General features: G+C 37.0%; 297 protein-coding genes, 1 tRNA gene and 5 pseudogenes (2 of these 303 running past the window's edge). 230 read left to right on the forward strand and 73 right to left on the reverse strand.

Annotation, left to right across the window (positions count from 1 at the left end; genetic code table 11):
• The 11 genes from PP175_RS27580 to PP175_RS27630 all read left to right on the forward strand — a co-directional run.
• On the forward strand, positions 1-1,203 hold the 3' portion of the coding sequence (locus PP175_RS27580; protein WP_272443413.1) for a DNA gyrase/topoisomerase IV subunit A. It extends 987 nt beyond the left edge of the window; 1,203 of the gene's 2,190 nt are visible here — the last part of the coding sequence; its start codon lies off the left edge, out of view; its stop codon occupies positions 1,201-1,203.
• 161 nt (positions 1,204-1,364) lie between these two features.
• A complete protein-coding gene (locus PP175_RS27585) occupies positions 1,365-2,231 on the forward strand; it encodes a hypothetical protein (RefSeq protein ID WP_272443414.1) in 867 nt (288 codons plus the stop codon).
• On the forward strand, positions 2,215-2,826 hold the full coding sequence (locus PP175_RS27590) for a crossover junction endodeoxyribonuclease RuvC (RefSeq protein ID WP_272443415.1): 612 nt from the start codon (positions 2,215-2,217) through the stop codon (positions 2,824-2,826). The genes PP175_RS27585 and PP175_RS27590 overlap by 17 nt, the downstream gene beginning before the upstream one ends.
• A complete protein-coding gene (locus PP175_RS27595; protein ID WP_272443416.1) occupies positions 2,823-4,220 on the forward strand; it encodes a hypothetical protein in 1,398 nt (465 codons plus the stop codon). The genes PP175_RS27590 and PP175_RS27595 overlap by 4 nt, the downstream gene beginning before the upstream one ends.
• Positions 4,221-4,270: 50 nt before the next feature.
• On the forward strand, positions 4,271-5,083 hold the full coding sequence (locus tag PP175_RS27600) for a hypothetical protein (RefSeq protein WP_272443417.1): 813 nt from the start codon (positions 4,271-4,273) through the stop codon (positions 5,081-5,083).
• A gap of 179 nt (positions 5,084-5,262) precedes the next feature.
• Complete coding sequence (locus PP175_RS27605; RefSeq protein WP_272443418.1) at positions 5,263-5,799, forward strand: hypothetical protein; 537 nt, start codon at positions 5,263-5,265, stop codon at positions 5,797-5,799.
• Between the two features lie 58 nt (positions 5,800-5,857).
• On the forward strand, positions 5,858-6,463 hold the full coding sequence (locus PP175_RS27610; RefSeq protein WP_272443419.1) for a thymidine kinase: 606 nt from the start codon (positions 5,858-5,860) through the stop codon (positions 6,461-6,463).
• Positions 6,464-6,715: 252 nt separating this feature from the next.
• Positions 6,716-7,162, forward strand: a complete 447-nt coding sequence (locus tag PP175_RS27615; protein ID WP_272443420.1) for a single-stranded DNA-binding protein — start codon at positions 6,716-6,718, stop codon at positions 7,160-7,162.
• Positions 7,163-7,303: 141 nt separating this feature from the next.
• Positions 7,304-8,746, forward strand: a complete 1,443-nt coding sequence (locus tag PP175_RS27620) for a CHC2 zinc finger domain-containing protein (protein ID WP_272443421.1) — start codon at positions 7,304-7,306, stop codon at positions 8,744-8,746.
• A gap of 126 nt (positions 8,747-8,872) precedes the next feature.
• Positions 8,873-10,522 carry an AAA family ATPase gene (locus PP175_RS27625; RefSeq protein WP_272443422.1) on the forward strand — a complete coding sequence of 550 codons (1,650 nt, stop codon included), beginning with the start codon at positions 8,873-8,875 and terminating at the stop codon, positions 10,520-10,522.
• Between the two features lie 105 nt (positions 10,523-10,627).
• Positions 10,628-13,042: a vWA domain-containing protein gene (locus tag PP175_RS27630; RefSeq protein ID WP_272443423.1), complete on the forward strand. Its 2,415-nt coding sequence runs from the start codon at positions 10,628-10,630 to the stop codon at positions 13,040-13,042.
• Between the two features lie 60 nt (positions 13,043-13,102).
• Here PP175_RS27630 and PP175_RS27635 read toward each other — a convergent pair whose 3' ends face one another.
• Positions 13,103-13,696: a hypothetical protein gene (locus tag PP175_RS27635; RefSeq protein WP_272443424.1), complete on the reverse strand. Its 594-nt coding sequence runs from the start codon at positions 13,694-13,696 to the stop codon at positions 13,103-13,105.
• Positions 13,697-14,421: 725 nt separating this feature from the next.
• Here PP175_RS27635 and dnaE point away from each other — a divergent pair.
• From dnaE to PP175_RS27655, 4 genes are all read left to right on the forward strand, one after another.
• Positions 14,422-17,616 (forward strand): DNA polymerase III subunit alpha, encoded by a 3,195-nt coding sequence (gene dnaE, locus PP175_RS27640; RefSeq protein ID WP_272443426.1) that lies wholly within the window; start codon positions 14,422-14,424, stop codon positions 17,614-17,616.
• Positions 17,573-18,172, forward strand: coding sequence for an OB-fold nucleic acid binding domain-containing protein (locus tag PP175_RS27645; protein WP_272443427.1), 600 nt, complete (start codon positions 17,573-17,575; stop codon positions 18,170-18,172). The genes dnaE and PP175_RS27645 overlap by 44 nt, the downstream gene beginning before the upstream one ends.
• 63 nt (positions 18,173-18,235) lie before the next feature.
• Positions 18,236-18,532, forward strand: a complete 297-nt coding sequence (locus PP175_RS27650) for a hypothetical protein (RefSeq protein ID WP_272443428.1) — start codon at positions 18,236-18,238, stop codon at positions 18,530-18,532.
• A gap of 117 nt (positions 18,533-18,649) precedes the next feature.
• On the forward strand, positions 18,650-18,934 hold the full coding sequence (locus tag PP175_RS27655; RefSeq protein ID WP_272443429.1) for a hypothetical protein: 285 nt from the start codon (positions 18,650-18,652) through the stop codon (positions 18,932-18,934).
• Positions 18,935-19,031: 97 nt separating this feature from the next.
• On the opposite strand, the gene PP175_RS27660 is transcribed toward PP175_RS27655, so the two are convergent.
• The 3 genes from PP175_RS27660 to PP175_RS27670 all read right to left on the reverse strand — a co-directional run bounded on the left by PP175_RS27660 (position 19,032) and on the right by PP175_RS27670 (position 22,208).
• Positions 19,032-21,041, reverse strand: a complete 2,010-nt coding sequence (locus PP175_RS27660) for an autotransporter outer membrane beta-barrel domain-containing protein (RefSeq protein WP_272443430.1) — start codon at positions 21,039-21,041, stop codon at positions 19,032-19,034.
• A 162-nt stretch (positions 21,042-21,203) separates the two neighbouring features.
• Positions 21,204-21,464, reverse strand: coding sequence for a hypothetical protein (locus PP175_RS27665; RefSeq protein ID WP_272443431.1), 261 nt, complete (start codon positions 21,462-21,464; stop codon positions 21,204-21,206).
• 150 nt (positions 21,465-21,614) lie between these two features.
• The gene (locus PP175_RS27670; protein ID WP_272443432.1) at positions 21,615-22,208 is read right to left on the reverse strand and encodes an SLOG family protein; all 594 of its coding nucleotides are present in this window, start codon (positions 22,206-22,208) and stop codon (positions 21,615-21,617) included.
• 172 nt (positions 22,209-22,380) lie between these two features.
• Here PP175_RS27670 and PP175_RS27675 point away from each other — a divergent pair, with 172 nt between their 5' ends.
• The 17 genes from PP175_RS27675 (at position 22,381) to PP175_RS27755 (ending at position 34,156) form a co-directional block, all read left to right on the forward strand.
• The gene (locus tag PP175_RS27675) at positions 22,381-22,593 is read left to right on the forward strand and encodes a hypothetical protein (protein ID WP_272443433.1); all 213 of its coding nucleotides are present in this window, start codon (positions 22,381-22,383) and stop codon (positions 22,591-22,593) included.
• Between the two features lie 49 nt (positions 22,594-22,642).
• Positions 22,643-23,770, forward strand: coding sequence for a hypothetical protein (locus PP175_RS27680; RefSeq protein WP_272443434.1), 1,128 nt, complete (start codon positions 22,643-22,645; stop codon positions 23,768-23,770).
• 55 nt (positions 23,771-23,825) lie between these two features.
• Positions 23,826-24,485 carry a helicase HerA domain-containing protein gene (locus tag PP175_RS27685; RefSeq protein ID WP_272443436.1) on the forward strand — a complete coding sequence of 220 codons (660 nt, stop codon included), beginning with the start codon at positions 23,826-23,828 and terminating at the stop codon, positions 24,483-24,485.
• A gap of 107 nt (positions 24,486-24,592) precedes the next feature.
• Positions 24,593-24,751, forward strand: a complete 159-nt coding sequence (locus PP175_RS27690) for a hypothetical protein (protein WP_272443437.1) — start codon at positions 24,593-24,595, stop codon at positions 24,749-24,751.
• A gap of 304 nt (positions 24,752-25,055) precedes the next feature.
• Positions 25,056-25,892, forward strand: a complete 837-nt coding sequence (locus PP175_RS27695) for a sugar phosphate isomerase/epimerase family protein (protein WP_272444252.1) — start codon at positions 25,056-25,058, stop codon at positions 25,890-25,892.
• A gap of 218 nt (positions 25,893-26,110) precedes the next feature.
• Complete coding sequence (locus PP175_RS27700; RefSeq protein WP_272443438.1) at positions 26,111-26,299, forward strand: hypothetical protein; 189 nt, start codon at positions 26,111-26,113, stop codon at positions 26,297-26,299.
• Positions 26,296-26,541 (forward strand): hypothetical protein, encoded by a 246-nt coding sequence (locus PP175_RS27705; RefSeq protein ID WP_272443439.1) that lies wholly within the window; start codon positions 26,296-26,298, stop codon positions 26,539-26,541. The genes PP175_RS27700 and PP175_RS27705 overlap by 4 nt, the downstream gene beginning before the upstream one ends.
• A gap of 231 nt (positions 26,542-26,772) precedes the next feature.
• On the forward strand, positions 26,773-27,363 hold the full coding sequence (locus tag PP175_RS27710) for an HD-GYP domain-containing protein (protein ID WP_272443440.1): 591 nt from the start codon (positions 26,773-26,775) through the stop codon (positions 27,361-27,363).
• 70 nt (positions 27,364-27,433) lie between these two features.
• Positions 27,434-28,018 carry a 5' nucleotidase, NT5C type gene (locus tag PP175_RS27715; protein WP_272443441.1) on the forward strand — a complete coding sequence of 195 codons (585 nt, stop codon included), beginning with the start codon at positions 27,434-27,436 and terminating at the stop codon, positions 28,016-28,018.
• A 96-nt stretch (positions 28,019-28,114) separates the two neighbouring features.
• Positions 28,115-28,690, forward strand: a complete 576-nt coding sequence (locus tag PP175_RS27720) for a hypothetical protein (RefSeq protein WP_272443442.1) — start codon at positions 28,115-28,117, stop codon at positions 28,688-28,690.
• A gap of 145 nt (positions 28,691-28,835) precedes the next feature.
• Positions 28,836-29,411 carry a hypothetical protein gene (locus tag PP175_RS27725; protein WP_272443443.1) on the forward strand — a complete coding sequence of 192 codons (576 nt, stop codon included), beginning with the start codon at positions 28,836-28,838 and terminating at the stop codon, positions 29,409-29,411.
• 145 nt (positions 29,412-29,556) lie between these two features.
• Positions 29,557-29,751: a hypothetical protein gene (locus PP175_RS27730; protein WP_272443444.1), complete on the forward strand. Its 195-nt coding sequence runs from the start codon at positions 29,557-29,559 to the stop codon at positions 29,749-29,751.
• Between the two features lie 270 nt (positions 29,752-30,021).
• On the forward strand, positions 30,022-30,888 hold the full coding sequence (locus PP175_RS27735; RefSeq protein ID WP_272443445.1) for a transglycosylase SLT domain-containing protein: 867 nt from the start codon (positions 30,022-30,024) through the stop codon (positions 30,886-30,888).
• A gap of 93 nt (positions 30,889-30,981) precedes the next feature.
• Positions 30,982-31,377, forward strand: a complete 396-nt coding sequence (locus tag PP175_RS27740; RefSeq protein WP_272443446.1) for a hypothetical protein — start codon at positions 30,982-30,984, stop codon at positions 31,375-31,377.
• A gap of 21 nt (positions 31,378-31,398) precedes the next feature.
• Positions 31,399-31,815: a hypothetical protein gene (locus PP175_RS27745; RefSeq protein ID WP_272443447.1), complete on the forward strand. Its 417-nt coding sequence runs from the start codon at positions 31,399-31,401 to the stop codon at positions 31,813-31,815.
• Between the two features lie 140 nt (positions 31,816-31,955).
• Positions 31,956-32,411 carry a hypothetical protein gene (locus PP175_RS27750; protein ID WP_272443448.1) on the forward strand — a complete coding sequence of 152 codons (456 nt, stop codon included), beginning with the start codon at positions 31,956-31,958 and terminating at the stop codon, positions 32,409-32,411.
• A gap of 167 nt (positions 32,412-32,578) precedes the next feature.
• Positions 32,579-34,156 carry an ATP-binding protein gene (locus PP175_RS27755; RefSeq protein ID WP_272443449.1) on the forward strand — a complete coding sequence of 526 codons (1,578 nt, stop codon included), beginning with the start codon at positions 32,579-32,581 and terminating at the stop codon, positions 34,154-34,156.
• Between the two features lie 36 nt (positions 34,157-34,192).
• Here the strand turns inward: PP175_RS27755 and PP175_RS27760 are convergent, their stop codons facing one another.
• The 4 genes from PP175_RS27760 to PP175_RS27775 all read right to left on the reverse strand — a co-directional run bounded on the left by PP175_RS27760 (position 34,193) and on the right by PP175_RS27775 (position 35,299).
• Positions 34,193-34,363, reverse strand: coding sequence for a hypothetical protein (locus tag PP175_RS27760; RefSeq protein WP_272443450.1), 171 nt, complete (start codon positions 34,361-34,363; stop codon positions 34,193-34,195).
• A 2-nt stretch (positions 34,364-34,365) separates the two neighbouring features.
• Complete coding sequence (locus PP175_RS27765) at positions 34,366-34,575, reverse strand: hypothetical protein (protein WP_272443451.1); 210 nt, start codon at positions 34,573-34,575, stop codon at positions 34,366-34,368.
• A gap of 91 nt (positions 34,576-34,666) precedes the next feature.
• The gene (locus PP175_RS27770) at positions 34,667-35,017 is read right to left on the reverse strand and encodes a hypothetical protein (RefSeq protein ID WP_272443452.1); all 351 of its coding nucleotides are present in this window, start codon (positions 35,015-35,017) and stop codon (positions 34,667-34,669) included.
• Positions 35,018-35,113: 96 nt separating this feature from the next.
• The gene (locus tag PP175_RS27775) at positions 35,114-35,299 is read right to left on the reverse strand and encodes a hypothetical protein (protein WP_272443453.1); all 186 of its coding nucleotides are present in this window, start codon (positions 35,297-35,299) and stop codon (positions 35,114-35,116) included.
• Positions 35,300-35,388: 89 nt separating this feature from the next.
• Between PP175_RS27775 and PP175_RS27780 the strand changes: the two genes are divergently transcribed.
• From PP175_RS27780 to PP175_RS27805, 6 genes and pseudogenes are all read left to right on the forward strand, one after another.
• Entirely contained in the window at positions 35,389-35,895 is a 507-nt protein-coding gene (locus tag PP175_RS27780; RefSeq protein WP_272443454.1) for a hypothetical protein, read from the forward strand.
• Positions 35,896-36,039: 144 nt separating this feature from the next.
• Positions 36,040-36,249 carry a hypothetical protein gene (locus PP175_RS27785; protein ID WP_272443455.1) on the forward strand — a complete coding sequence of 70 codons (210 nt, stop codon included), beginning with the start codon at positions 36,040-36,042 and terminating at the stop codon, positions 36,247-36,249.
• Positions 36,250-36,548: 299 nt separating this feature from the next.
• Complete coding sequence (locus tag PP175_RS27790; protein WP_272443456.1) at positions 36,549-37,127, forward strand: antirestriction protein ArdA; 579 nt, start codon at positions 36,549-36,551, stop codon at positions 37,125-37,127.
• A gap of 512 nt (positions 37,128-37,639) precedes the next feature.
• A complete protein-coding gene (locus tag PP175_RS27795) occupies positions 37,640-38,857 on the forward strand; it encodes an NERD domain-containing protein (protein ID WP_272443457.1) in 1,218 nt (405 codons plus the stop codon).
• 122 nt (positions 38,858-38,979) lie between these two features.
• Positions 38,980-39,252, forward strand: a pseudogene (locus tag PP175_RS27800) (SPFH domain-containing protein); the annotation flags it as partial.
• A 102-nt stretch (positions 39,253-39,354) separates the two neighbouring features.
• A complete protein-coding gene (locus PP175_RS27805; protein WP_272443458.1) occupies positions 39,355-39,774 on the forward strand; it encodes a hypothetical protein in 420 nt (139 codons plus the stop codon).
• 181 nt (positions 39,775-39,955) lie between these two features.
• Here the strand turns inward: PP175_RS27805 and PP175_RS27810 are convergent, their stop codons facing one another.
• Positions 39,956-41,128 carry an RNA-guided endonuclease InsQ/TnpB family protein gene (locus PP175_RS27810; protein WP_272443459.1) on the reverse strand — a complete coding sequence of 391 codons (1,173 nt, stop codon included), beginning with the start codon at positions 41,126-41,128 and terminating at the stop codon, positions 39,956-39,958.
• 826 nt (positions 41,129-41,954) lie between these two features.
• Here PP175_RS27810 and PP175_RS27815 point away from each other — a divergent pair.
• From PP175_RS27815 to PP175_RS27845, 7 genes are all read left to right on the forward strand, one after another.
• On the forward strand, positions 41,955-42,977 hold the full coding sequence (locus PP175_RS27815; protein WP_272443460.1) for a hypothetical protein: 1,023 nt from the start codon (positions 41,955-41,957) through the stop codon (positions 42,975-42,977).
• Positions 42,978-43,021: 44 nt separating this feature from the next.
• Positions 43,022-43,201 (forward strand): hypothetical protein, encoded by a 180-nt coding sequence (locus tag PP175_RS27820; protein WP_272443461.1) that lies wholly within the window; start codon positions 43,022-43,024, stop codon positions 43,199-43,201.
• A gap of 228 nt (positions 43,202-43,429) precedes the next feature.
• On the forward strand, positions 43,430-43,696 hold the full coding sequence (locus PP175_RS27825) for a hypothetical protein (protein ID WP_272443462.1): 267 nt from the start codon (positions 43,430-43,432) through the stop codon (positions 43,694-43,696).
• A 150-nt stretch (positions 43,697-43,846) separates the two neighbouring features.
• Entirely contained in the window at positions 43,847-44,056 is a 210-nt protein-coding gene (locus PP175_RS27830) for a hypothetical protein (protein WP_272443463.1), read from the forward strand.
• A gap of 41 nt (positions 44,057-44,097) precedes the next feature.
• Complete coding sequence (locus tag PP175_RS27835) at positions 44,098-44,637, forward strand: 3'-5' exonuclease (RefSeq protein WP_272443464.1); 540 nt, start codon at positions 44,098-44,100, stop codon at positions 44,635-44,637.
• A gap of 27 nt (positions 44,638-44,664) precedes the next feature.
• Positions 44,665-45,045: a hypothetical protein gene (locus PP175_RS27840; RefSeq protein ID WP_272443465.1), complete on the forward strand. Its 381-nt coding sequence runs from the start codon at positions 44,665-44,667 to the stop codon at positions 45,043-45,045.
• Positions 45,046-45,166: 121 nt separating this feature from the next.
• On the forward strand, positions 45,167-45,505 hold the full coding sequence (locus PP175_RS27845) for a hypothetical protein (protein WP_272443466.1): 339 nt from the start codon (positions 45,167-45,169) through the stop codon (positions 45,503-45,505).
• Between the two features lie 118 nt (positions 45,506-45,623).
• Here PP175_RS27845 and PP175_RS27850 read toward each other — a convergent pair whose 3' ends face one another.
• Positions 45,624-46,169, reverse strand: coding sequence for a hypothetical protein (locus PP175_RS27850; RefSeq protein WP_272443467.1), 546 nt, complete (start codon positions 46,167-46,169; stop codon positions 45,624-45,626).
• Positions 46,170-46,414: 245 nt separating this feature from the next.
• On the opposite strand from PP175_RS27850, the gene PP175_RS27855 reads away from it, so the two are divergent.
• Positions 46,415-47,659, forward strand: a complete 1,245-nt coding sequence (locus tag PP175_RS27855; protein ID WP_272443468.1) for a site-specific DNA-methyltransferase — start codon at positions 46,415-46,417, stop codon at positions 47,657-47,659.
• 136 nt (positions 47,660-47,795) lie between these two features.
• Here PP175_RS27855 and PP175_RS27860 read toward each other — a convergent pair whose 3' ends face one another.
• Entirely contained in the window at positions 47,796-48,335 is a 540-nt protein-coding gene (locus PP175_RS27860; protein ID WP_272443469.1) for a hypothetical protein, read from the reverse strand.
• 198 nt (positions 48,336-48,533) lie between these two features.
• Between PP175_RS27860 and PP175_RS27865 the strand changes: the two genes are divergently transcribed.
• From PP175_RS27865 to PP175_RS27925, 14 genes and pseudogenes are all read left to right on the forward strand, one after another.
• The gene (locus tag PP175_RS27865; RefSeq protein WP_272443470.1) at positions 48,534-48,929 is read left to right on the forward strand and encodes a hypothetical protein; all 396 of its coding nucleotides are present in this window, start codon (positions 48,534-48,536) and stop codon (positions 48,927-48,929) included.
• Positions 48,930-49,092: 163 nt separating this feature from the next.
• Positions 49,093-50,589 carry a flagellar filament capping protein FliD gene (fliD, locus tag PP175_RS27870; RefSeq protein ID WP_272443471.1) on the forward strand — a complete coding sequence of 499 codons (1,497 nt, stop codon included), beginning with the start codon at positions 49,093-49,095 and terminating at the stop codon, positions 50,587-50,589.
• A 171-nt stretch (positions 50,590-50,760) separates the two neighbouring features.
• Complete coding sequence (locus PP175_RS27875; RefSeq protein ID WP_272443472.1) at positions 50,761-51,039, forward strand: hypothetical protein; 279 nt, start codon at positions 50,761-50,763, stop codon at positions 51,037-51,039.
• Positions 51,026-51,241, forward strand: a complete 216-nt coding sequence (locus PP175_RS27880; protein ID WP_272443473.1) for an NADAR family protein — start codon at positions 51,026-51,028, stop codon at positions 51,239-51,241. Before PP175_RS27875 ends, PP175_RS27880 begins: the two co-directional genes overlap by 14 nt.
• Complete coding sequence (locus PP175_RS27885) at positions 51,223-51,510, forward strand: NADAR family protein (protein WP_272443474.1); 288 nt, start codon at positions 51,223-51,225, stop codon at positions 51,508-51,510. The genes PP175_RS27880 and PP175_RS27885 overlap by 19 nt, the downstream gene beginning before the upstream one ends.
• Positions 51,511-51,538: 28 nt before the next feature.
• On the forward strand, positions 51,539-51,877 hold the full coding sequence (locus PP175_RS27890; protein ID WP_272443475.1) for a hypothetical protein: 339 nt from the start codon (positions 51,539-51,541) through the stop codon (positions 51,875-51,877).
• A gap of 65 nt (positions 51,878-51,942) precedes the next feature.
• Positions 51,943-52,227 (forward strand): tyrosine-type recombinase/integrase, encoded by a 285-nt coding sequence (locus PP175_RS30180; RefSeq protein ID WP_442870504.1) that lies wholly within the window; start codon positions 51,943-51,945, stop codon positions 52,225-52,227.
• A 328-nt stretch (positions 52,228-52,555) separates the two neighbouring features.
• A pseudogene (locus tag PP175_RS27895) lies at positions 52,556-52,978 on the forward strand (AAA family ATPase); the annotation flags it as partial.
• 19 nt (positions 52,979-52,997) lie between these two features.
• Complete coding sequence (locus PP175_RS27900; protein WP_272443476.1) at positions 52,998-53,219, forward strand: hypothetical protein; 222 nt, start codon at positions 52,998-53,000, stop codon at positions 53,217-53,219.
• A 134-nt stretch (positions 53,220-53,353) separates the two neighbouring features.
• Positions 53,354-53,818, forward strand: coding sequence for a hypothetical protein (locus tag PP175_RS27905; protein WP_272443477.1), 465 nt, complete (start codon positions 53,354-53,356; stop codon positions 53,816-53,818).
• A gap of 43 nt (positions 53,819-53,861) precedes the next feature.
• Positions 53,862-54,218 carry a hypothetical protein gene (locus PP175_RS27910; RefSeq protein WP_272443478.1) on the forward strand — a complete coding sequence of 119 codons (357 nt, stop codon included), beginning with the start codon at positions 53,862-53,864 and terminating at the stop codon, positions 54,216-54,218.
• Between the two features lie 65 nt (positions 54,219-54,283).
• Positions 54,284-54,649, forward strand: a complete 366-nt coding sequence (locus PP175_RS27915; protein ID WP_272443479.1) for a hypothetical protein — start codon at positions 54,284-54,286, stop codon at positions 54,647-54,649.
• Positions 54,650-54,700: 51 nt separating this feature from the next.
• Positions 54,701-54,958, forward strand: coding sequence for a hypothetical protein (locus tag PP175_RS27920; protein WP_272443480.1), 258 nt, complete (start codon positions 54,701-54,703; stop codon positions 54,956-54,958).
• Positions 54,959-54,995: 37 nt separating this feature from the next.
• Positions 54,996-55,241 carry a hypothetical protein gene (locus PP175_RS27925; RefSeq protein ID WP_272443481.1) on the forward strand — a complete coding sequence of 82 codons (246 nt, stop codon included), beginning with the start codon at positions 54,996-54,998 and terminating at the stop codon, positions 55,239-55,241.
• 383 nt (positions 55,242-55,624) lie between these two features.
• On the opposite strand, the gene PP175_RS27930 is transcribed toward PP175_RS27925, so the two are convergent.
• The 6 genes from PP175_RS27930 to PP175_RS27955 form a co-directional block, all read right to left on the reverse strand.
• Positions 55,625-55,774: a hypothetical protein gene (locus tag PP175_RS27930; RefSeq protein ID WP_272443482.1), complete on the reverse strand. Its 150-nt coding sequence runs from the start codon at positions 55,772-55,774 to the stop codon at positions 55,625-55,627.
• Positions 55,775-55,790: 16 nt separating this feature from the next.
• On the reverse strand, positions 55,791-55,976 hold the full coding sequence (locus PP175_RS27935; protein WP_272443483.1) for a hypothetical protein: 186 nt from the start codon (positions 55,974-55,976) through the stop codon (positions 55,791-55,793).
• 26 nt (positions 55,977-56,002) lie between these two features.
• Positions 56,003-56,392 (reverse strand): hypothetical protein, encoded by a 390-nt coding sequence (locus tag PP175_RS27940; protein ID WP_272443484.1) that lies wholly within the window; start codon positions 56,390-56,392, stop codon positions 56,003-56,005.
• A gap of 1,191 nt (positions 56,393-57,583) precedes the next feature.
• Positions 57,584-58,042 (reverse strand): type II toxin-antitoxin system PemK/MazF family toxin, encoded by a 459-nt coding sequence (locus tag PP175_RS27945; protein WP_272443486.1) that lies wholly within the window; start codon positions 58,040-58,042, stop codon positions 57,584-57,586.
• Between the two features lie 133 nt (positions 58,043-58,175).
• Positions 58,176-58,877, reverse strand: coding sequence for a hypothetical protein (locus tag PP175_RS27950; RefSeq protein ID WP_272443487.1), 702 nt, complete (start codon positions 58,875-58,877; stop codon positions 58,176-58,178).
• Positions 58,878-58,904: 27 nt separating this feature from the next.
• Complete coding sequence (locus PP175_RS27955) at positions 58,905-59,855, reverse strand: ParM/StbA family protein (protein ID WP_272443488.1); 951 nt, start codon at positions 59,853-59,855, stop codon at positions 58,905-58,907.
• Positions 59,856-60,197: 342 nt separating this feature from the next.
• Between PP175_RS27955 and PP175_RS27960 the strand changes: the two genes are divergently transcribed.
• The 6 genes from PP175_RS27960 (at position 60,198) to PP175_RS27985 (ending at position 62,893) form a co-directional block, all read left to right on the forward strand.
• Positions 60,198-60,497, forward strand: coding sequence for a hypothetical protein (locus PP175_RS27960; protein ID WP_272443489.1), 300 nt, complete (start codon positions 60,198-60,200; stop codon positions 60,495-60,497).
• 25 nt (positions 60,498-60,522) lie between these two features.
• Positions 60,523-60,651: a hypothetical protein gene (locus tag PP175_RS27965; protein WP_272443490.1), complete on the forward strand. Its 129-nt coding sequence runs from the start codon at positions 60,523-60,525 to the stop codon at positions 60,649-60,651.
• 15 nt (positions 60,652-60,666) lie between these two features.
• Positions 60,667-61,539 carry an ABC transporter ATP-binding protein gene (locus tag PP175_RS27970; protein WP_272443491.1) on the forward strand — a complete coding sequence of 291 codons (873 nt, stop codon included), beginning with the start codon at positions 60,667-60,669 and terminating at the stop codon, positions 61,537-61,539.
• The gene (locus PP175_RS27975; RefSeq protein ID WP_272443492.1) at positions 61,514-62,191 is read left to right on the forward strand and encodes an ABC-2 transporter permease; all 678 of its coding nucleotides are present in this window, start codon (positions 61,514-61,516) and stop codon (positions 62,189-62,191) included. The genes PP175_RS27970 and PP175_RS27975 overlap by 26 nt, the downstream gene beginning before the upstream one ends.
• A gap of 134 nt (positions 62,192-62,325) precedes the next feature.
• Complete coding sequence (locus tag PP175_RS27980) at positions 62,326-62,670, forward strand: response regulator (RefSeq protein WP_272444253.1); 345 nt, start codon at positions 62,326-62,328, stop codon at positions 62,668-62,670.
• A gap of 13 nt (positions 62,671-62,683) precedes the next feature.
• On the forward strand, positions 62,684-62,893 hold the full coding sequence (locus tag PP175_RS27985; RefSeq protein ID WP_272443493.1) for a hypothetical protein: 210 nt from the start codon (positions 62,684-62,686) through the stop codon (positions 62,891-62,893).
• Positions 62,894-62,935: 42 nt separating this feature from the next.
• Here the strand turns inward: PP175_RS27985 and PP175_RS27990 are convergent, their stop codons facing one another.
• Entirely contained in the window at positions 62,936-63,826 is an 891-nt protein-coding gene (locus PP175_RS27990; protein WP_272443494.1) for a hypothetical protein, read from the reverse strand.
• A gap of 117 nt (positions 63,827-63,943) precedes the next feature.
• Positions 63,944-65,194, reverse strand: a complete 1,251-nt coding sequence (clpX, locus tag PP175_RS27995) for an ATP-dependent Clp protease ATP-binding subunit ClpX (protein WP_272443495.1) — start codon at positions 65,192-65,194, stop codon at positions 63,944-63,946.
• 239 nt (positions 65,195-65,433) lie between these two features.
• On the opposite strand from clpX, the gene PP175_RS28000 reads away from it, so the two are divergent.
• From PP175_RS28000 to PP175_RS28010, 3 genes are all read left to right on the forward strand, one after another.
• Positions 65,434-65,721: a hypothetical protein gene (locus tag PP175_RS28000; RefSeq protein WP_272443496.1), complete on the forward strand. Its 288-nt coding sequence runs from the start codon at positions 65,434-65,436 to the stop codon at positions 65,719-65,721.
• A 20-nt stretch (positions 65,722-65,741) separates the two neighbouring features.
• Positions 65,742-66,215, forward strand: coding sequence for a hypothetical protein (locus PP175_RS28005; protein WP_272443497.1), 474 nt, complete (start codon positions 65,742-65,744; stop codon positions 66,213-66,215).
• 821 nt (positions 66,216-67,036) lie between these two features.
• Positions 67,037-67,336 (forward strand): hypothetical protein, encoded by a 300-nt coding sequence (locus tag PP175_RS28010; protein ID WP_272443498.1) that lies wholly within the window; start codon positions 67,037-67,039, stop codon positions 67,334-67,336.
• Positions 67,337-67,444: 108 nt separating this feature from the next.
• On the opposite strand, the gene PP175_RS28015 is transcribed toward PP175_RS28010, so the two are convergent.
• Both PP175_RS28015 and PP175_RS28020 read right to left on the reverse strand, forming a co-directional pair.
• On the reverse strand, positions 67,445-67,843 hold the full coding sequence (locus PP175_RS28015; RefSeq protein ID WP_272443499.1) for a hypothetical protein: 399 nt from the start codon (positions 67,841-67,843) through the stop codon (positions 67,445-67,447).
• Positions 67,844-67,923: 80 nt separating this feature from the next.
• Positions 67,924-68,655, reverse strand: coding sequence for a hypothetical protein (locus tag PP175_RS28020; RefSeq protein WP_272443500.1), 732 nt, complete (start codon positions 68,653-68,655; stop codon positions 67,924-67,926).
• A gap of 211 nt (positions 68,656-68,866) precedes the next feature.
• Here PP175_RS28020 and PP175_RS28025 point away from each other — a divergent pair, with 211 nt between their 5' ends.
• Both PP175_RS28025 and PP175_RS28030 read left to right on the forward strand, forming a co-directional pair.
• Positions 68,867-70,855: an ATP-dependent DNA helicase RecG gene (locus PP175_RS28025; protein ID WP_272443501.1), complete on the forward strand. Its 1,989-nt coding sequence runs from the start codon at positions 68,867-68,869 to the stop codon at positions 70,853-70,855.
• Between the two features lie 127 nt (positions 70,856-70,982).
• On the forward strand, positions 70,983-71,189 hold the full coding sequence (locus PP175_RS28030; RefSeq protein ID WP_272443502.1) for a hypothetical protein: 207 nt from the start codon (positions 70,983-70,985) through the stop codon (positions 71,187-71,189).
• A gap of 40 nt (positions 71,190-71,229) precedes the next feature.
• Here the strand turns inward: PP175_RS28030 and PP175_RS28035 are convergent, their stop codons facing one another.
• The gene (locus PP175_RS28035; RefSeq protein WP_272443503.1) at positions 71,230-71,718 is read right to left on the reverse strand and encodes a hypothetical protein; all 489 of its coding nucleotides are present in this window, start codon (positions 71,716-71,718) and stop codon (positions 71,230-71,232) included.
• A 157-nt stretch (positions 71,719-71,875) separates the two neighbouring features.
• On the opposite strand from PP175_RS28035, the gene rnr reads away from it, so the two are divergent.
• The 5 genes from rnr to PP175_RS28060 all read left to right on the forward strand — a co-directional run bounded on the left by rnr (position 71,876) and on the right by PP175_RS28060 (position 76,262).
• A complete protein-coding gene (rnr, locus tag PP175_RS28040; RefSeq protein WP_272443504.1) occupies positions 71,876-73,987 on the forward strand; it encodes a ribonuclease R in 2,112 nt (703 codons plus the stop codon).
• A 129-nt stretch (positions 73,988-74,116) separates the two neighbouring features.
• Positions 74,117-74,488 carry a hypothetical protein gene (locus PP175_RS28045; RefSeq protein WP_272443505.1) on the forward strand — a complete coding sequence of 124 codons (372 nt, stop codon included), beginning with the start codon at positions 74,117-74,119 and terminating at the stop codon, positions 74,486-74,488.
• A gap of 43 nt (positions 74,489-74,531) precedes the next feature.
• Positions 74,532-74,930, forward strand: coding sequence for a hypothetical protein (locus PP175_RS28050; RefSeq protein ID WP_272443506.1), 399 nt, complete (start codon positions 74,532-74,534; stop codon positions 74,928-74,930).
• A 44-nt stretch (positions 74,931-74,974) separates the two neighbouring features.
• Positions 74,975-75,898: a cation diffusion facilitator family transporter gene (locus tag PP175_RS28055; protein ID WP_272443507.1), complete on the forward strand. Its 924-nt coding sequence runs from the start codon at positions 74,975-74,977 to the stop codon at positions 75,896-75,898.
• Between the two features lie 73 nt (positions 75,899-75,971).
• Positions 75,972-76,262 carry a hypothetical protein gene (locus tag PP175_RS28060; protein WP_272443508.1) on the forward strand — a complete coding sequence of 97 codons (291 nt, stop codon included), beginning with the start codon at positions 75,972-75,974 and terminating at the stop codon, positions 76,260-76,262.
• A 213-nt stretch (positions 76,263-76,475) separates the two neighbouring features.
• On the opposite strand, the gene PP175_RS28065 is transcribed toward PP175_RS28060, so the two are convergent.
• On the reverse strand, positions 76,476-76,703 hold the full coding sequence (locus PP175_RS28065) for a helix-turn-helix domain-containing protein (protein ID WP_272443509.1): 228 nt from the start codon (positions 76,701-76,703) through the stop codon (positions 76,476-76,478).
• Between the two features lie 2,625 nt (positions 76,704-79,328).
• Between PP175_RS28065 and PP175_RS28070 the strand changes: the two genes are divergently transcribed.
• The 3 genes from PP175_RS28070 (at position 79,329) to PP175_RS28080 (ending at position 81,392) form a co-directional block, all read left to right on the forward strand.
• Positions 79,329-79,396 (forward strand) — tRNA-OTHER (locus PP175_RS28070).
• Between the two features lie 61 nt (positions 79,397-79,457).
• Positions 79,458-81,050, forward strand: coding sequence for an RNA-binding protein (locus PP175_RS28075; protein ID WP_272443510.1), 1,593 nt, complete (start codon positions 79,458-79,460; stop codon positions 81,048-81,050).
• A 153-nt stretch (positions 81,051-81,203) separates the two neighbouring features.
• Positions 81,204-81,392, forward strand: coding sequence for a hypothetical protein (locus PP175_RS28080; protein ID WP_272443511.1), 189 nt, complete (start codon positions 81,204-81,206; stop codon positions 81,390-81,392).
• Between the two features lie 111 nt (positions 81,393-81,503).
• Here PP175_RS28080 and PP175_RS28085 read toward each other — a convergent pair whose 3' ends face one another.
• On the reverse strand, positions 81,504-82,649 hold the full coding sequence (locus PP175_RS28085; RefSeq protein WP_272443512.1) for a hypothetical protein: 1,146 nt from the start codon (positions 82,647-82,649) through the stop codon (positions 81,504-81,506).
• 98 nt (positions 82,650-82,747) lie between these two features.
• Entirely contained in the window at positions 82,748-83,149 is a 402-nt protein-coding gene (locus PP175_RS28090) for an adenine nucleotide alpha hydrolase family protein (protein ID WP_272443513.1), read from the reverse strand.
• A gap of 175 nt (positions 83,150-83,324) precedes the next feature.
• Between PP175_RS28090 and PP175_RS28095 the strand changes: the two genes are divergently transcribed.
• Entirely contained in the window at positions 83,325-83,657 is a 333-nt protein-coding gene (locus tag PP175_RS28095; RefSeq protein ID WP_272443514.1) for a hypothetical protein, read from the forward strand.
• 164 nt (positions 83,658-83,821) lie between these two features.
• On the opposite strand, the gene PP175_RS28100 is transcribed toward PP175_RS28095, so the two are convergent.
• Together PP175_RS28100 and PP175_RS28105 are read right to left on the reverse strand one after the other, a co-directional pair.
• Positions 83,822-84,388, reverse strand: coding sequence for a zinc dependent phospholipase C family protein (locus tag PP175_RS28100; protein WP_334314231.1), 567 nt, complete (start codon positions 84,386-84,388; stop codon positions 83,822-83,824).
• 626 nt (positions 84,389-85,014) lie between these two features.
• The gene (locus tag PP175_RS28105) at positions 85,015-85,290 is read right to left on the reverse strand and encodes a hypothetical protein (RefSeq protein ID WP_272443515.1); all 276 of its coding nucleotides are present in this window, start codon (positions 85,288-85,290) and stop codon (positions 85,015-85,017) included.
• A 163-nt stretch (positions 85,291-85,453) separates the two neighbouring features.
• On the opposite strand from PP175_RS28105, the gene PP175_RS28110 reads away from it, so the two are divergent.
• From PP175_RS28110 to PP175_RS28140, 7 genes are all read left to right on the forward strand, one after another.
• Positions 85,454-85,837, forward strand: coding sequence for a hypothetical protein (locus tag PP175_RS28110; RefSeq protein ID WP_272443516.1), 384 nt, complete (start codon positions 85,454-85,456; stop codon positions 85,835-85,837).
• Between the two features lie 21 nt (positions 85,838-85,858).
• Positions 85,859-86,023, forward strand: coding sequence for a hypothetical protein (locus PP175_RS28115; protein ID WP_272443517.1), 165 nt, complete (start codon positions 85,859-85,861; stop codon positions 86,021-86,023).
• Between the two features lie 32 nt (positions 86,024-86,055).
• On the forward strand, positions 86,056-86,313 hold the full coding sequence (locus tag PP175_RS28120; protein WP_272443518.1) for a hypothetical protein: 258 nt from the start codon (positions 86,056-86,058) through the stop codon (positions 86,311-86,313).
• 19 nt (positions 86,314-86,332) lie between these two features.
• Positions 86,333-86,563 carry a hypothetical protein gene (locus PP175_RS28125; RefSeq protein ID WP_272443519.1) on the forward strand — a complete coding sequence of 77 codons (231 nt, stop codon included), beginning with the start codon at positions 86,333-86,335 and terminating at the stop codon, positions 86,561-86,563.
• Positions 86,564-86,698: 135 nt separating this feature from the next.
• A complete protein-coding gene (locus PP175_RS28130) occupies positions 86,699-87,322 on the forward strand; it encodes a RecX family transcriptional regulator (protein WP_272443520.1) in 624 nt (207 codons plus the stop codon).
• 112 nt (positions 87,323-87,434) lie between these two features.
• Complete coding sequence (locus tag PP175_RS28135; protein ID WP_272443521.1) at positions 87,435-87,797, forward strand: hypothetical protein; 363 nt, start codon at positions 87,435-87,437, stop codon at positions 87,795-87,797.
• Positions 87,798-87,830: 33 nt separating this feature from the next.
• A complete protein-coding gene (locus PP175_RS28140; protein WP_272443522.1) occupies positions 87,831-88,046 on the forward strand; it encodes a hypothetical protein in 216 nt (71 codons plus the stop codon).
• A 76-nt stretch (positions 88,047-88,122) separates the two neighbouring features.
• On the opposite strand, the gene PP175_RS28145 is transcribed toward PP175_RS28140, so the two are convergent.
• Positions 88,123-88,392 (reverse strand): hypothetical protein, encoded by a 270-nt coding sequence (locus tag PP175_RS28145; protein ID WP_272443523.1) that lies wholly within the window; start codon positions 88,390-88,392, stop codon positions 88,123-88,125.
• Between the two features lie 406 nt (positions 88,393-88,798).
• Between PP175_RS28145 and PP175_RS28150 the strand changes: the two genes are divergently transcribed.
• From PP175_RS28150 to dcd, 11 genes are all read left to right on the forward strand, one after another.
• Entirely contained in the window at positions 88,799-89,545 is a 747-nt protein-coding gene (locus tag PP175_RS28150) for a vWA domain-containing protein (RefSeq protein WP_272443524.1), read from the forward strand.
• 174 nt (positions 89,546-89,719) lie between these two features.
• A complete protein-coding gene (locus PP175_RS28155) occupies positions 89,720-90,535 on the forward strand; it encodes a vWA domain-containing protein (RefSeq protein WP_272443525.1) in 816 nt (271 codons plus the stop codon).
• A gap of 640 nt (positions 90,536-91,175) precedes the next feature.
• Positions 91,176-92,510, forward strand: coding sequence for a hypothetical protein (locus tag PP175_RS28160; protein ID WP_272443526.1), 1,335 nt, complete (start codon positions 91,176-91,178; stop codon positions 92,508-92,510).
• Positions 92,511-92,800: 290 nt separating this feature from the next.
• Complete coding sequence (locus PP175_RS28165; RefSeq protein ID WP_272443527.1) at positions 92,801-93,034, forward strand: hypothetical protein; 234 nt, start codon at positions 92,801-92,803, stop codon at positions 93,032-93,034.
• A 34-nt stretch (positions 93,035-93,068) separates the two neighbouring features.
• Positions 93,069-93,536, forward strand: a complete 468-nt coding sequence (locus PP175_RS28170) for an HAD domain-containing protein (RefSeq protein ID WP_272443528.1) — start codon at positions 93,069-93,071, stop codon at positions 93,534-93,536.
• A gap of 302 nt (positions 93,537-93,838) precedes the next feature.
• Positions 93,839-94,339 carry a protease complex subunit PrcB family protein gene (locus PP175_RS28175; protein WP_272443529.1) on the forward strand — a complete coding sequence of 167 codons (501 nt, stop codon included), beginning with the start codon at positions 93,839-93,841 and terminating at the stop codon, positions 94,337-94,339.
• 39 nt (positions 94,340-94,378) lie between these two features.
• Positions 94,379-94,969: a class I SAM-dependent methyltransferase gene (locus PP175_RS28180; RefSeq protein WP_272443530.1), complete on the forward strand. Its 591-nt coding sequence runs from the start codon at positions 94,379-94,381 to the stop codon at positions 94,967-94,969.
• A 26-nt stretch (positions 94,970-94,995) separates the two neighbouring features.
• Complete coding sequence (locus tag PP175_RS28185; protein WP_272443531.1) at positions 94,996-95,160, forward strand: hypothetical protein; 165 nt, start codon at positions 94,996-94,998, stop codon at positions 95,158-95,160.
• 20 nt (positions 95,161-95,180) lie between these two features.
• Complete coding sequence (locus PP175_RS28190; protein ID WP_272443533.1) at positions 95,181-95,462, forward strand: hypothetical protein; 282 nt, start codon at positions 95,181-95,183, stop codon at positions 95,460-95,462.
• Positions 95,463-95,470: 8 nt separating this feature from the next.
• The gene (locus tag PP175_RS28195; protein ID WP_272443534.1) at positions 95,471-95,890 is read left to right on the forward strand and encodes a hypothetical protein; all 420 of its coding nucleotides are present in this window, start codon (positions 95,471-95,473) and stop codon (positions 95,888-95,890) included.
• Between the two features lie 38 nt (positions 95,891-95,928).
• Positions 95,929-96,447: a dCTP deaminase gene (gene dcd, locus PP175_RS28200; protein WP_272443535.1), complete on the forward strand. Its 519-nt coding sequence runs from the start codon at positions 95,929-95,931 to the stop codon at positions 96,445-96,447.
• 75 nt (positions 96,448-96,522) lie between these two features.
• On the opposite strand, the gene PP175_RS28205 is transcribed toward dcd, so the two are convergent.
• Positions 96,523-97,221 carry a hypothetical protein gene (locus tag PP175_RS28205; protein WP_272443536.1) on the reverse strand — a complete coding sequence of 233 codons (699 nt, stop codon included), beginning with the start codon at positions 97,219-97,221 and terminating at the stop codon, positions 96,523-96,525.
• A 177-nt stretch (positions 97,222-97,398) separates the two neighbouring features.
• Between PP175_RS28205 and PP175_RS28210 the strand changes: the two genes are divergently transcribed.
• The 20 genes from PP175_RS28210 (at position 97,399) to PP175_RS28305 (ending at position 112,225) form a co-directional block, all read left to right on the forward strand.
• A complete protein-coding gene (locus PP175_RS28210) occupies positions 97,399-97,674 on the forward strand; it encodes a hypothetical protein (RefSeq protein ID WP_272443537.1) in 276 nt (91 codons plus the stop codon).
• A 2-nt stretch (positions 97,675-97,676) separates the two neighbouring features.
• Positions 97,677-97,889, forward strand: a complete 213-nt coding sequence (locus PP175_RS28215) for a hypothetical protein (protein ID WP_272443538.1) — start codon at positions 97,677-97,679, stop codon at positions 97,887-97,889.
• On the forward strand, positions 97,882-98,043 hold the full coding sequence (locus PP175_RS28220; protein ID WP_272443539.1) for a hypothetical protein: 162 nt from the start codon (positions 97,882-97,884) through the stop codon (positions 98,041-98,043). The genes PP175_RS28215 and PP175_RS28220 overlap by 8 nt, the downstream gene beginning before the upstream one ends.
• 36 nt (positions 98,044-98,079) lie before the next feature.
• The gene (locus tag PP175_RS28225) at positions 98,080-98,241 is read left to right on the forward strand and encodes a hypothetical protein (protein WP_272443540.1); all 162 of its coding nucleotides are present in this window, start codon (positions 98,080-98,082) and stop codon (positions 98,239-98,241) included.
• A 22-nt stretch (positions 98,242-98,263) separates the two neighbouring features.
• On the forward strand, positions 98,264-98,560 hold the full coding sequence (locus tag PP175_RS28230) for a hypothetical protein (protein WP_272443541.1): 297 nt from the start codon (positions 98,264-98,266) through the stop codon (positions 98,558-98,560).
• Between the two features lie 87 nt (positions 98,561-98,647).
• Positions 98,648-98,782, forward strand: a complete 135-nt coding sequence (locus PP175_RS28235) for a hypothetical protein (RefSeq protein WP_272443542.1) — start codon at positions 98,648-98,650, stop codon at positions 98,780-98,782.
• A 126-nt stretch (positions 98,783-98,908) separates the two neighbouring features.
• Positions 98,909-99,133, forward strand: coding sequence for a hypothetical protein (locus PP175_RS28240; RefSeq protein WP_272443543.1), 225 nt, complete (start codon positions 98,909-98,911; stop codon positions 99,131-99,133).
• Between the two features lie 155 nt (positions 99,134-99,288).
• Positions 99,289-99,501 carry a hypothetical protein gene (locus tag PP175_RS28245; RefSeq protein ID WP_272443545.1) on the forward strand — a complete coding sequence of 71 codons (213 nt, stop codon included), beginning with the start codon at positions 99,289-99,291 and terminating at the stop codon, positions 99,499-99,501.
• Between the two features lie 664 nt (positions 99,502-100,165).
• A complete protein-coding gene (locus tag PP175_RS28250; RefSeq protein WP_272443546.1) occupies positions 100,166-100,594 on the forward strand; it encodes a hypothetical protein in 429 nt (142 codons plus the stop codon).
• 701 nt (positions 100,595-101,295) lie between these two features.
• On the forward strand, positions 101,296-103,179 hold the full coding sequence (gene ltrA / locus PP175_RS28255) for a group II intron reverse transcriptase/maturase (protein ID WP_272443547.1): 1,884 nt from the start codon (positions 101,296-101,298) through the stop codon (positions 103,177-103,179).
• A 261-nt stretch (positions 103,180-103,440) separates the two neighbouring features.
• Positions 103,441-106,317 (forward strand): ATP-binding protein, encoded by a 2,877-nt coding sequence (locus tag PP175_RS28260; RefSeq protein ID WP_272443548.1) that lies wholly within the window; start codon positions 103,441-103,443, stop codon positions 106,315-106,317.
• Positions 106,318-106,484: 167 nt separating this feature from the next.
• Positions 106,485-107,483: a hypothetical protein gene (locus PP175_RS28265; RefSeq protein WP_272443549.1), complete on the forward strand. Its 999-nt coding sequence runs from the start codon at positions 106,485-106,487 to the stop codon at positions 107,481-107,483.
• 140 nt (positions 107,484-107,623) lie between these two features.
• Positions 107,624-107,860 (forward strand): hypothetical protein, encoded by a 237-nt coding sequence (locus PP175_RS28270; protein WP_272443550.1) that lies wholly within the window; start codon positions 107,624-107,626, stop codon positions 107,858-107,860.
• A 74-nt stretch (positions 107,861-107,934) separates the two neighbouring features.
• Complete coding sequence (locus PP175_RS28275) at positions 107,935-108,468, forward strand: hypothetical protein (RefSeq protein WP_272443551.1); 534 nt, start codon at positions 107,935-107,937, stop codon at positions 108,466-108,468.
• A gap of 255 nt (positions 108,469-108,723) precedes the next feature.
• Complete coding sequence (iscB, locus tag PP175_RS28280) at positions 108,724-110,010, forward strand: RNA-guided endonuclease IscB (RefSeq protein ID WP_272443552.1); 1,287 nt, start codon at positions 108,724-108,726, stop codon at positions 110,008-110,010.
• Positions 110,011-110,646: 636 nt separating this feature from the next.
• The gene (locus PP175_RS28285; protein WP_272443553.1) at positions 110,647-110,805 is read left to right on the forward strand and encodes a hypothetical protein; all 159 of its coding nucleotides are present in this window, start codon (positions 110,647-110,649) and stop codon (positions 110,803-110,805) included.
• A 205-nt stretch (positions 110,806-111,010) separates the two neighbouring features.
• Positions 111,011-111,187: a hypothetical protein gene (locus tag PP175_RS28290; RefSeq protein WP_272443554.1), complete on the forward strand. Its 177-nt coding sequence runs from the start codon at positions 111,011-111,013 to the stop codon at positions 111,185-111,187.
• 19 nt (positions 111,188-111,206) lie between these two features.
• Positions 111,207-111,446: a hypothetical protein gene (locus PP175_RS28295; RefSeq protein ID WP_272443555.1), complete on the forward strand. Its 240-nt coding sequence runs from the start codon at positions 111,207-111,209 to the stop codon at positions 111,444-111,446.
• A 158-nt stretch (positions 111,447-111,604) separates the two neighbouring features.
• Entirely contained in the window at positions 111,605-112,030 is a 426-nt protein-coding gene (locus tag PP175_RS28300) for a hypothetical protein (protein ID WP_272443556.1), read from the forward strand.
• Positions 112,031-112,051: 21 nt separating this feature from the next.
• The gene (locus PP175_RS28305; protein ID WP_272443557.1) at positions 112,052-112,225 is read left to right on the forward strand and encodes a hypothetical protein; all 174 of its coding nucleotides are present in this window, start codon (positions 112,052-112,054) and stop codon (positions 112,223-112,225) included.
• Between the two features lie 115 nt (positions 112,226-112,340).
• On the opposite strand, the gene PP175_RS28310 is transcribed toward PP175_RS28305, so the two are convergent.
• The 5 genes from PP175_RS28310 to PP175_RS28330 form a co-directional block, all read right to left on the reverse strand.
• The gene (locus tag PP175_RS28310; protein ID WP_272443558.1) at positions 112,341-113,165 is read right to left on the reverse strand and encodes a transglycosylase SLT domain-containing protein; all 825 of its coding nucleotides are present in this window, start codon (positions 113,163-113,165) and stop codon (positions 112,341-112,343) included.
• A 191-nt stretch (positions 113,166-113,356) separates the two neighbouring features.
• Positions 113,357-114,001, reverse strand: coding sequence for a transglycosylase SLT domain-containing protein (locus PP175_RS28315; RefSeq protein ID WP_272443559.1), 645 nt, complete (start codon positions 113,999-114,001; stop codon positions 113,357-113,359).
• A gap of 100 nt (positions 114,002-114,101) precedes the next feature.
• Positions 114,102-114,797 (reverse strand): hypothetical protein, encoded by a 696-nt coding sequence (locus tag PP175_RS28320; protein ID WP_272443560.1) that lies wholly within the window; start codon positions 114,795-114,797, stop codon positions 114,102-114,104.
• A 243-nt stretch (positions 114,798-115,040) separates the two neighbouring features.
• Positions 115,041-115,907 (reverse strand): hypothetical protein, encoded by an 867-nt coding sequence (locus PP175_RS28325; RefSeq protein ID WP_272443561.1) that lies wholly within the window; start codon positions 115,905-115,907, stop codon positions 115,041-115,043.
• Positions 115,908-116,052: 145 nt separating this feature from the next.
• Positions 116,053-116,850, reverse strand: a complete 798-nt coding sequence (locus tag PP175_RS28330; RefSeq protein ID WP_272443562.1) for a hypothetical protein — start codon at positions 116,848-116,850, stop codon at positions 116,053-116,055.
• 323 nt (positions 116,851-117,173) lie between these two features.
• Here PP175_RS28330 and PP175_RS28335 point away from each other — a divergent pair, with 323 nt between their 5' ends.
• From PP175_RS28335 to PP175_RS28350, 4 genes are all read left to right on the forward strand, one after another.
• Positions 117,174-117,365, forward strand: a complete 192-nt coding sequence (locus PP175_RS28335) for a hypothetical protein (RefSeq protein ID WP_272443563.1) — start codon at positions 117,174-117,176, stop codon at positions 117,363-117,365.
• 274 nt (positions 117,366-117,639) lie between these two features.
• A complete protein-coding gene (locus PP175_RS28340) occupies positions 117,640-118,044 on the forward strand; it encodes a hypothetical protein (protein WP_272443564.1) in 405 nt (134 codons plus the stop codon).
• A gap of 3 nt (positions 118,045-118,047) precedes the next feature.
• On the forward strand, positions 118,048-118,260 hold the full coding sequence (locus PP175_RS28345; RefSeq protein WP_272443565.1) for a hypothetical protein: 213 nt from the start codon (positions 118,048-118,050) through the stop codon (positions 118,258-118,260).
• A gap of 51 nt (positions 118,261-118,311) precedes the next feature.
• Positions 118,312-118,617: a hypothetical protein gene (locus PP175_RS28350; protein WP_272443566.1), complete on the forward strand. Its 306-nt coding sequence runs from the start codon at positions 118,312-118,314 to the stop codon at positions 118,615-118,617.
• 476 nt (positions 118,618-119,093) lie between these two features.
• On the opposite strand, the gene PP175_RS28355 is transcribed toward PP175_RS28350, so the two are convergent.
• The 4 genes from PP175_RS28355 to PP175_RS28370 all read right to left on the reverse strand — a co-directional run bounded on the left by PP175_RS28355 (position 119,094) and on the right by PP175_RS28370 (position 122,806).
• Positions 119,094-119,411 (reverse strand): hypothetical protein, encoded by a 318-nt coding sequence (locus PP175_RS28355; RefSeq protein WP_272443567.1) that lies wholly within the window; start codon positions 119,409-119,411, stop codon positions 119,094-119,096.
• Complete coding sequence (locus PP175_RS28360; RefSeq protein WP_272443568.1) at positions 119,377-120,309, reverse strand: hypothetical protein; 933 nt, start codon at positions 120,307-120,309, stop codon at positions 119,377-119,379. Before PP175_RS28360 ends, PP175_RS28355 begins: the two co-directional genes overlap by 35 nt.
• A gap of 104 nt (positions 120,310-120,413) precedes the next feature.
• On the reverse strand, positions 120,414-121,355 hold the full coding sequence (locus PP175_RS28365) for a PDDEXK family nuclease (protein WP_272443569.1): 942 nt from the start codon (positions 121,353-121,355) through the stop codon (positions 120,414-120,416).
• Positions 121,356-121,648: 293 nt separating this feature from the next.
• Positions 121,649-122,806: a glycyl radical enzyme family protein gene (locus PP175_RS28370; RefSeq protein WP_272443571.1), complete on the reverse strand. Its 1,158-nt coding sequence runs from the start codon at positions 122,804-122,806 to the stop codon at positions 121,649-121,651.
• 280 nt (positions 122,807-123,086) lie between these two features.
• Here PP175_RS28370 and PP175_RS28375 point away from each other — a divergent pair, with 280 nt between their 5' ends.
• The 9 genes from PP175_RS28375 to PP175_RS28415 all read left to right on the forward strand — a co-directional run bounded on the left by PP175_RS28375 (position 123,087) and on the right by PP175_RS28415 (position 130,013).
• Complete coding sequence (locus PP175_RS28375) at positions 123,087-123,392, forward strand: hypothetical protein (RefSeq protein ID WP_272443572.1); 306 nt, start codon at positions 123,087-123,089, stop codon at positions 123,390-123,392.
• Between the two features lie 584 nt (positions 123,393-123,976).
• Entirely contained in the window at positions 123,977-126,154 is a 2,178-nt protein-coding gene (locus tag PP175_RS28380) for an ATP-dependent helicase (protein ID WP_272443573.1), read from the forward strand.
• A gap of 113 nt (positions 126,155-126,267) precedes the next feature.
• A complete protein-coding gene (locus PP175_RS28385; RefSeq protein ID WP_272443574.1) occupies positions 126,268-126,684 on the forward strand; it encodes a hypothetical protein in 417 nt (138 codons plus the stop codon).
• Between the two features lie 177 nt (positions 126,685-126,861).
• Positions 126,862-127,104: a hypothetical protein gene (locus tag PP175_RS28390; RefSeq protein ID WP_272443575.1), complete on the forward strand. Its 243-nt coding sequence runs from the start codon at positions 126,862-126,864 to the stop codon at positions 127,102-127,104.
• A 35-nt stretch (positions 127,105-127,139) separates the two neighbouring features.
• A complete protein-coding gene (locus PP175_RS28395; RefSeq protein ID WP_272443576.1) occupies positions 127,140-127,871 on the forward strand; it encodes a hypothetical protein in 732 nt (243 codons plus the stop codon).
• Positions 127,872-128,012: 141 nt separating this feature from the next.
• Positions 128,013-128,252 (forward strand): hypothetical protein, encoded by a 240-nt coding sequence (locus tag PP175_RS28400; protein WP_272443577.1) that lies wholly within the window; start codon positions 128,013-128,015, stop codon positions 128,250-128,252.
• A 112-nt stretch (positions 128,253-128,364) separates the two neighbouring features.
• A complete protein-coding gene (locus PP175_RS28405) occupies positions 128,365-128,772 on the forward strand; it encodes a hypothetical protein (protein WP_272443578.1) in 408 nt (135 codons plus the stop codon).
• 317 nt (positions 128,773-129,089) lie between these two features.
• Positions 129,090-129,272: a hypothetical protein gene (locus tag PP175_RS28410; RefSeq protein WP_272443579.1), complete on the forward strand. Its 183-nt coding sequence runs from the start codon at positions 129,090-129,092 to the stop codon at positions 129,270-129,272.
• Positions 129,273-129,449: 177 nt separating this feature from the next.
• Positions 129,450-130,013 carry an RNA polymerase sigma factor sigma-70 region 4 domain-containing protein gene (locus PP175_RS28415; protein WP_272443580.1) on the forward strand — a complete coding sequence of 188 codons (564 nt, stop codon included), beginning with the start codon at positions 129,450-129,452 and terminating at the stop codon, positions 130,011-130,013.
• A gap of 342 nt (positions 130,014-130,355) precedes the next feature.
• Here PP175_RS28415 and PP175_RS28420 read toward each other — a convergent pair whose 3' ends face one another.
• The gene (locus PP175_RS28420; protein WP_272443581.1) at positions 130,356-130,847 is read right to left on the reverse strand and encodes a dihydrofolate reductase; all 492 of its coding nucleotides are present in this window, start codon (positions 130,845-130,847) and stop codon (positions 130,356-130,358) included.
• Entirely contained in the window at positions 130,847-131,638 is a 792-nt protein-coding gene (locus PP175_RS28425; protein WP_272443582.1) for a thymidylate synthase, read from the reverse strand. Before PP175_RS28425 ends, PP175_RS28420 begins: the two co-directional genes overlap by 1 nt.
• Positions 131,639-131,846: 208 nt before the next feature.
• Here PP175_RS28425 and PP175_RS28430 point away from each other — a divergent pair, with 208 nt between their 5' ends.
• From PP175_RS28430 to PP175_RS28495, 14 genes and pseudogenes are all read left to right on the forward strand, one after another.
• On the forward strand, positions 131,847-132,107 hold the full coding sequence (locus tag PP175_RS28430) for a hypothetical protein (RefSeq protein WP_272443583.1): 261 nt from the start codon (positions 131,847-131,849) through the stop codon (positions 132,105-132,107).
• A 2-nt stretch (positions 132,108-132,109) separates the two neighbouring features.
• Positions 132,110-132,877, forward strand: coding sequence for a hypothetical protein (locus tag PP175_RS28435; RefSeq protein WP_272443584.1), 768 nt, complete (start codon positions 132,110-132,112; stop codon positions 132,875-132,877).
• On the forward strand, positions 132,877-133,287 hold the full coding sequence (locus PP175_RS28440) for a hypothetical protein (RefSeq protein ID WP_272443585.1): 411 nt from the start codon (positions 132,877-132,879) through the stop codon (positions 133,285-133,287). Before PP175_RS28435 ends, PP175_RS28440 begins: the two co-directional genes overlap by 1 nt.
• 2 nt (positions 133,288-133,289) lie before the next feature.
• Positions 133,290-134,051 (forward strand): NAD-dependent protein deacylase, encoded by a 762-nt coding sequence (locus tag PP175_RS28445; protein WP_272443587.1) that lies wholly within the window; start codon positions 133,290-133,292, stop codon positions 134,049-134,051.
• A gap of 327 nt (positions 134,052-134,378) precedes the next feature.
• Positions 134,379-135,005 carry a DUF5406 family protein gene (locus PP175_RS28450; RefSeq protein WP_272443589.1) on the forward strand — a complete coding sequence of 209 codons (627 nt, stop codon included), beginning with the start codon at positions 134,379-134,381 and terminating at the stop codon, positions 135,003-135,005.
• Positions 135,006-135,057: 52 nt separating this feature from the next.
• The gene (locus PP175_RS28455; protein ID WP_272443590.1) at positions 135,058-135,321 is read left to right on the forward strand and encodes a DUF4176 domain-containing protein; all 264 of its coding nucleotides are present in this window, start codon (positions 135,058-135,060) and stop codon (positions 135,319-135,321) included.
• A gap of 19 nt (positions 135,322-135,340) precedes the next feature.
• A complete protein-coding gene (locus PP175_RS28460; protein ID WP_272443591.1) occupies positions 135,341-135,496 on the forward strand; it encodes a hypothetical protein in 156 nt (51 codons plus the stop codon).
• 255 nt (positions 135,497-135,751) lie between these two features.
• Positions 135,752-136,360 (forward strand): 2-hydroxyacyl-CoA dehydratase family protein, encoded by a 609-nt coding sequence (locus PP175_RS28465; protein ID WP_272443592.1) that lies wholly within the window; start codon positions 135,752-135,754, stop codon positions 136,358-136,360.
• 193 nt (positions 136,361-136,553) lie between these two features.
• On the forward strand, positions 136,554-136,811 hold the full coding sequence (locus PP175_RS28470) for a hypothetical protein (RefSeq protein WP_272443593.1): 258 nt from the start codon (positions 136,554-136,556) through the stop codon (positions 136,809-136,811).
• Positions 136,812-136,866: 55 nt separating this feature from the next.
• Positions 136,867-137,367 (forward strand): annotated as a pseudogene (locus PP175_RS28475) (ISL3 family transposase).
• A 38-nt stretch (positions 137,368-137,405) separates the two neighbouring features.
• Positions 137,406-137,663, forward strand: a complete 258-nt coding sequence (locus tag PP175_RS28480; RefSeq protein ID WP_272443594.1) for a hypothetical protein — start codon at positions 137,406-137,408, stop codon at positions 137,661-137,663.
• A gap of 26 nt (positions 137,664-137,689) precedes the next feature.
• The gene (locus PP175_RS28485; protein ID WP_272443595.1) at positions 137,690-138,283 is read left to right on the forward strand and encodes a hypothetical protein; all 594 of its coding nucleotides are present in this window, start codon (positions 137,690-137,692) and stop codon (positions 138,281-138,283) included.
• A 45-nt stretch (positions 138,284-138,328) separates the two neighbouring features.
• A complete protein-coding gene (locus PP175_RS28490) occupies positions 138,329-138,457 on the forward strand; it encodes a hypothetical protein (protein ID WP_272443597.1) in 129 nt (42 codons plus the stop codon).
• Between the two features lie 98 nt (positions 138,458-138,555).
• Positions 138,556-138,759, forward strand: a complete 204-nt coding sequence (locus PP175_RS28495; RefSeq protein WP_272443598.1) for a hypothetical protein — start codon at positions 138,556-138,558, stop codon at positions 138,757-138,759.
• A 309-nt stretch (positions 138,760-139,068) separates the two neighbouring features.
• On the opposite strand, the gene PP175_RS28500 is transcribed toward PP175_RS28495, so the two are convergent.
• A complete protein-coding gene (locus tag PP175_RS28500; protein ID WP_272443599.1) occupies positions 139,069-139,269 on the reverse strand; it encodes a hypothetical protein in 201 nt (66 codons plus the stop codon).
• A gap of 14 nt (positions 139,270-139,283) precedes the next feature.
• Positions 139,284-139,637 (reverse strand): hypothetical protein, encoded by a 354-nt coding sequence (locus tag PP175_RS28505; protein ID WP_272443600.1) that lies wholly within the window; start codon positions 139,635-139,637, stop codon positions 139,284-139,286.
• 347 nt (positions 139,638-139,984) lie between these two features.
• Between PP175_RS28505 and PP175_RS28510 the strand changes: the two genes are divergently transcribed.
• Positions 139,985-140,617 carry a hypothetical protein gene (locus PP175_RS28510; RefSeq protein WP_272443602.1) on the forward strand — a complete coding sequence of 211 codons (633 nt, stop codon included), beginning with the start codon at positions 139,985-139,987 and terminating at the stop codon, positions 140,615-140,617.
• A 52-nt stretch (positions 140,618-140,669) separates the two neighbouring features.
• Here the strand turns inward: PP175_RS28510 and PP175_RS28515 are convergent, their stop codons facing one another.
• On the reverse strand, positions 140,670-140,867 hold the full coding sequence (locus tag PP175_RS28515) for a hypothetical protein (RefSeq protein WP_272443604.1): 198 nt from the start codon (positions 140,865-140,867) through the stop codon (positions 140,670-140,672).
• Between the two features lie 390 nt (positions 140,868-141,257).
• On the opposite strand from PP175_RS28515, the gene PP175_RS28520 reads away from it, so the two are divergent.
• The 9 genes from PP175_RS28520 to PP175_RS28560 all read left to right on the forward strand — a co-directional run bounded on the left by PP175_RS28520 (position 141,258) and on the right by PP175_RS28560 (position 147,992).
• Positions 141,258-141,467: a hypothetical protein gene (locus PP175_RS28520; protein ID WP_272443605.1), complete on the forward strand. Its 210-nt coding sequence runs from the start codon at positions 141,258-141,260 to the stop codon at positions 141,465-141,467.
• Between the two features lie 292 nt (positions 141,468-141,759).
• Positions 141,760-142,020, forward strand: a complete 261-nt coding sequence (locus tag PP175_RS28525; RefSeq protein WP_272443606.1) for a hypothetical protein — start codon at positions 141,760-141,762, stop codon at positions 142,018-142,020.
• Between the two features lie 297 nt (positions 142,021-142,317).
• Positions 142,318-143,406: an SAVED domain-containing protein gene (locus PP175_RS28530; protein ID WP_272443607.1), complete on the forward strand. Its 1,089-nt coding sequence runs from the start codon at positions 142,318-142,320 to the stop codon at positions 143,404-143,406.
• A 17-nt stretch (positions 143,407-143,423) separates the two neighbouring features.
• Positions 143,424-144,818, forward strand: coding sequence for a nucleotidyltransferase (locus tag PP175_RS28535; RefSeq protein ID WP_272443609.1), 1,395 nt, complete (start codon positions 143,424-143,426; stop codon positions 144,816-144,818).
• A 150-nt stretch (positions 144,819-144,968) separates the two neighbouring features.
• A complete protein-coding gene (locus PP175_RS28540) occupies positions 144,969-145,319 on the forward strand; it encodes a hypothetical protein (RefSeq protein WP_272443610.1) in 351 nt (116 codons plus the stop codon).
• A gap of 44 nt (positions 145,320-145,363) precedes the next feature.
• Entirely contained in the window at positions 145,364-145,561 is a 198-nt protein-coding gene (locus tag PP175_RS28545) for a hypothetical protein (protein WP_272443611.1), read from the forward strand.
• A gap of 21 nt (positions 145,562-145,582) precedes the next feature.
• The gene (locus PP175_RS28550) at positions 145,583-146,431 is read left to right on the forward strand and encodes a TIGR02452 family protein (RefSeq protein ID WP_272443612.1); all 849 of its coding nucleotides are present in this window, start codon (positions 145,583-145,585) and stop codon (positions 146,429-146,431) included.
• Between the two features lie 57 nt (positions 146,432-146,488).
• Positions 146,489-146,740: a hypothetical protein gene (locus tag PP175_RS28555; protein ID WP_272443613.1), complete on the forward strand. Its 252-nt coding sequence runs from the start codon at positions 146,489-146,491 to the stop codon at positions 146,738-146,740.
• Between the two features lie 745 nt (positions 146,741-147,485).
• Positions 147,486-147,992, forward strand: coding sequence for a GNAT family N-acetyltransferase (locus tag PP175_RS28560; RefSeq protein ID WP_272443614.1), 507 nt, complete (start codon positions 147,486-147,488; stop codon positions 147,990-147,992).
• Here PP175_RS28560 and PP175_RS28565 read toward each other — a convergent pair.
• Complete coding sequence (locus tag PP175_RS28565; RefSeq protein WP_272443615.1) at positions 147,989-148,252, reverse strand: SunI/YnzG family protein; 264 nt, start codon at positions 148,250-148,252, stop codon at positions 147,989-147,991. The two genes, PP175_RS28560 and PP175_RS28565, sit on opposite strands and share 4 nt — an antisense overlap.
• 190 nt (positions 148,253-148,442) lie before the next feature.
• On the opposite strand from PP175_RS28565, the gene PP175_RS28570 reads away from it, so the two are divergent.
• The 3 genes from PP175_RS28570 to PP175_RS28580 all read left to right on the forward strand — a co-directional run bounded on the left by PP175_RS28570 (position 148,443) and on the right by PP175_RS28580 (position 149,579).
• Positions 148,443-148,673, forward strand: coding sequence for a YwbE family protein (locus PP175_RS28570; protein WP_272443616.1), 231 nt, complete (start codon positions 148,443-148,445; stop codon positions 148,671-148,673).
• A gap of 144 nt (positions 148,674-148,817) precedes the next feature.
• Complete coding sequence (locus PP175_RS28575; protein ID WP_272443617.1) at positions 148,818-148,982, forward strand: hypothetical protein; 165 nt, start codon at positions 148,818-148,820, stop codon at positions 148,980-148,982.
• 141 nt (positions 148,983-149,123) lie between these two features.
• Positions 149,124-149,579: an MgtC/SapB family protein gene (locus PP175_RS28580; RefSeq protein ID WP_272443618.1), complete on the forward strand. Its 456-nt coding sequence runs from the start codon at positions 149,124-149,126 to the stop codon at positions 149,577-149,579.
• A 72-nt stretch (positions 149,580-149,651) separates the two neighbouring features.
• Here PP175_RS28580 and PP175_RS28585 read toward each other — a convergent pair whose 3' ends face one another.
• Entirely contained in the window at positions 149,652-152,312 is a 2,661-nt protein-coding gene (locus tag PP175_RS28585) for an ATP-dependent helicase (protein ID WP_272443619.1), read from the reverse strand.
• A 575-nt stretch (positions 152,313-152,887) separates the two neighbouring features.
• Here PP175_RS28585 and PP175_RS28590 point away from each other — a divergent pair.
• From PP175_RS28590 to PP175_RS28615, 5 genes and pseudogenes are all read left to right on the forward strand, one after another.
• Positions 152,888-155,503 carry an EAL domain-containing protein gene (locus tag PP175_RS28590; protein ID WP_272443621.1) on the forward strand — a complete coding sequence of 872 codons (2,616 nt, stop codon included), beginning with the start codon at positions 152,888-152,890 and terminating at the stop codon, positions 155,501-155,503.
• A 270-nt stretch (positions 155,504-155,773) separates the two neighbouring features.
• Complete coding sequence (locus PP175_RS28595) at positions 155,774-156,670, forward strand: PAS domain-containing protein (RefSeq protein WP_272443622.1); 897 nt, start codon at positions 155,774-155,776, stop codon at positions 156,668-156,670.
• A gap of 10 nt (positions 156,671-156,680) precedes the next feature.
• Positions 156,681-157,265: pseudogene (locus PP175_RS30185) on the forward strand (diguanylate cyclase domain-containing protein); the annotation flags it as partial.
• An 87-nt stretch (positions 157,266-157,352) separates the two neighbouring features.
• Positions 157,353-157,853 (forward strand): DUF488 family protein, N3 subclade, encoded by a 501-nt coding sequence (locus tag PP175_RS28610; protein WP_272443623.1) that lies wholly within the window; start codon positions 157,353-157,355, stop codon positions 157,851-157,853.
• Between the two features lie 16 nt (positions 157,854-157,869).
• Positions 157,870-158,328 (forward strand): hypothetical protein, encoded by a 459-nt coding sequence (locus PP175_RS28615; protein WP_272443624.1) that lies wholly within the window; start codon positions 157,870-157,872, stop codon positions 158,326-158,328.
• Between the two features lie 117 nt (positions 158,329-158,445).
• Here the strand turns inward: PP175_RS28615 and PP175_RS28620 are convergent, their stop codons facing one another.
• Entirely contained in the window at positions 158,446-159,342 is an 897-nt protein-coding gene (locus PP175_RS28620) for a stalk domain-containing protein (protein WP_272443625.1), read from the reverse strand.
• 336 nt (positions 159,343-159,678) lie between these two features.
• Between PP175_RS28620 and PP175_RS28625 the strand changes: the two genes are divergently transcribed.
• The 7 genes and pseudogenes from PP175_RS28625 to PP175_RS30190 form a co-directional block, all read left to right on the forward strand.
• Positions 159,679-160,323 carry a ribonuclease H family protein gene (locus tag PP175_RS28625; protein WP_272443626.1) on the forward strand — a complete coding sequence of 215 codons (645 nt, stop codon included), beginning with the start codon at positions 159,679-159,681 and terminating at the stop codon, positions 160,321-160,323.
• 1,062 nt (positions 160,324-161,385) lie between these two features.
• Positions 161,386-162,105 (forward strand): CRISPR-associated endoribonuclease Cas6, encoded by a 720-nt coding sequence (locus tag PP175_RS28630; RefSeq protein ID WP_272443627.1) that lies wholly within the window; start codon positions 161,386-161,388, stop codon positions 162,103-162,105.
• Between the two features lie 3 nt (positions 162,106-162,108).
• Positions 162,109-163,836, forward strand: coding sequence for a hypothetical protein (locus PP175_RS28635; RefSeq protein ID WP_272443628.1), 1,728 nt, complete (start codon positions 162,109-162,111; stop codon positions 163,834-163,836).
• A gap of 2 nt (positions 163,837-163,838) precedes the next feature.
• Complete coding sequence (locus PP175_RS28640; RefSeq protein ID WP_272443629.1) at positions 163,839-164,774, forward strand: type I CRISPR-associated protein Cas7; 936 nt, start codon at positions 163,839-163,841, stop codon at positions 164,772-164,774.
• Positions 164,775-164,792: 18 nt separating this feature from the next.
• Positions 164,793-165,515, forward strand: coding sequence for a type I-B CRISPR-associated protein Cas5b (cas5b, locus tag PP175_RS28645; protein WP_272443630.1), 723 nt, complete (start codon positions 164,793-164,795; stop codon positions 165,513-165,515).
• A gap of 149 nt (positions 165,516-165,664) precedes the next feature.
• Positions 165,665-168,223, forward strand: coding sequence for a CRISPR-associated helicase Cas3' (gene cas3, locus PP175_RS28650; protein WP_272443631.1), 2,559 nt, complete (start codon positions 165,665-165,667; stop codon positions 168,221-168,223).
• 1,144 nt (positions 168,224-169,367) lie between these two features.
• A pseudogene (locus tag PP175_RS30190) lies at positions 169,368-169,670 on the forward strand (CFI-box-CTERM domain-containing protein); the annotation flags it as partial.
• Between the two features lie 48 nt (positions 169,671-169,718).
• Here PP175_RS30190 and PP175_RS28655 read toward each other — a convergent pair.
• Together PP175_RS28655 and PP175_RS28660 are read right to left on the reverse strand one after the other, a co-directional pair.
• Complete coding sequence (locus PP175_RS28655; protein WP_272443632.1) at positions 169,719-170,186, reverse strand: CBS domain-containing protein; 468 nt, start codon at positions 170,184-170,186, stop codon at positions 169,719-169,721.
• Positions 170,161-170,514, reverse strand: coding sequence for a hypothetical protein (locus PP175_RS28660; protein ID WP_272443633.1), 354 nt, complete (start codon positions 170,512-170,514; stop codon positions 170,161-170,163). The genes PP175_RS28655 and PP175_RS28660 overlap by 26 nt, the downstream gene beginning before the upstream one ends.
• Positions 170,515-170,841: 327 nt before the next feature.
• Here PP175_RS28660 and PP175_RS28665 point away from each other — a divergent pair, with 327 nt between their 5' ends.
• From PP175_RS28665 to PP175_RS28690, 6 genes are all read left to right on the forward strand, one after another.
• Entirely contained in the window at positions 170,842-171,024 is a 183-nt protein-coding gene (locus PP175_RS28665; RefSeq protein ID WP_272443635.1) for a hypothetical protein, read from the forward strand.
• 78 nt (positions 171,025-171,102) lie between these two features.
• Positions 171,103-171,384: a hypothetical protein gene (locus tag PP175_RS28670; RefSeq protein ID WP_272443637.1), complete on the forward strand. Its 282-nt coding sequence runs from the start codon at positions 171,103-171,105 to the stop codon at positions 171,382-171,384.
• A 192-nt stretch (positions 171,385-171,576) separates the two neighbouring features.
• Positions 171,577-173,715 (forward strand): hypothetical protein, encoded by a 2,139-nt coding sequence (locus tag PP175_RS28675; protein WP_272443639.1) that lies wholly within the window; start codon positions 171,577-171,579, stop codon positions 173,713-173,715.
• 214 nt (positions 173,716-173,929) lie between these two features.
• Positions 173,930-175,387, forward strand: a complete 1,458-nt coding sequence (locus PP175_RS28680) for a hypothetical protein (RefSeq protein WP_272443640.1) — start codon at positions 173,930-173,932, stop codon at positions 175,385-175,387.
• Positions 175,384-176,319 (forward strand): Ig-like domain-containing protein, encoded by a 936-nt coding sequence (locus tag PP175_RS28685; protein ID WP_272443641.1) that lies wholly within the window; start codon positions 175,384-175,386, stop codon positions 176,317-176,319. Before PP175_RS28680 ends, PP175_RS28685 begins: the two co-directional genes overlap by 4 nt.
• A gap of 171 nt (positions 176,320-176,490) precedes the next feature.
• On the forward strand, positions 176,491-176,748 hold the full coding sequence (locus PP175_RS28690) for a hypothetical protein (protein ID WP_272443642.1): 258 nt from the start codon (positions 176,491-176,493) through the stop codon (positions 176,746-176,748).
• A 69-nt stretch (positions 176,749-176,817) separates the two neighbouring features.
• On the opposite strand, the gene PP175_RS28695 is transcribed toward PP175_RS28690, so the two are convergent.
• Entirely contained in the window at positions 176,818-177,207 is a 390-nt protein-coding gene (locus PP175_RS28695; protein WP_272443643.1) for a hypothetical protein, read from the reverse strand.
• 247 nt (positions 177,208-177,454) lie between these two features.
• On the opposite strand from PP175_RS28695, the gene PP175_RS28700 reads away from it, so the two are divergent.
• The 3 genes from PP175_RS28700 (at position 177,455) to PP175_RS28710 (ending at position 178,247) form a co-directional block, all read left to right on the forward strand.
• Positions 177,455-177,724 carry a hypothetical protein gene (locus PP175_RS28700; RefSeq protein WP_272443644.1) on the forward strand — a complete coding sequence of 90 codons (270 nt, stop codon included), beginning with the start codon at positions 177,455-177,457 and terminating at the stop codon, positions 177,722-177,724.
• A gap of 52 nt (positions 177,725-177,776) precedes the next feature.
• Positions 177,777-177,989, forward strand: coding sequence for a hypothetical protein (locus tag PP175_RS28705; RefSeq protein ID WP_272443645.1), 213 nt, complete (start codon positions 177,777-177,779; stop codon positions 177,987-177,989).
• A gap of 75 nt (positions 177,990-178,064) precedes the next feature.
• Positions 178,065-178,247, forward strand: coding sequence for a hypothetical protein (locus PP175_RS28710; protein ID WP_272443646.1), 183 nt, complete (start codon positions 178,065-178,067; stop codon positions 178,245-178,247).
• 81 nt (positions 178,248-178,328) lie between these two features.
• Here the strand turns inward: PP175_RS28710 and PP175_RS28715 are convergent, their stop codons facing one another.
• The 4 genes from PP175_RS28715 to PP175_RS28730 form a co-directional block, all read right to left on the reverse strand.
• Complete coding sequence (locus tag PP175_RS28715) at positions 178,329-178,490, reverse strand: hypothetical protein (protein WP_272443647.1); 162 nt, start codon at positions 178,488-178,490, stop codon at positions 178,329-178,331.
• A 119-nt stretch (positions 178,491-178,609) separates the two neighbouring features.
• Positions 178,610-178,873, reverse strand: coding sequence for a hypothetical protein (locus PP175_RS28720; protein WP_272443648.1), 264 nt, complete (start codon positions 178,871-178,873; stop codon positions 178,610-178,612).
• A gap of 24 nt (positions 178,874-178,897) precedes the next feature.
• Positions 178,898-179,695, reverse strand: coding sequence for a hypothetical protein (locus PP175_RS28725; protein ID WP_272443649.1), 798 nt, complete (start codon positions 179,693-179,695; stop codon positions 178,898-178,900).
• Positions 179,696-179,721: 26 nt separating this feature from the next.
• On the reverse strand, positions 179,722-180,156 hold the full coding sequence (locus tag PP175_RS28730; RefSeq protein WP_272443650.1) for a hypothetical protein: 435 nt from the start codon (positions 180,154-180,156) through the stop codon (positions 179,722-179,724).
• Positions 180,157-180,319: 163 nt separating this feature from the next.
• Between PP175_RS28730 and PP175_RS28735 the strand changes: the two genes are divergently transcribed.
• The 3 genes from PP175_RS28735 to PP175_RS28745 all read left to right on the forward strand — a co-directional run bounded on the left by PP175_RS28735 (position 180,320) and on the right by PP175_RS28745 (position 181,922).
• The gene (locus tag PP175_RS28735; RefSeq protein ID WP_272443651.1) at positions 180,320-181,066 is read left to right on the forward strand and encodes a metallophosphoesterase family protein; all 747 of its coding nucleotides are present in this window, start codon (positions 180,320-180,322) and stop codon (positions 181,064-181,066) included.
• A gap of 216 nt (positions 181,067-181,282) precedes the next feature.
• Positions 181,283-181,528, forward strand: coding sequence for a hypothetical protein (locus PP175_RS28740; RefSeq protein WP_272443653.1), 246 nt, complete (start codon positions 181,283-181,285; stop codon positions 181,526-181,528).
• 34 nt (positions 181,529-181,562) lie between these two features.
• Positions 181,563-181,922: a hypothetical protein gene (locus PP175_RS28745; RefSeq protein ID WP_272443654.1), complete on the forward strand. Its 360-nt coding sequence runs from the start codon at positions 181,563-181,565 to the stop codon at positions 181,920-181,922.
• A gap of 866 nt (positions 181,923-182,788) precedes the next feature.
• Here the strand turns inward: PP175_RS28745 and PP175_RS28750 are convergent.
• Positions 182,789-183,067, reverse strand: a complete 279-nt coding sequence (locus PP175_RS28750) for a hypothetical protein (protein WP_272443655.1) — start codon at positions 183,065-183,067, stop codon at positions 182,789-182,791.
• 92 nt (positions 183,068-183,159) lie between these two features.
• Entirely contained in the window at positions 183,160-183,564 is a 405-nt protein-coding gene (locus PP175_RS28755; RefSeq protein ID WP_272443656.1) for a disulfide bond formation protein B, read from the reverse strand.
• A gap of 264 nt (positions 183,565-183,828) precedes the next feature.
• Here PP175_RS28755 and PP175_RS28760 point away from each other — a divergent pair, with 264 nt between their 5' ends.
• From PP175_RS28760 to PP175_RS28810, 11 genes are all read left to right on the forward strand, one after another.
• Positions 183,829-184,080: a hypothetical protein gene (locus PP175_RS28760; RefSeq protein WP_272443657.1), complete on the forward strand. Its 252-nt coding sequence runs from the start codon at positions 183,829-183,831 to the stop codon at positions 184,078-184,080.
• A 58-nt stretch (positions 184,081-184,138) separates the two neighbouring features.
• Positions 184,139-184,369 (forward strand): hypothetical protein, encoded by a 231-nt coding sequence (locus tag PP175_RS28765; protein ID WP_272443658.1) that lies wholly within the window; start codon positions 184,139-184,141, stop codon positions 184,367-184,369.
• 104 nt (positions 184,370-184,473) lie between these two features.
• Positions 184,474-184,797: a hypothetical protein gene (locus tag PP175_RS28770; protein ID WP_272443659.1), complete on the forward strand. Its 324-nt coding sequence runs from the start codon at positions 184,474-184,476 to the stop codon at positions 184,795-184,797.
• 30 nt (positions 184,798-184,827) lie between these two features.
• On the forward strand, positions 184,828-185,085 hold the full coding sequence (locus PP175_RS28775; RefSeq protein ID WP_272443660.1) for a hypothetical protein: 258 nt from the start codon (positions 184,828-184,830) through the stop codon (positions 185,083-185,085).
• Positions 185,086-185,116: 31 nt separating this feature from the next.
• On the forward strand, positions 185,117-185,365 hold the full coding sequence (locus PP175_RS28780) for a hypothetical protein (protein ID WP_272443662.1): 249 nt from the start codon (positions 185,117-185,119) through the stop codon (positions 185,363-185,365).
• Between the two features lie 143 nt (positions 185,366-185,508).
• The gene (locus PP175_RS28785) at positions 185,509-185,934 is read left to right on the forward strand and encodes a hypothetical protein (RefSeq protein ID WP_272443663.1); all 426 of its coding nucleotides are present in this window, start codon (positions 185,509-185,511) and stop codon (positions 185,932-185,934) included.
• Positions 185,935-186,140: 206 nt separating this feature from the next.
• The gene (locus PP175_RS28790) at positions 186,141-186,734 is read left to right on the forward strand and encodes a hypothetical protein (protein ID WP_272443664.1); all 594 of its coding nucleotides are present in this window, start codon (positions 186,141-186,143) and stop codon (positions 186,732-186,734) included.
• Positions 186,735-186,866: 132 nt separating this feature from the next.
• Entirely contained in the window at positions 186,867-187,127 is a 261-nt protein-coding gene (locus PP175_RS28795) for a hypothetical protein (protein ID WP_272443666.1), read from the forward strand.
• Positions 187,128-187,182: 55 nt separating this feature from the next.
• A complete protein-coding gene (locus PP175_RS28800) occupies positions 187,183-187,374 on the forward strand; it encodes a hypothetical protein (RefSeq protein ID WP_272443668.1) in 192 nt (63 codons plus the stop codon).
• Positions 187,371-188,420, forward strand: a complete 1,050-nt coding sequence (locus tag PP175_RS28805; protein WP_272443670.1) for a 5'-3' exonuclease — start codon at positions 187,371-187,373, stop codon at positions 188,418-188,420. Before PP175_RS28800 ends, PP175_RS28805 begins: the two co-directional genes overlap by 4 nt.
• A 100-nt stretch (positions 188,421-188,520) precedes the next feature.
• Complete coding sequence (locus PP175_RS28810) at positions 188,521-188,913, forward strand: thiol-disulfide oxidoreductase DCC family protein (RefSeq protein WP_272443671.1); 393 nt, start codon at positions 188,521-188,523, stop codon at positions 188,911-188,913.
• A gap of 58 nt (positions 188,914-188,971) precedes the next feature.
• On the opposite strand, the gene PP175_RS28815 is transcribed toward PP175_RS28810, so the two are convergent.
• Complete coding sequence (locus PP175_RS28815) at positions 188,972-189,871, reverse strand: hypothetical protein (protein WP_272443672.1); 900 nt, start codon at positions 189,869-189,871, stop codon at positions 188,972-188,974.
• 139 nt (positions 189,872-190,010) lie between these two features.
• Between PP175_RS28815 and PP175_RS28820 the strand changes: the two genes are divergently transcribed.
• Positions 190,011-191,075, forward strand: a complete 1,065-nt coding sequence (locus tag PP175_RS28820) for an AI-2E family transporter (protein WP_272443673.1) — start codon at positions 190,011-190,013, stop codon at positions 191,073-191,075.
• Positions 191,076-191,213: 138 nt separating this feature from the next.
• On the opposite strand, the gene PP175_RS28825 is transcribed toward PP175_RS28820, so the two are convergent.
• Complete coding sequence (locus tag PP175_RS28825) at positions 191,214-191,417, reverse strand: hypothetical protein (RefSeq protein WP_272443674.1); 204 nt, start codon at positions 191,415-191,417, stop codon at positions 191,214-191,216.
• A gap of 242 nt (positions 191,418-191,659) precedes the next feature.
• On the reverse strand, positions 191,660-192,274 hold the full coding sequence (locus tag PP175_RS28830) for a DUF4652 domain-containing protein (protein ID WP_272443675.1): 615 nt from the start codon (positions 192,272-192,274) through the stop codon (positions 191,660-191,662).
• A 175-nt stretch (positions 192,275-192,449) separates the two neighbouring features.
• Between PP175_RS28830 and PP175_RS28835 the strand changes: the two genes are divergently transcribed.
• Complete coding sequence (locus PP175_RS28835; protein ID WP_272443676.1) at positions 192,450-192,761, forward strand: single-stranded DNA-binding protein; 312 nt, start codon at positions 192,450-192,452, stop codon at positions 192,759-192,761.
• A 114-nt stretch (positions 192,762-192,875) separates the two neighbouring features.
• On the opposite strand, the gene PP175_RS28840 is transcribed toward PP175_RS28835, so the two are convergent.
• The gene (locus PP175_RS28840) at positions 192,876-193,121 is read right to left on the reverse strand and encodes a SpoVG family protein (RefSeq protein WP_272443678.1); all 246 of its coding nucleotides are present in this window, start codon (positions 193,119-193,121) and stop codon (positions 192,876-192,878) included.
• Positions 193,122-193,411: 290 nt separating this feature from the next.
• Between PP175_RS28840 and PP175_RS28845 the strand changes: the two genes are divergently transcribed.
• The 4 genes from PP175_RS28845 (at position 193,412) to PP175_RS28860 (ending at position 196,318) form a co-directional block, all read left to right on the forward strand.
• Entirely contained in the window at positions 193,412-193,915 is a 504-nt protein-coding gene (locus PP175_RS28845) for a hypothetical protein (RefSeq protein WP_272443679.1), read from the forward strand.
• A gap of 423 nt (positions 193,916-194,338) precedes the next feature.
• A complete protein-coding gene (locus PP175_RS28850; RefSeq protein ID WP_272443681.1) occupies positions 194,339-194,629 on the forward strand; it encodes a hypothetical protein in 291 nt (96 codons plus the stop codon).
• A 22-nt stretch (positions 194,630-194,651) separates the two neighbouring features.
• Positions 194,652-195,248, forward strand: a complete 597-nt coding sequence (locus PP175_RS28855) for a hypothetical protein (RefSeq protein WP_272443682.1) — start codon at positions 194,652-194,654, stop codon at positions 195,246-195,248.
• 50 nt (positions 195,249-195,298) lie between these two features.
• A complete protein-coding gene (locus PP175_RS28860; protein WP_272443683.1) occupies positions 195,299-196,318 on the forward strand; it encodes a class I SAM-dependent methyltransferase in 1,020 nt (339 codons plus the stop codon).
• 44 nt (positions 196,319-196,362) lie between these two features.
• On the opposite strand, the gene PP175_RS28865 is transcribed toward PP175_RS28860, so the two are convergent.
• Together PP175_RS28865 and PP175_RS28870 are read right to left on the reverse strand one after the other, a co-directional pair.
• A complete protein-coding gene (locus PP175_RS28865; RefSeq protein ID WP_272443685.1) occupies positions 196,363-196,545 on the reverse strand; it encodes a hypothetical protein in 183 nt (60 codons plus the stop codon).
• A 14-nt stretch (positions 196,546-196,559) separates the two neighbouring features.
• The gene (locus PP175_RS28870; protein ID WP_272443687.1) at positions 196,560-196,793 is read right to left on the reverse strand and encodes a hypothetical protein; all 234 of its coding nucleotides are present in this window, start codon (positions 196,791-196,793) and stop codon (positions 196,560-196,562) included.
• A gap of 122 nt (positions 196,794-196,915) precedes the next feature.
• Here PP175_RS28870 and PP175_RS28875 point away from each other — a divergent pair, with 122 nt between their 5' ends.
• The 22 genes from PP175_RS28875 to PP175_RS28980 all read left to right on the forward strand — a co-directional run bounded on the left by PP175_RS28875 (position 196,916) and on the right by PP175_RS28980 (position 210,798).
• Positions 196,916-197,950 carry an acyltransferase family protein gene (locus PP175_RS28875; RefSeq protein WP_272443689.1) on the forward strand — a complete coding sequence of 345 codons (1,035 nt, stop codon included), beginning with the start codon at positions 196,916-196,918 and terminating at the stop codon, positions 197,948-197,950.
• A gap of 295 nt (positions 197,951-198,245) precedes the next feature.
• Positions 198,246-198,659 (forward strand): hypothetical protein, encoded by a 414-nt coding sequence (locus tag PP175_RS28880; RefSeq protein ID WP_272443690.1) that lies wholly within the window; start codon positions 198,246-198,248, stop codon positions 198,657-198,659.
• Positions 198,660-198,687: 28 nt separating this feature from the next.
• Positions 198,688-198,852 (forward strand): hypothetical protein, encoded by a 165-nt coding sequence (locus PP175_RS28885; RefSeq protein ID WP_272443691.1) that lies wholly within the window; start codon positions 198,688-198,690, stop codon positions 198,850-198,852.
• Between the two features lie 47 nt (positions 198,853-198,899).
• Positions 198,900-200,273: a ComEC/Rec2 family competence protein gene (locus PP175_RS28890; RefSeq protein ID WP_272443693.1), complete on the forward strand. Its 1,374-nt coding sequence runs from the start codon at positions 198,900-198,902 to the stop codon at positions 200,271-200,273.
• 10 nt (positions 200,274-200,283) lie between these two features.
• Positions 200,284-200,496, forward strand: coding sequence for a DUF3006 domain-containing protein (locus PP175_RS28895; protein ID WP_272443694.1), 213 nt, complete (start codon positions 200,284-200,286; stop codon positions 200,494-200,496).
• Positions 200,497-200,751: 255 nt separating this feature from the next.
• Positions 200,752-201,057, forward strand: a complete 306-nt coding sequence (locus PP175_RS28900) for a hypothetical protein (RefSeq protein ID WP_272443696.1) — start codon at positions 200,752-200,754, stop codon at positions 201,055-201,057.
• Between the two features lie 183 nt (positions 201,058-201,240).
• Positions 201,241-201,567: a hypothetical protein gene (locus PP175_RS28905; RefSeq protein WP_272443698.1), complete on the forward strand. Its 327-nt coding sequence runs from the start codon at positions 201,241-201,243 to the stop codon at positions 201,565-201,567.
• Between the two features lie 247 nt (positions 201,568-201,814).
• Positions 201,815-204,271, forward strand: coding sequence for a collagen binding domain-containing protein (locus PP175_RS28910; RefSeq protein WP_272443700.1), 2,457 nt, complete (start codon positions 201,815-201,817; stop codon positions 204,269-204,271).
• 119 nt (positions 204,272-204,390) lie between these two features.
• On the forward strand, positions 204,391-204,534 hold the full coding sequence (locus PP175_RS28915; RefSeq protein ID WP_272443702.1) for a hypothetical protein: 144 nt from the start codon (positions 204,391-204,393) through the stop codon (positions 204,532-204,534).
• Between the two features lie 184 nt (positions 204,535-204,718).
• Positions 204,719-205,030: a hypothetical protein gene (locus PP175_RS28920; RefSeq protein ID WP_272443704.1), complete on the forward strand. Its 312-nt coding sequence runs from the start codon at positions 204,719-204,721 to the stop codon at positions 205,028-205,030.
• 540 nt (positions 205,031-205,570) lie between these two features.
• Positions 205,571-205,786 (forward strand): hypothetical protein, encoded by a 216-nt coding sequence (locus tag PP175_RS28925; protein ID WP_272443705.1) that lies wholly within the window; start codon positions 205,571-205,573, stop codon positions 205,784-205,786.
• A gap of 534 nt (positions 205,787-206,320) precedes the next feature.
• Positions 206,321-207,478, forward strand: coding sequence for a DUF4317 family protein (locus PP175_RS28930; protein WP_272443707.1), 1,158 nt, complete (start codon positions 206,321-206,323; stop codon positions 207,476-207,478).
• 16 nt (positions 207,479-207,494) lie between these two features.
• Positions 207,495-207,677 (forward strand): hypothetical protein, encoded by a 183-nt coding sequence (locus tag PP175_RS28935; RefSeq protein ID WP_272443710.1) that lies wholly within the window; start codon positions 207,495-207,497, stop codon positions 207,675-207,677.
• Positions 207,678-207,743: 66 nt separating this feature from the next.
• Entirely contained in the window at positions 207,744-208,286 is a 543-nt protein-coding gene (locus tag PP175_RS28940) for a DUF3267 domain-containing protein (protein WP_272443711.1), read from the forward strand.
• 52 nt (positions 208,287-208,338) lie between these two features.
• A complete protein-coding gene (locus tag PP175_RS28945; protein ID WP_272443712.1) occupies positions 208,339-208,512 on the forward strand; it encodes a hypothetical protein in 174 nt (57 codons plus the stop codon).
• A gap of 83 nt (positions 208,513-208,595) precedes the next feature.
• Positions 208,596-208,940: a hypothetical protein gene (locus tag PP175_RS28950; protein WP_272443713.1), complete on the forward strand. Its 345-nt coding sequence runs from the start codon at positions 208,596-208,598 to the stop codon at positions 208,938-208,940.
• Positions 208,941-209,095: 155 nt separating this feature from the next.
• Entirely contained in the window at positions 209,096-209,287 is a 192-nt protein-coding gene (locus tag PP175_RS28955) for a hypothetical protein (protein WP_272443714.1), read from the forward strand.
• A 12-nt stretch (positions 209,288-209,299) separates the two neighbouring features.
• Complete coding sequence (locus PP175_RS28960) at positions 209,300-209,461, forward strand: hypothetical protein (RefSeq protein ID WP_272443715.1); 162 nt, start codon at positions 209,300-209,302, stop codon at positions 209,459-209,461.
• Between the two features lie 13 nt (positions 209,462-209,474).
• Positions 209,475-209,609, forward strand: coding sequence for a hypothetical protein (locus PP175_RS28965; RefSeq protein WP_272443716.1), 135 nt, complete (start codon positions 209,475-209,477; stop codon positions 209,607-209,609).
• Between the two features lie 289 nt (positions 209,610-209,898).
• Complete coding sequence (locus tag PP175_RS28970; RefSeq protein ID WP_272443717.1) at positions 209,899-210,054, forward strand: hypothetical protein; 156 nt, start codon at positions 209,899-209,901, stop codon at positions 210,052-210,054.
• A 32-nt stretch (positions 210,055-210,086) separates the two neighbouring features.
• Positions 210,087-210,284, forward strand: coding sequence for a hypothetical protein (locus tag PP175_RS28975; RefSeq protein ID WP_272443718.1), 198 nt, complete (start codon positions 210,087-210,089; stop codon positions 210,282-210,284).
• Positions 210,285-210,354: 70 nt separating this feature from the next.
• Positions 210,355-210,798: a hypothetical protein gene (locus PP175_RS28980; RefSeq protein WP_272443719.1), complete on the forward strand. Its 444-nt coding sequence runs from the start codon at positions 210,355-210,357 to the stop codon at positions 210,796-210,798.
• 64 nt (positions 210,799-210,862) lie between these two features.
• Here the strand turns inward: PP175_RS28980 and PP175_RS28985 are convergent, their stop codons facing one another.
• On the reverse strand, positions 210,863-211,186 hold the full coding sequence (locus PP175_RS28985) for a helix-turn-helix domain-containing protein (protein ID WP_272443720.1): 324 nt from the start codon (positions 211,184-211,186) through the stop codon (positions 210,863-210,865).
• A gap of 27 nt (positions 211,187-211,213) precedes the next feature.
• Positions 211,214-211,489 carry a hypothetical protein gene (locus tag PP175_RS28990; RefSeq protein WP_272443721.1) on the reverse strand — a complete coding sequence of 92 codons (276 nt, stop codon included), beginning with the start codon at positions 211,487-211,489 and terminating at the stop codon, positions 211,214-211,216.
• Positions 211,490-211,678: 189 nt separating this feature from the next.
• On the opposite strand from PP175_RS28990, the gene PP175_RS28995 reads away from it, so the two are divergent.
• The 3 genes from PP175_RS28995 to PP175_RS29005 all read left to right on the forward strand — a co-directional run bounded on the left by PP175_RS28995 (position 211,679) and on the right by PP175_RS29005 (position 214,564).
• Entirely contained in the window at positions 211,679-212,080 is a 402-nt protein-coding gene (locus tag PP175_RS28995) for a hypothetical protein (protein WP_272443722.1), read from the forward strand.
• Positions 212,081-212,235: 155 nt separating this feature from the next.
• Entirely contained in the window at positions 212,236-212,520 is a 285-nt protein-coding gene (locus PP175_RS29000) for a hypothetical protein (protein WP_272443723.1), read from the forward strand.
• 118 nt (positions 212,521-212,638) lie between these two features.
• Entirely contained in the window at positions 212,639-214,564 is a 1,926-nt protein-coding gene (locus PP175_RS29005; protein ID WP_272443724.1) for an ATP-dependent helicase, read from the forward strand.
• Between the two features lie 56 nt (positions 214,565-214,620).
• Here PP175_RS29005 and PP175_RS29010 read toward each other — a convergent pair whose 3' ends face one another.
• Together PP175_RS29010 and PP175_RS29015 are read right to left on the reverse strand one after the other, a co-directional pair.
• Entirely contained in the window at positions 214,621-215,301 is a 681-nt protein-coding gene (locus PP175_RS29010; protein ID WP_272443725.1) for a Crp/Fnr family transcriptional regulator, read from the reverse strand.
• Between the two features lie 143 nt (positions 215,302-215,444).
• The gene (locus PP175_RS29015; RefSeq protein WP_272443726.1) at positions 215,445-215,831 is read right to left on the reverse strand and encodes a DUF5362 family protein; all 387 of its coding nucleotides are present in this window, start codon (positions 215,829-215,831) and stop codon (positions 215,445-215,447) included.
• 195 nt (positions 215,832-216,026) lie between these two features.
• Here PP175_RS29015 and PP175_RS29020 point away from each other — a divergent pair, with 195 nt between their 5' ends.
• From PP175_RS29020 to PP175_RS29035, 4 genes are all read left to right on the forward strand, one after another.
• Complete coding sequence (locus PP175_RS29020) at positions 216,027-217,388, forward strand: WGR domain-containing protein (protein WP_272443727.1); 1,362 nt, start codon at positions 216,027-216,029, stop codon at positions 217,386-217,388.
• A gap of 172 nt (positions 217,389-217,560) precedes the next feature.
• Positions 217,561-218,832, forward strand: coding sequence for an RNA-guided endonuclease InsQ/TnpB family protein (locus tag PP175_RS29025; RefSeq protein ID WP_272443728.1), 1,272 nt, complete (start codon positions 217,561-217,563; stop codon positions 218,830-218,832).
• A gap of 122 nt (positions 218,833-218,954) precedes the next feature.
• Positions 218,955-219,107 (forward strand): hypothetical protein, encoded by a 153-nt coding sequence (locus PP175_RS29030; protein ID WP_272443729.1) that lies wholly within the window; start codon positions 218,955-218,957, stop codon positions 219,105-219,107.
• Positions 219,108-219,225: 118 nt separating this feature from the next.
• Positions 219,226-220,086, forward strand: coding sequence for a DUF3846 domain-containing protein (locus PP175_RS29035; protein WP_272443730.1), 861 nt, complete (start codon positions 219,226-219,228; stop codon positions 220,084-220,086).
• A 261-nt stretch (positions 220,087-220,347) separates the two neighbouring features.
• Here the strand turns inward: PP175_RS29035 and PP175_RS29040 are convergent, their stop codons facing one another.
• From PP175_RS29040 to PP175_RS29050, 3 genes are all read right to left on the reverse strand, one after another.
• The gene (locus PP175_RS29040) at positions 220,348-220,623 is read right to left on the reverse strand and encodes a hypothetical protein (protein WP_272443731.1); all 276 of its coding nucleotides are present in this window, start codon (positions 220,621-220,623) and stop codon (positions 220,348-220,350) included.
• Between the two features lie 183 nt (positions 220,624-220,806).
• Positions 220,807-221,031: a hypothetical protein gene (locus tag PP175_RS29045; RefSeq protein WP_272443732.1), complete on the reverse strand. Its 225-nt coding sequence runs from the start codon at positions 221,029-221,031 to the stop codon at positions 220,807-220,809.
• 15 nt (positions 221,032-221,046) lie between these two features.
• Positions 221,047-221,436 (reverse strand): hypothetical protein, encoded by a 390-nt coding sequence (locus PP175_RS29050; protein ID WP_272443733.1) that lies wholly within the window; start codon positions 221,434-221,436, stop codon positions 221,047-221,049.
• Positions 221,437-221,801: 365 nt separating this feature from the next.
• Between PP175_RS29050 and PP175_RS29055 the strand changes: the two genes are divergently transcribed.
• Complete coding sequence (locus tag PP175_RS29055; RefSeq protein ID WP_272443734.1) at positions 221,802-222,200, forward strand: chemotaxis protein CheX; 399 nt, start codon at positions 221,802-221,804, stop codon at positions 222,198-222,200.
• A gap of 569 nt (positions 222,201-222,769) precedes the next feature.
• A complete protein-coding gene (locus tag PP175_RS29060; RefSeq protein WP_272443735.1) occupies positions 222,770-222,970 on the forward strand; it encodes a hypothetical protein in 201 nt (66 codons plus the stop codon).
• Between the two features lie 353 nt (positions 222,971-223,323).
• Here PP175_RS29060 and PP175_RS29065 read toward each other — a convergent pair whose 3' ends face one another.
• The 5 genes from PP175_RS29065 to PP175_RS29085 all read right to left on the reverse strand — a co-directional run.
• Positions 223,324-223,653 (reverse strand): hypothetical protein, encoded by a 330-nt coding sequence (locus tag PP175_RS29065; RefSeq protein WP_272443736.1) that lies wholly within the window; start codon positions 223,651-223,653, stop codon positions 223,324-223,326.
• Positions 223,654-223,748: 95 nt separating this feature from the next.
• On the reverse strand, positions 223,749-224,060 hold the full coding sequence (locus PP175_RS29070; protein ID WP_272443737.1) for a hypothetical protein: 312 nt from the start codon (positions 224,058-224,060) through the stop codon (positions 223,749-223,751).
• A gap of 24 nt (positions 224,061-224,084) precedes the next feature.
• Positions 224,085-224,336, reverse strand: a complete 252-nt coding sequence (locus tag PP175_RS29075) for a hypothetical protein (protein ID WP_272443738.1) — start codon at positions 224,334-224,336, stop codon at positions 224,085-224,087.
• Between the two features lie 57 nt (positions 224,337-224,393).
• Positions 224,394-224,588 (reverse strand): hypothetical protein, encoded by a 195-nt coding sequence (locus PP175_RS29080; RefSeq protein WP_272443739.1) that lies wholly within the window; start codon positions 224,586-224,588, stop codon positions 224,394-224,396.
• Positions 224,589-224,663: 75 nt separating this feature from the next.
• Positions 224,664-224,855, reverse strand: the end of a protein-coding gene (locus tag PP175_RS29085; RefSeq protein WP_272443740.1) for a hypothetical protein. The gene runs 333 nt beyond the window's last position; the window shows 192 of its 525 coding nt (coding positions 334-525); its start codon lies off the right edge, out of view — the gene reads right to left on this strand; the stop codon is at positions 224,664-224,666.

Genomic DNA, 224,855 nt, shown 5'->3' on the forward strand with positions numbered 1-224,855 from the left:
TTAAATTTAAAACAAGTGATTCACCATTTTGTTGAATTCCAAAAAGAAATCACCAGAAAAAAACATGAATATCTTTTAGCAAAAGCGAATAACGAACAAGAAGTTTTGGAAGGTTTAATTAAAGCGCATGATATCATCGATTTAATTATTGAGATTTTACGTGGAAGTAAAGATGTGAAAATGGCGAAAGCTTGTATGATGCAGGGTGTGACAGATGGTATCGCCTTTCGAACAAAGAAATCAGAAAAAGAAGCATCCAAACTTAACTTTACGGAAAGACAAGCTGATGCCATTTTGGATATGCGCTTACAGAAGTTGATTAGTTTGGAATTGGACAAACTCAATGCGGATTACCAAGAAATTCGTGGAAACATAAAAGAATACGAAGATATTTTGGGAAATGAGAGTACGCTACTTAACGTCATCAAAGATTATCTACAAGAAATTGCGAAGAAATTTGGACAGAAAAGAAAAACGCAGATTGATGAAATAGAAGTTGTGCAATATGTTGAGAAATTCAAAGAAGAAGAGTTATATGTACTCATGGATAGATTCGGCTACATTAAAACAACGGATGTTACCAATTACAATCGGTCTAGTGATGATACGGTGAAAGAGTTTAAGCATACATTCCTTACGATGAATACAGACAAACTGTATCTCTTTACCAAAGAAGGAAATCTTCACACCGTGAAATTAGCAGATGTTCCAAAAGGAAAAGTTAAGGATAAAGGGGTTCCGATTCAAACGATAACAAAGTTAGGGAAAGAAGAAGAGGTGTTGGTTGAATCATTCCAAAGCATTGCAGATAAAAAGCTCATGTTTATTACCAAACAAGGGATGGTCAAATGGCTAAATGGAAGTGAGTTTGATACCAATCGAAGTATGAGTAGTGCTACGAAGTTAGAAGAAGGAGATGAATTGCTATCGGTTCAGGTGATAGGAGATGTTAAAGATTACTCTCATATTGTTTTGGTATCCAATAAACGTTTTGCCTTAAAGATAGCCATAGAAGAAATTCCTGAGCTTAAAAAGACCAGCAAAGGCGTCAAAACCATTAGCTTAACTGATGATGATACGTTAAATCAAGTGTATCTTTTACGCTCAGATGATAAAGAATCAGTCGTTGAAATAGATGGGAAAGCTGTTGATTTAGTCTCCATGAAAACGAAGAAACGCAACCAAGTTGGCGTAAAAATTTAAAAAGCGCAAAATCCAACCTATACCCATATGGTATAGGTTTTTTTGTTGTGCTTACATGCGAATCGTTTAAATTGACTATAATCAATAATAAATGTATCATATACTATAAGTTATATTAAGATTTGATTGAGCATTTTCGTGAGAAGGAGGGAGAGAAAAGATTGATTTACGAGATAAAATCCCAAAAATCGTTGGAAGAAATCAGAGAGATGTTGGAATCCCAAACCTTTACGCTGACATATAAAAACGACAATGAAATCGAAGTACATGTTGAAAGTGATTCGGATTTTGATGAATTTACCAACACAGTAGCCTTTTATCTTTCCCATGCGTATTTTCGAGATTATTTACATGAATCACTTGTGAATAGTGGGTTGTCTAAAAAAGAAGCTGAACGAATTGTTAAACAAGCTATGTTAGAGGCATCCCGTTCAACTTATTATTATACATTCACAAGAATATTGGTAAAAGAATACTTCAAGACAATGACATGCTTAAAAATCGAGAGCTTTTACCTGTTCAATATGAAAGGGTACAAAGAGGAAATCAAACGCTATGCCCAAAGATTGGTCAATTTTCACAGTAAGAATGGCTCGTATTTTTCCAACGAAGAAAATGCTAAAGAAGGATATCGGGTAGACACCTATTTTGAAATAATGCGAGAAGAAGGCAAAAAGAATGGTCTTAAAATAGCTGATTTCAAGGAGATACATGTTCATCAGTTAGATAATCGCTTATATATTGAAAACAAAAACGGGGAAACGCTAGACAAAGATTTTTTGTTTCAAAAGTTAGGAATTCGATTGGACTTTAAAGCGAATGAAGTACCTTTAAATCCTGAATTGTTCGAGGGAATGGTTCTCTGTTGTTGCTTGATTGATATTTTCGATGTGTCTAAAGTGGTTTTGCATCGAACACTTACCAAAGAAGCAAAAGATTTGCTGGTTTTTAATATCAATAGTATAAAGAAGCAACGAAACAAACGAATCAAAATCATTATGTGTAATGGCTGTGAGCAATGTGTGTAAGTCCATTCGAGGGATAGGCGTAGACCAAGGAATTGCAAATTGTGGATTTGCTGTCGTCGAGTTAACACCAGAGGATGAACTTAAGATATTGATTTCAGGAACCATTAAAACCTATCCAAAATATGAACTTTCCTCACGAATACAAAAAATCTATGAAACGATTAACCAGTTATCAAAAGACTACAATGTAAGTATATTAGGCTGTGAACGATTATTTTTTAGTCCGAAGCAAAAATCAGATACGAATGCAGGTGGCAGAAACAAATCGGCTTCTATCGTCTACACCAATATGGCAACGGGAATTTTGCATTTGATTGCCGCTCAAAACCAAATCGTTTTTAAAGATTTTGTTCCAGGCACGGTTAAAAAATATGTAGCAGGTAATGGGAAAGCCACAAAAGATGAAGTGAAAGAAGCTGTGGAAAAGCTCGTCATCATGGAAAAAGAGATTGACACAGAACATGAGGCTGACTCCATCGGCATCGGGATAACATCCGTTAAATATAAGCGAGACTTGGAAACGAAAGGAATAGATGAAAAACCTGAAAAACAAAAACGGAAAAGTACCAAGAAGAAAGGAGAGGTAAATGCGTGAATAAAAAGAAAAAAAGTATCGTGATTGGCGTGGGACTTGCCTTATTATTGGGCATTGGGGCGGGAACCTTGTATCTTCATCCCAACAGTCAAAAAACCGATACATCAACTGTGTTAGACCAAATAGGTCAACAAATGGTGAAGAATTTGTTGACCTATACGAATAATGGGATGGTCACCCTGTATGATACGTCAACAGGTAAAGTATTGAGTACATTTGACTTACAAACATTGAGTAAGGGAAAAGTTGTACAGGTTAAACCACCAACTCATCCATCCATTCCTCAATCAACTCCTTCTATTATGACCTTCAAAGATTTTATCCAATTTCCTGTAGCCATAAAACAAGGAGATAAAGCTTGGACGATTCAACAAAAGTTGACACCTAAACGAGATATCTTTACCATGTTGAGTTTTGTTCAGCAAGTAAATGGTAAGACGAACCTTGACCTCATTTATCCTGGCAGTACTTTGATTTTCTTAAAAGAAAAATCAGATGGTCAATCGACAAAAGCCGTTATATCTGCTCAACCTATCACCCCTACGACTAAAAGCACCACCATACAAGAGAAAAGCTATCAATCAGGACAAGCACGTTATCTGTACTCAAAATCTGATGATTTAACCTCACTGTATGCCTTTAATGATACTGAAAAGACTCTTTATCAATTGTCCATGAAGGGTAACAAGATAGAAGCGAAAACACTTCTGACGGTTTCTAATCTGCCGAAGGTTAGCGATTTTAAAGTGGTAAACGGGTATCTATATGTCCTCTTTTCAAATGGACAATCCGTTGAACGAATTGATTTGGCAAATCCTCAAAAAACCAAACAGTATTCCCTTAAAGGAAAAGCGGATGTATGGGCAATCAAAGGAGATTATCTTTACTACACCTTTGGCGATAAGCTTGGAAAAATCAATGGGGAAAATGGTCAGGAAATGGACATTGCCATTGGAGAAAAAGCACAAGACTATTTATTCACCAAAGATAAACTGTTCTTGTTAACGGAATTTGGTTCCAAAATGAACAATTCGGTCTTACTAAAAGTCAATCCAACTGACTTAAAAATAGATGACCTTGTAGAGATGAAGACGAATGTAAACACCCTTTTATCGGAACAACCTGATACACAAAGTGTCTATGTTGGAGAAATCACTTCCCTCAAGGATGTCAACGGAAAAGTCAATAAAACACCAGTCGTCTTGCCTGTAAATCCACACAGTCTGAATAAAGGTACGTACATTAAACATATACCATATGACGGCAAGGGCGTAGAAATTGATGGTTATATTTATGAACACCAAGATGGCAAAGTTGCGGTTTACACTACAAATGGCGATATGGTTAAAGCATTACGTATCGATAAATCCGCAGAATTTATGCCTTTAAAGTAATGGGAGAGTTTTTTCTCTCCTGTTTCTTTTTAAACGAAGGAGGATAACTTTTGAATAACTATCAGAGTGTGAAAATCAGATTTCTAGGAGAAGCTCCACAGCATATCAAAGAAGAAGATTTGTTGGATTATTTTTTGTACACCTTTGAAATGGTTTGGGTTGCACCCGTATTTGATGGATATCGAAATAAAATTAGAACGCACTTTGAAGAACTTTTAACGAAATTACGAAAAAGACATCCCCATTTATCGGTGCAAAAACAATGGTGGTCGTTGGTCTTAATCGCCTTACAGGATTTTGCAGAAAAAGATAGTTTTCCATATGCACATCAAACGATTGGTAAGTTACTAAATAGTTTGGATGAAATGAATGAGGAAGAGTTGACCGATTACTGCAACGACATCAACCATTCCTTTTCGAACGAGTTACCAGAAGTTATCGGTATAAGACCATCGGAAGTTGAAAATTTGCAGTCGGACTCCTATCAAAATGATTATCCTTTGGCTTATTTACTAGATAGGAAGGACAAATTTATCACGTTGTTTGCCCAACACTTAGAGCAAAAAGATATCAAACCGTTATTTATTGGGCGAGTGACGGTAAAAGAAATAAACCGTGAAAAGTTTACGGATTTTTGGAAGACCTATTTTGATATTTTTGTCGGGTACTCCTTGTCCATGTTGGAGATGATGAATCAATCGACTACTGTTACGGAAGAAGAGATTCAAAGCTTCGTAAGACAATCAAATATGGTCTTCCTGATTAATTCAGTGAAAAATGTGTCTAAAATCGATAAATTGAACTCGGATATCACCCAAAGCCTGATGCCGTTATACAACGAATATTTTTTTGGTGTTAAGTAACAAGGCTCTAAGGTTAGGAACCAAACACCACAACAGATAGATAAATCAAATTTTTCCTGTCCCTGCAGTCGTGCAGGGTCTCTTTTTCTCAAACCGCACCAAACCTTCCAATTTTTATTATTTTGAGGGGACTTTCTATAATAATAAAAACATTAAATGAGAGAAAAGGAGGGGAAAATTTGAAAATTATCGACGGAAAGAAGCATTACACCGCTAAAGAAATCGGTATGTTAGTAAACCGAACGCATTTAACGGTTCATTTATGGGATACCTGGAGTAACGAGTTAGCTGAAAGAGGCGACAAGCGGCTGATTCCTGAACCCATTAAAATTGGAAAACAAAAAACGAGATATTGGAGTGAAACAGATGTTTCGTTGATTGAATCGTTTGCGAAGAATATCCAACGAGGTGATTTAGCGGAATTTAGTCAACGACAATGGGGCAATAAAGCGGATAACACGGTTAAAAAACGAAATCACATATCCGATAAAAAAGCAATCAAATCCATAGATGCTAAAAAAGAATTAAATTTGCAGGAAAAGCTCCTTTATTCCTTGATTTTCTTTTTGGATAAATGCCAAGAGGGACAAAGTGTAAACGTTGAAACCCTGCAAAAACATATCCGCTTTGACAAAAAGGCAATTGAAGAAGGTTTGGAAACCCTTATCAATCTCAGTCTAATCGGCAAGACCGAGGATAAATACCTTTTGTTATAACCTGATTGATTATTTTTGACGATGAAAGACCAAAAGAACGGAGCGTGAGAATGTAAGTATGCAGTATTTTGATGGGAATTCAGGTTTCATTACCGTTATTACGGGACCTATGTTTTCGGAAAAATCAGGAGAACTAATTAAGCGTTGCGAGAAATTGGTGAAATATGGCGGTAAAACGGTTAAAGCCTATAAACCAAAAGAAGATACACGATTCTCTGAAGGGGAAATTGTGAGTCGTATTGGGTATCGTCTACCAGCTACCAATATTCCGAAAGAAATTACGAATGAAATCATAGAACAAATTTTACAGGAAACAAAATCCTTTGATGTGGTAGCTTTTGATGAAGTGCAGTTTTTTAATAAGAACATCATGAAATTGGTTGAGGAACTTGCTTATCGAAAGAAGCATGTCATCGTAGATGGGCTAAATATGGACTATCGGGGGAAAGAATTTGGCTATATTGGAGGAATTCTTGCGATGGCAGACGAACCTGTGAAATTAACGGCTTATTGTGCCTGCTGTAAAAAACCAATGGGGGCATTTACGCAACGTTTAGTAAATGGCAAACCCGCTAAGTTAGGTCCCATCGTATTAATCGGGGACAGCGAAAACTATGAACCCCGTTGCCGAAATTGTTTTGTTCCCCCTCATAAAGTGAAATAATCGAGGTACACTTGGAGATTAAAACCCAAGTGTATTTTTTTTGACTACAAAAAAAACGGATGGGAATACTAGATTCATAGGAATCGAAGGTTGCAATTTCCTGTGATTCATTTTATAGTGTATAGGTAATATAATTTTGACTATAGTACATATTTATTGAATCTGAATAAATGGAACCACCGAAACTATAATATAACACATTACGATAAAAACCAGGATTTTGCTAAAAAAGTTTATTAGGAGGTATGTGCGATGCATACGATTGAAAAGGTTATACGAAAAATAAAAGGTGAAGATAAAATCATGGATTTCTTACTCGGCTCTGGAAGATTAACCAGTAATCCACCTGAAATTCGTGAAGTAAACGGATATAAAGTATTAAGTGCCTATGGATTTTCCATGAAGTTCAGCAATGGGCGGGATAAAAAACCCGACTTTTATGGAATTGAGCTTTGGGGAAAAAACGCAGAATATATGAAAGAACTCGGTTACGAAGGTCAATTAATCGAAGTGATTGGTCGCATCGAGGTACGACATTTTCATAATAAAGAAGTAAAAATATTGGTTGTTGAGCGATTTCATTGCTTAGAATATAAACCAAAGGAAGTATCTTTTCAGACTGAAGAAACTTCATTTCAACATTCAAATGGCGATGGAATAAATAAGGAAAAAGATAGTTTTAACGAATTTCCTATTTGATGGCTCCCTACTATAGAAGTCAAACATAGAGAAATTACCTAAACTTTTTTCTACTGTTTGTTTTCTAACCACAAGTCATTTATATAAGCAATCAAATGATTTTTTAACGGGTTAGGCTTTACTTATGAAAGGGGTCGCAACATGGATAAACGCCAATTTGCTGAAGAAGTTATCGAAAGTGTGAGAAGCTTATCATTAGTATCGGTTATCTCAACAAGAATTAATTTACCACGCCAACGAGGTGTAAATATAAAAGCCCTGTGTCCTTTCCACAATGATAGAAGCATTGGCAGTTTTGTGGTTACGGAGAAAAAGGGAATTTGGAAATGTTTTTCTTGCGGAGCGGGTGGTGATGCCATTAAATTTGTTGCAGAATTTGACAGCATCAATTATTTACAATCTGCGTTTAAATTAGCATTAGAGTTCGGAATTATCAGTAATTGGGAATACGAAGAGTACTTTGAGAGAAGAAGATATTCTAGAGAACAAATCCTTAAAATCGAACGCCGATATGAAGAAATCGATAAAAAAAGGTTTGAAAATAATATTGCAGATGAACATACTTTAGATGAAGTTTTTCGTTTGTTTATTGAGCAGGCTCCACTTTCGGATGAACATCGAGAACATTTGTTAACCGAACGGAATTTAACACCAGACGAAATTGAGGAAGGTTTGTATTTCACCTTTCCAACTCGTCATATCCTAAAGGAATTTTCAAAAGCAATCAAGGAAAGATACAATGGAAGCGAAGAAATTCTAACACGAATCCCTGGCTTTTATTATGAAAAAGAAAGCCAACGATTCACTTTTACTAAGCATAAGGGTATCGGTATTGGTATTAAAAATGGCAATGGAAAAGTGGTTGGAATTCAAATTAGGCATGACAAAAACGATGAAAACAAAAATCGATATGTATGGTTTTCTTCTTCATTTGCCAGTAATGATGAAAAATATGAACACGGAACGTCGTCAGGTGCTCCAATTGATGTTGTATACCCCAAAGAAATCAAAAACAATACGGTCTTTATTACAGAAGGTCGGTTTAAGGCGCAAAAAATCGCAACGGAAAAGGGGTCAATTGCGATTTCGGTGCAAGGGGTAGCATCTTGGCGGGGTATCATGAAAGAGCTAAAACGAATTCCAAGTTCACCGATACTGCAACAATGCTTGCCACAAACCAAACAATTCGCCATCCAAGCCATTTTTGTTGCTTTCGATGCGGATATGAACTATAAAGTGCAAGTGTTTACGCAGGCAAAACAGATGACGGATTGCCTGGAAGATAATGAGGAACAAAAATTTCCTGTGTATTATCTCAATTGGGATGATAGTCTTGGAAAAGGAATCGATGACATTTTAAATAGCGAACAACAAACGGCTATTAAACGTTACGATAAGCAAATATGGGACAAGTCCTATGAAAATATGATTGAAGACATCTTGGATAAAGAGGACTATTTGGAAATCAAAGATGTTCCAGAAGAGGTCATTCGGAAGTATTTTCATATGCACATGAATATAGCTCCACTCGGAAAAAACGAGTACTCCGAGAAACACAAAAAGTTAAAGGCACTTCAACGATAACGGAGGAACACACCTCCGTTATTTTTTTACTTTTAGAATCTACAATATAAAAAGTTTATATAAAACAGGTTTTTATACAAAAAATTTTCTAAGTGGGAGATTTTTTATCAGGAGGGAATTTTACTTATGGTAAAGATTTTGGTGACGGTTGTCGGAAACGGCACAAAGGATACTGGAAAGTATAAAGTGGCGATTGGGGATAGGGTTCTATTAAAGAAAGAGCCTGAGAATGAATTTGATGCAAAGGCTATTCATGTATTCTTAGAAGATGAAAGCGAAAGCGTCGGGTATGTGGCGAATAGCCCCAATACCATTCAAGAAAATTGTCAATCGGCTTTACAAATCCATAACTTGTTTGAAATTACAAATTATGCTAAAATTGTAAATAGCACGAAAGTTCGGTATCGGAACGGAAGAGAATCGAATGCCTATATCTGCGAACTTGAAGGAATCGAAGCAAACAACCAAAAAGGGGAGACTATAAACATGGCACAAGAAATCAAATTCAAATTAGCTGGCGGAAAAACGGTATATCCAAATAAATTCAAGTTGGCAGATGAATTAAAAAAAGGAATTCAACCGTCTGTAAAACTAGTCAGTGAAGGCGATAAGATTGTAGCTTACTTTGATAATGGTCTTTGCGGTTATGTAGATAACCGTAAGCAAGATGACATCTACACGGGTGACGAGCTTAAACACTTGATAACCGAAGAAAAAGTAGCCAAAATCACTTCACAAGTGGCGACAAATTTTATCGGAGTCTTACGGCTTGGCGAAAACGAATTAAAAAAGAAAACGGAAGGAAAATCACTAAAAGATGCCATTGATTGGGTAACTTCGGAAGGTCTTGCAACAGCAGACGAAGTACGGGAGCGGGTGACATACATGGAGAAGTTTGGGGTCACGGAAAAACAAATGACCACTCTTTTCCAATCGTATAAAGTGTACGACAGCGAAGTTGCGAAGCGGATTAATAAACCGAAAACCCTGTATCAAGATAGTTCGGGCATCCTCAAAAAAGCCATTGCCTACATGAACATCAAACGGAATCTGTTATTTGAAGGTGACCGAGGCGTAGGGAAAAACGTGTTAGTTGAAACACTATCATGGCTCTACAAGCGTCCGTTGTATGAGTTCTCCGTGAACTCACAACATGATAATAACTCTCTGCTTGGTGGGAAAACGATTGAATCGGAAGTAGGCGAAGATGGAGTTGAGCGTAACAAAATGTCCTATGACCCTGATGTTATTATTCAAGCGGCAGAAGTTGGGGGCATTCTAAACTTTGATGAATTTAACACATCATTTGGACATGTTATGAGCTTGTTTAACTCCCTCTTGGATGACAGGCGCAGAATACAAGTTCCAGGCTATAAAAACATTGTAGCGGATGATAATTTTATGGCGATTTCCACCCAAAATAAGGAATATCAAGGAACGTTTGAGAATAACGAAGCAACGATTGACCGTTTCGTTCCAATTTTGTTTCCTACGCTTAAAAGTATTGAAGATGTATTACAGGTAAAAGTTCCTGGTATCCCATACAGCATGTTATCACAATGCCAAAAATTATTTGCAGGCATTAAAAAGAACGTAGAGGATGGGGAAATATCAGAAAAAGCCATTTCCATTCGTGGATTTATTGATGCTTGTACGGTAGCAGTTGAACAAGACATTCCATTAAAGGATGCTTTGATTGACAACGTTGCGAATAAAGCACTAGACACGGATGAACGAAAAACCATTAGGGATTCGATTGAAGACATCATCGGATAATACTTTCAGAATAAGACAAAAAGGTAGGAGAAATGAAAGCTCCTACCTTCCCCTTATCTTGTCACACATAACAGGTTTATATATACAAAAGGGAGAGATTTACTTATGAATACGACAGCATCGATAAAAGCGATTGAACGGGTACGCCGATTTTTTAATCGTCAAAATGTACACAAGCTGTTAATGGGAAGGGTTAGCTTTTTGGTTCCAGATAGAAGCGATATCAATTTGGTGCTTAATCCTGGTGGTGGCTCTTACACAGATGGGAAAACCGTAACACTAGGGCTTCCTGAGTTGTTTTATGATAAGAGCTATGAAGAAATGTATATGGCGTTATGGGCATTAGCAGGACACGAAACGCAACACATCAATTCTTCTGATTTTACAGCGTTTGTTCAATTCCAAAACGATATGTCAACCTACTTTTCTAAAAATCTTAAACTGCCTGGTTCCTACGGGCAGAAGATAGCAAAGCATGTTGCTAACTCCGTTGAGGATGGACGTATTGAGAAGATTCTTGTGAATCGTCTTCCTGGTTATCTCAAAAAAATACAATTTTTAAATGGTTCCATTCGAGAAGCACAGCCTATTGAGGGCAAATCTGAATTAGGGGATTTCCTCTATACCATCACGATGCTTTCCGTAACGGGTCTTTATCCAAAAGATTACGCCAAGTTTTATAAGGGTACGGAACTGGATGCGAACATCAAAAAAATTAAAAAGGATATCATTACAGGAATAAACGCCGTTAGTTGTAAACAATGTTTGATGGTTTGCCAAGAAATCATCGAAAAAGTTGAGGATTATCTGATTAAATTGATTGGACAACAAAATCCAGAAGATAATCAATTTATCCAGAACATTCCGCAACAGCATGAATTTACAACGAGTGAAGAAAAAGAGCAAAACGCCTCTCGTTCCATATCCACTCACTTCAAGCCTGAAAAGAAAGAGGAAGAACAAGAAGAACCACAAGAAGGTCAAGGTTCGGGTTCTTCTGCAGGCGAGGAAAAAGAGGAGGAGAATAAAGAGGAACAAAAGGGAAAAGGAAAAGGCAAATCCGAGAAAGAGAAATCCGAAAAGGATAAGTTATCGGACGGAGAATCACAAGAAGGGGAACCTTCCGAAGAGAATGAACAGCAGGAGGGGAATCAAGGAGGAAAAGACGAAGAGAAAGAAGAATCGGACGAAGCCAATTCGAAAGAGAACGAAGAAGGTGAAGAGGATTCAGAGGATTCCTCCCGTTCGGAAGAAAACAGCAAGGACGATTCAGATGAACCAGCGAACGGGGAATCGGATAAAGAAACGGATGAAAAATCAGAGGGAGACTTTGGTGAGCAATCAGACGAAAACTCCACTGAAGAATCCACTGAAGAATCCAATAATAAATCCGACACTGATTCGAATAGCGATTCTGACGAAAACTCCAACACTTCGGATGAAGAAGGGAAATCCCGTAACAAACAGCCTCAATCGGAATCTGAATCAGAAAGTCCGTATCCACAAGGCATAGACCAAGATGAAGAGGATGATTTTGAAATCGATGAAGAAGCAATTAGAGCGCGGATGAAAGAAATTACGGATGATGTTCTGGAAGAAGCCAAGCGGAAGATGGAAGAGGAATTTAAAAATCCTAAAACGAAATCCTCAAAGAACAATAAGGACGAAGAAATTTCGCTTGAAGAAGTAAAAGAAATTGAAAACCTCTACCGCAATCAATATGTTCGGCAATTTAAGGAAATTAAGGGCTTCAATCGAACTTTTGCGCTTCCTGCAGATATCAAACGTGAAGGGGCTAAATTCCGCAAAGAAGTTGAGAAGATTTTTCGTAATAAAGAATCCTTGACCTTGCGTGGACAGAAACAGGGCATATTGGATACCACAAATCTTTGGAAGTTTGGTGTAAAAGACTACAACCTGTTTGTAAAACGCACACCACCCATTACAACCGATTATGTAGCGTATCTTCTACAAGATGGTTCGGGTTCGATGGTCTCTAATGAGAAACAGTTTCATTCGGCTAAAGCTTTGTCAGTCATGGAGGAAGGGCTTAAAGGAATTATTCCATTTAAGGTCACAACGTTTTCTGTTCAAGGTGCAGTGATGCACTATACCGCTAAGGACTTCAAAGATAACAGCATGACGAAAAATTACAGTTATAGCTTTCACAGAATGAGACAAGCGAGTGGCGGCAACAAAGACGGATATTCAATTCGAGTGGCTACTGCAGAGCTTATGAAGCGACCTGAAAAAGATAGAATTTTGATTGTGCTCTCAGACGGACTTCCTTCTGATTACAATAAAGGGCAAAGGGAAGGAATGGTAGATGTTAAGCAGGCAGTTAAAGAAGCTAGAGCGAAAGGTATTCATGTTGTTTCGTTAATTTTTGGGACAGATAGTTTCCGTGAAGGAAATATCGACTTGTACAAGTATATGTATGATAAAAACATCATTTCTTGTAGTCCTGAAGAAATTACAAAAAACCTGGTAAAAACACTTAAAAAAATCATTTCGAGATAATTGAGATAAAGAAAAAGAGAGGTTCGAATAATCGACCTCTCTTTCTTTGTGGAAAAAAGTTTATTCCTGATTATGGAGCCTTATCGCTTCTTCACAGAATTGTAAGGCGGTTTTCTTTAAATTCAACAAATCATCTGTTGTTAAGTCTTTAATCATTATGGTTTTCCCGTAATCTTCTCGATTGTCTCCACCATACTTCTTGGATGGTTCCATAGCCCCTATTGTTAACACGTATTCTGACCATTCTTTTGGTGTTTGTTCATGTTGTTGTTTGACGGAGTAATCGTACCGCTCAATTTTATAAAAATACTCCATATCGAAACCAAAACTGTCTTCTAGGATGACTTGCATGTATTTAATGGTTCGCCTAAACCCATTATCTTTTACATCCTCTAACGGGACAGCCTTTTGCATATCAAAATGGATAAGGTGGTCAATGTAATCAGGCAGTTGTTGTACTTTAGGAAAATCCCAGGCTCTGGCTGAAAACAATGTTTTGGTGTTTTGCAAAATTGTGATGTCGTAATAAAAATACATCACATCCTTCATTGTGTTTACTTTTCGCTCCTCGTCATGTTCACCATAAAAAGGCGTAATAGAAGGATTTCCATAACTGATGTATAAGTTACCTTTTTTCCACGTTTTTCTGCTCATAATTAAGTTTCCTCTCCATTCTATTTATTCCCAATTCTTAAACGCTTAATTTTGCATCCACGAAAGAAAGAAGAAGATAACGGCAAGAATTGTCGCAATTCTACTGACTCGCAGCAATAAAGGTTTTGATTGGTTTAAGGCAAAATGTATGAATTCAAGTAGATAAGAAGCGGTGAAGAGAAGGTACATAATTAGGTTGTCCAAGTTGTTCATACTAACCAGCCGAACGACATACCCAACACACATGGAGAATAATACCCATGCCAACCATTTTCGTGACTTTGATACGGTTTCCATAGTAGCCTCGTTTCTTACCGAAATTTAAAGACGCCAATTAGAATAGCAAGGAATAAAAAAAGCATACGGAGGAAGCCATATCGCTTATCGGGATTACCCTGATTGAATTGCCAACAGCAAAATCCACTACCGAAAGACAGTGCTATCAGAAAATAAAACACGCTATGCCAACCATCACGGTGTGTTAAGTAGAATAGGGAAGCCATTAAGGTTCCCATACCAAATGACAAGTTGTAAAATTTTCGCCATTTCGTTACTAATTTCATGATGACCACACACTCCCTTTCGATGTGCTTGATTCAAACCCGATGGTCGCATCCACACAAATAAGATGCGTATGTGAGGTGTAAAATTATTATAGATATGTTATAGACTTTAGTCAATAACTTAAATATAATGATTATATGATAAATCGGGAGGGAAGCACCATGATAGAAATTAAAAATGGGAGTGAAGTCGTTTTAGAAAAAGGTTCGTTTCTGGATGTTATGTTAGAAGATACACATCAACAGCCTTTGCTTACTTTCTCCTCAAATGGAACTAAATTGGATACGGTTGAAGCAGGAGAAGCCCTTAACCTCTTTCAAAGAAGGCAAAAACTCAAAGCGATTGTAAAAGAGATAACCGAAACGGGAATGTCGGTAGAAATTGTTCGATGGGCAGATATTCACCGAAAAAGCGGTTTTAGTTTATTAAAAGCAAGCAGTCACATTAAAGATATCGTGGAGAAAACGGAACATGTCGGAGCGTTAACCGATGAAGGCGTTATGTTTGGTGCGGTGACCTATTACAAGAAGATGAAAGAAGCAGATAAAAAGGCGATTGTTGGATTCGAGGCATTTACAGAATCCATTGATGGCGCACAAGAAGCTCACCACCTTCTCCTGTTAGCAATGAACGCACAAGGCTTTAAAAACCTGACTAAACTAACCACGATGGGTTACGAACACGTTTTTGAAAGCCCGCAGGTCTCTTATGAAATGTTGGAACGGTATGCAGAAGGAGTTATTGCTACTTCTTCCTATTTAGATGGAGAAATTGCAAAATGTCTTCTAAATGGAGACTATGAATCAGCGAAACGAGTGGCGTTAAAATTATCTTCTATTTTTGGAAAAGAGAATTTTTATATTGAAATCCAACGACATGGGGTTCAAGATGAACTGACTCTTAACATGCAACTCATTCGGTTGGCGAGGGAACTCAATTTAAAAATAGTGGGAGCGGTAGAGAGTCATTATACGAATAAGGAAGATGAACTCGCCCATCAAGCTCTCCTTTGTTTACAAACAGGGACCACAATGGATGATAATGACCGCCTGATGTTGCCTGGTGAAGGGTATCACATACATACGGCAGAGGAAATGGAAGAATTGTTTTCGGATATTCCAGAAGCACTGGATACAACCCTTGAAATTGCCGAAAAATGCAACCTGGTTATAGATTTAGATACGGTTTATATGCCTCACTTTCCTGTTCCAGCCCCGTACAAAGATGAAGCCGCTTATTTTGAATATCTGTGTTGGAAAGGGTTTGATGAACGCTTTGAAGGGACAGAAAAACAGTCCAGTGCAGAGTATAGGGAGCGTTTAGAGTTTGAAATCGACACGATTAAAAGCATGGGATTTCCAGGCTACTTCTTAATCGTTTGGGATTTTGTTGATTATGCAAAACGACATGGTATCCTGGTAGGACCTGGTAGGGGGTCGGCATGTGGTTCTCTCGTTGCCTATGCTCTCTATATTACGGAAGTAGACCCCATTGAATATGACTTGCTGTTTGAACGATTCTTAAATCCAGAACGGATTTCCATGCCTGATATTGACTTGGACTTTGATGATAGAAGACGGGAAGAAGTTATTGATTACGTAAAAGAAAAGTTTGGAGCACATGCGGTATCTCGCATTATCACGTTTGGTACGTTAGCCGCTCGTGCGGTTATACGAGACATGACAAGGGTACTGGATAAACCTTATTCATTGGGTGACAAAATTGCGAAATCCATTCCGCAAGCACCTAAAATGACACTCCAAAAAGCCTTCAAGGAAAGCGTGGAATTTTCCAAAATCTATGAACATGACCATGAAGCCAAAGAAATCATTGATATGGCTATGAAGCTTGAAGGATTGCCTAGAAATATTTCACAGCATGCATGCGGAGTTATTATTGCACCTTCAGCAGTCAGTGATTACATTCCACAAATTCTAATCGAGAATGAAGATACAGGTTTAAAAGAGCCAACTACCCAAATCACAATGGCGGAATGTGAAGAATTGGGACTGTTAAAAATGGACTTCTTAGGTCTTCGTACAATGGGTGTAGTGGGGCGTTGTTTAGCGGATGTCAATAAAAGACGAGCTAAAGAGGGCAAAGAGCCTATCAATTTTCTAAACATCCCAACAGATGACTTGCAGGTATATGACTTTATTTCAAAAGGAAATACAGAAGGGGTATTCCAACTGGAATCACCAGGAATGACCTCCTTCATGAAAGAACTTTTCCAAGATGCGAATAAGTATTTAAGCCTGAAAAGTAAAGAGCAACTCAAAGAAATGGGACGACAAATGTTTGAGCGTTTGATTGCAGGTATAAGTCTTTACAGACCAGGACCTATCGATGAAATTCCCCATTATATAGAAAACATGCTAAACCCACAGTATATTACGTACGAAACACCTCAATTGGAAAATATTCTAAAACGGACATATGGCGTCATTGTGTATCAGGAAGAGGTTATGTTTATCGTTAGGGAATTAGCAGGTTTTACGAAGGGGCAAGCAGATACTATTCGTAAAGCAATGGGAAAGAAGAAAAAAGAAATCCTTAATGAATACGAAGCCTATTTCATTCATGGAAGTCAAAAAAAAGGCATCGTAGGCTGTATTGCAAACGGAATTCCAGAAGAAACCGCCAAGAGTATTTGGGCGAAAATGAAGAAGTTTGCTGAGTATGCGTTCAACAAGAGCCACGCAGGAGGTTACGCCGAAATCTCCATTCGTACAGGGTGGTTAGCCTTCTATTATCCCGTTGAATATATGACCGCTACCTTAAACTCGTTTATTACAAAAGCAGACAAAATTAAGCTTTATCTTTCCGTTTGTAAAAAGAAAGGGATTGAGGTGTTGTCACCTGATGTAAACAAATCAAGAGAAGTGTTTACGGTAGATGGAGATGCCATTCGTTTTGGACTCATGGGTATTAAAAACATGGGGAAAGTCTCAACCGATGTTATTGCTGAACGAGATGCTAGAGGAACCTTTAAGGATTTTCAAGACTTTGCGGAACGCATGGCAAAACACTTTAAAGTGGATAAACGAATGCTTGAAGCTCTGGTTTATTCAGGTGCGGTGGATGATTTTGAGGGAACACGAAAAGCTAAATTATCCGTTCTACCTGAGATATTAGATTCAGCATCTATCGAGAAGAAAAATTATCAATCTGGACAATTGGATTTGTTTTCGCTATCCGATGATTTTGCTGAATTTAAACATATTGCCATTCCAGAAGTTGCAGAGTTCGATAAAAAAGTTGAAGTTGGAGAAGGAAAAAGAATTTGCTGGTTTTTATGTAACGGAGCATCCGTTGGACGATTATATGGAATACTTCGTTCGAGAAGGCGTATATGAAATTGGGTTTTTGTCGCATAAGGAAGACGAATCATTCGCAGACGAAAGCAGTGCCGTTGCTTCTTACAATTACGACGGAGAAAAGGTAAAAATAGCAGGTATTATAAAGGAATTAAAGCTTTTTTATACGAAAAAAGACCAAAAACCGATGTATGTGTACTTATTGGAGGATAAATCAGGTGATATGAAATCCGTCGTCTTTAATGACCGCCTCGAACTAAATCAAGACAAACTGGTTGATGGCAAAGTTGTTATTGTCGAAGGTCAACTGAAACAAGATGACTTCGGAATTCAAATTATTGTGCGCAACATGTATGATATCGAAGCTCTAGCTAAAAGTGAAAAACCAAAAGCCATTTGGATACGCCTTATACACAAACAACAGTTTGAAGAAGTCAGCAAAATTTGCAAACAAAATCCAGGAGATTTACCTGTATATCTATACTTCAACGGTAAAGCATTTGAATCCAACGGAAAAATCAATTTAAATTTTGCGACGTTTAGTAAACTTCAAGAACATTTTGGTGAAAATGTCAAAGTGACCTATCACAAATAACCAGTTAGGGATACAAGGTTTGCTTGTATCTCTTTTTATCTAGAAAAAAGGAGAAGAGAAAAAATGAAGTTATTCAGTGGTTTTAGTCGCCAAGAAGTACAGAATCGAATGGAATATGAAATTGTGTTATCGAAATTACAATTGTTAGCGTCTAGTTTGAAAAATGATACGGACAAACCCTCTGATTTAATCCATTGGCAAGAACTCATGACGCAATTAGGAGAAATTCAAGTCAGGCATGTGGACTTTTCATCTCATATTCGAGGAGCCTATCAGACGTTGTACACCCTGTATTTGAAGAAGCACTATCCTGAATTGTTGAATACCAAACTGGAGGCGTTAAAGGACGAGCTATTATAGTAGCAGTTAACCTTACTCTAGGTTGAATGAAATGATTTTCCCTTGAATATAATCAAATATCTATTGTAAATAATTTTGGTGAATGTTTGATTCATATTCACAAGGGAGGATTTACATATGTTCGGATTCTTAAAACAGTCAAAAGCTCAAAAGGTTAATTTACATCAAATTGCAGAAGCGTTAGGACGTAGACATTGGGAACATGAAATGGTAAAAGGAAAACCTGATACCATTGCTGTGTTAGGTAAATACATGAATAAAAGAAGAACATTCCATAAACTATATTTGCAGTTCATTGGGGGAACAGTCAAATTTAGTGACCAACGTGGCTATGTGATTAGTGTCGTTTCCAAAGACAGAATGTATCCCGAAATGATGGATATTCTCAATGTATTACCGTAGAAACCTGAGAAAGTTTATTTCTCAGGTTTCTTTCTTTTTATAGCGCACAAAAAAACGTTCAGTTTTGAACGCTTTCTCTTGTTGTATGGAAATACCCTTAATTAACGGTGATGGTTCTTGAGTAGGAAGCTCCACCATAACTTGCGGTGATGGTAAAAGTACCTCTTTGATTTGGTCTCCAGCTTAGATAGAAATAACCATCTGACCTTGTAGTGACTTGGAATGTGCGTGTACCATCCGTTATATTAACAATCGCTCCTCCTTTTGGAGTGAAGTTCAGACCGTACAGATAACCTTGTATACCTGCTGAACCATTAAAGGAAATGCTGTTCGTTGCATAGGTATAGATGGTGTAATCAGAGTGGGCTACGGGTACGGTTGCGCTCGTTGCGCTGATTGTTGTTATGGCTTGACCACTTGGGGTGGCAAGTACAATTGGCGTAGTTCCAAAAGCGGCGGATACATTTCCTGATGAAGCCACTTTTAAGGAAGCGGAAAACGTACCATCTGAACCCGTGGTAACAGAACCCGTTAAGGCTCCAGTAAATACAAGACTCTGTTTGTCTACTGGATTGCCATATTTATCGACAAGTGTACCAGAAACCGTAGCGTTTTGACCAACTGTTAAGGAACTAGGGAGATTGATTGTGGCTTTACTTGCAGAATCGTGAACCACACTAAACGCATTGTTAATACTAAAGCCTGAATCGGCTCCAACAACGCTGATAGAATTGGCTCCCGCTTTGGTTCCCTGAAAATCGAAAGTAAAGTCGCCATTGGTGGTATTGGATGCATTTGAAACCGTTCCATTTTGTGCGGTTTCTTTGATTTGCGTACCATCCATGACATTGTTGCCGTATATATCTTCGGCAACACCTTTAAAGGTTGCAACTTGCCCCGCTACTACGGAAGGTGGATTGGTTACTTTTAGTTGAGCGGTTTGTCCAGGCAAAAAGATTTCGGATAGGGAACCCGTTTGGGTATCTACCGCATCTTTGTAGGTATTATCCTGAACGGTATAAGAGAGGGATACGGTTTCTGCACTATGGTCAGCTAGAGGTGCATTGCCCGTTCCATTTGTGATGGTAACGATATCAGGTGTTGCAAACGCCGAAGCCACTTTTGTATTACCAGCACCCGTTCCTGTTACAGTTAAGGTAGCGTTTGTAGCAGGATTGCCATAGTCATCGGATACATTTACATTGAGCTTTCCACCTTCTGTAACACGTACGGATGCGTTATCGACATTGCCTGAAACATGAGTGGCTTCACCAATGGCGGAGCCTGTCGTGAACAGTGTGGAAATCCCTATCGGGTTTTTCATGACAATATGAATTTTGTTATCAAACGTGTTGGTTTTTGTATCCACCACGTTGCCTACTTGGAATAGAGTCGATAACTTAAAGGTCGATTTTGCTTTTTCCAAAACAGTTTCCTTCTCACCTTGTTGCCAATCTGTTTGTTCACTTTGCATTTGTATTCCTTTGACTTCTTTGTCCAACGAAGCAAATGAGATAACGCCACCGTTTAACAGTGTGACCGTTTGAGCGGTATCATCCACAGCGGTCACCACATCCATCACGGGTAGAGCGATGGATGATTTCCCTTTATCCCCATTATCTTGATGATTTTGCATATCTTTACCGCCTGCGGTCAAGACAATCGCTTGTTGGGTGTACCGTTTGAATACATCATGGGAGATGGTGACTTGGTTGGTGGTCGCATCAAATGTCAGGTCGGATTTAGGGAGGGCAGTAACGGATTTGCCGTCCAGTACATAGGCCTTAACCAATCCATTTTTAAGCATTGCCAATGCCAAATGGTATTCTTTCGAAGTCGGGTCGAGTTGAATAACCACATTGGCATCAGGTCGCACAAACGTTGCTCCCATAGCAGGGGTTACGCTTTTCACAAGTGGAACCACTGTTTTTTTCTGTGCAAGATTCTCTGTGTTTAGTACGTTTGGAGCTACGGGATTGGACACTTCAACGGAAGAGTCTCCACCAAAGTGGTTCTTTTCAATGAGATTATTCGTATTCGATGTTGTGGAGGCAAATACTTGCCCTGTAAACAACGAAGAGGCGAGAATAGTCGTACCCATTAACACTTTAAGAGCTTTTTTGTCCGTTTTTCATTTTTATTTGCCAAAATTTTATTCCTCCTAATTTTTTTGTTGGTGAATTTTATATTATAGATAGGATATTTTTGGTGATTACTTATACAGGGGAGTATGTAGAACGAAGACATAAAAAAATAGCCAGGTTAATGGCTATTTAAGTAAATTTAGTGTACGTTCAGTGACTTTCACTTCATATAGATTATCGAACCAACCTCTTACCGCAAATCCAAAAATCGTGCAAAGAAGCAGGATTAAGAACGAAGCGGGAATAGCGTTTGCCATCGAAGAAAACATCCAGTGTAAAGCATAGAAATGAACGGACATTAATCCTAACAGCATCGCTCTCGATTTAAGTAATTCTTTTTTTGTTAACCGCTTAAAATCAAGCTTCATGTCCTGATAGATTCTCATCAAATTTACGTTCGAGAATCATAGTGTAGCCATAGAACATGCCTAACATAAGGATAAATTGAAGAAGCTGTTCTAAAAAAGAACCTGAAATAAAGAATGTGGGAATAGTAGATAACATTCCTACACCTAACACGATGACGCCTATACTAATTAATAGATACAAAAATCGAAACACCTTGTTTCCTCCTTAATGTGTACCGCTAAACGATTGACGGTTAATTTAAAGGGATGCAGGACAAAAATTGTCCGTTTTTGTTCTTTGGCATATTTCACACAATTTCCAGTTCCGCCATTTGAACCATCCCATACTGCGAAAACCAAATCTGCCTTATCTACCATATATTCGTTTCGTTTTTGCATGAGAGATGGTTTGTAAGGTTCAGTTGAAACATGCGTGACAACATCGGCTTGAAGAAGAATATCCGCATATTGTTTCTTACTCGATTCGTTCCATCGACTTGAATGATTCTTACAGGGAATCGCACATTCAAGCCTAAACTTATCAGAGAATCGTTTGCGCAACTTTAACGCAACTAACGCCCAAATGGTATCGACACCCAATGCCATGCCACTGATTAGCGTGACCACTTCATCTGAAACAAAAGATTGGGTGACATTATCATAACCCGCTTGCGATAAGATGAATTCGCGCATCTTCTTACCAATTGCTAGATTGGTAGGATGACTAACATTATAAGCATTGCCTAATTTATCAGGACGATGCCCTGTTACTGTTATTATCATCGTTTGTACCTCCTTATTTCTTAAGCATTCTTTATCATATTCAAAACAAGCTTCTTTCATTTATAAAAAGAGGTCAGACCCCTATAGCCATCTATAAATATTGACAATAAACAATATAAAAAATTATAATGACTATAAATTAAAAATAAAGTGAGCTAAAGGAGAGATAAGTTTGTACATCGATGATGAAACAGACGGTGAAGAACTCGTTGAAAAAGAAGGGTTAGCCGATAAAGAGAAGGAAAAAAATCTTCATCGGATGCGTAGAGAATCTAGCCAAAAGAAAGCCAAAAAAGAACATGGCGACCGTTTTGAACGAGCCATGCGAAAAAGCCAGGGAAAAAGAAAAAATAGACGATATGAAGAGGACGAGATGGAAGATTAAATCTTCCATTTTGTCATGCTCTCAGAACTATAAATAGACGAGGTGTAAGATGAAAAAATGGCTTACAGGAGGATTGCTCACGGCACTTTTGGTTACTGGAGGCGTTTTCGTTTATTCATACATAAAGCCAGTGTCCGTGACTTCTCAATCTGTCAAACAAACCATTGAGAAGAATCAACAACTAACCAATTATCAGCGTGAACTATCGTTATCTGTTTCCTTCGATGATGTGAAAAAAGGGACGAATACTCCGCTTCGTTTTCAATCAAATCCATCTGTTTTAGTAGTGGATACAACAAGGTCAGGTACGAATGAAGATATTCAGTATGACTTCTCTAGCCACGGTCAGGAATTTAAAGGCGAACACTTGGATAAAAATCATCAATTGGTTGTGAAAAGTCCGATGTATCAACGTTTCATTACCTTTCATTCTTCCCTTCCTCCTGGTTCAGACATAAACAAGAATACCTTCTCCATGATAAGAGGGGTGGCAGAAACCTATCTCAATCATCTTCCTCCTTCCGCAATGCAAGTATCGAAAGATATGGGAGCGAATGAAAAAGGAATCTTGACCGTAAAAGTTGAAGGTCAAAATGAATCCACACATGCTCTGATACAAAATTTAGCTTCAAACGTCATCCAGGATGCATGTGTTCAAAAAATATTAAAAGAAGAAGCTCTTATTAAAAACAAATTGGTAACACCACATAAAACAGAATCTCAAATAGCGGAAGACAGCAATCAACGACTTATTTCTTTCCAACAAAGGTTGTTGAACCTTTTACATCAATCCAAAGTTGATTCGTCGGTATTGACGATGAAAGTGGGCGAGAACGGAATCATCATAGAGCTTACCGCTAAAGTAAGCTTAACCTACAGGAATCCCGATAATCATTCTGCTTTGTCTTATACCGTATATCTTAATGAAGATACTTGGAATGTCGGAAATGCAATCGTGCGGGACGTTTCACTGAATCGCACAAATTCCATTGCTTACGAAGAAATGAATGGAAGTGGTTATCTTAACGATGCGAATCTGCAGAGTGAAGTGAATCCAGGTGCAGAAAAAGGGGAAGTCTATCACGGTATAAAAGAATCGACTTCAACATTAAAAGAACTAGGGAATTTTACACCTGTTTTTCCAAAACCTCTTCAGAAAACACCTGTAAAGAAGTAGAATGAAAAATACAAAAAGGGAAAAATGACTTTCCCCAAAAAGGAGTAGATGGTAAGTGCAAGCAACCAATCTTTCTGTTTTTGAGAATATATTTGAGAACAAAGAGATTTCGATGAAACACATTGCTCTTTTAGGTGAAAAAAATTCAGGAAAAACCGAATTACTTAAACAGATTATCGCTTCTTTTTTGAATTCCAATAAAAAAGTCATGCTTTTACATCCACAAGAAACGTTTCGTTCGCTAACAGACTCCCTAAATGGTGTTTACGTAAATGTAGAGGAGCAACTAAACGCTACTTTATTAAAAGATTCGAGGCTTGTCAGTATCAATACGAAATTACTTGATTTCTCACGTTTGTTAAACTTACTACAAGAAGATAATAGTCAATGGGTCGTTGTGCAAGATAATTTGGATGAACTCGTCTATAACTATGAGCAAAATGAATTTGCTACACAAAAAATAGATTTTCTTCACTATTTGTCTGAGTTTGGTCGGGTATTTGGTGTTTATACCCTGATAGCAGGACAAGAGTTGAAGAAAATCACTGCGATTACTCCTTCCCTTCAAATGATTTTGAACTCCAGAAATCTAATGCTTTTAAAACAGTCACATACATCCTTGAAGCTTCTGCAGAAAATGAAATGGTTAACAGACAGTCAGTGTGCGCAAGTTCAACAGTTAACGAAATATAAGGCGGTTCTGGTTCAAAGATAAGAGAACTAAGGGTTCGGTTGGGATTCCAGCCGAACTTTTTTGTTTTCTTTATCGGGTTTGCGTGTCACAATAGAGGAAGATAAAGGAAGGCGGAGGGAGGCGTTATATTGTCGCTAAAAATCGTGCTGTTTTTCATTATTTTCTTTGTGGTTGCTAGATTAATTAGTATGATAGGTGGAAAATGGAGTCGGCTTGCGAAAACAACAGTGAAACAAGATTTTGTTATCGCTATCGTTTTAACCATTATTGCGTGTCTATTAACCTGATTCGTTTTTTCATTCGGCTACAGGATGAAAGTGATGTTCTATAACATTTTTCATTTAATAGGGGGAAAAGTGCGTTATTCAAATTCCAGGTATAGGACAAATAATTCTGATGTTTTAAGGCTCCCGTAGAGGAGCTTTTTTATTTTGTCGATAGCCCACTCCAAGCAAGGTTTGACTTATTAATTATTACTTTTTGCATATCGTTTAGGAAACCAAAGAAAAGGAGGAGAAAAAATGATATTGGGTAGTAAATCCGCTTTAAAGAAAAGTCAATTAATAGACAGAAAAAAAAGGGGTAAAATTTATTGAGATACAATGCCTTCTTGATGACTTTAATGATATTCAAGCTTCAATGGAAAAGAAACATTGGTTGCGAGAGCTTGGGATGACGATATATGCCCTCCATGTGCCGATGAAAAATAAGCAAGAACAATCCTGTACGTTAGCCGAAACGAATCCGCTACTTCGTAAAGAAAACATGAATCTCATTAAGAAGACGATTATGCTTGCCGATAGATTGTGTGAAGTTGTTAACCCAATCGTAGTGATTCACGCAGGCGGATTAATACAAGAGAGCGAAACGAGTGGTGGGGTTCAGATAAAAAAAGAATCCTTCCAAAATGACCTCATGGAGTTACGGAAGTTCATTCAAGAGCGTTATCCTAAAATCATCCTAGCGGTTGAGAATAACCCAAAAGTAACGGAAGAAAACAAAAAAGAACTTGTGTTCAGATACGGTTATGAAGATGACATAGCTCAATGGGTGAAGGAATTACGAGACCCTAACATTGGTACAGTTCTTGATACGTGTCATGCTATTGGTGTGATAAATTACAACAAACAACATTACCCTCGTTCTGAGTTTGTCTCCATCGAATCCTATTTGGATGCCTATGCATCAACCTTAAAGCTCATTCATCTATCCAACGGCATCAACTTTGTTTCAAAGCGAGAAGAGCAAGGATTACCCTTTCTTGCTACGAATCCAGAGGACATTACCTTTGTGAAAGGTTTGTTTAACTTCCTTAATGAAATCAAGTACAACCATCCGATAACCATTGAAACAGAAGAAGCCGATTATGATAAAGCGTTGAATTTTGTAGAGACCAGAAAAACCATAGTAGAATCATTTAGACGTTAGAAAGAACAGGACAACCCCCTGTTCTTTTTTATGGAGTTTGAAACCAAACTATTTGATTGTACATAGCAATTATAGAACGCTAAAAAATCCGTATAATATAGCAAGTTTAGTAAGAAAGGAGAATAGTAGATTCAGATGGATAAAGGATAAGAAGTATCGAAGGGGCAGGTTTTTAATCAGGTTTATATACTTTTAAAAACAAGGAGAGATTTTTACTTATGATAGCTATGGTGCAGAAATTATTTTTTTACATTGTAGGAATTTTGATTATTGGTTTATTGTTTTCGGGGATTACGTCTTTTATATTGTCGTATCTTCCTTATCTGTTTGCAGGTTTAGTTCTCACCTTACCGATTTACGGAGCTGTGCGGAAGAAAATACAAAAGGAAAAAACATTGCGCTTGTGATGGCATCCATTATTAAAGGATTAAAACCAAGTAAAAAATCTGTTTCTACTTATTTAATTCTTTTGGTTGTGGTAGCTTTCACGTTTGATAAATTAGCGATTGCGTTGTTTCAATCGATTCTTGCAGGCATTATCGCTTTTGTCGTAGCTTTTTGCTTATGGGAATTGGTTCGGTTTACGTTAAAAGTAACAAAAAAAGTTCAATTTCTGTCTTTTGGGGAGGCAGTAAAAGGAGCTTTTTAAGATAGATTAGGCAGGATAGACAAGGGGGATAACACCCCTTGTTTTTTTGTTCAGGTAGGAGGCATTTGACATGGAAGTAATCCTAAAGCGACTTGGGGAAGGAAAATAGTTAAAGTTCTAGGGTATAAAATGATATTTATGAAATATAGGCAATACAGTAATTTAAATAAATATTGACTATAGACTAATATGGTGACATAATTGTTTATACGATGGAGTGGAGGTGTCAAGGTGGACGCATTACAGAAAAGCGTGACATTGTTGTTAAACGGAAGAGAAGAGCTTTCCGCTCACTCTAAAAGAGTCAGTGAGTTAGCGTCCCATTTTGGCATTTCGTTAAGAATGGGCTATCGTGATTTAAATAACTTAAAAATCGGGGCTTTATTGCATGATATTGGAAAAATTGAAATCCCTGAAGATGTTTTATTTAAAGAAGGAAAACTCACAGATGATGAATTTTCACTTATAAAAGAACACCCATTTCGGGGTTATAAATTGTTAACCGCTTCTGCACGTCCTTTCAGCAAAGATATTCTCGATATTGTTCTCGAACATCATGAAAGATTGGATGCGAAAGGCTATCCTTTCAAAAGAGAGGGTCAACAAATTAATCCATTAGCAAAAATTACGTCACTCTGTGATGTATTTGATGCCATAACGCATGCTCGGTGTTACAAAGATGCCTATCAAGTAGATTTTGCCTTGCAACAAATTGAAAGTGGATTAGACAGGCAATTTGATAGGGATTTGGGAAAGAAATTCATAGCTTTTATCAATGAAAAATGGACGGTTTCGCTTAAATCTGACATAGACGCAATATAATACAGTATTACTCGATAAAGGTTCGTTTTAGAATCTTTATCCTACATCGAAGTAGAGACAAGGAGGCGCAATGAAACCACTTCAACTTATATTGGATGCTGATGATGTGTGTGCGGATACGACACAGAAGGCATTAGATTGGTATAACAGGAAAAATCAAACCGATATTAAAATTGAACAAGTATTGGATTGGGATTTAAGCTTAGTCCAAAAACCAGGTACGAATATCGCATCATGTTTTGAACAACCTGGATTTTTTAGAGAACTTCCCGTCAAAGAAATGGCTCCATTTTATATTCAAAAACTCATTGAGGATGGACACAATGTGGTGATTGCTACTTCCTCATCGAAAAATGGGATTATGGATAAAATCGATTGGTTTGAAGAACATTTTCCTTTTATTCCATTCCAAAACATCATCCCCATAACCCGAAAGGATTTGTTAAAAGGCGACATCATGCTAGATGACGCTCCACACAATCTGAAAACATCCCAATGTCGTTATCCTGTGATATTTGATAATTACTGGAATCGCAATACAGAGGGAAGTTATGCGTTTTTGAAGGGCTTGAAACGGATTTACTCATGGAAAGAATTTTATGAGTTTGTCTGCGAAGTTGCCCAAAAGGAAAAACCTGAACTACAAGTTTCATAGGATGCTGTCTACTTTCCCTAATGGGAATGGCACTATACAAATAGGATAATTTGTTAACCAACAAATGACAAACAAAACAAAAGGAGAGAAAGAAAAATGAAAAAAACAGTGATTGCATTAGCACTTGGAGCGGTTATGACATCCGCAGTAACACCAGCGTTCGCAAAAGGTACTCAACAAACGGTACAGATGGTAAGTCCACAATCAACTCCACAGGTTGCAGAACAAACGAGAACAAGCTCACAAAAGTCTCTTCAAAATCAGTCTTTTAGTCACAAAGCTAAGTCTCAAAATCAATTAACACAGAAAATAAAGAAGCTAGCCGACGCATCGGAGAAAAAACACAAACAAAAAAAGCAAGCAGTTAAGAGCCAACAAGATGTACAAGCACATACAAGGCTTTTAAATGTAGCGAAACAATTAGGGATTTCTTCGACAGGTTTAAGTGACAAACAACTTCATAAAAATATCATTACGAAACTTAAAAGTCTGTTTAAAGAAATTTCACCAGGTGTAGGTGTTGATGAAAAAACCGCAACAGGGGATTCCCTAACGGTCAACACTTCTACGGATGCCACCACAACAACTTCTGGTGCAGAACTTACAACGGTTTCTACTGACGAAACGACATCCGTAGACGGCGCTTTAACAAATACAACATCACAATCTTAATCAAAAGCAAAACCATCTGCCTTTTAGGTAGGTGGTTTTTTCGTATAGCGTTTTATGGAATAGATGACCACTGAGCTATCTATAATATAAAACGGTCTTTAATGAACGTAAAAAAAATATTAAAAAAAGGAGAAGTAGATAACATATGAAAAAAACATTGCTTAGTTTAGCCGCAGGAGCCATTCTATTGGCTTCGGCTACCCCTGTATTTGCCCAAGAAATCACCAAAGAAGGTACGGCATCAAAAGGTCAGGTTGAGGTAAATCATCAGCAATCTTGGCATAAACACGCTCAAGAAAAGAAACTCTCACCGCCAGCGAAACATGAACGCTTGATTAAGGTGGCAAATAAGTTGGGGGTTTCGGCAACTGGAAAAACGGATACCGAATTGAAAGAAGCGATTCAAGCTAAGTTTCACGATAAATTGATGGAGAAAGCAAACAAATCAGGAATACAAGCAGCGGGTAAAACAGACAAGCAAGTTAAAGAAGAATTGGCGAAAAAATTTCAATCTGCGAAACATGAAAAGCTCATGAATGCTGCATCGAAAGCAGGTATTCAAACTGCAGGTAAAACCGATAAACAGATTTGGGAAGCCTTAAAAGCGAAATCGCCAGAAAAGTTTACACATCCAAATGGAAAAGATGCAAAAGAACACAAAGTAAAAGCAAACCATGATAAAACACAGAAAACAACTGACAACGAAAACGTGGAAAAATAATGCGTTAGAGCTTTAAAGGACGACTACCGATGGTGGTCGTTTTTTTGTGGGGTAAAACCTTGTACGACATCACTTTTATTGACCATAGTCAAAATCGGATGCTAAACTTGAGTAGAAGTAAGAAATAAAAAAAGGAGGTCTTTTTTTGGAATTTAAAAAAGGCGATTTTGTTTGGTTTACGTATGATACGAAGGAAGTCTATCCAGGTCGGATTGCAGAAATAGATGGCGACGATTACACCGTAGAGATTTGTACGAATAAGAAAAAAAGTTCAGGGAATGAACTTGAACGGGTCAAGGGCAAGGCAAATCAACTGAAAAAACGGTTGATTGGTTTGTAAAAGACCGAACAAATAAATAGTCCATTTTGAATGGTCTACTTTTATAAGGTTTACCTGTAAACGGTCAATGCAAGTTATTTAACGATTCACTATCCTTTTTGCTTTCATTATTAAGCATCATTCATTATATCGATTCATTTATGGGAAAGCCTTGAAATATCAAGGCTTTTTCTATTTGTTAAACGTTGTTGAACTTATGATGCCTGATGCAAGTGTATATAATGAAACAATTTTCTAAAAAGCAATAAAAAAACGGAATACGAGGAGGCCATGATGAAAGACAAAAAAGAAAACACAAAAGACAAGTTACCAACGACCAATCAAGCGAAACAGGTGATAGCGGGTGCAGTTTTGCTATCAATTATGGGGGCAACCTTTATGGCACATGGTGCTTTTGGAGACGTACAGAAACCACCAGTACCAAGCCCAAGTGTGACGGTGTCGTCAAGTTATAATTATGACGCTGTTTCTTTGAATAACGAACAAAAAGACGGCTTATTGGCAAAAGCAGAACAAGAGCTTCAGGCGAAAAAACAAGCGGAAATCGCTAAGAAAAAAGCGGAAGAAGCCAAACGCAAAGCAGAACAAGAGACAAAATCCAAAGCGGAAGCAAAAGCAAGGGCAGAAGCTCAAGCAAAACTTCAAGCAGACAATCTACAATACCGTTCGACTTTATCATCCAGAAGCGATTCAGGACATGGATGGTACAATCCAAATGTTCCGATGCCAAGAGAGCAACAAGCTTTCCTCTATGATAAAGTGAAGGCTCGTGGGTTGGATTTAAAAGATACACTTGCGGTTATTCTACATGAGAGTGGTTTCAACCAAAACCAAATCAGTAGCACAAACGATTATGGATATTTCCAAATCAACATTGTGAATCATGCTGATTTAGCGAGTGAACTTGGAACCCCAAACGCACCACTTGACCCTTATGTCAATATTGAGTGGGGAACATATATGCTTTCTCAACTCTATCAACTATACAAAAGTCAAGGACTTACTGGACAGGCGTTAAAAGACGCTGTTTGGAGTAGTTACAACAAAGGAATTAGTGGTTTTGCCACGACAGGCAAAGCGGTAGAGTATGTACAAGGAACCATGAAAGCCGAAGAAACGGTAAATAGCTGGTTCTAAAAAAATAAAAAGACATTTTTACGCCCAATATTGACTTTAGGCAATTTCGCAACTATAATGGATTATAGATAATGCGACAAAGGGGATGTAGAAATGTCTTTTTCTTATAATGAAAATTTAGTAATGGGTACATGTGTGGAAGCGATGGAAGTGCTTCATTCAATCGATAAAGAAGAAATTTTACGGACGATTCAACTCGTAGCAAAAGAAGAAGTCACAACGGAACGATTACATAAAGAGTTTGTGGATAATTTCAAAGGATTTAAAGTAAATCCTGGAGTAACGGGCGAATATATTAAAAATTATTTTGCGATTGGACTTGAAGGGGTACAAAAAGTATTGGAAAACCTTTCAAAACAACATACGTTGTTAACTGTACACACAAATGGAATTCTCTTTGAAGATGTTTTCTCTTATATCGATGAAATGTTAGACGAAGTGGATTTTGACAATTTGTTTCATCAAGAACGACTGGCTTTGGTTCAATAAGGATTGAAGGAGAGAGAACAAATGATTATTGCAAAAGGTGCAAAAGAATTTAACGGGTATATTGAATACAGTTACGGTTTTGATTCGATTAATCGCTTCATTCATGGGGTGACGGAAGATGATGAAGAAGCAATGTTTGAAAGGGATACCTTTCATTCCCTCGAAGAATTCCTAAACAAGATATCGCAAGAAACTTTGGACAAGATAAAAAAAGAATTTGGTGCGGATAGAGCATGGGTATCGTGCATCTCGTTTAAAGTAAAAAGTGAGGACGGCGATACAAATGCCGATATTTCCTTATTCGAAAATAACAAAGTAAGAGGGATTATCAGCACGAAGATTGATAATAATGATATTACAGCCCGTGCCTTATTAAACATTATGAAAATCAAAGAGATTGCAGATAACACCATAGACGAGTTTCCAATTAAACACTAGCAGAGAACATGAGTATTCCTCATGTTTTTTTGTTGCCCTCCGTTTTTCACGACATCTTATAATATAGCTCCCGCTGTATAAAATGAAAAGAAGCACACAAAACAGGTGAAAAATTTTACTTAAATAAAGGAGAGATAAAAATGGCTCTAACGTTAATAAGTGAACTTAAACTGAAAACAGAAAAAGGGCAAGACGTGACGTTTTATCTTCCTTTTTTAAACGACAATCGGCAACTTCAGTTTAATTTTTGTTCAGCATTTCAAGGGGCTGACTACATCGTTGATGAAGACAAAAAGGCAGTAGAAATCCGACGACGGGATAAATCCACATTCATCTATTTTAGCAAACGAGATGAACAAAAGTTTGACCAGGTTATGCGGGTGAAACAAGAAATCTTAATCGACCTTCGTAGGCTGAATCAAAATTTTAGCACAGGAAAAGAATCCTTATATGCCATTGAGTCAAAAGATGAACGCTATCCTTTTTTGATTACTTCGCCATCAATTATTGATAATGGTCGTTTTTCAATTAAATACAACAAAGCGATTATGTATTATATCAACGATAAGGCGAAAAAAGAAGGGGAAAAACATTGAGATTCATGGATTTGAAGAAATGCTTCATGTGCTTGGTCAAGCCTTAAAGCACACGGATGTAAACAAATACAAAAGTGGCATGTTGGGCAATGAAAAATATTACAGTCTTTCCATTGATGAAATGGTAGAGATTTTGTGAAGTTGTAAATAGGGTGAGGAGTGGAACCATGAAGACGGAATGGATAGAAACACTAAAGGAAAAGTATCACGCAGGAATTAGCAACCTGTTCATGATTACAGGTAATATTGGTGATTATGCCGTTCCTGGAATTATGTTTATGGATTACTTGGTTCAGGAACTTTCCCAATTAGGGATGGAAAAGATAATTACCTATGATTATTCAGCGGGAAGTGTGTATCGTGTTGGAAACGAACTGGAAGAAGGAGAAGAACGGCAGATTGTAAGTGATTGGCTTCAAATGGTAGAAGACTTACAGAACACGGATGGAAAAGTAGCCTACATCATTGAATATCCTGAATTTCTTGTTCCAAACGCCAATAATGGATATATCGAAGAAGACACAAAGAAGCGGTTAATCGACCTTCATAAAGTCATTAACAGTCGGGATTTTTTATTTTCCAACAACATACTGATTTTTGTTACCGAAGTAAAAAGTAGTATTAATAGTATGTTCATTAGTTCCAATGCTCGTACCGTCCCCATTGAAATTGATTACCCAAAAGAGGAAGAACGGTATGCGTTTATCCAACATCTAAAAAGCACCAGTCAAAAGCCCGTACGTTTTCTGATTGACGAAAAGAAATTCGCCAAACTAACGGCTGGACTGTCACGAGTGAATATTGAGGATATTTACTTATTGGCAGAAGACAAAGGTGTTTTAGATAAAGATAGCATTATGGAGCGAAAGAAGGAACTCATTTACAAAGAGTTCGGGGAAATCATTGAAATTTATGACACAGAGGGTTATTCCTTGGATAACTTTGCTGGACAGGAACACATTAAATCCTATCATCGAGAAGTTGTCATTGACCCAATTTTAGAAGGAGATACAACTATTGTTCCAAAAGGACTTTTGTATATGGGTCCTCCAGGGACAGGGAAAACCTATTTTTCCAAGTGCCTTGCAGGTGACGCCAATATTAACTTTGTTGAATTTAAAATGAGTAAAATATTAGGTAAATATGTAAGTGAATCGGAAAGAAATCTGGAGAAAGCCATGAACTGTTTTCGTTCATTGGCTCCCGTAGGTGTTTTTATCGATGAAGTAGACCAGGTTCTTTCAAGGGGAGACAGTGATTCCAATTCAGTCACCAAAAACTTGTTTGGCATGTTCCTTGCCTTTCTGTCCGAGCCTTCCCATCGAGGAAAAATTCTCTGGATTGGGGCAACGAACTATCCGAATAAGTTGGATGAAGCCCTAAAAAGGGCAGGGCGATTCGATAAAAAAATCCCGTTTCTTCCGCCAACTGCAGAAGAGCGCAAAGGAGTTTTTGCGATTCATTTAGCCAAGACGAACTTTCCTTATCACGTCACCGATTATACAATTCTTGCGGATAAGACCGAAAACTATACGCAAGCGGAGATTGAAAATGTCGTAGTCAAAGCTTTAGAAGTAGCGAAACGAAGAAAATCGCAAGCGATAACGGATGAAATCCTTCTTTATGCCATTGATTGTATGATTTCAGCACAAAACGATAACATACAGGAAATGACGGACATTTCGCTAAATGAGTGTAATGATAGAGAATTTTTACCCGTAGAATACCGAAAAAAAACCTCTTAAAAATCTTAAGAGGTTTTTCCTTTTTATATTCATTTCCTATTTCATTTTCTGCCCATTGATATAAAATCCTGTCGGTTTTGTTTGTGCATCCTTGAAAACAATTGTGTAGATTTTATCATTTCTCGTAGCTGTCCATACATCTCCATCTTCTGCAAGAAAATCTGTAGATGTACCTAATTTTAATTTGACTTCATGTTCCCTATCCATCGTTAATTTCTTCTGTTCTTTTCTAAATATAAATCATGAAAGGATAGCTGTTGCTGTTGATGCCTTTGCTGACCTTTAACATATGGGATTGCGTCACCATACTGAATTGCGTGGAAGATAGAAAGATATAGATAGGCAAGCCCACCAAAAACAATAGTTACACCGCCCAGCATTAAAAAAAATAGAAGTAAAAATTTGACGACAATGTTCATTTGCGATAGACCTCCAAATCTCTTTGTTATATTTTTCATCAGAAGAAAAGCCTCTTAAAAAACTTAAGAGGTTTTCATTTTTTCTTTTTTTCTATTTAATTTTTTGTCCATTGATATAAAATCCTGTCGGTTTTGTTTGTGCATCCTCGAAAGTGATTGTGTACATTTTGTCGTTGCTCGTAGCTGTCCACGAATTTCCGTCTTCTGTAAGAATATTTGTAGATGCACCTAATTTAAATTTTACTTCATTTTCCCTATCCATAGTAAATTGTTTAACTTCCAAAGCTGTTTTTGCATAATCATCAACTGCTTTATTCAATTGCTGTTGTTGTTCTTTCTGATATTCTTGAAAGTGTTGATGCGAAGAAAATAATAAATAGGTGAACATCCCTAAACAAATAATTATAACGCCAATAGCTAAAGCAATTTTGCCTTGCTCCATCTGATATACACCCACTCTTTCATTGTAGTATACATATAATTTTATTAATAAAGCCTTTGCATCTTTATTATATTTTTCGCCAAGTATGTATGCTGGTCAGTGAAATTCGACCACCAATTCACATTTTAATGAGGTTTCCACTTTTTCTTTTAACCGTTCGAATTCCTCCATAGTCATATCACTAAAGCTGTGAGCCATCTTCGGTTGGTTTGTAAAGACGGCTCCGTTCGTCTGTACTGATTTTACATAATAGCCTCTATCACTCACCATATAGACTTGCATGGTATTCCTCCTATGTTTTATTGACTAAGTAAGATTATAAAACTAATATATATTATAGTCAATAAATAAGAAAAGGAGGTTTATAGTATATGAATATGGAAGTGATAAAAGCTTTGGCACGTTGCAGAATCATTGAACTCGAAATGGCACAGGATTATGTAGGTGCAACGGAACAAGCATTAGATGAAGCGGTAGAGAAAAAATGGTTGGCAAAAGAGATAGTAAAAGAGAACGGCAAAATTAAACAATACTACACGTTAACCACTAAGGGAGAACAGTTCATCAAAGAAAATCTTCCTGAAATCAAAGAAATCTATCGAGGGTTTATTCTCGAACACGATTTAAATCTCATGGCATTCTATTTGAAACGAAGCAAGAAGGAACAAGATAGCTGGATGACACGAGATGACTTAACGAAAACGTATCAATTCCCTGGAACTGTAGATGGAGCCTTTATCAATAAAGAAGGGGAAAAAGAAGCCGTAGAGGTTATGAGTACAACAGCTAAGCCATCATCTGTGGAAAAAACAGAAGCGTTTGTTCAACATGCAGGGATTACTAAAATGAACTACATTTTATATACACAAGAAAAATAATTGTATTTTATAATCAGTTAGACATGAGAAGGGGAATAGTTTCCCTTACATTTCCGTATAAAAAAATAGCTTGATTATAGAATCATAGCGTTTGAAACATATCGTTTGAAGCATAACGAGACTGTGCTGATAAAGGAGGTTTTTATGCGAATCGAAGAAGCAATTGGGATGGTCGTTGGTTTCATCGTTCTGTATTATTTGACCATTTTTTTAGGTAATGGAATCGAAACCTTTACGGCTATTCATTCACCTTTTAAATATCTTTTAGGATTTATGGCTCTCCCTCTTATCGGTTGTATTTTAATTTTTTGCTATGACAAATTGTTGAGATTCAAAGCAAAAAATCAACAATGAATGAGAAGTCATAAAGAAGAAAGGAGGTAGGATGCATGGATATTTTATTTGGTATGGTTATTCTTATGGTTGGTGTCGTCTTTTTTATTAACGTAAGAAAAGGGAAAAAAGAAGCGGAGGACAGACAGGATAACGACAAATCATAATAATAAAACTGGCACACCTATATTACTAGGTGTGTTTTTTGGTCGTTGAATGGAAGAGCTATGATTCACATAGAATATAGTACATTTTTTATAAAACAGGTTTTTAAATAAAACATCAAACAGGTTATTATTTTACTTAAGGAGCGGATATTGATGAATATTCAAGCAAAGATTTTTATTGGACGAGTCCTTTCACCAGCCGATGGAGAGTGGTTCACGTTTCCAATGGAAAGAACACTCCTTCAGAATAAGTTAGAAGTGTTGCACAAAGGACACGAAATGATGATTTCAGATTGGCAATCAGCGTTACCTATTCAGATAGAGGAGCATGATAATCCTATTTTAGTCAATGAATTCATTCAATCATTGAAAAAATATGATGAAGCAACATTAAAGTTGTTTTTAACGGCGTACTGGTATAGGGAATATCATTTAACGGATACGCTAAATCTGTTGGGTCAACGAAACTTCAAATATTATGTGGATGTAACAGATACAAAAAGTTTAGGCGAAGCGATTGTCAAAGCAGGGGAATTGGGGATGGCTTTGCGTGATTATGAAAATCTGGAACAAACTTCAGATACAAAGAGGATACGCAAGCAAAATGTTATTGACCTTTCGTTAGTCGCACATTATTTGGATTTCGAACAAATTGGCTTGGATGCGGAATGTAACGGATGCCGCATTCATAAAAGTTTAGGAACCGCTTTTATGGAAACAACTGCATCATAAGAATTCAGTCAGGAGGGATATCGCCCTCCTATTTTTATTGGTTGATATAAAAGCCATAGATTCGTATAATACATATATTGACTAAAGTACATGTATAATATTGAAAAGGAGAACTCCAATGCGTTTTTAGCAATCATTATGTATCTCCTGGGAAGGAATATAAACAAGCATTACGTATGGATTCAAAATGATGAACGTGAAGAACAAGAAAAGCTACAAAAGGAAAGAAACAGGAGATGCGGGAGAAAAACGTGTCCAGATAGTTCATGGAAGAGAGAACTCAAAATATCCCATTGTCCACTATAGGGACATATCCACGTTTATTCAGAACAAAAAAGCCGATAGAAAACTTACTGAGTATGAAATCGAACGGATTCATCAAACGATTTTAGCGACCATGAGTACCAATCAACCAGGATTCAAGAGGGGATAGCCCATCTCTTCTTTATGTACGCTTTTACAACATTTATCAGTAAAACAGCATTTCCTAGATTATAAAAGGAGTTGAATTCGTGGAAAAATTTGATAAAGAATATGAAAAATTACTCAGATATAGTTATCTTGCCGTTCCAGCAGGCATGCTTCTAGCTTTTCTTTCAGGCATCATGCGCTATTCATCTGCAGGGTGGAATCTGCTTGACATTGCCATGCTAATTATTGGGTTTGTGTTGTGTTGGGCAGGTGTATATGGCGTTATTTTGAAGCACAAAGGGATACTATCCTTGTTCTTACTCCATCCCGCTATCCCTTTTATTATAGCTTGTTTTTTGAGCTATACTTCTTTTTCCACGCATTCCTTCCTTATGTTCATTCTCACTGTGGCATTCCTGACAGGAGTTGTACTTAGCCTCATTTTCATCCAAAAAAAAGGATGGGTTGTACTAAAGTTCTGTACCCCATTCATCATGTTTGGTTTAATGATTGACTCTCTCATTCATGCACAGTGGTCAGACGCTATTTTTTTGTTTATTGTTTATTTCGTTGGAAGAAAAATAAAACAAGCAAATATAAAAAGCAAAAAAGAACAGGAATTACGAAAAGAGCAGGAAAGATTGGATAAAATTGAAGCGGATAAAAGGTATGCAGAACGGCAAAAAATTTGGCAACAACAAGAACAGGCGGAACAACTACGTAGGCAACAACAAGAAGAAGCCCAACTACTACAGGCAGAAAAGCAACGATTGGAAAGGATTAAGGAGATTGGAGAAGCGGGAGAGCGACGTGTTCAGTTTGGACTTAAAATGCTCCAAGATTTTAAGGGATACAAGGTCTACAATGGTTTTTATTTGGTAGCTGACAACGGATTTTATCAAGAGATTGACCATTTCGTAGTTGGAGAAAACGGGGTCTTTCATATTGAAACCAAAACCTATAAAGGGGAATTTGAAATTAAACCTGATGGTTCGTGGTACAAAATTTACAACGGAATAAGTAAACCAGCAGATACACCGACCAGCCAAATCGAACGACATGAAATGCTTATCATGGATATCCTTAAAAACGTATTACCAAACGACGTTAAGCTTCATCATATTCTTGCGATTGGAACGGAAAACGTACAGGACATGGTAATATGGGGAAGGGAAAATTCCAAATATCCGATTGTCCATTACAAAGATATTTCCTCTCATATTGCTAATGCTGAAACCGAAAGGAAACTTACCAAGGATGAAATACTTGCCATACAGAAGGTGATTCGTTCTCATTTACGTAATGAGAGACCAGCCTAAAAATCAGGAGCCTATATAAAGGCTCCTTTTTGTAAGTCTTATTATATTGATAAAAAATTATTGACTATAGTTAATCTATATTATATAAATGACTATATAATAAAGATAAGGGTGGTGAACGAGAAGCTCAAAAGGAAGCGAAAATTCGTGAAGCAGAAGGGGAAGCACAAGCCATTTTAGCCGTTCAAAAAGCTACTGCAGAAGGTATTGAGATGATAAACAATTCGAAGCCTTCAAAAGAAGTGTTGGCAATACGTAGTCTTGAAACCTTCGAAAAATTGGCAAACGGACAGGCAACAAAAATTATCATCCCATCCGAGATTCAAAATCTAGCGGGTCTTGTCACATCCCTAAAAGAAGTAACCAACGCAGTGCAGAAGCAAGATTTGGACTAAGAAATATCCTCTCATAGATTAAACGAACACGACAACTTTATAAAAATGCAAGTAGGGAGGGCGACCTCCCGTATTTCTTGAATACTATTAAGGAGGAAACAAATGGAAATACTTAAAAACAAAGAACAAAAGGATAGTAATAAGAATAAAAAAGATGACGAATCAATAGATTATACCCGTTTTCCAAGTCTTGCCCCAGGTAAGAAGGCTACCATTATTCCATTTAAACAACGAGAAATACCTGCAAACAAAGCAGAAGAAGCCATTTATGAGTATCCCTTACGTTTTTTCCAAGTCACCACTGAAGAAGATTATTTAACCGTTACGGTTCTTTACGAGAAGGACGGAAAAGCGGAATTTGGAAGCTACTGCTTCTCGTATGACCCCAACGAAGATGCTGAAGGTGAGAAATTCTCGGAAATTGTGGAATACACCGATGAACCTATTGGAATAGTGTGTATCAATCAAGATGGAGAAGCGGAAAAAATTATTGTTCCTCGCACCATCATGTTTAAAGCATAACGGCACTCATGAATCTCCCACCACTTAACAAAGCTTGAAGTGGTGGTTTCTTCTCTTTCAAGTCAAGAAGTTCCTGAAAGACCATTCGGTCTTTTGCTTTCACGAAGAAAGAGAATCTTCTCGTCTCTATAAGAAGCAACATCTTTCAATGGGTGGATTCGCACCTTCTACTACTCACCGACTATGCGGGTCGTAGATACGTGGGAAGAGCTTCCACTTCCCAAGGTTCAAATGAACCTCGTAATGATTCACTCAATATATTTTTGGCTCCGTGAATATCTCGGTGAGAGGTATACCCACAGTGACAACGATAATTTCGAGTGGACACTTTCTTTTTTCGTTTGCAAACAGGACATGTTTGACTGCTATAGGCTTCACTCACAAAGAAAACGTTAATTCCTTGAGTATTTCCCTTGTATTTCAAATAATCTTTGGTTTTGCCAAAACTCCAATTAGATAGCTTCTGATTGGTCATTTTGCGTTTCTTTTTCCTGGTCTTTCGTTGCACCCCTTCAGGATTGCCGACATAGATATCGGAAATCTTTTGTTGGATACACCAATCCACAAACGCTTTGGTGGTTTTGTGTAAGGCATCTCGCAATTGATGTTCGCTTTTGGAAAGAATGTACCGTTTCGCTCGTTGATACTTTTTCCATTGACGAGAGCCTTTTTGACAATGACTTTGGCGTTTTTGAATTTCGCCTATTTTTTTATTACGCAAACGATGCAGACTACGCATCTTGCGACCTGACACCAGAAGGCTTTCTCCGTTTTCACAAAACGAAGCGATGGTATGGATTTCTCCCATATCTACGGCACAAGAAAAACCTTTTTCATAAGGTTGTTCCTCTTGCCCATCTTCGTAAGAAACAGATAAATAGAGTCCATTATCATAGCAAAGTTCGATTTCTTTGATATCCCCTTTAGGAAGGTGTTTGGCTCGTAATACCAAGGGAGAAACACGTTTTCCGTGAAATATCCCTAATGACAACGAAATCGTTCCGTTATTTGAAATGGAAAAGGCTTTATCTACCCATTTCGTATTGAAATGATTCTTCATTTTATGAGGATATCGAGCCGTTTTGATTCCTTTTTGAATGGCTTTGTGGGTACTATCTCTGGCATCCAAATATTTATGAGCCACCGCTTGAATGCTCTGACTATGAAGACGATACTTCCCTTTAAGATGTTTTTGGAGTTCTGATTTTCCTATCCATTTTTTGTAGGTAAGGAAATAATTTTTTGCTTCCACAAGACAATCATTCCAAATGTCAGCAGAAATACGGTTACACGCAAACAATTGCTGAATGGTTCTTGGAGAAGCAGAAAAATAAATCTTTTGCCCTCGATACATAGTGATGATTCACCTCCTTTTCTATGAATTTCTATTATTATACAAGAAAAAAGAGCGATTCATCTCCCACCTATAGAGGAAGGGGACTTCTCGCAAAACATGTTAAAAGGGTGCTTTTTTAGTACTGCTTGTCTGTTTCTCTTATCTTGAAATTATACTTACGAAAGAATGGAACAGTCCAACTTATATGAATGAACACCACAAAGAATATTCATTAAAAGCAGATGGAGAATTTATTCAACAAAACACATTTTAAATAATTTGATTAAAAATAAGATGATTATCTTATGCTCAATGCTTCTTCTATTTATTGTTGGGGTAAAGTTTTCTTTTTTCGTAGCCGTGCTTGTCCTGTTATGTCTCTTTTGCTTGCTCCTTGTTTTTTATCCGAATAAACAATCTGTCCATAAGCCCTCATTATTGGTCATTGATACTCGATACATTCAAGTGAATGGAAAAACCCTTTCATGGAGTTCCATTAGGAAGATACAAATCGTCAATAAGCAAGCGGATGGAAAAGACAACACTCTAATCTATCTAATACGGGTAGATGGCAGAGAAGTGACGATTGACGTGGGATTATATATGGAACCTGTTGATATTGTGAAAAAGATGCATAGCTTGGCAAAATATAAAAGGATGATGGTTTGTTGCAATATTCTTTATGTAGCGGATGACTAAATTAAATCATAAGAGTGCACTATTTTTTTGTTGACTATAAAATACAAAATATATATGATTGCTTATATAACGGTATTTGATACGTATAATATACCAATTAGAAAAGAACAGGTGTAACCTTACACATCAAAAGGAGCGATTTTGAATGAAGGACAGAAAAATTTATATACTTTTAGGAGCTAGTGGTTCGGGAAAAACATTCTCTGGACAATACTTAAAAGAATTAGGAATCCCTGAATTGGTTTCACACACAACTAGGGCTATGAGAAAGGGAGAAATTCCTGGTGTTACGTATCATTATGTGACCAAAGAAGAATTTGATTCCGTTGACAAAATTGAGTGGACAGAATATCCGAAGGATTCAGGTCGTTTCTATTGTTTATCCAGACATGAAGTACAAAACAAGCTCGCTCAAGGTGGAAAATACTTTGCTGTTGTAGATTCTTTTGGTGTACAGCAACTCAAAGAACAATTTCCCAATGACGTTGTTATTATTTACTTCCATATTCCGATTGATGTCATGGTACAGCGAATGAAGAAGAGAGAAGACAGTGAAGAAGCCATTAAAGAACGATTATGGCAAATGGATGCAACGAATGAACTGTCCAATTATGTCCTTGCCGATTACGTCATTGAAAATATGGAATGGGAAGATACGAAAAAACGCCTTCGTGATATTGTTTCAATTACGGATAAGAAGGAGGTTGAACGAAAATTCCTGGTTAAAAAGCTTCCAGAGCTTTCAGTATTGCCGAACAAGGAAATCGTTCAAGGGTATATTTCTTTTGAACCTGAAACTCGTATTGGTAAAGAAGGCGATAAATTCTATCTCACGCATAAATCTACGGGAGATTTGGTTCGAGAAGAAAAGTCAGAAGAAATCTCCGAAGAGAAGTTTCAGTATTATGCCTGTATGATTCTAAATAACTTTATCGAGAAGACACGTTATTATGCTCTGCTTGGCAATCAAGTTGGAGAAATCGATGTGTATCATAAGGAACTGAACCGATTGATTACGGTTGAAGTGGAGTTTTTATCCGAAGAGGAGGCAAAACAGTTTGTCCCGCCTGCCTGGGTCGGAGAAGAAGTCACGTATGACAAGCGGTACAAGAACAAAAATCTTGCACAAAACGGATTACCTGTGAATCAAACTTATCAATCCGCTTAAGCAAAGATGCCTTCGGGCATCTTTTTTCATTTTGAGGAAGAGAGGTGAACAGGATTGTTATTATTGGTCAGTATCAGTATGGGGTTAGGTATTTTGATTCCTTTTATCTTGACGAAGCGATTCGAATGCAAAGGGAGTTCCATTCTCTTCGGATTAAGTCTCTTGTGTTATCTGCTGTTTCTGGTTGGGTTTCAAATCCTACAGAAGACGCCTCATGCGCATAATGGGGTGGAGAACCCGTTGGTTTTTGCTGTTATCATAGTGGAAACCATACTTTATAATGTAGGGCAGATTTGTTACGTGGCAGGTTCCATTCTATGGGTTCTACGATTTAGAGAAAGACCGAACTAATAGTGAGTTAGTTTATCTTTTTTAGGATTGAGAATTTTGTATAGAATATACAAAGCAAACAAACAGGCGTTACTTATAACGTATAAAAAGGAGCGGTTTTGATGAAACCAGTTGTAGTCGATAGAGGGGCAGAAATTAAAAAAGGTAAGTTGAAAGGCGAATACGGTTGGGTTACGGGATTCGATAGTAACGAAGATAAAGTTCAAATTGAACTGGATGAAATGACAACCGTAGTTACTTCTTCTGAAAATATCCAACAAGAAATCAACTATATTAACAGAACTTGTTCGTGCGGCACGATTTATAGTATTAAAGAAACACACAATGATGGTAATAATTTATGTCATCATTGTGGGGAAAACTTTTGATTTTTCTATTCATCGAAAGGTAGCTTAAATAGTAGCTATTTAAGCCACCTGTTTTATTGTAAAAAATAATTTACATAAAAAACTGTAAATGATATAATAAATGAAAAGTTATATTGTTAAAAGATAAGAAATTTACGGGAGTGTGTTGATTTGAAACAAGGAATAACTTTTAAAATAGGCACAACGAATTTTGATGAAGCGGTTAAATTCTGCCAAGAAGCTTTTCACGAATGTGGAAGTGATAGTCTTTTCAAACAAGAATGGGAAGAAGTAAAAGCTTCGAGGAATTTTCCAAGGCTATCGAATTTCTTGACAACCCATCAAGTTGACAACAATATATTCACCCTAAACGAGTCGTAACAGTAAACAACCATAAAAATAACCAGGAGAATAACAAAAAAATGACAAGAACCTATATTGTATTTGACCTAGAAGCGACATGTGATAAAAACAAAACCATTGAAAATGAAATCATTGAAATTGGTGCGGTAAAAGTAAATGAACGGGGAGAACTCGTCGATACATTCCAGCGATTCGTCAAACCGATTCTAAACCCTGTACTCACCGATTTCTGCAAAAATCTTACGAAAATTCGCCAAGAAGACGTTGATTCAGCGAAGGGATTTCCAGATGTCATACAAGTGTTTCGGGAGTGGATAGGAACCGATTATATTCTTTGCTCCTGGGGATTTTATGACAAAAAGCAAATAAAAGAGGAATCCTTGCTTCATCGGCTGGATAGTAAATGGGCTGAGTCGCATATCAGTTTAAAGCATCAGTACAAAAAAATTAGGAATTTGGAGCGTCCTATTGGCACTGGAGCGGCTTTAAAGAAAGAAGGATTCACGTTCGACGGGACACCACATCGAGGAATTGACGATGCCAAAAATATCGCAAAAATCTTTGTTAAATATCTTGAAAGATGGGATTTTGGAAAATAGGTATCATCGACAAGGGGGAATGGTAAAGTGAACACGGTAATCCGAGGTATATGTAAAAAAGAAATTGCTGAAATTATGCCTGTGTATACAGATAGAGACGATTTTAAAGAAGAGTACAAAATTAAAGTTGGACAAGAGACCAGCTTTTCCTATGACCATAAAGAAAAGAAGTATGAGTTCTACCTTCATTATAAAAAAATGTGTATGACAAGAGAAGAGGTTATGAAGCATTTTGATATTGTGTGGGAATATGAATGCTTCAACGGTTGTATTCAAAATGGTGTCGCATGCAAAAGATTAGCATCTTATAAAGGGGGCGAGACATCAATAGATAAAATAAACGGTGCTTATTGTCGTATTGGTTGGGAAGTAGGCAGAGGTACTTGCAGTGGGTTCGAAGCTTCTTAATGTATCTACATCTGATAATCGTAAAACGTTGTAAAGGGATGACTGCGGTCATTCCTTTTTTGATGCCATGAATGATTGCATATAATCAAACAAAAAAATAGATAGAGAGGAGTAATGAAATATGACGATAGAAAAAAGACAAAGATGGATGAAAGGTTCATTCGTTTTTCAAGCAACGCTGGAAGGATTCGAACAATATAAAGGTGGATTTACACAAGACCCGTTATTCAGTGGTGTAGCCCCTATCCCTACAACCTTTAAAGGCTATTCTCTGTTGGTCAAATCGTTGTTTTGGCGAAACCTTTCCTGCTTATTCGGTTTGATTGGATTATTGTGCCTGCAATTTTCCTCAATTGTAGGTAGTTCGATGATTTTGTTATCGTTTTTGTTCCTGATAACGATACTACCCTTTCGATACATCCAGTATCGAGTTATTTACAAAAAAGAGAAGAAAAAATAGAGAAGAAATGCCTGGATAGCTTGAAATTTTTTCTAATACCCAAGAAGTGTGAATATAGCTTGGCGTATCTCTGCTATTACTTGAAGTAATCTCAAAGTAAATAGAATATGGCTATTTGTTATAGCAAAATTGGATTTCTTTGTGTTTCTCTGCAGGGAGTTTCTTCAAGGGTGGGCAGTACTATTGAGGATAGCTGTTGGATATACATCTCTAGTTCTGAAAAATAGATGATATCATCTATTATCGAAAGATAAGCGTCTCCACTGATTTTCTCCTTTTCTCTCTCCACATTCACGATTTCCTTCTCTCTTGAATTGTCGGTTCCGATGATGTCTTTGTCTGGAACTAGGACAATATAGCGACAAGGGCGGTTTTTCGCTTTTAAACTCTGTTTTACACCGTAAGCATCCCATTGTTTTTGTTTTAATCTGTCATGACGGATGGTGTTTGTGTTATCGATAATCAGATAGATACCGTTTGGAAGATGCAGTTCAAAATCGGGGCTAAATTGCTGATAGGTGTATCCATCAATGGCATAACGAGGTTCAGGTTTGAAGGATAAAATAATGTGATTAGCTTGTAACGACTTCAGTAAATCCCCAACCTTTCGATTTAATGAATGCCCACGAATGGATTTTTGTCGATTGCTTTCTTTATGAACCACTTAATGCACCTCTATATGAGGTGTATTTTTATTGAGCGGTTTCTTTTCGTGCTGAAGATTGTTCAATATGTCTCACGCTCCTTACAAAAAAATGTAGGAAACGTATAGACTATAAACAACATATCAACGGTTCAATAGCGTCTGACTAGACTTTATTCATAGGAACGCATCGACCCGATTTTCTTTATAAAGGCTATTGCCATCCACCTATAATATAAAAATTTTTCGGAAAGACGGTGGATAGCATGGATTATCATACTTTATCAAAAGAAGAACTCATTGCTCACATTAACGAGTTAGAAAATAAACCATATGGGTTGGTATGGGAAAAAAGAGAGGAGTTTATTCCTCAAAATATTACCTTACGTCACAATCATGAACACCACATATTAAAAGCACAAGGGCAACCTACGCATACATTAATTGAAGGAGAAAATCTCTATGCGTTGACCTTATTAAAGAAACATATCTACGATTCTTTAGATGTCATTTGCTTTGTCCCTCCTTACTTTACACGCAACAACGATTTACGTTATACCGATAATTTTTCCTCAAATAAAAAGAACCAATTCAAATACAGTGAGTGGATAAATTTTATGTATCATCGGTTGGTTATTGCCAAAGACCTTTTAAAGCAAGATGGTTTTATAGCGGTTCACATTGATGAAAAGATGCATCCCTATCTTCAGCTCCTGATGAATGATATCTTCGGTGAAAGTAATTTTGTCTCCGACATTACATGGCAGAATAAATATGGACGAGCCAATGATAAGAAAACCATAAGTTCTCTGACGGAATATATCCTCATTTATGCGAAAAATCAAAAGAACATACAGTTTGCAAGAACCGCTCTAAACCAAGAGTACGTGAATAAAACGTATAAAAATCATGACAATGATAAGCGTGGGGCTTGGAGAACAAGTCAACTATATAAAGATAAAAACCAAAAATCATATAAAGTAACTTCGCCATGCGGAGTGGAGTGGGAAAAACCCTGGAATGTTACACCAGAAACTTTTGTAAAACTAGCTTATGATAACCGTATTTGGTGGGGAAAGGATGGAACTGCCCAACCAAGAAAGAAAATTTTTTTAGCAGAGAGTAACGGTCAAGTCGAGATTAATTTATGGACAGGAAAAGAGTACGGATATGTGGGAGATGGCAAAACGGAGTTGGAAAAGTGGATACCCCTAAAAGGTAAGTTTTTGTACCCCAAGCCTGTTCAATTAGAGAAGAAAATCCTATCCTTACATCCCAATAAGAACGCTAAAATTATGGACTTCTTTGCGGGTTCAGGTACATTGGGACAAGCGGTAATGGAGTTAAATGAAGAAGATGGAGGCAAACGAGAGTGTCTGCTGATTACCAATAACGAGAACAATATTTTCGATGAAATCACTTATCCACGGTTGCGAAATGTGATAGAGAGTCGTGGATTTAAGGAGAACTGGCTGTGTTATCATTTGGAACATGAAAAAGACCCCCTATAGGAGCAGTATGGGGGTCTTTTTTAGAGGTCAATAACTACGCTACAAAGATGCCAAGAAATGTTTTCTTAACAACACGAATAGTTTAACACATCAAAGGTAACAGTTCAATCAATGCCTCTATGTATTTTCACCGTTTTTAGGACGCTTGATGTGAACTCAACGTGATTTTACCTGTCACTTTGGATATCTCTTTGATGGAAAGGGTAGGATTCTCATATTCGTATTCCCTTAACAGTTGTTCCAACACAGGAACTTCCTTACGTAACAGCGTTACTTCAATTCGATAGCGTTTAACTCCTTCTTTACCATAAGAGATAGAGGTGTTTGCTGCGTATCCTTTTTCTCGGATGGTATCCGCAATGCACTTCATTTTCTGTTTGTTATTAATGAAAATATCCACTTCCAAAATACCCAATGCCATTTTTGTTTCAATGATATCCGCAACATAAGCTCCAATAACTTTTCCCATAGCAAAAGCTATGATGAAATACATGCCATTTCCGTTGGAAAGAAGTTTCATTGCGGTAGCAAATATGATGGTATCAAGAAACGTTACTACATATAAGGGTTTAATGAATCGTTTTGTACTAAATATCGTTTTTAATGTTCCAGTGGTGTTACTCAATGCATTTATGAGCACAACCCCAATTAACTGCAGAACTAATGTGGTTGTCATTTGTTTATCTCCTCTTCAAAAACTTTACAATAGCGATAATTATAAGTTACAATAAAGATATATAAACTATATTAGTATAATAAAAACGTAAAATAAAAATTACAAATTAATTTATAAGATATCGCATAGATGAATAGAATGTAGAAATTTATATAAAACAGGCATTCTCATAGAGAATAGTTTGAGGAGGAAGTTTACATGACAAATGAAGAACGTAAAGCTTGGTTAGAAGACTTGCAAGTAGGCGATGAAGTGAGTTATCAAATAGGGAGTTTTTCGGGTGGTCGCACTGTAATAGATACCATCAAAAAGATTACGCCGACGAGAAGAATGGATGTTGGTCATATGCGCTTTGATAGCAATGGATATGAAATGGGGAAATCGAATTCCTGGACACCACGCTGTGTTTTGAATCCTGTAACGGATGAAATCCGTAATGAGGTGGAACGAGCAAAACTAGTAAACGAGTTGGCTGATGTAAATTTCAAGACATTGTCTCTTAATCAATTAAGAGCTATCCAGTTGATTTTGAGCACGCAAGAATTACGGGATGAAACCATCCAACAGATTGAGCAACACGTAAACTTTTCGTAATCCAGCATACGGACGAATGCTTTGTCATTCGTCTTTTATCATTTAGGAACGAACTGTGTAAAATAAAAGGATTTTAAATTGCATAAGGGGATGGTCGTTCACTATCACATTAGGATTAGGAAATAACATTTGAAAAGTAAAAACATGGAGAGGATGAAGTAAAATGAGCATCAATATGAACAGGATTAGCGGATTAGCATCAGGAATGGATACAGATACGTTAGTGAAAAATATTATGACTGGAGAGCGTGCGTCTTATGTGAAGATGCAACAGCAAAAGCAGTCGTTACAATGGAAGCAGGATGATTACCGTGCGATGAATGCTCAGTTGCATACATTTTTTAACACGATGTCAAGCATGCGTTTACAGGGAACTTTTCTTACCAATAAAGCAACTTCTGGTGATGATAGTATCGTATCTGCTACGGCTTCTATTAATTCTCAACGAACGACCTATGCGGTCAGTGTACAAAATCTTGCAACAGGAGCGAGCCTGCAAAGCGGTGCATTGGCAGGTGGAACGGCATTAAAAGGTACAGATACATTAAATACGCAAGGTACTGATGTTTCAATGGCAATTAACGGACAAACGATTACCGTTAAAGCAGGAGCAACGGTCAATGATTTTGTACAAGCTGTTAATTCTGTATCAAGTAATACAAAAGTGACCGCTTCTTTTGATTCTGTGCAGGGTAAACTTAGCTTTGCCAGTACCATCACAGGTAACAATGCGTTGGTTGACTTAACGCAAACAGCAGGTACTCCTGCCGCAAGTTTTGTGACGAATGATTTGGGCATGTCAACAGTGAGAAATCAAGGGCAATCGGCTAATGTACTGATTAACAACACTTCCTATGCCTTTGATTCCAATCAATTTACGTTCAATGACACCCAATTTAATTTAAAGAGTGCCGCACCCAATACGACGGTAAATGTCACGGTTGAACAAGATACCGATGCCATTATGGGAAAAATCAAGGATTTTGTTAACGCCTATAACGATACCATCGACAAGGTGAACGCAAAAATTAATGAGACACACGACCGTAACTACGCTCCATTGACAGATGACCAAAAAAGCCAGATGAAGGATACCGAAATCCAGCAATGGGAGAGCAAAGCCAAAAGTGGCATGTTAAGTGGGGATTCATTGCTTAGTGGTGTGCTTTCAGGTATGCGTATGGATTTAGCCAATCCTGTTTCTGGTGCTTCAGGATTTAAGCAATTGGCTGAAATCGGAATATCCGTTGAAAACGGCTCCTATAATGCTAATTCATGGAGAGATAATGGTAAGTTGTACATTGATGAATCAAAGTTGAAGACAGCCTTGCAAACCAATCCTGATGCTGTAATGAACCTGTTCACCAAAGACGGTACAGGCAATTCAGATACAGGTATCGCTAAACGAATATACACCAGATTGAATCAGGCAATGACTCAAATCAGCAATGAAGCAGGAGACGTAGGAGGACTTGGTATGAAAAGTTTCTTAGATAAACAAATGAAGCAGTTGGATACCAATATGTATGATGAAAACAAACGTTTAAATGATTTGGAAAACAGTTATTATAATCGCTTTGCCGCAATGGAGAAAGCCATGTCGCAGTACAACAGTCAAAGTTCATGGTTAGCACAACAATTAGGTATGAAAACAAATTAATAACAATTAGAGAACTGAGGCGTAATGCCTCAGTTTTTTGTTGCGTTATTTTAAATAGTTTAGGTAAAAATAGTACATTTATTGACTATAAACAATCAAAATATTATAATTAGCCTAAGGTTTACTTTGCGAAATACTGAGTCATAATTAGGAGCGGGGGGAACATCGCAAATGATAACCCTTAATAATAAAGCGTATCGAATTGAGAACCGTATGGCGCAGATTGGTGATTTGATTCTAACCACTATCTATGTTGGGGAAGGGTATCCAGCAGGCTCTATTCTGAAAGTACACGATAGAATGGATGACTTACAAGAAGTGATTGCCTACCCAACCTGGTATGAAAAAGGGATGACCTGTTTTGGTATCGTGGTTTCATTAGAAACAGAGGATTATGAAGTGTTAGTTGAAGTGGATAAAAAGGAGAGAGAAACAGATGGAAACGATTGATTTTTGGACACCAAAAGGTACATACGGATTTTTAAGTAATTTTTACAACGCTCCAATGGCGATTCAGGGTGTTACGTACCCAACCAATGAGCATTTCTTTCAAAGTCAGAAATTTATTGGGAATCCAGAAGAACGTTATATTATTAATCTTCCTACCCCTGCAGAAACAGCGAGAGATTACGCATGGATTGGGAGCAGGTAAAAGAAGCGGTTATGTTGGAAGGTTTGCGACAGAAATTCAAGCAACATCCGAACTTGCTGAAAAAGTTACTCGACACAAAGGGATACAGATTACGGGAAACATCACCTTATGATTCTTATTGGGGTACTGGAAGAAACTTTAAAGGCAAAAATCGATTGGGTTTTTTACTGGAAAAAGTAAGAGAGGAATTGCTAAAAGAGAAAGACCAAGTAAAAATGATTTCAGTTCAGCCTGATGAAGACTCCGTGGTACTTGAACGATTAAAATAATAAACAGGACAAGGGAAGGAAACTACCAATGAATTTATCTACTAAACTAAGCGCGATAATATCCTCGATTGTAATAGTAGGAACAGTAACCATGCTTACAGCGTGTGGAAATACAAGGGCTACATCTGATGCTAAAGGCTATGAGGTAGGGGATGTACTGTATCATGACAATCAGCAAACGTATGTATATGGTGGACGGGTTTATGATTCGCTTGTGATAAATGAAAACTCAAAAATGGATGGAAAACAGCAACTCTATTATTCTATTGGAAAGGGAACGCTTATTAAACTTCCCCACACCAACTTTCAATTTGTCGTAAATGACCTTGATGTAAATACGTATAAAGTCTCGATTGAAAAAAAATAAGATAAAAACGAGGATAAGCCGTTGTTCAAACATGGTGACAAGGCGGTGAAGGTCGAAATACATGCCTGTTAATGTTTTTGCTCAATTGTGGTCTTCGTGTATCGGAACTGTGCAGTATCAACCTTTCCTCTATCCAGGGAGATGTTTTATCGGTCATCGGGAAGGGGAATAAAGAGCGAACGATTTATTTGAATCAAGTATGTCTTACCGTTTTGAAAGACTATTTAAAAAACGAAAAAAGTTTGGTTCAAAACATCAAAGAGGAAGATGCCTTATTCCTATCTCAAAAAGGGACACGCTTAAATAAACGGATGGTACAACGACTGGTGACAATATATGTTGGGGCATAAAAGTATCTCTACTACGCAAATCTATACTCATGTGGATTCCCAAGAGCTTCGGAAACTCGTAGCAAGTAATCCGTTAAATGATGCACATGCACATATAGGTATCGTCACTACAAACCAGGTGTCCTATCCTAATTGGGAGCCTTATCCATTCACCAACCAACCAATTGTGAACAAGAAGGGAATCCAAGAATTAATTTTTGACCGATTGCATGAGCTTAATCAGTAGGAGGCAGAACCCAAGATTACTCCACAACAAGTGGAAGGGTTTCTCTCTTTTTACAATCAACATGTATTACATCTGAATCCAGAATAATCCAAAGCAGTTCATTCGACTCTTTTAAAAAATCGAGTCACCCTTCTTTCAGGGTTTGCAGGGACAGGTGTGACACAAACAGTGAAAGCCATCATAAAGTTTTTAGGTCTTGTCAATGATAAGGTTAAAGTTGATTTCCTAACAGCGACAGGTAAAAGCAAACATCATTTGACCCATCGCTTAAGCTTTCCTGTTCAAGTATTGACGAACGACTCAAACCTGGAAGGCGACTTTCTGATTCTCTTTGAGTCACAGATGATGGGGAGTGAAATGGTTTACGAAGTTCTGCAAAAGGTTGAACATCAGCATGTGCTTATCGTAGGCGATACACAGCAGATAACACCAAAAGAATGTTTAGATTTCAAAAAACTTACGGAATCTACACTGCCAGTCATTGCTTTAACGGAGCAATTTAGATGGGAACACAAGGTAAAGTAATGAACAAGGGGAGATTAAGATGTCTTTACTCGGATATGTAGGAAAAGCATTAACGGAGCTTGACCAAGTCTTTCTGGGGCAATCAAGACAAAATGTGGTGGTTATCAGTTTCAAAGCATCAAATTATGGAGATGATTTTGAAGAAGTCGCCAATCTTGTTGGAATTATGCTGGACGATACAAAATGTTCATGGAAAATGAAAAAAGGCAAACATCGCATCAATGTCTATGTGTATGCGTAATAGATGAAACAAGAGAGAATCCTGTATGTAAAAAGCCAGGGTTCTTTTTTTATAAATTTTAGGTAAAAAATAATTTACTAAAATATGAATTTGTGATATAATATAAATGTGTTTAATAAGGAGTGGATGGAACCATGAACAGATGGTTGTGGAATGAAGCAGATATACAAGAAGATATCCTTGTGTTGCAAGATAAATATAAAGAAATGGGCTACTCTCTCACCAAAGAACAAGCCTATGATGCTTGGTACATGTATAGTGAATCTTGTTACGCCAATTGGTTGCATGTGTCTGGTGATGTAAGTCAATCCTTACGATGTGTGAAAAAAGTGTTAGAGGCAGAGGGAAAAAGCGTGGAAGCGAACGACCAAAAGGAGAAAATCAGAATTGAAGTTTGCCTAAACAGCAACCAACCTCCGAACACCCCGATGACCGAATACAATTTCTATGTGTACGATGAAAACAACGAAGAGATTTTGTCTTTGTATGAAGACAATCAATTGACATTTCAAGTGGAAGATAGGATAGAACGCTTGAAAAAGGAATATGAATTGACGGATGTAGTTTGGTTGGATTTAAACGGACAGCGAATGAAATAAATGAACGGAATGATACTTTTGTTGAAAAATGGAGAGATGTAGATTGTCTAAAAAATTAATCCCACCCTATGTAGCAGAGAATTATATATACCAAGAAACCTACATTACAGGAGCAACAAAAGAGATTCCTCTAACCTATGAAATAAATATTTTCAAACATAAAACAGAAGAAGGTTCCTACTGTGCGACTGAAATTAAAACGCATCTGGTGGAGTATGCAGGACAATTCCATATTATCTTTACACATTCCCCTTTGGAAGTGGAGAGAAGAATGAATAAACAGGGTTTGAGTCTCACAGGTGTACGATTAAAGCGAACCCTACGGATAGTAAGGATAAAGCGGATAATAAAGACTATTTGTTTGACATTGAAACTATCGCCTTGTATCTGGTTCATCTGAAACACGATATTTCTCCTGTAAAATTGCATAAAAGTTTGTATTTCTTGTTTGCCTATTATGGAGCGATGCATTGTAAACCTACAACGGAGTATGTTTTTGAAGGAAGCGATGACGTACCCCCGCTTCTCTATAAGGCAAAAATGGAAGCATGGAAGTCAGGTGTCGTCATCCGAGAGGTATACGAACATTATCAAAATAGACACACTCGTAACCAAGAATCCATTGATAGGGCTGTAAAAGAAGTCGAAAAGAAACCAGAGATTCAAAAGTTCGTTGACGAGCTATTTGAACAAATGGACGGGTGCAGTGACTTTACGTTAATTGAACGGAACCACCAGGACGAATGTTGGAAAGAAGCCTACAACGTCAGCCCCAAAACCGAACTGCATCCTGCGAAAATCTTTGAGGAATACCAGAATAGATACCTATAGATAACACAAAAACGCTCAAAAAAATCCATTTAAAAAGTAAGGGTGACGACCATGTATAGCGAAAAAATATTTACAGAAGAAATGATTACGATATTTAACACGCATAACTTGAAAATTGATTGTGATGAAAAACACGGTGTATATTATTTTGAGAACATACCTGAAGAGAAAATACCGTTAGTGGTAAATGATATCCGACAGGTCATGAAAAAACATAACTGGACTTGCCAAAGGGTACAAAGTGGAAACTGCATCACCGTGAGGGACTTTAATGATATTTATGACCATCAGCCTTCTTCAACACACTAATTAGACATTCCATACATAAGAGGAAGGAGTATTGGGAGTGGCAAAAACGATTGTGGATATGGTAAATGACCCTAAATATATTGTTGTTTATACATCCGAAAAATTCAATAAGCCAGTCGGGAGATTCGTGTCTAAAAAGGTGTTACAAAAGATTGTTTCCCATAAATGTGATGCGTATAAACGTGGACAATGTAATGATTGCTTCACTGATAAACAGGAATTAGAAACAGATTGTTTAGATGCATGGCAATTAACTGTGGGAAAAGGGAAAAAACTATATTAGTAAACAGTACGATTTTATAGCAACCGAATGTGGTCAAGAATTAAAATGAGAAAATGGTGAGTACATGTATCACGCATCCGTTTTTATCCGTTACAGAGAATTTTTTAATCGAATTGGCGTGTATTACGACAAAAATGAAACGTATGATGATGTGATTTTGAAAGCATTGAGATTATTTATCTTGAGCAATCGAATAGATGCAAATAAAATCGAACCATCGGATATTTATATCCGTATGTAAAATAAAAAAGAACTCTGTACTTGAAGTCAGAGTTCTTTTTAGTGCTTGATTGTTATACATATGTTTTAGAAGGAATTGAAGAATCAATACGGAAAGATTTGATTTTTTCTTTCCATTCTAACACCTTTTCATTCTTTAAATATCACTGATGAATACACTTGCCATCGACAAACAAGGCTCTTCCAGGTCGCATGGTTTGGTTATATTCGATATGGTCTTGGAGGTGGTTCCCTTGAACCACATTGACTTTGTATTCGCCATTTGAATATACACCAATCGTGACGTGATTCATGTTGACCCTTCCTCCCTTATGAATTGGTTAAAATCTCGAATTCCTGTTCCAAATACTTGATACACTCTTTTGTTGTGAAACTAACATAATACCCTTGTTTATAATACTTCAGGTAGGATTCGATAAGGTCTTCCACGGTATATGTGTATCCACGTTGAGCGATAAATTCTTCCACTTTTTTTCGTGCTTGCTCTTTATCCATGTTCATTCTCCTTTTTATACAGAAAATTATCGTATGCTTTGTTTCCTTCGGTTGTATTCCCCATACATACCCCAATCTAGATTGCCTAATTGCCTCATGAATCTATCAACTTCCTTCTGCAAATGAGCTTTATGCGGAATCTCTTCTTTTGATAGAATCAATTGAATAAACAACGCTTGTTCTAACGCCACGTTTTCATTTTCCATGTTATTTCGGTATCCAATTTTCCAAACGCTACATTGGACTAAATAACGTTGAACCTTTTGAGCTTCTTTTCGATAGTCCTCACGATTAATGTGCTGTTGTACTTGTTGAAGCACTCTTTGTAAGGATTGATTAATCAAAAAGATGTCGTTTCCACGCATAGCGTCTGCCTTTTTTTGTTGCTGTTGTTGCCACCAGTCTAAATGATGCATTGTATAAACCCCTCCTAAATGAGATAAGTAAAATCACCTTTTTTATTCATGCTCCTATACTATAGTTTTGCTTTTCGTCTTTTATAAAAAAGACAAGGAATGAAAGATTTCATTGTATATCAAAGCTTTCTGACTTCGTTCATAATTTCGTCACATTTGCATAGGATATATAAATACTATCAAGAAAGGATGGAGAAGCCCTATGCACGATACACTGCTCTTTTTTATTGGTTTTGTAACTTGGATGATACCATTAACTGTTTTTTTTCTTTTTTGTTACGAAAACAAAAAGCATAAAGAAGAAAAAGGATATTAAGAAAGGCAGTAACCACCGTGTTACTGTCTTTTTTTTGTGCCTTTTTTATGAAAGAATCGGAATGGGCATAAGATATTCAGTAGTCAAACATTAGGTGTGAAATTTCATAGATTATCAGGAGGGAAACCATGCAAAACAAAGATTGTACCAGGACATGTAGTGGAAATAGAAGCAGACAAGCACTATTACCAGATTCGTCATAGCGATAGTAATGAACAAAAACGTTCCACTGTTGAAAAATAGGTGATGGTGAATTTTGCGGGTACAGTGATAGCCGATTCTCCGATTCCTGAAATTGAAGAAAAGGGCTGGATGGAGTTTAAAGATTTTAAGAAGAAATACAAAGTAAAAGAAACGGCATAAGGACGTAGTACATTTCAAAGGGGAAATACAGATGCCATATATGAATCCAATTGCAATAGATAATCCTTACTTTGCCTTATGAGCTATACCGAATGGTATGAACAAACATATGGGGAAAAATGGGCAGATAATCATGCGCCACTAATCAGTCTTCTTGTTGATTACGAGGATTTGTGTATGAAAAATAAGGTGACACCCCAATGGAACGGATAGATACGAAGGATGAATAGATTTTGATTGGAGTGTTAAAAGTAATGAGCCTCATTATTTTCTTTGCTATACTTGGATTAGCTGGAGCGTCAGCAGGATTCATCCTACTACTTGTACATTGTGGAAAAAGGCAACTAGGAGCATCACTATTCATGCTAGGTTGCATGACGGTTGTTGGGTCAATGCTGTTTAAAATCATGCTGTTTCCGCATTCCTATGTATATACGCTGATAGGATAATGAACTTATTCGTTAAACCTATACAAAAAAGACCATTCCAAAAGGAAATGGTCTCATTTTTTGTTAGGATAATCCTAAAGCGACTTTAAGAGAATCCTCTACGACTTCCATTGCATCCGTAGAGAGTTCTGCAATTTTTCTCCCCAAACGAGCCTTGGAAACTGTTTTGATTTGTTCAGCTAACGAGGTTCCTTTTAGTTGACTTTCCACATAAGAAAAGTCTCCATGATACAACTTTACTTGAGTGGGTTGAGTGTCAGGTCGAAGGGTAATTGGCAAAACAATGGTGGTAGGAGAATTTTCATTTCCCACATCATTTTGGATAATTAAGCAAGGATGCGTGTTGTTAATCTCGCTTCCTACATTTTCTCCAAATTTGCAAGTCCAGACCTCACCTCTGCGCGGAAAAACCTCATATCTCCTAACTGCCCTTTCCTTAACGGACAGCTTTATCATTTCTTTCGCCCATTGCATAATGTTCTGTTGTTTTTCATTTAAAACACCATTCACTGTCATTTCCATACTAAAACCCTCCCTGTAGGATATATTTTTATAAAATCCTGTTCTATATAAATTATTGTTATTTTATACAGATTGATAGGGGGATATAACGAACAAAAAGAAGACTGGCGTATTTTCCACCAGTCTTCTCTTATTAGTTATTATTAAAGTATTTTTGTCTTGCAAGACGCTTAATTTCCTCTTTATCCATGCCATCCTGCTCGGATGTACTTTTTGCTTTTTCATTCCTCTTAGTATCGGATGGTGAATCCTTAACGGGTTCTTCAACAGAAGACGATTCGTTTTTCGATAACAAATGATTGGAGAGGGAAAAATCTTCTTCCTTTTCATTTGATTCGGTATTGTCCTGATAAGTCTTCTCTTCGTTGTTTGGTTGTTCTTCCGTTTGTTTATGAACTTCTGAAGGATTAGAAACGCTATCCTGTTCTAGGTTGTTTTGTTGTTCCGTAGGAAATGGATTTGCCTGTTGAAGAGGTTGTTGTCCAACCAAATTGGGTGTTGGCGCAACCGTAGGCATGTCTAATGGGTTGGGGGAGGGTGTTGCCACTCCCGACAATCCCTGCATATTAAATGATTGCAATGCCTGTAACGGTTGAGAAATAATCGATTGAAGTTGAGCGTACGATGCTAACGCTTGAGCGATTTCTTTTCCTGGATTTTTGGTACGCTCTAATTTTTCCTTGACTGCTTCACACACAAATCGTGACATATTTGGCATGTTATCGATTTCCGCTATGATACTTTCAAACTCTTTTGATATAGAGAATGTTCGACGTTCTGTTTTGTTACTGGTGTTTTCCTGAACAGTCTCTTGGCTGTTGGGTGCATTCTCCACATTGCTTTCCTCCTATAACATTTTCGCTTATAGGTCAATCATTTCAGCAAAACCTTCAGCATTGTCCCAAACCGCATTTTCACTGATGATGACTTCGTCTCCGAAGATGGCTTTGATTTCATCCGCAAGAAGGAGACTGCCACCACCAAGGAAAACGAAATCTAGGTTTTCAACATCCCATTGGTTTTCTTTCATGGATTCCATTAGTTTTTCAACGTGTTCCATTAAGAATTGGTTAATCAGTTTTTTGCTACGTTCTGGGTCTTTTTTAATTTCTCTATCTTTAATTGCCAATTCCACTTGTTTATCTGATAGATTTACACCGAATTTTTTGTTCAGCGTCTTTTTAAGTTCCGTACGTAATACGTTCGCACCCAAATTGTACGTAAAATCTGTACCTGGTAGCATATCGAGACCTTCATATTGACAACAATTCGTGTTCAGACCACCTATATCAACCACTGCTATCATGTTTCCTAAGAATTCATCCATGTGTTTAAAAACATAGCCAGAACTCTCAGGGAAAGCGTTGATTTTTACAATTTTAAAGGTCTTAGTAACACCATTTACGGTAAGTTGAATGGTTCCGTCACCCTTAATGAATTCAAGATATTCTTTTCTCATTTCCATTTCCGTATAAACCGAAATCGGACAACCCACAACAAGGTCTACATTATCGTTATCATCAATCAGTTGATGAATGGCGGTGTAAATGGAAAGTTTATGTAATTCTTTGGCTTTGGTTGTTTCAAAGTCATTACGACTGGCAATTCTGCCGATTATGTGAGATTGACCATCAAAACGGACAACATAGCAATTATCTGCAGTGGTGGTTGATTCCTCTGTTTTGTCCATCTTTGTTTCAAAATAGAGTGTTTTCTTTTCTCCATCAACTCTACCAACCGCTTTGGTTGCAAACTTTCCGCTATCAACTACTACTTTTGATAAACTTTCTGTTGAAGACTTGCTTGTAGCCATGATGAACCTCCTTGACATGTGTTTTGTAGGTAGCAAAGCCTCTAAACTTTACTAGGTTCCATGCTATCATCTGGTATAGAAAAAATCAACCAAAACAGTGTAATTTTTCATGTAATTTAAGTATAGGTTTCGACAAAAATCATCTTTGATAGGTATAAAATAAAAAGAAGGGTGTAAAAGGTATGAACAAATATGAATAAGGTTTGTAACCTAACGGCACGACTGAAAATATAACATTATATTGACTATAAACAATAATAAAGCTATAATTTTTTGATAGGGGATAAGGCTTGTGAATAAAGTAAAAGGATAAAACACAACGGGAAAGGAGAACGAATGTACATGCTCGGTTATGTTTTTAACGAGGGTCACATTGAGGTGTGCCGTGAATGGAACAAACAAGAAAAAGCCTTGTATTGGGAAGCCTGTCCAAGAAATTTTTTGGAAATCGTAGATACCTTAAAAAAACTTAGTTTTCTCTGTGACGGGGTATACGTCCTTTTTAAGGATGCGACCATGCAAATCATTTTGTTCCAACGTGAACCCTTGGATTTATTCACAAAACTTAAGCTTTCATCCAATGAAAAGCACGTCGAAATCAATGAACGCTTAAAAGAATACTTACTGTCAATAGAAGATTAAGATTAATTCAGATAAGGAGTATAAAATGAAAGAGAAAAAGCAGGAAAAAAAGAAGAAACGCAACCGCAAACGGATAGTGGCAGTTGTTTCCCTCATTACCATCGTGGTTATGTTCGGTTCTTCTCTTGTTACAGCTATGATGTTTACAAAGTAAGGAGAGGATAAAAATATGTTAGAGATAGAGAATCTAACGAAAAAATACAACGATTTTACCCTGGATAACATTAGTTTTCGCATTGAAGAAGGCGATGTGGTTGGATTCGTTGGACAAAACGGAGCGGGTAAATCCACAACCATGAAGCTTATTCTGAATATGATTAAGAAAGACAGTGGAAAAATTCAAGTCTTCGGACTTGACCATATCAAAGAGGAAGAAAAAATTAAAGATAGAATTGGTTTTGTCTTTGATGGAAACTATTTCTACGAAGAACTTAGCGTTGGTGAGTCCAGCGACTTTTTTTCGTCCTTTTATAGTAAATGGGATACGGATATGCTTCATCATTACCTCAGAACGTTTGGTATAAGCAAAAAAAAAAAGATAAAACAACTTTCGAAAGGGATGAAAATGAAGTTTGCGTTAGCGGTTGCTTTATCGCATGATGCTGACCTCTTTTTGATGGACGAAGCAACTTCAGGACTTGACCCTTTCGCACGAGAAGAATTGTTGGACATTCTCCTTCAAATCAATCAAACAAAGAAGAAAACGTTTTTGTTTTCCAGTCACATCATATCAGACATTGAAAAGATAGCGAATAAAATTATTTTTATCCATAATGGAACAATCATTATGAACGGAACAAAGCAAGCCATTAAAAGCCAGTTTATTTCGGTAAAGGGTCGATTAGAAACATTTCCAGAGCAGTTGGTAAAACAAGCGGTGGGATATCGCAAATGGGCAAGTGATTTTGTTATGATTGCAACCCAAGAGTATGCCCCGATTTTCGAAAAGATGGGATACCGAGTGGAACCCGCTACACTGGAAGACATCATTTTGTTTCATATCAAAAGGAAAAACGATGAAAAAACATTTGAAATTATTTAAGAAGGATTTTTTACTGCAACGAAAAACGCTTCCGCTTACCGTTATTTTGATATTAGGTCTCTTTTTTATTAACAAAACACCTGAAATCAAAGGGCTATTGATAAATTTCAGTTTTATTTCGTGTGTATTTATTATCTCTAACATGATTGTCACCACCAGCATGGTACATGACGACAAAAACAATGCGATGATGATGCTAAGTGGTCTGCCGTTTTCACGTAAACGACTCGTTTTTAATCGCTATTTCTTTTCAAACGTTGTGACGATACTTTGTTCAGTTGTTGTAGCTTTTGTCTTTTTAGCTATTCACTTCATTTTGCCGCAAACGAAATTTGATTCGGTTGTCTATGTATCCGATGTCTTCTTTTCATTGGCACTGGTCAATTTTTATTTTGTTACCGTGTTCCCACTGTTTTTCAAGTTCGGTTATGCCAAAACACAGATGTTTAATATGATGGTTTTGATGGTTGTAATGGGTGCAACAGCCGTATTGATGTACACCTTGCCTGCTACACCTGCTGGTGTAAAATCTACCAGCAAAGTGGTGATATCGGGTATGATACCTGGAGTCATTGGTCTCGTACTGTCTTATCTGGTGTCTTTTTTCTCTTATAAACTCTCTGTTTTTCTTTTTAAATCCAGAGAATTTTAAATAAGTTTTGGGTTGTAAGAGGTTGTTTATCTCTTTCATCTCAAAACTTTTTTATTATTGACTATAAACAATTATAAATGTATAATAAATCAAACAAGAGAAACTGAAAAGGGAGTGTCGGTTTGAAGCGAGTAATGATTGTGGATGACGCCATGTTTATGCGTGTCACATTGAAAAATATGTTGGAGAAAAACGGTTATCTCGTTGTTGGCGATGCTTCAAATGGGGTCGAAGCGATTGAAAAATACAAGGAACTTCAACCTGATTTGGTTACAATGGATATTACGATGCCAGAAATGGAAGGTACAGAAGCCACTGAACACATTAAAAAATTTGACCCGCAAGCAAAAATCATTATGATTAGTGCGATGGGACAGCAAGCAAAAGTAGTGGAAGCAGTGAGGGCAGGAGCCGTTGATTTTATCGTGAAACCCTATCAAGAAGAACACGTTATTAAAACCCTTGAGAAATACGCATAGTGTGGAGTGACCGATGATTTGGAAGTGGCAAAAAGAGCCGAAAATAGGCACGAAAGTTATCGTAAAAAATACTGATGGGAAACTGACTGAAGGAGAAATCATAGACGTTCCTTCCCATACACTTTTTTCTCACGAGTTATATAGTGTCCAATTGGTCACAGGAGAGCGTTTCTTATTTCGAAAAGACCAGATGAATATTAAAAAAGAAAAGGCAAAGAGATAAATAAAAAACCGATTGTGGAAAGAAACCACAAATCGGTTTTTTTTATTGCAATGTATAGGTTATTTCTTGGTTTTGTTGATTGAACGTGTACGGGATATGTTTATCTTTTAATACACGGATAAATTCATCGTTCTGTGCTTGTTTTAATGTTTGTTCTTGTTTGGTAAAATCATTGACTTCTGGTAGGAGTGTATTGGAAGGTGCATTTGCATTCAAGGATTTTACCAAGCCTTGAGATAGGCTAATGGCATTGTTTAACCTATCCTCCGTGGTTTTGTAATAGACATCTATCCCTTGTGAAGCAAAGAGTGGCTTTTGTGCGGTGAGATAATCCATCACTTGTCGTTTAGTTGCAAGACTGTCATTGATGTTTTGTGCGACGGTATAACCATTTACTTTGTTTTGCAGATAATCATTGAGATTAGCCATTTCTTTATTGGTCTCCGACACCAGCATGGAATTCACCACATTTGAGGCATCCACGGCTTGTTTAAGTGGACTCTTCACTTGGGGAATGGCGGTAGTTGATTGATTCTGTACCTGTGGTTGTATTTTGGCTGATGAAACAGCGGTTGCAGTTTGGTTTAAAACCGTTTGCGTCACTTTATTTGAAGAAGTCACCATCTTTTTTGTTGCATTTCCATCTGGAGTTGAAAATGTTTGGTAAACATCTTTTATTGTCCATCCAAACAAAGCGATAACGACTACCGCACCTACTGTTTTAGCTGTTTTAATGGAGAGATAGGGTTTTATTTTACTTTTGGAGACATCCAATGTTTCTTTGATGACCTCTTTTACATTGGTATCCTCTTCCGATGGAGTAATGTCGTATTCTTTATAGTTTTTATCTTCCACCCTTACAGGAATGATTTTACCATCCTCATATTTCATGTATTCTTTTTTATTTCGCTTAAATTTGTCGAGTACACCCATGTTTTCAATCTTCCTTTCTCATTATGTGCTTCTATATCATATGTAGGGTGTCCAAATTAATAAGATGAAAGCTGGTCAATAAAAACGGGGCGAAGTTTTCACCTCGCCCTGTTATCCTTATGCAATTTCTTGTTTTTCAAGTGGGTCGGCACGTAAGGAATGTCCATGTACCATATCTGCTGTAATTTCGTAATTGTTCTGGTCAGATGAAGGCATTTCATAAACGATGTCGAGCATGAGTTCTTCAATAATGGGACGAAGCCCCCTCGCACCAAGTCCTTTATCAAAAGCTGTTTTCGCAATCTCCTGCATGGCATCCTCTGTAAAGGAGATGCTTTTTCCTTGAATCTCAAACAGAACTTCATACTCATTTAAAATGCTCGTTTCCGATTCTTTTAGAATCCGAACCAAGTCCGAAATTTCAAGGGGTTCGAGATTGGATACAACAGAGAAACGTCCTAAAAATTCAGGAATCATCCCAAACTTTTTCAAATCTTCAAGGGTAATGTTTTCACGCAACCGTTTTGTTTGGTCTTGTTCCGTCGATTTCGAATGGGAATGAGCAGATAGACTAAACCCAATGCGGTTGGTTTCGTTATCTTTGAGACGCTCTGCGACAATCTCTTCAATACCAAGAAAAGCTCCGCCTGCAATAAAGAGAATGTCTTCAGTATTGACCTCCAACATCGGTTGTCCAGGATGTTTTCTTCCACCCTCCACAGGAACCCGTACATTATGTCCTTCTACCAATTTTAGAAGAGCTTGCTGAACCCCTTCACCAGATACATCTCGTGTAATGGAGACGTTTTGTGCTTTCTTGGCAATTTTATCGATTTCATCAATGTAGATAATGCCTTTCTGCGCCCATTCAATGTTTCCTCCGCTTGCGCGAATAAGACCATGCACCACGTTTTCCACGTCATCTCCGACGTAACCTGCTTCTGTTAGAGAGGTTGCATCCCCAATAGAGAATGGTACGCCAACAATTTCAGCTAATGTTTGAGCCAAAAGGGTTTTTCCTGTTCCAGATAGCCCTGTTAACAGGATGTTGGCTTTTCTTAGTTTTTTACCCGTTTGCTCTAGGTACTCCTTATTGTTGATACGTATGTAATGTTTATAGATTTCGGTTGCCAACACTTTCTTTGCATGGTCTTGTCCGATAACGACCTTATCCAATTTTTCTTTGATTTGTTGTGGTGTGAACGATTGGAGTTCTGACGCTTCTTCTTGTATCTGTTCTTGCATTTGTGCCTGTTGCATTTGTAACTTTTCTAAACAAGAAGGGCATACGGGAATCACACCCCGATTGGTTTGAACCTCCATAAGGCTTTTTCGTTCATCGCAAAAATTACATTTTTTCTGTTGCATACTGACATCCTCCTGAGCTTTTCTTGTATTCATCATAGCACACTTTATAAATAATTGTAAATTATTTTTTACAGTTGTTTGTGTTCTAACTGTACGAAAATTATATCCTATAGTGCTTTCGATAACAAACATTGAATATAGTCTATAAATAATTTATACTAGATGACAGGTAAAAAAGAAAAGCTACATAAATGAAACAAGATAATCAGTCTTGGGATAAATAATAGGAGGTATCGAAATTGCTTACGATACAAGAGAATCAGAAAGGGCAATTTTTAATCCGTTTTCGAGATATTGGTTTCCTGCCAGAAGGTTTGTTTTATGAGCATCACCATAATGATAGGTTGGAGATATTTGTTGTGTGGGAAACGGGTTTAGTTACGGATGTAAACAGGGACAATCTACGAGAAATATGGGGGTATGAAGAAAGCCAACTTCGTGAGGAAATTGGGCATTGGTTCGGAGAAACGAATCACATTTTTGGTGAATGGATAAGAATTGACATAATAAATAATTATGTAAACTAACAAAAAGAGGAGGCGGTTGTTTGATAAATTTAGCGGGGGTTCGTGGTTGTGATAAAACCATTCGCAGTGAATTAAAAGAGGCGGGGATTACACCTGTTCATGTTGGAATGATGGATGGTGAAGTTCCGACTACTCTAATTGGCAAGCGTAACAATTTCATCTTTCAGCGAGGATGGTCGTATTGGATGGTCGAAGGTTATATGCCATTAGTGATTGCCCAGGCTATTCATAAGGAAAGCCTGGATAGACATCTTGATATTCGTGTAGCAGGTAATTCCGAAGATACAACACCAGAAGAGTGGGCATTCCCCAAAGACCTAATGGAGCAGTGTGCGTCATTAAATCTAACCTTTCCATCCAATGAAGATATCCATGCTTTAATTAAGCAGGGTGTCATCAAAGGTGAAAGATATGTAGATTCCTATCATATTGACACACAAGAAGGGCTAAATTTCTTGGTAGAAATGATAAAGAAGTTTGGGGTGATTGGTTAAGTATGAAATTTTCCTTTTGTCGTTTTGCAGTTACATTTCGATATGACCGTGAGCATATTCCATATCCGCTCTATCAATTCGCCAATCTTATCTAACGAGATAAACGATTTCCTAGGGAAGATGTGACTTACGAGACAGTCAAAGATTATGTAATTCGTACATTGCTGAGAGTGATAGGGACTTTTGAAGAGTGATGGGACAGATTTTCAAAAGAAAGGGCTTTTCATGTCGAGCCTCTAACAAATGTAAAGGAGATAGAAAGTGAACGGAATAAGTAGAAAGTCAAAGATTATGCAATTCCTTTTCACCTATTTTGTGGTGACCAATGTACTGTTTAACTTTTGTTCCTTGATTGTAGCCGTACTGATTCAAAAAAGTCTTCCTTTTACGTTTGGATTGGCTTTATCTCATCCTACTCTATTATTGGGATACCTATTGTTAGGGTATATAGGAACTTGTCTGGTTTACAGTCACCGTTTCGGTAAATCAAAAAAGATAAATTCAGAGATACACATTGAAAAAAGCATACCAAACAACGTTTTGTATCTTGATTCGTATAGGAAGGAAAAGCAAAAATGTCGCAACAAACACGGAAAAACGTCTATAAAGAAGTAAAAAACGTCCTCCATAATGAAATGGGAATTACCAAGGAAGAAGGTCTTTAGGTTTTTCGGCAAATCGCCAAAGAAGAAATAAAAGACATCAGAAGTGAGTAAATTCCACGGACTACAGAGGGTGATAGATACTTTATTTTGTTTTTTATTATGGGGAAGACAAAGGAAGGCTCTTATGTTAGAAAACAAACAGAAAGGAGGAATTGAATGGATAAGGAAGTTGCGTTTTCGGCAACCGTAGAAATAGCAGTGTATTACCATGACAGCGACGGTAGACCCGATATTCATTATGAATATGCACATGACCTAACAAAGCTCTTGGTGTTCTGTTCCAAAGAGTATGCGGAAAGCATGAAGAAACAATGGAAAGCTCAAGATGTGCAAGTCGGGAAAATTGAATTGGTTAGTTTATCGCTTGATAATGACGTTCCCATTCGAGACAACCGCTATTCCATCGAAATCGGACAAAATGGCATAACAATGAAAAACAGCATGGAAAAGGAGTAATCCTCGCCATGCTGTTTTTTACTATATCCGTGGTATTTATTGGCTAATCGGATTATCGTGTTGAATACCAAATAGCCAATCCTTTTGAATATAATTTGAAGTCATATTTTATTGAAACTTACTTTTTATATAATCGCCCATATTAGCGAATGGTATTTTGTACCAACCGCGTCTATCTACATCAGACCAATAGTAATTAACATAATCTTTGTGTTTGTACGTTTTAAGCCATTCTCTTGAAATAGGCGTAACTGGCACATGCAAGTCAACAGTCTGTACATTAAATTCATCTTCTTTCATTCCTGCATCTAACAGTTGTTTCTTTACAGTTGCCACAACATCTGAACTCAGATGGTCAAAAAGTTCTTGGAGGACTTCAAGCCTACCCTGCTTCAATCCTTCCTCATAATAATTTCCATAGTCGTCATAGGATGTGTGATGACCAGTATCGACAGCTTTTTCGGCTTCAATCATTCCTTGTAACTTTTGAAGAAGTTTATCATCCATTTTTATTTCTCCATTCTAAATTGTACTCACACTTTACTTATCTTGACTCGCAACCTCAACACGATAATCCGATACCCTATTTATTTAATCCCGCCGTTGATGTACTTGTAGTACTCTTTTTGCACGAAGGTTAGAATTTCATCCAAATCCTTCGATAACTTTTTCACATATATATAATCTGCTCTCAACTGTTTCTCCGTTAATACCAGTAAAATCCTGAAATCAACATTATAAATTTCACGATTTTCATCGTAATAGAAGGGTGATACTTCAAGTTGAATACATTCTTCCATCTTAAATTTATTTTCTACCTGTTCAACCATATCTTTCACAATGGCATTCAGTTTGAGCTTGGCATAGGTTTCGATAAAACCCTCTTTTAAGAGTTTTTTCGCCTCCCGTGTGGGTAGGCGGAATTCCCGTTGAATAAAGTTCAAATTCACTCCAAACTTTTTAATGACCACCACACCGCCATCTCTTGCTGAAGATTCGGTCGTAAAGTATTTTTGACCTTTTGCTTCCAGAGCTTTGGAAAGCTTCGATTGAAAATCAGAAAAGACCTTTTTGAGTTGCTCCATATTGGTATAAGGCGTCCATGAAATCAGCACCACTTGAAACGCATCCTCGTTTACCGAATCATTCGTTAGGGCTTCATACACCTGTTTTTCATAATCCTCTTCTTTGATAGAAGAAAGGAGACCGCTATGAATGAGTGGATTGTTCTTGTTTTGTAACAAGACCTTTTTTAATTCCATTAGGTTTATTCCTGTTTCATTGAGTAAATTGATGTTCTCTGCTATTTTAACTGCCATGAAAAATCCCTCCGTTGTTCAATTGTTTTAAAAAACACCTGTATCTAAATTTGTTCTATTCTATGCCTATTAATGAAACAAATTCGATAAAGATACAATTTTAATTTTGGTTGTTGTAATTTATATTTTACATAATAAATAATAAAAGATATAATATAATCAACATAAATGATGCGGAAACGCAATGAAAAAAATGAAGTGAGGTGAAAAAATGGAGATTGAAACACTCGGTATTCCAAAAAATAAAGTGACACAATTTCAGAAAAAAGGCCTCTTTACGGTGGAAGATTTGGCTCGATTTTTTCCACGAAAGTACTATGATTTTCGTAAAATCACACCGATTTCCCAAGTCAAAGATAAAGAGGTTGTAGCGATAGTTGGCACACTGGAAGAAGTGATAGTGTCCAATAAACTGGTACGGGCGAAAGTGCGGGATAACTCTGGGAAAAACCTGTATGTTCTCTGGTTTGGCAACCCTTATCTTGCTAAAAAGTTAAAAACAAAGGAAACCTATATTTTCTGTGGGAAAATACGAATCGATACGGAATACAATACTCGACAGATGGCAAGTCCCATGTTTTTTGGGACGGATATTAAAGCCTATCAGCGAATTATTCCTGTTTATTCAAAGATACAAGGTATGTCTACTGATTACCTGATGGATTCCATTCGCTCTGCGTTAGCGGTTGCGGATAAATCGGATTATGTAGAACCGCTATTGCTTAATAAATTTAATATCCCTAAAAATGCGGTCGCTTTACGGGCTATGCATGAACCAAAAGATGAAAAGGAACTGCAAATCGCTCAAAGACGTTTTGTTTTTGATGACTTATTTCTATTTGGGATGCAGTTAGCTAACCAACAGCAAGGTGTGGTATCTCGTTCACCTTTTGTCATGCCGACCTGCAATACGATTAAGCGTTTTATGGACAATCTTCCATTTGATTTAACAGATGGACAACGACAAGCATTACGTTCCATCTATCTAAAGATGCGAAAAGGTGAGCGGGTAAATGCCCTGGTTCAAGGCGATGTGGGTTCTGGTAAAACCATCGTTGCATTTATTCTGATGCTCATATCCGCAGAGAACGGTTTTCAATCGGTGTTAATGGCTCCGACCACCGTGTTAGCCAAACAACATTATCTGGAACTCATAGAAAAAACAAAAGATATGGGCTATAAAGTTGGATTTTTATCAGGGGATATGAAGGCGAAGGAGAAAAAAGAAATCATTAAGGGGATTGAATCAGGTGAGATTCAGTTGGTGGTTGGCACACATGCCGTCATTCAAAAGGATGTCGCCTTTCAAAACTTAGCCTTAACCATCGTGGACGAAGAGCACCGTTTTGGTGTCGTACAACGAAACGAACTCAACGAAAAAGCGAAACATGGCGTTCATCAAGTAACCATGAGTGCTACGCCGATTCCTCGAACCCTCGCTATGAGTGTATATGGTGATAGTGTGGATGTTCTAACCATTACAACCATGCCAAAAGGACGCAAACCTGTGCAAACCATTCAAATTCGAAACGAAGACAAAGCGTATGAAGCGATGTATCGTCAAATCAAACAGGGTAGACAATGTTATGTGGTTTGCCCGTTGATTGAGGATTCCGAATCCGAAGCACTTGCTGACGTGGATTCCGTTGAGGCGACTTTTGATAAAATGAAAAAGTTCTATAACAAATATCCTGAAGTAAACATCGCTATGATTTCAGGTAAAATGAAGCAATCCGAAATCACAGAAGAAATTGCTAAGTTTTCTCAAAATAAATATGATATTATCATTTCTACCACGATTATTGAAGTAGGGGTCAACGTGCCGAATGCAACGGTCATCCTCATTAAAAATGCGGAACGTTTTGGTCTTGCTCAATTGCATCAATTGAGAGGACGGGTAGGGAGGGGAAGCCACCAATCTTATTGCGTTCTCCTTTCCGAAGAAAAAGAAAATCCTAAGTTAAAAGCCATGTGTGACACAACAGATGGTTTTAAAATAGCAGAAAAAGACTTAGAGCTTCGTGGAACGGGCGATTTCATTGGCACAAAACAATCAGGAAACAATAAATACGTCATGCTTATGCTGTCCAATCCTAATTTTTTCGAAAAAGTTAAGGAAGAAGTGAACCGCATCTATACAGAACCGAACCGATTAGCTCGCTATACATTTCTAAATGAAAAAAATATTGGTAACAAGTAATTTTGTATGAGTTGACCAGCAGAATAAACGAGGATAAAAGGCATCAGACCTTCTTGCGATTTACATTGACTATAATCGATGATACAATAAAATCAATCTTTCGAAGGAAAGGAATGATACAGGCAGGATGTCCCGTGAGGAAAAAAACTTTAAAAAGTATATCGGCAATCGTGAAGAAAAAAATTACTTAACTGCTCTACGAACCTTTACCCAAATGACTATAGACAATCCTTCCTTCTTTAGTAAAACGCCAGAAGAACAACAGCAAATCGCTTATTCTGTGCTAAAGGCAAACAAAGAAGGATTAATAACTGACGTGAAACGAACAAAATAATAAGTGGAAACCCTTAATCGAGATGATTAAGGGTTTTTTGTTACATACTGTTTAACGCCAAGCGTTGTTCTTCATAGATAGGTAATATTTTTAAATAGGTTTGTTCCAGTAGCGATGTAACTAGAGAAGAATGTGCTTCTCCTGATTCACAAACGGTCAAATAATTTTGTTGGAGGACTTTTTCCATTGTCCCTATCAAACATTCCATTTCAATGAATGTCATTTCTTCAAGTAATACATTGAAGCTATGAATCTGTTTAAACTTCACAATCATATTTGAAATGGTACGACTAATCGGTTTCCAATACGCTATTTCTTCAGGGAGATGATTTCTCATAGCTTTTTGATACTGGTTATGTACTTCTTTTTGTTCTTGTAAAAGGATTCGTAACATTGTATGAAGTTCCTCTGGTAGAATTTTTAGCGTAACCATTATGGAACTGTTCAGCATGGAATGTTTAACCGTTGTGGGATATTTAGCTTTATTGAGTCCTTTTTCTTTTAAAACAAAGGGAACTAATACGCCCATTTCACCACTCCTTATTTATTCCACACCAACATATCCAATTCAGGCTACTTCCGTTGACCGAAGCAGTATTACACCTTCTTTTATTTATCGTTGAAAATTTGCCTCCGTATAATCTAAAAAACGGCTGAAAAAAGCCTGTTAAATAGGAGGGTATCCCATGAAAACGATAAAAGAAGAGATTCTACTATTTCTTATCGGCAACAAATCAAAAAAACTGAAAAAGCGTGAGTTAGACCGATATTTTAACCTGCCTCCTGGTGAGAAAAAAGTGTATTATCAAGCGATGAAACAACTCCAACGAGAAAAAATCATTACGGTGACCAAACGAAACAATGTCCTTGTGAATAAAGAAAACTCCATGATTGTGGGCAAATTTTATTATAATCCAAAAGGATATGGATTTCTGGTCTCTGCTTCCAACAAAAAAGATGTGTATTTTATCTCCCGTGAACATATCAGTAACGCCCTTCATGAAGATATCGTTGTTGCTACACCCTTAATAAAAGAGCAAGCCAAAAAGATGGAAGCACACATCGATAAGGTACTTGAAAGAGAAGTCGAAACCGTTATTGGTACGTATATGGACAACGATGGATATGGATTTGTTGTTCCAGATAACCAGAAGATAAATATGGATATCTATATTCCAGAAGGATTGGCGAATGGTGCGAAATCCTATGACAAAGTGGTATGTAGAATCATCAAATATCCTGAACGTAATCGAAAACCAGAGGGAGAAATTCAAGAAGTCATTGGTTTTAAATTTGAAAGAGGGGTAGACCTGCTTTCGGTTATCAAAGAACACAATCTTCGAGATGAATTCCCAATGAAGGTTATCAAACAAGTGGAAAAAATGCCTGGTCAAATAGAGGAAGAAGAATTCAGGCGTAGACGTGATTTGCGTGACTTAACCATCTTTACCATCGATGGAGAGGATTCTAAGGATTTGGATGACGCTGTTTCAATCAAAAGATTAGCAAACGGTCACTATCAGTTAGGTGTTCATATTGCGGATGTATCCCACTATGTAAAAGAAAATTCGAAAGTGGATAAAGAAGCCTTGGAACGAGGGGTTTCGGTCTACTTAGTGGATACGGTTATACCGATGCTTCCAACGAAGCTATCGAATGATTTATGCAGTTTGAATCCTAACGAGGACAAGTTAACGCTCTCTGTCTTTATGGAGATTAACGAGCAAGGACAGGTGGTTGCCCATGAAATTGTGGAATCCATCATCCGTTCGAGAGCAAAACTCAATTACCGTGAACTCAATGATTTTTTAATGGAGAAAGATGCGAGCTTTGCACAAAGGCATCCCGATTTAGTGTCGGATATAAAAGTGATGGAAGAATTGACGTATATTCTGATGAACAAGCGGGATGAAAGAGGGAATATTGATTTTGATTTTCCAGAAGCGAAAATTAACTTAAATGCAGACGGAACGGTTCAGGATATCAAAAAATATGACCGTGGGATTGCGAATCAACTCATTGAAGAGTTTATGATTGTATGTAATGAAACGGTGTCCGAGAGCTTCTTTAATAAAGCTCTTCCATTCCTTTATCGTACCCACCAAAATCCAAGAGAAGAGAAAATAAAAGAGTTTGCCGAATATATCAGCCAGTACGGGTATACGCTGGACAACTTGGAGGATATCGAGCCAAAACAACTCCAACAAATTCTCAAAGAAGTAAAAGGGAAAAAAGAAGAACCTGCTTTTCACCTCCTTCTTTTACAATGTATGCAACAAGCCCGATACACTGCAGTCTGCAAAGGACACTTTGGCTTGGCAACGCAATTTTATTCTCACTTCACTTCTCCTATCCGAAGGTATCCAGACCTGCAAATCCATCGAATTATTAAAGAATACTTGCACGGACTCCTGACGCCAGAACGAAAAGATGCACTTAGTGAAATCGTGGAGGCAAATGCGAAGCTATGTTCCAAGCGGGAACGTGTTGCCGAAAAAGCAGAAGAGGCTCTGTTTGAGATGAAGAAAGTAGAGTTCATGGAAAAGAAAATCGGAGAACGATTTAGCGGCATGATTAGCCATGTAATGGCATCTGGCTTCTTTGTCACACTGGAAAATACCATAGAAGGTTTTGTCCACATTCACGGAATAAAAGAAGATGATTTTGAATTTGTGAAATCGGAACATGCCTTTGTAGGTAAGAAAACAGGGAAACAGTTCACACTTGGCGATAGGGTAAGCGTTGAAGTTGAAAAAGTAAAAGTAGAAACAAAAGAAATCCTTTTCCGTGTTGTTTAATCAAAATTGAAACAGTCATTTCCCTCTTTTCTACAATTGACAATAAACAATAACTAAAATAATATTGTTTATAAGTTTATTATATAGTCAAAGAGAAGGTGATTAAGATTTGGATAAAGAAAAAAAGGAATGGTTCAAAGAAAAACAAATAGCTTTATTACGGTTGGGGAGGTTGTGGCTGTCCTATCTGCTCTCTTAGTTTTTGTTTGGTTTTATTCCTCTACAATGGATAGGGCAGTATCAACTTCTCACAATATCACCGTTGAAGAAAAGAATGCTATGGTGGTGGACAAAAAAGTCGAATACCTTTACTCACCACATACGGCAACCATCTACAGCATTATCTTAAAAACGCAGAAAGGTGACCGAGTTAAAATCGAATGCCAGGAAAACAATTGGCAAAAAATTCGAAAGGGTTGGCTGTTGAATGTCACGTACACGAAATATCCAAGTCTAGCTTATTCAGATTTAAATCGTTGGGTTAAGCTCAATGTAAGTTAAATGTAACAGCAATAAAAGAAAAAGAAAGGATAGGATTTGACTCATGATAGCCTTACGGATATCAAAGAAATTGTCTCTTGTCGTCATCCCTTGTGTTGTTGCCTTGTTTTTTGTTGGATGCTCTACTGATAAACCCCAACTCAAACCTCAAGTACAATCCCATGTTGCCACCACGATTCAAGATTCATCTATTCGAGCCAACAGTCAGTTAAAAAACATTACACAAATAGCTTTCTTTCAGGGATTTGTTGATAAGAATCTCGTTGAATTTAAAATCAACCATCAGGGTAAAGATACCATTCGTGTATTTAATGTGGGAAAAGATATCGTCTTATTTCTCTCTAAGCAAAAACAAGATGGACGAACGAAGTTAACCATTACGTATCAAGAATCTAAAGATGGAATTTCAAGTCCCGTGTTGTTAAAAGTGGTACAAGCCTAACAGAGAAACAATACTCTCTTTACTCAATCAAAAAGGAGGAAGATATGCATAACCATTCTGCGCATGAACCTCATGGTGATTCACATGACCACATGCATCACCATCATCATGGGCATCATCATGATATAACCAACATCAGCAAATCCAGGCTATTCCTGGTTGTTGTGTTAAACATTTTGATTACTGTAGCTGAATTGGTGGGTGGGCTTTTTTCAGGAAGTAATGCTTTGGTGGCGGATGCCATACACAATTTAAACGATGCGGCTTCCTTAGTTATCAGCTATTTTTCCATCAAGGTTGCTAGTAGACAGCCCGATGCAAAAAGACCATTTGGGTACAAACGTGCCACCATCTTATCGGCATGCCTCAATTCGATTATCCTCGTTATTCTTTCCTTGTTTGTTCTGATTGAATCCATTCAAACCTTTTTTCACCCAAAAACTATCGAAGGCAATATGGTTATGTACGTCGCAGGAATTGGTGTCCTTGCCAATTTTGTCGGTATGCTGTTGTTAAGTCATGGTGCAAAGCAAAGCTTAACCATTAAATCAAACTACATTCATTTACTTAGTGATACCTTATCCTCTTTGTTTGTATTGCTAGGGGCATTTTTGATTCAGCATTATCATCTTTATTGGTTAGACATGATGGTCACTATCCTTATAACAGCCATGATTATTCAATCGGTTTATCCCATCATCCAAGAAAGTTTGGATATTCTGATGGAAGGAACACCAGAAAGTGTGGATGTTGAGGGATTAAAAGCAGAGATTCTTCAAATAGAAGGCATCGAAGAGATTCAATCCCTACGAATTTGGAAAATGGACGAGCACGAAAATCGAATGGAAATACAGATTCGCATCACAGACATGCTGTTGAGTGGAGCGGAGGACATCAAAAAGCAACTGCTCCATATCATTCAGGAGCATTATGGCGTTAAAGAGGTTGTCGTGGAGTTTGGTATCTAACTGCTTTAAATGAATTGGCTACTATCAATAAAATCATATGAATTGAAAATCAACACAAAAGGAGGGGATTTTATTGAAAAGAATCACGGCATATTTAGTAAGTATTGGCGCACTTATGGCTTTGTTAAGTGGATGTTCCCAAACCCACTACCATGCCTATACACCACCCGTTCAGCATGTAATCGTTCATCATTCGCCTGTAGTTACGCATCATGTGGTTACGCAACACGTTGTGACGACACATATTGTAAGCAATCATGTTCGTTCCACACATCCTCTATTAGTCAAAGAGCATGGTGGTTCACATCATGCGGTTACGACGCATACTGTCACGACACATGTAACGACGAATCACCATTATTAATAGCTAAAACAAAGATAGAAAGTTCTTTTAGAACGAACCTATCTTTTTTTTACTTTTAATCAATATTTTTCAATGTGTATGAGCTTTTCTGGGCGAAAAATTCCAATTAAAAAAGATAGTAGGTTCTTATTGAAGGACTACTATCTTAGATTATGTTGGTATCTCTTTTGAATAGGGTTTCATCGAAGAGTCACCTCTGTTTTGTTTTAGACATTATAGGTCTGAATGAATGGATTTGTAATCAATGCTGATTAATTGGTCTAGCGTACAATTGAGGGCTAAACAAATTTTAAGTAAATTTCTTAATTGAATGGTATCAATATCTTCGTTATTATCCAAGTTACTGATGATTTTCCATGATACATTTGCACGTCTTCCGAGTTCTCTCAATGTTTTAATCCCACTATGCGCCATTAAAATACGTAAATTCGATTGAATCAAAGGTTTACCTCCTTTCTATAGAACATCAAGGAATATTGACATTCCTTTTGTTATATAATACCATACCTATACTATAATATCAATTATAGTTGACATTTATACCTTATAATTGATATTCGACAACTATAAAACAATTTTTTCAGAATGTATCGGAATATAAAAAGAGAGACTCGTATATGATAGTTTTATAAAGTTGTCAATTGTAATTGAAGTAAAGCAAATTATATTTGACAATAGTCAATATGAATGTTATATTGTTTATAAGGAAAACGAAAAGGTGCTGAAAAGACTACATTACAAGAGATGTTGTTTTACGTCTTTTCCATTTTCCTTTGTTTTATAAAAAGTGTTCCTTCCCATTAGGCGGATGCCAGCAGTAAGCAAGGAGGTAGAAGCCGAATAAAGGGGTTGAGTGGATGCCAGTTTGAAAAAGAGGTAGAAGCTCATAGAGAACATGCTTTATTTCTGTAAGAGGTGCTGTTAAGACTACATTATAGTGAAAGCTTAATTTAAAAAACATTGCAAAACCTTCAAATTTGGCTCTTACCATATTAGAGCCACCCATAACGTCTTAACCCTTTTCCTTTACAGAACCCTTTGGGGTGTATACAAGACTACATTTTATTCAAATACCTAAACTCTCTAAGAGAGTCATTGTCTTGTACCACTTTTCCCTAAAGTATGTATTCACCTTTTGAGGTGCTGATAAGACTACATTTTGACAACACTATTCAAGATTCAAGCGGTAGCTAAAGTCTACCAACATTCCTACGGTAGCGAAAGGCTACCAGCCACAGCTACACATTTTACGTCTTATCGCCTTTTCCTTCAAAAGTAAATTCTGATGGGGTGCTTGAAAGATTACATTCTAAAAGAGATGAATTTTGACAAAAGCAGAGGTGATTCCTATAAACCTTCCTGAACAGCGAAAGGTCGGCAGAAGGCTTGGAAGATTGCCACCGATTGCGGAATAAACTCATAAATTAATCTTTCGCCTACTTCCCTATGAAAATGGGGTGCTTGAAAGATTACATTACAAGTGGAAATTTAAACTACAGAATGAATCATGAGTACCATCGCAATATCTGTTTTAATTTGGTGTTTCACCACCATAAAGGGTGACCGATAAAGTTGGTGTTTCACCACCATGAAGGGTGAGTTATAAAGGGGCTGTTTCATAACCTTATTAAGGGAATGTCTACAGTCCTTACGAGCCATACGAGCTAAAAACGTATCTTTCAGACCCTTTCCCCATCAGAGCCTTTCGGGGTGCTAGTAAGACTACATTCATCCTATTATGAATTTCTTACTTTTACCTCACAGAACAATGAAGTGTAATTGAATAGTATCGGGCTAGGTGAAGGGCTTCTGCCCACTAGCCCGCTTATACTGCAGACCAACGGTCGTTTCGCCAAATAGTTGACATTTGATTTCAAAATCACATTTCCTGCCTTACACGACGATGTAAGCCACGAATACCTTAACAAATGTCTTACACCTCTTCCCCGAAAGGAACATGAAACACAAAATGAATTAACATGAATGACACACCTGTACCATTGCGTACCGCAGAATGGACTGCATCTGATTTCCTCGTGAAGAGGCGTAATTTTCCTCTATAAGCCTGTGGGTGGAGTTGAAAGCTTGCCAACGCTTAAACAACACAGGCAAAAACTTGATACAGGGCGTGGACAAAAGTAGGTCAACGCTATGGCAAGTGCGAACCTTCCCTGTATGCGCCGCCCCCGAAGTGTTAAGACCCTGAAAAACTAATGATGAATTCTCTTAGTACTAGATTGGGCGTGGACTCGTGAAAGGAGTAAGAGGTTATACGGGGCATTTTTGTCTTCGCCCAGGAGGACGTTAAAAAAAGCTGGGAGTGAGTCAAAAGGGAAGGGTGAAACTCCCTATTAACACCATAGGGTCGCCATCATCCTAAGTCCTTGTTGGGTGCTTCCCAGACGAGTTGGTGTACTTTGTTACGTAGTTGCAACGCAGAGTCAACGCTAACTTGGAGGACGAACGAAGGCTAAGGGAAAACCTCAACCCGATGGCAAAAGACGTAGATATACAGCCATCTACGTTTTCACACTCAATTTGGGATTCGTTCTGAATTTGAAGGGCAAGAACCTGTCAAAGAATCAGGCTATAAAGGACTAGTGCCTGTTATAGTAAGAATCCCATCACATTTTTGTCGGGAGTCCGACACAATTTCATAATCGTGGGGTGCTGTTAAGACTACATTCTTATCAAATACTTTGAGGAAAAAACAAGGCTTTGCGCCATTGCCAGATGGTTGGAGCTTAAAGAAAAACCGTTGTCTTAACCCCTTTTCCCTACTTTCTTCTGATAATCAACGTTGAGGTGCTAGAAAGACTACATTAAAAACATTGACCAATTAAACGATATTTCGTTATTCAATTTTTTGAGTAGCTAGAAAGCAGAAATAACCCCTTGAAGACCTTCTGGCAAAATCACTAGGTCGGAGCATAAAAGGTCTTTCTCCTTTTCCTCATTTTTGATTATCTTACATAGAGAGGGTAGAACATCACGTTTTATCCTTTTTATTTTCCCTTTTCGATTTTGACTATAAACATAAACAAAAGAAATTAGCTTAAAGATTATGAGAGAATAGTTCAATGAGTAGAACAGTTGGTTGTCAAAGGGCATGGGTGCGAATCCCGTTTCTCTCATACCAACATTTAACATGTTTCATTCCAAACACTATCAAAAATTAAAGGAGATGTTGAGACGATGAAAACCATTGAAAAAGTACAACAAATGAATTCGAATAAAATCGTAACCTATGAAGGAGGTGTAGGGTATCAAACAACATTTCGTGAGACGATTGCGGAGTTCTTCTCATTAGGGCTTTTAGAAGGGAACTTCTATCAATCTTCTGCTGACGTTCTCAAAAATGCAAAGGATATCTTTGAACGGGCATTGAAAGAAGAGCCAGAGTTCGCTACGAAGAGTGCCATTTACGGAAACAATGTTAACTCGTTGAAACTGGTTCCTTCTGTTTGGTTGTTGTATTTATCTACACTGGAAGACAAAACACTCTTTAAAAAGGCGTTTCCACGCATTATCCAAAACCCTAAAATGCTCCATGATTTTCTGGAGATGGCACGTAAGGGCGGAGTTCGGGACGGTGTGGGACGAGGCGTAAAGAAAGTCATCAATAAATGGCTTGTTGCCAAACTCAATGAGTACCAGGTATCTCGCAATAAAGGCAAATTGTCAGAAGTGATTAAGGTAACAAGACCTGACAGTAAGAAGGAAAGCGAAGAATTCCAAGCCTTTATGCAGTACCTTGCTAAAGACGCTCTTACTTTTCCAAGAGCAGTTGGCTTAAAATCGGTGATTGAAAAGCTAGAACAAGGCATCGTGGACGATGAAACCTTGTCTCTAGTTGAACAGCACCGTCTGCAGTTGGAAGAGTTGAAACACTCGACCAAAAACCTGTCTGATGAAGGCAAACAAGCTCTCTATGCTCAAATGTATAAAGGTTTGAATTACTCTGCGCTCATTTTGAATCTGGTTGCATTGGAACGTGTATTTGCCACGGAAACTACAACCGTTAACAAATTGCGTCGAGTAAATGGTCAGTACAATTATTATAAGCAACAGCTTGTGGTGGAAACCGACATTCCTGATGCTGTCATCGAAATGGTCGTGGAAAAAATCAACGATGTTAAGGCTTATCGCAAGTCCAACATGTTGCCTTTTGCACTCATTACGGCAGAACGCATGGTTGTAACGCCAGCCTTTAAATCGGCTCTAGGCAATGTACTGAAACAGGTGGCAAGCGAAGCCTTCTCTATTGATAAATCTATCAATCTGAAGGTGGCTGTTGATACGTCTTCTTCAATGAATTCGCAGGTAACGGATTCCTTGTCTTGCGTTGAGTTGGCGACTCTCTTTGGTGCAATGGTGAAGAAAGCACATGCGAAATCTGAAGTGTACGCCGTAGCATCTCAAATCAAAAAAGTGCCTATTCGCAAACAGGACGAATTGTTCGATATGGCGCATCAAATAGAAGAAACCAAAGTGGGAGCGGGTACATTATTTGAACAGATTATGCGTGAATATAAAGGAGAGAAGTACATTATCCTGTTTACGGATTCTGAAAGTGCGGATGACCTAGAACGGGTTTGGTTGAAAGCGAAAAAACCAAAAGATGCGAAACTCATTGTTTGGCAGTTACAAGCCTACCAAACACGCATTTCCAAAGACCCGTCAGTCGTTTATCTTGCTGGATATTCTGACCGTCTCATGGGATTGGTTAAGAACATCATTGAAGGCAAAGCGGGACAGATTGAGGAAATCGAGAACGTGGAGCTTTAATAACATAGGGAGAGACTCTCTCCCTGTTTTTATAGAAAAAATTATAGTGATGGAAGAATAAAATGACTGAAGAATACTTATTAGATGGGAAAAACATCGGATTAATTATTTGAATAACGATTCTTTCTAAAAGAAAAGTGAGGTGAATTACGGATGCTGTTTTATATTGTTGTGATTGCGTTAATTGTATCCTTAATCGTATTTAGCCATTCTGCCATACAATTATCAACAGCAGATGGTGTGATAACCAATCGAGGGAGGGTCATCAATTGCTTAATCATTAGCCTGATGTGTTCTGGTATATCCCTCTTTGCAGTTGTTTACCTGTTCTTTGTTCTTTAACCATGAATACAAAGTAAAAAGAAGCAGTCAATCATGGTTCAGTGAGTCGATTATGTTAATCAGCCTTTAGGAAGTCGGATAAGAAAAGGAGAAAGGATTATCGTCTCTTTTTTATACGTCTCTTTTTGTACCTGATAAAATCTTTCGAATATCCCTGTGTTTCGCAAAATCATCGACGTGCGCATACATCCATGAAGCCATTTTTTCGATGCTTTCTCTTTTGCTTGTCGCTAAACGCAGGACTGTCCATAGTCTTCCGTTTTTATTGTGTCGCATTTCGCCTAAATAAAGTGGAACACCGATTTGTTTTTGTACGATGCGTTGTAATTCTTTAAGAAATAATTCTGTGCCATAAAAAGTTAACGAAATTTGAATATAAGAATATCCTCTTACAACGGCAGAGTGTGTATAACAGCTTCCTTTCCCTTCGTAATAACCCAAAAGAAAACTACAATAAAATTTCTCTTTTAATTGAGTAGGAAACACGCTGTTCTTGTTTTTTTCATAAGCCAATCCGTGCGATTTAAGCACTTCATACATATGTTTGTTCAGGATACGTAACCTTGCGATATGTGTCTCGTTTTCTTGCAAAATAGAAATGGGTTTATCAAAAGCAATTTTTTCTCGAAATCGTTCCAATGTCTCTTTGTCTTTATAGGCTAAAGCTAAAGTAGATTCAAAACCATTCACTGATTTGGATAAAAATCCAGTCCCAAACCAGACCCCAAGCCAATAGGCTTTTTCGTGTGTATCGATATGGTCAAGATAATGAGGATTTTCTGTTTTATATGTTTGCGAGGTTTCGGCGTATTCTCGCATATCCACTTTATTTTCGATGTGCTTATGTATGGTTTGCGGATAGGTATTATACTTATCTGCAATTTCTTTTAAGGACATGCCATTTTTATAAAGCTCTATCCAGGTAGGTATTTCTTTTTCAAAAGGAGAAGTTTGCCCCTTTTTCTTTAATTCCACTCCTGCTTTTCTCAAATATTTCGAGACGGTATTGGGAGTAACCCCATATTTTTCTCCAATCGCATTGATAGACATCTCACTTTCCGTATATAATTTCACCCATTCATCAACATGACGGGCGTTTTGTTGTTTGGGGCGTGGGGTGACGACGCCTCTAAGAACCGTCTGAACCGTGGAATAGGCCACGCCTTCTTGTTTTCCAATTTCGGTAAAAGAAAGTCCTGATTCATATAAATTTTTCCATTCCTCTTTTTTATGTAGGTATTTGGATTGTCTCTTCACATATTTCACACCTTCTAGATTTCTCTTTTATTAGTATCGCCTAAAAAAGAGAGCTTTAACAGCACAAAAAAAGGTAGGAAGCGAAAAGATACGCCTACCTATCTGATTTGAACAGCAATATTGTAATCGCTTTCTTTAGGAATATCAACAATGCAAAACTGAATGTCATCCACGAAAGACTGTTGCAATTGGTTTGTTTTACTTTTTGTTTTCGTGATGTCGCTGGCTTTGCCTAGAACAACGGTGTCAATTTCGTGTTCTTTTACATAGCTCTTGATAGCATCAACAACGTTGTTGGATTTTATAATGCCAAAACTTGCGTTGTACTCTCTGCATACGTTGTATAAATAATCAATATGTTGAGGGAACCGAGAAAAATCTTGATTGGTGACGTGGAGGACAAAAAGTTCCCCTGGCTCCTTTTGTTGTAATTTAAGTCCCATGTTTATCAAAACGGGAACCGTTTCTTTATTGGCAACGCAAACCAAAATATTTGCCATAGAATCCTTCCTTTCCTCATTCATTTTAATGGAAGACAAGCATAGGCGGTAAGAGGGTAAATGCTCAAAGTTACGACGGGTAGAACCAGATAATCTTACTAAATCATATGCATCCTTCGTATAATGCAATAACTTAACTATCCAATAAGAAATGTATGAAGGAGGAATTTACTGTATGCAAAACATGATAACAATGAAATCCATCTTGAAAGAACGAATCAATAGTATCGAGAAATTCCAGGAAAAAATGAAAGAAGACCTAAAAGGGTTACAACCCATAGAGAGCGATGTAGATGAACAGTTTGCAAAGAATACCCTAGCCTTTAAAAATGAGGCGGAAAAAGCCTTGGTTTTCATGGAGGACTATTTGAAAGAACTGGTTGCCTTCATTCAGAAGGGTGCGTTTTCGTTTGAAGTCTACAAACGAGAGCTAGGAAGTCTTGATAATCGCTTTTATGAAACCATGCAGTCCATTCAAAAGATTGAACAGGAATTGCAATCGAAATAAGCAAAAGCTATTTACTCTCAATAGAACCTTTTCTATTTTATCAGACGCAACGTAAAAACAATGTAGAATGATGATGTAGAACTCTGACAAAAATACGAAAAGACGAGTCCTAGTTTACATGAGGAACCCGTCTTTTTTTTTAGGCAGTTTGATGGATTGGTTTGTCATTTGAGAAAATGGCAGTAAGGATAACTGAAAACGATTCGTATACATACACTTACGGCATACATAATATCTCGTTTAACATTCTGTTTTTGCTCGTATTCAGAGAGGGCTTCTTGTAAGAAGCGTTCAATATCAACAAAACTTTTCCCTGATAGAACAGGTAAAGGTACGGGTTCAATTTTCGGAAGTTGTTTGGCAAGTTTATGAAGGGATGATTCGTAGCGAATATGAGAGAACATGCCGTGTTTGAATGGACATCGTTGAGTATGGGTGAAACAGAAGAAGTCAGTTAGAAAGTGACAAATGATACCCAATTCACTTTCAATATGCCGTCGCTTCCGTTCGTCTTGTAAACAATGAGGATGTAGCTTCATCAACCGAACAATTCTTTCGGTTAGAAAACTAAAACTATCCTCTTTTTCATGTTTTCGTAGGGCAAGCGAAGGAACAATATCAGGTTTAATACTTCCCCAAGAGAACGTAGCCATATTTAGCTCGTAATGGAGATGCGTTTTGATATGAGAATGTATATGGTAAGCCAATAATCTGTGTGTTTGCGTAAACAAAGGTTGAAACCGTCCTTTCTTTTTTATTTGTATGTATTTAGTATATGTTTAAGCTGTTCCAACTATAATCCGTTCATATTTATCAAACAAGGGTAGAACGACAGGCGGTTATACGAACTATACACCCGTATAAAATATAGTAAATTGATGACTAACGACTTATTCTATCCGTTGTTTTTCCGTTCCCCAAGCGGATTAACCAAAAGGATAGGCAGATGATTAGTTGAGATTTATTTTATCGGGATTCAACCTTTCTTTATGCCCCCAACATAAAGGAATGAGAAGGAACGATAATCGAGGGTGTACGTTCAATGCTATTTTCTCAAAAAATAGTAGAAGAATAAAACCCCACTGGAATGCTCCTTCTATCATTTATCCCCCCAAAAGAATAGAGAGTGTTCTTTTCTAAAACCTATGGGTATTCGTTCCCCAAACGATAATCATAGGAAACAATATTTACTAAAAAACATGTGGACATGCTTCCCCAAAGCACGTACACATCAGCAGTACAGTTGAAACACCTGAAACTAGAAGCTCGGCCAAGCCTATAGTTTTAAGGTGTTTTTTCTTTTGGTACGGTATGTAGGGAAAATCCCCCTTTTAGAGTAGGAGAGATTTTCGTCTTTTCACCATTTCAATTGTATGCTATACGTCTTTGTTCCGTTAATCGGGCTAATACCCACTTCGTATTCGACGATATATCCTAAAGACTCAAAGTATTCAATAACGTCAGCGATGTTTATATCGTCGTCGTTTTTCCTTATCACAAAGTAATCTTCGAGTGTTCGCAAGCCTGTTTTAGCGTTACTTTTAATTCCGCTCTCTAAAGAATAAATCACGCTAGATACCCTTTCGTTGCTATTGTATAGGCTGATTCGTGCCGCTTCTTTTGCATCTATCATTATCTTCACTCCTTGTTCTGTTGTAATCAAGCTACTCCTTTTACCAACGCTTGTTTTATACAGACTAAACATAATAAACAAAAAACATGTAAAAAATAATTTACAATATATATAAATAATGATATAATAAATTTATAGAAAACGCAAGAGAAGAGGTATCCAGATGAAAACAATCAATCCTAATTTGTCTAATGTCTTTATCGATATCGACAATACAATAACCAGAGATTTAGGAGCGACATTCATCGAGAATGCTCTCCAATCCATAAAAGAAATCAGCACAAAAGCAAATGTATTCATTTGGTCGCAGGGTGGATTGGCTTACGCCTTAGAGATTGTAGAGAAGGCAAAGATTCAAGAATTTGTATGCTGTGTGATTCCAAAACCAGATTTGATGATAGATGACCTTTCTCCAGACAAATGGTGCGGCATTATTACCATCCAGAATAAACCGCAAACGGGTTGGCAAGATGTACAGGCTGTTATGAATCAATTGGATGGAGACTGGATAGAAGATGGGTTTGTATTAAGAGCAACAAAAAGGTAAGAAATGAATGGGGAGTTGAAAATGAAAAAGCTGACTTATAACTTATTAATCGATGAAATTCATCATGCTAACAATGTGCCGAAAGAAACCCTAGAAACCTTACCTGTATCCACGATTATTGATATCTACCATAATCTGTTTGGCACAAATGGCGTTTATCCGCAAACGTTCTATGTGAATGAATAGGAACAATGGAACTATGAAAGGGGTAAGAGAAGATGATTTGGAAAGAAATTCGAAATGATTATCGAGAGGACGTTGAAGGTGAAGGAATCGATGGGGTTGTGATTTGCATTGATGCCTGGAAAACTCACAATGGCAACGAAGCTGGAACGGTTATTGCAAAAGTGATACGCAATCACGTAGGGGAAATTTCTGTTGACTACATAGACAATCGAGCGGAAACCGATTCCTATGCTCAAGAAATCATTAAGGATAGTATCAACGAATTAAAAGAGGAATTGGTAGCCTATTAGCGGAAGCGAGGAGACAAACGTGGCTATAAAACGGAAAAGGCTCTTGAAGAAGTGGGCAAACATTGTGGTGGATAGTGAACTTACCTATCGAGGACGAAGATACTGGTTGAAGGGTAATCAACATTTTGTAACCTATCAGGATGGATGTTATTATATTGATACAACGCCTGTACTCCGCACTGTAGCGAGAGATACCATTCTTCACCGTTATTATGGTGTAAAACGAGTTAAGCATAGTTATTTTTCGTAATCGTATAAGCATCTGGAAGGAACAAGGTGTTTGGACTCGAAGTAAGTAAGTCCAATTATCATACAGTCGAAGTCGAGCTTACGCTCGGCTTTTGTGTTAAATAAAAAGAATCATCTTTGGAAGTGAGAAAAAAACATGAAAAAAATAACCAAGATAGAACAACAAAAGCGACACAAAAATCGCTACAACATCTACCTCGATGACACATTTGCCTTTGGGGTTGATGAAGATGTGTTGATTAAATTCTCTTTATCTACTGGTAAGGGGCTTGAGGATGCCTTCATAGAGGATGTCCTAATGGGAGAAGAGATAACAAAAGCCTTTAACTATGCGGTAAATCTTCTTTCTTTTCGTTCCAGAAGCAAGGGTGAGCTTAACACCAAAATGAAGCAAAAAGGTTATGAACCAAACATCATGGATAAGGCAATTGAGAAACTTGTCTATTATGGATACTTAAATGACTATGACTTTTCCAAACAACTGGTACACGACAGACAAAAGTTTAAAAAAGCAGGAAAGAATCTCTTAAAACAAGAGCTTTATCACAAAGGTGTCGATAAAGAAGTCATTGAGCAGGTACTTCAAGAGAGTGTAAACGAAGAGGAAGAATATCAACAAGCTTATGAGTTAACGGAAAAGAAAGCTAAGTCTTTATCCAATGATGATAGAAATGCCAAGTATCGTAAATTAACGGGTCTACTTGCTCGAAAGGGATATTCCTTTGATATTATTTCGAAGGTTATCAAAGAAGTGTTATAGCGAATGCAAGCCATAAAGGAGTATTAGAAAACGGAGAACAAATACACAGTTATTTCAAAGAATAACTTAAGAAATAAGGATAACAAGCCAAATAAAAAAGGAGAGGAACGCATTGGCTACAATAAAACTAACGGTTCTCCAACTTCTAAACTTAGGGTTGTGGGAAAAGGTATGTGAATATAAGGGATGGAGTCCTTGGATTTTCAATGAGGGAAGAATTCGAGAGGATGAACTTGTGGAATTTGATGATGAATTTAAGAGGGAAGAAGAACGAAATGAAGAATATGAGATTGGTGATAAATTTGAAAGTAACACCATGAAATGTGAAATTGTTGCCAAGGTTAAGCATAAAAACAAAGAAGAGTATGTTTATCTGGTAAAAGTAAGTGAAACAGGAGAGGAAGATGTCGAATACAAAGTGTTTGATGAATTCTCTTTTAGTATATATGAAAAGCTAAGTGAAAAAAGAATGTAGAACCTGGTTATCATCTAAAGAGGAGTGTTATAGATGTCTGTCTCTTATCTTCTAGCCTGCCATACCTGCAAAGAGAAGATGGATTTGTCTCGATACGTTGATTCATTTGTGGAAAAGAAGTTGGTAGAATGGGGGATGTCCTTACATGAAGGTCATCATATTTCCATCCATGCTGACACCTCTTCAAATTTCACAAAAGAAAAGGAAGAACAAATCAAATTATACAAGGATATAACCGTTAGGGAGTAATCCAAACAAATAAGTTTGAATAAAAAAAACCACAGGACCATTAAAATCCTGTGTTTTTTTTTATTTTTTTGACCTACTATAACAATTCTAGAATCTCTTCTATTGTATCAGGAAGAGGAGCTATAACCTGGTTTCCTCCATTTAATTCAGGGAGTGACCCATCGGCATACTGATTTGTTACTTCTCCTGTTTCGTAATAAAGGATTCCGTTTCTTAAATCTGTTGGTCGAACGGTAATAGATAAGGTTTTTTGTTCGATGATATTTTTCTTTTCGTCATCAATCAAATGAATGCTTGTGCGGGAATTAATCCCAAAAGGTCCATACACCTTGTATTGTTTATTCAACCTTTTTGCCAATTCTTCCGCAATAGGAACAAGGATTTTGTCTATCCATGATACGTGAGTAGCTTTGCTAAACTCCTGTTTGCGAAGTTTTTCTATTTGTTTTTCTAACTTTTTATTTCCGCTTCTTTCTTATAAATTCTGTTTCTAATTGCCTTCTTTTAGCGTCTTTTTCGCTAGATTCCTTTAGATAATTCTCAACATATTGATTCATCATTATCCCATCCTTTTGAATTTTTTCGACTTTAAATCGTTTTTATGTAAAACCCTGTTTTGTGTGATTTCTATTATTATAAAGAGTTGTTGAGGAAACATTCCTTTTTCAGAACTACCAAATATTTTTGACTAAAGTCAACAAAAATGATATCATAAACAACGAGATTAGCATTAATGATAAGGAGTGAAATCGTTGGGATTATTTGACCGATTTATGAAAGGAAATCAGCCTCAACAAGAAGGAGCAGGCGGAATCAACATATCAAAAGAGCAAGCTATACAAACGCTAAACTTACGAAAAGAAGCTTTTTCAATTTGTTTGGAAAAAAAATCTTTGGATTTAATCGCTAGAGTAGGGGTAGCAATGGATGATTCAGGTTCGATGGAAAAGTTATTTAAGAATGGGACGGTTCAGACCACGGTAGAACGCTTTTTACCTGTAGCTCTTCGTTTGGATGATAATAGGGAACTCGACATTTGGCTTTTCTCAGAGGGTTATAAACGGCTCCCATCTATTACGGAAAGGGATTTTTATGATTACGTGAATCGAGAAGTTATGAGCAAAGCCTCCTGGGGCGGAACCAATTATGCCCCGATTATTCGAGACATTGTTAAAAAATATGCGGTTGAGGAGCCTTCTCCTGTTCCGACATTCATCATTTTTGTTACGGATGGTGAGAATTGGGACAAGGAGGAAGCGAAAAGGGCGATTACCGAAGCCTCTAAGCACAATATCTTCTTTCAATTTGTCGGGATTGGACGAGAAAGCTTTCAATTTCTACAAAAATTGGATGATTTAGAGGGGCGTTATATCGATAATGCAGACTTCTTCAAAATTGAAGATATCAATAGCCTATCCGATGAACGTTTGTATGATATGCTTATGACCGAATATCCGTCATGGGAAAAAGAAGCAAGACGTGTAGGATTGGTTCGATAACAAGTAGTAAAAGACCTGTCGTGTGATGGGTCTTTTTATGTTTTTCAATTAAGATGAAAGTATAATATTTTTTATTGACTATAGTCTAAATTAATGGTATGATAAATTCAAGTCAACAGAGTAGGACTTCATTTTACATATCCTGCTCGACTAGTTTAAAGGAGTGATAGCCTATTGGGAATCTTTGATTTTTTTAAGAAGAAAGCACCAGAAAAAGCACCGCCTCCGCTTGGCTCCACTTATTCACCACCACCACCAGCAAATGTCGCACCCAACTATCCGAATGCGCCAGTAAACACAAGAAAAGAGGAAGCTATTCAAACACTTAGTTTGCGAAAAGAAACATTCGCGCTTTCTCTTCGAAAAAAATCAATGGAAAATGTTATTGCTAGAATAGCCGTGGCGATGGATAAGTCGGGTTCTATGAAAAAGTTATATAAGGATGGAACGGTTCAAAGTGTAGTGGAACGATTACTTCCTGTAGCTGTTCGTTTGGATGATAATGGAGAACTGGATATGTGGCTCTTCGCTGACAACGCCAAACGTTTACAGTCTATTTCGGAACAAGATTTCTTTGATTATGTGAAGAGAGAAATCTTGAATAATCCCGCTAACGATTTTTGGGGCGGTACAGATTACGCTCCTGTCATTCATGACATTGTGCAGAAGTATGTACGGGAAGAACCCTCCAATGTTCCGACATTTGTCATATTCATTACCGATGGTGAAAATTACGATAAGGAAGAGGCAAAACAAGCCATTATTCAGGCATCCCATCACAATATCTTCTTCCAATTCATTGGGATTGGAGACGAAGACTTCAACTTCTTAAAAACCCTCGATACAATGGGTGGACGTTATATCGATAACGCCAACTTCTTTGAAATTCAAAATGTAAATCTAGTCTCTGATGACGAATTGTATGACCTGCTTCTGAATGAGTACCCCTCTTGGGAACGAGAAGCAAAACGTGTAGGTTTACTCCAATAGAATTTTATAAATTCAAAAGAGAAGTAGGGAAAATACCGACGACATGTAGGAGTGTCTAGGGGATGATAACAAAAGTGAAGAACTATTAAAGGCCCAGATTTTAAAAAGGTGATTCATTTCAAAGGCTGGACATAGCAAAGGTAGGAAATGAACAAGGTAAGAAATTAAACAGGTAAAGAATGTGTAACAGGAAGAACGTTTTAACAGGTTAGATACTAAACAAGTACAGACCTCAAACAGGGAAGAGCAGACAAACTAAGGTCTGCTCTTTTTACTGTTATAAGATAATCCCCTTTCACGTATATTCTTAATAAGAAAGAATTCTTTCAAGCGTTATAAGGAGATAATCGTATCCCTTGCTGATAATTTACAGGTACAAGAACTGTGCTGTATAAAATCAGACCAAACCATAACTCCGTATATCCTTATAATGAATGGAACAAGCCTGATTCAATTTTTTGAATCAGGTTTTTTGTACGTTAAAAAACCTTGTTGTAGAGAGAAAGAACCGTGTGCTATAATCTCTTTATTGACTATAGACAAAAGTAATATAAAAATTGACTAAAATATTTCCATATAGATTGTACCGCTCCTATCGTTTCAACGTGAATCATACAACATAAGGAAGGAGGGCGGGAAGGTGAGCCATGCATTACAGGACATAACCGAAACCACGGGCTTGTTTTATTACATGACCATGAAGAATTTTGAGCGGCAGATTCAGCAGAAAAGTAACAAGAAATACCGCAAAATGGACAGTCTTGAAAAAAGGTTGTTGCATGAGCAAATAAAAGAAAAAATGACGGACATTTTTAGTTTTGAAAAAATGAGAAGTTCTATTTGCTATAAGAGTCTTCAAATTAACAATTATGAAGATTTGTTTCGCTATTTTTCACAAGCTGATTTGTTTGCTTTTATTAAGGGAGTAGATTCCTTAGACCGTTTTTTCCCGTGTGGTTTAATTGATGGTCATTATGCATGGATAAGTAAAAGCAATACGGGTCATTTTCGCTATTTCTCAAAGGGAAAGGACAGCCCTACGATAGGATTTGACCTAATAGATTTGCTGGAAATTTACTACGGAACTTCTACTTCGCTTACGATTCAAAATGCGGTAAGCGACTTTCAAATCAAATTTATGGAGGATGTCTGGATGGACAGTCAAAATAAAAAATACCTTGAAAACCTTACATTCATTCATGGAGCAAAAAATAGGATACAAGGGGCGTATCCTTTTTTATACGATTACATTGTCGGGCATATTAAAGTATTGGAGACCATCAATGTCATTGCAAATATCAACATCAAGAATCAAGCCTATAGTTATCATGGACAAAATATCTTCTTCGCTTCGAATTCGTATATTGCGAATTTCTTGGGCAACTATACCCTGTCTACAACAAATAAAGTCATTAATTTGTTTGCGGTGCTAGGGTTGATTAAGAAACTACCCGAAAAAGACATCCCATCAGAGCTTCTTAAGGAATCAAAAACCATTGCAGATGAACGAAGTTTGGGCAACATTATCTCCTACTACATCATTCCACCAATGTCTGAAGTATTGGAGTATGCCAATGACCAGGCAAAAATTCTTTATGAAAACAACGTGAAATACTCGAACATCAGTAAGGCGAAAATCGCCTTTGTATTTGGAGATGCCTTTGCACAATCGATTTATGTACAAGAAGTACAGAAGAATAAAAAGAAAAAAGCCGAAGTATCACCGATTCTGCATAAAAAGTTAGAGAAAACATTAAATGAAATCCTTTGTGACAAAGGTTATGTCACAAAAAAAATGGTAGCAAAGAAATACATTCCAAAGACCAGCTTGGGTGAAAGAGAAAAGGAATTGGATAAAATATGGAAGAGTCTTTTGGTGCGGTTTAATCTTTCTTACGTAAAACCAACCAATGCTTTAAAAGAACGGTTCGGATTAACAAACAGTGAATATATTGCGGTTAAGAAATCGTCTTAACCCCTTGATATAACAGGGTTAAACCCACTCTGTAACTTTCGGAAAACATAAACCTATATATTCCCGTAAAAAACAAATGTTTTAACGGAACGATGAGGGTTCTGCGGCTTCCTTTTTCAAAAAAACTAGCATTGAAATATTCTGAAGGGCTTCTTCTTTCATCATAAACAAATCCTTAAAATCGTAACCTACAGGCTAAAGTAATTTGTAAGAAGCCGTTCCCCTACATACAATCTATTAGAGCAAATAAATAGGTGGATTAAATATCTACTTTATCAGGAGAAATCAAAATGCCTAAAACCATGAACAGTAAGGAATTCAGTACGTTTATGAAACAAATGAAAAACAAGTGTGTGATTAACTATGTTGTACCGTCGATACACGTCAATTCCAGTTTGATTACTCAAATTGTCGTTCATTTGTATGGTGGAGAAGTAAAAGAATTTCATATAAGGGATGGCGAAGATAGCAAATCCTTAAAAGAACAAGTTGAAACCTTTTTTGGGATTTCTTTAGACGAGTAAGACGATTCCAATACAAATGTAAAGGATGCTAGGTATGAATCTTATTTTTTTAGATATTGATGGTGTCATGAATCATCGTGAACACTATGTTCGTAGCAAATATCATACGCTTCAAGAATTTTGCCCAGTAGCCGTGAAGAACTTGAAACAAATCATTAAGGTATGCGACGCTAAGATAGTTCTATCTTCGACATGGCGTAAGTTTGGCACAACGAAAACACTGAGAAAGCTTATTTTCTCACAATATGGCTTGCAACAATATCTGATTGGCAAAACTCCAGTCCTTCAAAACGAGCCTAGAGGAAAGGAAATCCAATTATACCTGAGACGGTTAAGGAAACCTACAGCCAACTTTATCATTATTGATGATGATGATGATATGGAGGAATTCTTACCACATCTTGTCCAAACCAGCTTTTTTGATAAGGGGTTAAATGAGGCAAAACGAGATGAAGCCATTGCCTTATTACGTACACATGTAGAAGGGGAGGTTTTGACATGAAAGCGAAAGTACTTCAGTACTTTGCTGCTAAAGGTGGTGATTTTGATGTCTATCATCTAAGTGATAAACATTTTGAGATAAACAGATGTGGTTGTAAATAAAATCAGTTAATAAGTGAATAACCCTTATAGGTATAGAAAGGCATGGACACGAAACCATGCTTTTATTTTTTGTTGTCAGGTGATTTAAAGAACCTTGACCATAAAACAGGCGAGAATCTAACAACTGATATTGATTATTGTCGATAAAATATATATAATAATTTATAGACAATCATAAATGAAGTTGGGAGGATTCATCATTTGAATATCAAAAGTAACAAAATAGCTATAGCCATTATTTTAGTTCTCATTGTGGGGATTGGATGCTTTTTATATTTCTCAAAACCAAAACCAATCCCAAAGGTTCCACCAAAACCTGTTAAATTTGAGATTCTGGATAGTAGTGTAAAACTTGCACCAGAAGTAGAGAAATGGATGAAATCTAATGAGAAAAAACAGGGCTTTTACACCGTCAAAACTTCTAAAGAAGTGTTTGTCCTTTTATCAGGCGGTGTAAGAAACACAACGGGATATGGAATTAGCTTAAATGCCGAAAAAGAAACAACAGACGGTATCGAACTGCAGTATGAAGTGGTTGCACCCAATAAAAATCAAAAAGTGGTCAGCAAACAAACCAATCCACACATGCTTCTACGCTTTGAGACCACAACGAAGCCGATTACAGGCAAAATCGTTCCGTTAGCCGCAATTCAACCAGCCGTCAATGGAAAATCCAATTCTGCAGATAAGGGAGTAAAATAGGACATAATTTTTATGTCCTATTTTCTTAGAGAACTACTAATGGTTATTCAGGTAGAAAATACTGCGATTCGTACAGGGATTTCAAAAAGTGCAATGCGATTAGAGAGGGATTGTGTAATTGGCGATAAAATCCTAGATTACGGAGCAGGCAAACTCCGCAACAGCCTCTATTTAGTTTCTAAAGGGCATCATGTGTCGATACTGGACACACCCTTGCAAATACAAAGACAACACCAACAGGAACTCGAATCGATTAAGTCCATCTTTACAGCAGAATCATATCTCCCTCAAGCTTACTTTGATAGCGTGCTTTGCAGTTTTGTTTTAAATGTTATCCCCGAACAACGAAAGAGAAACGAGATACTAGAAAAGATTCATAATTCGTTAAAACCTGGTGGACGCCTGTACTTAGAAGTACGAAAGAAAAATGGGATACTTAAAACAAAATACAAAGAACCCTATACTGATGGGTTTGTGATAGGTCGTTATCAAGTGAAAACTTTTCAAAGACCTTTTGAAAAAGAGGAAGTTAAACGTCTTGTAGAAAATCATCTTTTCTTAATTCGAGATGCATATTCCTTATCCGATAGTGTATTGGTGGTTGCTGAGAAAAGGGGGGATAGGGAGTGAAGATTATATGTGATTGAGGTAATGAAATGACATTTAATCCAATAGACGATAAAACAGGCAAAGAACATCAAACAGATGAAAGGGGTCAATATGTTACAAAAGATTATGCGAAATTTAGCTTTTGGGCAGAGCATGATGAAGCGGGTATGACATGTGAAAAGTGTAAAAAAGCGATATGGTATTTTGCGTAGTCGTGGAGAGGAGCGTTAATATGAAATTTGGACAAATGAGTTTGCCTCGTGTATCTGCGAATGCGGATTATATTCAGTTAGATATTTGCGGTTTGAATAAAGAACAAACCTTATCACGATTTCTTTCGTATGAAACCAATCTTCCCGTTATCCTGCATGGGGATTGGACGAAAAAGGGTGCTAGTGAAAACAATATCGCACAGCGAAAACAGGAATACGTAACGATTATACAGACTCTTCTTAAACATACCAGCGTGTTGGGCTTTACGATGCACCCCCTTTCAGAAAGAAAATGTCTTTAGAAGAGTTTTTGTTTCACTGCAAGGACATTGAACAACAAACAGACATCTCTGTGTTCATTGAAAATCGAAGCAACGAAAAAATTTGGTTATCCAATCCAGAAGAAATCATCGAGTTTAGTACCAAACATCTTATGACCATCGATTTCGCTCAATTGTTCATTTCATGTGGTTTTAATCAGGATGTTTTTCGTCGAACATTAGAAAAGATTCAATGGCGTAATATAAAAGAACTTCATGTAGCCAATATCAAAAGAGATGGCAACCGAACCTATGTGGCAAGAAAATTAGATGATGGTATGTTGAGGTTACAGGATTTGACCTCACATTTTGAATATGTACCCTACGCCACACTGGAAATATTGGGAGGCGTGCCGACTTTCGAAGACCAGGTAGAACAGCTACGTTCTTATTTTCGTGAGGGCTGTTGACATAAAATAAAGGATTAAGAAAAGGAGGAGATACACGAATGATTCTTTCTGGATTAGAAATCAAAAAAAGATTGGGTAAAGAGATATTCATCGACCCCTTTAATGAAAAGCAGGTAAATCCAAATAGTTACAACTTAAAACTGCACAACGAGCTTTTGGTTTACGACGAAGTGGTGTTGGATATGAAGAAAGAGAACCAGACCAGAAAAATTGTTATTCCAGAGGAGGGAATCGTCTTGATGCCTGGTGTGTTGTATCTCGGACGCACAGTTGAGCATACCAGAACGGAAAATCTGGTTCCCATGCTGGAAGGAAGAAGCTCTGTTGGACGACTCGGCATCGCTATCCATGCCACGGCAGGATTCGGAGACAATGGCTTTTCGGGTTACTGGACATTGGAAATATTTGTGATTCAGCCTGTCCGTATTTACCCGTATGTAGAGATTGGTCAAATTTACTACCATGAGATTGAGGGTGAAAGCGAAAAATACACCAGTGGGAAGTATCAGGGAAACCAAGGAATTCAAGGAAGCATGCTATACAAAGATTTTCAATAAGCGTTCACGGACGCTTATTTTTTATGTATAAAAAAAGAAAGCGACCTTTTAAGTATCCCTTTCTTTTACAATTTGTTATTGAACCTGAATTTGTAACTCGTTCGTATCCATTTTAAGCTTCGCCTTCAAGTCATCACTGATTTTAAATTTAATGGTGGTGTTGGATGGGATATCTTTAAATGAATAAGTAAGTGTTGAGTTAATGTCTCCCAAGTTCTGATTGTCATCGTGTTTGATATCAGTGGATTCAAAGGATAGGGATGAAGGTAAGTCGGTTTGGATTTTACCCTGCTTACTCATTTCATCAGGAAGAATCGTGTATTTAACTCTTTGCTCATTCAATTGAAGAGTAAAACTTTTGTCGGTTAAGGATAAAATGCCGTTTTTCGGAAAGTCTACATTGTTTACAGACAGCGTGTATGTCCATTCTTTGTCGATGTATGTTTTCATTTTATCTGATGAAAAGGTAGCGGTGAAATCTTTTACATAACTTCTGTAGTATTCCACTTCGTCCGTTAAGGCTTTAATTTGCTTATCCTGGTCATCAAGAGTTTGTTTCATGGTTGCCACCTGAGAGGCGGTTAGTTGAATTGCTGGAGTTTGTACGTTATTGGTAGACTTGCCTGTGTTCGCCTGAATTTGTTGTTTTTGCACTTGCTGTTGCGCTTGGACATTTGGTTGGGCTTGCTGGTCAACACTGTTTTGCGCACATCCTGTTAAAAGCAATCCACTAAGAAGACCCATCGCAAGAAACGTTTTTTTCTTCTTTTTCATGATTGATATTCCTCCGTTTTAAATGTTTTATTCTTATGTTTTATGCTTCTATTTAGTAATTGATAAAACAACGAAGGTTGATGGGGTCTAATGTGTTTTTATGTAAAAAATAATTGACTAAATTGAATATAAAAGATACAATCAATAAGAGATTAGTTAGAGGGGAGCGTGAATCAAATGGATGACAAAAATGAAGAGCGCAACACGAACGAACAGGAAGAAAAAATTAAGAATCTAGAACAACTTTTATACATATATCGAAGAGGATTAATTCTGCTTTCGCAAACAACGGAGCGGGAAGTGGAGCAGTTTCTTGGTTATTCCTATGAAAAATATATGCAACAAGTCGCACTCAAACATTTAGAACTAGGAAAACCATTTGAAGTCATTGAGCATGAAACGGACGGCGTCTCTTTGCTGAAAGAATTCATTGAAGAAGCCAAGGTTGAGTAAACATGTCTAAAAAAACGGTGGCAAAGAAATATCCTTATTACCAAAAATTAGGTAAATACAAGGATGAATTTGGTTTTGTTGTGATTGACCTAATCATTATACGGAGCGAAGGACAGGAAAAAGCAAGTAGTATCCAATATGAAAACATTTGGGAACTGTATACAAACCCTAATTGGCTTGATAGTAAGAAAAAAGGAGAGATAAATTGTGGATGATAAAGCATTAGAAAGAAAAGTGAAGGAGTTTTTAAAAAGTAATTTAACCATTGAAACGCAAAAGGTTGGTGGGGAGTACGAGTCTAAATCCTATACGAAATTAGAATTGAAGTTGGGTGAAGAAGTCATATCCACCACTTATCTAGATGATTAAAAGACATAAAGTTAGTTAAAGGAGCACTTGTTAATCGTGGACTTTAAAGATAATTCAAGGGCGAGTCGTATGATAGAAAATATGAAAAATCTTATCGTACTAATCGAAGAAAGTATGGTAACGACTGAAGATACATCGCATTTGGTGAACAAATTAGCCAATCAAGCGAATGAACTAAAGAAGTTAGCTCATAAATAGCTGTAATAAAGGAGGTGGACTAATGGCTTCGGAAAATTGGAGTAAAAAATACCATCAAATACGTAAGGATGTTTCTTACATTGAAAAAACGTATGGACAGGTCTATGATTTCTGCGGGGCTTGGTGTAACAATCAAATGTTTCAGAAGTTACTGGATTCGCCCAACTTAAAAACTGCAGTTAACCTGTATAAAGATATGATTTATTACTATTTTTCAATAGGCTATGAAGGAGCGGGTACACCTCGGAAACTACCTGAAAATGATAAAAAGCTCCGAAAGATAAAAGAAAGGTGGCTGATTGATAGAATGAATTATTAGGGCTAAAGATGCGTGATGAAAGAAGGGATTTGGTTCTTTTAATCGATTTTTTTACCATATATTTCATACACAAAGGAGTTTTTTACTATGTTAATAAAAGCAGAACTGATGGATGGGGAAAAAGTTATTGCTTATTTCGTTACGAATGCAAATGCCGAACTAGCCATAAACGGAGAAATTTTTGAGGTCGTTTCGTGGGGAGAGGCGAACAACCCCCTTTAAAGCAAATTTTTTGCCGACGTATCCGTAAAATGGGATGGGTGCTCTCATTTCCGCTTTTATGGGGAGACTTATAAAGAAGGTGAGACTGGCTCCATCGAGAATCAAGAAGGTCAAGCAGATGAAGGCATGTCGGCTTACTATCATCTTTGTGGAACAGACAGCTATTTATCCTTTATGAGAAACATGCAATTTGCCTATGAAGTTATGCTTCAAGTTGTTGGGGAAAGTGTACTTGAAGAGGAATTAAAGGACTATGAGAAAATCAAACAACTCAACTTACTAAAAGGATTTGAGATTCGGTTTAATGAGTCTGAATCCAAAACGGATAAGATAACAATAAAGCAATATTAATTAAGAGAGAGGGATGCTATAACGATGGTATTCCTCTTTTTTTGTACTAACCTAAATAGTGACGAGTAAGCAACTTTTTTGTGATTAGTAAGACAACTTGAGCAATACAATGAAGGGAAAGAATACCATGACACTCTAAAGGAGGAATTAGCGTAATGAACCCGTTGCAAAGAGCCATTAAGAAACAGATTGAAGAAAACTGTAAGAAAGGCGTGTATGGTGAACAATTCAATCCAGAACTTCAAAAAGAAATCAAATTAAAAGCAGAAGAACTCGCCATTTTAACTACTGAAGATGAAGAATTAATGCAAGCCATAGACTTTGCTATTGAAGAATCCATTCGTGTGATGCTCATACGTAAGGAATAGCGTTGTTGCCCCATGTTCAATTTCATTGAAGTGGGGTTTTTCTATGAGAATTTTTGCAAGCAAAATACCCCGCACTCTTATGTTGAGAGGCAGGGCATCTATGTATGTACGATTATTTTCAAGAGGTATCATCCTTTAGAAAAAGAGTTTAACCAAAAAAGCTACAGCAACACCCGCAACAATATAGAGAACGTCTCCTGGAATATCTTTTACAAAGCCTTTAGTAAATGTGCGCATTTCCTTTTCTCCTTCCTTATTTTTTCCCCCCGCATCACGAGTCTTTCGTTAGATATGTCCTGTTACCAGATACTTCAACACCATCGCAACGATAATTCCGCTTCCAACCCAAGTGGCTTCTGCAATCCAATTTTCTTTGATGTCTTTGAAAAAAGCTTTCATGTCTTTCTCCTCCTATATGTAGTGCATGTTTTCTTTTGGACACGCTATATCTTGCTTCTAAAGTCAGCCTATCATACATATATGTAGTAGTCAAGCATTTTTTACAAAATATTGATAACCCGAGGAAATTTTTAGCAGTATTGTCATCGCTGTTTCGCTTATAAACCATCAAATTTTTTCTATAATAGTACAAACAAAAAGGATAGGCAACAAACTTTTTGTTAAATAAACAGGTTTATTTTACTTAAAAAGGAGAGATTTATTTATGGCACAGGCAAACAAACAGGTACAAATTGTGGAAAAGGAACAACTTTCTCTTTTTAACAACGCAACAAAAGAGTCATCTGTAAAAGTATTGGTTAGTTCCGTAACAGGAGATACGAAAGAAAAAATTTCGTATGGGCTTTCTTTGATAACAAGGAAGAAACCATTTGATGGTGAAGAAGAACTGATTTATCCTATTTCGTTAAAGTATGGGCATAAAGATTGGAACGTCCTCTCAGCACTTCGGGAGTTATTGTCTAATATGCTGGATACGAAAGCCAAATACGAGACGGAATATGTGGATGGCTATGCCGTGATTCGTGACTTCGGAGAAGGGCTTCCCAAAAAAGCGTTTATCTTTGGTGAATCGAGTCGAGATGATTCCCAAATTGGACAATTTGGGGAAGGGTGCGTAACGTTCCTGCGTTAATCTGATGGGAAACCGTCAATAAAGCGCAGGCAACCTTACTTCTTTAATAAGGTTGAACTCTATACTGGAATTAGCAAGGGGAAGTTCCTTGCATGAGGATGTAGCGAGCCATTATCCTACCCTAATCCTCCGACATGCGTTGCAGAATGGATTCCGTGATGTGTGAAGCTCGGTGAAGTATGCGAAAAGCAATCCTGTGATGGTAGCGAAGTAGTATGGGGGCTATAAAATTACTAAGGTGACGTGAGGAATCTCTGTCGTAAAAACTCGAAACGAATGGATAGTCGAATAAGAAGATTATCTGCCTCAGAAATGAGGTTCTAACATGGATATAGTAGTCCTTCGTGCTATGTCTGTATTATGCCAGAAAAGGCATTTTGGTCTGCACCCGCTCGCATGGGTAAAAGGCTGTTAGACGGGTTAGAGGAGACACCTACGGTAATATGTAAAGCTACGGTATAGGGAACGTTAGAAGCCAGGAAGAACCGAGAACAATCCATTGTTCGTTTGAGGTCTAAACAGGAGGAAATGACTGTTGAATCTTGGTGACAGCAGGGCGTAGTAGTGTTGAAGCAGGGTAATTCCTGTGGAGCGAAGGCCCATAGTCAAGTTGAACTGTTATCTTGTTAACCTGTTAGGGAAGGCGAAGCCATACCTGACGCATACCAATAATCCACCTCTTTATCAAAGGAGGCGATATTATGGTACAGCAATCTAACTATCTAACACCACAAACAGAGCAACAACTACGAGATTTAATTGATAGCTTCTATGCCAAAAGCAAAGAACACTTCAATACAGGTAAGAAAATCTCATTTGGTGGACTATTGGAAATCATCTGTTCACCAGTAGTTATCCAAACAGCTATTCACAAGGTTAAAGCCAATCAAGGTTCTAAAACACCTGGTAGTGACAAGAAGACAATAAGGGACATCTTAGAAAAGCCGTTCCCAGAGGTCATTAATACTTTTCAGAAACACTTCCAAAGTTATCGTTCAAAACCCGTTAGACGGGTACACATTGATAAGCCTGGAAAGACAGAAAAGAGACCGCTTGGAATACCTACCATTGAAGATAGGATAGTACAAGAATGTGTAAGAATTGTAATTGAGCCAATCTTAGAAGCTCAATTCTATCAACACTCATACGGATTTCGACCACAAAGAGATGCCGAACATGCCATATCAAGGATTGCTCACATAGCCCATAGCACCAACAACAATTGGGTTATTGAAGGAGACATTAGTAAATTCTTTGATAACGTGAATCACACTGTCCTAATTAGAAAGTTATGGGATATGGGCATTCACGACAAAAGGGTTCTAATGATTATCAAACAAATGTTAAAAGCAGGAGTTATGAAAGAAAAGTTGGTAAACGACTTAGGAACTCCACAAGGAGGTATCATCTCCCCTCTCTTAGCAAATGTTTATCTAAACTCCTTTGATTGGTTCGTGGCAAACGCCTGGGATAATAAGAAGACAACACACCACTACAAAAGTAGAGATGCAAAGTTTAATATGCTTAAAAAGCATACAAAACTTATACCAATCTTCCTGATTAGATATGCAGATGATTGGGTTGCCTTCACAAACTCACGGGAAAATGCAATAAAGTGGAAGAATATCATTGAGAATTACCTTAGAGATAATCTCAAACTTAAACTTTCCAGAGAAAAGACGAAGATTACAAACGTCAAGAAACAACCGATTCACTTCTTAGGATTCACCTATAGACGAGTTAAGGGAAATTCAAAAGACGGATGGATAAGCAGTATTAAACCAGACGAACAGCGGTTAAAAACAAAAGTTAAGGATATCCTCAAATCAGTTAAAAAGATTAACGGACATCCTACAACCGAAGGAAGAATATACCAACTTAACTTAGTGAATTCCAAAATAAGAGGTGTAATCAACTACTACTCTATTGCTACAAAAGTAAGCAATATTATGAGGAAATATTCTTGGATTATAAAAACAAGTGCTATCCATAGAATTATCAACCGAAGAGGCGGGAAATTGGTTAAAGCCAATGAATCCGACAATCTAAGGCATATCCACCAACATTATACAACGAAAGAACCAGCATTTGTCTATGAAGGGCGTATAATTGCACTAACGGATTTAGCCTTTTGCGAATGGAGAATGGGGAAAATGAAAAATCAAGACGAAACCCCATACTCTGCAAACGGAAGAAAGCTACATCGTGAGCGAACATTAAAGAAACCGTTAAATGCAAGGTGTGATACGATAATGTCAGAAAATCTGGCAAAAATAATAGCATTCAACAAAGGATTCGTATGGAGTCCTAAATATAACTTTGAATATTTTCTAAACAGAGCTTATGCGTTCAATAGAGACAAAGGGAAATGTAAAATTTGCAGTGAATATCTCGATGGTTACAATTTGCACACACATCATATTCATCCTAAACTTCCAATGGAACTAATTAATAAGGTGAACAACTTAGCTTCCTTATGTAAGGAATGTCATATTAAACTACATGATGGCAATACCCATCTAAGTGAACTAAATAGCAAACAATGGAAAAAAGTACTGGTGTATAGAGAAAAGTTAGCAGTATAACAGGTAAAGAAAGTTAGCCATGCTTTCGCAACTTGATGGAACGCTGTATGCGGTGAAAGTCGCACGTACAGTGTGAAGCGGGGGAAAAGGGATTCCAAACGGAAAAGCAAAAGCTTTAGACGTGGAATACCCTTACCTATCGCTATCTTAAAAATGGCATTTATTACCTTACTTCGAAACAATCGGAGTGTATGGGTAGAAACCGTTGGATTCACCGTAGTCATTGAAAAGGTTGATTCCCAAAAATTTGAGAGTTCGATTATGAAACTACGTTTTCTGCCGAATGACAGAAAACCAGAAGACGGTACGGAAATTTTTGTTCAATGTAGCCAAGAAGAATTGGATGAATCGAAAAGGCTTTTTTTATCCTTAACGGAATTGGATAAAGTTGACCAAAATGTGTACCTACCAGCAGGAGATATTTATATCTTGGGGCTTAAGACGACGAGGCTTCCCAACACCTTGTTCAGCTATAACATTGAGGACAAGCGATTGACCAATCGGGACAGAAACATCGTCGAAACTGCCAAATTACAGGAAAACATCGTAAAAATCTTACGTGAAGCGAAAAACCAGAAATTAATTCGGGAATACTTGGCTTCTTTTAAGACGAATCCTACGGCATATGAATACCAGCTTTCGTTCTTACCTGATAAAAGTAAGATAGAAAATTGGAAGAAGGTATTGAGCAAATTGTATCCAAAGGCTGTTGTGTCTTCGGATATGAAATCTGATTTATATACAACCGCAATGGGTTATACGGTGTTGCGTAACATCCCTTACAACGTTCTGCAGGTATTAAAGTATCTTGGACTTCAAGACAGTAGTGTGTATGCCAGGGATTATAAAGGAGAAGCTCTTCTCGATAAAAACAAACTAATCTTTCCAGTTTCCGAAGATTATGTTGGCAATTGGACAAGAAAGGAAGCCATTCGAGAATTTATTGCAAACTCTCTGGATGCAGGCGATAAGGTTCGCATCACCCATAATGGAACCGAAACCAGAATCTCCGATAACGGGACGGGTATCATGAAAAAACATTTCATTTTTGGGGTGTCGCAAAAAGGAGACGGTGCAATTGGACAATTTGGCGAGGGTATGAAAGTTGCCTTCCTGGTATTAGCTCGTTCAGGTTCACCTGTAAAGATTGAGAGCGTAGGCTATACCTATGAAGCCAAGCTTGAATACAATGAAGAGTTTGGTGTCAAATTGTTGGTCATTTACTTTGAGAAAAACAAACGTTCCAAAGGTACTTCTATTGTATTTAAATCGACTCAAGAAGAACTGGAAGAGGCAAAAGGAATGTTTGCTCAATTTCAAGGTTCTAGACGGAAGAGCATTCAATTGCCTGAAATGGAAGTTTTCCTGGATAAACCAGGTGTTGTGTATTCCAATGGACTGGAAACCGCTAAAATTGAAGCGATTTTTAGTTACAACGTAAAAGACAAAGGCATCGTGATTACACGGGATAGAAATGCGGTGGATACGTATAAACTTAATGCTTTGATTGAACAATTCCTAGCCAAAACAAGCGATGAATCTGTAATTGAAACGTTTTTAACAAAGTGGCAGGAAAAAACGGGTTTTGCGGAGTACCAAGCACAATTTTATCCAACCAACGATGCTGTTTGGAAGAAAATCGTGAAGAAAGTATTTCCGAAAGCGTGTTTTGCCGTGGATGGTTGGGATAATGAAGATTTCATTGCCAAGCAAGCTGGTTACACTTTGTTGCGAAATGTTCCGTATTCCGTTCAAAAAGTACTAGAGAGAAATGGTATTGAACGGGCAGATAAAATCGCAAGGAAATACAAAGATAAAGGAATCCTTTTAGGAGACCGATTGGTTTATCCGATTACCAAGGAGTACGGAAATCAATGGACAGTAATTGATGCCATTAAGGAGTTGATTGCCAATTCATTAGATACGCATACTCGTTGCAGTATCAGCTATAAAGATGGGGTTATCAGCATCAGTGACAAAGGAGATGGACTTTCTCGACAAAACCTCTTGTTCGGTAATTCAACCAAGACCGACGACCAAATTGGAATGTTTGGTGAGGGGTTGAAGATGGCATCTCTTATACTTGCCCGAAATAATCGTTCATTTAAAGTGGTAACGAAAGGATTCGAATACACCGCTACGATTGAACGAGATACGCAATATCATGCGGATGTACTGGTAATTCACTTATCTAAAAGCAAGAAACGAGTGGGTACGGATATTACTTTTATAGGAGCCGAAAAGGAACTAAATCAAGCTAAAAACTTCTTTTTGGAGTTCAACAAAAACTTTAAGGACATGTCAGGAGGTATCTACACACCAGGTGGGAACCTATTCGTGAATGGCGTGTTTGTTCAACACATCGATAGTCTATTTAGCTACAATCTTCTTTCGGCAAAAGAACTCATGTCACGAGACAGAAAATCGGTGAACATTGAGAAAGCCAAAAGTATGATGGCAACGATGTTGTCGATGACCCAAAACAAGAAAGTCATCGAAACGTTTATCACGGATAGACAATTTGAAAAGATGGAACACCAGTTGTCGCTCTATCTCACTGCTCCATCCAAAGCCACATGGAAACAAGTGGTGGACAAAGTTTATCCGAAATCTTGTTTTGCTACAGGTACGGATTACGACGGGGTAGCGAGAGATAAAGGATACGAACTTATTCTGAGCCTGTCTCAAACGTTAGTCAGCGTCTTATCTTCGCTTGGTATTCAATCGGCGGATAAAGTGGTGACATTAAAGGGAGACGAAAATGCGATTAAAAAGAGATTCGACCCCAAAAAACTTTCAGTAAAAGGAAAGAAAAGATGGGAAAAAGCCAAAGAGTTGTTTTCCAAACTCTATGGGGTGCGGCTTTCGAATCGAATTGAATTGGTTGCGGAATTTAAATCAGACGTTGTCACGGACTCTACGTGGGGATTATACAATTGGACAACCGATTTGGTCTATGTATTGGCTGAATTGGTAGACGATGTTGAAGCCCACCCGTTCGATGAATTAATGGGGGTATTGATTCACGAGCAGGTACACCGTCAATCTGGTGCTTATGACCGCACAAGAGAATTTGAATTTGCACTAAGCATGGAGCTAGGAAGAATAGCGGGTCTATTCTTCAAGTTCGCAAAATAACAAACTGTAAGGGAAGGGGATTATCCTCTTCCTTTTTTATTTATAAACATCTATATTATAATATTGACTAAAGTCAAAACAATAGTTATAATGACAGAAGTAGATACATAGGAAAGCTAATGGGCTTTCTTCTCATATATACACTAATTAATAGGAGTGATTTATTCATGAAAAATAAGCCTTTGCTCTTAACCCTAGCAGTTACGGCAATGGTATCGGTAGCGGGTTGTAGCACGGCTAAAACGACTACCGCTCAACCCGCCTTTACTGCACAAGAAGAAGCGACCTATATGAAAACATTTGGGACAGAGGTATTGAAGCCATCTGCACCATCTGTGATTGAAAAAGAATTACAAAAGAACATCACACGGTTGAACAAACAGGATGCATCCAACGCTGTGGATGGACTTCTCTATGTTATCCACCAGCAAACACCTAATTTAAACAACAAAATTCAGGGGCTTCAAACGGTATTGACTCAATACGATAAACAGGGTGTTAATTTAAATGACCCCAAAGCTGTAAACACGATTCAAGATGCCACACTAAAAGCATTCCTCAGTGAAGTGCATGCTAATCGTTTCATTATCTCCCCGACAGGCAATCAATACCTGGCAAGACCTGATGTGAAGTGGGTCTTAGATAACTACGGTAAATATATGAATGATGATTTGAAGGCAATGGCAATGTTTAGCCTGGAAGAAAACCAAAAACCATTCTTCAATAAAGATGCCAATTCCTTTGATATGAACCTGGTCGCCCAACGTATCATTGAAATAGAAGGCAATATGAAGAAGTTCCCAAAATCTTTCTACCAGCAAGCCATGCAAAACAGCAAGAACTATTACTACCAAGTTTACTTTGGTACAAACAATAGCTTCTTGGTAGATAAAAATAATAAGGTACTTCCGCAAATCATTCAAAATTATCACGATACGGTGGCTAAATACCCTGATAGTCAGTTAGCCAAGGATTTGAAAGCCTACTTTACGAAACTTAGTGCCACAGGCAACAAAGTAACACCTGATGTCAATGTGTGGCTGTTGGATTTAACGAAAACACAAACACTTGACGAATCTAGTCTGAATACCGCAAACAACAAAAAAATCGCCAACCAACAACTGAACAATTCCATTCAGCAGGCAATTAAAGCCAACCAAAAATAAGGCATGACCAGAAGAGGCTCTCATACTTTGTATGCAGGGTTTCTTTTTTGTCTTATATATCTGTTCCTTCTTGAATACGATATAGAAGTTTATATACAACAGTCGTTCTTTTGAACACAATTAGGAAGGGGTTTTTTGTTATGGTGCAAACACAATTTGAATTAGGTAAACAACTGTATCACGATTGGAGAATAGCTGAAACGGATAACATCCATCAAAAAATAAGAGAGTTAGGTAAGGAAAATATCCTATTCGAAGAAATTAAATTAGGATTCATCTCAGAAAGGTGCAATTTTTTATTTAAAAAAACGGATGAGGAAGATGTTGAATGTTTCTATGGTGCAATGGATGAAGTGGGAACCCAATATTGGGCGTGAACCAAATGGGCGTTCGGTAATGAGCATAACCATTTAGTTAGCTCTCAAGTTGATAGTGAAAAAGGGGAGAAACAATGAGTAGAAGTCATGCTTTCTACATGGATTTTGAGGTTAAGGAATTTTCAAGCAGGTTATTGGATTTGGTTCAAACCATTGTGGATAAGAATCGTGAGTTGGTTTCGGAATACAAGATAGACAGGGAACATGTCCTGGTAGCCTTTCCTACTACTCGACCCGCCCATTTTCACATCACAACAAGAAAAGAGGATGCCATATTCACGATTTTAGATAAGGCTCTTTTTTCATTTTCTAACTATTATCCAGGCAGACATAATCTTCTGTTGTGTCAGTTAGCCTTAGTGGTGAAATATCAGTTAAAGGAGAAGTTTTGTATCACCTCAGATGACTGGAGCAATGGATTCGTTGGAGGTGATTGGAGACAAGCACAGGAAATCGTCAATCAGATGGGTTTGGATATCAAAATGATAGAAGAAGAGGATGAAATTGCTTGTTATATCGATAATCAGAAGGTCGAAAACGAATTTGACAAGGATAAGTCGATTTTTAATCAGCTATTTAGAATCACGCCTATTTCAAGTGAAGATTAATTCCTGAATTGGTCATAAACCACACGCTTAAAAGCGTGGGCTTGTAAAAGCCTTATTATGACCAGACCAAGCGGTGCAAATCCGCTACGTTGATGGGGTCATGACACCAACGGATGCTTCTACAGTCCGTTGCTTCTGTCGTTTATCGTTAAAAGACTTGGGTGGTACGAGTCGGTGCGGTAAGCTGAACAAGCTCTTTCAACATGGTCGAGTAGAATGTTACCGCCTTCGGGCGAGGAAAGGAGTAATCCTATTATGGTCTTTGTCTTAGATACCAATAGAAAACCATTAGACCCTTGTCATTCAGCCAAAGCAAGGAAACTATTAAAACAAGAGAAAGCCAAAATTTTCAAAAGGTATCCATTTACCATTATTTTGAATGAATCAATTTCCACAAAGGCACAAAATTATCGTTTAAAAATTGATTATGGTAGTCGCCATACAGGGCTTGCCATTTTACAGCAAGATAAAGTTGTTTTTATGGCACAATTACATCACCGTTCCGATATTACAGAGCTTTTGGAAAAAAGAAAGGCTTATCGCAGACGCAGACGTTCCAAGAATTTGCGATATCGTCCACCACGTTTTGTTAATCGTAAACGGAAAAAAGGTTGGGTTCCCCCTTCCTTACAAAGTCGTGTCCATAACATTGCAACATGGGTGAACCGATTCCAAAAAATCATTCCCCTTACTGACATTTCCTATGAAAATGTCAAGTTTGATACGCAACTATTACAAAATCCAAGCATAACGGGTGTGGAATACCAACAAGGAACGTTGATGGGCTATGAGGTGCGTCAGTATCTCTTAGAACGATATCATCGCACTTGTGCGTATTGTGGCAAAACGAATATTCCGTTGGAAGTGGAACATATTCTTCCAAAATCAAGAGGAGGCTCCAATCGTTTAGATAACCTAACCATTGCTTGTCATGACTGTAATCAACGGAAAGGGAACCAAACAGCAGAGGAATTTGGGTTTCCCCACGTCAAAGGAAATGTTGCCTTTTTTAAAGATTCTGCCGTTGTCAATGCGACACGTTGGAAAATTTATGGAATATTACAAGCAACGGGGCTATCTGTGGAGTGTGGCACAGGAGCAAGAACCAAAATGAACCGTATTGCCATTGGACTTCCAAAAGACCATCACTATGATGCGTGTTGCATAGGAGAATCGACACCCCCTTCATTGCAATTGAAAACAAATCAAGTATTGCACATCAAAGCAAAAGGTCGTGGCTCTCATTGTCGCACGAATGTCAATCAATTTGGGTTTCCAAGAGGATACCTGATGCGACAAAAAACGGTATTTGGATTTCAAACTGGCGACATGATAAAAGCTATTGTTCCAAAGGGAAAATACAAAGGTACGTGGTATGGCGAAGTTGCTTGTCGCAAAACGGGAAGCTTTGATATTAAAAATAAAGAGGGCAAACGAATCGCCCAAGGAATCAACTATAAACATTGTCAAATCATTCAACGATTTGATGGGTACAGCTATCAGTTGCAGGAAGCAAAGGCATCGCATTCCTCCCATGCCTAAAGGCGATGGGCTTCCTGCGACTAAGTTCTGTGATTTATGCAATCGTCGATATTGGGCGAACGCAGAGTTTGAATTGAAAGAAAAGCCGAAGGATTTGTATGTTGGAAGAAATCGGACAACGTATAAACAAGTATGTAAGCATTGTATGAATCCAAAGGATAGAAAAGAGAAAGCCATTGGTTGATTGAATCAATGGCTTTTTACGTGGGAAGATAACTTCTAATAGTTTAGTTAGATACTTTTAGGAGGTTCGTATGTGCCTGAACCTAAAAAGTGTCCCTTTTGTCTAAATGAGTAAGTTCTACTGGTTTGACGATATGGATAACCTCCTTCTAAGTCGGTTTCTTTTAATAAAAAAGATAGCTACCGTCCTCACAGTAGCTATCTTTTCGGAGTGTGATGCTTATGTCTTTATATGATAATCAGTGGAGGGTTTGATTATTCTATGGGATATGTGTAAGCCTGTGTTAATAACCTATACCTGGTCTGAGATGATACGGGTTTTTGAATCCATGAAAAAAGGCGTTTTGGTCATTTAAAAAATATTTTATAAGAACAATAACATAAACTATTGTTTATAGTCAATATATATCGTAAAATAGGAGAAGGAAAGCGTAAGAGGAAAAGAGGATAAAAATGAAAGAATATGAGTATACCTGTGTTGAGATTTATGAGTGGGGTGCTAAAAAAGACAGTATCATTCAATCCTACATAGATAAAGGATGGATATTGTCTTCCGTTTGGTTGGTGGTTCATTTTCTAATAAGGGAAAAAGGACTAGCGGTACTATCATGAGGAGACAAATGGGTTGGCTTAACGTGGACACAACGGAAAAGTTTTTAAAACATCTTGTATGGTCTTCTCATGCCACCTACTATCTAGCATACAGAGAAGGCAGGATAACGGTAGGACAATATTGGAAGTTCGTTTCGGATTTGAAGCAACTTTGCCTACAGTACCACTTAGAAGATACTAACACAAAATGAAAGGAATATCTGAAATGAGTGAATGGGAGTCTTTTGGATATCTTACGGATGAACCTTGCGAGGTTTGCGGTAAGGTTGGTGACAATAGGCAGGAACCAAGATTTCTCTATACCGTGTGTGAAAAACATCAAGACGTTCCGCCTACAGAGGTAGCAAGAATACGAAATATGCAGGAAAAATCAACCAAATAATCAGGAAAGAGGGAACATAATGATGCCGCAAAAAGGAAAACTTCAAATGACAAAATCATCAATGTTTGTGGGGTTCACGGTTTACTTAACAAATAACGAAGAAGAAACGGTTTATGTAGAAGTCAAAACCAACGAGGATATAGAGCGAGTTTTTAGTCAGTATTTTAAAGGAAATTGGTATGAATTGTTCAAACACAAGACCATTGATACAGATGATATTGAGAGCGTCTCCTTTTCTGATATACGGGCAAACGGGTAAGATGAAAGCGAGAATCGGTTTGATTTGTTGCTTTTCACAGGTATCTCGTCATCCATGTCTGTCAATATCAAACAACTTTCCGATGAAAGTGTGCAAAAACTCGCAGAAATTCGAGCAATCGTAAATAGATAGAGTTCCTTTAGGAAGAGGGTGTGCAGGTGACCAGTTATTTCATACGGGAGATTGCGACATTGCTCTTTGTGCCGTGTTTTCTTTCAGTTGGTATCTATTTACATTGGAAGAATCCCAAAAACATGCTAGATACATTTAGAAGCCGTACAGCGAATTGGAAGCGGGGTGGTTATATAGCCTTTTTCGTCTGTATGCTTGGCTTGTACATTGGAGTAACGCAACCTGAACGTCAACTTTTTTATGATATTCCGAACTTTATTAATGGAAAATATGAAGTTGTTGTGGGAAAACCCATCTTATATCAACAGGAACCCACTCATTTAGCAGTTTTCCTGGTACAGAATAAAAAAGTCAGGGTAGCTACTGATACGGTAGATGCAGGGAAAACATATAAATTTGAAGTTCTTCCTCATTCAGGATTAGTGATGAATTGGGTTGATGAAAAAGGTTAATTGAGAGGGTTCGCAAAAAGAATGAATCAAATAGATGAACTGATAAAAATAACAGAACAAATACGGAATTTAACAGAAGAACAGTTTGAATCGTTAGTTGAACAATTGTTAAAGTTATCTCCTACTATCTCGAATGAAAAAGAATTTCGAAACACGATGAGAAGATGGTACACAGGATACCGAGCCAAACCATAAGTGGATGTTTTGGATAGAGAGGTGTTAAGTAAAGTCGGATATCTAGCAATTGATTAGGCTATGTAAATATGTAAAAAAGCACGAGGTATATTAAAACATACTTCGTGCTTTTTTATTACAGGTAAAAACAATGATTGATGAAGGAAATCGATTCTCCCATTTGGGTAATATAGCGAGTTGCCTCTCCATTGTGACGATAGCCCTCAATGCCTTCGTTATAACTACTCCACACAGCCTTGTCCAGTTTTGCACCTGTTAAACCTTTGCTACCCCAAGTTTTATAAAGGTTTGACAACATATAGGTTCCCCAATTGATGTTGATGTACGGATTAAAAGCACTATTGTCTGTGTGTAAAACCTTAGCTAAATGTAGATGATTCTTCTGGTTAATTTGAAATAAACCATAATCATTGGTGCTATTGAGTTCATTTGGGTTAAAACGACTTTCGTGATGAATTAACGCCAAAGTTTTTTTGTAATCCAACCCTCGTTTTTTGCAAAGCTTATACAAATATTCCTGTTGTGCTTTTGGCATTGGAATATGTGGATTATAAGTGCTCTGGTTGGAAGGTTTGGCTTTGCCTAAATGAATGGTCTTTGTTGTAGGCTTGTCCACGGGGTGATAAACAAGATTATTGAATTGAACCTGTGGAGTTGTTGCGGTTAGGTTCTTAACTGCAGAAGTCTGACCTGTAACATGTTTGATATGTTTGAGATTTTTTGTTTGTGCCGTTACCTTTTTGGATTGTGGTTCAGATGCGTAGCTTTTATATAAAGAAACACACGAAAATACAAGTCCAAAAGTGATAACCGACAACAAACTTAATGCTACACGTCTTCTACGATAATAAATTTTCCCAATTCTTTGTTTCTGATGAAGTACCCTTTTGTATTTCTCTCCAAGATTTTCATACGTAGGTAAAAAACTCTCCTTATTCAATTTTCTTTCCTCCTCATAAGTAAAAGCAAACTTTTTCCTGTTTTATATAAAATGGTATGTAGTATCATATGCGAGGGTGGGAAAGTTAATAAAAAGCAAAAGAGAGTAGGGCAGATTCGAAAGAAAAAAGAAAACTACAAAAGAATGAAAATCAGGCTCTTGTAGTTTCCTAAGAGGTGTTGGGAATTGGACTAGAATAGACGATTAATTTCAGCTAAATGAGTTCTTACATGTTGGATATAGGAATACATTTTCCCATATTTTTTAAAACCATAAAGACCTCGATTATAACTGCTCCAAACATAATCATCTAACTGGTCTCCTTGTATCCCTCTCTTGCTCCAATACGTATAGAGATTGGAGAGTTCATACGTACCCCAATTGATATTGATGTAGGGGTCTAACGGTTTGACAGGCGTGCCTAATGCTTGAGCATAATTCGTAAAGTTCAATCGATTGATTTGAAACAATCCATAGTTACCAGCACAAACACTATTTGGGTTGAAGGTACTCTCTGTCTGGATAATCGCCAATGCTTTTCGATAATCCAAACCTCTCTGTTGACACAGTTTGTATAAATATTCTTGGTACTCTTTTTTCATAGGAATCTTGCTATTGTAAGGGTTTGTGTTTGTCGCCTTTGCAGTCTGTGCATAGGATACGGTTGTCACCGTAGGCAAAACAACGGATGTAATGAGAGTTAAAGATGCGATTGACACAAGAAATTTGCGTATAAGTCTTTGGTTTAGTTTTCTTTTGACTTTAACAATTTCTTCGCTTCCCTGTTCCCTTTTCAATACTGCTGGTTCAGATTGATACAGGTGGGAATATTTCATTTGGACACTCCTCCTTCATATAACTTGTGGTCATCATTCAGCTAATAAATATGAGAAAAACTACAAAGCAATGGTGAATGCCATCACCTTGTAGTTTTGTTTAGGAAAAATTCACCACTACTTGATTTTTGATAGGGTCTGGAACCATCTTCATATCTTCCGATATTTGGACACGAGTTTGAAACGCTTGATAGATGCTTAAATCCTCAAATAGTTTTTGGATGGTGGCTTCTTTTTGTTGCTGTGATAATCCTGTGGTAAAATCTATCACAAGCATGACATTTTCTACTTGTCCTATTTTTACTCCTACGATAAAGACTCGATGGATAAGTTCGAGATAATTTTGTTTGATGCTATCCAGTTCAAGTTTCATTTCAGGTAGATTCGGAAGAATGCCAAATTCTATAGGCAAACCTTCTGGAATCTTTTGTTTTGAAATGGTTTCTTTTTTGATGAATGCGTTGTACATATGTTGTACTTCTTGCATCTGCGTATGAAAAGCGAATTCACAACCAAAGTTCATCATTAATAAAGGCGCACCACGAAATGCCATATCCAGTGTAAACCCAAGAAACTCCTGTAAAGGTACTTCATGGCGAGCAAGTTCCCGTGGGTCTTTGTTCTCCGCCGCTACTTTACGAAAAATCTCAAAATGTTCATGGTCGGTAAAAGCAAAAACAGTAGGCGTTTTGTTTATCTCACCAATAAACAGAGCAGGGGTTTTTACATCCTGAACGGTTTGCGGTTTTTGAATAGCAAGAATCACTTTTTCTAAAGAAAATACTTTTGTCCACAATTGACGCCATCCCTGTTCAAAGGGAAGTTTCTGAGATTCCTCAACCGTCTTGTCCCAATGATTCAAATAAAAAACTCCTTTCAATTTGTTTTATTATAATAAAGTTACAGTAATATAGTCTATTTTACTATAAATATTGACTAAAAACAATTAAAACGGGATTAAAATTGGATTTGATTATCGCTTATCACACGACAAAAAAGCACAGCAGATAAAACATTACTGTGCTTCAAACCTTGTTTTCTAGTAGGTAAAAGTCTCTCGTCTCGTAATCGCATGAGGAAGAGAATCAGAATACTTCCAGGTGAAATTGTTGCTTTTTACATCTTCATTCTTCTGGTAAAAATAAATTTCGGTCTGTTTGATGTTATTGTTTATGTTTTTGGTAGAAGAAGAGATGTCTTTGGCTACCTTATACATCACGGTGTCTGCTGTAGACAGTGTAGATATAATATCTAGTTTAACCTGTTGATTGGTAAGGTTGGCTTGTACTACGTTGTAGTCAATCACATCGGATGTGGTAGGTTGAGCATTCTCCTGATAGGTACGAGTTAATTCACCTTTATAAAGTTTGTTATTCATAGACACGGTTGCCTGAACAGAGTATTGAATGGTTACGTTTGCTTTGTTTCGTTCATTTATCTGTTTAGCATGCGAAATGATTTCTTGGTTTTTCACATCCTTTTTATTGATTTTTACATCCATCTTCACTGCATTTGGCTGTTCTTTCTTATGTAGTAGCTGAAAAGAAGGAACGGAAGCTTTTGCAGGGGATTTATTTAGGTTAAGATGAATCGAGGGTTGTGTACGCTCTTTTGGAGGTACATAAGCTGCCAGTTGAGAAGGCGGAACTTGCATGACGAGTTTACTTTTTGTTTGTAAATAAGTTGAAACGTGTTTGCTTTCAGTCTGTCCTTTTTTCAATTCAGAAGGTAAAACGGGTAGTGCAGGAGTTATTTTAGTCGGAATAATTTTGTTGTTTTCATTTTGGATTGTGGCTTGTTTGGTTAAAGCATGCGAAGCCAATGGAAAACATCTCATTAGAATCACGACAAACATAACCGCTGTCACAAGAATAGCCGTAACCAATTTTTCCTTTTTGTTTAACACGTATCTCTCTCCTTTTATCACCTTGTTTTGTTTTTTTACGTTTCAAACTGTTAGAAAACCAACTCCTTGTCCGTGTTTATTTTTTTATCTTATTCAGTTGAGATGGATTGTATCAAAATGAAAAAGACATGGAGGGAACCATGCCTTAGAATGTACCATATGAATGGATGACGAGCACATTGGGTTTTGAAGTCGAATAATCTGCGGATGATTCTTTTTTAGCATAATCATCTGGTTGAGAATAAAAAGTAAGGTCAGTTTGTTGTGTTTCTGGATTGGCGTTTCGTATCAACGTAGAGATAACTTGCGAAAGGTCTTCTAGGTCAGACAAACCAGACGTATTTGTAATCACATCGGCACTTATGGCATGATTACCCGATGAACTCACTTGAACTATGTTGTATGTTCCCTTTGTTTTAATTTTTTGGATGGATTTTTGGGAAACAAGCACATGATAACTTTTAAGTTCTAATTCAGGTACGGAAGAATGAGTAAGGTTTAAACTGTGTGTAAGACCGTGCACGTATCCGCCATCGTAATTCTGTTGAAGTGTTTTATCAAAAGCTCCTTTATTGTTAAATACATTCAGGTTAACAGAACCCATCGCTATCCCTTTTTGAAGATTTGTATTCGCAAGGCGGTAGACTTCTTTGCCAAGGGTTTTGACCTGGTCATCCGAAATTGGCTTATCTACCAGAATATCAAAGAATACGGTTTTCGGTGTATCCTGTGTTAGGATTTGTTGATTTCGTAAGACTTTATAGGATAATCCCAATAAATTTTCGTACGTTTTGGAATTAAAAGTGGTGGATTTTGTATAAAGGGTTTGTTTAGCAGATGGGGTGGTGTTAGGTGTGCTTTTATTCATCGCAAAAATGGAACCTGCCCCGCCTAAAACAACAAGGACTATCACACCTATCCCTATCACTTTTTTCTTATCCACTGAAAGGCTCCTCTCTCTGACTACTAAATTTCACATTAATCATATGAAAATTATATAATAGTGTAGCACAATGGTAAAGTAATTTTTACATAATAATAATATTAAACTAGGTCACTAATAGCAATTGTGGTACAATATAAACGATGAAAAAATGAATGTTGATTACATAAGGAAGGGATTTAAAAATGAAAGTAAGACCTTGGAAAAAAAGGGAGGTCTTTTCCTGACTGCTTTTTATTAAAGACGATATAGGAAAAGAAGTAGCGTACACCGATGAATTTGAATTGCATCTATTCATGATGTTTAAGAAGGGAGCGGATGATATGTCCATCGATTATAGGCAAAGCGTTGCGCAACCAGGAGAGAGAGACAAGAATTTTGAAATCTGTCATACGAAAGGCTGGATTCTAGAAGAGGCACATTCTTGCATTAAACTGTATAATAAAAAGCACAACTTGATTGATAAGTTTGGCGGTCATCTTTCTTTAAATCAATTCTTAGTCGGTAAAAAATAAAATTTTATTGACAATAGACAAAATAAGATTTATACTTTTCTTGTGTCCATAATTTTTCACCTCCGTTCAGGGGCGGGTAGGCAAATAAAAATCGCTCTAAATCCCGATACTGAAATTCGTTAACGAGACGACGAATCCCCTGAACAAAGACAAAGGCATCTGCTTATGAGAGCGGGTGTCTTTCTGTTTATTTGCGAATTGGTAAAATTAAATTTACAAAATGATTAAAATAGAATATAATTAGTGCCAAAGTAGGCGGTGAAGGAGATAGGTTATGAGAGTTCAAATGGAAATGTCAGAGAGACAAGCTAAGATAATGATAGAGGCATTGGATTTGTTATCCCGTATTGGGACAGGGCAAGTTGATGCGATTGAGCAAATGCTATTCAAGATGGGTATCATGCCTGATATGCAAAAACGAAACGAAGCGGAGGATGCTTTAAAACAGCTAAAGTCTGCTTATTTTCCTGCACTACAAGGTAATGCCTCATACGGAATTTTTAATGAACAGACACCAGATGAAAGCAAAGTCAGTTGGGATATGATTCAAGTAGCTCGCAATAAAATAGCGTGGCATAAAAATCCAAAAGGTGGATTCACCGTTGATTTTAATACACCGATGCCAAGTACCAACACAGAAGAACTTATTCGAGTAGACATTATTAGCGAAGAGAAATAAGGAGTGGTAGAAATAAAGATTACAGGCACGACGAAGAAGCAGGTAAGGAAATTAATCTCACCTCTAATAAAAGATATTGAACAGCTTAAAGAAGATTTAGGCAAAGTATCCCATCCTTCTGCTAAATCGGCAATTCAAGAAGTTATCGAAAGCAAACAAGAATTGCTTCAAGCATACAAGAATTATGTTGGTGAATGGCAATCACTTAATGAATGATACGTCTGTTGGATACATGAAAAACAGAATATAAAAGGAAGTGGGTACGATATGTCAGTTCCAAATACAGGATTTAACGACAAAATGACAGATGAAATGCTAAGTCTATTGGATGGTTTTACAGAAGAGATGGAAAAAGAATACCTTTACTGTGATGAACAGTATGAAAAATTCAAAAATTCGATAGTTAAGTTACCTCATGTTAATGAGCGTGGAATTAATGTAGTTCATGGATGTAATATGATGTTCTACAGACTCTCACGTTATTGGTTAGTTAGGCGTGATGCTACAAAAGATTATCTATCTAAAGAATTTATTCAAAAATATGATGTGGACACTATCTTACACCACAAATAAGTAATTTTCTATAAATTCAAGTTTTGATAAGGAGTTAATGAATGCAAAGTAACTCACCAGTGATGGTTGTGATTCATAATGACAGAGAATATGTAGACGGTTATGCATTAGCACTATCTTACAGGATGAGCATTGAAAGACTTTTATCAGTTTTCAAGGATGGAAATTTCTAAATGGTAAAACCTTAGATTTCCACATCAAAGTTACATACCCGTTTAAAACATGGTCAAACATAGGTAGGGGCTTGTCTGTTTTTAAATTTAGGATAATGACATACAATATAGTGTAAATGAAAAATTTCATAGCCTAGTGCTTTGCTTGAAAGGAATGACGGGATTCTATGGGGATAGATGAAAGCCAGGAATGGAGAACAGGTATAAGGTTGTGGCAAAGGAAGAGATATCGGGGGGTATGCTCTTTTTTTGTTGTCTTTTTTAAGACACTCTTTGAAGTGGAGGTCATACAAAAAAAGACTCCTAGATGGAGTCCTTAATAGATACTATTGGTACAAAGAAGAGCATCGTTTTCCCATTTGATTCTACCTGCGGAATACGTTGGAGGATTTGCACCAGATAAGTGAAGTGCTCTTTGTCATTTACCTGGTACAATTCGTCTTCAAACAGGATGTGAGAAAAGGCGTAAATCGCCTCTTCTACACCCATGCAAAGTTCGTTCGAGGGAAATTTCCGTTTGAAAGAACAGAGTTTTTCATACAGTTCTTTTTTAACTTCTAGGATTTGTATGTCCTTTGTCATCCGATTAACGAACAGGGCAGATACCGTTTTCGCAACCATCGTTACCTAAATCCAGTTCTGTTTCAGCTTTTTCAAAACGAGACAGAAGGGAGGCATCGAATGGTTTCATTTCTGCTTTACGTTTGAGGTATTCTTCTTCCGTAATTTCTTCATATGGCATCAAAGGATAACTCGCATCATCAGCAGGAAGGAAAGACACAGCTACGATAGAATCCCAATTGTCCCAAACCCATTGTTCTGCTTCCTCCCATTCATCGGCTTTTACTGTAACCGTAATGGATGTGTTGTGCTCTGTGTAGCACTCTTGGAACATTTTATAGGTTTCTAATTGTTCAATGGCGGAGACTTGTGACTTTGTAACTTTAGCGACTGATTTAACAGGGAACTCTACAACTAACGTACTAGCATCTAACCAGGTTTGTCCCGCTTCAGGGAAGACTGGATAGCCAAGTGCCATTACCACTTTTGCCAATGGGTCTTGTGCGGAAATACGAACTCTGCGGATATAAAAAGGAGCGTGACTTCTGTGAGCACCTGAAGAAACGGTAGGAAGCTGGCTTAACGAGCCTTCTGGTTTCACAGTCGTGGCGAGTTTGCTTGAATCTACCCCTAATTGTTCGGCATAGGCATCAACCGTGTTTCGAACAATGCTTTTTAATTTTTTAAGCAGTTTGCGCTGTTCTGCCACGGATAAACCAACAGCATCCACCATATCGAAGTAACCCGTCATGGAACAACCCGTAAGGTGGTCAGCTTGTTGTTGGGCATTCCACGAGGCGATTTCAAGTTCAATAAGCGTCATGCGGAACGAAACTCTTGCAGACAATTCGAAGGCACGGTATAATTTCTTTTTATTTAATTTACCATTTTCAACAAATGCCAACATATTGACTGTAGTCAAATTACATAAGCCGCGATTTGCAAGTAAGATTTCCAACTATTATCGTATCAGCTTTTTTATCTGATACTTCTGGAGGTTTCTCCTCATTTTCTCTATACCTTGCTCATATAGGGGATACAATAGGTCAATTCCTATTCAGGTTAGCATACATTTTGTAACATGTTCTTTAAGTGAATTAGAAGTTCTTTTCTACCTTTATCTTTACCGAATATAGCTTTTGATATTGTTCGTTTATCTTTAATTCCAAATTTAGTTTCAATTTCACTAAATAGTGGAGCTAATGTTCCAGAAATCTTGTTTAGTGGAGTTTCAATGATTAATTTTTTATTTTTAAAGCTCCATTCATAAACGAACTTTTTAATAATTTCTAAGGTTTCTTTAGAATTTTGCTTTGTTTTATTTGCTCCTATTGGACTATTAAATTTATGAGCACAATCTAAGGAACAAAATCTTCTATTCTTGTATCTTTCATATTTAAATTCTGAACCACAATATTCGCATTTCCCAATAGCTTGTTCAACTTTTTTTCCTCTAACGGAAGCGAAGTTATTTTTTCTATTGAATTCAATTAATTTTTGAGTTATTTCTTGTTTATAGGAAGGGTTTTGAAATCTTTTTTTAGCTTTATCAGAAATAATTTTTTTCGTACTCTCTTTGTGGTGAATACCATACATAGGATTTTTTTGTCCATATATGTCTTGCCAATTAAGAATGGCATGATATTCTTTAATCCACATTTGTTTAGCTTTGTTATATCTGAATGGCATTTCTTTCTGATATAACTGAACTATTTCTTTGTATCCTAAAAATTCAATTTCAATTTGATATTCGTTTTTAAATTCTTTTAATTTTTCTCTTCCCAATTTCCAATTTCCTTCCCCTTTGACTTCAACTATTTTAGTTAAATTTCCATTGATATCAAAGATAAAGAAATCAGGTTTGTAACGAAAGTGTTCTAACTCAAAAATTTTAATTTCGTATTTCCATTTAATATTGTGATAATCAAGATATAAAGCATAAGCAAATTCTAATGAACTTCTTAAATATATTCCGTTATAATATCCGCTATACCCTCTAACCAAATTACATCAACCTCCGTATGTTAATAATATATCATACTCGATTATTTGGCTAATTATTAGAAAAGAATACATGTTACTCGGACACTCGTGGGGATATTTTATATCTCTTTAAAAGAGTTTCAATCCCTATGCTTTACGGTGAGTCAGAGTTTTTAAACTCTGCTTTACCTCGGTATTACCAACTATCCATTTTCAGGACTTTAGGTTCTCTTAGTCAGTGTATTCGTCACTCCACTTTGACCACTCAAAGCTTCATCGCTCTTATCTAACTGATACCGATTTTGTCCGATTTTTTACATGAGCCAAAACCGTTTAGCACATGGGTTTAATCCCGCAAAATCTTTGCGTCTTTTTCGTCCAGCTTCTGCATTAACAAAGCCTCGTTCACCTGTAAATCGCATGTTAACGAAGTTCTGGTGAAGTTGTTCTCTGGTTGGTTTGGTTTCGTAAAAAATGGAGTTATTGCTCATTCTCCTATGAGATATTTCTTTGTTTTCTACCCAATTTCCATCTGAGTCTTGGCTGTACATATCGTTTTTAGCATGTTCGATGTCCATATCAAATTCTGAAGCCAAGTTAATTTGTGAACTTCTGCGCACGCCACCCGAAACTACGTTTTCGGCTATAATGTTGGAAATATCAAGTGCGTCGATTGGCTTTAGCTTTCCCGTTGTACGCATCATTACTTTGTGGATTTTCTCAAACATGGTTTTTAGACTGGTGAATCCACTCGAAGTTCCGCCGAATCGGGCGAGACGCTCCCCTTTTCCTCTTACATTATCGAAATTAACAATAATTTTTTTGATGTTGCCATAGAGAAAAGAGGTGAGGATTTTAAAGTACATATCGAGTGCGGAAACCCAGCCCTCCTTGGAATCACCCACAATGATGACGGCTTTATCGCCTTCGATTTTTAGACTGGTAAATTCACGTCTGAATTTCTTTGGAATGGGGCGGTAGTTTTTAAAAATAAGGTCTACGCCTGTCCGAAAAGCAGGGAATTTCTCCGTGTCATACGGCATGGTACGAAAACCAACGCCTGAACCAATCATGAGGAGGTAGAAAATTTCACCAAACGCTTCAAAGCTGTCTGGAACGAGGAAAGAACAGTTGAAGTTGGAGATAGGGAAGAGTTCGGCTACGTCTGTGCCTCCAACCCAAAGTGTCCTTCCGCTTGGAAATTGACGAAGATGGAACATGTTATCAAACAATTCTTCTGCTTCAAGGCTTAACTTTTCTATGTCAGCGTCCTTATTTACTCGTGTTTCTAGCCCTATATTGTACTCAATCGCCCTTTTAATTGTTTCATCCCATCGTTCTCTTCTATTTTCGTGTTCCAAATAACGGCTGTATGTGCGAACATAGACAAATTCACCAAGCTCAGTAAATGGAACTCTTTTGTTTTGAAATGTGCTTAAAAATTCATCAGATAAAAATTTATGTTGAATCATATTGACTTTAAACCTCCTCTAATTTTTGTGGATTATATCCTATGCAAATTGAAGAGGTTTACAACTGTATCGAAACAAAATCGGCGTGGTAACAATGACAAACAACAACTAAGGGAATATGTAGAAATTGGATAAGGAATAATCTTAAATAGAAGAAAAACAGGAAATGCTTAACGTTTATAGAACGTATATTCTTATATTCAGTTTTATAAAAATATCAAACTTACACCAACTTTGATAAAAACATCAAACTATTAGGATTGAAGGTCGGGTCTCGTATATGGCAAATAAGAATATAAATTGGGAAAAAGCCTGGTTAGATTTAGAAAAAGAAATCAAAGGGGCGATTCATGTACTAAGCTCCAAAAAGAGGCGGGAGAAGGAACTACATGTATTGTTAGAAGTTCAAAAAACCATGAGGGGATTAAAAAGAAATCACTGCAACAAAGAGGAGACACGTAAAGTGCCAGATAAAAAAGGCGGAAAATCAACAGTTACGATGCAAGTAAAACGAAGGACATCCCGTAAAAGAAAAAAGAAAGGGATAGGGGATAAAATTTTAGGATTATTTGGAGTGGAGACATAAAAAAAGACCAGCGAACTCATAAGAGCACGGGTCTTTTTTACACAGATTTGGTCTTCTTCATTAGAGATTAACTCCCTTCATTGAAGGATAGGACTCTATATGTAGTGGCTAATGCTGTTACATCATCGCTTTAATGATTTGCGCAACAGCGACACCAGCAACAACGAAAATCATATCTACAGCAACATCGTTTTTGATTTTGTTAATAATGGCATTCATCACAAATGCTCCTCCTTTTTATCACCCCCATATCTTGTGATTCCATCGGGATGACTGGCAATATCTTGTTCTTGACTCAGTTATAGCACATTAAAAAAAATACGTCAACTATATTTTACAAAAAATAATTTATTAAACACTATATATAGATATTCGTGTAAAATATAGCTATAAGTGATTGGAAACAAACGTGATGTTTAAAAGAGTTGAAGCAATAAAGTTTGTATTTGTCTCTATAATAGTAAAAAAGAAAAAACAAGGCATGTGAATGACATATTTACTTAACAGATAATCTTGTGTTTGTTGGTATACGATTCAAGACCAGACAATCAAGATATTATTTAAATAATGAGGAGAGATTTTCGATGGAACAAGCATTTTTTGAATTGATGGCAAAAGAAACAGGAAAGACATTGAACCCCATTCAACAGCAAGCCGTATTACACACGGAAGGACCTTTATTGTTATTGGCTTCACCAGGTTCAGGCAAAACAACCACGTTAAATATGAAAATTGCTTACTTGGTTCTCGAAAAGAACGTGAATCCAAATGCGATATTGGCATTAACGTTTAGTAAAGCCTCGGCAAAGGATATGGAAGAGCGATTTGATACTTTCTTTCACAATCTCATTCCTACTCCCGTTAAATTTTCAACGATTCATAGTTTTGCTTTTAAGATTGTTCGAGAATATTTTTATAAGAACAAAATGGCATATGAATTAATTGAAGGAGAAGTGGAGAAAGACAAGAACCAAACGCAAGCAGGAGATGTCTATGAAACAGCCTTAAATAAAAAACTCATTTTAAGAAGGTTGTATCGGGAAATCAATGGAGCAAATGTGACCGAAGAACAAATGGATGAATTGCTAAAAGACTTAGGGTATGTCAAAAATAAAATGTTAGCACTGCAGAACATCAAGCAATTGAAAAGCAATGTGAAAAACTTTGCTGACCTTTACTTTGCCTATGAATCCTTTAAACGTAAAGACCCCGCTAAATTGCTTCTTGATTTTGATGACATGTTAACCGAAGCCTATGATATTTTAGAAAAGGATTCAGCTATTCTCACCCACTATCAAAACATCTACCAATACATCCTCACTGATGAAAGCCAAGATACCTCGCTGGTTCAACACCGTATTATTCAGAAGTTAGCCGAACCACAGAACAACTTATGTGTGGTGGCGGATGATGACCAAACGTTGTACACATGGCGTGGTGCAGATGTGAATGAGCTTATGACGTTTAAACAGAAATATCCGAATGCGGTAATCCTAAAAATGGAGCAGAATTATCGTTCGACGAAAGATATCGTGGATACAGCGAATGCTTTTATTAAGCGAAACAAAGTTCGCTATCCCAAAAATATGTTTACGGAAAATGAGTCGGTAGAGCCTATCCAGATGTTGAATTTGGATACGTATGACGGTCAATTAACGTATGTTATTGAGCAACTCAAAAAGATAGACAACTGGAATGAAACGGCGGTTCTTTATCGAAACAATGGTTCCTCCATTAATTTAATTAATGCGTTAGACATTGCGGGAATTCCGTTTTACATCAAGGATTCGGACAATAAATTTTTTAGCCATTGGGTACTCCAAGATGTACTAAACTTCATGGATTTCTCAAAGGATGATGCGGATATTGAGCAATTAGAAAAGATTCATATGAAATTTAATGGCTACATCTCAAAGTATCAGGTGGATTTATTGAAGCGAGTGGGTACGAAGACATCTATCTTTGATTCTCTCCTAGAACACGCAGAGTTGAAATCCTGGCAGAAGGATAATCTACGTAAGATTAAGAAGATGTTTCGTGAGATGAATACCATGAAACCAGTAGAGGCAATCCAAATGATGCGTACCAAATTGGGATACGAAAAAAATTTAAAAAACATTTGTGAGCGTCTTGGTTTTAATCTGGATGGACTGCTTGAAATTCTCGATTCTTTAGAGAAGGTTGCGGAACCTCTTTCCACATTGGATGAATTTTCACTTCGTCTTAGTCAGTTGGAGGAACTTTTGAGAACTTCAAAATTTAACAAGCGAAAAAATGCCGTGACACTTTCTACTTTCCACAGTTCCAAAGGTTTGGAATTTGAAAATGTTTATATGATTGACCTTATCAACGGGGTCATTCCTTCTGCAGAAAACATTTCGGATTATAACAGAGGCATGCAGGCTGATATGGAGGAGGCGGTTAGACTCTTTTATGTAGGAATGACAAGAGCGAAGCGTCATCTTACGCTCATTTCTTATAATAGGAAAGGAAAAGAAAAAGTAACGGAATCCGTGTTTGTTTCGGATGTACGAAAAATATTGTATCCAAATCTAACCGAGAAAAAGAAACCTCAATTTGTAGGGAAATCCGTATCGACTTTACTTGTGGAAGTGGATATGGTGGTGAGTCATAAAGCATTTGGTAAAGGAAAAATCACGCAGGTTGACAATGACCTCGTGAAAATAGCCTTCGATAATGGCATGACGAAACAATTATCCTTGCAGGTTTGTAAAGAAAATAAGTTACTGAAAATCGTTTAATGGAAAAAGAGAGCTTGCCTTCTGGTTAGCTCTTTTTACATAGGCAAAAAATGCATATCTTATATAAACAAGAAAAACAGGGGTGTGTCAGCCACACAGAAAGAGTGGATAGGATGGATAACAAGTATCGGGTCATATCAACACGAACATTGATATTGGAAAATGAAATACTTGGTTATATCGCTGAAAAGATAGAAGCGAAAGAAGTACGAAAACTATCGGGTAAAAGGTGGGGAGCTTGGTATGAAGGAGAAACCTTGGGGAACCTGAATGCATATGAATTGTTGACAGATGGAAATGCGGTATTCATTGATACCGAAAAGGATGGGGAATATGTTACCCTCTCAAAGCTGTTTATTAAGGAGAAAAGCAAAGGGTTAGGAACCAAACTGTTAAACCTATATAAGGATTACATTGACTACAATGGTGGTATGTTCCTGGTTTGCTTGGTCATCAATCCAGACTTTTTTCGGAAATTTGACTGGTTAGTATTTGATGGGGAACAAACATTTGAATATGAGAAGAATTGAGAGAAGCTGTGAACGCTTCTCTTATTTCATTTAGTAAAATAATGGAAACAAAGAAAGCCTGAAATCGGCTTTCTTTTGCTTTTTCTTTTTTCACTAATAACTCCTCTTTAAAAATCTATAATATATCAACTTAAAAAACAGGTTATATTTATATATTTTTCAAAAGGAGTGTACCGTATGGACACAAACAATCAGGTTGTAAAAGGCGAAAAGGTCGCCCAGCGTATTTTTTACTTAAATTTCGATAATAAGATGCTGGAAGTATGCGAAATCCTAGATATTTTACACGAAATTAAGAAACTGGCTATTCGGCTTCAAAAGGGTTATCCTGAACAGACGTTAACCCAAGAAGTGGCGAAGAGTCTTCTGGATTTGGTGAACTCGTATTGTAGGGAGCATCATTTGTGTTCTGCGGCATAAACAGCGATATTCAAAGACCAAAAGGGGAAAATCAGATGAAAACGTGGAGAGATTTTAATGTGGAACAAGTGATAAAACTAATCCGCAAGTCGGAGAAGAACATAACAGAAGAACGCATTGAAGAACTTATGGATGATGCGTGTGAGTTACTAACAGTTAATCTTTCATGCTTAACCTGTGGAAAACGCTTTCCGATGAACAACATGCAACATAAATGTAAAGAAGAAGACATCTGGCTGTATCAGTATATCCAAAATTCAGTGGGGAACAAACAGGTAAAAAAGGAGTACCTTTCTCTGTTAAAGGAGAAGTATCCTTTACATAAGGGACATGATATCGCTTATCGAGGTATTAATTTTAAAACCCATCAGGAGTATCGGATGTTTATGGAAAGCCTAAAAGAGAACAGCTTTACCTTTAAGGAAATTACCTCCTGGACACTTCGCCATGACTATGCGGTGCGATTTGCTCGATGCATTCAAAAAGGTACAAGAGAAAATGACGATATCCGAAAACAAGAAATACGAGCGATGTTCAACATGAAAGCCAACATCACAGGATACAAGGGGATTATCCTTGCCATTCACTTAACAAAGAACAAAGTGTTGTGCGACATCAGCAAAGAAGGTATTGGGAATATGACAGAAGAGGAAGTCATTCTCTTACCTGGAACATACCAGGTTGTTTTAAATAAAATCATTGATAAAGAACTTGGCAAAACAGATTGGAACGAAGAGAATATTAGGTTGGCGGAGCTATTAATATAACAATAGCTCTGTTTTTTTGTATTCATTAAAAAAGAGTCGCTTATCCTATTAAAGTAGAATTTACCTAATATTTATAGACAATAAACAATAAACAATAAGAACTTATAATAGTGATATAATAACATTAGGGAGGCGAATACATTGAAAAGAATCCGATTTCATAAAATGACCTTTCACTGCAAATTTTGCGGAAGCGAAATGAAGACTAGCTCAACTGGCTATCTTTCAAATCCGTTTTGTAGCGACTGCTATGAGCAACGTCTAGAGGCATCAGGAGCAATTGATTTACGGGATAATCACCGTATTGTAGATGCAGGCAATGGATACGTACAGATTGTGCCGATTGACCCTACCAAAAAATTCAAAGCCAGTAAGAAGTAAAGGACCTAAAAAGGTCCTTTACTTCTTATAATTTGTAAATAATAATTTACTAAAACATATAAAAGTGATAGAATAGATAATGCAAAAGGTTCGGTAGAAAGGAGTGGAAAACATGTGGGATATTAAGCATCTCAACAAAAGAGGAAAAGAAATCGTGTTACAAAGCGGTTTTGCCACGAAAGAAGAAGCGGAAATCTTTCTTTCGCAAGAATACAAGATGGATGAAACAGCTTTTGTTGTAGAAACGATTCAAAATAAAGACGTTAACATTGATTTCAAACTTAGTGAGCAAATTGGCAAATGGTTATGGGTGTATTCTCCAAAGAAACAGGAGATGTTCCCCTATGGCATCATCCAAAAATGTACTGCCATGTTCCTTAAGATTCAAACCAAGGAAAATGTAACAGACATTGAACAGATGGTGGATATGCGTGTGAGCAAAATTGAGGAATGGATTGCCACGGATAAGGGTACGATAAAAGAGGAAGGCTACTTCGTTACGATGAAGGAGTATGTGTAAGCTTAAAGGGGTTGGAAATAAAATGAAAATTGTAGAGAGACTGAAAGGTTGCTTGTCCAAAAACCAATAGATGAACGCATCGGACAGGTGTGGATAGAAGAAATTTACTAGAGAGATATTTGGATACCTTTTTGTGAAGTTAAAAGGTATTCTTCAAGCAAGAAAACTAAATGGAACCATCAATTAAAGAAGAAATTTGATAACCTGAATAGTGCTTTTTGATTTTTAAATTCCGTATTTCTCGTATATATGACTAGGATAACTAGCCCATAGAGCCTCAACATGGTGTCAATGGCACTTTTGAGGTGTGTAAATCTGTGGGTGATGGACGTCCCATTGGTGAGATTATCGAATCAGAGGAAACTGCCGCTTCTTTTGAAGAACTGATGGAGAAAATTGATGGACTTGAGGAAGAACTTCTCGAATGGAGGAAGCGTCATCCAAAGCCTTTGCAATGTATCTGTAATCGATTGCGAAAGAATAATAAGAAGGATGAATAGGGGAGATGACATCTTCCTAATCATTCTCCTTGTTGTATCATAGATAAATTCGTTAATGATTGCTTTCACTACAGTAGGTATGAATAGATTTCAGGGTCTTTCCCTAAAATAAAAAAGGAAAAAAGAACAGGGGAAGATTCTTGAATTCTTCCGCTTTTAAGGGTAGGAGGCATTTCGATGAGAGGGTATAAAGAATATATTACGAACATTGCGGAGTTTGAAAATGTGAATCTATTTCATACAAGCGGAATCCTTAAATTCAGCATTCAGGATGAAGATTATATTACCTATGGTAAATCCATAGCGCATAATATTGTTTCTCTGATTGGTCGCTTGGAAGAAAATAAAATGGTCAACCAACAATTTCTTGATATGTATCAACAGTGGGGCGACTCAGCTTTGAGTGTGACCATTTTAGAAATCGGGAACTATGACACGTTGCGTGAGAAATCCAAGGAATATATCGAAGCCTTGAAGCCTTCTTTAAACTATCAACGTTCAGGAGTTAAAGATGACGGAAAATGCTATTCAAAAGAGCATCGTCAACATATGTCCGAGTCTAAGAAAGGCGAAAAACACAACTTAGCAAAGTTATCCGAAGAGAAGGCGTTAAAGGTAAAACGCTTGGCGTTGTACAGTAAGTTAACTTCTGCTGAAATTGGTAACATGTTTGGGATTAGTGCTGGACATGTACGAAAAATTAAAAACGGATTAGCATGGTCTCACCTCAAAGTGAGTTAAGTTATTCTACCCTTATAAGAGGACTGATACTCTGTAAATATAAAGATATAAAAAGACATGAATCATTAGTTACAATAGGAACAGTCATTTAATGTTACACATTTTATTTGTAGAAGGTATGTCACAAACAACGTGATATACCTTTTTTGTTATAATGACCTCTTAAATGACCTCAGTCCTCTTTATTATTATGTTTATAAACAAGTATCAAGCCTACTTTTTAGCAAAACAAGAGTTCGATTCAATCAGAACCGAACTGACAAGTAGAAACGAGATGAATAACCAACATTCTTTTTCTAGTTTAGCACTATATCCAATCGTTTAACAATTACACCTGGACACTTAGTGTAACCGTTTTAATGTCATAAAATGATGGGGAAGCTCATTTCCTACATTGGATAAAACCTCAATGCTTTCAACCGTATACCACTGTGCAAAATCCAACTCAGGAAATCGAGTGTCTCCTTCAAAATCCTGGTTAATTTTTGTGATATACAGGGTTTCACATAAGGGGAGAAGTAATGTATAGATTTCCCCTCCGCCAATCACAAAATACTCTTTGTCACATTCGAGATTGGCAAGTAATTCTCCAATTGAAGAAAAAATGGTGACTTGTTTATCCTCTACTACATACTTCGTATCTCGTGTTAAAACCATATGGTGACGTTCATTCAGAATGTGAGGAAGCGATTCAAACGTTTTTCTTCCCATAATCATGGGATGTCCAAATGTTAAGTCTCGAAACCGTCTTAAATCATCAGGTAAATGCCATAACAATCGGTTGTCTTTTCCTATCACATGATTTTTTGAGAGGGCTACAATAGCAGACAGCATTACACTGCCACCTCCATCTCTAATTTGTCGTGATGTTGATAGCCAATCAATTTAATGTCATCAGGGGTGAAATCATAAAAGTTTGTCACGGAAGGATTAATCCACAGTTTTGGGGCTTCATAGGCTTCATTCTTTTTACTCAATTGAATTTTTAATGCCTCTACATGGTTTTCATAAACATGCGCATTGTTAATAACGTGTGTAAACAAACCAGGTTTTAGTCCCGTCACTTGGGCGAGTAAATGAACCAATACCGCATATTGACTGGTATTGAATGGAATACCGAGTCCTAAATCTCCGCTCCGCTGTATCAGCATACAGTTGAGTCTCCCAAAGGATACGTCCCACATGGTTAAAAATGCGCAGGGGGGAAGTGCTCCCGTTTTTAAATACTGAATCTGCCAAAGGTCAATCATCATTCTTCTATCTTGTGGATTCGTTTTTAAGGTGTGAATCAACGTGTTTAACTGGTCAAATTCCTTTACGACAAATCCATATGCCGTACCAATCGTTCCGTCTTCTTTCATCCATTCGTCCCAAATGCTTACCTTTTGTTCTTGAAGTCTTCTGACATCATTGGATTGCTCCTTGTATATCCATAAAAGTTCTTTTACAAGAGTAATAAACGAAACCAACTTCGTCGTTACAATGGGAAATTCTTTTTCCAAGTTAAATTGCATAATTTGGTGCGGCAGTTTGTAGGTGGGGATGCCTGTTCGATTATCATCATAATACCCGTCCTCCAATACATTTTGTACAATGCGTAAATATTGCTTATCAGCTAGGCTCAATCTGATTTTCCTCCTTTGTTTTAGTCGATTTCTCATTGTAGTTAGGAGTCGTCTATTTATAAGAAAAAAAGAGGGGCATACAAGGTAATCGTTGCCTGCTGAAGAAACTCGGTAAATTCCTTTTAATTTTAGTAAAAAATAAATGACTAAAAAATATATAAATGATATAATATAAATACGAATATTAAATAGATTGGATGTTAGGGAAATGAACGAAGAAGCCTTTAGAAAACATATCGAACGTATTAAACGGGATGGACGAGAAAGAGGTTTAACAGAAGAAGAACTATCGAAGCCTACGTTAGATGGCATGTTTGGGAAGGGTAAAATGACCAACTCGGCTAAAGCCATACACATCGCTGAAGTGGCTTATTTTCGGGGCATAATGAAAGGTGTACGGATGGTAAGAGAAGCGGATACACCCATCGTCTTACGTGGGCAGAGACCAGCAAATAAAAAAGGGGAATAAAGATGGAAGATACAAAAATGTTAATGCTAAATGCAGATGATAAAGCGGTGGCGTTAAAAACACTGAAAGATACTTATTTCGCTGTAAAACAAATGTATGAATGGTTGCAAAAAGACACGCTACCCGTTGAATTAAGCCATACGATGTCACAAACTGTGGAATACCAAATGTCTGAACTATCCAAGTTGATTGGGTTTGATTCTCTATCCGCCAAAAATGTGGAGGAAAAACATGCTGAGATTCGAAAAGCAAATCAGAGGATTCGAGCACTCGAAGCTCAGTTAGGTAATAAAAATCCCGTTGAAGGATTGAGTGAACAACTTAAAAGCCTATCAGAATTGGTCAATCAATGGTGGAGAGTGGATGGTTTTAATTATGTGAAAGAACTGGCGTTTACGAATTACGGAAAATTAGAGGTGGAGTTCGGGATTAGCTTTAGTCGTCGTCGTGTTTTCTCAAAAACACCTATAAGTGACCAACTCTCAGAAAAAGAATGGATAAAAAGTCTACAGGATAATGGATATCAACTTCATTTTAATCAGAATGTTCGTGAATGCCATTTAGTGGATTGCCCTGTCAATCGTAAACTTATCCAATCCTTACTTGAATCTCGTTTTCAATCGGTGATGATTGAAGAATGGAAGAACCAGTGCATCTTTGAGACAGATGACCTTTTTGAATTAAGAGGAATAAAAGTGCATATCGGGGATTTAAAAGAAGTAAAGGCTTTGGAGAAATTTCTAAACGCAAATGAAAAGGGTCAAGAATAATGGAAAAAGTTCAGGGTATCAAACAGAACTTTAGCCAAATGCATAAAATGAAGGACTTTCTTCTTCCATTGATATTCAATTATATCGGGGTATCCCTGGTTGTTTTTCTTTTTCACTATGTGACAAATATGAAAGGCAGTTTGGTTCATGAAGGTTCGTTATTTATCCATGTCGTATATATGATGTATGCCTTAATGTATCTGGTCTGTACGATTCAAGCCTATGGTACGGCATTGTACAAGCTGAACACACGTATCGACAAAGAAAATATCCTACAGTATATGAACGAAAACCAAAGTCATCTGATGAAGTTGGAACCAAAGGATATAGCGTTGCTAACCGATGATGAAAAAGTTGACTTATGGGGATTACTTTATTCCATTTCTGAAGAGAAGAAAAAGGCGGGATGAAGATGGATGAACAAATTAACGCATTGGCTACGCTGATAAAAGACATCGAAAACATCGTTTTTCTTACGGGCGCAGGAATCAGTACAGCGAGTGGTATTCCTGATTTCCGCTCGGACAATGGCATTTGGAAGCAGGAACAAAATCGGGAGTATTACCTCTCTACGTATTACTACCAAAAGAAGCCAAAAGATTTTTGGAAGAAATACAAAGAAATTTTCAATTTAAAGTTAATGGATGGGTATCAGCCGAATTTCGGTCATTCATTTATCCGTGAGTTAGAAGAAAACGGGAAAACCGTTACCGTACTCACGCAAAACGTTGATGGTTTACATCAAATGGCGGGAAGCCAGCACGTCATTGAGTTGCATGGAACGATAAAGACAGCGACTTGTCCGAAATGCAAACAAAAATATGACCTGGATTTCATTCTTGAACAGGAGATTCCACGCTGTACTACAACGAAGCAAGACAAAACCTGTGGTTTTATTTTGAAACCCGATATGGTGATGTTTGGCGATACCGTGATGGGATATAAAGAGGCAGAAAAGGCGATAGATACCTGTAAGCTGTTCATTGTGCTAGGAAGTTCTTTGGAAGTTTCCCCTGTAAACGAACTTCCACAGTATGCAAAATACGATTGGCAAACGAAATTGGTTCTTGTCAATCGAGACCCAACGATTAAAGACCGTTTATTTGACATTGTCATTCATACGGATATTAACCAAACGCTATCAGATGTAAAAAGCCTGATAATAGGGGATTAGTCAATCGTTCCCTGAACAAATACAAAATGAAACGAATAAGTTTACTAATAATGAAATGTAACAGAAAATGTAAACATTTATGGTTACATAATCGTAGAGAAATAACTAACGATTGGAATAAATCAGGAGTGAATGGGTAACCTATCTGTTAGGGGATACCATATACTCTCTTCTGTTGAAAAAGCTTAGACTTCGGTTTAGGCTTTTTCTTATTTTATAAAAAATGTAAAAAATAATTGACTATTTCTAAAAACAGTCCTATACTTAAATTGAAATTGACTATAAACAATATCAATTATACATATACGGGAACAGGAGAGATAAACAATGGCTAAGTTTGTAACCAGTTTGGGACACACTTTTGAAGAGAAAAACCACGATGGAAAATACGCACGTATTCTTCTTCAACGGCTTTATGAGGATGAAAAGAATAAAAATAAAAACCGCTATATGCCTGATAAATATAAAAAAGCAACAGACCGAACGTATACAAAGCAGGAGCAGGTCTTTGATATTAATACGGGAGAATCCCATAACGTAACCGATACCTACTTGGTGGCGGTTAACCCTGATTACAAAGAGTATGAGACGGTTAACTATTACACCACACAATCCATCAACACCAAACTCAAACATAAAGTGGAAATTCTTCTCCAATCAGAAGAATGGAAAAAGCGGCTCTTTGTGGAATATACAGGAGATATCATGCTCCATGATTTGATGTCTTCCTTGGGTGACAACCTATGGGAAGAGTTTAAGGAAGACCCTTCAAAACATACAGGTGTTCGTTACGATGAAGAATCCGATTTGGTTGAACTGATGATGTATACAGACGACGGGGAGTACCTATTTGTTGAAGTGGATTCTCAGCGAGACTTTGAAAATATGATTGTCAGCGTCCGTGTGGTTGAGTTTGAATCCAAAATCATGGATGGCGACAGAGAAGAAGAATAAAGAGAGGCTGGTTTGCAGTCCTCTCTATTTATAGACAAAAAGGAGGGGGAGAATGGAAGATGTATTATTTTCACTTGGTTCGATTGTGAAGGTGACACCCAATAATGATGAACAAACAGAATACTTGATTATCGGTAAACGAGTGGTGAACCCGAATAGTTATCGGGCGTGGGATTATGTATCGGTTCCGACAGAGCACGGTTTCAAGTGGAATGTTGACAAGCGAAACGATAAGATAGAGTTTGCGCCAAATTTCTTTTACTTTAATCATTTTGAGATTGAAGAAGTTGTCAAAATAGCAGACGAAGTGGAGTAAAAAAGAGGAGGAATCTCATATGATAGGCGCATTGGTTTTATATCGGGGCGACGAGTATCTGACCACAAAATACAGTCCCACTTATGGTATCTATCACCTAAAACGAGTGTCCGATGGATTAGAAATTGTCCTGCCAGAAAAAGCGATTGTGTTTGTAGAAAATCAAGCACAATGAAGAATTATAAGATGTTTGATGTAAAGGTATTGTTGGGAGCCGTGGTTTTGTTTCTCGTTATAAGCGTATTCTTTGGTTTTTGTGCTGTGTTTCATGCTCTACTACCTATTGAAGTATCTGTTTATGGCTGGTTGCTTTCATTTACTATTGGTCTCACCTTGGAGTGGGAGAGAAGAGTACGAATACGTAAATATAATAACATCCCTTGATAAGCAAATTGGTGTATTAAAGCAAAAAAGGAGTACTTGAATAAAGATGACCCGTTTAGAAGAAATCAAACAACGAATGGAACAGAAAAAGCACATAAGAAATTTATGCAATGCTCCGCTTTATACGGCAAATGCAACCTTTAGTCCATTCCGTCAAGATGAAGAAGATATGGATTATCTCATTGCAGAAGTGGAGCGTTTACAGAAACTTATCCAGGATGCAAACGATGAAAACGAGCGACTGTTAACCGTTACGCTGGACGAATATGGCGAAGCACTACTCAAAATTATAGAGGAAAGTAATAAATTGGATGAATCTCTAAGTGAGTCTGCTGTTAGAAAACAAACAGCAAAGATTTTCACAAGAGAAGGCGTTGATATGGATAACGGAAGTAAGAATCAAAACAATCTGTCACCTATATTTAGAATATACGGTGATGAAAAAATGGATGAACAATTTTTAGATTCATTATCGGAAAAAGAACTAAAGGCTCTACAAATTGCCTTTGATGCGATTTATTTTGATGATTCAAGTGATTACCTTCCAGCGATTTATCAAATTATTAACCTGTTATATCCGAAAGAAATAGAATTTAACAGTAAAAACTTCCATCGATTAAATAAACGGGTAACAGAAAGAGAAGGGAAACGATGACTAAACCTACGAACGAAGAACTTTATACCGTAAGAAGAGATGTTGTCTGTCTGCAGTGTGGCAATATTGGGGTATCCAACTATCTTGGTGAAAAATAGTTAAATAAATTAAAAATAATATATTCTAAATAACAAATTTCATGGTGAAGGCTTAAATATAGTCATTTAATAAATATACAAGGAGATGAATAGATATGAATGATTATGAATACATTGAGGCATTAGAGAATGCACTTATATTTATGTGTGGTTGGTATGATGATTTGCATGAGGATGTTTTCCAAGATTATATCAACAAAGTAAATGACAAGTATTATAAACTGTCAACCATACAAGGGACTATGAATCGGTTTGCGTTAAAAGATATTGTTAGGATTGGCTTTAATAGTAGTCCAAAACATGGGTTCCCACAAATAGCAGAAGAAATGAAAAAAAGAAGTGAAAATAAATAAACGTATCAAAAAGGAGGCTGATTGAAGTGAACTTGTCATTGATGTATTAAAGTCTATGAGAGGTTATCAGGATATTAAAGCATTAGCAATGGATATGAATACAGGTTACAAATACGCTGTTCTTGAAACTATTCCAGATGCTTATGTAGTAGTTGACCACTTCCACGTTATTCAAAAGGCAAACATGCATCTTAATGTTATCCGTAATAAGAGACGTGCAAGCGTCAAAGAAGGCGAGAAAAAGGACTTGTTCCGTATTAAGGATTTAATCATCAGCAACTGAGATAACCTTGACGAACAGGCTCTACAATTACTTGATACGGAGTTAGAAAAGCATCCTAAACTAAAAGACGCTTATTGGGTCAAAGAAGGCTTACGGGACGTTTATAAGTGTCAAACGAAGTATGATGCATACCAATTATATTATCAGTGGGAAACATCCATTCCTAAAGATGCAAAAGAGATGCAACAGCTTCGTAAAACAAAAACAATACAAAGGATGAAATTTTCAATTATTTTGATGATAAGTATACGAATGGGTTCACAGAATCGTTAAATAAGTCATCAGAGGGATTGTACGCTCATTGTGTCCTGTTGGCAAAACAGATTGTGAATCGTTGTCCAACGACCGAAGATGATGTATTCATTCGTGAAGTCAATACAGAAGCCACATCTTTTCGTGTTTATAATGATGAAGCCATTAATATTCAAGTGGCAACCGATACAAACGCCATGCGTGTTGAAATCAAAGAACCCCACCACAATCCCATCATCTATGTAAGTGATGATGGGAAGTTTATTCGTACACATGGGGAATCGCACTATTTCTTGACGCACGCTAAAAAAAATTAGGAACTACGGAATAAGGGGGAGAAACCATGTTAGTAGATAAGGAATTAATGTTACATGGACTGAATGTAGATGATGGAGGCATTAACATGAAGTTAGGGGGAGAACATGCCAAACTTTTTTTGGATATGTTTGTTTCTTTTTTTGAACAAAACGGCGGGAAGAATTTTTTAACCTTGACGCTTCAAAATAAGGAAAAGAAATATGCCATTAACATAGAAAATTGTTATGGAAAAGAGACTTCTGCAGAAAAGTTGCAACGACAGGAAGCCATTATTAAACAGTTGGTTGAAGCCTGGAATCCTAATGAATGGCAAACCGAAGCGTTTATGCAACAATGGCAAATGGCGAAAGGATATCTTTCGGAGTCAAAGCGGCTCGATAACACTGAATCGACCCTTGCGTTAAACGAGTCCATTCGTCAAGTGTTTGCAAAGGATGGCTATGATGGCATAGTCAAATTGACACTGGATTGGGAACAGGGTGTGATAAGGGAGCGGGAACAACTAAAGGATGGATTCGGTTCGATTCAGGAGCATTTTAAACACCGAAAAACGGGATGGCATCCCACATTCTATGATGCGGTAAATGGAACAAATGAATATACGCACTGTGTGGAATAAAAGCGATTCATTCTAAGAATAAGGTAAAAAAGAGGAGGGTTCTCGATGAATCCCGTCGAGTTGTTTGTGGGCGTTGTCGGACTTGAAGTTATCTTTGGTATTCCGTTGATTCTTTTATTCTGCGCTCACGTTTCGTCGGTGAAGGAACGAAGCGAAGAACATAAGATAGGCTAATGTTTTTTTTGTGCATTTTTTATGTAAAATAAAGTTTACATGATTTTATTTATATTATATAATATAAATATACCAATCTAAGGGAAGGTTGAGGTTTTATGTATCAATGTGAAATTTGCAAAGAACCGTTTCATCATCAAGACGAAATGGTGTTTTACAATGTCAATGGAGATTACTCGGATATGCGAGAAATTGCTTCCTTGAATCCTGACAATCGAGCCTATCAAGTCTGTACAGGATGGATGAAGAAGTGGATGGATTTGAAGGCGTACAACAAAAATTGGGTGTACGATAATAGGTGATGGTATTGCTAAACATACATTATCAACAAATAGAAGGACTTTTAATGAAAGGATATTGCTCCTTAAAATTCTTAATTAAAACAGCCGTTTGAGAATGGGGAGACATAAAAAAGCCTCCGAAGGGGGAGGCTCTATCCATTGATAGACTGAAGATTATTGTTTTTCGTCTTCTTTATCCATTTCATCCATCATCTTAAAGGCGGATTCCACGTCATAGAGTTTCGATACCGTGGATTCACCTGTCACCGTATCTATGATTGTGATGTTTCCCATATTTATTTCCTCACATTTGTGTCAGCTTGATAATACTTACAGCGATACAATTCTCCATGTCGCATCAGGGTAATTTTCTGGTTTGAATTTTACGGAAATCCCAAATTCATCTACCTGATAGAACACGGCATGACCATAATCTTTGTCTTCGTTGTAGAAGACTTCAGCTTGTTTATTTTCATTGCATACAGCCTTATAGCCTGGTTTCAAGCAAGCGAAGATTTGATGTGTTTTCATGTTCCACCCATCCTTTACATCGGTTTGATTTCTAAATAGTAATTAAAACAACCAAATACTCGCTGTTCATTGATTTTGACACCAACGGATTTGAGAAAAGATACGAAGCGGTCTCGTTGGGTCAGTTTCATGAAGACACATTTCTTGCCTGTAAATGGTTCCGTTTCAATCGTTAAGGGTTGCAAGTACATTTTGTCCTTTAACTCTTCATAGGAGAGTACCCGTTTATCTTGATAATGTTCCAAGTATTGTTGGATATGTTCTTTGAACTTACTAAGAAGTTCTTCCGAAATTGTCAAACATCCACGATAATACGTACCAGCACCATCCCATGTTTGTTTGTTAAAACTTACTTTTACCTCTTTCATACAGCTCACCCTTTTTCATGATATAGTCTTAAACCCATAGCCTGTGGTTACAAATGAAGCGATTTCTTCTTCATACGGAATCCAGTAGCCATATCCATCCAAGTTAGATTCAAACTCATTTTGTAAAAACTTTTTCACTTTCTTAAGTAAATATACTTTTGAACTGTTTTTATTAAAAACCTGTTTTATTAAATCTGCTTTATTCTATGCAACAGCATTTTGTTCTATAAACTCTATATTTCGTTCGATTGGTTTCATATCCAGATGTATGCGTTCCCGTTTCGTCGATGACGGAACGAGTCGAAGAACATAAGCACATAAATAAGAATAGATGGGGAGAGAAAAAGATGACAGGAATTGAACTATTAAAACTTGTTGGAACTGGAAAAAAGCCGATTGTTCAATTTGATGAAGGTCTGGAAAAACTTGATTTAGAATCAGCAGACCCTCAAATGATGGCACGGATTATAGGGGCAAATATAGATACAAATATAGAGGGATGTATATTTGTCAAGCTGGATTTTAATGATTTTGAAGCACACAATAAATCGGTGGCAAAAGCTGTTTGGTGGGATAAAGACCACAATCCTACGCTGACCTGGTTTGAATCAGGCGCGTATCCCAAAGATGGGATAGAAAATTGGTATCTCCCACTTGAAGAAGAATTGCCACTTCATTTTGTAGAAGAGCATAACCTTTTGAACAAATACGTTAAGGAGCAAAGTCCCTATTCTTATGTAGAATGGCTGGAACAACAACTTCTTCGTTTACGTGGAGAATCAAAAAGCGAGGAACCAAACCACTCCTTCGAGGCTAAACAATTCGTATTTAGCGAACAATACCAACAGGTGTATCGCATTGAACGTGTGTTTTCTACTCACTTGCTTATAGTTGACCAAACAGGTAAACGTACAGGTTACTCCAACTATGCGGATTTACGAGTGCCAACTGAAGCGGAAATTATTAAGTTTTTTGGTTGAACAGATAAGAAATAAGAGTAAGTCGGAACCCATTCCCGCTTACTCTTTCTTTTTACTGATTGAGACGAAACATGTTCATTGCGTCTTGTGCATGTCCATCGGTCATGTCGTCCAGCATATTACGAGCATAGGCAGAAGGTTGATTTGGATTCACATCTACTGCCTTTTGCAAACCGCTACCAAACAAGTGATAGAGCAAAACTATGACCAAAACCGTTAATAAAATGATAAAGCCTTTTTCTTTTGCCACGATAAGTCCCACCTTGTTATGTATTGGATTCAACACCTGTTTTGCTTTCTATTTTTGTATCCTATCAACAATCCCTAACAATTATTATTTTTCCTACTTTCATTATAAGAGGTATACGCATGCAAACAAAAAGAAACTTAAAAAGGGAGCAAAAGATGCAAGGAAAGCATTGGTTAATAAATGAACGAAGAGTATTATATCTTATGTGATGCACCTTATGGAGCCGTAAAAAGGAGAATACAACCTTTGAGGACTTTGTAGTGTTTTGTGCAATATCACTATGAATATGTTGGTACGTATACTCACGAATCCATCGATAAGGAGTATCACAAACAAAATAAAAAGACCAATTTGTTAACATAACCAAATTTTTCATGGGGAGAATATGAATTGGAAAAAATAAGTTTGGATTTCGAAGATTTGATTGATATTATCACGGCAATAAGCTGGTCTAAAAAAATGGGGTGGAATTTTTTCACTGCAGAAGTAGAGAACGGATTAAAAATCATCGCAAAACACAACCAGACAGGTCAGAAAATCGACATTGAAAACTATGAAGAATTATCGAGTTTTTGCATAAGCGGTAGAATGAAAATATAATCATTTATGTAAGAAAGGAAGGAAGAGAATTAATCTCGTTCTTTTTTTGCAAAGAGGAAAAATCTAATAGTTCAGCAATACGAGAGAGAGCTAGATAGGCATTGACAACAACAGGTAAAACGATAGAATTAGGGAATGTAGGCGACGGATTGCACAACCGTTTTCTACAATTGTTATACGTTGACTTTTTATGCGCGAATTCTTTTGCTCTTTCCTTTATTGGAAAGAGCCTTTTTTGTATGCTGATTTGTAAAAAAAAATCCACGAATTACTAGATATAAGATAGAACAAAATGGTATATAAAGGAGGTGGTGGAATCACTCAAACCATTCCAATCTATGTCACACAAGGACAACTTATAAAAGTCTTAAAGGGAGAAGAAGTGGTAGCGAGTGTTTTTGCCCCACATGGATTAACCCGTTTGTCTCCTAAAGTTGAAAGAAAACAATTTCCGAAAGAATGGTGTTATTCACCTAGAAAAGATGGAAAAGTCCGTATCTATAAAAATGGATGGGTTCAGGATGGGTTAGGTATGAAGCGGATAAATCTATAGGGAACGAACAACGATAGAGCGAAGCAAACGTTAACTCAACATCTGATTTTTAGGGATTTTTCAGTGGTTTTGAATCAAACTGTATGGTTTTTTTGTTAAGATGCTACCTATGTGGCATCTTTTTTGTTGTCTAGCCGAAAAGAAGTCCATAGAGTAGACTGATGCGAAGATTTTTAATGTCTAATATAATAATGTAACCTTGTTTTATTTATTGCGAATAAAGGAAAACTTCGTTATCATGGTACATATGTTCATGTAGGAGTATCGAAACCTTCTAAAACAAAAGGAGATGTAAAGTTGGTCTATTGGATTATTGCGGGAATCACAGTGATTATAGCTTTGGTTTTGTTTTTTAAAGGCTTTTTGAATAACAAACAAGAACAAGGATTTGCTCGTGCGCTAATCGCTTCGGGACTTGGTCTTGTTGCTGGGTCTTTCGGGTCAACATTAAACGAAGTTATTCAAGCCATTGCGATTATAAAAAACAGTAAAACGGCACAAGATTCGATAAACATTACAAATGAAATGTCCCAAACGAATTACCCTGAACTCGTGACAGGTATTATTTTAGTTTTGGGTGGCGTTTATTTCTTACAGTACGTAAAGAAAAAACTGTACATATTGAATATTAACGGTTATGAGGATAAGAGAATTGAGGGACATAATCAAGATGTACGCTTGGGTTCTTTTGAATTTAAAGAACGGGATATTGATTTTATACGCCTGTATCGTAAAGGTGTTAATGCTGATTCTGCAAAAGAAATAATTCAAATCCTTCAAGAAAAAGTGAAATCGTTCAAAGATGAAAGTACAGAATTTAAGAGGGGTTACACAGGTATTGCGCCAATTCCTTTCGTTATGATGGCAGGTACTTTTCTAGCGAAAGAAAGAATTGATGAATACTTGGAATTTGATAAAAAAGAAACACAAAAATACTACCGATTAGTAAAAGGCAACGATTTTCCTCCATTACAGATTACAGACTTCAACACCATCAACCAAAATGCAGAAGATGTTGTCATAGCGATAACCCTCACCACGAAAATTACGAATGCTGATTTAAGCCAGTTTAATGGTTTCCCTGTTGTTCGTGTGTCCGTACCTACACCACAAGATAATGTCATCCGATATAAGCAACAACTCATTGAATATAAATCTAAAATTGCAGATTTAATTGAGGATATTGGGGCTAACTTACCACTACTAAAACGTGTGCATGTCTGTTGTGCAAGCCAAAGTTGTTTAGTCCTAGAATTAGGAAAAGAAATAGATAATAGACGAATGCAACAGGTTATTTCTTATCATTTTTATGCTCAGGGACAACATAGATACCCCTGGGGAATTGTTATAAATGGTCATGAGAAAGGAAAACTTATTCAAGCTTAAGGAGTGGATGCTTATCTATGTATGATTTATCGAAAAAATTTAATACTTTCTATAGGCAACATGTTGTTTTATCTAAAGAAGAAAAGAGCAGGTTATTCGACTTAAAGAATAAAAATCTTAGAAGGTTGAATGAAGGATTGGCTTTATATAATGAAGAGAATAAAAAGAGTTATGAAATTGTCGATACGGTAGTGCAAGGGAGTGTGGCAATGTCAACCGTCGTCCAAAATGAAAGCAATGACTATGATATTGATGTTGCCATAATTTTTGACAAGGAAAAAATACCCGAAGGAAATATAGAGGTTAAAAATATTGTTGTAAATGCCTTGAAAAAGAAAAGTCACTTGTTTAAAAAGGAACCAGAAGCTAAAACCAATTGTGTAAGAATTGAGTATGCGCAAGGTTATCATGTTGATTTTGCCATCTATCGTCGGTATAAAAATGATGACGGGGATTATGTGTATGAGCATTGTGGGAGCCAATGGAGACCAAGAGACCCAAGAGCTATAACGAAGTGGTTTCTGGAGGAGAGTAAAGCAAAGAACTATAAATTGCGAATTGCAGTTAGGCTTCTTAAAATGTTTAGCAAGTCAAGAATCTCGTGGAAAATGCCTGGTGGATTAATTCAGTCCGTATTAGCTAATGAGTGTTTCAAATCCTACACCCGAACGGATGAATTGTTTTATCAAACCATAAAGGCGATACGAGATAGACTTTTTGAAAATAAAGAAGTTTTAAATCCGACAGATGAAACCCAAAATCTTCGTTTGGTTCAAAAAGATGATGTGAAAATGGAAAACCTATACAATCGTTTATGTAAATACATTGATAAGTTGGCGGTGTTGTTTGAAAGAACCTGTAACGAATCTCAAGCTATAGAAGCATGGAATGAATTTTTCGACCATAGCTATTGGCAATCGCAACTGGAATTACAAAAAGTTGCCAAATCCTACAACGTTCTGTCTGATTCTGCGATTCAGAGGGTGCGAGAAGAAATCGAAGACGGGTTTCTTTATGATGAAACAGAAGAATTTATTGAATATATGTTTCCTCTTAATATCAAATACAATTTAGTTATTGATTGTGAAGTAAGGCAGGATGGATTTAGAGTAGGTACTCTGCGTGAATTTATGCAAAGGCAAACCCCATTGATGCCAAAAAAAGAATTGACTTTCTCTATACAAGACTTAAACATACCGAAACCTTACCAGATTTATTGGAAGGTTAAAAATAGCGGATATGTCGCAAAACGAAAAAATTGCGTAAGAGGACAAATCGTACGTACAAACTCATTGACACATAAGGAACACACCCAATTTAAAGGAAACCATTCGGTGGAGTGCTATGTTGTAAAAGATGGTGAATGTGTGGCAAATGGGTTTATTCAAGTACCGATTGCAACGGGTTTCTAAAATATATTCTGATATAGGCAATTGAGGAGTTAAGGATATACTGTCCTAGCTCCTTTTTTATATATGTTTTTTGTAAAAAATTTTTTCTATAATAATTTATAAATGATATAATTGAATTAAAATAATAGGAATAAGAAAGGGGAATTCATTATGGGAATAGGTTTATGCGGCATTCTGACACCAGAGGGGAAGTGGCATGCGTGTGAGTTTGGGAAACACTATCAATTGATTTCGGAATTAAATATTCCACGGTACAAGGAAGATGCCTACATCCCATTTAGTAGTCGGATGTTATCAGATGACTTAAAACCTTTTTATCCTGATAGTTCAGCGGTAGGTATTAATTGGGATAAAGGAGTTACGCAGGCGCAGTACGATTGGATTGTGGCACATTTTGACGAAATGGATGATTCCCAACAAGAGAATTTTGGCTCCTTATTAATCAAACTCAAAGAGGGTGGGGAACCCATTATCGTTAAAGAAGAAGCATTATGGAAATAAGCTAGACGAAAAAAGAAATTGACATGACAAATGGAGGGATAAGCATGTTTGTTCAAGGACAAAAAGTAAAGTTGCTGGTACACGGTGCAGGCACTACATCGGAAGAGGAGGCTATTGTTTTAAAAGTGGAAAATGGCATTGTTACAGTGAAGGACAGTGACACAAAGTACGATGCCAAAACAGGAAAGTCGCTTGGTAAAGATAATTTCTTTGGATTCAAGTTTAAAATAAAAGAACTATGAAGAGGAGGAAAATAGGAAGAAATGAATAAACAACAAGCCATTGAAATCGCTGAATCCACGTTAGCGATTTTAAAAAAGGGTGAATATCAAAATCAAAATGGAGAAAACGTCTCCATTTATAAAGATTTAAACGATGCCATTCTAAACTCCGTGCTATATCGTCCAGAAGATACCGATACGCTACTGGCACAACAAAAAACGAAGCAAACATTGTATTCAGATAAAACCGTGTTTGAAGTCACCTCGGAAACCACGTTACAAGCGTCAAAAAGGCTGGTAGAAGAGGGGTTTCAATCGGTAAGCTGTCTCAACTTTGCATCCGCTCGAACACCAGGAGGCGGATTCTTGACAGGGAGCTTGGCACAAGAAGAAACCATCGCAAGGGCATCGGGTCTTTATCCGTGTATCTCTCAAATGGACGAGATGTATTCTTACAACAAGCGCAACCGCACAGCCCTGTATTCGGACTACATGATATTTTCACCGAATGTGCCAGTAATCAGGCAAGACAATGGCATGTTGCTGGATAAACCATTTCTGGTATCTGTCATTACATCTCCTGCAGTAAATGCTGGTGTCGTGATGAATCAGGAAAAAGAGAGTATCAAAAAGATTGCGCCAGTCATGAGAAAACGTATGGAAAAAATCGTGGCGGTAGCATTGGCGCAAAAGCAAGAAGCCATTGTATTAGGGGCTTTTGGATGCGGGGTATTTCGTAATCGTACCGAAGATGTGGCACGAATGTTCCGATGTATCTTAGAGGAAGAGTCATACCTGAATCAGTTTAAGAAAGTGGTGTTTGCCATTTACGAACGTCCGCCACAAAAAGAAATGGTCACCATATTCAAACGTGTTTTTCGAAACCTCTGATAATTTTGGGGGTATAAATAAATGATTAAATACGGTAAAGAATGATTGGATAAAGTAATGAATAACAAAGAGCGGTATCAAATTTTTATTGATAAGGTGACCGAAAATATATTATGTTACTTTAAAAGAAAGCAACCAGGAATTTTTCACTTTAAACCATTTAATCGCCATTTTGTTCTCTGCACGAACAATGAAGACAACATTTGCGAAGAAATCACTTATGAAAGAATAAAATGTGTGATGGAAGGGTATTTTCCTCTAAAAGGAAAATGGAAGAAAGAAAAGGCGGGATATGGAATGCCATTCTAAAACATTTCTTTTATTCTTTGTTGACCGTCATAAGTAAAGGAAAAAAGTATACTGCAAAAAATGTCCATAAGGAAAAAGGACATTTAACTAAAAGGCTCTTTTCATAAACATTATTGTTTTTCATCAATTTTATAAGTATTATTTTAAAAATAAGAATGTAGGTTGACAATAGACTCATTTAGCGAAGGTGTGTTTTTTTTGAAAGTTATAATTTCAGATTTATTAGAGGGCAATACATCTTACTGGTATAATGCAAAAGAAGTCTATGGGGTCGAAAATTACACAGCAATTAGTTATAAAGTTCAAAATGGGGAACACAAAGGCAAAATCATTTATCACGGACATTGTAGACTAATTAGTGAGTGAACTAAACGAACAAAATGCACATTAAACATGGTATATTTATCCAATGTCTTTTTCTTATGCAAAAAGCAACAATCAATACGAAAATAGCGAACTAAAAAGAAAAACAATGAAACTATTGCATTCATCATACTCAGCCGCTATAATAGGTTCATAAGCATTTTTCCTTATGCAAAAGTAAGATGTTCCCTAAGACATCTCTCCTTTGACCTAAGTAAAAATCTTTCCTTTTGAAAAGTAAAAACCTGTTTATGTGTGGAAACACCTGGTAGAACCTTCACTACCAGGTGTTTCTTTTTTTATGCAAAAAACTAATAAGCATAAGAATACACACTCCAACATCTAATGTAGTAAAAAGAAAAGAACTTGGAGGCGGAGAGTTGTGGTCATTGAGCGAACCGATGTTTCTGATGCGAAAGAATTGCTTGCACTTCAAAAGATAACCTATAAGAGTGAAGCAGATATCTATAACGACGAGACGATTGAGCCACTCATGCAGACTTTTCGTAGTATGCAAAGAGATATACGACAAAAAGCAGTCTTTAAGGCTGTTGATGAACGAATGATTGTGGGGTCTATACGAGCCTATTTAATAGCAGGGACATGTTACATCGAAAAACTGTTTGTTTATCCTGACCGTCAAAATCAGGGAATTGCCAAGCAATTGTTGAGAAAAATAGAGATTTTTTTTCATCCCGCTCCACGATATGAGTTGTTTACGGGAAACCAAAGTCAAAAAAATATTTTGCTATACGAAAAACATGGTTTTAAGATATTTAAGACCGAGGTCATTGATTCAACATTGAGCCTTGTATTTATGGAAAAATATCCAGAAATCGCTGAATCGGATGGGATAACTAACTCCATTGCGATTGGTGAGTTCGTTTAATGATTCATCAAAAAACGAATTTTTTCTTTGATGGAATCTTCGTTTGATGTGAATAGGATATAGGTCGATTGAGTGGTCTCAATAACAATTCTCTCTGTATTGCCGTACGGAAACCCAATTCGAATGGCTGTTTTATCTTTGTCTGCATAGACATCATCAAAAGATACATCGATAACCTCTACAACGGGAATCTGTATCTGTGAAAGTTGCCAATCAATTACCAGATTGTTTGAGATTTTGGATAGTTTGACTCTTGGCATCCTACTCTTCATCCCTAATTTGGTAAATGTTCATAATATTACGTTAACATAGGAAACTTCGTTTTAAAATCATGAGCCATCGACAAAATTTGTAAATCTTCTCGTGTCTAATCCCAACAAAACGGAGTTGTAAAGGACAACAATCTCCATACAATAAAATCATAAATAGAAGATAAAGGAGGAGAGAAGAATGGCAGGAGAATATCGAAATGAGCTTTACTACGGGATGACCGTTGAAATCGTGCTAAAGCAAGACCAACGAACTGGCGTTCTTACCAGAGGTAAAATTAAGGATATTTTAACAAATAAATCATTTCATTCCAGAGGAATTAAAGTAAGGCTTCAGAACCCTTTGGACGATGGTACTATCGTCACCGATGATAAAGAACGTGTCGGCAGAATCGTTAACATCATTCTGTAACCATGTGGGTGTCAGCACAAGCTTTACTTGATACCGAACGACTTTGTTTATATACTGTAGTTAACGAAAAAGGTGCAGACAGATTCTAAATGCGATTCTGCATCTTTTTTTGTAATACATATAGAATTAAAAGGGAACGCTTTCATGAGTAAAGAGGATTTACTTTTGGTTTCTGGACAGATACAAAGATATGCGGAAGATATGGCAAATGCTATCCAAAACGAAGATAAACAACACTTTTACAGTTTAATGAAAACGGTTGTTAATATTTCCAATAAGACGCTACATGAAATGGACAAACAATTTTAAACGGCATCCATAACTTACCACCTGGTTCTCAGGTGGTTTTTCGTTTAAGAAACTCGAACGTGCTTCGACTCCTTTTTGCGCATATAAATGGATGAACTCTATATAGTTATCCTATTATTATTTGCAGAAAGGAGAGTCAACATGAGTATAGAAACTGAATTCATTCGTATGTTTTTAGCCTTTTTATTGGGTGGAGCCATAGGATGGCAACGGGAATCCTACCATAAACCTGCAGGCATTCGAACACATATCCTGGTATGTCTCGGCTCTTGTTTAACCATGATGATGGGTGTCTATTTAAGCGAAAGCTATCATAATGTTGACCCCACTCGTATATCCGCCCAGGTCATTTCTGGTTTGGGATTCATTGGGGCGGGAACCATACTGAAAAATGGATTATCCGTAACAGGACTGACGACGGCGTCCTCCATTTGGTTGGTTGGTTGTGTCGGTCTTGCTGTTGGATGTGGGTTTTATATGGGAGCAGTAGGTGTCACGTTAATGTGTTTCCTTAGTTTAAGCAAATTTAAACGTTCCAGTAAAGAAAAGGATGAGCATAACCTTGAAAACGATGACAAGCAAGAGAAAGAGGAATAATTTATTCATAATAAGAACGAGGAAATGAAAAAAGCTACGATGACGGGGATTCCATCATGTAGCTTTTTGTTATTAGGAGACACGTTCTACATCTTGCAGTTCATCCGCAAATTTGCAGTAGGTTCCTTTAATTTTGATTCGGTCTTGATGGGTGTGATACGTCACGTAAAGCAACTTTTTGGCTCGTGTAATGGAGACAAAGAGCAACCTGCGTTCTTCCTCAATCTCCTCTGGTTTCATCGTTAAGGAATCGTGTTTGTATCGGTCAATGGTATTGATAACGACATCAAATTCTTTTCCCTTAGAAGAGTGGGCTGTTGTTAAGACGACAGCCTGATAGCGAACATCTTTTTTCGTTACAGGTTTTTCGTCCTTATACAGAACCAGTTTCTTTAAGTAGGTAAACAGAGCAGAAAGGGTCATAAATCCTTTTCTTTTGAGTTCTTCAAGGAAACTCTCCACGACTGTGTCTACTTTTGCTATTTCCTCAGTAACACGGAAATAGAAATCGATTTTGTCTTGTTCTTCCGTTAACGCTAAGAAAGATTTCATCAGTTTTACCCGATATTCCTCTACAAATGCTTTTACCTGTTGTTGATTCATCTCTTTGATTTCTTGATTAAATACATACAGGTATTCCATCAAATTGTAGGTACAGGATTCATCCTCAAAGAAGTCAATTAATGAAATCATGATTTGCACATTCTTGTTGTTGAGTAGTGCTTCCGCCACATCCAATACGGTTGGGATATTTTTCTCCTTTAAATATTGTTCAACCATAAGAAGTTCGCTTTTTGTACGAGCAATCACGGCTATATTTTCAGGTCTTGTTCCATTTTGGATTTTCTCTTCAACCAGTGTAGCAATGCCTGCGTATTCTTCATCTTGGGTACGATATGACCAGAGTATCGGCTTTTGTCCATGTGCCGCTTTGCTAACCAACGTTTTATTGATTTTGTGCTGGTTTAAATCGTTGAGTTTATTTGCCGTTTCGATAATTTCTGGTGTGGAACGGAAATTTTCCAAGAAATATATATCTTTTACCTCTGCAAAGAACTTATGGAAATTTAAAATATTCTCTTGGGAAGTGTATCGCCAACTAAAGATACTTTGGCTATCATCGCCAACAACCATTAGGGATATAAACTTTTCAAGGTCAGTTAAAGCGGAGACAACATCAAACTGCATGCTGTCGGTGTCCTGGTATTCATCGACGATGATGTGCTGATACCCATATCGTGCAAACACGTTTGGATGGTCTTGTACCAAATCGATGATGAGCGTGATTTGGTCTTGGTATTCAATGAGATTTCGCTCTTGTAATTTTTGATTGAATTTCTGATACAAATCAAAAATGGTTTGAGCTAGGGAAGGCGTAAGTTTTAATTTTTCACTACACGCAATCGCATCCAATACATGGGTTCCTTTTAATGTTTCGAAGTACTCGCTTAATTGAACAACCACACCTCTGGCATTAGGAAAGTTGATAAGTGGATTCCTGTAGTCAAAGCCATCCAGTTTATCATTTTCCTCTAAAATTTCAAAGATGATATCATAGACTTGCACTTTTTCCGCCAACGAAGGAACTTCACTAAAGCCTAGCGTTTTATATTGACTTTGAATGATTTTTTCACCCCAAGCATTAAATGTTAGAATGTCCATATTCTTTACATCGACGCCTTCTATCTCTATTTCCTTCGTCCAGTAGAGAATACGTTCCCGCATTTCTCTTGCCCCTTGATTGGTAAAGGTGAGAAGGAGAATGTCTTTTGGATGTACACCTTCTTGAAGTAATTCCGCAACACGAAGGGCAATCACCGTTGTTTTGCCAGAACCAGCACCTGCATTGATTCGGGCAATCCCTTTACGGAAGAAAATGGCTTCGTATTGATTTTTGGTTAATTTTAATTCACCTGCTTTTTTCGTTTCTTCCACTACGGGCAATACTTGCTTGCCTTGTTCATAGTGACAGATGTTTGCGAACGAACAATGTTCACAATGAGAAGCCTCACAGGTCTTTTCTGAATCCAAGGAAAGCTCCATATTCAGCATGTTGACGATGCGCTCTTCAATGGTATCTGCTTGTTCATTCGTAAAGACATGCGAGATAATGTTTTTTCCTTTTTTTACTTCGAAATCAGGAACCAATTCTGTGCGAGTATCATCTTTGCTTTTGAGATGATACAGGCTGGCGACAACAGGTTTGTCTTTAACCAGTTGTTTTCCTAACAGGGTGAGTAAATATAGTTCGATACTGTTTTGGGCTTTTGATTCAAACTTACGACCGCTATAGGAAAGTTTCGGTTCACTTTTTTTGATTTTTACGATTTCCACATGGTCTTTGTTCTCGAATACAAAATCAGCCGTTACCGTAATGAGAGTGTCTTTCACTTTTACATCCCCAATCACACCACGTTGTAGAACCGTACGATTACGTTGCTGTTCATACGAGAAGTAACGTACCAATTGTTCAGTAAGTAAAGCCAGCTCTTCCTTCTTTGTCCGTTTGGCAACAAAAAGGCTGTCATCGAGCATCGAATCCAACTGGTTGACAATATCTGAACCAGTAAAAGTTTGAAAATCAATGGTTTTAAACAACTCTTTGAGTTTGACACTTACGGAATAGCTTTTTCCTTTTAAATAATGCAGTGCAAGCGATTCAAAATACCCTTTCACATGACAGATATCCATGCTTACCAATTGAGATGCGCTTACCTTTTTTTGTTGTGCCATATTCGAACACTCCTTTGAAATGTTTTAAGTAAAATCCTTGTTTTTTCACTTGTTTTATTCTATGGGATTTAAGAACGATTATAAGAAAGAGAGTAAGAAACAATTGACTTGCATGAAAAACATAATATTTATTTCATCGTATATAGTCAATATTAATGGTATACTTATTTTTGTCAGAAAGGTTTTTGGAAAAATAATTAAAAGAACATAAATTTATTCCTATTTTGCCCGATAATTAAGTAATGCATAATAACTAGGAAAAAAGAGATTACATAAATATACAAAAAAAAGAATGTTTCATTCATAAAAAGACGAAAATTGTACAGAAAAATGTACAACAAAATTATTGTACGTATATGTGGAAAATTTGAATTTTTTGGGTAGAAAGGTAGCGAAGGTTTTATTCAGATAAAAACAAAGTGTAAAAAGATTTTTACACTTTTTACATAAGAGCAGAAAGATAGTGAAGGGAAGATAGCCATCGAAAAGGGAAAGCTGTACGAAATACAGGGACGCAATTCCGATGGTTCTACTACATATGGTTAGGATGGCTTGGTTCGAAGGAGGACATATAAGTGAAAATATGGGAGCATTCCGATGATGGATTGCCGTTAGACACTCAACTTATGCAAGCGTTACAACTGGAAGAGTTTCGGCTCCATTACCAACCTAAAATCGATTTAATTTCAGGAAAAATCATTGGCGTTGAAGCATTGATTCGATGGGAACACCCAGAAAAGGGGAGGATTTCACCTTTAGATTTTATACCTATCGCAGAAGAAACAGGCTTAATTCTACCTATTGGCGAATGGGTAATGCGCACAGCTTGTGAACAAAACAAGATTTGGCAAAAAGTTGGTGTACCTCCTATGATTATGGGGGTCAATTTGTCTGCTCGGCAACTTTATCAATCCGATTTGGTTGACAGAATTGAACAGATATTAAAAGAAACGGAGTTAGGTGCTGAATATCTGGAACTTGAAATTACCGAAAGCATGATTATGGATATTGACCATGTTCTCCCTATTTTAAAAGAACTAAAACGCATCGGTATAAGAATCAGTCTTGATGACTTTGGGACAGGCTATAGCTCCTTGTTTTACTTAAAGGAATTACCCATTGATATCCTAAAAGTAGACCAATCTTTTGTTCGGAATTGTACGATTGATACAAAGGATGCCACATTAGTAAAGGGAATCATAGCAATGGCACATGAACTGCGAATTGAAGTTATTGCGGAAGGTGTGGAATCAAAAGAACATTTAGTTTTTCTCCAACAAAACCTTTGTGATAAAGGGCAGGGATATTTATTCAGTAAACCTTTACCATCAGATAAATTGATACAAAAAATGAACGAAATCGAACAAATTATTAAAAATGAAGGGATTCCTCCAGAAGTATACCATCAAAAATGGATGGAAGAAGCTTTAAAAACGGCCCGTCAAGAATTACGGGATACCGTCAGACAGCAACAAGGGATGATTTTTAAGTTTGTTAAAGAGGGGAATAGATTTGTTCATGTATTATGTGATGGTGAATTACTCTATCGAATGAAGCTCACACCTGAAGAAATCATAGGAAGGGAACCGAAAGATTTCCTACCAGAAAATGAAGCCGAGTTGAAGGTGAAACATTATGAAAGGGCATGGGCAGGAGAGGATAAAGTTTCTTATAAAGGAAATATCAATGGTATTTGGTATATCGCCTCTTTACGCCCTATTCGAAGCGGGGGGCAAGTGACGGAGGTCATTGGTTCGTGTGTGGATATTACTGAACTGAAAGAAAGTGAAGAACGTTATCGAAGATTGGTAAACCTGTCTCCAGAACCAATTGTTGTACACAGTCAAGGAATCATTAAATATATGAACCAGGCAGGAGTGAAAGTTTTGGGTTTTCATCAACCTAAAGAACTCCTTGGGAAATCCTTTTTAGATTTTTTTCATCCTTGTTCTCTAAAAAAGGCGATTCAACGGATACAACGTTCAGAACAAGAAAAAGAAGGTCAAGTGGAACTTATTGAATATCAAATGATTCGGCATGACGGAACTATCTTTCATGCGGAAGGTACAGCCGTTGGAATTAGGTATGAGGGAGAACCAGCTATCCAGGGAATGTTTCGGGATGTTACAGCAAGAAAACAGGCAGAGCAAGCTCTCCACAAAAGCGAGGAAAAGTACCGTCTGATTGCAGAAAACACGCAGGATTTAATTAGGGTGTTGGATACGAAAGGGTTTGTTCGATATGCCTCTCCCTCCCATGAAAAAGTATTAGGATATCCACCAGAGATTTATGAAGGAAAGTTAGCTTTTGATTTTGTTCATCCTGAAGATGTTCATCCTATTCAAACACAATTTATTAGCATGGTTTCTTCAAAAGCATCCTTTCGAGTTGAATTCCGATATAAACATGCCAAAGGAGGTTGGGTTTGCGTGGAATCTTCTGGAACACCTGTACTGGACGAACAGGGTGAAGTTGAACATCTCGTTGTGGTCTGTCGTGATATTTCAGAGCGAAAGAAAGCGGAAGAAATGATGCAGAAATCGGAAAAACTTTCCGTTGTAGGGCAATTAGCTTCAGGCGTTGCACACGAAATAAGAAATCCGCTCACTTCTATACAGGGATTTATTCAATTGATGAAAGAAGAAGTAGACAAACCGATGTATTTTGACATTATATTGTCTGAAATTCACCGATTAGAAGAAATCGTTGAGGGATTTTTAGCCCTTGCAAAACTACAAGTGGCTAAAATGAAAGAAATAGATATAAAAATTCTTTTAAAAGAAGTCATTATCGTATTTGGGACACAAGCGATATTAAAGAACGTTGAAATCGTAGAAGAATATGACTCCGATTTACAGCTTGTCCTTTGCGATGCCAACCAAATCAAACAGGTTTTTATTAATATCCTTCAAAATGCCGTGGAAGCCATGCCAAATGGAGGGATGCTTAAAATCCAGGTACTACGGTATAGTTCTGACTCTATCCAATTTCGATTTATTGACTCAGGAGAAGGTATCTCAGAAGAAAGGTTGAAACATATTGGAGAACCCTTCTTTAGTACAAAAGAAAAGGGAACAGGGTTAGGTTTAATGGTCAGTCAAAAAATTATAGAAGAACATGGAGGAACACTTCATATTACAAGCACACTTAACAAAGGAACTACAGTTGAAGTACGTTTGCCCGTTCAATAACACTTTATTCGTTAACTTGAATCCTTCTTTTATACAATTTTCATAAGTGTATTCATGTTTGATAGAGGTATGAATGAATGGTATGATTCTTCATATTTGATTTTACCCGCATGTCTGTTTGATTAGGATATCAATAAAGTAAACGAACGTATAAATCATTTCAATGTTGCTTCTGTCCTCCGATTAGCCATCTAGAAGTAAAATCACCTACCGTCCTCGTTAAACCTGAGCATAAAGGTTCTAATGGTCGGCAATGAAGGAGAACAACGTATGGAGAAATTATCAAACCATTCTTCTATCGAAATCTATAAATCTATTATGCAATACAATCCAGATGCCCTTTTTATTCTTTCCGTAAATGGAAAGTTTATGGAAGTGAATGAGGCAGTAACGAAGATATTTGGCTATACATTAGAAGAAGTCAAAGAAATCCATTATCAGGATATCCTTGTTCCTGAACAGTTAGATGTCAACCATCAGCATTTTCAACAAGCTTTACAAGGATTTCCTTGTGAATATGAAACAGAGATTTTTCATAAAGATGGAGACCATGTCCATTTGCAGGTAAAAATAGTACCCTTAGTGGAAAACAATAGAATTATCGGTATTTTTGGTGTGGCGAAAGATAAGAAGGAGTTGCATCAAACAAAAGCATCTTTAATGAAAAATGAAGAAGGATATGGACAATTAGTTGAACTGTCTCCAGAACCCATTATGATTCATCATCAAGGACGAATCCAATATGCCAATCCAGCTTGTACCAAGCTTATCGGAGCCTCAACATTAGAAGAATTAATGGGTCAATCAATTCTAGATTATTTTCATCCTGATTCTGTTGAATTAATTAAAAATCGAATCAATCAAACAGAAAAAATAGGCGAGAATGTCACACCTATCGAAGAAAAGTTAATTCGTTTGGATGGAACCGTGGTTGATGTAGAAGTTTCTGGAATCATCATAAATCATCAAGGAAAACCCGCCTTTTTGATGATATATCATGATATATCGAGGAGAAAAAGAGCAGAGGAAGCTCTTCGTCAAAGCGAACAAAATTATCGGTTAATTGCAGAAAATATGACAGATTTGGTCTGTGTCATAGATTGGGATGGCTTCTTTAAATATGCGTCTCCCTCTCATTTCACGGTGTTAGGATTTTCATCGGTATAAAGGGAAACGTGCAAGAGAGTGGATGCATAAGGATGACTTCCCGCAAGTAAGAAAGAAATTAGAAACGATGCTACAAATGAAAGAATGTTCTGTGTTCGAGTTTCGTTTCAAAAATATAAAAGGCGATTGGATTTGGTTAGAGGGAAAAGGTAGACCCATCTTTGATTCTGATGGCAACTTTCAACATTTTCTTATTGTATCCAGAGAAATAACGGAACGAAAGCTATTTGAGGAAAAATTACAACACATGGCGTATCATGATAAATTAACGGGTTTGCCGAATCGTAGGTTGTTCAAGGAACGATTGGAGCAAGCTTTAAAAGAGGCAAAACGCTATAATCACAATTTAGCGGTCATGTACATGGATATGGATAAATTTAAATACATCAATGACACATTGGGACATGATGTAGGGGATGAACTTCTTAAACAATTTGGTAAAAGGGTACGGTCAATTCTTCGGGATAGCGACACACTTGCAAGACAAGGTGGCGACGAATTCACCATTATTCTTCCACATATTGAGGATGAACAGGATGCGATTGAAACAGCCATACGAATCCTGGAATCGGTTCAAACACCTTGGCTTGGTTGACATCGCTTCATTTTTGTGTGACTACTAAATCGAATATAGTCTAATATATAGGTGTATAGCTTATATAATAAGATAGGAGATAAAAAGATGTTGCATCTTGCGTACTTGGGAGAATCGAAAAAATTAGAAATTCCTGATAGGGCGGCTAAATTTTTGATTGTACGTAAGCCTGTTAGTGGAATACCTGCAGGTTTTCTACACATCCCGCAATTAAGTCCATCCTTAAATCTGTTTGATAAAACACAAATATGGAAGAAGAAAATCTATCAATCCGAAGATGTGAATTATTTGCACTCGCTTGATATCGGTGAGCTTGAGGATGGTGTGTGGTGGCACTTGTATAAAAAAGAGTTTATCAGTGAATTAGTCGAGCGACCAGATATGGTTCGGGCAATTGAACGGTTAGCCGACAAACTCGACAAGGGTGTTGAGGTCTATCTGTTTTGCTACTGCAAGAACGTTTGTCGCTGTCACCGTGGGCTTGTTGGAGAGCATATGGAAAGCAAAGGATATTTGGTTGACTTTCGAAAACAAGAGGAACCAAAACCACAAGAAACGCTCCCCGCACAACTATCGCTATTTGACTAAAAGGAGGTAAAAAGGTTTGATACCAAACGATATGGAACTGAAAGATGAAGCAAATTCTGGTGTGTTATCCGATATGGATTATCACGAGAAAGTATTCAGTGATTACTTGGACAAACACGTCTCAATACGGAAGATAAATGACGTGATATGGTTTGTGTTTGATACGGGAAGGAATCGATACCAGACACCTTATAAAGTATTGAAGCAATTGCTCTTTGATTTGAAGTGCAAAGCACTCGAACAAAAAGAAGAAGTAGAAATTAGAGAAAAAGTGCTTCGAGATTTTCTGATACAATTCGATGTTATTAAACCCGCCTATAATGATTTTGTGACCATAACAGTGCAAGAACGTTCATTCAGGGGGACGTCAGTAGCCACGTTGTTCGGCCATCTTTTAATTTTAAAAGCCCAATTTGATATGGGTTTGGAGAATCCGTCACATGGTGAAGGCTTCACCTCCGAGCAAACCAAATAAAAAAAGCGATTTGTCACCAACCTTGCAATACCCGTTAAGGATGGAGACTTCTCGCTATTCATATTTTCAATCCTATATAAATCTTATGTAAAAAATAGATGATATAGGGTCTACATACTAATGGCTAGATTGTGGAACATCATTTATATATTGACCAGAAAATCCAATTTGTCCTGTAGATGTTATATATTGAACGCCATATCCACTTCGTTTTCCATCCTTCATTCCACCTTCGTAAAATAGCTTGCCACCCAGGTATATTTTCCCTGTTCCATTTGGTAGCCAATTAGCAAATTGCCCTTCGTAAAATAAGTCACCCGTCTGTTCATTATACAATTTTCCATAGGTGAATGTGCCAGCATTAAATGTGCCTTCAAACATCAATCTTCCTTGATTATCATAGACTTTACCTTGTCCATCAGGAAGATAATTTAAGGATTCACCAACATATTTACCGTTATGAAAATTTATCGTAATTATCTCTTTTGGCGGATTAAAGTTGATTACCGTACCATTACCTGTGTTAGTAGACGTTATAACATTGTTAGTTGAAGAGTTAGCAGGACGGGTGAAGGTATTGTCAGGCATACCATTATTGTTTTTAACAGTGGTAATGGTTACAGTACGATTTGCATTGTCGTAATTTACTTGGGCATTGTATTGTTCACTAATAAATCTTATTGGCACATAGGTTTTACCCTTTATAATTTGAGCAGGAACATCTAACAAAAATGGCTTCCCGTTGATTTTTGCTTGTACATTACCTATCACTAATTGAAGACTCTTTCCTTCGCTATAATTAATTGCGGTAACCGTCTGGGTTGAACTCTCCCAAAAAATTTTTGCGCCAAGTTTGTCTACAACTCCACGTAAAGGAACAAGTGTGCGATTATCTTTTTGTATCGCTTCATTTGATACTGTCTTACCGTCAATAACGATGGGTGTAGCAAACACTTTAGCAGTCGTTGATAGTAAAGCTACTGAAGTAATGGCACAATATAAAGTTTTATTCAAAATAAACCCTCCCTCAATTTATCGTCTTATGATGCTAGATTATATGCAGAGTAAAGGATTGTCAATTTACTTTACTCAATATTATGATAATGATTCCTAGATAGTGATATACTTTCGTCAATATCCTCATGAATGGGAACCACTGGCATCCGCATTGATTCTATTCACCAGCACGCCCATGTACAATCATACCTACGCTATTTTCTCCGTATATTGTACATACAGAAGTGGATGTAGCTAAATAAGAAGTATACAACAAACTAATAGTAAAATATATTTTACTAAAATATAACAATATGATATAATCGAAACAATAAATATCGGAGGATGTCAGAAATGGCTAAGAAAAATTTTTATGCAGTACGAGTCGGTAGAAAGAACGGGATTTTTCTATCGTGGTCAGAGTGTGAGCAATACGTAAAAGGTTTTAAAGGGGCAGATTTTCAAGGCTTTACAACATTACCTGAAGCCGAATTGTACCTGAATAGGGAAAAGATACCTCAAAAACATAAAAAACAAAAACACTATTCCGCTCCAATTGAAAATAATCATAAGATGAATGCACGTATGCTCCATGTTTATGTGGATGGAAGCTATAACAACGAAAAAAAGGTAGCAGGCTATGGATTAGTTATTGTCCAAGGTAATCAAGTGGTAATGAAAGATTTTAGTTCCTATCCGTATGAAGAAGTAATCGTTTCTCACAACGTTGGAGCGGAACTAAAAGGTTCTCAAAGAGCGGTTGAACTGGCAATTGCCAATGATTTCAAAGAGTTGATGATATATTACGATTATGAGGGTATTGAAAAATTTGCAACAGGGGAATGGAAAGCCAAAACCACACAAACGATAGAATACCATCGAATGATGGAGAAGTATCAAAAGCACATTCGGATTCGGTTCTCTAAAGTAAAAGCCCATAGTGGAGAACGTTTTAATGATATAGCGGATAAATTAGCAAAGTTAGCGACCAAAATGTAAATTGCTCCTGATTAGTAGATTTTAGTAGAATAGGATGATTATGAGCGAAACAACGGAAATTTTAGTTGGCTATAAATATATTTATTTTGATATTTAGAAGAACTACATAGTTGGGTCAAAGAAGCTTTGGATTGGCTTGACCCATATGCATTGGAAATACTTGAAATTACCCCAATGGGTGAAGTACAAGAGAGAACCTATGATAATGGAAGAGTCGCCTATACGACACCTACCTGCACCTGCCGTGTTGTTGAAGATAGAGAGTTACCATTCGACTTGTGGGAGACTTTAGAGAAACATTTTAACATGATTTGCGAGAAGTCCACTTCCTCTATAGGTGGGAGATTCATTTGGTAGTAACTCTGGATTGTTTTCCGTTTGCTTATTCGTCACACGCTGTTTTGTTGCTAATAATGTCTAAAATGGAGATGGTAATGCCATGAGAGAAATAAACCGCAAAATAGAAACTATTGAATATGTGACATATGACTATGAAAGCCTACAAGAATTCGATGAACACGAGTTGATTCTTAAAAAAGATGGTTGGAAATATGTAAAATCAGACGGCTATAAAGCCACATATTCTCGAAAACTATCCTTTTGTGAATGAAACACCAACAAGTAAAACAAGGTCGTTGATTTTTATGATTCGTATGGTAAGATTTTTAAGCTCGCTAATCATTCAAAGAAGAAAAAACATGGGATGTATTTAAACATGGAGAAGCTCAGAGCCGAAATCAGAAAACTTATAAAGAAACATTAACATATGGATGTATTTAAGTTTTACAAGTGCTGTGCCAACGCTTGCGAATCAATCAAAGAACAAAAACATGTGATGTATTTAAAGAGCCGCTCCTAATGTTCTAGAGCTATATTTTGGAATTAGCACTCAACTGTCCCTATAAAAAAGAACAGAGCGATGGCAAAGCGAGGTCATAACGACCTCGCTCTTTTATTGTGCCAAAAAACAAATGGGAGAGTGCTTTTTACTGAATTAAGTATTGACTATATGCAATAAAAAGTACTAAAATGACTTTAGTAGAAAAACGGAGGTAAAACAATATGCAGTTTTGGGAATTAACCATTCCCGTGATATTAAAACGGGACTTATCACTGAAAGATATGAATGAACAGCTTTCAAAAGTCATCAATAAAACACTCCTACTGGACGAACGGTTAAAGGAGTTTCATGCGTTAAATACCTTCAAACTGTATGTGTTTTCTGGCTTATATCCCATTAACAAAGAGGGATACAAAAAGGGCAACATGTATTCGTTTAAATTTCGCTGTATGGACAGAACATTTGCGTTAAAGATAAAAAACCTATTGAAAATGGTTGAGAACGACCTGATTCAAGTCATCGCTGTTGAATTGGAAAGTAACGCTCACAAACCCATTCAAGCCCTCTATACGCTAACACCTTCCGTCGCTGTCTTTACACCTGAAAACAAAAAACCAAGGCATTGGACAAAAGAAGATTTTTCGTTAGACGAACTTCGTATTCGCATCCATGTTAATGCCAAAAAGAAATATGAATTGTGGACAGGGGAAGAGTTAGAAGCTGATGTTGATTTTGTAGAGCGGATAGAGCAAATCAATCAAAAAGTAATCGTCCTAAATTATAAAAAACCAGGAAAACTTCTTACGAACAAATTTAGAATCCAAGTGAAACAGGATTCGCTATCCCAAAAATTAGCCTTCATGGTCATGGGTTCGGGATTACTGGAAAAGAATTCGCTCGGTCTTGGGTTTTGCACCTATGGTAGACAGAGAGGAGAATGACTGTTGATAGAGATATTTGAAGAAGTGAAAAGGATGTATGAACAGGAAGGGGATAAGTACTTCATTGATAAGTATGTGTTAACAGAAGGGATTTATATCCGAATCAACAAAGACTTATCAATTACGGAAGACGATATACTCGTTGTGAAATCCAAGAAAAATGAAGAGTATGATTTCGACTTATATCGTTGGTTTCGAGAACGAGATTTCCTTAGCAAAATCATTTACGATGATGCGAATAAATGTATCGATACCAACGAGAAAAAGATTCATTCCATCAATCCGTACAGCTTGATTCTAAAACGCATAAATTTGCCTGACAGCATACAGGGATTGGCTAAAAATACGTTAAAAACGGTGGATGATACAGGCTTATCATCCGAAGCGTTTTTTGAGATTGTCCTAGACCTTCATTTTAAAAAAATGGAGAGTTTGTACGATTGTACAGTGGACTACCAAACCTATAAAGAACGGCTATCAGAAAAAGCAAAAGAAGCGATTCCCTTGATTTCCAATCTTAATGCCAAAGACAACACTCGTATAAAAATGTTCCTGGACGAAGAGGTGATGAACTATCAAGTGTTCTTCAATGAGTATATGAAGGGAAAAGCCTTTGCGGATAAAACTTACAACGAGGATATAGAAGGTCAAATTCAGGGTGTTTTAGGCTACAACAATTCACTTAACTCCAGAAAGCCCACGCTTTTGATGCGAACTACCTCTTTTCAAGCTCCGTATCGAGTCTCCATTGAAGATGCCATTTTATTTTATAAGATGTCCTTAATTATCCATGAAGTAAAGAAAGAAACGACAAAGTTATTTGAAGTAAATGGCGTGGGGGAAGTCCAAAACTATGAAATGATTCGGCGTGATAAAGGTGGGCTATACCGTGAATTTAATATTTTGCAAGTAAAAGAACCTGCAGACATTTTGGAAGAGGTAGCCCAAACATGGAGAAGTCGAACTGCCATTGAGGAAGAAGTGAATCGGACTTTTCTAAAAGGATTGTTGTATGCCGTATACAAAGTAGATGATTCAGGGGATGTATCTGATTTTCTTAAATCCTTTCAATCACGATTTACGGACATGCATCTGTTTAATGAACTGGTGATGAACCGAACCTTGCTCAAAGGCTACTTTGTTAAACATTACGACGTAGATATCTATGCTTTTTTTGAAAAAATCCTATCATTCATCATGGTTTATGAAATAGAAAATGCTCCATTTCCATTCTATGGACTTAGAGAAAAATGGGATAAGCAAATGAGCGTTCTACATTATTTTTCAGGAGGGAAGAAACGTAAGGATATGAGTAAAAGACTGAAACAACTGATTATAGATTCATCAGAAAGACTAAGAAACGAAGAGATTTTTGAAGTAGAGGATGATGAAAGTTACTATTTTCTTTTAGGTCAAATTGCTTCCTATCTTGTCAGCCAAAGTCAAACGAAAAATAAGAGCGGGAGAATGTTCACTCCGTTCCTTCAATCGAGAAATAGCCAAAAGATAAAAGCAGAAATGCGCAGAGTATATGATTTGTACGCTTATAACCTTCCTGTCTATTCACAAGCACCCATCAATAAAGCCATCCAAGCGGTGAATGCTTATGCACCTACAAAATCCTTGATGAATAATGAACTGACAGATATGTTGCATGCAGGAATCATTGGTTCAAATATTTTTTACATGAAAAAAGAAAAACCACAAGAACGAGAAGTGGAGGCAGTATAGGGATGAAAAAGTCAAACAAAGTATATGGTGTATTGGGTATCGCAAGCTATATGAGCAATTTTAATGCGGATTTCACTGGAAACCCACGTAAATTCGGAGATATGTATTTTGCAAGCAATGTAGCGGGTAAATACCCGATTCGAGCTTTCTGGAACAAGTTAGGGGAACGGGTCTTTTTCATTAAAAGTATGAAAGTCGATAAAGAAAAAGCGGTTCCACGTTTAATGGATGAACGGTATGAATTTCTCTTTGAAAAGAAACTAAAACCCAAAACATCCAGGGAAATTATCAAAGATTTGTTTTCTTGTGTGGATGTGATGAATTTCGGTGGCACATTTGCAAGCAAAGAGAACAACATCTCGATTACAGGAGCCGTACAGCTAACAGAAGGAATCAACAAATATGAGCTTACCGAAACGATTCGAGAAGAAATCTTATCTCCGTTCGTAAACTCCAATAAAGAGGATTCTGACCAAACTACGTTAGGAAGCCGAAGTATTGTAGACGAGGCCCACTACTTCTACGGATTCAGTGTAAATCCTCTAAATTATAAAGAGTTTGAGGACGTGATTGAGGGATTTGAAGGGTATACACAAGAAGCCTTTGACCTTTATAAAGAAGGTTGTCTATACGGTGTAAATGAATTGCAAAGCATGTCCAAAGTTGGCAGTGAAAATGAATTTGCCCTATTCGTAGAACTAAAAAATCACTCTAGAGTTTCAATGGCAAATCTCCATCAATATGTGTCCTTTGAAAACAAAGAAAATCAAAGGGTTATAAAGCTAACACGATTAATGGACTACCTAAAAGGTTTTAAAAACCACGTTGCTTCCATCGAAGTTTATTTTAATCCTTATACGACTTCGATTATCGGAGAGTCCACGGAACTCGACATGCAAACCTTTAGCATTTTGGACAAATCAGTCATTAATCGGTAGAAAGGGAATGTATAAGCTATGGAATCCATTAAGTTTACGTTATCAGGTACAGGGGCGACATTTAAACGCCCCTACATAAACACCGTTAATTTATCCTACTCACATATCCACAAAGTTGCGTTATTCGGTTTATTAGGTGCAATTATCGGTTTAAAGGGACATAGACACAAAGAAAAAGACCAACTGTATCCTGACTTTTATACAAAACTAAAAGGTCTGCAGGTGTCGATTGTTCCTTATGGTGATGGTCTTTACTACAAAGATAAAAAGACCTTTACGGAGACAACTGGATTTTTCAATCATGGCGATACGCTTATTGTAAAAGAACAATATCTCGTCAACCCGAAATGGGATATTTACCTGGCAAAAGGGAAAACAGAAGACACGCTATTTGAAGAAATAAAAAGGTCGCTCCTTAATCGGGAGGCTATCTTTGAACCTTTTTTAGGAAAGAACCATTTTCCTGCTTCAATAGAGCAGGTGGAGATACTTGAAATACCTGAAGCTGACGATGCCTTGTTCATCCATAGTTTGTTCCCCACAGAGATGTTTGATGTTGAGATAACAGGCGATATTGAACAAGATGAATATGTTTATAAAGAGTTTATGCCTATGGGATTCACACCCTATTTGAACCATTATCGGGAAGAAGAACTAGCCTGGACTAATTGTATGATTGAAGCAAAAGAATCCGTAAAAGGCTTATATCAGGACAAAGAAAAAACGCTCTATTTTCTTTGAGGTTGAGAAAAACAACATAAGATGTATTTAAAAAAATATATACCACGTAACATTAGTTGATTATCGAAACCGAATTATTAATTAACATAAGATGTCCGTATGATTTCGAAAAGGTAGGGAAATAGACCAAATGGGAGGTGGAGTTTGAAATGTGGAACAAACAGAATATGACAGAGCTAGTCCGAGATTTAGACTATCTCTATGCGCATAAAACCGCCACGACAAAAGAGACCCTTTATAAGCATAGCGAAAGAGCCTTTCAGGTTTTTGAGTATATATCGAACAAAAAGAAAATCGACCAGATGGTAGATAAAATTCTAAACGATTTGGATTTGTCCCAAGGCGATAAAAGAATCGGAAAGTTAAGCCTTTCAGCAAAACAGTTGATTAAAGACATGTTTGCTAATGTGATTTACCTACACGACATCGGTAAAATCAACCCGTCCTTCCAATACACAAAGATGGATAATGACCTATCTTCCAAGTTTAGCATTCCGAATGTAACCGCAATGGAGAGCAAGCATTCTTTTTTATCGACCGCTATTTACCTCGACATCTTCTATCCACTCACAAAGGCAATCAAACACCCATTGGAGCAACGATTTGTTCAGTATCTTTTGTGTTGTTTTTCCTTTGTCATCTATACTCACCATGAAAACCTCTATAATCTCGATGAACTTTTTAGTCCTGAAACATTTGAGAAAAAAATAGGGTATCCGTTACGAAATTACGCTTATGAGTTTTTTTACAACCGAGTTTTTAACATACCTAAAAAACTTTGGGAAATCCCGACAAAAATCAAAAGCCTTCAGATTGGATTTGATGGGATAGCCCTGTGGATTCTAATGAAGTTGCTTCATTCTTTGTTGATTTCCAGTGACTTTATTTCCTCTTATCAATTTTTTAATGGGATTGAAGAGGTGGACATAGATTTAGGATTAATAGAAAATTCCTTAGAGATTGCAGACATTTATACCAAAAGTGATATTTACCAAGGAATCAAGGCGTATGCGGAAAATAAAACCCATTTTGTTGATGCGCCAATCAACGCTTTGCGAAGCGAAATGTTTTTGGAAGCAGAGCGAAATTTATTACAACATCAAAACCAATCGATTTTTAACTTGGAGATGCCGACAGGAGCGGGGAAGACCAATAGCTCGATTAATTTAGCTTTGAAGCTCTTACAATCAGGCGAATACGATAAATTGTTTTACATTTTCCCTTTTAATACACTGGTAGACCAAACGAAAAAGTCTTTTAAGAAGTTATTTGATACCCATTTTGAGTTTGAATCGGTCAATTCTATTTCTCCTGTATTATCACGTCATTTTGATACGGGTGAAGTGGATTATACCAAGACCCTACTGGATAGACAGCTATTCAATTATCCTGCTGTCTTTACGAGTCATGTGAATCTCTTTCGGACATTCTTTGGTATTGGAAGACAGAGCAGTATGCCTCTTTTCCAATTGTGCAACAGCGTCATTATCTTAGACGAAATCCAGAGTTATCGAAACACCATATGGCGAGAGATGATAGAGTTTATTTATCGGTATTCAGAGTACCTCAACATCAAAATTATCATCATGTCAGCCACGCTTCCTAATTTGGAAAAATTAATCGGGTTTGATTCCGAAAGATTTGTTCCATTGATAGAGAACCCAAGCTTGTATTACCAGCACCCCTTGTTTACAAATCGGGTAGCCATCGACACCTCATTGGCGAAGAGGAAAAGTACCCATAAGCTTCTCATAAAAAAGGTGAAAGAAGCTGTTGAGGAGCGTAATGCATGTCAAAAGCAAAAGGGGCTTCCTGATTATTCAATGGTGTTGGTGGAATTTATTAAAAAGGAAAGTGCTAATGTCTTTTATGAGGAGATTTGCCAAAGCAATATCAACTCTGATTGTATGGTCTTAGAGCTTACAGGGGATGATGGGGCATACGAACGGGAGCAGATACTTGATATCATCAAAAACAATACCAGTCAAAATATCATTCTTGTGACTACCCAAATCATTGAAGCAGGTGTCGATATTGATATGGATATTGGCTTTAAAGATACGGCTTTGCTCGATAATGACGAACAGTTTTTAGGGCGTATTAATCGTTCTTGTTTGAAACAAAACTGTAAGGCTTATTTCTTTAATATGGATAATGAGAAGGCAATATACCAGGAAGATTTACGCTTGGGTAAAAATCTATCTAACGACCAGTACTATGAGTATCTGGTATCCAAAAACTTTGAACCTTATTATGAGGAGAACTTCCGTAAGATTCATCTGAAAAACAACGAGTTATCCCGTCAAGGAATGAACAGCTTCTACGCTAATCTTAGAACAATGAAGTTTGAAGACATTTCAAAACACCTACAATTAATAGAAGACAACTCCTTTCAAATTTTTGTTCCCTATGTACTTAGGAAAGAAGGGAAGAAACAGGATGAAACGATTAAGATAGATGGAAAGAAAGTGTGGAGTGATTATGTCTCTCTGATTGAAAACTCTTTGATTGGCTACGCTGAAAAGGCGATAAGTCTGCAGAACATGAGGGAAACACTCAATATGTTTACGTATCAGGTCTATGGTTCAGGCATTGCGGGATTGGAACCGATAGGTGGATTATTTTATATTGAAGCTGGTGAACGATTTGTTATAAACAATAAATTTAAACGCAAAGAGTTTGAACGAATCTATACCATTTTAAAATGAATATTTGCAGACCATAAAAAGAAGGAGAAACCCTACAACCCTTGATACGATTACGGTTCTTAACATACTATGTATTTAAACTACAGCAATTTGGTAAATCTATCATCATTCTCGTGAAACCTTAACACATAATGTATTTAAATAGTTAATTTATTAAATCGTAATATGACCAACAAGGTTCAGCGATAACATAAGATGTATTTAGCCTTAACGATATCCCACTTTGTCTACGTGTGTGGATTGAGAATAAGCATGTGATGTATTTAAAATAGTGTGTAGGTATAACCTCTTTCCAGGGTCTAAACATAAGATGTATTTAAAAATCATTCAGTTGATTGAGAAATTTTTGACCGATTTTCTGTAAACATAAGATGTATTTAAAGAACAGCCCCCTACACGATAAGCATTAGTCCAGCAGTCATCGAAGTGAGAGACTCAACCATAACAAGCATTGTATTTAAAAAACTCTGTCAGTACTGCAAGCATCCAATTTTGAATTCTAACATAGAATGTATTTAAATCAAGGAAAACTCACTGAACTTTTAATCGCTCATAAAAGTACCTTAACATTCAATGTATTTAAATAGGACAAGATTGCTAGTTAAATCCTTTCATGAATGAGTAGCATGTGTATTTAAATATTGCTGTGAGTCGCAATGTGGCTTGGATAATCTCGTTGAACCATAACATGTGATGTATTTAAAAATCATTCCATTCATTGCGAAGTCTTTGACCGATTTTCTTAGTTGGTATTTAAATTAAACATAAGATGTATTTAAGCAACTCTTTGCCATCCATTTGTTCTATTATTTATTTGTCTAGAATCTACCATCTCGACAAGAGTGACCATTAACATACGATGTATTTAAATCTGTACTTATCCAAAATTGTAATTGTTTGTGGTTGAACCATAACATATGATGTATTTAAATTATTTGTCGCTTGTACCTTTGATAAGTTCCCATGTTCAACTCTCACGTATACTTGAACCTAAAACATATAAAAACATGATATGTATTTGTTAATCGCTAACAAACCGCCATATTCCTGTTGGAGCTTAACATGAGATGTATTTAAAGATATGATGCCCAACTTTTTATTCATGTGTCTTAAACTTTAACATGTAATGTATTTAAATAAATATCGAGCACCAAGAGGATATGGATGGTTAACCAATCCGAAGAAAGCGGCATATAATCGTGTGTACAACCGAACCACAAAGAAAGCCTGCTATATTGCGACTGCGGTGTATGGACATGAAGATGCATGGCAAGTGGAGAAATTGCGACAATATCGGGATAATGCCCTTCGAAAGCATGTCATGGGGCGTGTATTTATCACTTGCTATTATTTGATTTCCCCTCATTTGATTTCCTTGTTAAACGATGTGAAACCCGTTAGGTTTCTAACAAGAAGCCTATTGGACAGATTTATCAATAAGCTATAAAAAAAGAAGGGTTTTACTCTTATGTGGAGTAGAACTCTTCTCTTTTTGTTAAGCAATAATTTTCATGGAAAGGTTTCGAATGAGGTCACCACGACTTACTACCCCGATTACATGATTTTCGCTATCGATAACAGGGAGTTTTTTAAAGTGGTGATGCGCCAGCAATCGTATGGCTTCCTCGAAATCGTCGTCTGCAGAAGCAGAAACGATGTGTTTGGACACTTTATGACGCAGGATTTCATCCACAGTCTTGTTTATCTTCGATTCAAGGACGGCTTCTATCTTCTGTGCCTCAATAACAAATACCATGATGAATAAATCACGAACGGATGTGTCTTTCGGAGCCAGATAACGCAAGATATCCCCGTCACTTATCATACCAATGAGTTTATCCTCATTATCAACCACAGGAACGCCACCAATTCTGTGTTCAACCATAAGGGCTAGTATTTCCTTGACGGTCATGTCTTTATGAACCGTAATCACGTTTTTAATCATCAAATCTTTTACTTCCATTGTCGTTTCCTCCTTTACTGAATAGTAATCGTCCCACAAATGTGCCACGAACGACCCAATTTTTATACTTGTCAAAGGACATGCCAAGGTAATCGTGTAACTCTTCTTTTGATTGGCTGTCATGCCATTTATCGATGTAGTCATCAATGGCGTGAGCTTGAACTGAACCTTCTTGGTAAAGTTGAAAAAACTTCTTTTCTGGAGCAACCAATTGAAGCTGGACTTCCTGGATATCCACGACCTTGATTTCTGCATCTTTATTCTCTACATAGATTGAATCGCCAATCTTAACGGATGGCAGTGTATTTTCTGTAAAAATAGCTTCCAAATATCCGAAGTGGTGTTAAATACATCATTATGTTCATCGCCTTCAGATACTAAAAATTGTTCGTTTTCTAAAAGAATAACGATACGCTTTGGTTCGTTTATATTTTTCATTTTAACCATCCTTGTCATGTTGTGGTCTGGATAACCACTTTTTACTGTATTCATTCTAACATAAATTTATTATTTCGTAAAATATAATTTACAAATACGCAACCATATGATAGTCTGTATTTAGTGATTAAGGAAAAGTAATTAAAAAAAGACTATAAGGAACAACATAGTAACTAAATATAGGGAGAAAAAAGAAGGGATTAGGAGGGAATTTATCATGTACAAGGAGTGGCTTCATTCCATTACCAGACAAATCATGCAGTATGGAAATGATAGAGAAACCGATTTGGTTTTGTTGCACAACCATTTATCGATGTTGGCGACCGACATTCAACAAAACCCAAAGTTTCAAGAACAATTAGCCAAATGCCATGATAGCAACCAACACAAGGCAATATAAAGTTGAATCACGATAAAGACAATATCAATATCTATCGAAAAATTAATCTATAAATCAAAAATGAGAGGACGAAAGGTTATGCAAACCACAACACTACAATATCCAACAGGAACACAGGTATTATGCCATGCGTGTTCAAATCCACTGTTTGTCCTTACAAAGGATTCAGCATCACAGGTAGAGGTTACGAAAGATTTAATTAAGGCAATTGTTCCACAAAAGAAACCAAGAGATTTAAACAATGCAAAATGTGCTCATTGCGGATGCCGTGTGCTTTATAGCAAATTACGAGTGCCAAGCGGAACCACTTATACATATCGCATGGGACAATTAGTAGATGTACAGGAAAAGGAAGCATAAATAGCGGTCAAGAGAAAGAGGAGAAATCCTCTTTTTTTGTTGTTTTCAAACCCAGAAGTGCTAAGACATCAAACCTCTTGATAAACAAACTTAATATAATGCACTATAGATAATATTTAATAATAAATAGTATAAAGTCAAAATATAATATTTGTGCATGAAAAAAAATATAAACTAGGAGGAATTTGACGATTGAAAGATAAAAACAAAAATTTAAAACGAACAAAAAATACATTGAAAGTACTAATGGGAACGTCTATCTTAGCTTCGAGCCTGATGACAGGACAAGCTTTCGCCTCGACGAACAGTAACCTCATTGAAAAAAATCACTTTGGTGGGGAAGTGAATGCACAAGTAGACGTACAACAAGTTAAAAATGTGCTCAATATCGTCCATCAAAAGGAGACTAACGTGCAAGTCCCACTTGTTAAGAGTGTGACGCCTGCTATAGGAAGTACGGTGGTAAGCCCCAACCAAGATGTGGTGTTCCAGCTTGAGCCCAATGCTAAAGAATATAAACTAGCCTCTCAATTCCTTTCTAAAGGGATGATTGGTGCTTATTTAATGGATGCAAAAACACTGACACCGCTTGACAATAATCATATTGAATTTGATTCCGCCACAGGCAAATTGACCGTGAAACATGCCGTATTAGACCGCTACACCCAATATGCCATCGTGTTAGATATCCAACATCATGGATTTAATAAAGAGGATAAGCAAAAAACGGGTAATAAAGAAGACAATAAATCTGTTAAAAAGATTGATGTACCTTCTCTTGATGTTGTCACTGCAGTGGATACCACAGCCGATAGTATTACGCTTTTGGGTCATGGAACCGTATCCTTTGGAAGCGATAAACAAGTTCCATTGAGTAAAGAAGCCCAAAATGAAAAGTATAAAGAAAAATCCGATGAAAAACAGACAAATGGTGTAAAAATCGCCTCTAAGTATAAATTCGGAGATGTGGTGAAGGCATTTAAAAATCCTGCGAGTGGAAGAACACAAATTGCTGGAAAAGACAGAACCGCTATCGCAACCTTCTTCACAACGGGTTCAGCCATTGGTGAAGCGACCCACGTATCCGCTCAAGTTGAAAATGCATCGGTTAAAGTAACCGATGGAGGAAAACTTAATGTCAATGTAACCGATGACTATGGCAATCCTGCTACCAACGCTACACTAACCGTAACAGGAACAGGTGCGGGTAATGCCAAAGTAGCTTCTGCTTTTGCAACACCTGATGCCATTAGTATTACAAATGGAACTGGTAGTGTACCGCTTTCTGACCATAGTGCAGAAACCGTATCCCTTTCTTATACCGTACAGGATAACATCTATAAAGATGTTGTAGATACGCAAAAAGGTTCTGTTTCTGAAAACTTCTTGCCTGGATTAACAGGCAAAATTCAAGTGATAAATCCGCAAAAAATTATAGCAGGAGAAAATGCTGATTTTACAGGAGAAGCGGATGATATTTATGGTAATGCTGTTTTAGACGGGACACAAATGAATGTATCCGCTCAAAATGCAACGGTTTCTAACCTAACTCCCACAACCAACGGAGCCTTTTCTTTCACAGTAAAAGCCCCAACGAAAGCGGGAGCGAGTCCCGTTAACGTGACAGGTGCAGATTCAGGTTATGGGGTGGTTGATTCTATCAATGTTTCTCCTGGTCAAGCAAACAAAGCGGTATTGAACGTACCATCAACAATGACTGTTGGGCAAAATGTGTCTGTAACAGGAACATTGAAAGATAAGTATGATAATGCAGTGGGGAACCAAACGATTACTGTTACGGGAGCCTTAAAAGGAACGGTAACAGCAGATGCAAATGGCGCATTATCAGGTTCACTTAATGTGGTTTCCGATGGGGCAGTAAACGCTAATATTAATGGAACTTCCATCTTATTAGCCAACAGTGCGGGACAAAGTGTTACGGTTAGTACTCAAGCTTCTAATTCCGTTAAGCTATTAACTAACACCATATTATGGGATATATATTGTAGTCCATACGGAAGCAATTTCTACTACAATCCTCCCAGAAGTTTGGGAGGACTTATACCTTTAGGAGATTTAAGCTTAGATGCGTATCAAAGAGATATAGGTCCTGTTAGTAGTTTTGGTCGTATAACGGTATATGACAGAATGGGACGGACATACTCGGTGACTTTCCCCAATACTTCTTATAAGCATGTTTCAATTTCTGCCAATACGTTAAGAGCGGCTGGTCTTAGAGATGCTATAGAATGCATCACTTATGAGGCTAATGTTCCCAATATGTCTTTTAGGACGCAGGTTGGCTTGGGAAATATTACAGTAACTTATTAATGAAAAACAAAGAACCAAACATCCGATAGTTGAACATAAAAAAGCACAAGGTGTATCATCGAGCCTTGTGTTTTTTATGTTCAAGCAGATTTATTCATAACAGATGTATCCTGAACAAGGTTTGATAAGACGCGGTATTGCTTGATAAATAACATCTAAAAAATTAAATACAATATTGATACGTGAAAAATATAAAATAGGAGGGGTTTGACGATTGAAATATAGAAAGACGGAATCAAAAAGAGTGAAAAAATCCTTGAAGGTGTTAATGGGAACCTCCATCTTGGCTTCCACCTTAATGACAGGACATGCTTTTGCATCGACTACAAACAACCTGATTGAAAAAAATCACTTTGGTGGTGAGGCTACTGCTCAAGTTACGAATCCCGTGGCTCCTAATGTATTAAACGACTTCAAAACTCAAAATCAAAAGACGTTCGTTCCGTTGGTAAAAAGTGTAACGCCTGCTATGGGAACAACCGTAGTACGACCTGATGCGAATATGGTGATTCAACTTGACCCCACTTCCAAAGAATATCGCATGGCATCCGCTATGCTTAAAAATGGACTTGTCCAAGCGTATGTACTAGATGGCAAAACGGTAACTGTGCTTCCGAAAGCCGATGTCACATTTGATGCGACCGCTAACCAAGCGATTATTTCCCATGATGTAATGAAGCGTTACACACAACATGCCATTGTCCTCACCGCAGGGGAAAATGATTTGCAAAATCATCAAGATAATGGGGATAAAGGCAAATCAACACTTGCTCTGCCTATGATGGATGTCGTGACAGCCGTAGACGATAACACTAAGACCGTTACACTCTTAAACGGTGGCGTTATCTCCTATACTTCTTTTGATAAAGAAGTAAAAGGACTCCAAATGCAAGGTCAACAAGCGGATTGGCAACGTGGCGACAACCAAGGTGATTTGGAAAAAGCAAAAACTACTTTTAAGTTATCAACCATTTTCCAAGTGGGCAATGTCGTTTACACCAAAGTCAATCCGTTTGATAACAAAAATCATATTATCATGAAAAACCCAGTGGCAATTTCCAGCGTATTTAAGACAGGTTCCGCTATTGGAGAAGCGACTCATGTTACGGCTGGTGTAGCGAATAATTCCGTGCGTGTAACAGAGGGCGGAAGTCTCAATGTCAATGCTACCGATGATTATGGGAATCCTGCTACAAATGCAACCCTCACGGTATCGGGAAAAGGGACGGGTAATGCAAGAGTTGCGTCCACCTTTGCGACTCCTGATGCGATTGAAATTACAAAGGGAACCGCCAGTGTACCTCTTAATGACCACAGTGCCAATATCGTATCTCTTGCTTATCAAGTACGGGATAATGCGAATCAAGATGGGGTGGATGTTCAATCAGGTATTACACAGGAAACCTTTATACCTGGAACAACCGCAAAACTTCATCTAAAAAATCCAGCTACAGTTGTGGCAGGCAAAGCTTCCAATGTAAGTGGCGATGCAGAAGACATCTATGGAAATATCGTACTAGACGGAACGGCTATTCAGGTTTCCTCTCAACGTGGGAGCATTCAGAACATGACAGCAACCAAAGAAGGTTCATCCACCGTTGATTATACGGCTCCTACAAAAAAGGAAGTGATTCCTTCACCATCAAAGCAGGAGATTCTTCCTTTACGATGAATCCACAACTATATGTTCGTGCCGACCATCCTACCCAAATTGAGGGAAATGCTGGTTCCGTTGTGGCAGGAAAACCAGGAGAGGTAAAACTTAATGTGCTTGACCAATATGGAAATCCTGTAGAAAATGATGAAACAATCACGGCCCAATTTGCGAATAACATCCTGCCTTCTCAAACGGTTAATGTGAAGGATGGGGTAGCCGATTTTAGCTTTACCGCACCAACGAAATCTCAAAACATTGGCATGTCACTTTTAGTTGGAAGCAATGCGTTAATTTATAATATGCCTAATCCGTTATCCATTACCCATGACGCCCCTGCAAAAGCTATCGTCACACTTCCATCCTCGTTAAGCAAGGGACAAAATGCAACGGTAACAGGTACAATAACTGACCAATACGGCAATCCTGTAGACAATCAAACCGTTTCATTTGGTGGAGCGTTGACGGGTTCAGCGACTACGGCATCCGATGGTGCTTTTTCAGCCAATTTGAAAGTAGGCGATGCAGGAGCAGTCACAGCAAACATTGCTGGACAGAACATTTCACTTGCAAATAACAATGGTCAACCGATAGCAACCATTTCAACAGGATTTAATTGGGTTAAAGTAGGAAATAATTGGGTTCTACCAATTCATACTTTTATTAAAGATGGTGACCCACATATCACTATTGATTTACCACAAAACCTTCGTGCATTTAGGATGAAAATAAATGGATTATCAGCCACAACAGGCTTCCGTTTGATTACATTCTTCTATGATACAGCAGACGATGGTAGAGGTATTTACTATACTAATGGAGGATTTTCATCGTGGCAGGTTCCTAATTTGGGTTATGTTTGGAAAACCTTTGAATTCGGTGCTTGGAATCCTTCTACAAAAACTGGTGAAAATGGATACGTTGATAGTATTGAGGTTGACCCTTTATAATCCGTGCCAAAAATCCTTTTAGTTACATGGAACAAAAAACAGACACGGGTATGAACCCCTGTGATTCATTAGTAATATGTTATTTGTAAAAAATAATTTACATACTAGAATTAATGAGATATAATTCTAGTAAGAATATAGAATTGTTACTATAAAAAGGAGCGATAAATAATGGAGTACAAATACCAGATTGGCGATAGAGTTATTGCAATCAATAAAACACCTCGTATTCGAGAGCGTGATAATTGTGCCACCTATTATCAACAACTAGAACGTAAGCAAGATTTTTTATATGTAGTTGGTTATGACGAAGAAGAAACCGAAAGATTAGGGGTTCCTTGTTACTGGTGCAATGTTGTTCCTGCAATTGGGGGCGATTCTTTTTCTGAAAAAGACCTCGTGTTTTATCAAGAAAAAGCAGTTATGTAGAAGTGATTTAGAACATGGACAATATCAAAAAGACACAAGGTAGATTATACTTCCCTGTGTCTTTTTTCTTTATGCCGCTGATGTAGCCTGAACAAAATCCTCAAATTGATTGTGGTAAATCGTTTCAGGACTCACCTTTTGAATGACAATATCTTCCAGCTTTTCATGCTTACCAAACGCTCCATTCTGCAGGGCGTATAATGCCTTGTTATGGGCTTCTTCCACTGTACAATGGTGGTAAGTCAAATGTCCAGCACCCGACGCTTTAAAATCCACTACATACGATTTAACTCCATCTGTACGGGTGAGAAATTGAAAATAAGCTAAAGCTAATTCCCGTTTTTTTTCGGGGATTTTATCCAAGTGCTCTTGAACCATTGTTTCTGCATTCCTATCTAAGACATTGACGAAAAATGCCATATTACGAATCAATCCTACTTCTTTCTTTGTCAGTTTCATGAACCATCGCTCCTTATGAATATGTTTATATAAAACACCAAAATTCTAGTTATTATTCATTATAGTTAGGAATCAGGTCTCCTATAATTGGTGGATTTTATACGAACGTAACCTCTTGTGGTTTGGTACATAACCATTCGGAATGGAAGGGGAAAGAAAGACTATAATACGATATACACATACAAAACAGGTAAATGATTTCTCATTTTCACTAGCAGGTTACTATTTTTATAAGTAGAGATGTTAGATGTCAAAAATTTACTTAACACTAAAAAAAGAAGGAAAGACCGAGCAATTTGAAGGCAAAGATGGAAAAATGCACGATTGTTTATGGACAATAAATCGTAAAATTACAGGGAATATGCAACTTAGTGGAGCAACCATTAATAGTGAAGCTCGGTATATTGATTTCACATTACCAACTGAAGTGGAGAAACTACCAAGGGATGCCAAGCCCGTTGATAATGAGACGGCTGAGAAACTTTGGGCAAGTGATAGCCACTATTTTGGAGAATAGGCGATAGAAAGTTGAGAATGAACACAAAGAAATAGAAAAGGAATGTGTAATAATGATGATTGAATTGAAGCAGGAAGCACAATGTGAAACTATCCAATGTTTTCAATGCAAGCTGTGGAAACCGATGATTCAAGAGGATGAAACACCACTAATGACCTATGAATCAAGTGTTCTTGACAAACAGACTTTGGGAAAAATCCTGGGAGTCTGCAGTGCTTTTGAGAATTTTTATCCTATGTTTGATAACGAGCAATGTGAACTTTAAGATGAATTGCAACATGTTGGCGAACCTGTTAAATCATTTCAACTAGGACAAACCATAAGTATAGGAGGAAAGAACATGACAAAAGAAAGATACATGAGTATGGGATATAAAGAGGTAGAAGGCGGTGAGTTTGATACCATTTATAAGCAATTCGATAATGGGAATATGTACATTGTTCAGTTTAATGAAGAAGTCCAAAAAGATGCAATTGGATTGGTTTATTTAACAAAAGAGCAGGCTAATAAGCTTTTCGGTTAAAGTTTCAAGACTATCGCAAACCTATCATATAAACATAAAAAACCAGCCAATAGTTGGCTGGTTTTTTATTCGTGACTTTTGTTATGTAGAAGGCGGTGATTCAGGTTCATCTAGTATTTGAATTTTAGATTCATGAACCAGTTCGACGTTCAAGTCTACTCGAATTTCATAGTAACCGTTTCCGTAATCATAAACAATTTCACATTTTTTTCCTTTATACCAAACATACTCTCCTTTGCTCACAAAAATAAGCCCCCTGAACTAATCAATTCGACCTTATTCTACATGAAAACGTATCATTTAACAATTTCTTAAGCACATTTACCTGAGAAAATAGAACTATAGGGATTTATGCGTTTTGTTTAGGGGGTAACGGAACAAATCACCATTGGAACCTGTGGGTTTGTTTTTTCCTCATATAATTCTTTTAATGTTTTGTATTGAGGTATGCCAATACAGGAGACTTCAATCTGGTGGTCATAGGTATAGGTATCTCGAACCTCTACATCCTCCACGCATTCGATAGTAGATGCATGTTCAATAACGAAAAACCCATAGGCTTCATATGAGCTATTGGCTAATACGATTTCAATAATGTTTTCATATCCGATTTCAAAAAAGTTCATCGTATGTTCTCTCCTTCGTTATCATTAATATAATTTGTACTTCTCGTCTTGCAATGCATATCCGAGTTCCTTGAAGAAAGGGAGAATCCCATTGAGCTTTTCCTGCTTGTCAGCATGGAACTCTAGGTGTTCTTGTATTTTATTCCGCTCTTCTTGCAACTCTTTTACCAGGGCTATTTTTAAGTCTTCAAAGCGGTCTATTTTCTTCGCTACTTTTTCGAGTAGGGCTTTTCTTTTAAACAGATAATAATGGGTATCCTTCAAGGAACGTACCTTAGATAGCGGTGACTTTTGAAAGGACTGACATTTTTCAATTTTCTTATCCAAATCCTCAATCATGTTATTGATGGATGCTTCTTTTCTTTTTAGGTTGGACTTGATTTCTTCTGGTGTTAAGATGTTCTGTTGAATCCCATACCATTGTTCAAAGATATTAAACTGCATGAGTTCCGTATCCTCTACATAGATGGCAAAGATAGAAGGAAAGGTATTGGGTTGTCGCACTTTAACGGATGGTTGAAAAGATAGTTGTTGGGTGGTCGCCCATTCTGTAAAAGCTTTATCCAATAAAGAGCCTAAGAAAATAAGAAAAGCGTGCGGAGTCAATCCATCTTTACGGTCTTCTGTTTGAAAACTATTCACCAGGAGATTGTTTGCTGTTTTTAATACACGATACGATTCGGTAAACAAAAGCATGGGTTCCATCGAAGCACGTTCTAAGAAGTCACCTATCTGGTTTAGTTCATGCATCGTTTCTTTCACATGATTGGTAAACAACAGGGCTGGTAAGGCATGTGGGTAATTTTTATGAGAATACAACATGTTGGTTCGTCCTTTCCACAAGTAACTTAATTAAGAATGGAAGAATGTTTTTTATCTATGGTTAAAATCTCGTTCGGTAATTTTTTATACCAAGCAGGTAGCGAGAATTGAAACAGGTAATGTCTACACGCTTTGTATTGATTTTGAATCAATTTAGAAGGGTGTTTGTTCACGTTATAGGCGTTACACTGATGAATGTTCTCCAAAAACCACAAATGGCGATTGAAACAACGCTCAACCACATCCAGTGAAGGTTTTGTTGCGTTGGCATCGTGAACAAACATATGCTGGCAACCAATCAAATACCGCAATACTTCACGTTCTTCCAGGATAAAATCTTCTTCCGTATGTTTAATCCCCAAAGTTTCTAACAATTGATGCCCGAACTTTGTACTATCAAAATATCTCAATATATCATCATAATGATTTCTGATGTCGGCTAACGCTTGAAAATACTTCATATGCATGACAAGTCACCTCTCTATCAATTCAAAAATCCGATTATTATTTATATATATATCATATCTGTTATTTATCAAAATGTAAAATAAAATTTACACATAAGTATATATGGAGTATAATTATATATACCAAAACAAGATAGATTAATAGGATGTGATAGAGATGGAACGGTTGTTTGTTATAGGGGATATTCACGGAAAACGACACACATTAGAATTGATGTTATCCAAGTGGAATCCTGATAAAGAACGGCTCGTGTTGCTTGGTGACTTAATTGATAGAGGAGAAGATTCCTACGGAGTTATTCAATTAGCTCAACGTCTTCGTGAAGAATATGGAGCGATTGTCTTAAGGGGAAACCATGAAGGAATGTTGTTAGATTGGATGGAGAATCCATACGAACAATTAGAAGCGTACTATCCTCAAGGAGGACGAGAAACGCTTTATTCTTTTTTTGATACGGATATTACCTATACTCGTTTGCCTTCTGAGATTGTCAAACAGCTCAAAACCTATTTTACAGAGGAAATCCAGTTTTTAAAGAGTTTGCCCTACTACTATGAATGGAATCAGTATCTATTGGTTCATGCAGGGGTTAATCTCAACCTAAAGGATTGGAAAAACTCAAATCAGTTGGATTTTACTTGGATTCGCAAGCCATTCCATTATGGAAAAAATGAAACGGGGAAAATTATTATCTTTGGGCATACCCTAACGAAAAATCTAAACAGTGACAATAGTAAAGGGATTTGGGTTTCACCTTGTCAGAGTAAAATTGGGATTGATGGGGGAGCCGTGTTTGGTGGATACCTGCATGGCATTGTCCTCGATAAAGAAGGAATCCAACAAACCTATTCAGTTGGAGCAGACAATCAAATTTACACGGGAACACTGGATTTAGCAGGGTAATAAAGTTGAGAAAAGATGATGAGGTGGTAGCATGGAGGATTTCGATAGATACAGTTTGATGGAGACTACCACGTTTATGGGTTTTACAAGAATCATCGATTAACTAACGGACAAACCATCTCCATTTTCTTTTTTAAAGATGATTCAGGGAAAAGAAGGCACTATAACATTGCTTTGTTACTCGCCAATAAAAAGAAACACATTAAGCAATGGATAATGCAAGAAAAAGATGTATTAACGGGAAAAGAAACAGGAAGATGTGGGTTAGAGGGTTTGCTGTGGGCGAAAAGAATGATTTTAGCTTTTGAATCCTCTATATACACAAAGAACGGTGAACTGATACGTGTTGGATGGTTAGATAATAGAAGAAGAGACGCATACCATCACGGACTTAAAAAAATAGGTTTCAAGTACGGGCAAATAGATAATGAAAAGTGTCTGTTTAAAATTATAGACAAATAAAAGCCATTTGGTTATAAGAAGAGGAGAAACAAACATGCGAAATTATAAAGAAAAATACGGGAGCATTTTTTTGATGGAGGATGAAAGTCCTTTGGAGGAAATAACCGAACCCGCCATCTTGTTTGATAAACATAGCTTTACGGTTTATAAGATGGGGAATCGTGAGATGGTCAAACGATATTATGAATCCTCTATACAAAAATCTTTGGCGTCTAGACTTTATGAAAACTGGATTCTGATGGACTTGCCAAAGGATGCGGAGTTGCTTGAAAAAATTGCGCATAACCCTGGCTATTTAGAAACGTTTATCAGAAGTGTAGTCAAACTGGATTTTGATACGCTCATTGTTTATGAAGAATCAACCGTGGATGGAGAGCGTAGAGATGCATGGTAATGGATAGACCTTGTAATGATGATGTAACGCCTATATTTGACTGGCTCTATTGGGCGGCGTTCGAAATACCCGAAAAACACTACCGTTGGTTGATGTTTGGTTTGATTTTAAATGCGAAACGAATGTACCGAAGCACCTTCATATACCTGATAACGTCATCGTTCATCCTATACCGTTTGATGATGGAAACTTAAAAGAAGCTGTTATCGTATGGGAAAAACGTTTTAAACAGATTTTAATGTACAAAAAAGATAATAAAAAAATATTTATATCTTGCTATGAGGGCGTCTCTAGGTCTGCAGTGTTGGCATTATGGTTGTGTTGTGAGGAATTCGGGAACTATGACGAAGCATACCAGCACGTTAAAAAGTGTAGAAATGTTTATCCACACAAAGAATTCTTACCCTTTCTTGATAAATTAAAATCAAGATACAAATAATTAGAACAATAAAAAAGCCGAGGTGCTATGCATCTCGGTTCTTGATTTTGTTTGGATTATTATTTTTGCTATGAGGAATATCGTGTTGAAATCGGCATATGAAACTCCAGTAACTTTTTTTATATTTACTATATTGTCATAACGGTATGACGTATTTTGCTCGTAATGCGTATTGTTCACAAGAGTTCTTTAATTCAATTGAAAACATGTGTAATTTGGTCAACTCGTTTAAATTTAGCGATTCAAAGAGATTTTTAAATCCTTCATAATCTTCCTTTTGTTTGAGTTTGGCTAATTCATTTATAACCTGGTATGTTTCCATAAGCACTCCTTTTACTTTGCAATATGTGTCTTCCACTATTTACGATTTCCTGTTTTGATAGAATATTGGCTTTTTACTTTTTACTACAAGTAAAAACTAGAAAAATTACCTGCCATGTCTTTCGTTAAATTTCGCATGTTGGTAAGCATTTGATAAAATCCTTTGCTTTTGTTCAGGAGAAAGTTTTTCGAAGTCTTCCATGCTTTCAATTATGGTTACTTCCTGCCATTCTCCATTCGCTTCCTCAACGGTTACATAATCGAGTGGAACTAACATTCCTTCCGCTAAAAGACCTTTCTCTGACATTTCGTAAATAGTTTTTGAAACAAGACTTTCGACAGCATTACCTTTTGTCATCGATTCACACGCTTGGTAAAAATCCATTTTCTTTCCCACCTTTCGCAATATCGGCGTTTGTAAAAACCATATATTTTGGATGTTTAGTTTTTGCTTTCAACACGATTTTCCGTATAGCCTTATTTTTTAGCCGCAAAGAATGTCAGCACGAAAATAAATAGAAAGGCTACGGCACTCATAAGGGGGATGGTGATGAATCCAAAAAATTCAATCTGGATTTCCCCACAATAACTGCCGATTCTGCAAAATGAACTGTGTTGATGGAAATACTGAATATAGAGATGGTAGAGAGCAACTACAAATCCTACTATAGATAAAAAACGGATGTAGTGTTTGACGTGATTATCGTGAATAAAAAGCGAAATGACCACTAACAAACCAATCGGATACATACAAATACGCTGATACCAGCATAAGTCGCAGGGTAGCAATTGCATGACTTCGCTAAAATATAAACTTCCTATCATGGAGAGAAAAGATAGGGAAGCAATAATTATTAAGGGTAGTTTCTGGTCTTTTATCATGGTATCTCCTTTAAACCGTTTTTCAACATATTGTTTATAGTCAAAATTATATCATAGGTTTATTTATAATCAAACGAAGGAAAGAAAATATTTATTCTCATAATCGACAAACAAGCCGTGTATCATATACCATAAACGACAAAAGGGGTTATGTTTATAACAACAAGAAAAGTAAATTATTTTTTACGAATATGTGTATGCATACTAGGTTGATTGGTTGTATAATGATAGCAACTTAAAAAATGTAGGGTAGGGGGAATTTTTATGGTTAAAGTTAGAATTCAGGAGAACGAGAAAGAAGTTGTTTTTGAAGCGGGAATCATTGAAAAAGCATTTTTACATCACAACATAAAGCTAAAAGATATGATTCATCTTATTGAGAAAAAGGGAGAAGAAATCTTAGCGGTTGAATACAACGAACCGATACTTCTCGTTGGTGACTTTTCTTTAACGCTTTATCATACGCCAACGACCATTGTCGTTACGAAGGTATTTGGACAACATGCAATTCTCTAATCAGATTGTTATAGAGGAAGAGAAATGAGATGAAAAACCTTACAAGGAGAGGATTCAGATGTTACTAGAAGGTAAAGGATGGATTGCACAGGAGTTTTATAACGAGTATTTACGGTTAAAAGAAGAAATTTTTAACCTCACTAAATATGTTCAGTATGAAAAGAACGCCGAGTTGGAAGCAAAATTAGAAGAAAAAGTGAAACGGTTAAGATTTGTTTTACAGCAATTGAAACTAAATGGTGTAGCTCTAGAGGATTTGATTCTCTTATCAATCGGTGTTGAAGTATAAAAGACGATATCAATTAAATAAGTAAGATTCTTGCACAGGGAGAGAGGAAGATGAAAAAAGTGACGAATAACGATTAAGCCGTAAAGGTTTGTCAGGAAAACTATTTGAACGTTCAATTTGAGATGGATATTTCTGAAGGAGAATCATCGAGGGTTCTAGACTCTGTGGTTGTCCGTGTAGACCCGTATAAAAGCTATAAAGGAGAAAATCTAATTGAAGCTGTGAACGTCTATCTGGATGCTCAAGAAAATAAGGAAGTAATCATGGAGCAAAATGATAAGACTGCAATGAACTTAGAAGAATACCTATATTGCGTTGAATGCGGCGAAGATAATCTTTCATTCGAAGCAAACTATGGTGGATTTTACAAATGGAAGTGTAACAATTGTGGACACACCTTTCAAAGAAAAGCACCTCAAAAAGATTAAACAAGAAATCAAAAAATGAGGATTCCATAAATGAAAGGGTATACCTTATCGTTTCAGGAAGCCATTGAAAAATGTATCAAGGGAGAAGGCTTTATACGGGGTGAACTATTCCAAGCAGGCTTGTATGTGAAAAACTATCATGGTGTTTTGGTTGAAGTAGACGGAAAGAAGCATCATGAGATAGTGGATAACCTAATGATTTCAACAGGACTTTTCAATCAAAAGTTCAAGCTCTTTTGTGTGGTGAATCCAAAGGAATTGGAAATTGACACTGCAGTTGCGAAATAAAAAGGAAAAGAACAAAAAAGGAGAGATAACCATGAAGTTAGCAACGATATTAACCATTATAAACCGCCATTCAACGGCTTTCATGCAACCTGTCAGCCCGAATGCCATACTGTTTACGTACGGAGCCACGGATGAATTGGAAGATATGATGCATCATATTGAAGAAGCGTTTGGAATTGAACTGGATAGGGAAGAATTTGATGTTTGTGAAATCGGAGAATGGAAAGTATCAGCTTTCATTGGGAAGATTGAACAGAAGATTCTTCAAAAATCCGCTTAATCAAGTAAAGATAACCAATAGAGAATCGTCCAGACATGGGCGGTTCTTTTTTTATATCTCGGACAACTCCCGTATATAATATAAAAATTTTTATATAACAGGTTTTTCTTTTGGAATTACTTTTATTTAGGGAGCGATTTAGAATGGTAAAGAACGATGTTTATGATTTAAATTTTGATTTTAAAGAAGTGAAAGAAGTAATGATTGAAGAGACTCTTTCACAAGAAGAGATTAATGAAGGATTAGAACCCGAAACGTTGTTTTTAAAAGTAGCACTTACAGGACATGCCTATGACCGTATGAACAATACAGCAGGTAGGGATTGCGAATGGATGCATGTAGAAGATTTGATTGTAGAAAAAGGAAATCAACTTTTCAATGTAAAATACGGGGAGGAATTTGTGATGATAAATGACACACAAACGATAGCCGTTGTAGCCAGGATGCATCGACAATATGGGGATTGCGTGCTTATTTTAGAGACAGTCATTCGTAATGTGATTATGGATAGAAACTTAAGAGAACGGGAAAACAAAGTCAGTGTCAACAAAAGAATAAAAGTGTTGTAATCCGTTTACGGACTACTGATTGGGAAGGGAAAGATAGAATTTTACTGCAAGAGGAGAGGCGAAAAATCCTCTCTTTTTTATTTGAAGTTTGCCTAATTTAGGTTGGGGTTCCTAATAAATACATAGCAATCTCAGTATAATACTACTGAAAAGAAATATTTGTAAAAAATTATTTCTTAGAAAAATATTAAAAGGAGAAATCTCAATTGAAAACAAAAACGAAAACAATCGCATCAGCTATCATTGCCTTATCTACCATGATTGGGCTTGGCGTCAATGCATCTGCCATGTCATTCCCGCAACCGCCACAACCACCAACGGCTCCCCATTTTAACTATGGAATGCCACCAGGTATGTATCAACCGCCTTTTTTTCATCCACCCGTGTATCAACCTCCAGTATTCCATCCACCTATTTATCAACAGACTGTTTATCAACCACCATCATTTCATCCACCTGTTTACCAAACCCCTGTAAATACGCAAGTTTTTAAATCGGGACATTTATTGTTTGGTGGATTCGGGTTCAATACAACCACTCATATGTTCCAGCCTAAATTATATCTGGTTGCTTCGGACGGGAAGTATGAACTGAATATGATAAATATGGCAAGCATGTTGAATTTAAGTTCGGCAGATATGTTTAATCCATCGGCTATTATGAGTAAATTCCCACATTCCCTTACTGTTCAAGTACAAGGTGTATTGCAAAGCAATCAGAGTATTACGGTAAACAGTATTTCTTACCTTCATACTCCAAACTTTCCTGTAGCTCCATCAGCACCAATTGCCCATAAATAGGGCGGATTCTAAGCTATTATGTGTAAACATAGTAGCTTTTTATTTCTGATTATGTAAAATAAAATTTACAATAAAATATATTAATGATATAATTATAATATGAGATTCCTAGTAGAAAAGGAGGTTTGCGAAATGTGGTTGACGATTATTTTGATATACTTGTCTTTAGCTATTGCATCGGTTGTTTTATCCGCCTATGACCCTTATTCCAAAACCTTTGATTTCAGTTTATCCGATGGATTGGAATTTTCTTGGTGGCAACGTTATTTCTTATGGTTAGCTGTTGGATTGGGTTGTCCTTACTTTCTTCCAAAAGAAATCAAGAAGAAAATATCTGAAAGAAAATATGTGAAAGAATGGCGAACCAAGGGTAGTTTCACAAAAAAACTTTAAGGTTGTCAGACGGAGTACAGAACCATTTATCAGATAAAGAAGGGGGATTAAACTTATGTTTCAAACAACAGAGCAGGAAAGAATTCACATGAAAAATTACGCTCAATTTGGACACTATGAGTTGTCAGGGATGTATAATGATAGAGTCGTCAGGTTGTTAGATGATTTTGAGACACTACAACAAGAGAATGAACGGCTCAAAAAACTAGTCGGAGAAATGGCAAAACAAAAGGGAGCAACAGTATGAGACTTTTATTAATAGATGGTTCCAGCTTACTTAGCACCAGCTTTTTTGGAAGTTTACCGATGGATTACAAACGAGCCAAAACAGATGAAGATAGAGAACGGGCATTAAGCAAAGTGATGCAAATGAATGGGGAATATACCAACGGGGTATTTACCATGATGAAAAATATCGAAAAGATATTGGTTCATCAGAAACCCTCGCATCTGTCCGTAGCCTGGGATTTAAATCGAGAAACATTCAGACGAGTTTTGTATCCCGAATATAAATCAAATCGTGGAGAGACCAATCCAGCACTTAAATCCCAATTCGGATTAGCGCAACGAGTATTGAAAGAGATGAACATTTCTCAGTTTGTCTTGGATGGATTTGAAGCGGATGATATTCTTGGAACGCTCTCTAAACGATTTAAAGATGACCTTCCCGTATACCTTTTAAGTAAAGACCAGGATGTCATCCAATTAGTCGATGAACACATTCGATTATGGCTGATTACAAGTAAGGCGCAAGATATGTATGCGGAATTTGGGATGAATCAGAAAGAGTTGGATATCCCTGACAATACGTTTGAATTAACGCCTTATTACGTAAAAGAGTTGTACGGTGTTAACCCCATTCAAATTATCGACCGTAAAGCATTAGAAGGAGATTCCTCAGACGCAATTCCTGGAATACGCGGGGTAGGGGAGACAAGCTCTGTTCCATTATTACAAGAATTTACAAATATAGAAGGTCTTTATGAATATATAGAAGATACACCTGAAAAAGAAATCAAGGCTTTCTTTAAGTCGCTCGGAATTAACCGCTCACCGCTCTCTTACTTAACAAAAACCTCCGATACGCAGTTAGTTGGGAAGGCGTCAGCCCTGTTAAGCAAAACGTTAGCGACGATTGATTGTCAGGTTCCAGATTTAGTTGATGTGCAGTTGGATGACTTAGCTTTGCGGATTGACATGGATGGACGAAAGAGAGTATATAAAGAATTAGCCTTCAAGAGTTTACTTGAAAAGGAACTTGAAATTGAAAAACAACTTCAACTTGTTAATTAGGGAGATGGGATATAAACCATCTCTTTTTTTGTGTTCGATAGTCGAATAACAGATGAAGATTTCATTAAAATGAAAAGAAAGCGGGAAAGAAGGTGTTAGAATGTCTACAGTAGTGTTATTCGATGGACTATGCAATTTTTGTGATAAAAGTGTTCAATTTATCATTGAGCGAGACCCGAATGCGTATTTTCACTTTGCATCTCTACAAAGTGATGTAGGTAAAGAATACCTGATTGCACATGGGATAAAAACAGAAGTGAACAGTTTAGTATTAATTGAAAACGAGAAAGCTTATATAAAATCAAGTGCGGCTTTACGTATCAGTTGTAACTTGGCTGGTTTTTGGCGTTTATTTAGTGTTCTTCTTATTATTCCACGTCCTAATCGAGACTTCTTCTATGATTGGTTCGCTAAAAACCGATACAAGTGGTTTGGTAAGAGGGAACATTGTGTGATTCCAACTCCTGAATATCAAAGAAGGTTTTTGGATTAGAAAAAACTTGGAATAAAAAATGGCGTGTCATATGAATTGACACGCCATCATCTTATTTTCATTTTAAAAATTTGAGCAGACCTGGTATAATGGCTTCCACTAAATTCAGTGGAAGGGGTAAGGATGTTGGGTGATTCAAAATGTTCACCAGCGTATCTTCATTCGTTAACCATTCTTGGATAAAGGGAATATCATCTCCCACAATTCGAATCGTTCCATCCGATTCAACCTTTATCAGCTCGCTTTTTTCTAAACCTCTAAGATTTTCAAAACCTTCGGGAGTCAACTTATCCTTGAAGTTATTCAGGTTCAGTGTGCCGTTTGTTTGATTTTGTACATTTTCTTTCCGATTGTCATTCGTTACATCGGTAGTGTGGTTCAGATTTCCCTTCGCTAGTTCATCCAGGTTTACACCTTCAGTAAGCAATTTGGGGCGATTTAACACGTTAATGACAACTTCCTTGTCCTTTGCATTAACGGGCAGTTGATTTTTTGCAAAAATCAATTCGTCGAAATCTGAAATGGAGAAAACCCCGTCACGTTGTAACAAATATAAATTTTTATATCCATCAGGCGTTAAAAATTCTTCAATTTCACTAAATTTAAGTGGTCTATCTTTTTCAGGTTTAACGTTTACGTTTAGGGCGGTAAGTTCATTTAGTGTATATTGACGTGACGTTTTAAGTTGTTCGAGTTGCAGTTGGTATTGATGAATGACTTGTTCATGCTGTTCCATTCTCAATGTTAAGCCCATCACTTTTTGTACTAAATTTAATTCTTCTTCAGTCAGCTTACGCACGGGTTCCACCCTTGCAATGATGGTTGTCGCAATAGTAGCAGGACGATAATTATCGTCCTCGAATACCAACATAACGATTTGGTTTGCTGGTGTATATTGTGAAACAAGAATCCCTTTGATTACTTGACCTGTTTTAAACGTAACATGTACAAAATCCATTTTCATTAACCTCCTGTTTATGCATAACAAAAGTATAGAATAATAAATGACTTTAGTCAATAAAAATAGACATTTTGCCTGTAAAATGGTATAGTTTTGTAAAAATAGTTATCGTAAAAGGAGAGGGAACCCTAACCATATGAATGCATTAAAAGCGTTTTTAAAAGAGGAAAGTGTAAAGAAGGTTTTTGCCATTGCTTTGCTATTGGCTCTGTTATTTAGTTTAAAGAGTATGCTCAATCTCTTTTTGCTAACGTTTATGTTCGGGTACATTTTTTATAGCCTGCAGAGTTTTATTTACAACAAGTTGCACAAATTTGTACCCATTAAACGAGGAGCCATTACGGTTGCTATCTATGGAATACTGACGTTGGGTATTGGCTTTCTGATTTATCGATATGTTCCCATGCTAGTGAAACAATTAATTGGTGTGGCAAAGCAGGTTTCTTCTTTTCAATTAGATAGTCTATCAGGAAAACTAAATCCGCATGTTTACGCCATGATTAAACAAATTAAGTTTGACCAGTATTTGCAACAGGGTGGAAATGGACTGATGCAAACCGTTACCCATGTTGGCGCATTCAGTTTAGAAATATTTCTCGCTCTGATTTTGAGTTTCTTCTTCCTCATGGAAAAAGAAGAAATCATCAAGTTTGGAAAAAAATTCGAACAAAGTAAGGTCTCTTTCCTCTATCAGCAATATAAGTATTACGGGAAAAACTTTTTGAATTCATTCGGAAAAGTACTTCATGTTCAAATTCTGATTGCTTTGATTAACTCTGTGCTTTCTATTATCGGCTTATCTGTTATGGGATTTTCGAATGTATTAGGGTTAGGCTTTATGATATTCATTCTAGGTTTAATCCCTGTAGCGGGAGTGATAGTCTCCTTTGTTCCGCTTTCCATCATTGCCTTTCAGATAGGCGGAGTTATGAAGATATTAGCTGTGGTTGTTATGATTATTGTGATTCATGCATTGGAGAGTTATGTACTCAATCCAAAACTCATGTCCATGAATACAAAGCTTCCTGTATTCTTTACCTTCATTACGTTATTGATTTCCGAACATTTCCTTGGCATTTGGGGATTGTTGGTGGGGATTCCGCTTATGATGTTTTTTATGGATATTATCCATATTAAAGAATTTCCTTCTTCCTCAACAAAAGAAGGTAGCATAAGTAATGGAATCAATATTGAAAAATAAAGGAGAAAATGAATGGTATTTTAAATTAAAGCATTGGCTGGCTGTTTTTAGTTACTATACCATCGAATGTGTGATGATATAACACCTTTTTAACGAAAAAAGACACCTGTTTTTTACTAACAGGTGTCTTTTACTTTGTTATAATATTTGTACACCTTCATGAACAACCATGAAAGACGGGATTTTTCCATAATCTGCTATCATTTGTTGTTCTGACTTTACTTGGTAGCCTGTATTATCAAAAATGTCACGATAGGTTGCGGGTTCATATACCACGTAATGAGGCTTTTGTTTTTCCACGCTTCGTTCATTCGCCAGTGTAATCGCTGTGTTCTTTTTCATTCTTTACCTCTCCTTTTTGTTCTGTTTTCACTATCGAAATCCTGGTGTGTGTTTTTGTATTATATATTGCATCTCATTCGTTCATTCTATCTCCAATTGATAGGAGGACAAAATAAAAAAGCCCTGTTTTCCAGGACTTTTCTTGGACACATGCTTGAATGGGAGACAAGCTCGGAAACAGGATATGGTGTACTATTTCCGCATTCATTCTAACATGGTTTTTATTACGTTTCAAGGAATAATTAGTCTTTGGGAATGTAGGGTTGAATCAATCCTTTTGTCGTATTATGCCCTTTTGTCATACCCGCATCATTGTACTGAAACATTTGATAGGCGTAATTGTTCCCTTGCTTTTGAACAGAAATGACTTCTTCTCCTTTTTTCAATTTGGTGATGATAGGGATAACTTTCTCTGTGTTAATATTCACCTGATAAAGCGCACCACCTTTTGATATCGTAGCAAACGGAGCGTCAGCGATAACAAATAAATTTTTATCGCCTAGCCATTCGACCACTTTGGGTGTGTTAATGCCAAAGGCTTTATCAAGTTTTAAGGCTACCGTGTGATTGTCCTTTGTACTCTTAATGACAATTGTGCCGAACCCTTTTTCAATGCCTGTAGAGCCTTTTCCATCCACCGTAGCTTCATATAAACCATTCGGAGACGTTTTCCATTGGGAAGGGGAAGAAATCGTAATGGTTGGTTTATTTGCTAACTTTAGTATCTCCGATTGCGTTTGTTGCGTATTAGCTGATGCGGTTGGTTTTGATTGAGGTGGAGAGGATTGGCATCCTGCAAAGAATAGGCTTGAAGCTAGTAAAGCAGTTGAAAACGTAAGCATTTTCCTTTTAATCACGTTTGTATCTCCTTTATTCATAATCACTATATAAACAAAATTACCATATATATTGACTAAAGACAATAAATTAAATGTGTAGTTATAATTAAACTACGAACTGTGTAAGATACAGGAGATAAATGATATCTAAGGAATTTAAACATAAATATTTCAAATAGGAGCGTGTTACGTAATGAAATTCTCAACTAAAACTATGGTGAATGATAAAGAAAAGATGGATGGTGTATTGGTTGGTCGTGTTGTAAATGAGCCAAAACTGCTTACAGGTCGTCCAGATAAGCAGGATGTGGCTTATTTCCGAGTGGCTAACAACTTACCGCAGACAAGCGTATTCTATGATGTTACAGTCATCGGTGACGCTGTAAAACGTGTTGAAAAACTTGAAAAAGGCGGAGTTGTTGCGCTGAAAGGTGAGTTTGGCACAAAAGAAAGTGACGGAAAGACCGTTGAAACGATTATCGCCAATACAGTTGAAGTATTTTAATAATGGCACACAAGAAAGGAGCTACCAAATGTGGCTCTTTTTTTATTGCTCTGGTAATAGCGTTGAATCAAAAAATAAAAAAGAAGCCTCGGAAATCGAAGCCTCTTTCGCAAACTACTTATTAAACTCTGCAAGAACCGCATCCGTAAGTTCTTGTTTAAACTCTTTGGTGACAGGGTGAGCAATATCTTTGTATTCCCCATTTACTTGGCGGTTTGGCATGCTAACAAAAACACCGTTTTTACCTTCAATGATACGCACACCATGAACGGCAAATGCGCCATCGAAAGTAACCGAAGCATAGGCTTTGAGTGTGCCTTCTCCATCTGTTTTTGTTAATCGTACTTCTGAAATCTTCATTCATACACCTCTTTTCATTTAGTAACCTGATGGTTTGTATTATCTTACACAAGAGAAGCAGTAATTATTGGGGCAAAAGGGTCGAAGCATGCTTAACAATCTCTTATGTTATTTAACTATTTTTATATATAAGCTATTAACGTAAGTAAATCTGATAAACATCATTAATGTAGTTTAAATAACTATAAATATTAACATAATAAACTTATACTAAAGCTAGGATGATATATGAACATATATATAGCGATTTATTTCATGGGATAAACCTAAATTAAAAAGGCGGTAATCAAATGAACCTAGATGAATTTCGGGCGTTATCAGAGCCTCAACGGGTTCAGTTGGTCAATGACCGATTGAAAGAGTTGAAGGAAGCGAAGAAAGGGATTAAAGAGTTTAAAAGTCGCTCATTGGAGTTTAGTTATCCTACTGCAGTGAAAGAGATGGAGGTGTTAGGATACGCAAGAGAAAAAGATGCGTTTGTAAAAGAGTATAAACTAACCGAACAGGAAGTTATGATGCTTAAAAATCTTCGGTACAACTACGAATTTGTTATGAAAAGGTTTGATGACCAACCAAAAGTAAAGAAACGAAACGATGACCAACCTACAACCACCAGTGTTCGTGTCTACACCCAGGTGTGGAAACGATGGCAAGAATTCTCAAAAGAATGGAGCATTTTCAACAGTATTGACCTCATGGCAAGTGCGCTAGAGGAATTTATGGATAGGCATGGTTTTGAATCCTACGATACGCTGGTACAAGAAGGGAAAATACAGGAGAAGGAGCGGAGTTGAGCTTCTTCTTTTTTGCGTTTAACGACGGTCTTCGGAATCGATAAGTCTAGAAAGATACTATACAAATATATTAATTATCAAGCATAAATATATTACAATTATATAAATATTTAACGAGTAATACTATAATCTTATATATATAAATAGGTAAATAAAACAAAAGAATGTATAACAAAATTATAGTTGATAAATACGCTTCTAAGATGTAACCAACTTGCTTAATCTTCATATGCGGTACGGTAAAAAATAATTTACATAAAATAAATTAAATTATATAATAATAGTAACAGAAATCAGAGTTTTAGCATGGATAGCAATTGTTATGTATCGGTTTATACCAGGAAAAAAAGATGAAACAGGAGGAAAATCGGTGGAAAACGAATTGATTTTAGGGCAAGTCAACGAAAAAGAATTACCTTTAAATTGATAGGAAGCTCCACCAAAGCCTATGAACTAAGCCGTTATTTGATATCTGTAGAGTCGGTATTGCATGCTATTCACCGTTTACCCTTTGCACCTGTTTTAATTGTCAACCATACCATTTACAGAGGCGGAGAAGCGGTTCAAGTCTTGTGTGGTTTTTTCTCTTCTTCAGCCATAAAGGATATGATAACTCCTGAACGTAGAAAAATAGAGGATGCCTTATTTATGGTTTATGAATTCGAATGTCCAGAAGAAGAAGTTTCAACGATTGTAGGTTATTCTTTTTTATAAAGAGAGGTTGGAGGTTGTTAGCTTGGAGACTGTTGAGTATAAAGGAGTTGCATACAGAAAAGCTTTCAGGTTTGTTGGTGAAGAGGATAAATTGGTGATGGCTCTTGTGAATAATGCTGGTGTAACAAATGGCAATATTTACGAAGTTATCAACATAGAAGTGACGGGAGTACCCGTATTCATAGACGATAACGGTGGCAAAAATGTATTAGATGATGATGAATATGCCGTATTGGAGCTATTAAACATGTATGTAGGACATCCAAACTCTATCCCATACAAAGAAGAACTCTATCCTACCATTCGAGAGACTGAACTGTTTAAGAAGTTTCACATCGTTTTCCCTCATGAAGAAAGTAAACAGGCATTCAACTCCAAAGATTACCTGAAAAACTGTATCTTGATGATTGCAGAGGGCAGTGAACATGCGACAGGACTTGGTATCGAATTAGGTTGGGCAGACATGTTAGGGGTTCCCATTCTCTGTATCTATAAGAAAGGGAAAAAGATAGCAGGAAGTTATCGGGTAATAACCGACCAATTCATAGAGTATGAAAACAGACAAGATTTAATTGAAAAACTAGATGACTATATTCCTTACGTATTAAGTAACCTGTAGAGAGGGGGATGGTGATATCCCTTTTATCTACGTAGAGAGGAGTCAGCGTTTTGATAAAAATAGAACAGAATGCAGAGATAAAACAAGTCATTGCCAAGATAAAAACCAATATTGTAGCTACAATGGATTTTTGGGGCGTGCTTGATACATATAAGAGAAAAAAAGCAACCATTCCAGTAGAAAGAAAACTGTTGGAGCTATATGCAAAGTTCGGATACCAGCCATCTACATTAAGGTTGTCGGCTTCTGAATTTTATAGGATGCCCTATAATCAACAAATTCGATTGGATGCCATTCAAGATGAAAACGTAGAAATCAAAACCTATGAATTGCCAAAGCTACATCTTGAACCCAGTGATTTCGGAAACAAAGATAGATACATGCGAAATTACACCCGTTTAGCCTATTATGACAAAGATATCAAAGCTCCGATGATAGTGGAGAAGGGCGGAACCTGGATGTCACCAACCCTTGCCGAACGTAACACCATGCAAGAAGCCGTCGATAAGGCTCATGGAAAGGTTCTAACATTTGGACTAGGTATTGGCTATTTCCCTTACACGAGCCTCTTAAAAAACGAGGTTAAGTCTGTTACGATAATCGAAAAAAACGAGCGAATCATTGAGATTTTTAAGAAACATATTCTTCCTCAATTCAATACGGACAAACCGATTGACATTATACACGGAGATTTGTTTGATTACTATAACGAGGAATTTTTAAACCGTTATGATTATGTATTTGTAGACATATGGAAAAATGAAACGGATGGATTCCCTATCTATGAGCAGATGATAAAGCGGAATGTGCAAGGTTCACACATCGATTATTGGATTGAAAACACCCTATTTTTCACCTTTCAAGACATGGTATTCAGCTATCTTAAGGCGGTATACGAGCAAAATCTAACAGAAAGACTTGCCTACTTTCGTGAAGACCCTGAAACGGGACACATGATAAACATGATTCATGGGTATTTTAGAGGCGTAGACAAAACGATTGGTACAGAAGATGAATTTTTACTTTATCTAAATGACAAAGCAACTTTAAAAGAAATGTTGCGATTTTGATGGTATGTATCAGGAGGCTTGTCCTCCTGTTTTTTATGCTTATATTACATTGCCCAATGAGCAAACCCCACACTTTGTCGGAGTTGGGATTCCGTAAACCAAGATTCCCCCGCTACTTCCTCCACAGAAAAACGTATGGCGGCTAAGTGCTTCAAGGCTTCGTCCAATGACCAGTTGTATTGTTTGGCTTCTTCAGCTATGATTCCCTCAATTTGTTCTTTACTCATTTAAATCGCTCCCTTTATAGGTTATAGAATTTGTAGTGTCTTTTCGCTATCTCAAATAGAATTTCATTTTCTATTCCCTCTTCAGGGAAATCATCTTCGATACTGTTCATATAATCCATGTGTACCCTGACGAAGATACTGTTCGAAGGTAACAAACCTGTTTTTCTCCACTCCACAATCTCCAAAAAGGCGGTATTTAATTCTTCTTCTGAGAGTGCTTGAACCCTATCGGTTAACGTTTTTTCCAACTGAAATACCTCGCATTCCCTTTTAAAATGTTTAAAACAAAACACCATGTTTTTCTTTTTTACTATTGTAGATACAAATGTCGGGGGTATTCCTTTTTGCTGAAATGAATAGCGGGAGGGCGATGGGTAAGTTAAATGGCTCTTATTTAAAATTGACTATATGCTATAATAATTTAGGAAAATCAAGAAGACAAAGAGGGGAGAGAACTTTTATAGAAAGAGATGTTTACTTTGACAATGCTAAATTTTTGTTGATTTGTTTGGTTGTCATTGGTCATGGAATGGAACCCTATTTTTTTAGCAATCAGATGCTCCAACCTATCTATTCTCTGATATATTTTTTTCATATGCCTGTTTTTGTTTTTATATCAGGCTATTTTTCAAAAAGAGTGAAGAAACCACAACGATACCTACAACAGATGGTGTACCCGTATCTTATTTTTCAAGTACTTTATACCGTGTTTGTTGGTTATCTAAACAATCAAGTGTTTTCCATTAACCTATTCATTCCCTTTAAAATGCTCTGGTTTTTGGTTAGTTTAATGGCATGGAACTTGTTGTTGATTGGATTTACGAGGATAAAATATGCCGTTTTAATTTCAGTGATTGTCGGTATCCTCGTCGGTTATATCCAAGATATAGGCGCATATATATCTTTATCGAGAATTTTCGTGTTTTTCCCCTTTTTTCTCCTCGGCTATTATGCGAATCGAGCTTGGATTACAAAGATAAAACAAGTACCTAACGTCATTTATTTCGTTTATCTATCTCTGTTTTTCTTTTTTATTATCTATCACCCTATATCCTTTGCGTGGTTTTATGAATCATCGTCGTATCCGTTAATGAACCATGCTGAGTGGTATGCGGGGCTATATCGTATGGGTATGTATGGAGGAAGTCTGATAACGGGTATGGCTTTTTTAGCATTCGTTCCAGAAAAGAAAAGGTTCTATACAACACTAGGAGAGAGAACCATGTATCCTTTCTTACTTCATATCTTCTTCGTATATTTGGTCTATGTGAATTGGGGGAACCTTATAGCAAAAGACAGTGTCGTAATGCTCATTTATCTGGTTGGTCTGTTTTTACTAACTTGTCTGTTATCTACAAACATTACAAAAAAATGCGTTTCATTTATTTTCCAATTTCAATTTTAGGAGAGATAACATGTTAATTAAAAGGAGGATATAGTTGACATACAAGTAAAAATGAGAGCCAAAATCGCTCTCTTCTCTGTGTCACTTAGGTTTAATTGACTATCTCCTTTGAGGAAAACCGAAAATGTTTGATACCAAACATCATTTGTTTGTTTGTATACTTTATTGTAGATAGGATAAATATGTTTATTCTAATCCGATACAAGATATAAATATTGTAAAAAATAATTGACAAAACTATAATACTGATATATTATACTAATAGAAGATTAAATGCGGAAGGGGAGAGGATTTCATGATTGCAACGCAATTTGTTCTTCGGCAAGACGAAGATATTAAAATTGAACACTTGGAAAAGAAACCAATTCGTCTATTTAAAACGCTTATTCGGAAAGGACAACTCCGTACCAGTATTTCTTCGCTCAAACCAGAAGATATTGATGAATTACTGGAATGGATGAAAGTGTCCCTTCAAGATAGAAGAGCAACTAAGTATGAATTAACCATAGACATCGGCGGAGGAATGCATGAGGTTTTCACCTTTAAAAAAATAGACCTGTTAAATCTACGAGAAAGTCTTACACTGATAAAGAGATATATACGAGCAATGGATAGACTGGAAGAATTTCCATTCGATAAACAAATTAAAGATGAAGTAGAACAATTACGAGATATAATGAAAGAGCGTGACATGTACCGTAGATGGTAGGTGGTGACCAACTTAGGAGGGTTTTAACATGATTTGTAAAGGTTATGTATGTCAAGTAACATTGGATGGAGTGTTTGATACCCGAATCATTTTTATTCCGAAGACATCTGATTATATGGAACGTAATCAGGTTTTAAAAAGGTATTTTGAGCGAAATGGCTACGATAAAGTTGAAGTCCATAGCTCCTATTAATAAGGGAGTGTGGACTTTTTCGTACATAAAGACAAGGGGGCAATTCAATGAAAAAAAATAAGCTTTGGAGTATAGGTGCAAGTCTCCTAATGAGTGTTTCCCTAATGGGGTGCGGAAACACCAATGCGAGTGCTGATAATAACTATACGAACTCACAAACAGCCGCTACGAGTGCGCCTGCTGATACAACAACGGCAAGTATCAACAAAATGACAACCTCTGCAAACCAAGGGCAATTGAAAGTTTATTACCTAGATGTTTGGCAGGGCGATAGTATTCTCATTCAGACACCCAAAGGTCAAACGGTACTCATTGATGGTGGGAATAACCAGATGGGAGCCACGGTTGTCCATGACCTGAAAAATCTACATATTAATGAGCTTACCGCTATGGTATCGACTCACCCAGATGCCGACCATACGGGGGGTCTTGACTCGGTACTCCATGATATTAAGGTGGATAGTGTTTACGCACCGAAAGTGACAAGTAACACGAAAACGTATCGAGATTTTATATTAGGAGTCAAAAGACAAGGGTTAAAAATGAAAGAAGCAAAAGCTGGACTGAGCTTGGGACTGGATGGTGTAGATGCGCACTTTGTTGCTCCCGTTAAAGCATACGGCTCCGACACCAATCCTTGGTCTGCTGTGTTACGCCTATCCTACGGGAAAAACGGAACCTTTCTCTTTACAGGTGATGCACCAATATTATCCGAACAGGATATGCTTGCATCAGGACAGCTACTTCAAGCAAATGTATTAAAAGTTGGGCATCACGGTTCAAGAGGTTCTACCAGTCAAGCGTTTCTGAATGCGGTAAAACCAAAGTATGCGGTGATTTCCGTTGGAGAAGGGAATGATTATGGACATCCAACAGATGAAGTCTTAAGTCGTCTAAATGCCAACCATGTTGACACATTTAGAACAGATGAACAGGGAACCGTTGAAGCCATTACTGATGGCAATACGATTCGTTTTGAGACTGCCAAAACCAGTACACAAATTGCTACGACTCTAAATCGACTGACGACACCAAAGTCTGCAACAACAGGTACACAACACCATGTAACAAATGTGTCTCCTGCTACCCATGTAGCAAAGGTTCCTACACCACAAACTCAACAAGTTCCTGTTTCTTCACCAAAACAGACACAAAGTGTAAGTAGTATTGAGGCTAGTATTGATGATACTCAACCACATGATTATCAAACCATTCATTTAACCGTTACGGGTACGACTGGCGCACCTTTTACAGCTACGTTCCATTATAAAACCAAGGATACCGTCTACACAGGCACAACGGGAAGTCCCATTCCTGTACGTATTAGCCGAGCAACTCCTGGTTTCACCGTCAATGTTGATGTAAGTGTAGAATCGAATGGACATACTTATACGACACAAACATCCTTTACCCCAAAATAAGGAGGTTGTTATGAGAGTTATTGTTGACCGATTTGAAGAAGACCTTGTGGTTTGTGAAAAGGAAGACAAATCCACTTTCAATCTCAAGCGTGAGCAGGTTCCAAAAGAAGTAGAGGAAGGGGATGTCTTGATAATCGAAGGAGATAAGGTGGTTATTGATAGAGAAGAAACACAAAAACGCAAAAAACAAATGGAAGAACTTACAAAAGACATGTGGGAATAAACATCGCAATTGTAAAGGTATATCAGAAAAAACTGGTATACCTTTTTTGTTATCCAGTGGAAAGTATTTTTGTGAATTATATAAAAATGTAAAAAATAATTGACTATATAACAATAACGTAATATAATATATTTACAATAATAATGTTATGAAGGGGTAAGAATCATGGCAATATCAAATTGTGAAAAATGTGGAAACCTATTTAATAAAACGGTGAAGAACATTTGCCCGAATTGTTTAAAGGAAGAAGACCAAATGTTTGAAACCGTGAAGAAGTATCTCAAAAAGAATAAAACAGTGACCCAAATAGAACAAATATCGGAAGGAACAGGCGTTTCCGTTGAACTCATTACGAAGTTTTTCCGTGAAGGTCGCTTACAATCTGCAGGAGGTAGTGAAGTATCCTATGGATGCACATCTTGTGGGACACCGATTACAACAGGTAAGGTATGTAAACATTGCGAAAGCAATTTAACGCAACTTCAATCTACAATGAAACAAACAGAAAAGCCGAAAACCGAAGCACAACCCATTTCGTTTTATTCCAGAATACGTAATTAATCCATACATATTGTATCGGTCAAAACGCAACACGTATAAAGATTGATTCCGAAAGCCCTTATCAAATAAAGGGCTTTTTTTAAATTTACATAGAGAAAATAATCCAATGTGTTCTGTATAAAATATACTAACAAAAATCTTGCGGTTTGAATTCAAACGTTTTTGGAAGGCGGAGTAAGGAAAATGAGGAAAATGATTGAGATTGTAGTGGGTGAGCTTATTGATTTACTTTCTTTTGGCATTGATGTGGACAAACATCAAATAGAGCGTCTTTGGACAGTATATGATGAAGAAAAGATGTGGGATTGCAACAAGTTTAATCCGTTTACTGGTGCAAAAATAGAAAGGGGAGACCTGGAAGCCTTACATCTCAAACATCATGAAGGCGTGTTTATCGAGGACAGGGTACACGACTGGCAGATTCGAAGAGATAAAACCTTAGACTACTATTCAAGGGTAGTAGGCAAAGGGTCAACGATAAGCATTCTCCTAGAATATAAAGACAAATAACGACCGCATGAGGAAATTCCCCATGCTTTTTTAATTGTTTGTTATCCTTATTGCTAAAAAATACATAAATAAATATGAAAAAGACAAGAACTAGTCACACCTTGTAAGCACCCAAGACAATTGAAAAAAACATCAAAAATGGATATTCTGAGTTCAACCCATTAGGATAATTGAACCTATTCCACGATATTTTCACTTTATTTTTGTATATAACAATAAAAAAGACAAAGGAAAGAGGTGTTTTTGCTTGAGGAAAAGCAAATTATCAAATAACCATCGAAATAAATCGAAGTGGATGACTTCTCTATTGAGTACCACGTTTCTTACATCCAGCATTTTATCCGTCCATCCTGTATATGCTTCTCTAATAGACCATCCTTCCCCCTATATCAGTAGCAATGTTTCTGTTCAAAATTTAAAAACGGTTCGCCCTGATATGCCAATCTCCTTTATTGTTTCGTCCAGTACCCAATCATCAAATTCAGTTTACAATCAAATTAAACAAGGAGCAAAAGTTGGCGTTCTTATCACAGATGGCATGGATTTCTACTTGGCTACATCTGATAACCAAATGTTAACACGGTTAGATAACGGGAATGCCATCACCTTGAATGCGAACCATATTCCATTAAAACGAAACACCAAGTATACAGCCCATCTTTTAGTTGGAAATGTGGTCACTAATTATCAAGCCCAATCAAGCATGAGTGGGTATGCCCAACTGTTTACCCATATTGATAATGATGCCGTAACAGGCGTTCAATTTTTAACAGGTTCAGAAGTAGGAGAAGCCTCCAATTGGAAAGCTACCTTGTCTACGAACTCACCCATCGTAACGGATGGAGCTACTATTACGCTACGTGCCACAGATGATTATGGCAATACTGCCTCAGAAGGGACAGTGTCTATTACAGATGTTAAGACACTGGATAACACGTCGCTTTCCGATACCTTTCATGTTTTAAAAAGTGTAAGTTTATTAAATGGGGTAGCAAGTATTCCGATTAGCAATCATAAAGCACAGGCTGTCTCTATTACACTACAAACAAAAGGAAAATATGAAAGTGATAGCAAGACGATTACACTTAATGTATTTTTTAAAGCAGGAAAAGCGGTTGCCGTTTCAATGGTTCCTGATAGAGATACATTTGTGGCTGGAGCGGAGCTTGTCTTTAAAGGAGAACTCCATGACCAGTATGGAAATCCATTAAAAAATTCTGATGTGACGGTTAGTTTTTCAGATGGAGGTGTAAGCAAAACAGGAACCACCGATGAAAACGGGCAATATCTCATTAACCTGAATGCTCCAAGTAATCTGGACCCCAAAAAAGGGACAACCCAAAGTGTGAATGTGTCGCTCTTATCAAATGGAAATACGATATCTACTCAAACGATAACATTAAAACCTGATGAAGCGAGTCAGGTGACAGTTGAAACGCAATCAGTTATTGCAGGGAAAACAACCAAAATCATTGGATTTGTTAAAGACCAGTATGGAAATACCGTCTTGCCTATCACGATTGATGTTTATAATGCGGATGGTAAATTACTGGCAAGTCCTTCAACTGACTATCAGGGGCGGTTCAGCTTTGATTTTATAGCACCAGATAAGCTCAAACAAAATGTTGGTGGCTCCGAATCCATGACGCTTACCTTTACGTACAATCATGGCAAAACTGATACCGCAACGATTGATGTGCGCTCAGATGGCGCAAGTAACATTCTGTTTAATCCAGTTGGGAATATAACGCCAGGAAAGTCTGTTGAACTTTCAGGAAGTGTAGTCGATGGGGGCGGAAATCGGGTGACGGATGATACCGATGTAACGATTTGGCAAGGCGCAAAAAAAATCGATACGGTCACTGCCAAAGAAGGAAAATTTACAAAGGTGTTTACACCGTTGGCAAACCAGACCTATTCCTTCACGGCTTCAATTGGCAATATTAAAACCAAATCCCCTCTTATTATTTCTACTATGCCTCAATTTATTGGCTCTTATCTTCTTCCAGCGAACATTGATGACCCGACAAGAATCATTCAACAAGGGAAAGTAACAGATATAAGTAAGAATAAAGCCTTTTTTATGCCATCAACGGACTACAGTTCGGATACGTTTGTTCCCTTTTACTATTGGTCACAACTTCCTGTTATGAATCCCAATGGTTTTAACAAGCAAGCAGACAGTATCGACGGGGCTTTGTGGTTAACCTCCACCAAAGAAGCACCGAATCATCAGGACGGAATGGCATTATTCAAAACGAATTTTACACTTGATAAAGCATCTACGGTTAAATTTTCGATGCCAAGTGTCAATGGGGTTGCCATTGCTTATGTAGATAATCAACCAGTTGTTTATAACAATGGGATTAAGGGAATGAAAGATTTATCGAAAGGGGATTTGAAGCTCCCTTCTAACACGGCGACGTTATCACTAAATGCAGGTACGCACACCATTGTATTAGAAGCCTCTAAGGTAAATGCCCAGGCTACGGGTATAAAATTTGATGCGGTGAATATACAAGACCAAAAATCAATCGCATCGACCAACCCTGATACAAAATGGACAACTACGGGATATATTTCTGAACCACTTGTCGGTTGGTATGATACGGCGAATAAATACACCATTTACCAAGAGTTATTACATCGAAACAGTCTGAATGGTGGAGCTGAGAATAATTGGATACTAAACGTTACCGAATAAAAGACGAGAGCTATGAATTCACATAGCTCTTTTCTTATTCCATCCTTTTATCAACCATTAATGGGATGTTATAATTAAAAATATCGGAACCATTTTTTACATATTAAGGGGGAGTTCTCATGAACGATGAAAATCAAGCGTATGAAATGCCATTTGAAACAGAAGACAGTTATCGAATTAAAATAGAATTGGGAGAAATGATACCCGCATCTCAACCGAAAAAGGAAGAATGGATTCCAGATGATTTATTGGAGGAAGAGTAAGAAGCACAAGAAGAGGCAGTGTCGCCTCTTCTTTTTTTTGTTTTTAAACGATTCATACTATGAACCCTTTAGGTTTTAACCAACAAACTTTGGTATCAAACCAGGTTGAACGCCTTTTTTCTTTTTGTTTATAGTCAAACATGTAAAAATGGAGGAGGAGATTATAGGAGAAAGAAGGGAAGACATGAAGAAAGCTGTTAATGTAATCATAGTTTCTATCCTCGTCATTATTGCTGTTATTCTAACGATGCAAGCTTTTATTCAACACAAACACATGCGTTTTATCGACCCGCCTATACGGTGGAACAACCAGATACCATCTTCAATGAAGCTTGTTTCAAACACAAATCATCAGGTAATAGATGATAAAATGACGATAAGCATAAAAGGGACACAACATATAGATGATGGGATTTTTGTGAAGGGTATCCCATCCCATAATTTTGATAAAGGCATAAATGCACATTTGAATCAATCAGATTTGTCCAAGGAATAAACCGATATTAGCAAGAGAATATATAACGTACAACCCCGATTTAAACGGTTTTGTACGTTTTTTTAATTAACAAATATCTGTCAGTCATTATGAAATGAATACATAAGAATACTACTCAGAAGAGTTCCTTCAATTATTTTGATACAACATGCGTATAATAAAGAGATTTTCACATAACAGGTGTTTGATTGAAACAGATTGTCAAAAGGAGCGGATTAAATACATTGGATTGATAGCATAATTAGGAATTATATGGGAATAATAAGGGAATAGAGCAACACAAACGGAAAAACGTACGAAGGAGATAATAATAAATGATTAACTTATATATGCAAGAAGCTTTTATGCTAGTAGGTTTGGGGATTATGGTTACGATTGGGGCGGTTGCATTTTTTGGATATCGTAAATTGTCTGAAGAATGATAACTGAATACTAATCTCAATAGGGAAGAGCGGAACTATGTTTCCGCTTTTTTTAAATTAAAAAACTTTCTCATGGTATAGTAAAAATAGGTATATCAAAAATTAGGAGGGAATAATTTTGGAGAATCAAGTATTGGCTAAAAGCAGTTTAGAAAGATATAGAAGGACAGATGAATCAGCAAAGGGAGATATGTCTGAACAAATTTTAGATACTATTGATAGTAAATTGAGACAGGTTATTCATGAATGGTTGGATGTATACAGCGATGAACCAAATTCTAAGGTTTTTAAAGAGCTTTGCAAATTGAGCGATAAGAAAAGTTTGTTTGATTGAAAATAACAAAGCCTCTTTGAGGCTTTTTCTATGCACTCCGTAATTCAAATCCATCGTCATTGCCTGCCATACAAATTATTGCTCCGATTGATAAGAAAACAACAATCTAACGAAACTGTTCAACCGTAGTCTAAAAACTATGGTTTTTTTTATTGAGTATGAGAAGCTTATCCTTGCCTTTATTCATAAAATTGTCACATTTACATAGAATATAAACAAAAAATAAGAGGAGATGAATAAAGTATATGAATGTAAATGATACAACCTTATTCTATCGGGTTTTTAATCAGTATTGCACCTCTCATTGTTGCTTCTGGCATATGGTTGGGTTATCACCATCATAAAGAGAAAGGAAAATAAACTAAAGCTATGGTTTAAGACTATAGCTTTTCTGTGTGGAACAATAAAGTATATATTTTTGAATATAGACAAAAAAATTTAAAGAATAGCCTACGTTTTATTTACATATTGTTTATATGGTGATAACATACATATATAGACTATAAACAAAATATAAACGGAGGTAGTACATATATGAATAAAAAAGATGTGGCTCGTATTCGCAAGGAATTTAAACCAGATAACACGGCTTTAAAAGTAAAGGAAATCTACAACGTATACACACAAAAAGAAACAGGCGAAATCATTCATGCCGAGAGTCAGATTTTCGAGATGCTCGATTATGAACAACAAGTTCTGTTCCTCGCCAATTTCAAGAAGGTGTTATCGGGTCAGTTAGATTCCAAACTCTTTGAGTTGAAATTTAATCGAGATGCGGAAGAAAACAGCCAACATCTTCTCTTTCGCAGTTTAAAAGCAAAGGTAGAAGAGTGGAAACTTAACATGAATGAGCTTGTTGCTAAAATGTATAAAGAATTCAGCTATGAAACGGATGTCGTCTTTACATTTATTCGTGCTGAATACTTCAAACCAACGAAACAGAAAAATGAGGAAGCAGAAGAGGCGGCAGAGGATGAAGTGTATGGCTTTGATTTTATTTTGTGCAGTGTAAATAAGATTGCTACACCCCAAAAAGCCATCCTGTTTGATTTCACGGAAAAGGAATTTAAGTCAAATTCAGTGGTTGACGCATTGATTAACCTCACCAGTCCACTGGAAGGATTTATGTATCCTGCCTTTACCGAAAACCAAGCGGATGCGAATCACGTCCTTTACTCCGCTGGGAAAGCAGATGCACCTAACCCTTATTTCATTGAAAACGTACTTACTTGCAACTACACCATGACCGCCAGCCAAGAGAAAGATATTTTTGATAAAGTGTTAACGGGTGTATTGGGTGATAAAGTAGCGTCTGAAACCCTTTCGAATATTTACGAGAAAGTTAATGAGATGGTCGAAGGGTATGAAGATAAGGAACCACCAACCCTGGATGTCCATGATGTGAAACGTCTTCTGGAAGTCAGTGGTGTTGAAAATACGGATAACGTAGAGAAAGTATTCAAAAAAGTCGTAGAGAAAGAGGGCTACGAATTTAAATCAACCAGTTTGATTCCAAACTTCACCTCAAAATCCGTAAAAATTACAACCAAAACCGCAAATGTACAGTTAAGTCCAAAAGACTTGAAAAATGTTCGCCAAATTATCAACCATCAAGGTAAGAAGTGCTTACTTATTGAACTCGATGAAGATGTAAACATCGGAAACTTCAAGCTCCAATCTGAACGGTTGTAAGTTAGGTCGATTTAACATGCGAAGAATCATTGGGTTTCCACAAAGTGAAATTGAAAAAGTAACGGACATTTTACTCACGATGGATGGTGATTTGGGTTCTCTGTTTAATAACGTTGATGACAGAAAACATGTTTTGGAAATGGCGCAACGTATTAGCACAGGGATTAAAAAAGTCAGGCGGATAATCGAAGACGAATAGCGTTTTAATAGTTGAGAAGCACAGGAGGTTCTTCCCTTCCTGTGCTTTTTTGAAAGGAGTGTAAATGTGACTAAAATAGATGAAATTAAACAAACCGAAAATCCAATCGTAGGCGGATTGTTGACTCTCCTTGTATCAGCGATTATCGGATACCTCGTCTTTCTCGTTCACCCATTTCCGATTGCGACCTACATGAATCCTTCTCATATTGTCGAGATACTGTTGATACCGATTGCTGTGGTCATTGTGTTTTTCTTTCATGAAATGATTCATATTGGATTTTTTTATGCAATTGGAAAAGGAAAAACACAGCTTGATGTGAAATGGATAAGAGGGGCAGTTTTTATTCACCAAATGAATCCCGATTTATATTTCACCAAACGTCAAATGCTTATTATTCTTCTATCTCCTGTAATTCTCCTCACCGTTCTCATGTCATTGTTGATGACCTTTTCGTATGTGCCGTTTTTATTGTATGCAAATATTCTTTTTAACCTACTCGAAAGTTCCATTGATATCTATGTGTCTTATCGGCTACTTCGTCATAAATCTCCGATATTCGTTAATTTTGAAACAGAAAATGTAAACATGAATATTTATAAACCGTAAGAGGAGGTAGGTAGACGATACCTTCTTAGCGCAGGGATAAAGGAGAGACAAAATGGATGTCACAGGAATGATGAAGCAGGCTCTTAAAGAGATGTTTCAAAATCAGGAGATAAAAATAGTGGTAGACCAAAGAGATTTTCAGGACTCACGCTATTTGGTTGTTAAAGTAAGCATAGACGAAGAAGAAATATATCAACATGAAGAATACATTGGATTTAAACAATAGATACATTTCCACATGTGTAAAAAATAATTTACAATATTAAGTTTAAGATATATGATAGAATTGTGTTATCTAAGGAGCGGTATATGAATAAACAGACTGTCTATTCAAAATTAGATTTGTTGATTTTGGATTTAAAGCAACACCAAAAAATTGGTGGTCAACAGCATGTCAGTATTGATTATATGCTCACCATGTTGAATCGTACAAAAGAGGAATTGGGTGTAGCAGAGTCGCCTAAAACTTTAGATGCAACCGTTTGTACCTATTGTCATCGTGATACAGAAACCATCCAGTATGAGCAACATCTTACACTGGAAATTCGACTTTGCGAATCATGTAATCGACTCTATGAAGTTCATTATGAACGAGAAATTACTAAAATAAAAACAAAGTCAATGATGAAAAAGCCTATTATTTTTACGCCATAAGTGAGTGGATGTTCCATTAAAAAATTATAGGGGTGTGACATATGTGTGAATGTCATTGCATTGACTGTGGAAAATCAGCAAATACATGGGTCTGTGAAGACTGTCAAAAACAAAGAGATAAAGCATACACGGAAAACAAAAAGGAGGGTAAAAACTTGAAATTGTTTGGCAGAGAGGTATATGATGCATTAAATAGTGAGGCTTTTGGCAAGGATGTTCGGGAACATTTTAAATTAGCGAAAGAACAGGGATATCAGCATCTTGCCTTTAATGACCGAATTTATGATGTGAGTGATGAATCACTGCAGTATCCATTGTGTATGGTGAATCAGTTAAAAGAAAATTAAGGAGGACAAAACATGTTTATGATGTTCGTGTATGTGGATGGAAGTCCATATCATTCAATGGGGATTCGAGGTTCCTTAGAAGAATTACATCAACAAGCGATAGAAATCTCTCAAATAATTTTTAAGAAAAAACCGAAAGCTGAAATCAAGACCAAAATCACCAAATACATCTAAGGGGGAGCAAAAGGTGAGTTGGGAGCAAAGATTGTCAGTTGTTCAAGATTGGTTTTTGAGTAAAAAAGAGATACGGTTGCCTGATGGACAAACAGGATTTATTAGTAAACAACCAACCGCATATAGTGGCGTTTGGGGCTATGGATGAGATAGTATTGCTGTTTATATCCATGATAAACCCTATCCATCCAATCAAATCATTGAACTTAATTCATTACCATTAAAGAAATAAATTAAACTTACTCACTGATTAAAGATAGGTAGAGTTAATCAACTATATAGAGGGGGAACGACATGCCAGATTTAACAAATGTATGGGTGGATATAACAAGTTACATAGCGTGAGGATTACTATACATGGGAATCAAGCGAAACGCCATATAGATTCACGAAGTTAGAAGATGCAATGGAGCAGGCGAAAATTGAGGGAGGATTTGTTGTATCAAATGAAGGCAAAGTATGTGGAGGATTTATCTTCCTTCCTGGACGAGAAGGGAAACATCGACATGGATGATATATTCCAAAAAGTGAAAGAAGTTATGCTTCCTTTTATATTGAAAATAGATTCATTCTTAAAAATGGAAAACATTTAATGAACTATACTGGAAGAATGGGGAATATCAACGTGAAACGAGTCAAACGAACATCAACGATTAATGGCGTACCAGTAATATCGGATTTTATGTTAGGAGATATTGTTTGTGAGCCGAATACTTTGAAACCTGAAGCGAGAGGACGAGTGGTTCACGCTGGTGGCGTTTTTGTAGAGGTTGAGTGGTTAGATGAATCCATTAAAAAACTCGTGGTGCTAGGTGGATGGTAACTAGCCTGGTTCGGATTGAACAAGAGAATTAGGATTGACCATTACAACAAAGAGAGGAGGGATAAATCTCATGAACGCATTGGATGAAATGAGACAATTACGAGAAGAATTACAGCAAAAAGAAGCTCGATTAAAACAACTGGAAGAAGAGAATTTCGATGTGTTTGGTGTTTGGAAGGTAACAACAGAAGGCGATGAAGAGGGAAGAACCACAAAGGATTTAGGAACCCATTCAGGGAATATTTTTGACATTGTGAAGAAACTAAGTGACCAATCCTTTTATAAGCTTCGTGTCGAGCGAGTAGGACACTACAAACCCAATGAAAAGGACTTACACAAAAAACACAGCGTAAACTTCAGCATTGAGGATAAGTCCATAAAAATGCATAATGAAGAAGACCAAATCAAAAAATTAACGCCTTATCTTCCAGAAGGTCATCGGTTAAGTGATAGCCAATACTTTGGGGCAATTAAATTGGAATGGATTGAGTCAAAAGTTAATCACAACGTTTAAATCGAACCATACACCAAGAATAGCCATCATGATAAAGGACACAGGATACCACCTGTGTCTCATTTTATGTATTACTCAAAGATAAAACAACATCCACCATTTTGATAATCTCTCCTGGTGTTAACTTTCTTTTTTCCATTTCTTCACCGAAAGAAAGCCAATCATTTTTTGGTTTGTTCAGGACATCTTCCTTTTCTTGAAAAAAGTCAGCGATATCTACATCAAAGACTTTCGAAAGCGTATCAAGCAATTCAAGATTTGGTGTTTTTAGACCATTTTCTATTCTTGATAAGTGGCTATGGTCTACGTTGATTTTTTCTCCTAATTTCCGTAGGCTATAGCCTTTTTCAATGCGGAGGTTCTTGATTTTTTCTCCAATGGTATTCATAAAAATCCTCCGTAGAAATGACGGTTTTTATCTGTAACTTTGATTTTGTGTAACAGGGAAGAATCCTGTATCTTTTGCATACAGATGTTCAACATTTAATTCTTCGTATTCCTCATTATTTTCAGGTTCTTCTAAGCCTACCTCAATGAAGTCTTCTCTGGTTAGCAAAAATAAAAATTCATCTGGAGACATATCGCCATTGCATCTATGCTCTTGCACATACCTTCGATATTCTTCCAAACCCTGTCCTAATGCGGTTATTACTCTCCCTGTTTTTCTATGTCGAAACGTTTTATCCTTCATTGACAGTGTCCTCTCTTGTGAACCTCCTATTATTTTAACAGCACAAAAGTAATTGAACAATCTTTATCATGCAACGGGGTTGGTTTTGATATTAGGATTTATGTGATTCTCTTGGGAAGAATATAATCTATAAACACAATCGAAACAGGTTTCTAGTTAGATATTTAAAAAAAGGGGAGTGCAATCACTTTGAATCAGGTACAAGAACAAAAGATGAATTGGAGAAATAAGCCAGTAAAGAAAAGAAGACCGATTACCTGGAAGATGGTTGTGCCAAACAAATGGAGTAGTAAAGTTACAGACACCAACTATTTGTTTGTGGTGATTACACCATTAAACGATGGGAAGTATGAGTTGAAATATATGGATGCCGAACTCAAAGATTATTCAAAAGAAGAAAAAGAAATAGTACGGATTATGAACAATATTGGTCTTTATGCCAATAGAGAACTGGCTTTAAAAGTAATGGAGCATTATGGTCATTATGAATGGATTGAAAAGGTAGACAGTAAGAGAGCTTTACACGATGAATTGGTTTCACGTACATCTTTTCAGATAACCCTACTAAGAAATTTAGTGGAAGCCAACTAAAGGAAATAGAGACAAAGCTCGCTATCATGAGATGGCGAGTTTTTGAATTCATTAAGGAAAGACTAGCTCTTTGTTCGACACAAAACACATTGAAAAGCTATTGATGTTCTATTATATTGTTTATAGTACATAAATAAAGGAGGTGACGCATAGCTGTGTCTATGATACTGATTTTAAGTTGTTTACTAGGTGTCATAGGAATAGGGGTATCCCTATATTGTCTCTATCTCATGAATTACATTGTGAAGATGGAAAACAGGCTAAAACAAAACGAGGAAAAGTTACGTAAAAAGGATGAACTAATCGAGGCGAAAGAAATACAAATAAAAGGCAATGAACGATTGATTCTTCAGTTAAAAGAAGAAAAAGAACTAAAAGACAGAACCATTCGTTCACTCCGTAGTAAAGTGCATAGCAATCCCGCATTACGTTTGGGATAAGGTAAATGGAGAGGGTTAAAAGCCTCTTCTTTTTTTGTACAATAATTGTTTATAGTCAATAAACATGATAAAATAGATTATAGAAAAATTATGGAGAATACATAAAGAAGGTGTTGGGATGGCAGTTAGCAGTATTTTAGATGAATCCAATGAAATTAGTGTCTATAAATTAGCAGAGATGTTAGATGATGAACAAGTTGAAGCAGTGATGGCAGAAGCAATGGATACGGTAGTGGAAGCCAACGCAGGCGCAGGGAAAACACGGGTTTTAACCTCAAGAGTTGCGTATTTGTTGGCTACAGGAGTGCCACAGAACCATATTATGCTTCTCACGTTTACCAATAAAGCCAGTCGAGAGATGATAGAACGAGTACAAGAAATGCTCGGTGGAAAAAAGGTGCGAATCATGGGTGGAACCTTTCATCATGTAGCCGTTATTTTTCTTCGTTTATATGCGGAATACATTGGATACAAAAAGAACTTTTCTATTCTAGACCCTGATGATGCGAAAAGCTTAATTGAAGAAGAACGAAAGAAATATTTGAAAAAGAATGGGATTGCTAAAAGTAAATTTCCTGATAAAAAAGTGATTTATCATTATTATTCCAGTGCGATTAATAGAGAGCTATCGTATGAAGTGATAAATGAAGAGGAAAACGAGTTTCCGTATGACATTCTATTGGGCATGATTGAAATTATTGAAGCCTATGTGACACGCAAAAAAGAAGCAAGTGGAATGGATTTTGATGACCTACTCGTTAACTTTCATGTACTTTTAAGCAATGAGGAAATACGCAAAAAGATTTCAAAACAATTTCCGTATATACTCGTAGATGAATACCAGGACATCAATGGAATTCAATATGAAATCATTGAGTTATTAAACAAAGGCAATCATAATCTTTTCGCCGTAGGAGATGCAAAACAAGCGATTTATTCATGGAGAGGTTCTAATGTCCAGTATATTGAATCGTTTGAAAAGCGACATCGAACAAGTCAGGTGCTTTATATTACGCATAACTATCGGTCAGACGCCGCCATTTTGCATCTTGCGGAAAACTCGATAAACCATAATTTTGAGAAGGGGAAGAAAGCCAAAATCACCCCTTATTTACCTTATAAAAATAAACCGACCTTACATGAAACACAAGATGATTACAAGCAAGCCGATTATATAGCAGAGACGGTTCGTAAACATGCTAAAAACGGCGTTTCTTTTAAAGAAATGGCGATTCTGCTTCGCACAAATTATCTTACTCGAACGATTGAAAAGGTGTTTCGCCAACAGGGAATACCTTATAAGCTTTTAGCTGGCTTTTCATTTTTTGAACGAAAACATGTAAAAGACATATTAGCGTTTTTACGTTTTGTCCATAACCAGCAAGACGAATCAGCCTTTATTCGTATGGCGGGATTGTTTGAAGGGATAGGAGAAAAAACCATTGAGAAGTTATTCGAAGGGTATAAATCTGCGGGCTATGATTTAACGGCTTTAGGCAAAATAAAAGTCTCCAAAAATGCTTCAACAGGGGTTGCGACCATGTTGTCCATTGTGCTATCTATTGTGGAGGAGAAGACCATTGCAACGATGATTCGATGCATTCTTCGAGAGTATTATGATGCCTATTTAAAAAGAACTGAAGAAGATTACCGAGAGCGAATGAGTGATGTGAATTATTTGCTAGAGGCGGCGGAGGGATACGGTAACTTGTCGGATTTCTTGAGTGAAATGATACTCGATGAAGTGGAACAAAAAGAACAGGGGGATGAAGTCGTCACTATCACAACCGTTCATAAAGCAAAGGGATTAGAATGGGAGGTTGTGTTCCTACCTTACGTGAATGAAGGAATTTTTCCTTCCTTGCGCCGTACAGACGTTGAATCCATCAAAGAAGAAAGACGCTTATTTTATGTGGCTGTGACAAGAGCGAAAAAACAGCTTCATCTGAGCTTTACAACTTGGCAAGCCCAAAGTTATAAACCGATGTTTCCATCAAGTTTTATTCGAGAAATATCTTCCACGTTCTATGAAGAAGTCAAATAGGAAATACAAAAAAGAGTATCCGATTCGGGTACTCTTTGGTTTATCTATGATGATTGCTAATGGTCACGAATTTCATGAAACAAAAAAGCGATGTCTTGAATGGTAATTTTGTTCTTATTTATCGATATAATGCCTTTTTCTCGAAGGGTTTTTAATAATTTGTTGGTTTTTTCTCTGGACATACCTGCATAAGTAGCTAATTGCTGATTCGTTATCGGATAATCGATTTCTATCCCATTATCGGTTTTTATTCCAAACAATTGACTTAATCGAATGATGGTTGAATAAATCTCCCCTTTTTTACCGTTTAATAGCACATCTATATATTTAACTTTGTTGGATTTCACCCGTAAAGTCAACCATTTGATAATCTCAACGGCAAGTTCTGAATCTGCGATAATTTCCTGTTGGAATTTTTCCATTGGAATCACACCAACTTCTACGTCGTCCAGGGCTTTGGCATAGAAATGATGCACATCATTTTGAAAAAGCCCAAGTGCTCCAACGATATCAAAAGGGGTACATAAACGCATGTTCAATTCTCTTCCCTCTAAAGATAGCGCACCTATTTGTACGAGACCAGACAAGATTAAATAAACTTCATCGGATTTTCTCCCTTGTTCTAAAATATAGGTGTCTTTAGGAATCGTCCTTCTTTCACTTAATGGAAGTAGGCGTTTTTCTAATTCATACGTTGTTAATTGTCCATATAAGAATAAAGATTGTTCTATATCCATCTATCATCACCTTAAATCAAGTCGTTCCTTAAAATTGGCATTTTTATTGGCGATTTCTTCATTGACAATAGATATTATAGAACATTATGCCCAACTTTAACATGTGAATTCGATTAAATCTGCATAAAGAGTACCAGTTGACATTAAAAAATATGGAATTTTATTAAGTGATTGTACATCAATGAAAGCATCGATACATGGTAAACAAACTCAATCAGTACCAATACCACTAACGAAAGGATTAAAAATAACAGATAGAAAGCCTGTAGTCGAAAGTAAGAAGCCATTAAACCAAGTGTTTCATCATAGATATCGTCCTCAGTTTGAATCAATCGCAGGTTGTAATTTAATCGTTTGGCACTTCTAGAGGCTCGTAATAAGCGAATACTTAAAATGACGAGCAACAAACCAGGAATAGCCCCAATATAAAAGACGGTGTACCCACATAAGGCAAGTAGCGCACCGATTATTAACTCAATAACTCCCACAAATTTGCTCCATTTTGCCAAGGACTTCAATTGTTTTTTCATAATATTATTCCCACCTTTATTAAGCCATTTTTATATGATAGGCAGATTTTTTCCTCAGAATTAGAAACCAATCATCTTAGCTTTCTTTATATGCACTTTAAATAAAACAACTATAAATATTGACCATAGTCTATAAAGATTATATAATAAATTATGGAAAATGAAAAGACGATGCGTATACAGGAGGAAGAAATCATGGGATTAACAGCCCTTGCTTACACAGGTGATGGCGGTTTTGAAAATTACAAGGTAATCGAAAAAAAGACGCTTAATTTTTTGGATGCCATAAAAAACTCCAATAAATACTACACCATTGAATTGCATGAGAATAATGGGAGGTATCGTGTGTTCACGGATTACGGACGACTTGGGATGACATCAACCAAACAAGTCCGTGAAACCGATAGTTTGTCTCTTGCTTTAAGAGAGTTTGAGAGTATTGCGAAAAGCAAGATTAAAAAAGGCTACAAAGAAGTAGAACTAGCCCAAAGTTCCACTGGTAGCAATAAAGCAAAAGAGTTAATTGATGTCTCTGAGATTAAACCAAAGACCACTCGCGCTAGAAAGAAAAAGAGCAAGCTTGACCCCATCATTCAAGCGTTTGTTCAACAAATCTTTGATGAAGCTGGCAAGAAACTCAATCACTTGGTAAAAGGCGATATGAACGCTGACGGGGCTTCTCCACTCGGAAAACTAAGTTCAAAGCAAATCGAGAAAGGGAGAAGTATTCTGCAAGCCATTGCGGATATGGTGAATTATAAAGGCTCACTAAGTGTGCAGGATGTTTTAAATTACACAAACGAATACTATGCCAACATTCCCAAGGTGTTTGGAAGCAAAATTTCTCCTGAACAAATTGCCATTTGTTCCATAGACCGAATTAGCGAAGAAATGGATATTCTTAAATTCTATGAGGATGCGCTACGTATGGGTGGTGTTATTTTTGACCATACAAACATCGACAAACAGTATGAATCCTTAAATTCAGACATTGGAATTCTTGACCCGAACAGTGAGAAATATAAACAGCTTGTCTATTACGTCAATAGTACAGAGAGTCGCCATCACCATGTTAATTTACAGGTGAAAAACATTTTTACCGTGGCTCAAAAGAATGCGCCTGCTTTTGATGATAGCTACGGCAATGTGAAGGAACTGTTTCACGGAAGTCGTTCTGCGAACCTTCCAGGTATCTTATCGACCAATTTACGTTTACCAAACAGTTTAGGTGGGAAAACGGTCATTACAGGGGCCATGTTTGGACCTGGTATCTATTTTGCTTCTCAATCCACGAAATCAAGCCAATATTCCTGCAGTCGATTTGGTGGAACCATCAATAAGTATCCTACAGCCTTCATGTTCATTGCAGAAGTTGCTCTTGGAAAGGTGTATGAGGTCGAAAATGCCCATTACTTCCTAGAACCTCCAAAGGGATACGACAGCGTACGTGGCGTTCAGGGACGTTCTTTATTGCATGATGAATACATCATCTACCGTGAGAACCAACAACAGTTACGCTACATCATTGAATTCGAACCGAAAAACAAACGCTATTAAGGACATGGCGAAATGGATTTAAATAAATTTATTGAAAACGGCGAGAATACCCCCACTTCAACAAAGTAAGTGGGGGCTGAATCGCTTTCTCTGTTTGTTATGTACGTTCTCTTCTGTTGCTATAATAATAAAAATAATAGACAGCAGGTGTTCCACAAAGGAGGTGAACAAATTGAACAAGGTCGTCTATCGAACACAAAGGCAACAACTGAAACATCTTTCAAAAAAAGAATATGTTGCATTGAAAACCCTGTGTTTCTTGGCTAAAAACCTACACAATGTAGCGTTATATAACGTTCGTCAACATTTCTTTGCGACTGGTGAGTATCTTCGCTATGGTGAAAACTACCATCTTTCAAAGGATAACGAGAATTACCAAACACTTAACAGCAACATGGCACAGCAAATCATTAAGGAAGCGGATGGTGCGTTCCAATCCTTTTTTGGGTTACTCAAACTTAAGAAAAAGGGGAATTATGATGCCAAAGTCAGTATCCCACACTATCTTCCAAAGGATGGGGTGATGACGCTCATTATTGGGCAAATTCGCATTAAGGAAAACGGTGTACTGGATATCCCCATGTCTCCAGGATTCAAACGAAATTACGGGAAAGTCAGTATTCACGTACCATCTAATTTGAAGGGCAAGCGCATCAAGGAAATTCGGATACTGCCAAAAGGTCAGGCAAGGTTCTTTGAGATACAGTTCACCTATGAGGTGGAAGTATCACCAAAGGAATGTAACAAAAATCATGTACTTGCCATTGATTTTGGGGTAGACAACCTCGCTACATGTGTAACCAACCAAGGAAAAAGTTTCATCATAGATGGGAAGCGGTTAAAGTCCATCAACCAGGGATACAACAAGCAACTCAAAAAAATGCAATCCGTGCGAGATAAACTCTTAGGTGCTAAACGTTCTCTCTCGAAAAAAGAGTTTCGTCATATCCAAAAGCGAAACAATCGTGTACGAGACTATCTCCATAAAACAGCCAGAATCATTATGGATTATTGTATCCAACATGATATTGGCATGTTGGTAGTCGGACACAACAAAGGCATCAAACTAAAAAGTCACATGGGAAGCCAAAATAACCAAACGTTTGTGCAGATACCGACGAGTGACTTGATGCATCACCTAGAGTACCTTTGCGAAGCCAGTGGCATCATTTTTCTCGAACAGGAGGAGCGTTTTACGTCCAAAGCGGATTTCTTTGCTGACGATGAGATTCCAGTATATGATGCACGGAATACGAAACCCTATATCTTTAGTGGCAAGCGCATCAGTCGTGGTCAATATCGTTCAGCGAAAGGAATCATCTTGAATGCAGACTGCAATGGCGCACTCAATATTCTACGTAAAAGTAGCCTGGGAGGAAAGGCACTTCGTTCCTTACAGAGTAGAGGCAACTTGGACATGCCCATACGAATAAGGGTTTCCTAACCATTGGTTAGGAGGAAACTTAATTACCAAACTTCGTATAAACAAGAATCCCCCACTTCAAGCTTCGCTAAGTGGCGGGAGGGTTCAAGGAAGAGAACAAACATAACTATTGGAAATTTGTCATGAAGCAAAGGATAAAAGAGGTTTTATCAGGTTACAAAGTGAACCATCTTAGCGAAAAAGAAACAGTGGAACGTCTCGGTAAAATTTTTGAAGAATACGCTAAAAATTTGGGAGAAGGAGAAATTGGTTTTGCCGATAGAAAACATTCGTAAAACACGAACGAGCCATAAGAAGGGATGATTCCCTTCTTTTTTGTTGTGATATACAGGTGAGCAGCCTATAATGGTTTTGAGAAAAACAACGAACCACTAGACAGGACGGAGGAAATACATGCGTTATGTAATGGCAGATACCAATTCTATAAAGTTGGAAGTCCATGCAATCAAAGAGGCAATCAACAACTTCCTGATTCTCAAAAAGATAATTTCAACTGGACAACGGCTAAATCCCTATGAAGACAGATATGAAATGTATGAACTAACACAAGAGGAAGCAACGATTGATTTCAAGAGCTATTCAAAGGACGCTTTTATCCGAGACCATCTTCGTTCTGTTGTATTAGAAGTGGATGCCATTGAAGAAATTAGTTGTTATGTGAATGGTGAAGAAGTTAGACAAATGGGCAACTACATCAAGGTGTTAGTATTCGAACCGTATAAACCGAGCGTAGTTAAAGAGATTGAGCATACCCTGGAAGGTTTTCGCCAAATTGTGGGAGGTTCAACGGAATATGTGTCAGTGGGTAGACCCGATTTGGTGTTAATCTGTAATGAAGATGGCATGTTGTTAGACTTGCCAAAGGACAGAGGTTTTTATGGAACCTTTTTTGTGACAGGATTGTGGAATGGAGAGAGTGTGTCACTATCCGAACAACAAATCAAAGAAGTGCGACAAGCTTTAGAAAAACGGAAAAATTTTTCAAGCAATAGCTCGTATTTATCCGCTTATTTTGAAGAACACGAAATCCAACGTAAAATGTTCAACTTCGACTTGAGTGATATCAACTATCACATTGGAACGGAATCGGTTATTGAGTTTATTCTTTCCCAAGAGAATCCAGACAACTTACGGATGATAGAGGCAGAAATAAAAGACATTGAGAAAAATGGAAAGGATATCTACACCTATCTCGAAAAAATCGCTTATCAAATGGCAAAGAAACAAAACGCTAACTATAAAAAGTTTGAATAACGTACAGTCCGTCTTTGCTAACCTTACGGATAATGCACAAGAAATATTGGCTTACTTCGATAATTAAAGTAAGCAATGAGTGCAAATCGTTGTGGTTGGTGTTCAATATGAAAGGATGTAGAGCTTATCCATACCATTTCGAAGGAACTTGTCACAGCAACTCAACAGATGGCAGAGACCATTGAACCCCTTTACTGTTTATAAAGACCATATCATATAAAGCAGAAAAGCCATCTCCCTAGATGGCTTTTTGTTTTCTACTTAATAGTAATGCTTGCGTTTCTTCCATACAGCGTACCATACCCCAAGGATAAAGACTGAGAAAACGTCCATTTTAATAGAATGGAACAAGGTTATTGCCAAATGCACCAAGTTTTTTTGGAAGCTGTTTGAAATAGTTGTTCCAAACCACGAAGAAGTATCGGGAATTAATACGGAGACGCCCCCTAAAATCAGCATTAAAACCAGATAAGCAACCGCAATACACCCTAAAAACTTCAAAACACTCCAACCAGTTTCCGATAATTTTTCTAACATGATATTAGACTCCTTTCAAAACTTGTTATATAAACGCCTTTTTTGTAAGTCTTTTGTATTTTATGCGCCGTACACAAAAAAATAAAAAACACACTTTGTGGATGCTTAAAATTTGGTTAAATCGTGATATAGGATTGATATAAAGAGAAAGAGCCGTGGTTTTAGGACGGCTCTTTTTGACATTCACTTTTTGATGATTAAAGTCCAATAAACGGAAATCAGGATTAGAGAAGTAGCCACCATTGTTGTAGAATGTATGGCACGAATGACTTCAATAAACCCTCCAAAAATGTCACCTAATAATGTTCCTTGTAGGATTAACATTGAATCAAGTAGAACATATCCACTTGCTATTAGAACTAAAAACGCTAGGTAGTTTTTATACTCTTTAATGTAACTGATGGACATATAAATTCCTCCTGTCTAGCATGCGATTTGAAATGGAACCAGAAAGCCCTCCTCATGTACGGGTGTGGCAAGATACTCCTCAAAAACGGAAGGTTCAAATTCTGCGCCCATCTCATGCCAAAAGGGTACAGCTTCAGGAACCGCTTCGCCATAAATTTCATGTACATTTGCTAGACTCTTTAGGTATTCGATAAAGACTCGTCCATTTCCTTTTCTCTTTTGGATAGATTCCATCAATTTAACCTCAACGGAATTGTCTTGCATAAAAGCAAGTTCACCTTTTACTATTACCTTTCCTTCTTTTAAAAATACAAATGGATATTCCATTCCATAGCTATACTTCTTCAATTCCTCAGATAGTTGTTCAATTTCTTCTCTTTGCGTAACCAGTTTAAAACCGTTCATCGTATCATCCTTTTTATCAGGTATTTCATCTGAAATCCCTTTATTTTTTGTTTCTATTCTTATATGCAATGAATGAAATGTCTATAGCCTTTGATTTATTCTCGTTTTTACGTTCTAACAACGTCTCGTTTCTTTTAGCGGGTTTAGTCAAGGATTTTTCGCTGGTTATAAGAAAAGAAGGGGTTAGATTCTATCTAATCTGTTTTTTACTGTCTGTAGTAATGTTCAAATACAATTGACTATGGTCAACAAATGAATTAAAATGAATATAAACAGTTCGTATTCAGGGAGGGGTTAACATTAAAGCAGAACATATTAATCCGTTTATTATGGAGTGTCAAAATATATTCAATCAAGTCGCTCAATTGCCTTTAGAGCTTGCTGGAACAACGGTTAAAAATTCACCTGTCGCAAGTAAAGATGTTGTTGTTATGGTCGGCATTACAGGAGACATCAGAGGCTCAGTTGCAATTAACTTGGACGAAGAGTTTGCAAAGCAAATCGCGTCCAATATGATGGGAGGAATGCCTGTTACAGCGTTTGACGAAATTCCTAAAAGCGCAGTATCCGAACTCTCTAACATGATAATGGGAAGCGTTTGTACGGCTTTTGCTAGTCAAGGCGTAAGCGTTGATATTACTCCGCCGTCTCTTCTTACGGGACAAAACATTCAACTTACCTTTAGTAAATTGCCCTTACTCTCCATTAAATTAAAGTACCAGGAGTTTGACGTAGATTTTGATATTTCCGTCGCACAGGAATAAGGCAGTGTTTCATTAGTGGAGTTAATAAGGAGAGTCATCAACAATATAGGCTGGTCTTTTTTAGACTGCTTGTGGGTGTTAATTTGTATAGGGGCAGTGATAATCTTTGAGTTGATTTTATTCCCTGAAAAACAAATCTTACGGTATTCACAATGTAAGAGAGAAGGGCATGCCTGGACGTGGAAAGGATACTGCTTTCTAGGAAGAGGGAAGCCTCGTCATCCCTTTTATTGTACTCGTTGTGGTATCAAAAAAGATTAACCAACTGGAAGGGAAGTAAGATGCCCTTCTTTATTTTTTTATTCGACGAACCTAAACGATAAATCTACTGAAAAATGAATAGGATATAGAGTAAACCATAACAATAGAGGAGTGGGTCATATGAGTCTCACAACAAGAAAAGTTTTAACATTTAAATTACTAGATGAAAGCGTTTATGGAAAAGATATTGATAGAAAAACTGGCTATTCGGAATAACGTGTTGAAATAGCCTGTCATAATAAATTGCAATAAAACTTCATAAATTGGATTACCGTGTTGAAAATAGAATAAGCGTAAGAAATAAATCTATGAACAAGAAAGATGGTGAACGTATGGAATCTGAAAATTTTAAAGAAGTCCCTTACACAATTGAAATAGATTGGAAATGTGGTGCGGTTTGGCTTAACCTCCCTCTCTCAAAAGAAAAAATAATTGTGTCAGAAAAAGATTCTAAATCAATATCAGATGCTTTTAAGCTAATAAATGCTAAAAAGGAAGGCATTATTTAGTTCGTAGTATGAACCATTTAAACTTTATGATGATGTATTTCTTCTACTTCATCTTATTGCTTTTAACTCAATAATCCGTATAGCCGAAAAACTCAAGAGAGTGATATCATTGAAGGATATTTTCTCATACAGGATGGCATTATCGATATAGGTACAATCGACATATCGACCTTTCATGGAGTTAAATATGTAAATGCTAAGATTCCTGACACTAACTTTACCATTGAAGAGTGGGAATCCTTTTTCAAACAAATTAAGGAACGATTTAAGTTAGAGCCTTGGCAACAAGTTCATGTCAATAAGTAAAAAAAGAGGTAGTAGGAAAAAATCCTATTACCTCTTTTTGATATTGTTTAGCTGGCTTTAGAGCCTGTTGCTTCTTCCACTTGGGGTTGTTTCGCCTTTTGTACGGATTGTGCATGTTGGGCAATGGAAGCAGGGCTATACGTTTGAGCCGCTACATTGCTTTGAGTTACCACATTCGGCTTGGTTTCTTTTCCAGCAGAAGATGCTTTCGCTAGTTCTCTAGCTTCTTTAGAGATTTCAACCTTTACGGCTGGTTGTTGTTGTGCTTTTTGTGTCTCTTCCTGTTCTTGTTGCTGGCTTTCAACTGGTTTTGCTTGCACTTGATTGATTTGATGTGCGGTTTGTGTATGAAGTTGTACATTTGAATTGATTTGCATAATGAATGACCACCTTTTTTAGTTTTTAGTTAGTTTCTTGTTGGTTAAATCGTACAATAGTTAAACACTATAGTCAACATGAACGATGTTTTACCCTAATCTAGATTAGATATAAGTTGTAACTCAACCATTGTATTTTCCGTGTAGACCTTCACGCTAGTAGGGGAGGCGATTACTTTTTGAATACGAGAATGTTGAATGACCCCTGTTTTTACTTCGTCAAAATAAGCCAAATGGAGAGGCATTTTTTCCTGTAAAGGTAACAAACAGCGTACTTGTTTACCGATACGGTTGCGGTCGGTATATTTTGGTACATTTTCATCTTTTGCCTCAGTTACTTGCTTAATCTCCCATAGAAAATCAGGTAAAACTCGATTGCTTTCCTCAATCATTTGTAACACGTTCATGGTGTTCTCTCCTTTTTTATCCGTCTATTTGGATTCTTTCCTTTTGGGTTTGCTCGAAATCATGCGGTTGAGTTCATCTAAGCGTTTCTGTCGCTGTTCAATCGCATCATTGATTACCGCAACCGTTGTGCCTTGCTTAACGTGAAGAACATCGCTACGTAACTGCTCGATTTCGTCTTCAATACGCTTTATAAGAGATTTTATGTTCTTGTCGTTATCGGCTTGAATCATTTCTCTTACATAATCGTTTAATTGTTCCTTTTGTATTTTCTCCATTTTCTTCTCCTTGTCTATCCAGAAATAAGAATGCTAGACTACATTCACATCTGTGTACTAAATTTCGTGTTTTTCACAGGTGTCAATTTCCCAATATTGATAATTCACATAGCCGTAATTATTTGTTATCCAAGATGTTAAAACTTCGTCGCAATCAGGATTATTCGGGCGATTAACATCGTCTTTCACCGTCACAACAATAGGGTCATTGTCTCCAACGATAACAAAATATTGTCTGATGTTTTCATTCATTTTACATACTCATCTTCTTTCTCAGTATGGTTATTTGAGGAGGTCTATACCTTTCATAGTTAATGAAGACCCTTTTTAGAAAGTAGACCAGAAAGCGTTAATATACATTTCACCTTTCGTCAATTGGTCACTGTTATACTCAAATCGTGCAAAATAGTGCGTGGCTTTTACATCCTGATATAACGCAATCAATTGAGGTAAAGGAACCTGATAGGTATCGAGAAATTCCTTGATTTTAAGAACCTGTAACACTTGAGCGGCTTCACG

The sequence above is a fragment of the Aneurinibacillus sp. Ricciae_BoGa-3 genome, from assembly GCF_028421645.1.
Classification (GTDB): domain Bacteria; phylum Bacillota; class Bacilli; order Aneurinibacillales; family Aneurinibacillaceae; genus Aneurinibacillus_B.

Coding starts and splice junctions, on each gene's coding strand:
- PP175_RS28545 (WP_272443611.1), top strand. CDS start 145,364: ATGTTTGTTCAAGGACAAAAAGTAAAGTTGCTGGTACACGGTGCAGGC.
- PP175_RS28825 (WP_272443674.1), bottom strand. CDS start 191,417: ATGAAAAAGAACACAGCGATTACACTGGCGAATGAACGAAGCGTGGAA.
- PP175_RS28990 (WP_272443721.1), bottom strand. CDS start 211,489: ATGAAGGATAAAACGTTTCGACATAGAAAAACAGGGAGAGTAATAACC.
- fliD (WP_272443471.1), top strand. CDS start 49,093: ATGAGCATCAATATGAACAGGATTAGCGGATTAGCATCAGGAATGGAT.
- PP175_RS27680 (WP_272443434.1), top strand. CDS start 22,643: ATGAAAAAATGGCTTACAGGAGGATTGCTCACGGCACTTTTGGTTACT.
- PP175_RS27655 (WP_272443429.1), top strand. CDS start 18,650: ATGTTCGGATTCTTAAAACAGTCAAAAGCTCAAAAGGTTAATTTACAT.
- PP175_RS28630 (WP_272443627.1), top strand. CDS start 161,386: ATGCAGTTTTGGGAATTAACCATTCCCGTGATATTAAAACGGGACTTA.
- PP175_RS28185 (WP_272443531.1), top strand. CDS start 94,996: ATGACATTTAATCCAATAGACGATAAAACAGGCAAAGAACATCAAACA.
- PP175_RS28535 (WP_272443609.1), top strand. CDS start 143,424: ATGTATGATTTATCGAAAAAATTTAATACTTTCTATAGGCAACATGTT.
- PP175_RS28845 (WP_272443679.1), top strand. CDS start 193,412: ATGAACCTAGATGAATTTCGGGCGTTATCAGAGCCTCAACGGGTTCAG.
- PP175_RS28805 (WP_272443670.1), top strand. CDS start 187,371: ATGAGACTTTTATTAATAGATGGTTCCAGCTTACTTAGCACCAGCTTT.
- PP175_RS27975 (WP_272443492.1), top strand. CDS start 61,514: ATGAAAAAACATTTGAAATTATTTAAGAAGGATTTTTTACTGCAACGA.
- PP175_RS28700 (WP_272443644.1), top strand. CDS start 177,455: ATGTCAAAAATTTACTTAACACTAAAAAAAGAAGGAAAGACCGAGCAA.
- PP175_RS28705 (WP_272443645.1), top strand. CDS start 177,777: ATGATGATTGAATTGAAGCAGGAAGCACAATGTGAAACTATCCAATGT.
- PP175_RS27915 (WP_272443479.1), top strand. CDS start 54,284: ATGCATTGTAAACCTACAACGGAGTATGTTTTTGAAGGAAGCGATGAC.
- PP175_RS28050 (WP_272443506.1), top strand. CDS start 74,532: ATGATAGCCTTACGGATATCAAAGAAATTGTCTCTTGTCGTCATCCCT.
- PP175_RS28245 (WP_272443545.1), top strand. CDS start 99,289: ATGAACCCGTTGCAAAGAGCCATTAAGAAACAGATTGAAGAAAACTGT.
- PP175_RS29040 (WP_272443731.1), bottom strand. CDS start 220,623: ATGTTAGAAAAATTATCGGAAACTGGTTGGAGTGTTTTGAAGTTTTTA.
- PP175_RS29070 (WP_272443737.1), bottom strand. CDS start 224,060: ATGAACGTGTTACAAATGATTGAGGAAAGCAATCGAGTTTTACCTGAT.
- PP175_RS27965 (WP_272443490.1), top strand. CDS start 60,523: ATGAAAGAGAAAAAGCAGGAAAAAAAGAAGAAACGCAACCGCAAACGG.
- PP175_RS28885 (WP_272443691.1), top strand. CDS start 198,688: ATGATTTGTAAAGGTTATGTATGTCAAGTAACATTGGATGGAGTGTTT.
- PP175_RS28555 (WP_272443613.1), top strand. CDS start 146,489: ATGAATAACAAAGAGCGGTATCAAATTTTTATTGATAAGGTGACCGAA.
- PP175_RS27860 (WP_272443469.1), bottom strand. CDS start 48,335: ATGACAACCACATTAGTTCTGCAGTTAATTGGGGTTGTGCTCATAAAT.
- PP175_RS28305 (WP_272443557.1), top strand. CDS start 112,052: ATGAATCAAATAGATGAACTGATAAAAATAACAGAACAAATACGGAAT.
- PP175_RS28835 (WP_272443676.1), top strand. CDS start 192,450: ATGAAATTCTCAACTAAAACTATGGTGAATGATAAAGAAAAGATGGAT.
- PP175_RS28180 (WP_272443530.1), top strand. CDS start 94,379: ATGGTTATTCAGGTAGAAAATACTGCGATTCGTACAGGGATTTCAAAA.
- iscB (WP_272443552.1), top strand. CDS start 108,724: ATGGTCTTTGTCTTAGATACCAATAGAAAACCATTAGACCCTTGTCAT.
- PP175_RS27610 (WP_272443419.1), top strand. CDS start 5,858: ATGCAGTATTTTGATGGGAATTCAGGTTTCATTACCGTTATTACGGGA.
- PP175_RS29045 (WP_272443732.1), bottom strand. CDS start 221,031: ATGTCCATCAGTTACATTAAAGAGTATAAAAACTACCTAGCGTTTTTA.
- PP175_RS28985 (WP_272443720.1), bottom strand. CDS start 211,186: ATGAATACCATTGGAGAAAAAATCAAGAACCTCCGCATTGAAAAAGGC.
- PP175_RS28670 (WP_272443637.1), top strand. CDS start 171,103: ATGCAAACCACAACACTACAATATCCAACAGGAACACAGGTATTATGC.
- PP175_RS28440 (WP_272443585.1), top strand. CDS start 132,877: ATGGAAAAAGTTCAGGGTATCAAACAGAACTTTAGCCAAATGCATAAA.
- PP175_RS28235 (WP_272443542.1), top strand. CDS start 98,648: ATGTTAATAAAAGCAGAACTGATGGATGGGGAAAAAGTTATTGCTTAT.
- PP175_RS28525 (WP_272443606.1), top strand. CDS start 141,760: ATGGTATATAAAGGAGGTGGTGGAATCACTCAAACCATTCCAATCTAT.
- PP175_RS28450 (WP_272443589.1), top strand. CDS start 134,379: ATGGCTAAGTTTGTAACCAGTTTGGGACACACTTTTGAAGAGAAAAAC.
- PP175_RS28250 (WP_272443546.1), top strand. CDS start 100,166: ATGGCACAGGCAAACAAACAGGTACAAATTGTGGAAAAGGAACAACTT.
- PP175_RS28740 (WP_272443653.1), top strand. CDS start 181,283: ATGCAAGAAAAAGATGTATTAACGGGAAAAGAAACAGGAAGATGTGGG.
- PP175_RS28205 (WP_272443536.1), bottom strand. CDS start 97,221: ATGAAAAAGAAGAAAAAAACGTTTCTTGCGATGGGTCTTCTTAGTGGA.
- PP175_RS29010 (WP_272443725.1), bottom strand. CDS start 215,301: ATGGATATAGAACAATCTTTATTCTTATATGGACAATTAACAACGTAT.
- PP175_RS27755 (WP_272443449.1), top strand. CDS start 32,579: ATGAAGACGGAATGGATAGAAACACTAAAGGAAAAGTATCACGCAGGA.
- PP175_RS28920 (WP_272443704.1), top strand. CDS start 204,719: ATGAAGAAAGCTGTTAATGTAATCATAGTTTCTATCCTCGTCATTATT.
- PP175_RS29060 (WP_272443735.1), top strand. CDS start 222,770: ATGAACAAGAAAGATGGTGAACGTATGGAATCTGAAAATTTTAAAGAA.
- PP175_RS27725 (WP_272443443.1), top strand. CDS start 28,836: ATGAAAAAAACATTGCTTAGTTTAGCCGCAGGAGCCATTCTATTGGCT.
- PP175_RS27980 (WP_272444253.1), top strand. CDS start 62,326: ATGATTGTGGATGACGCCATGTTTATGCGTGTCACATTGAAAAATATG.
- PP175_RS28840 (WP_272443678.1), bottom strand. CDS start 193,121: ATGAAGATTTCAGAAGTACGATTAACAAAAACAGATGGAGAAGGCACA.
- PP175_RS28500 (WP_272443599.1), bottom strand. CDS start 139,269: ATGAAAACACATCAAATCTTCGCTTGCTTGAAACCAGGCTATAAGGCT.
- PP175_RS28315 (WP_272443559.1), bottom strand. CDS start 114,001: ATGAAATATTCCCACCTGTATCAATCTGAACCAGCAGTATTGAAAAGG.
- PP175_RS28095 (WP_272443514.1), top strand. CDS start 83,325: ATGCAAAACATGATAACAATGAAATCCATCTTGAAAGAACGAATCAAT.
- PP175_RS28080 (WP_272443511.1), top strand. CDS start 81,204: ATGCTGTTTTATATTGTTGTGATTGCGTTAATTGTATCCTTAATCGTA.
- PP175_RS28020 (WP_272443500.1), bottom strand. CDS start 68,655: ATGGCAGTTAAAATAGCAGAGAACATCAATTTACTCAATGAAACAGGA.
- PP175_RS28915 (WP_272443702.1), top strand. CDS start 204,391: ATGAACGATGAAAATCAAGCGTATGAAATGCCATTTGAAACAGAAGAC.
- PP175_RS27665 (WP_272443431.1), bottom strand. CDS start 21,464: ATGAGAATCTATCAGGACATGAAGCTTGATTTTAAGCGGTTAACAAAA.
- PP175_RS28550 (WP_272443612.1), top strand. CDS start 145,583: ATGAATAAACAACAAGCCATTGAAATCGCTGAATCCACGTTAGCGATT.
- PP175_RS27855 (WP_272443468.1), top strand. CDS start 46,415: ATGGATTATCATACTTTATCAAAAGAAGAACTCATTGCTCACATTAAC.
- PP175_RS28130 (WP_272443520.1), top strand. CDS start 86,699: ATGAAAAAAATAACCAAGATAGAACAACAAAAGCGACACAAAAATCGC.
- PP175_RS28390 (WP_272443575.1), top strand. CDS start 126,862: ATGGACACAAACAATCAGGTTGTAAAAGGCGAAAAGGTCGCCCAGCGT.
- PP175_RS28575 (WP_272443617.1), top strand. CDS start 148,818: ATGAGTAAAGAGGATTTACTTTTGGTTTCTGGACAGATACAAAGATAT.
- PP175_RS28165 (WP_272443527.1), top strand. CDS start 92,801: ATGCCTAAAACCATGAACAGTAAGGAATTCAGTACGTTTATGAAACAA.
- PP175_RS28765 (WP_272443658.1), top strand. CDS start 184,139: ATGTTACTAGAAGGTAAAGGATGGATTGCACAGGAGTTTTATAACGAG.
- PP175_RS28785 (WP_272443663.1), top strand. CDS start 185,509: ATGGTAAAGAACGATGTTTATGATTTAAATTTTGATTTTAAAGAAGTG.
- PP175_RS27790 (WP_272443456.1), top strand. CDS start 36,549: ATGAATATTCAAGCAAAGATTTTTATTGGACGAGTCCTTTCACCAGCC.
- PP175_RS27945 (WP_272443486.1), bottom strand. CDS start 58,042: ATGGAAATGACAGTGAATGGTGTTTTAAATGAAAAACAACAGAACATT.
- PP175_RS28930 (WP_272443707.1), top strand. CDS start 206,321: ATGAATAAAAAAGATGTGGCTCGTATTCGCAAGGAATTTAAACCAGAT.
- PP175_RS27935 (WP_272443483.1), bottom strand. CDS start 55,976: ATGGATAAAGAGCAAGCACGAAAAAAAGTGGAAGAATTTATCGCTCAA.
- PP175_RS27835 (WP_272443464.1), top strand. CDS start 44,098: ATGACAAGAACCTATATTGTATTTGACCTAGAAGCGACATGTGATAAA.
- PP175_RS28900 (WP_272443696.1), top strand. CDS start 200,752: ATGTTTGAAACCGTGAAGAAGTATCTCAAAAAGAATAAAACAGTGACC.
- PP175_RS28415 (WP_272443580.1), top strand. CDS start 129,450: ATGAGAGGGTATAAAGAATATATTACGAACATTGCGGAGTTTGAAAAT.
- PP175_RS28370 (WP_272443571.1), bottom strand. CDS start 122,806: ATGATTCAACATAAATTTTTATCTGATGAATTTTTAAGCACATTTCAA.
- PP175_RS28540 (WP_272443610.1), top strand. CDS start 144,969: ATGGGAATAGGTTTATGCGGCATTCTGACACCAGAGGGGAAGTGGCAT.
- PP175_RS28420 (WP_272443581.1), bottom strand. CDS start 130,847: ATGCTGTCTGCTATTGTAGCCCTCTCAAAAAATCATGTGATAGGAAAA.
- PP175_RS27990 (WP_272443494.1), bottom strand. CDS start 63,826: ATGGGTGTACTCGACAAATTTAAGCGAAATAAAAAAGAATACATGAAA.
- PP175_RS27785 (WP_272443455.1), top strand. CDS start 36,040: ATGCGAATCGAAGAAGCAATTGGGATGGTCGTTGGTTTCATCGTTCTG.
- PP175_RS29030 (WP_272443729.1), top strand. CDS start 218,955: ATGAAGCAAAGGATAAAAGAGGTTTTATCAGGTTACAAAGTGAACCAT.
- PP175_RS27625 (WP_272443422.1), top strand. CDS start 8,873: ATGGTAAAGATTTTGGTGACGGTTGTCGGAAACGGCACAAAGGATACT.
- PP175_RS28760 (WP_272443657.1), top strand. CDS start 183,829: ATGGTTAAAGTTAGAATTCAGGAGAACGAGAAAGAAGTTGTTTTTGAA.
- PP175_RS28735 (WP_272443651.1), top strand. CDS start 180,320: ATGGAACGGTTGTTTGTTATAGGGGATATTCACGGAAAACGACACACA.
- PP175_RS29020 (WP_272443727.1), top strand. CDS start 216,027: ATGGGATTAACAGCCCTTGCTTACACAGGTGATGGCGGTTTTGAAAAT.
- PP175_RS28730 (WP_272443650.1), bottom strand. CDS start 180,156: ATGAAGTATTTTCAAGCGTTAGCCGACATCAGAAATCATTATGATGAT.
- PP175_RS27775 (WP_272443453.1), bottom strand. CDS start 35,299: ATGCAAGTCTATATGGTGAGTGATAGAGGCTATTATGTAAAATCAGTA.
- PP175_RS28710 (WP_272443646.1), top strand. CDS start 178,065: ATGACAAAAGAAAGATACATGAGTATGGGATATAAAGAGGTAGAAGGC.
- PP175_RS28880 (WP_272443690.1), top strand. CDS start 198,246: ATGATTGCAACGCAATTTGTTCTTCGGCAAGACGAAGATATTAAAATT.
- PP175_RS29050 (WP_272443733.1), bottom strand. CDS start 221,436: ATGAACGGTTTTAAACTGGTTACGCAAAGAGAAGAAATTGAACAACTA.
- PP175_RS27940 (WP_272443484.1), bottom strand. CDS start 56,392: ATGCATCATTTAGACTGGTGGCAACAACAGCAACAAAAAAAGGCAGAC.
- PP175_RS28505 (WP_272443600.1), bottom strand. CDS start 139,637: ATGAAAGAGGTAAAAGTAAGTTTTAACAAACAAACATGGGATGGTGCT.
- PP175_RS28585 (WP_272443619.1), bottom strand. CDS start 152,312: ATGGCACAACAAAAAAAGGTAAGCGCATCTCAATTGGTAAGCATGGAT.
- PP175_RS28745 (WP_272443654.1), top strand. CDS start 181,563: ATGCGAAATTATAAAGAAAAATACGGGAGCATTTTTTTGATGGAGGAT.
- rnr (WP_272443504.1), top strand. CDS start 71,876: ATGAAAACGATAAAAGAAGAGATTCTACTATTTCTTATCGGCAACAAA.
- cas5b (WP_272443630.1), top strand. CDS start 164,793: ATGGAATCCATTAAGTTTACGTTATCAGGTACAGGGGCGACATTTAAA.
- PP175_RS27770 (WP_272443452.1), bottom strand. CDS start 35,017: ATGGAGCAAGGCAAAATTGCTTTAGCTATTGGCGTTATAATTATTTGT.
- PP175_RS28435 (WP_272443584.1), top strand. CDS start 132,110: ATGGAAGATACAAAAATGTTAATGCTAAATGCAGATGATAAAGCGGTG.
- PP175_RS28035 (WP_272443503.1), bottom strand. CDS start 71,718: ATGGGCGTATTAGTTCCCTTTGTTTTAAAAGAAAAAGGACTCAATAAA.
- PP175_RS28395 (WP_272443576.1), top strand. CDS start 127,140: ATGAAAACGTGGAGAGATTTTAATGTGGAACAAGTGATAAAACTAATC.
- PP175_RS28290 (WP_272443554.1), top strand. CDS start 111,011: ATGAGTGAATGGGAGTCTTTTGGATATCTTACGGATGAACCTTGCGAG.
- PP175_RS28810 (WP_272443671.1), top strand. CDS start 188,521: ATGTCTACAGTAGTGTTATTCGATGGACTATGCAATTTTTGTGATAAA.
- PP175_RS28800 (WP_272443668.1), top strand. CDS start 187,183: ATGTTTCAAACAACAGAGCAGGAAAGAATTCACATGAAAAATTACGCT.
- dcd (WP_272443535.1), top strand. CDS start 95,929: ATGATTCTTTCTGGATTAGAAATCAAAAAAAGATTGGGTAAAGAGATA.
- PP175_RS28950 (WP_272443713.1), top strand. CDS start 208,596: ATGAATAAACAGACTGTCTATTCAAAATTAGATTTGTTGATTTTGGAT.
- PP175_RS27875 (WP_272443472.1), top strand. CDS start 50,761: ATGATAACCCTTAATAATAAAGCGTATCGAATTGAGAACCGTATGGCG.
- PP175_RS28725 (WP_272443649.1), bottom strand. CDS start 179,695: ATGTTGTATTCTCATAAAAATTACCCACATGCCTTACCAGCCCTGTTG.
- PP175_RS29035 (WP_272443730.1), top strand. CDS start 219,226: ATGCGTTATGTAATGGCAGATACCAATTCTATAAAGTTGGAAGTCCAT.
- PP175_RS28495 (WP_272443598.1), top strand. CDS start 138,556: ATGTATCAATGTGAAATTTGCAAAGAACCGTTTCATCATCAAGACGAA.
- PP175_RS27905 (WP_272443477.1), top strand. CDS start 53,354: ATGAACAGATGGTTGTGGAATGAAGCAGATATACAAGAAGATATCCTT.
- PP175_RS28980 (WP_272443719.1), top strand. CDS start 210,355: ATGAACGCATTGGATGAAATGAGACAATTACGAGAAGAATTACAGCAA.
- PP175_RS29005 (WP_272443724.1), top strand. CDS start 212,639: ATGGCAGTTAGCAGTATTTTAGATGAATCCAATGAAATTAGTGTCTAT.
- PP175_RS28030 (WP_272443502.1), top strand. CDS start 70,983: ATGTCCCGTGAGGAAAAAAACTTTAAAAAGTATATCGGCAATCGTGAA.
- PP175_RS28375 (WP_272443572.1), top strand. CDS start 123,087: ATGGCAAATAAGAATATAAATTGGGAAAAAGCCTGGTTAGATTTAGAA.
- PP175_RS28685 (WP_272443641.1), top strand. CDS start 175,384: ATGAATCCACAACTATATGTTCGTGCCGACCATCCTACCCAAATTGAG.
- PP175_RS28240 (WP_272443543.1), top strand. CDS start 98,909: ATGTCGGCTTACTATCATCTTTGTGGAACAGACAGCTATTTATCCTTT.
- PP175_RS28385 (WP_272443574.1), top strand. CDS start 126,268: ATGGATAACAAGTATCGGGTCATATCAACACGAACATTGATATTGGAA.
- clpX (WP_272443495.1), bottom strand. CDS start 65,194: ATGCAACAGAAAAAATGTAATTTTTGCGATGAACGAAAAAGCCTTATG.
- PP175_RS28230 (WP_272443541.1), top strand. CDS start 98,264: ATGGCTTCGGAAAATTGGAGTAAAAAATACCATCAAATACGTAAGGAT.
- PP175_RS28595 (WP_272443622.1), top strand. CDS start 155,774: ATGGAGAAATTATCAAACCATTCTTCTATCGAAATCTATAAATCTATT.
- PP175_RS27890 (WP_272443475.1), top strand. CDS start 51,539: ATGAATTTATCTACTAAACTAAGCGCGATAATATCCTCGATTGTAATA.
- PP175_RS28045 (WP_272443505.1), top strand. CDS start 74,117: ATGGTTCAAAGAAAAACAAATAGCTTTATTACGGTTGGGGAGGTTGTG.
- PP175_RS28510 (WP_272443602.1), top strand. CDS start 139,985: ATGACAGGAATTGAACTATTAAAACTTGTTGGAACTGGAAAAAAGCCG.
- PP175_RS28265 (WP_272443549.1), top strand. CDS start 106,485: ATGAAAAATAAGCCTTTGCTCTTAACCCTAGCAGTTACGGCAATGGTA.
- PP175_RS28350 (WP_272443566.1), top strand. CDS start 118,312: ATGTCAGTTCCAAATACAGGATTTAACGACAAAATGACAGATGAAATG.
- PP175_RS28625 (WP_272443626.1), top strand. CDS start 159,679: ATGGCTAAGAAAAATTTTTATGCAGTACGAGTCGGTAGAAAGAACGGG.
- PP175_RS27630 (WP_272443423.1), top strand. CDS start 10,628: ATGAATACGACAGCATCGATAAAAGCGATTGAACGGGTACGCCGATTT.
- PP175_RS28465 (WP_272443592.1), top strand. CDS start 135,752: ATGACCCGTTTAGAAGAAATCAAACAACGAATGGAACAGAAAAAGCAC.
- PP175_RS29015 (WP_272443726.1), bottom strand. CDS start 215,831: ATGAAAAAACAATTGAAGTCCTTGGCAAAATGGAGCAAATTTGTGGGA.
- dnaE (WP_272443426.1), top strand. CDS start 14,422: ATGATAGAAATTAAAAATGGGAGTGAAGTCGTTTTAGAAAAAGGTTCG.
- PP175_RS28075 (WP_272443510.1), top strand. CDS start 79,458: ATGAAAACCATTGAAAAAGTACAACAAATGAATTCGAATAAAATCGTA.
- PP175_RS29065 (WP_272443736.1), bottom strand. CDS start 223,653: ATGCAAATCAATTCAAATGTACAACTTCATACACAAACCGCACATCAA.
- PP175_RS27620 (WP_272443421.1), top strand. CDS start 7,304: ATGGATAAACGCCAATTTGCTGAAGAAGTTATCGAAAGTGTGAGAAGC.
- PP175_RS28405 (WP_272443578.1), top strand. CDS start 128,365: ATGTGGGATATTAAGCATCTCAACAAAAGAGGAAAAGAAATCGTGTTA.
- PP175_RS28215 (WP_272443538.1), top strand. CDS start 97,677: ATGTCTAAAAAAACGGTGGCAAAGAAATATCCTTATTACCAAAAATTA.
- ltrA (WP_272443547.1), top strand. CDS start 101,296: ATGGTACAGCAATCTAACTATCTAACACCACAAACAGAGCAACAACTA.
- PP175_RS27635 (WP_272443424.1), bottom strand. CDS start 13,696: ATGAGCAGAAAAACGTGGAAAAAAGGTAACTTATACATCAGTTATGGA.
- PP175_RS28090 (WP_272443513.1), bottom strand. CDS start 83,149: ATGGCAAATATTTTGGTTTGCGTTGCCAATAAAGAAACGGTTCCCGTT.
- PP175_RS28720 (WP_272443648.1), bottom strand. CDS start 178,873: ATGAACTTTTTTGAAATCGGATATGAAAACATTATTGAAATCGTATTA.
- PP175_RS28490 (WP_272443597.1), top strand. CDS start 138,329: ATGAATCCCGTCGAGTTGTTTGTGGGCGTTGTCGGACTTGAAGTTATC.
- PP175_RS27780 (WP_272443454.1), top strand. CDS start 35,389: ATGAATATGGAAGTGATAAAAGCTTTGGCACGTTGCAGAATCATTGAA.
- PP175_RS28140 (WP_272443522.1), top strand. CDS start 87,831: ATGTCTGTCTCTTATCTTCTAGCCTGCCATACCTGCAAAGAGAAGATG.
- PP175_RS28580 (WP_272443618.1), top strand. CDS start 149,124: ATGAGTATAGAAACTGAATTCATTCGTATGTTTTTAGCCTTTTTATTG.
- PP175_RS27825 (WP_272443462.1), top strand. CDS start 43,430: ATGAAACCAGTTGTAGTCGATAGAGGGGCAGAAATTAAAAAAGGTAAG.
- PP175_RS28935 (WP_272443710.1), top strand. CDS start 207,495: ATGCGAAGAATCATTGGGTTTCCACAAAGTGAAATTGAAAAAGTAACG.
- PP175_RS28015 (WP_272443499.1), bottom strand. CDS start 67,843: ATGGATGATAAACTTCTTCAAAAGTTACAAGGAATGATTGAAGCCGAA.
- PP175_RS29075 (WP_272443738.1), bottom strand. CDS start 224,336: ATGGAGAAAATACAAAAGGAACAATTAAACGATTATGTAAGAGAAATG.
- PP175_RS28170 (WP_272443528.1), top strand. CDS start 93,069: ATGAATCTTATTTTTTTAGATATTGATGGTGTCATGAATCATCGTGAA.
- PP175_RS28460 (WP_272443591.1), top strand. CDS start 135,341: ATGATAGGCGCATTGGTTTTATATCGGGGCGACGAGTATCTGACCACA.
- PP175_RS27670 (WP_272443432.1), bottom strand. CDS start 22,208: ATGATAATAACAGTAACAGGGCATCGTCCTGATAAATTAGGCAATGCT.
- PP175_RS28270 (WP_272443550.1), top strand. CDS start 107,624: ATGGTGCAAACACAATTTGAATTAGGTAAACAACTGTATCACGATTGG.
- PP175_RS28210 (WP_272443537.1), top strand. CDS start 97,399: ATGGATGACAAAAATGAAGAGCGCAACACGAACGAACAGGAAGAAAAA.
- PP175_RS28115 (WP_272443517.1), top strand. CDS start 85,859: ATGAAAAAGCTGACTTATAACTTATTAATCGATGAAATTCATCATGCT.
- cas3 (WP_272443631.1), top strand. CDS start 165,665: ATGTGGAACAAACAGAATATGACAGAGCTAGTCCGAGATTTAGACTAT.
- PP175_RS28960 (WP_272443715.1), top strand. CDS start 209,300: ATGTTTATGATGTTCGTGTATGTGGATGGAAGTCCATATCATTCAATG.
- PP175_RS27650 (WP_272443428.1), top strand. CDS start 18,236: ATGAAGTTATTCAGTGGTTTTAGTCGCCAAGAAGTACAGAATCGAATG.
- PP175_RS28795 (WP_272443666.1), top strand. CDS start 186,867: ATGTGGTTGACGATTATTTTGATATACTTGTCTTTAGCTATTGCATCG.
- PP175_RS27805 (WP_272443458.1), top strand. CDS start 39,355: ATGGAAATACTTAAAAACAAAGAACAAAAGGATAGTAATAAGAATAAA.
- PP175_RS28755 (WP_272443656.1), bottom strand. CDS start 183,564: ATGATAAAAGACCAGAAACTACCCTTAATAATTATTGCTTCCCTATCT.
- PP175_RS28380 (WP_272443573.1), top strand. CDS start 123,977: ATGGAACAAGCATTTTTTGAATTGATGGCAAAAGAAACAGGAAAGACA.
- PP175_RS28815 (WP_272443672.1), bottom strand. CDS start 189,871: ATGGATTTTGTACATGTTACGTTTAAAACAGGTCAAGTAATCAAAGGG.
- PP175_RS28110 (WP_272443516.1), top strand. CDS start 85,454: ATGAAAACAATCAATCCTAATTTGTCTAATGTCTTTATCGATATCGAC.
- PP175_RS28780 (WP_272443662.1), top strand. CDS start 185,117: ATGAAGTTAGCAACGATATTAACCATTATAAACCGCCATTCAACGGCT.
- PP175_RS27745 (WP_272443447.1), top strand. CDS start 31,399: ATGATTATTGCAAAAGGTGCAAAAGAATTTAACGGGTATATTGAATAC.
- PP175_RS27885 (WP_272443474.1), top strand. CDS start 51,223: ATGGATTGGGAGCAGGTAAAAGAAGCGGTTATGTTGGAAGGTTTGCGA.
- PP175_RS28665 (WP_272443635.1), top strand. CDS start 170,842: ATGTACAAGGAGTGGCTTCATTCCATTACCAGACAAATCATGCAGTAT.
- PP175_RS28275 (WP_272443551.1), top strand. CDS start 107,935: ATGAGTAGAAGTCATGCTTTCTACATGGATTTTGAGGTTAAGGAATTT.
- PP175_RS27810 (WP_272443459.1), bottom strand. CDS start 41,128: ATGTATCGAGGGCAAAAGATTTATTTTTCTGCTTCTCCAAGAACCATT.
- PP175_RS28190 (WP_272443533.1), top strand. CDS start 95,181: ATGAAATTTGGACAAATGAGTTTGCCTCGTGTATCTGCGAATGCGGAT.
- PP175_RS28565 (WP_272443615.1), bottom strand. CDS start 148,252: ATGCCAAGAGTCAAACTATCCAAAATCTCAAACAATCTGGTAATTGAT.
- PP175_RS27865 (WP_272443470.1), top strand. CDS start 48,534: ATGACAAATGAAGAACGTAAAGCTTGGTTAGAAGACTTGCAAGTAGGC.
- PP175_RS27960 (WP_272443489.1), top strand. CDS start 60,198: ATGCTCGGTTATGTTTTTAACGAGGGTCACATTGAGGTGTGCCGTGAA.
- PP175_RS28695 (WP_272443643.1), bottom strand. CDS start 177,207: ATGAAACTGACAAAGAAAGAAGTAGGATTGATTCGTAATATGGCATTT.
- PP175_RS28820 (WP_272443673.1), top strand. CDS start 190,011: ATGAATGCATTAAAAGCGTTTTTAAAAGAGGAAAGTGTAAAGAAGGTT.
- PP175_RS28610 (WP_272443623.1), top strand. CDS start 157,353: ATGTTGCATCTTGCGTACTTGGGAGAATCGAAAAAATTAGAAATTCCT.
- PP175_RS27815 (WP_272443460.1), top strand. CDS start 41,955: ATGAAGGACAGAAAAATTTATATACTTTTAGGAGCTAGTGGTTCGGGA.
- PP175_RS28285 (WP_272443553.1), top strand. CDS start 110,647: ATGAAAGAATATGAGTATACCTGTGTTGAGATTTATGAGTGGGGTGCT.
- PP175_RS27930 (WP_272443482.1), bottom strand. CDS start 55,774: ATGAATCACGTCACGATTGGTGTATATTCAAATGGCGAATACAAAGTC.
- PP175_RS27735 (WP_272443445.1), top strand. CDS start 30,022: ATGATGAAAGACAAAAAAGAAAACACAAAAGACAAGTTACCAACGACC.
- PP175_RS28055 (WP_272443507.1), top strand. CDS start 74,975: ATGCATAACCATTCTGCGCATGAACCTCATGGTGATTCACATGACCAC.
- PP175_RS28690 (WP_272443642.1), top strand. CDS start 176,491: ATGGAGTACAAATACCAGATTGGCGATAGAGTTATTGCAATCAATAAA.
- PP175_RS27615 (WP_272443420.1), top strand. CDS start 6,716: ATGCATACGATTGAAAAGGTTATACGAAAAATAAAAGGTGAAGATAAA.
- PP175_RS28485 (WP_272443595.1), top strand. CDS start 137,690: ATGTTAGTAGATAAGGAATTAATGTTACATGGACTGAATGTAGATGAT.
- PP175_RS27955 (WP_272443488.1), bottom strand. CDS start 59,855: ATGGCTACAAGCAAGTCTTCAACAGAAAGTTTATCAAAAGTAGTAGTT.
- PP175_RS27880 (WP_272443473.1), top strand. CDS start 51,026: ATGGAAACGATTGATTTTTGGACACCAAAAGGTACATACGGATTTTTA.
- PP175_RS28640 (WP_272443629.1), top strand. CDS start 163,839: ATGAAAAAGTCAAACAAAGTATATGGTGTATTGGGTATCGCAAGCTAT.
- PP175_RS28105 (WP_272443515.1), bottom strand. CDS start 85,290: ATGATAGATGCAAAAGAAGCGGCACGAATCAGCCTATACAATAGCAAC.
- PP175_RS28875 (WP_272443689.1), top strand. CDS start 196,916: ATGGGTAAGTTAAATGGCTCTTATTTAAAATTGACTATATGCTATAAT.
- PP175_RS28470 (WP_272443593.1), top strand. CDS start 136,554: ATGAATGATTATGAATACATTGAGGCATTAGAGAATGCACTTATATTT.
- PP175_RS28120 (WP_272443518.1), top strand. CDS start 86,056: ATGATTTGGAAAGAAATTCGAAATGATTATCGAGAGGACGTTGAAGGT.
- PP175_RS28750 (WP_272443655.1), bottom strand. CDS start 183,067: ATGGATTTTTACCAAGCGTGTGAATCGATGACAAAAGGTAATGCTGTC.
- PP175_RS27715 (WP_272443441.1), top strand. CDS start 27,434: ATGAAACCACTTCAACTTATATTGGATGCTGATGATGTGTGTGCGGAT.
- PP175_RS29080 (WP_272443739.1), bottom strand. CDS start 224,588: ATGAATGAAAACATCAGACAATATTTTGTTATCGTTGGAGACAATGAC.
- PP175_RS28570 (WP_272443616.1), top strand. CDS start 148,443: ATGGCAGGAGAATATCGAAATGAGCTTTACTACGGGATGACCGTTGAA.
- PP175_RS27720 (WP_272443442.1), top strand. CDS start 28,115: ATGAAAAAAACAGTGATTGCATTAGCACTTGGAGCGGTTATGACATCC.
- PP175_RS28945 (WP_272443712.1), top strand. CDS start 208,339: ATGGATGTCACAGGAATGATGAAGCAGGCTCTTAAAGAGATGTTTCAA.
- PP175_RS27845 (WP_272443466.1), top strand. CDS start 45,167: ATGACGATAGAAAAAAGACAAAGATGGATGAAAGGTTCATTCGTTTTT.
- PP175_RS28010 (WP_272443498.1), top strand. CDS start 67,037: ATGGATAAGGAAGTTGCGTTTTCGGCAACCGTAGAAATAGCAGTGTAT.
- PP175_RS28890 (WP_272443693.1), top strand. CDS start 198,900: ATGAAAAAAAATAAGCTTTGGAGTATAGGTGCAAGTCTCCTAATGAGT.
- PP175_RS27750 (WP_272443448.1), top strand. CDS start 31,956: ATGGCTCTAACGTTAATAAGTGAACTTAAACTGAAAACAGAAAAAGGG.
- PP175_RS28295 (WP_272443555.1), top strand. CDS start 111,207: ATGATGCCGCAAAAAGGAAAACTTCAAATGACAAAATCATCAATGTTT.
- PP175_RS27970 (WP_272443491.1), top strand. CDS start 60,667: ATGTTAGAGATAGAGAATCTAACGAAAAAATACAACGATTTTACCCTG.
- PP175_RS28655 (WP_272443632.1), bottom strand. CDS start 170,186: ATGGAAGTAAAAGATTTGATGATTAAAAACGTGATTACGGTTCATAAA.
- PP175_RS27760 (WP_272443450.1), bottom strand. CDS start 34,363: ATGGATAGGGAACATGAAGTCAAATTAAAATTAGGTACATCTACAGAT.
- PP175_RS28335 (WP_272443563.1), top strand. CDS start 117,174: ATGTCCATCGATTATAGGCAAAGCGTTGCGCAACCAGGAGAGAGAGAC.
- PP175_RS28025 (WP_272443501.1), top strand. CDS start 68,867: ATGGAGATTGAAACACTCGGTATTCCAAAAAATAAAGTGACACAATTT.
- PP175_RS28775 (WP_272443660.1), top strand. CDS start 184,828: ATGAAAGGGTATACCTTATCGTTTCAGGAAGCCATTGAAAAATGTATC.
- PP175_RS28430 (WP_272443583.1), top strand. CDS start 131,847: ATGAACGAAGAAGCCTTTAGAAAACATATCGAACGTATTAAACGGGAT.
- PP175_RS27985 (WP_272443493.1), top strand. CDS start 62,684: ATGATTTGGAAGTGGCAAAAAGAGCCGAAAATAGGCACGAAAGTTATC.
- PP175_RS28260 (WP_272443548.1), top strand. CDS start 103,441: ATGAAACTACGTTTTCTGCCGAATGACAGAAAACCAGAAGACGGTACG.
- PP175_RS28340 (WP_272443564.1), top strand. CDS start 117,640: ATGAGAGTTCAAATGGAAATGTCAGAGAGACAAGCTAAGATAATGATA.
- PP175_RS28455 (WP_272443590.1), top strand. CDS start 135,058: ATGGAAGATGTATTATTTTCACTTGGTTCGATTGTGAAGGTGACACCC.
- PP175_RS27740 (WP_272443446.1), top strand. CDS start 30,982: ATGTCTTTTTCTTATAATGAAAATTTAGTAATGGGTACATGTGTGGAA.
- PP175_RS27920 (WP_272443480.1), top strand. CDS start 54,701: ATGTATAGCGAAAAAATATTTACAGAAGAAATGATTACGATATTTAAC.
- PP175_RS28865 (WP_272443685.1), bottom strand. CDS start 196,545: ATGAGTAAAGAACAAATTGAGGGAATCATAGCTGAAGAAGCCAAACAA.
- PP175_RS28355 (WP_272443567.1), bottom strand. CDS start 119,411: ATGGTTGCGAAAACGGTATCTGCCCTGTTCGTTAATCGGATGACAAAG.
- PP175_RS28445 (WP_272443587.1), top strand. CDS start 133,290: ATGGATGAACAAATTAACGCATTGGCTACGCTGATAAAAGACATCGAA.
- PP175_RS28895 (WP_272443694.1), top strand. CDS start 200,284: ATGAGAGTTATTGTTGACCGATTTGAAGAAGACCTTGTGGTTTGTGAA.
- PP175_RS27765 (WP_272443451.1), bottom strand. CDS start 34,575: ATGAACATTGTCGTCAAATTTTTACTTCTATTTTTTTTAATGCTGGGC.
- PP175_RS27700 (WP_272443438.1), top strand. CDS start 26,111: ATGATAGCTATGGTGCAGAAATTATTTTTTTACATTGTAGGAATTTTG.
- PP175_RS27900 (WP_272443476.1), top strand. CDS start 52,998: ATGTCTTTACTCGGATATGTAGGAAAAGCATTAACGGAGCTTGACCAA.
- PP175_RS28905 (WP_272443698.1), top strand. CDS start 201,241: ATGAGGAAAATGATTGAGATTGTAGTGGGTGAGCTTATTGATTTACTT.